Here is a 171,965-nt window from a genome sequence, read left to right as displayed (position 1 = left end):
CAGCGCGCCGCCCGCGCACTGGACGAATTCACCGTCGAGGGCATGGCCACCGCGATCCCCTTCCACCGGGCCGTCGTCCGCGACCCCGCCTTCGCTCCCGAACTCACCGGCTCCGCCGACCCCTTCACGGTCCACACCCGCTGGATCGAGACCGAGTTCGTCAACGAGATCAAGCCCTTCACGGTCCCGGCATCCGATACCGACGCCGAGGCCCAGGACGAGACGGGCCGCGAGGCGGTCGTCGTCGAGGTCGGCGGCAAGCGCCTGGAGGTCTCGCTGCCCGCGTCGCTCGGCATGACCCTGGCCCGCACCGGCCTGGCCGCCGGCGCCAAGCCCCGGCGCCGGGCGGCGAGGAGGTCCGGCCCGGTCGCGTCGGGGGACAGCCTCGCCTCGCCGATGCAGGGCACGGTCGTCAAGGTCGCCGTCGAGGAGGGCCAGGAGGTCAAGGAAGGCGAGCTGATCGTCGTCCTGGAGGCCATGAAGATGGAACAGCCGCTCAACGCGCACAAGGCCGGCACCGTCAAGGGCCTCGCCGCCGAGGTCGGCGCCGCCCTCACCTCCGGCGCCGTGATCTGCGAGATCAAGGACTGACACAGCCGCACCCCTACCACCATGCGTCCGGCACCTCAGCGGAACTCTTTTGTCAGGTTCAGAACAATTCATGGAGGGTACATGGACACGCAAGTCATCGTTGTCGGCGCCGGACCGGCCGGAATGATGCTCGCCGGGGAGCTGCGGCTGGCCGGGGTCGACGTCGTGGTACTGGAGAAGCTCGCCCGGCGGACCGGTGAATCGCGGGGCCTGGGGTTCACCGCACGCACGATGGAGGTGTTCGACCAGCGCGGGCTGCTCTCCCGCTTCGGTGAGATCGAGGTCAGCGACCAGGGGCACTTCGGCGGTCTGCCCGTCGACTTCGCCGTCCTGGACGGAGCGCACCAGGCCGCCAAGACCATCCCTCAGTCGCACACCGAGACGGTTCTGGAGGAGTGGGTCACCGAGCTGGGCGGTGACATCCGGCGCAGCCACGAGCTGCTCTCCGTCAAGGACGCCGGAGACCGTGTCGAGGCGGAGGTGCGCGGTCCCGACGGGACGCACCGGTTGACCGCGCCCTACCTCGTGGGCTGCGACGGCGGACGCAGCCTGGTGCGCAAGTCCGTCGGGTTCGGCTTCCCCGGGAGCGCCGCGACCATGGAGATGTTCCTCGCCGATGTGAAGGGGCTCGACCTGGCCCCGCGCATGATCGGTGAGACGCTGCCTGGCGGCATGGTCATGGTCGGCCCGTTGCCGGGGGGAATCACCCGGCTGATCGTGTGCGAGCGCGGCACCCCGCCGCAGCGGCGCGAGGTCCCGCCGTCGTACGACGAAGTGGCGGCGGCCTGGAAGCGGCTGACCGGAGACGACATCTCGCACGGCGAGCCGGTGTGGGTCAGCTCCTTCGGAGACGCCACCCGCCAGGTGACCCGCTACCGGCAGGGCCGTGTCCTGCTGGCCGGTGACTCCGCGCACATCCATCTGCCGGCCGGCGGCCAGGGGATGAACACCAGCATCCAGGACGCGGTCAACCTCGGCTGGAAACTGGCTTCCGTGGTCCGGGGCCGGATGGACGAGGCGCTCCTGGACACGTACCACGACGAGCGGCATCCGGTCGGGCAGCGGCTGCTGATGAACACCCAGGCGCAGGGGCTGCTCTTCCTCAGCGGCGCCGAAGTCCAGCCGCTGCGTGACGTGTTCACCGAACTCATCCGGTACGAGCCGGTCAGCCGCCATCTGGCCGCCATGGTCAGCGGTCTGGAGATCCGGTACGACATCGCCGCCGGCGCCCACCCGCTGCTCGGCCGCCGGATGCCGCAGCTGCGCCTGACGAGCGGCACCGGTCCCGACAGCAGCACCGAGGCCCTGCACAGCGGCCGCGGGGTGCTGCTCGACCTCGGCGACAACGCCGTACTGCGCCGCCGGGCCGCAGGCTGGACGGACCGGGTGGACGTGGTCACCGCGGCGCCGCAGACCCCGCCGGACGACGGTTCCCTGGACGGCACGGCGGCCGTCCTCATCCGCCCCGACGGCTATGTGGCCTGGGCCGCGCCCGGCAGCCACAGCGACCTGCCGACGGCCCTGGCGCGCTGGTTCGGTCCCGCGCGCTAGCCCCCGTACATCCCGAGAAAGAGGAAGACACCATGCACAGCACCTTGATCGTCGCCCGGATGGAGCCCGGCGCCGGTGCCGAGGTCGCCCGGCTGTTCGGCGCCTTCGACGAGACGGAGATGCCGCACCTGATGGGTACCCGGCGCCGTCAGCTGTTCTCGTACCGCGGCCTGTACTTCCACCTCCAGGACTTCGACCAGGACAACGGCGGCCGGCTGATCGAGGAGGCCAAGACGGACCCGCGGTTCATCGGGATCAGCGAGGACCTCAAGCCGTTCATCGAGGCCTACGACCCCGCGACCTGGCGTTCGCCCGCGGACGCGATGGCGACCCGTTTCTACCACTGGGAGGGTTCCGCGTGACCGGGCGCAGGGTGGTCATCACGGGAATCGGGGTCGTCGCCCCCGGCGGGATCGGGGTGAAGGACTTCTGGAGTCTGCTCAGCGAGGGCCGGACCGCGACCCGGGGCATCACCTTCTTCGACCCCTCGCCGTTCCGGTCCCGGGTCGCCGCGGAGATCGACTTCGACGCCGAGGCGAGCGGGCTGACCCCGCAGGAGATCCGGCGGATGGACCGGGCAGCCCAGCTCGCGGTCGTCGCCACCCGGGAGGCGGTCACGGACAGCGGTCTCGACGCCGGGGCCCTGGACCCGTACCGGATCGGTGTCACCATCGGCAGCGCGGTCGGGGCGACCATGGGCCTCGACCAGGAGTACTGCGTGGTCAGCGACCGGGGACGGCTCGACCTGGTGGACCACGAGTACGCCGTACCGCATCTGTACAACTACTTCGTCCCCAGCTCCTTCGCCGCCGAGGTCGCCTGGTGCGTGGGCGCGCAGGGGCCGAGCACGGTGGTGTCGACCGGCTGCACCTCGGGCCTGGACTCGGTAGGGCATGCGGTGGAACTGCTGCGCGAGGGGTCGGCGGACGTGATGATCGCCGGCTCCTCGGACGCCCCGATCTCCCCGATCACGATGGCCTGCTTCGACGCGATCAAGGCGACCACCCCGCGCGACGAGGAACCCGAGCGCGCCTCGCGGCCGTTCGACGGCACCCGCAACGGGTTCGTGCTGGGTGAGGGCTCCGCGGTGTTCGTCCTGGAGGAGCTGCAGAGCGCCAGGCGGCGCGGAGCGCACATCTACGCCGAGATCGCCGGCTACGCCTCCCGCTGCAACGCCTTCCACATGACCGGACTGCGTCCGGACGGGGCGGAGATGGCCGAAGCCATCCGGGTGGCCCTGGACGAGGCCCGGATCGACGGCGAACGCGTCGACTACATCAACGCGCACGGCTCCGGCACCAAGCAGAACGACCGGCACGAGACGGCCGCCTTCAAGAAGAGCCTCGGCGAGCACGCCTACCGCACACCGGTCAGCTCCATCAAGTCCATGGTCGGGCACTCGCTCGGCGCCATCGGCTCGATCGAGATCGCCGCCTGCGCCCTCGCCATGGAGAACAACGTCGTTCCCCCCACGGCCAATCTGCGCACGCCCGACCCCGAGTGCGACCTGGACTATGTGCCGCTGACCGCGCGGGAGCACCGCACGGACACCGTCCTCACGGTCGGCAGCGGCTTCGGCGGTTTCCAGAGCGCGATGGTGCTGACGCGGGCCGAAGGGGGCACCCGATGACGGCATCGGTCGTGATCACCGGGCTGGGCATCGCCTCTCCCAACGGCCTGGGCAAGGAGGAGTACTGGGCCGCCACCCGCACCGGTCGTGGCGGTATCGGTCCGGTCACACGGTTCGACGCCTCGCCCTACCCGGCCCGGCTGGCCGGGGAGGTGCCGGGTTTCACGGCGAAGGAGCACCTGCCGAGCCGGCTGCTGCCGCAGACGGACCGGATGACCCGGCTCGCCCTGGTCGCGGCCGACTGGGCGCTGGCGGACGCCGGCATCAAGCCCGAGGACACCGAGGCATTCGACATGGGTGTCGTCACGGCCAGTTCCTCCGGCGGCTTCGAGTTCGGCCAGAACGAGTTGCAGAAGCTGTGGGCCAAGGGCAGCCAGTACGTCAGCGCGTACCAGTCCTTCGCCTGGTTCTACGCCGTCAACAGCGGTCAGATCTCCATCCGGCACGGAATGAAGGGGCCCAGCGGTGTTCTGGTGAGCGACCAGGCGGGCGGCCTCGACGCGGTGGCACACGCGCGCCGTCAGATCCGCAAGGGCACCCGGATGATCGTTTCCGGGGGCATCGACGCCTCCGTCTGCCCGTGGGGCTGGGTGGCTCAGCTGGCCGGCGGGCGCCTCAGCACGGCGGACGATCCCGGCCGCGCCTATCTGCCGTTCGACGCCCGGGCCGCGGGCCATGTGGCCGGTGAGGGCGGCGCGATCCTGATCATGGAGCGGGCCGCGGACGCACACGAACGCGGAGCCCGGGTGTACGGCGAGGTCGCGGGTTACGGCGCCACCTTCGACCCCAGGCCGGGCAGCGGACGTGAACCCGGCTTGCGCAGGGCGATCGAGCTGGCCCTGGCCGAGGCGGGCTGCGCGCCCGACGACGTCGACGTGGTGTTCGCCGACGCGGCGGCGATGCCGGAACTGGACCGGGCCGAGGCCGAGGCGCTCCGCACGGTTTTCGGTGCGGGCGGGGTGCCCGTCACGGCGCCCAAGACGATGACCGGCCGGCTGTACTCCGGGGCGGCCCCGCTCGACCTGGCCACCGCCCTGCTCGCGATGGAGTCCGGGCTGATTCCCCCCACCACCAACGTCGACCCCGATCCGAGCCTCGGCCTCGACCTGGTCACGGACGCCGCCCGGCCGGCCCGGGTGGGCACCGCCCTGGTGCTGGCCCGAGGGTACGGCGGTTTCAACTCCGCGCTGGTGCTGCGGAGTTCTCTCAGCGACTGAACCCGACGCAAAGGAAGGAGCGAACGGTGGACACTCGGCCGTTCACGATCGACGACCTCAAGCGGATCCTTCTGGAGGGCGCCGGCGCCGACGAGAGCGTGGACCTCGACCGCGACATCCTCGACACCCAGTTCGAGCAGCTGGGCTACGAGTCCCTGGCTCTGCTGGAGACCAGCAGCCGCATCGAGCGCGAGTACGGCATCACCCTCTCCGACACCATCCTGGCCGACGCGACGACCCCGCGTCTGCTGCTCGACGCCGTCAACGCCCGTCTGACGGACGGCGCCGCGGCCTGAGCCACAGTCACCTCGCCCGACTCGCCCATCGCTCACGGGAGCAGCCATGCCAACGGACACGCACCACATCCAGGACCAGAGGGTCGCCCTCGTCACCGGCGCGACCAGCGGAATCGGCCTCGCCGTCGCCCGGCTGCTGGCCGGTCAGGGGCACCGGGTCTACATCGGCGCCCGCAACACCGAGACCGTCGCCTCCACCGTCAAGAAGCTGCGGGAGGACGGTCTGGAGGTCGACGGCACGACCCTCGACGTCCGTTCACCGGACGGCGTCGAGGAGTTCGTGCGCGCCGCCGTGCAGCGTTACGGCACCGTCGACGTGCTGGTGAACAACGCGGGCCGCAGCGGCGGCGGGGTCACCGCCGACATCGCCGACGAACTGTGGGCCGACGTCATCGACACCAACCTCAACAGCGTCTTCCGGATGACGCGGGCCGTCCTCAACGCGGGCGGCATGCGCGGCAAGAGCCGGGGCCGGATCATCAACGTCGCCTCCACGGCCGGGAAACAGGGTGTCGTCCTCGGCGCCCCCTACTCGGCCTCCAAGCACGGCGTGGTCGGCTTCACCAAGGCCCTCGGCAACGAACTGGCGCCCACCGGCATCACGGTCAACGCCGTCTGCCCGGGCTATGTCGAGACTCCCATGGCCCAGCGGGTGCGCCAGGGCTACGCGGCGGCCTACGACACGTCCGAGGACACGATCATGGAACGCTTCACCGCGAAGATCCCGCTCGGCCGGTACTCGACCCCCGAGGAAGTGGCCGGTCTCGTCGGCTACCTGGCGTCGGACACCGCGGCCTCCATCACGGCCCAGGCCCTCAACGTCTGCGGCGGACTCGGCAACTTCTGAACCCTCCCGAGGAGAAGGTGTTATGACGATCCGTCAGGTCGAGCACGAGATCACCGTGGCGGCGCCCGCGGCCGAGGTCTACCGTCTCATCGCCGAGGTGGAGAACTGGCCGCGGATCTTCCCGCCCACCATTCATGTCGACGTGGTCGAGCGGACCGGCGCCGAGGAACGCATCCGGATCTGGGCCACCGCGAACGACGCGGCCAAGAACTGGACCTCCCGCCGCGCCCTCGACCCCGAGGGCCTGCGCATCCGCTTCCGGCAGGAGGTCTCCGCGCCCCCGGTGGCCGCCATGGGCGGCAGCTGGATCATCGAGCAGCTTCCGTCCGGGGGGTCCCGGATCCGGCTGCTGCACGACTACCGGGCCGTCGACGACGAGCCGGAGGGCCTGAAGTGGATCGACGAGGCCGTCGACCGCAACTCACGCTCCGAGCTGGCCGCGCTCAAGACCAACGTCGAACTCGCCCATGCCTCCGCCGAGTTGGCCTTCTCGTTCGAGGACAGCGTGCGGATCGAGGGAGCCGCCAAGGACGCGTTCGACTTCGTCAACGAGGCGGGGCTATGGGTGGAGCGGCTGCCGCACGTGGCTTCCGTGCGCTTCGCCGAGGACACACCCGGGCTGCAGATCCTGGAGATGGACACCCGGGCGAAGGACGGCTCGGTGCACACCACCAAGTCGTACCGCGTGGCCTTCCCGCACCAGAAGATCGTGTACAAGCAGGTCACGCTGCCCGCGCTGATGATCCTGCACACCGGCTACTGGGCCTTCGCCGAGACCGACGGCGGGGTCACGGCCACCTCCCAGCACACAGTGGTGCTCAACTCGGCCAACATCGCCCGGATCCTGGGTGCCGAGGCGACCGTCGCGGATGCCCGGGCGTATGTGCACGGGGCGCTGAGCACCAACAGCCGTGCCACCCTCGGCCACGCCAAGGACTACGCCGAGAGCAAGCGCTGACCGTGGCCGCTCTCGACAGCGACGTCATCGTCGTAGGAGCGGGCCCGGTCGGTCTGCTGCTCGCCGGCGAGCTGCGGCTCGGCGGGGCCGGGGTGGTCGTGCTGGAGCGCCGGGCGGAACCGGGCACGGAGTCACGGGCGTCCACCCTGCACGCCCGCACGATGGAGATCCTCGCCGGGCGCCGGCTGCTGGACCGGTTCGGCTCCCTGCCGAACGACGTCATGGGGCACTTCGGAGGCATCCCGCTCGACCTGACCCTGCCCGGGCCGTATCCCGGGCAGTGGAAGGTCCCGCAGACCCGCACCGAGGCCATCCTCCGGGAATGGGCGCTGTCCCTGGGCGCCGATCTACGGCCCGGCCACGAGGTGACCGCGCTGACCGTGCACCGGGGCCATGTGGAGGCCGAGGCCTCCCGCCCCGGCGGGACGACGGTCCGTGTGCGTGGCCGGTATCTCGTCGGCTGCGACGGCGAGCACAGCACCGTACGGCGGTTGACGGGGGCCGCCTTCCCCGGCGAGGAAGCACGCCGGGAGCTGATCCGCGCCGACGTGGCCGGCATCGACATACCCGCGCGGCGGTTCCAGCGGCTGCCGCGTGGCCTGGCCATCGCGGCCCGCAACCCGCAGGGCGTGACCCGGGTGATGGTGCACGAGTTCGGCAGCACAGCCGGGCAGCGGTCCGGGGCGCCGGAATTCGCGGAGATCCGCGACACATGGCGGCGAGTCACCGGGGAGGAGATCGGGCACGGGACCCCCCTGTGGGTGAATTCGTTCGAGGACACCGCCCGGCAGCTGGACCGCTACCGCAAGGGAAGGGTGCTGTTCGCGGGCGACGCCGCCCACCAGCAGATGCCGATCGGCGGCCAGGCCCTCAACCTCGGTCTCCAGGACGCGGTCAACCTCGGCTGGAAGCTGGCGCTGGAGGTGGCCGGGCGCGCTCCTGAAGGGCTGCTCGACACCTATCACGCAGAACGGCACGCCGTCGGTGCCCGGGTTCTCGCCAACATCAGGGCCCAGGCACTGCTGCTGCTCGGCGGCCCCGAGGTCGAGCCGGTGCGTGCGGTCGTGGCCGAACTCGTACGCCACGACCCGGTCCGCGAACACCTGGCCGCGATGATCTCCGGCCTCGACATCCGCTATCCCACGGGCACCTCCGACGAGCGCCACCCTCTCCTCGGACTCCGCCTCGCCCACGGGCGGCGCGGTCACGGAGCCCGGGGCCTGCTGCGGCTCCGCACCGGTCCGCCCCACCGGGCGACCGCGCTGCGGCGGGCTCTGGCTCCGTGGAACGACCGGGTGGACACCGTCGTCGACGGTCCTGCGCCGGGGACACCGGATGCGGATACGACCGTACTGGTGCGACCGGACGGCCATGTGATGTGGGCCGACCGGTACGACGCGCAGGACGAGGGCGCGGCGGTGGACGAGGCGGGTCTGCGCACCGCGCTGCGGCGCTGGTTCGGCGAGCCGGACTCCCTGGACACCGCCCACGACATCACACGCCGGACGCGCCCCGATCCGGCCCTGGCAGATTCCCCGGCGGCGCCCTCGTCCCCACCGGCGGCCACCCCCTCACTCATGACCTCACACAGGAGAGAGGCACACATGGACAGGTTCGCGGGCAAGACCGCGCTGGTGACCGGCTCCAGCCGGGGTATCGGGCGGGCCATCGCCGTACGACTGGCAGGCGAAGGCGCGCTCGTCGCGGTGCACAGTTCCGGCGGGGGCCAGGCGGCGGACGACGTCGTCGCCGCGATCGAGAAGGACGGCGGCCGGGCCTTCGCCGTACGGGCGGAGCTTGGGGTGCCCGGTGACGTCCACGAGCTCTTCCTCGGTCTGGAGCAGGGCCTGAAGGAGCGCACCGGCTCCGTCGAGCTGGACATCCTGGTGAACAACGCCGGGATCATGGGCGGTGGGGTCGCGGTCGAGGAGACGGCGCCCGAGCAGTTCGACCGGCTCTTCGCCGTCAATGCGAAGGCACCCTTCTTCACCATCCAGCGGGCACTGCAGAACCTCACCGACGGCGGGCGCATCGTCAACATCTCCTCGGGGCTGACGCACTTCGCCAACCCGGAGGAGATCGCCTACGCGATGACGAAGGGTGCCGTCGAGCAGCTGGCCCTGCACTTCGCCAGGTACCTCGCACCGCGCGGCATCACCATCAACAGCGTCGCGCCCGGCATCACCCGCAACGGCAACCCCGTCTTCGGCATCCCCGAGGCCGTCGAGCAGATGGCCCGGCTGTCGGCGTTCGGCCGGGTGGGCGAGCCGCAGGACGTCGCCGACGTGGTGGCGTTCCTGGCGAGCGACGACGCCCGCTGGGTCACCGGCGCGTTCCTCGACGCCACCGGAGGCACCCTCCTCGGCTGACCCCTCGCCGACCATCCCCGCGCCCTTGTGAAAGGAGTCCGGATGAACCCCGCGACCAACGCCCAGGCTTCCCTCGGTCCTCCGGTGGCCGGGCGTTGGGACCTCCGGCTGTGGGGGCTGCTCTCGGTCCTGGCCGGGAACATGCTCATCGACGCCATCGAGGTGTCGGCCATGATCGTGGCGCTGCCCTCCACGGGCCGGGACCTCGGTCTGCCGCCGACCGGTTCTCAGTGGCTGATCACCGGATTCGCCGTCGGTTTCGGCGGACTCACCCTCTTCGGCGGACGTCTGGTGGAACTGCTGGGCCGACGGCGGGTGTACCTCTGCGCGCTGCTCGGTTTCGCCGCCGCGTCCCTGGCCGGCGCGGTGTCCGACGAGCCCGTCGTGCTGGTGGCGGCCCGGGTGCTGAAGGGATTCTTCGCCGCCCTCACCGCACCCACCGGTCTGGCGATCATCGCGTCGGCCTTTCCGCCCGGCCGGGACCGGGACCGCGCCGTGTCGGTGTACGCCTTCTTCGGCGGTGCCGGCTTCACGGCGGGCCTGATCCTGTCGGGGCTGCTGACCACGGTCGGCTGGCGCTGGACCTTCGTCTTCCCGGCGCCGGTGGTCCTCGTCCTGTTCGCCTTCGCGGCACGGCTGGTACCCGGGGACCGTCCGGTTCCAAAGGCCCCGCGGCACTTCGGCGTCGGGGGAGCGCTGGCCCTGACCGGAGCCCTGCTCTGTCTGGTCCAGGGCATCGTCTCGGTGCCGCGGCACGGCTGGACCGACGTGCGGACCACGGGTCCGCTGGGGCTCGCCGTGCTGCTGACGGCAGCCCTGGTCGCAGCCGAACGCACCGCGCCACGCCCCCTGATCCGGGGGCGGCTGCTGCGCAACCGTACGCTGGTCCGCTCGATGGCCGGGGCCGCCGCGCTCAACGGCGTCAACCTGGGTCTGCTGCTGATCCTCACCACGAGGCTGCAGGACGGCCTCGGTTGGTCGCCCCTGCGCACGGCGCTGGCCTTTCTGCCCGCGAGTGCTCCCCTGGCCGTCACCGCCCTGTTCTCCCGTCGGCTGATCGCCCGCTACGGCACCGCCCGGCTGATCGCACTGGGGGCGCTGGGCCCGGCGGCCGGCGGCGCCCTCTGCCTGCGGCACCCCGTGCCGGGAAGCTACGTCACGGACGTACTGCCGACCATGCTGCTGCTCGGCGCCGGGTTCGTGCTCGCGTTCCCCGCACTGAATACGCAGGCCACCTCCCGGCTGACGGCCGTCGACCGGCCGGCCGGCGTCGGCCTCTACCAGAGCGCCGTGCAGATCTCCGCGGCCGTCGTGCCGGCCCTGGCCGCCGCGCTGACCGCCGGCCGGTCCGACGACCGGCCGGCGCTCTGGCTCGTCACCGCCGTCAGCCTCGCCGGGGTGGTGGCCGGGGTTCGCGGACTGCGGGCCCGGCCCGGCCGGACCGAGACCCCCTCCACAGGAGAGTGAGACACCCATGTCCGTCACCGATACGACCCCGGCCCGGGGCGCCGACTGGACGCTGTACGGGCGTCTGGAGGAGCTGCGGCTGATCAAGGAGGCGGCCCGGCAGGGCCCGGACGCCGCCGCCACCGAGCGACAGCACGCCAAGGGCAAGCTGACCGCGCATGAACGGATCGAGCTCCTTCTCGACCCGGGCTCCTTCCACGAAGTGGAGCAGCTGCGCCGGCACCGTGCGGTCGGCTTCGGTCTGGAGGCCAAGAAGCCCTACACCGACGGTGTCATCACCGGCTGGGGCACGGTCGACGGCCGTACCGTCTTCGTCTACGCCCATGACTTCCGGATCTTCGGCGGCGCGCTGGGCGAGGCCCACGCCACCAAGATCCACAAGATCATGGACATGGCCATCGCGGCCGGTGCGCCCCTGGTCTCCCTCAACGACGGCGCGGGCGCCCGTATCCAGGAGGGCGTCAGCGCCCTCGCCGGCTACGGCGGCATCTTCCAGCGCAACACCAAGGCGTCCGGCGTCATCCCGCAGATCAGCGTGATGCTCGGCCCGTGCGCCGGTGGCGCGGCCTACTCGCCCGCCCTCACCGACTTCGTCTTCATGGTCCGCGAGACCTCGCAGATGTTCATCACCGGCCCGGACGTCGTCAAGGCGGTCACCGGCGAGGAGATCACCCAGAACGGCCTCGGCGGCGCCGACGTCCACGCCGGTGTCTCCGGGGTGGCGCACTTCTCGTACGACGACGAGCACAGCTGTCTGGAGGACGTGCGCTTCCTGCTCTCCCTGCTGCCGTCCAACAACCGGGAACTGCCGCCCTCGACCACGTCCGAAGACCCGCACGACCGGCCCGGCGACGCCCTCCTCGACCTGGTCCCGGACGATCCCGGCCGGGTCTACGACATGCGCGCGGTCGTCGAGGAGATCGTCGACGACGGCGAGTTCTTCGAGGTCCACTCCGCCTGGGCGGGCAACGCCGTCTGCGCGCTGGCCCGGCTCGGCGGCGAGGTCGTCGGGGTCGTCGCCAACCAGCCGGCCGCCACCGCGGGCGTGCTGGACATCGAGGCCAGCGAGAAGGCGGCCCGGTTCGTGCAGTTCTGCGATGCCTTCAACATCCCGCTGGTCACGCTGATCGACGTGCCCGGTTTCCTGCCCGGCATCGACCAGGAGCACAACGGCATCATCCGGCACGGCGCCAAACTGCTCTACGCCTACTGCAACGCCACCGTGCCGCGGGTCTCCGTGGTGATCCGCAAGGCATACGGCGGGGCCTACATCGTGATGGACTCGCGTTCCATCGGCACCGACCTGGCCCTCGCCTGGCCCGGCAACGAGATCGCGGTGATGGGCGCCGAGGGCGCCGCGAACGTCATCTTCCGCCGGGAGATCAACGGCGCCGACGACCCGGACGCGGTACGGCGCCGGAAGATCGAGGAGTACCGCGCGCAGCTCATGCACCCGTACTACGCCGCCGAGCGCGGCCTGGTCGACGACGTCATCGACCCCCGCAGGACCCGCGAGATCCTCATCGCCTCCCTCGCCATGCTGCGGGACAAGCACGCCGAACTGCCCTCCCGGAAACACGGCAACCCTCCCCTGTGAAGGAGACCTTCATGCCGGACATCCAGGTCCACCGGGGCCACGCCACCCCCGAGGAACTCGCCGCGCTGGTCATGGTGCTGCTCACCCGGTTCGCCGCGACCGCGCCGACCGGGACGCCCCGGCACCGCGCGCCCAACTGGCACCGCCTGGAGCGTGCCCTGCGCCACAGCGGTGCCCGTGGCTGGAGCCGGGAGCGCGGGGCGGCCCGCCCGCTCTCGGGCAACTCCTCGGGCAGGACTTGACTTCAACCTTGGTTCAACTTTCAGACTCGGCGAACAGCCCCGTGCTCACCGCAGCCCGTACAGGTACTTGAGGAGACGTATGTCCGCCACACCCCTGCGCCTCGCCGTCATCAACAGCAGCGTCCGCGAAGGCCGGTTCGGCCCGACGGTCGCCCGCTGGTTCGTCGCGCAGACCGAGCAGCGCGAGGACCTGGAGGTCGACCTGATCGACCTGGCCGACCACATGCTGCCGCACGAGCTGTCGCACTCCCCCGGCGACGACGTGGCCGCGCAGCTGGCCCGGGTGTCGCCGCGACTGGCCGCCGCGGAAGCCTTCGTCGTGGTGACACCGGAGTACAACCACAGCTTCCCGGCCTCGCTCAAGAGCCTCATCGACTGGCACCGCACCGAGTGGCAGGCCAAGCCGGTCGGCTTCGTCTCGTACGGCGGTCTGGCCGGCGGTCTGCGCTCAGTGGAACATCTGCGCCCCGTCTTCGCGGAGTTGCACGCCGTGACCGTGCGGGACTGTGTGAGTTTCCACAACGTGTGGGGGCAGTTCGACGGATCGGGCGCCCTCCTGGAGCCCACGGCGGCGGCCTCGGCCGCCAAGACCCTCCTCGATCAACTGGTCTGGTGGGGTGTCTCGCTGCGCGAGGCCCGCGAGAAGCGCCCTTACACCGCCTGACGCCCGGCAGCGGTCTCCGGCAGCGAACCCGCCAGCCCACAGGCACCCGGCCCGGTGTCGCCGAGGACATCACAGGGGTTGACCAGGGCGCAACCTTCGAGGGAGAGGCAGCCGCAGCCGATGCAGTCGATGAGCTTGTCCCGCAGCTTCAGCAACAGCTCGATGCGCAGGGTCAGTTCACCGTGCCAGCGGCCGGAGACCAGCGCCCAGTCCTCCTGTGTGGGAGTACGCCCCCGGGGCAGCACGCTCAACGCGTCCCGGATGTCGGCAAGCTTGATACCAAGGCGCTGGGAGGCTCGTACGAAGGCGATCCGCCGGAGCGTGTCCCTGGCGTACCTGCGCTGGTTGCCGCCGGTACGGCGGCTGTGGATGAGTCCCTCGCGCTCGTAGAACCGGACCGTCGAGGCGGGCACGCCGCTGCGCCGGGCCAGCTCCCCCACCGTCAGTTCGCCGTGGCGCGGGTCCACGGCCGTCGGGTTCACTGGCCGCCCTGCGCGAGGCGGACCAGCACTTTGTGGAACTCCTCGCGCTCGGCCGAGGTGAAGGCCGCGAACATGACCTCGTTGGCCTGCTCCACCGCGCGGTCCATCTCCTCGTACAGCTTCCGGCCCCGTGCGGTGTGCTTCACGAGGTTGCGGCGGCGGTTGCCGGGATCTGGCTTGCGGCTGACGGCCCCGCGTTCCTCCAGGTCGCCCAGGAGCACGACCAGGTTTCCGGCGTCCAGCCCCAGCGCCCGGCCGAGCTCGGCCTGTGTGCACTCACCGAGTTCGGCCAGGCCGGCCATCACTCGGTAGTGCTGCATCCGCAGGCCGGTCGTGTCCAGGTGGTCGCACAGCAGTCGCTGGGCCCGCAGGGCGGCACCGGACAGCAGCCAGACGTCGAGTTCGGCCAAGCGTCCGTACACGGTCATGACGGCAAGTCTACGCGACAGTGTTGCACCGACCAACGATCCGCGTTTATCGTTATGCGAGCCAACATTGGTTGGCACAACATAAGTCGTCGGCCGGCCTCATTGCCTTCGAATCCCCCGCGGCTGGGGCCGGTCGACGATGCACCAGACGTGTCTACGACTGCTGCACCTCCTGCCGTCCCAGAAGCCAGAAGTGAGAACCGTCATGGCTGAAGCTCGAACCGCCGCGCCCCCAGCCGGTGCCGTCGCCCCGGATCCGCGGCGCTGGCAGGCTCTGGTCTACATCGCCGTCGCCCAGCTGATGGTCTCGGTGGACTCCACCATCGTGAACATCGCCCTGCCCTCCGCCCAGCGGGCCCTCGACATCTCCGACAGCAACCGGCAGTGGGTCGTCACCGCCTACATGCTCGCCTTCGGCGGGCTGCTGCTGCTCGGCGGCCGGATCAGCGACACCATCGGCCGCAAGCGCGCCTTCCTCATCGGCGTGATCGGCTTCGGCCTGGCCTCCGCCCTCGGCGGCGTCGCGATGGACGCCGGCATGCTGCTGACCGCCCGCGCCCTGCAGGGCGCGTTCGGAGCGCTGCTGGCGCCGGCCGGCCTCTCCCTGCTGGCGGTCACCTTCACCGAACCGGGTGAACGTGCCAAGGCCTTCGGCGTGTTCAGCGCGATCGCGGGCAGCGGCTCCGCCGTGGGGCTGATCCTCGGCGGCGTCCTGACCGAGTACCTGAACTGGCGCTGGTCCCTCTTCGTCAACGTCGTCTTCGCCCTGGTCGTGGTGGCCGGCGCGCTCGCCGTCGTGCACGACGAGAACACCGTCCCGGAGCGACAGAAACTCGACATCGCCGGCGCGCTGCTGTCCGTCGCGGGAGTCGTCGCCCTCGTCTACGGCTTCACCCTCGCCGACACCGAGGGCTGGACGGCCACGCCCACCCTGTCCCTCTTCGTCGCCTGTGTCGTCCTGCTGACGCTCTTCGTCGTGGTCGAGAAGCGTTCCGCGACCCCGCTGCTGCCGCTGCGGATCGTCACCGAGCGAAACCGGGCCGGCGTGTTCGCCTCCCAGGCACTCGCCGTGATCACGATGTTCGGCCTGCTGCTGTTCCTGACCTACTACTTCCAGGAAGTGCGGGGCTACAGCCCTCTGATGTCGGGCGTGGCCTTCCTGCCCATGGTGGCCGGCATGCTCATCGGGGCGGGGCAGTTCGCCAGCCGCATGATGCCCAGGATGGCACCGCGGTGGATCATGGCGCCCGGTTTCCTCGTCGCCGCCCTCGGCATGCTCCTGCTGACCCAGCTGGACGTGAACTCCTCCTACCCGCTGCTGGTCCTGCCCGGCCAGTTGCTGTTCGGCATCGGCCTCGGTCTCGCCTTCACCCCGTCGATGAGCCTCGCCACCCACGGAGTCGACGACCGGGAGACCGGCGTCGCCTCTGCGATGATCAACGCCTCGCAACAGCTGGGCGGTTCGATCGGTACGGCCCTGCTCAACACCATCGCGGCCAGCACCACCGCCTCCTGGCTCGCATCCCACAGCGGCGGCGCCGACCTGGCGGACCGGGCGGCGGTGCACGGGTATGCCACCGCCGTGTGGTGGACCGTCGGCATCCTGCTGCTGGCCGGTCTGGTGGTCCTCCTCAGCAGCAATCTGCCGAAGCCTGAGCAGAGCGAGCAAGGAACCGAGGGCACTGCGGCCGTGCACATGTAGTACACGGCCGTACGTCCCGCACCACCCTGCTTTCAGCGACCGCTGACGCGTCCGACGCGCCGGCGGTCGCTCTCGTCGTGCCCTGGACTCGCACGGCTCCCCGACTCAACGACGAACCGACGCACGCACGGTGGACAGGAGATCCTGTGGACGACGATCAGGAGACGACGGGCACGAAGACGGCCGGCGCGGCCGTCGTCGGCCCGACCGGCGAGGCTTCCACCCTCCCCATGGACGCCGAGGACGAATTCGCCCTCGAACCGCACATCGTCCGGGGCCTCGACTGAGCCGATCGCCAAGGGAGCCCGTCGTCATGCCCCTGTCCCCCTCCCCCGTCATCGCACCGCCGGTCCGTGCCATCACCCTGGACGGTGAGGGCATCACCCTGTCCGGACTCGTCTGCGAGCCGGCGTCCGCGCCCCGCGCCCTGCTGGTCGCCCTGCACGGCGGGGGGATGCGGGCCGGATACTTCCACGGCCCGGCCGACCCGGCCACCTCGCTGTTGACGCTCGCCGCTTCCTGCGGGTACACGGCGCTCGCTCTCGACCGTCCCGGTTACGGGCGCTCCACCGGCCAACTGCCCGAGGGCATGGGCCTGTCGGAGCAGGCCGGGCAACTGCGGGCCGCCGTACGCCACTACCGGCTGCACCGTCCCTGTGGTGCCGGGGTCCTCCTCGTGGGGCACTCCCTGGGCGGAAAGGCCGCGCTGCACACGGCGTCCGGCTGGACGGACGGAGGGTTGCTGGGCGTGGACGTCTCGGGCATCGGTGACAGGTGGGCCGTCGCCGCACGGCAACTGACGGACCAGGGGCACCGACTGTCCCACCGGATGCACTGGGGACCGCTCGCCCTCTACCCGCCCGGCACCTTCCGGCTGGCCGAGGCACTGATCGCCCCCATTCCGGAGCGCGAGGCCCACGAGATCCCCGACTGGCCGCAGGTGTACGCGGGGCTGGCCGGGGAGATCCGCGTGCCGGTGCGCTTCACCTTCGCCGAGCACGAGAAGTGGTGGCGCAGCGATCCGCACTCCGTACGGGCCATGCTGGACCGCCTGGGTTCACCGCTGTCCCGCAGCGAGCGGCTCGCGCGTGCGGGCCACAACATCAGCCTCGGCCGGACGGCCCGCATCTATCACCTGCGGGTCCTCGCCTTCCTGGAGGAGTGCCTGGACCTGGTGGCCCCGCCGTGACGGGCGGGCGGCTCCTGGACCACATGACCGCCTCGCTGCGGGTCCGTAACTTCCGGTTCTTCGCGCTGGGCCAGCTCGCCTCGGTGACCGGCACCTGGATGATGGTCACCGCCCAGGACTGGCTCGTACTACGCATGACGGACGACTCCGCGACGGCACTCGGCGCGGTCACGGCCGCACAGTTCGCTCCGGTTCTGCTGCTCACTCTGCTGGGCGGCCGACTGGCCGACCGGCTGGACCGCAGACGCCTTCTCATCGCCGCGAACAGTGTTTCCGGTCTGCTGGCCCTGGTCCTTGCCCTGGACGTGCTGTCGAACCGGGTGGCACTGCGGCACGTCATCGCCTGTGCCGTCGGCGTCGGTCTCGTCAACGCCGTCGAGATCCCGGTCCGGATGTCATTCATCAGCGAGTTGGTCGATCCGGAACTGGTGCCGAACGCATCCGCCCTGAGCGCCGCGTACTTCAACGTCGCCCGCGTTCTCGGACCGGCGACGGCGGGCCTGCTCATCGACGGCGTGGGCGTCGGCACGGTCATGCTGCTCAACGCGGCGAGCTACCTGGCCACGGTGGCGGGCCTGTACCTCGTCCGCCCCGGCGAACTGCGCCGGACGGACGGGCCACGGGCACCCGGCGGGGTGGCAGCAGGACTCCGGTACGTGGCCGGGAGAACGGACCTGATCCTGCCGCTCACGCTGACAGCGGTCGTTGCCCTGGTCGGGTTCAACTTCCAGGTGACCCTGCCATTGCTGGCACGCACGGTCTTCCACACCGACGCCGGTTCCTTCGGGCTCCTCACCGCCGGAATGGCGGTCGGCTCCCTGCTGGCCGCGCTGGCCACCACCCTGCGCCGGGGACGGCCCGGTGAGCGGACCGTACTCATCAGCGCGACGGCCTTCGGCGCGCTGCTGACGCTCTCCGGCATGGCACCCACCTTCGCCACGGCGCTGTTCTGCCTGAGTCTCACGGGCTGCGCCATGCTGGCCTTCGCGCAATCGGCCAACCACCATGTTCAGCTCGGCTCCGAACCGGCCTATCGCGGTCGCGTCATGGCCCTTTACACCCTCCTCCTTCAGGGCACGACGCCCTTCGGCGCGGTGCTGACCGGCCAGCTGGCCGACGGGGTGGGCGCGCGCGGCGCCCTGTCCGTCTCCGGAGCGGTCTGTCTGGTCACGGTTCTGGCCTGCTGGGTGTGCACCGGTACGCGACAGCAACGCGGACGACGCGACCTGCCCCCGGCGGGTGCCAGAACCTCGGGTCGGCCCGTCAACGGGCGCGCTGCCGAGTGATGTCGACAGCGGCCGGCGCCCTGACAAGGACTCGCTGCCGACCGGGAACGGCGGCAACGTCTCGGTACGGCGCCCGGGCCAGGCCGGTGGCGGCGGACAACTCGGGCAGCTGTCCGGGTGTGGTGTGCAGGAACTGGGCCACGAAAAAGGTCATGAAGGCGAAGACGCCGAGGCTGTGGCCGCCGGCGACCGGCAGCGCGGTGGTGATCGCCTGCCCGCGAGGGAGTGCCCGGCCGATCCGCGGACCACGACGGCGAGGCCGATGCCCACTACGGTCCGGGCGGCGAAGCGCAACCGCAGCCGCCCCGGGTCCGGAGCCATGGACACCCTCTCCAGCCCTGCTTCGCCTCCCGCGGACGGCGCAGAAAAGGCGCCGCGGGGATCCGCAGCACCAGCGTGCGCGAGTACGCCCAGCTGCTGGGGGCCACCCGGTGCTCGCCTTCGTGCACATCGAGGTCTCCCAGGGCCACCTCGACGACGTCGGGGACGCGTCGGCCGCCGTACCGGAGATCGTGGAGGCGTTCTCGGTCACGGGCGGCGGGGATCTGCTGACCCGGGTGGTGGCGCGGGACAACGCGCACCTGGAGGACGTCATCCAGAAGCTGATCAGCCTGCCGGGCGGGGACCTCATTGACGCCGGCGTCCGCGGCGATGAGCATGGCCGGGCCGGTCGATGACGTCCGGGATCCGGAGGGCTTTCGTGGGTGCTGCCGCCGTACTCGTCGCCAACCGTGGGGAGATCGCCGTACGCGTGCTGCGGGCCGCGGCCGAGGCCGGACTGCGTACGGTCTCCGTGTACGTCGAGGGCGATGCCGGGCACACCCGGTTGGCCGACGAGGCCGTGCCGTTGGGCGGTTATCTGGACGGCGACGCGCTGATCGCCGCCGCGCGGAGCACGGGATGCGACTTCCTCCACCCCGGTTACGGCTTTCTGAGCGAGGACGCGGACTTCGCGCGCCGCTGCGCTTCGGCCGGGATCGTCTTCGTGGGGCCCGCGCCGGAGGTGCTGGCGGTTTTCGGGGACAAGGCGCGGGCCCGTGAGCTGGCCGTCGGGGTGGGGGTTCCGGTGCTCGCCGGTGCCGACGGTCCGGACGGGGCGCGGGAGTTGCTGGTGGGCGGGCCCGTGATGGTCAAGGCGGTCGGCGGGGGCGGCGGTCGCGGGATGCGGGTCGTACGGCGGCCCGAGGAGCTGGACGAGGCGTGGGAGCGGTGCCGCTCGGAGGCGTACCAGGGCTTCGGACGAGGCGAGTTGTACGCGGAGCGGTTGCTGGAGGGTGCCCGGCACATCGAGGTGCAGGTCGTCGGGGACGCGGGCGGCGCCGTCACGCATCTGTGGGACCGGGACTGCAGTGCGCAGCGGCGCCACCAGAAACTGGTCGAGATCGCTCCGGCTCCTGAACTTCCCGAGCGGGTGCGGGAGAAGATCCTCGGCAGTGCCCTGCGGATGGCCCGGGCGGTGCACTGCTCCAGTCTGGTCACCTTCGAGTTCCTGGTCAGGGACGAGGAGTTCTGGTTCATCGAGGCCAACCCCCGGCTCCAGGTGGAGCACACGGTCACCGAGGAGGTGACGGGACTCGACCTGGTGGGTGTGCAGTTGCGGCTCGCGGCAGGGGAGACGCTGGACGGACTCGGGCTGTCGGGGGCTCCGGCCCCGCCGCGCGGGTTCGCCGTGCAGGTCCGCGTCAACGCCGAGGGAGCGGGTCGGGTCACACGGTTCGACGTGCCGACCGGGCCGGGCGTGCGGGTCGACACCGCGGTCCGGGCCGGGTCCGAAGTCGCTCTGGATTACGACCCCTTGCTCGCGAAGGTGGTCGCGCATGTCCCGTACGGCGGTGTCGAGGCGGCCTGTGCGCGGGCGCGCCGGGCGTTGGGCGAGTTCGGTGTGGAGGGGGTGCGGACGGGGATCCCGTTGCTGCGGGAGGTGCTCGCCCGGCCCCGTTTCTGGGCGCACACGGGTGTGGTGGCCGCACTCGCCCGGGACTTCACCGGCCCGGCGGTGCCGTCCCTGGACGGGTCGATCGTGGCGCCGCTGAGCGGGACCGTTGTCTCCGTCGAGGTCTCGGCCGGTGAACCGGTGCGTGCCGGGCAGCAGTTGCTGGTGCTGGAGGCGATGAAGATGGAGCACGTGGTGCGCGCGCCAGGCTCCGGGGTGGTGCGGTCGCTGCACGCGCGGGTGGGGGAAACCGTCGCCGAGGGCTCGCCGTTGGCCACCGTGGACGAGGTGAGCGGCGAGGTCGGGCCCGGGTGGTCCGCCGAGGAGTCGTTCGATCCGGATGCCGTCCGCGAGGACCTCGCCGAGGTGATCCGGCGGCACGCCTTCGGGCTGGACGAGAACCGGCCGGAGGCCGTCGCCGGGCGCCACGCCCTGGAGCGGCGGACCGCCCGGGAGAACATCGAGGACCTCTGCGACAGCGGCTCCTTCACGGAGTTCGGCGCCCTCGCCATCGCCGCCCAGCGCGGCCGCCGCTCCCTGGACGACCTGATCCGCTCGACGCCGGCGGACGGCATGGTCACCGGCACCGGACGCGTCAACGGCCGGCCGTGCGTGGTGATGTCGTACGACTACACGGTGCTGGCCGGGACCCAGGGGCTGCAGAACCACCGCAAGACCGACCGGCTGCTGGAGATCGCCGGGGAACGGCGGCTGCCCGTGGTGCTGTTCGCGGAGGGCGGCGGGGGCCGGCCCGGGGACACGGACACCACGGCCGTGGCGGGGCTGGATGTGACCACCTTCCAGCGGATGGGAGGGCTCAGCGGCACGGTTCCGCTGGTCGGTGTCGTCTCGGGGCGGTGCTTCGCGGGGAACGCGGCGCTGCTGGGCTGCTGCGACGTGGTGATCGCCACGCCCGACGCGACGATCGGGATGGGCGGGCCCGCGATGATCGAGGGCGGCGGGCTGGGTGTGTTCCGGCCCGAGGAGGTGGGGCCGCTGTCGGTGCAGGTGCCGAACGGGGTCGTGGACGTGGTGGCCGCGGACGAGGCGGAGGCCGTGCGGGTGGCGCGGCGGTATCTGTCGTACTTCCAGGGCGGATCGGGGAGTTGGGCGGCGCCGGACCAGCGGCTGCTGCGGCGGGTGGTGCCGGAGAACCGGCGGCGCGCGTACGACGTACGGGCGGCGGTCGCGGGGCTGGCGGACACCGGCTCGGTGCTGGAGCTGCGGCCGGGGTTCGGCGTCGGTGTGCTCACGTGTCTCGTGCGCGTCGAGGGGCGGCCGATGGGCCTGATGGCCAGCAATCCGGCGCATCTGGGCGGGGCGATCGACCGGGACGCGGCCGACAAGGCGGCGCGGTTCCTGCAGTTGTGCGACGCGTTCGGGCTGCCGGTCGTCTCGCTCTGCGACACCCCGGGCTTCATGGTCGGCCCGGACGCCGAACGGACCGCCACCGTACGGCACTTCTCGCGGCTGTTCGTGACGGGTGCCAATCTGCGGGTGCCGTTGGTGGGGCTGGTGCTGCGCAAGGCGTACGGGCTGGGGGCGATGGCCATGCTGGGCGGCTCGACGCGGGCTCCGCTGGCCACGGCCGCCTGGCCGAGCGGGGAGTTCGGCGGAATGGGGCTGGAGGGTGCCGTCCGGCTCGGTTACCGCAGGGAGTTGGCGGCGATCGCGGACCCGGCCGAACGGGCCCGTGTCTTCGAGGAGCGGGTCGCCGAGTTGTACGAGCGCGGGAAGGCGGTCAACGCGGCGGCCGCGCTGGAGATCGACGCGGTGATCGATCCCGCGCAGTCACGGGCCTGGATCCTGGCGGCGCTGGAGGGGTGCCCCGTCCCGCAGCCGGGGCACCGCCCGTTCGTCGACACCTGGTGAGGCGGAACTCTTCGCCGAGCCGGCCGGATCCGGTCAGGCGGGCCGGATGTTCTGGTTGAGGCGGAACACGTTGTGCGGGTCGAGGTCGGCCTTGATACGGGCCAGCCGGTCGTAGTTGGCGCCATAGCTGGCGCGGACGCGCTCCTGCCCTTCGTCCATCATCATGTTGACGTAGGCACCGCCCGCCGTGAACGGGCGCAGGGCCTCGGAGTAGTCGACCGCCCAGCGTCTGACCAGCTCGGCGTTGGCGGGGTCGGGGTCGACTCCGGCGTAGACGGTGGACCACCGGGCACCGCGGTAGCCCCAGGGGGTCTCCTCGGGGCCGACGTCGTGGGCGGCTCCGTCGATCGGGTAGAGGTGCATGGTCGACAGGACCGTCGGCGCCTCGGCGCCGAACGTGGCGTGGAGCCGGACGGCTTCGTCGGGGATCTCGTCGACGAAGTCGGCGCGCCAGTACCACTGGTGGCCGGGCGGGTAGAGCCCGTCGAACATGGACTGCAGGACCGGGTGGGGCATCGGTCCGACGGCGTGCAGCAGCGGTTCCGGCAGGGCGGCGAGCAGCGGGGCCATCTCGCGGGCCGCGGCCTCGGGGTCGTCGCCCACGTAGCACCAGACGACCCCGGCGGTCTTGCGCAGCTGGATCTCCTCGGGGAACGGCGGGGCGGGCGGGACGGTGCCGTGCAGGAAGAAGGCGGTGAGGTCGCGAGGTGCGTTCGGGAGGAACTCCCGGTAGGCGGTGAGAACTTCGGGGCTGTTCTCGACGGGCCAGAAGGTGGGGCCGGCGACGACGGTGTCGATCGCGTGCAGCCGGAACTCGAAGGAGGTGACGACGCCGAAGTTGCCGCCGCCGCCACGGATCGCCCAGAACAGGTCGGTGTTGTCGTCGGCGCTCGCGCGCACCCGCCGGCCGTCGGCCAGGACGACCTCGGCGGACAGGAGGCTGTCGATGGTCAGTCCGCACCTGCGGGTGAGGTGGCCGAGTCCGCCGCCGGTGGTGAGGCCGCCGACGCCGGTCGTGGAGACGATGCCACTGGGGGTGGCGAGGCCGTGGGCGTGGGTGGCGCGGTCCACCTCTCCCCAGACGCAGCCGCCGCCGACCCGGACCGTGCGGTTCGCGGGGTCGACCCGGATGTCCTTCAGGGGCGAGAGATCGGCGACCACTCCCCCGTCGACGGTACCGAGTCCAGCGCCGTGGTGGCCGCCGCCGCGGACGGCGAGCGGCAGGTCGTGGGCGCGGGCGAAGCCGATGACCCGGGCCACGGCGTCCGCGTCGGCGCAGCGCGCGACGAGTGCGGGGCGCCGGTCGATCATGCCGTTGTAGACGGCACGGGCCTCCTGGTACCCGGAGTCCTCGGGGCCGATCAACTCCCCGGTGAAGTCGGCCAGTTCCCGGCGTGCTGTCTGAGCGGGTGTGCTGGACATTGCGGATTCCCCCGTTTGGGCCGGAGGCGGTCGGATATGCGCATTTTACTCGAATCATGCTCGTATGGGCATCCACGACCGTCACCCGACTCGGCCGAGCCGACGACTCCGGAACCGTTGACCACCGCCCGCCTCCTCCCTATCGTCTGGTCGATCGCCTGTACGTCGTTCGGTATCCCGAACATCCGTGAGCGCAACCGGCCCTGCTGAGGAGCACCCATGGCACCGCCCCTCTCCCGACGAACTCTCCTGCAGGCAGCGGCGGTTGCCGCCGCCGCACCCGCGGTCTCGTACGCGGCGGGCGGACTCCCGGCCTCGGCCGCCGCGGTCCCCGCCGCCTGGAGCGCGGTGCCGTTCGCGCTCGACGCGGTGGCGCTGCGGCCGGGCGTCTTCGCCGACAAGCGGCAGTTGATGCTCGACCACGCCCGCGGCTACGACGAGAACCGGCTGTTGCAGGTGTTCCGGGCCAACGCGGGCCTGGACACGGGCGGCGCGGTCGCGCCGGGCGGCTGGGAAGGGCTGGACGGGGAGGCCAACGGCAATCTGCGCGGGCACTACACCGGGCACTTCCTGACCATGCTCGCGCAGGCGTACGCGAGCACCGGCGAGGAGGTGTTCGGCGCGAAGATCCGCACCATGGTGGGGGCGTTGACCGACGTACGCGAGGCCCTGCGGCACGAGCCCACGGTGTCGGGCGTCGCAGGGGTCCTCGGCGGGCGGGCCGCCGAGAACGAGCGCGGGTCGTACCAGTACATGGAATTGCCGGCCGACGTGCTCGGCAACGCCTCCGCCGTCACCCTGTCCGCCTGGGTGCGGCCCACCCACCAGGACACCTGGGCCCGGGTGTTCGACTTCGGGAACGACACCACCAGGTATCTGTACCTCGTCGCACGGAACGCGAGCGGGGTGCCCCGGTTCGCGATCACCACCGGAGGGGCGGGCGCCGAACAGGGACTCGACGGCACCGCCGCGCTGCCCCTGGACCAGTGGAGCCACCTCGCCGTGACGATCGCCGACGGCACCGGCATCCTGTACGTCAACGGCACGGCCGTGGCCCGGAATTCGGCCATGTCCCTCACCCCGGCCGCGCTCGGCACCCTCGCCCACCACTGGCTGGGCCGCTCCCACTACACCGCCGATCCCGTCTTCGCGGGCGCCTTCGGCGGGTTCGACGTGTGGTCGCGGGCGTTGAGCGCCGCCGAGATCGCCGGGTTGCAGAGCGCACGGGCCGGCGGTGACCTCGTGTCGTACGCCTTCGACGAGACCTCGGGGTCCGGTTTCGCGGACGGCTCGGGGCGCGGCCTCGACGCCTCGCTGCGCCGCACCTGGGGCGGCCCGAGCCACCCCGGGTTCCTGGCGGCCTACCCGGAGACGCAGTTCATCCTTCTGGAGTCGATGACCGGCAGCGACTACACGAAGGTGTGGGCGCCGTACTACACCGCGCACAAGATCCTGCGGGGCCTGCTGGACGCGTATCGCGCGACCGGCGACGAGCGGGCGCTGGACCTCGCCTCCGGCATGGGCGACTGGATGTACTCGCGGCTGTCCGTGCTGCCCGCCGCCACGCTCCAGCGGATGTGGGGGATCTTCTCCAGCGGCGAGTTCGGCGGGATCGTCGAGGCCGTCTGCGACCTGCACGAGCTCACGGACAGGGCCGAACACCTCGCGCTGGCCCGGCTGTTCGACCTCGACAGCCTCATCGACGCCTGCGCGGCGAACACCGACACGCTGAACGGGCTGCACGCCAACCAGCACATCCCGATCTTCACCGGCCTGGTCCGGCTGTACGACGCGACCGGCGAGGACCGCTACCTCACCGCCGCGAAGAACTTCTGGGCCATGGTCGTACCCCACCGCATGTACGGCATCGGCGGCACCAGCACGACCGAGTTCTGGAAGGCCCGGGACGCGATCGCGGGGACCATCAGCACGACCACCGCGGAGAGTTGCTGCGCGTACAACATGCTGAAGCTGAGCCGGGCGCTGTTCTTCCACGAGCAGGACCCGGCGTACATGGACTACTACGAGCGGGCGTTGTACAACCAGGTGCTCGGTTCGAAGCAGGACCGGGCCGACGCCGAGAAGCCGCTGGTCACGTACTTCATCGGGCTGACGCCCGGTCATGTGCGGGACTACACGCCCAAGCAGGGCACGACCTGCTGCGAGGGCACGGGCATGGAGTCCGCCACCAAGTACCAGGACTCGGTGTACTTCGCGGCGGCCGACGGCAGCGCCCTGTACGTCAACCTCTACAGCCCGTCCACGCTGACCTGGGCCGAGAAGGGGATCACGGTCAGCCAGACCACCGCGTACCCCGCCGAGCAGGGCAGCACCCTCAGGATCGCCGGGAACGCGCGAGCCGCGTTCGCGTTGCGGTTGCGGGTGCCGGTGTGGGCGACGGCCGGGTTCCGGGTGACGGTCAACGGGCGTGCGGTGCCGGGCACTCCGGTGCCGGGCAGCTACTTCGCCGTGCCCCGGACCTGGCGGTCCGGGGACATCGTGCGGGTGTCGATTCCGTTCCGGCTGCGGGTCGAGAAAGCCCTCGACGACCCCTCCGTGCAGGCCCTGTTCTACGGCCCGGTCAATCTGGTCGGCCGCGACCCGGCCACGGAGTACCTGGAGTTGGGGCTGTACCGCAATGCCGGGCTCTCCGGGGACCTGCTGCCGTCCCTGACTCCGGTGCCGGGCGCTCCGCTCCACTTCACTCTGGACGGAACGGAGTTCGCCCCCTTCTCCGAGGGGACCGAGGACCCGACCCACGCCTACTTCCGGCGCTCGGAGCCCACGGTGGTGTTCGGCGGCGTGGACTCCGGGGTGGCCGACCCGGTCAGGTCCGACGGTGGCTCGCTGCTGGACGAGGTGTGGGCCGGGGCGCCGTTCCACGACAAGGGGGCGCTGGTGGCGCGGGTGCGGTCGGTGGCCGACGCGTGGGTGGCGGACGGACTGCTGGACGGGACGGACGGCGACCGGATCGTGGCCACGGCACGGGAGGCGTCGTACGCGCGCTGACTCCGTCGTATGTGCGCCGATACCGTCGATCGTCACCCGGAAAGAGCAGTACGGACATCCGTTCGCTCCGCCGGTCGTGCGATGCCCGGAATGACTGCATAGCGTGGCCGTATGACCACGACCTGGGCAAAGCCGCAGCAGCCGGCCACCGACGAGCGGCGGTGGAAAGCGCTCGGGGTCTGTCTGGCCGCGGGCTTCATCTCGCTGCTCGACACCTCGATCGTCAATGTGGCGCTGCCCTCGATGGAGCACGGACTGGGCGCCACGGCCGCCGCCCAGTCCTGGGTGGTCTCCGGGTACGCCCTCACCTTCGGGCTGGCACTCGTCCCGGCGGGCCGGCTCGGTGACATGCGCGGACGGCGCCAGGCCTTCCTGGTCGGACTCGCCGTGTTCACGCTGGCCTCGGCGGCCTGCGGAATCGCGGCGAGCCCCGACTGGCTGGTGCTGTTCCGGCTGATCCAGGGCGCGGCGGCGGGCATGGTCGCGCCGCAGACCTCGGGGCTGATCCAGCAGATGTTCCAGGGCGCGGAGCGGGCCAAGGCCTTCGGTCTGCTCGGCAGCGTCATCGGGATCTCGACGGCGGTCGGCCCGCTGGCGGGCGGTCTGATCATCGACGCCGTCGGCACCGACGACGGCTGGCGCTGGGTGTTCTTCGTCAACCTGCCCATCGGGGTGGCCGCGCTCGTCGCGGGCCTGCGGCTGCTGCCCCGGTACCCCGGTACGGCGGGCGGACGGGAGCGGTTCGACCCGGTCGGCGTGCTGCTCCTCGGCTCCGGCGTGCTCGCCCTCATGCTGCCGCTGGTGCAGGAGCAGCAGTGGACCGGACGGCAGAAGTGGGCGCTGTTCCCGGTGGGCGCGCTGCTGCTGGGCCTGTTCTGGGTGTGGGAGCGGCGGCAGGGACGGCTCGGGCGGGCACCCCTGGTCGATCTCGACCTGTTCTCGCTGCGGTCCTTCACACTCGGCGCGCTGATCAGCCTGACCTACTTCGCCGGCTTCACCACGGTCTTCTTCGTCCTCGCCCTCTTCCTGCAGAACGCGGCGGGATACAGCGCGCTGGCCGCCGGTGTCACGGTGCTGCCGTTCGCCGTCGGATCGGCGGTCGGCGCCGCTCTCGGGGGCCGGCTGGTGGTGCGCCACGGGCGCAAGCTGGTCGTCATCGGGCTCAGCGGGGTGGCGGTGGGGCTGCTCGGGATGGTCGCGGTGGTGCGGCTGGTGCCGCTGGAGAACCTCGGATGGGCCCTGGCGCTGCCGATGGTCATCGGCGGGATCGGCTCCGGTGTCACGGTCTCCCCCAACACGACGCTCACGCTCACCCGGGTCCCGGTGCGGCGGGCGGGTGCGGCGGGCGGGGTGCTGCAGACCGGCCAGCGTGTCGGCTCGGCGGCCGGGATCGCCGTGGTCGGCTCGGTGTACTTCGCCCACCTCGCCAACCGCGGCCCGGCCACCGAGGCGCTTCAGCTGGGGCTGCTCACGTCCGTCGGATTCATCCTGGTCGCGCTGAGCTTCGCGGTCGCCGATCTCCCGGAGCGGGCGGACGCGCCGGAGGACTGAGCCCCCGGTGCCCTAGGCCGCCACCGCCTCGACCACCGAGAGCACGGTCGGGGTCGGCACGATCCGGGACAGTTTCAGACCGGCGGCCTCGAACAGCGTGGCGAACTCCGGCTCGGTGCGTTCCCGGCCCACCAGGGCCGCCATCAGCAGCAGGTCCAGGGTCTTGGCCTGATGGGGTGCGTTGCCCGGCGGCACCACCGCGTCGACGACCAGGATCCGCCCGCCGGGCGCCAGTGCGGCGCGGCAGCGGTCGAGGAGGGCCACGCACCGGTCGTCCTCCCAGTCGTGCAGGATCCGCTTGAGCACCAGGACGTCACCCTCCGGTACGGCGGTGAAGAAGTCGCCGGACTCGGTGCTCCAGCGTCCGGCGGTCCCGGGCGTGTCCAGGCGGTGTCCGGCCATGACGTGCGGCTGGTCGTACAGGACGCCGTGCAGACCGGGGTGGTGGTCGAGGACCGTCAGCAGGAAGCCGCCGCGGCCGCCGCCCACGTCGACGACCGTCCCGGCGGAGGGGAAGTCGCAGGCGGCGGCGATGGGCCCGTTCTCGGCGTCGGACATCGCCGCCATGCCGGTGTGGAAGACGTCGGCGGTGTCCTCGTCCTGCGCGAAGTACTCGAAGAACGGCAGCCCGAAGAGGTGCTCGAACGCCGACGTGCCCTCGCTCACGCAGCGGCTCAGGTCGGCGGTGGGCAGCCACATGCTGCGGTCGGTGTTCATCAGTACGGCCGAGCGCGCCGAGCAGGGCGCGTCGCTGCGCAGGGTGTCACCGACGGAGGTGAGCCGGAAGCGGCCGCCCGCGTCCTCCTCGAAGATGCCGCGCGTGGCCAGCAGCCGGAGCACCCGGTAGAGGTTCCGCGCATCGGTGCGGGTGACCTCGGCCAGTTCGGCCGCGGTCCGGGGGCCGTCGGCCAGATGGTCGGCGACACCGACGACCGCGGCGGCACGCAGGGCGGCCGGGAACACGTAGCCGAGCGATTCGTTGACGAGGAACGCGGACGACGTACGGGGGTCGACGCCTTCGTCCGGGGCTGCTTCAGGGCTCACGGGCGCCTCCAGCGGCGGATGTCCGGGATGTTCGGGATGTCCGGAGGCATCGTGACATCGCGCGGGCCGGAGTCCGGGGAGGTGATCAGGGCGTGTGGGAGCAGACCGGAAGCGGATACGGGGCCAGGCGTCGCGTCTCGACCGGCGGGGGTCGCGTTACGACCGGCGGCGGGGCTTCCCGCGCTTGGCCGGCTTCGGGGACTTGGCGGACTTGGCGCCCGTGGTGCGGGCGGTACGCCCGGCCGACGCCGCCTTCGCGGCCGCCGGCTTCTGCGCCCTTCTGGGCTTCTCCTGCGACGCCTGGGACGCCTTCGCCTCCTCTGCCGGCCGGCGGCCCCGCGTGCTGTTGACCGAGCGGCCCCGGACGATGCCGATGAAGTCCTCGACCATGTCCGTGGTGGCCTCCTCGGGCCAGGACAGCGCGACGGTCGACCGGGGGGCGTCGGTGAGCGGACGGTAGGTGAGGTCCCGGCGGTGGTACAGGCGGGCCAGGGACTGCGGGACGACCAGGAGGCCGACGCCGGCGGCGACCAGTTCCAGGGCGTCCTCGGTGGTGGCCGGACGCTCGAAGGCGGGCTCGCCGGGCGGTGCGTCCCAGTCGAAGACGTCGTCGAGGGGGTGGAAGAGGACCTCGTCGGCGAGGTCGGCGACGGTCACTTCCTCGGCCGCCGTGATCACGTGGTCCTTGGGTACGACGACCACCGTGGCCTCGGTGTAGAGGGGGATCGCGCTGAAGAACGTACGGTCCACCGGGAGCCGTACGAATCCGGCGTCCGCGTCGCCCGCGCGCAGCAGGTCGGACGCCTCGGCGGGCGAGACCTGGTGGAGCGTGAGGGGGATGTCGGGCAGGCGCTCGTTCCAGATCCGTACCCATTTGGCGGGCGTCACGCCGGGAACGTACGCGAGCCGGAACGACGGTGTTTCCTCCGAGCCTGTCACCAGGCCAGGTTAACCGGCCACGGGCGGCGGCCCGGCATCGGCCGTGGCCACCGGCCTGGTACCGGCCGTAGCCGGTGGGCCGGTACCGGCCGTAGCCAGTGGCCCGGTATCGGTCGTGGTCGGGGCTGCCGCGACCGGCCGATACCCTTGACCTCATGAGTTCGCACCAGACCGCCCAGACGATGAAGCCCGCGACCGCGGCGAAGAAGCTGGGCGTGTACCTGCCCGCCACGCCCGCCGCCTTCCAGGAGGGTGTCGTCTCGCGTGCCCAGCTGGGCGAGCTCCAGGCCAACCCGCCGGAGTGGCTGCGCGAGCTGCGGGAGAACGGTCCGCACCCGCGTCCGGTGGTCGCGGCCAAGCTGGGCGTGTCCATCGCGGGGCTGGCCCGCGGCGGAGTGACGGAGCCGCTCACCACCGAGCAGATCGAGGAGCTCAAGCGCGAGCAGCCCGAGTGGCTGGAGAAGGAGCGCGCCACCCAGGCCGAGGTCCGCAAGGAAGGCGCCCGGCTGAAGAACCTGCAGCGGGAGAAGGAGACGGGTCAGGGCTGACGGCCTCCCGCTTTCTCCTACGGCCCCGGTCCGGACGCTCCCGCGTTCGGACCGGGGCCGCGCTGTCGTTCCGGAACCGCTTCCGAACGCGTCGCCCGTCGGCCTCTTCCACAGCCGCTCCCCCTCGGTGAGCTGCGGTTTTCCCGTCCTGGCCGAGGTCGCGGAGCGCGTTGTCAGTGGCCTCCCCTACAGTCCCCATCACTTGATCACTGCGGTGCGGGGAGGCACGCATGGGGTGGGTGACGGCCGGGGACTACGAGGTGGCCCTGGACGACGGGAAGGTGGTCTGCCGCAACGCGGCGGGGCGGCGGCTGAAGTCCGTGCCCGCGAAGCTGGCGGACGATCCGGCGGTGGTGGGGCTGCGGCAGCTCGTCGAGTGGCTGGAACGGCACGAACGGCAGTGCCTGGCCGATGTGGAGCGGTGGATGACCCGCTCGCTGCCGGTGCCGCTGGCCGTCCTCGCCCAGGTGTGGCCGGACCCCGCCTGGCAGGCGGCGCTGCGCGACCTGGTCGTCACCGGCGCCGACGGCGAGGTCGCCGGATTCCTGCGGGACGCCGACGCCGAGCGCGGGCTCGGCCTGGTCGACCTCGACGGCGACACCGTGCGCATCGCCCCCGACCTGGTCCGGCTGCCGCATCCGGTGCTCCTCGAAGACCTGGAGGAACTGCGGGAGTTCGCCGTCGAACTCGGCGTCGAGCAGAAGGCCCAGCAGCTCTTCCGCGAGGTCTGGCAGCGCCCGGCCACCCTGGACGCGGAGGCCACTCAGGTCGACGAGTACGCGGGCGGGGTGTTCAAGGAGCTGCGGTTCCTGCACGGCAGGGCCACGCAACTGGGGTACCGGGTGCGCGGCGGCTACGCGGTCTGCTCCGTGCTGGAGGACGGGCGCGGGATCGAGGCCCGGGTGTGGGTCGGCGACTTCGACAGCTACTTCGAGACCGAGACCGGCCCACTGGTGTGGACCGATCCGGCAGGGCGGTCGCTGAAGCTCGGTCAGGTCGGCCCGGTCGCCTGGTCGGAGGGGATGCGGATGGCGGCGGCGCTGTACGCCGGGCGGGACATCGAGGACGAGGAGCGGGCGGCATGACCATGTACGACGACACCACTGCGGCGGCGCTGCTCGACGCCGGCGCGATCCTGCCCGCGGGCACGACCGGGCGCGAGGACGCGGACGTCCTCACCGCCCGTACGTACAGTCACCCGGCTCTGGAGGGCCGCGCCGTGGTGCGGCTGGTGCCGGGCACCCTCGGTGAGGCCGAGGACCTGGCCCTGGAGTTCCTCGGCCTCGCCCGGGATCCGGAGGCGCCCGAGGTCGGCCAGGTGCGCCGGGAGACGCTCGGCTTCCCGGCCTGGGCACTGGTCCACGACCCGGCCAACGGCCATCACGCCCTCGCCCTGGTCAAGGACGTCGAGCGGCTCGCCCGGCAGGCCAAGTCCAAGCCGGGCAACGCGAAGGAGGGCTTCGAGGCGCTCGGCGAGCAGCTGGGCCGCGCGGTCCCGCACTTCCTGCCCACCTTCTACGAGCAGGCCTCACGGGTCTTCCTCCAGCACGAGAACACGACCTACGCGGCCGCGTTCTTCGGCAAGGCCCGCGAGGCCGAGCGGGTGCACGCCCTCACGGTGGACGAGGAGCGGCAGCGGGCGGTGTTCCTGGAGTTCGCGTTCGCCGGTGCGCTCACGGTCAAGGCGCTCAAGGAGTATGTGAAGGACCTCGCCCGGCGGCTCGAACCGGCCACCGCCTGGGCGCAGTTCCGGCAGCTGACGGTGGAGCGCTGCGCGGCCGGGATGCCGCCGTACGCCTCGCTGCCGCAGGACGCGCGCGGGCTGATCAAGGCGGCGAAGCTGGACCTGGTCGCCGAGGAGTGCGCACTGGTCGCCGACCTGCTCGCCTCCCCGGCCGCCGTGCGGGCACCGGCCGCCTTCTGGAGCGCCTACCGGAACGTGCTGCCTGCCGTCGCCGGGCGCCGGCCCGAGGTCCGGGTACGGCTGCTGGAGATCATGCCGGCCGGGCTGGGCCGGGAGGTGGAGGACGACGAGCTCTGGCTCTCGCTGCTGACCGAGTGCGGCGCGGTCCACCTGCTCACCGGCGAGAGCACCGAGGAGAGCACGGGCGAGAGCACGGGCGAGAGCGGCGAGGTCGACCCGGCGGACTGGCTCAGCCGCTGGGCGCAGCACCGCAAGCACGGAGCGGCGTCCTCGCACCGCTCCCCCGCGACGCTGGCGCTGGTCGAGCGGATGGCGCCCGGGCTGCGCGCGGCCGGCCGGCCCGTCGACATCTTCGCCGGACGCTGGCAGAGCGGGGCCGACATCGACCTGCTGGACCTGTGCGTGGCCGAACGGATCCCGCTGGCCGTGCCCGACACGGACACCGACGTGCATCTGCCCCTCAGCAACTGGCTGCGCGACAAGCGGCCCGGGCAGCGCGACCTGATGGCCACCGCGACCGAATCCCGGTACCGCACCCTGCTGTTCCGGGCCGTCGGCGGACTCGGTCGGGGTCAGGGGGCGGCGGACCTGCTCAAGGCGGCCGAGCACCCGATCCTCTGCGATGTGCTGGTCGAGTGGCTCCAGGTGGCGACAAGGGCGTTCACCGCCGCCACGGGACTGCCCGGGGTGGACACGGAGCTGGAGCGGCTGCGCCCCTTCCGGACGGTGATGAAGAAGAGCCGGCTGTCCGTCCAGCGCCTCTCGGAGTACGACGTCGTACCGGTGCTCGGCCGCACGCTCCGCGCCGGGATCCTGGACGAACTGGGCTGGCCCGCCCTGGACGAGGCGCTGGGCCTGCTCGACACGGAGGTCCGCAGGAACCAGGACAACTCCCTGTCGGTCACGGAGGCGTGGCCCGCGCTGGTCCTGGCGCGCGGTCACAAGGCCGTCGTCGTCGGCCCGGAAGGAGTGCTGCTCACGCACGAACTGCGGCTCCCCACCGACCTGGACCGCTGGCACCGGCCCGCGTTCCGGTACACCGACGGCGAGTTGCTGGTGCTGTGGCGGCAGGGTTCTAAGCAGCACGGCTACTGGTCGGCCCGTCCGACCGAGGTGTTCCCGGTCGGCGGCGAGCAGATCCCGGTCTGGCGGTCCGGCCCCGACACGGCGAACGCGTCGATCCCGCTGCCCGGCGGCGGCCGCGCCACGGGGGGCCGTACCCTGCACGCCGGGGACACGGTTCTGCCCGCGAGCCGGCCGGTCATCGGCGACGGCACCACGTACTGGCGCCAGGGCAGGCACGGCAAGCAGACGGTGTGGCTGGAATACGACCCGGCGAGCGGTGAGCACGGACGTGCCTCGCTGCCCGCGCTGCTGGCCTCGGCCGTCCGCGATGACGCCTCGCTGCAGCACGGCTCCTGCGAGGTGCTGCCCCTGCAACCCGGGCTGGAGAACAGCCCGTTCGGCACCGACGGCACGGTGCTCGGGCGGTGGGTGCGTACCGAGGGCGAGGGCGCCGAGGCGCGGACGACCGCCGGCACCCCGGACGGGCGTTCGGCCACGCTGCGGGCGGGCCGCAACGGCCGGGTGCCGGGGGTGCCGCTGGGCGCGCTGCGGCTGCCGGGCGGGGCCGAGCCGGTCGTCTCGCAGATGTACCAGAGCGTCGCCCTGCACGCGGACGACGGCACCGAGCTGGGGCGGGCGTCCTTCGGCGAGTCCGGCGGGGCGTACGCGGCGGGAACCCGGCTGGTGCCGCCGGTCGCCTTCTGGCACGCGCTGCGCCCCCGCGACGAGCGCGGATCGGCCGTGCTGCGCGCCCTGACGGACGAGGCGGCCGGCGAGCTGATGCGGTCGGCGTCGGCGGCGCTCACCGAACGGCAGGAGGCGCTTGCCCTGGCCGGAAAGGACGACAAGGCCAGGGCCGCCGTGCCGACCGCCGACGAGGTCGCCATGACGGCGGTGGCCGGGGCGCTGCCCGAACTGACCGACCCCCGGCTGCTGACCGGTGTCGCCTCCCTCGTCCAGGCGGCGTTGCGGGTCGCCGGGTCGGCCGCGTCCCTCGCCACGCCTCCCCAGGAGCGGCCGCGGCAGCCCCGGCAGCGGACCGAGGGCATGTTCGCGGACTACCGGCCGCTCCATGGCGAGGACAGTACGCTGTCCCAGGCCGTCTCGGGCGTCGCCGGTCTGCAGAACGCGTGGCAGGGCGACTGGACCGCGCTGCGGCAGATCCGCGCGGTGAACCATGTGCTGTCCGGGAAGGCCGCGGACGGCAGGCCGCTGCCCGACCGCGAGACGCTCGCCGTCGGCGACGGCTGGCTGAGCGACGAGCACACGATCCCCGACATCGCGATGGTGTGGCCGCCCCTCCTCGGCGTCCTGCGTCCGCTCGCCTACCGCGCCGCGTCGCCCGCCCTCACCGACGCCCAGCGGGAGCCCCTGCTCCTGCTGCTGGAGGCGCTGACCGAGGGGCCGCTCCCGGCGCTCGGGGACACGCTGCGCGAGGTCGTGCTCGACGAGGAGCAGCACAAGCAGCAGCGCGCGGGGCAGGTGCTGCGCCGCGGCGGCCGTACGGTGGTCGTCCTCGGCTGCCGGAGTGTCGACCACCGGCTGGGCCGGGTCAAGTGGCTGGCCCTGGACCACGACCCGTCCGGCGCGTTCGGCCCCGTCGGGCACTTCACCCTGACCGACGAGACCCGGTACACCGCCGGCGTCCCGGCGGACCGGCTCGCCGAACTGGCCCGGCTGGTCCGGGACAAGGGCGCCGCGCCCTGGCGGTCCGACGCCCCCGAGGCACTCGTCGCCGCGACGGACGGCGGGCTCGGCCCCCTCCAGGCCACCGTGCTGCTGGCCGGGCTCCCGCACGCGCCCGGCGCGGAGGGCCTCACCACGATCGGCCTGAAGTCCCGGCAGCGGGAGTTCGCCGCCGAGCTGCTGAACCCGCTGGGCCCGGAGGTGCAGCGGGCGCTCCTCGGCGCGCTGCTGCCCGACGACCCGGCCGAGCTGTGGACGAGCGGACCGGACTCGACGGCCGCGGGCCGGCTGTGGGCCGAGCGCGTCGGCACACGGGTGCGGCTGCCGGAGGACCTGAGCGCCGATCTCGCCGGAGCGGGCGGCGGGTACGCCGAGGCCGTCCTCAACCCCGCGCTCACCCCCTGGCTCAGCCGGACCACCGTGCTGCGCCCCGACAAGGACGGCACTCTGGTCCCCGAGGACCCGTCGGCGGTGCCCACGGGGTACATCCTGTCCGGCGCGGTGGAGAGCCTCGCCGCTCTGGCGTACGTCCTGCCGTACGGACATGCGCTGCGGGCCGCGCTGCCGACGGGGCTGGCCGCGCTGCGCCGTCGGCTGACCGACCCCGAGCTGCTGCTCGACCTCGGCGTCGACTGGACGGAGAAGGGCACCTCGACGGCCGTGGAGGTGCGCAAGGCGTACGGACTGCCGAAGACCGGTGGCGGCGACGCGCACGGTCTGACGCGGGCCGGGGACACGCTGGTGCTGCGCCCCTGGTACCCGGAGACCGAGAAGGTGCTGGTCCGGCCGAGCGCGTTGGGCGGCCCGGACGACCCGGCCCTCGGGCTCCTCGAAGGCCTGCTCGGTCCGGGACGCCGATCCGGTCCACGGACGCTGCGGACGATCCTCGGCGACGACCTCGCCCGCGCGCTCGCGGCCGAGGGAGCCGCGGGGTACGCCCAGGACCCCTCGGTCAGTGTGCCCGCGCTGGTCGCCGAGGTCGCCGCGGCCCACGGTCTGGGTGCGGACGCGGCGGCGCTCTACCTCCAGTTGCTGGCCCTGCCCGACCCGACCGACCGCAACTGCGCGCGCTGGACCGGCTGGAGGCCCGCCCGTACGAAGAAGGCGCGCGCCGAACTGGCGGCGACCGACCTGGTCGTCGAGGCGAAGCGCCCGCGCGCCGGCCGCACTCTGTTCCTGCCCTGCGGCTGGCTCGACCTGAAGGCACCGGCGCTGCCGGTGGAGACCTGGAAGGAAGCCCTCTACCCGGTCTCCGACGGCAACCGCACCCTCCCCCTGCTCCCGGTGCCGGAGCTGTTCGCCCGTGCCTGGGAGCGCGTACGGGCCGGGGAGGCGCCCGCGTACGAGCAGCTGACGACCCGGGCGACGCGCAGAGGCCGCCGCCGATGACCACGATCCGCACCACCGAAGGACGACCGCCGATGACCGCCGCTCCGCTCCGCCAGATCGTCCCGCCCGAGGACCGGTACGCCACCGAACTGGCCTTCCTGGCCGCGTACGACGCCGGGCCGCGCCCGCCCGCCTGGCGGCTCACCCCCCGGTCCGTCGTCACCTTCGTCATGGGCAGCGGCGGCCAGGCGCTGCGGCTGCCCGACGACGCCGAGGCACCGGAGGGAGTGCCGCGCCGGCTGGTGGTGGAGGGCAAGTTCGTCGGCGACCGGGCCCTCGTCGAACGCTGTGTGGTGACCCTCGCGGGTGAGCGGGGTCTGCTGCTGGTAGGCGAGCCCGGCACCGCCAAGTCGATGCTGTCCGAACTGCTGTCGGCCGCCGTGTGCGGCACCAGCGGCCTGGTCGTGCAGGGCACGGCGGGCACGACGGAGGACCAGCTCAAGTACGGCTGGAACTACGCCCTGTTGCTCGCCCAGGGCCCCAGCCGCCAGGCGCTGGTGCCCTCCCCGGTCCTCACCGCGATGTCCCGGGGCGCGATCGCCCGCGTCGAGGAGGTCACGCGTTGCCTCCCCGAGGTCCAGGACTCCCTGGTGTCGCTGCTGTCCGAGCGGCGCATCGCGGTACCCGAACTGGCGGGCACCGACGACGCGTTGGCGCACTCGGCGCCCGGCTTCAACCTCATCGCCACGGCCAACCTGCGGGACAGGGGCGTCTCGGAGATGTCGGCCGCGCTCAAGCGCCGCTTCAACTTCGAGACCGTGGGCCCCATCCCGGACCTCGACGCCGAGACCGCGCTGGTACGCGGCCAGGCCCGGGCGTCGGTGGAGCGGGCCGAGGCGCCCTTCCAGGTCGACGACGCGGTCCTGGAGGCCCTGGTCACCGCGTTCCGCGACCTGCGCGAGGGACGGTCGGCGGAGGGCTGGGAGGTGGAGCGCCCGTCCACGGTGATGAGCACGGCGGAAGCGGTGTCGGTGGCGGGCGCGCTGGCCCTGGCGGCCGCCTACTTCCCCGGGGACCGTGACGTCCTCGGCCTGCTCCCGGGCCACCTCCTCGGTGTCGTGCGCAAGGACGATCCCGCCGACGCGGCCCGGCTCCGCGGCTACTGGGACGGTCCGGTACGACGGCGCGCGGAACAGGGCTCGGCGACCTGGCGCACGCTGTGGGACCTGCGCACGGTCCTGGAGGCCTGAGGCTGTGCGCGACACTCCCGACGAGGCCCTCGCGGCCCTCACCGACCCCGCGGCGCCGTATCTGATCGGCGTACGGCACCACGCGCCCTCCATGGCGGCGGTGGTGCCCGCGCTGCTGGACGCGGCGAAGCCTGACGTACTGCTCGTCGAACTGCCCGCGGAGCTGCAGGAGTGGCTGCCGTGGCTGGCCCACGAGGAGACCCGCGCCCCGGTGGCCCTCGCCGCGGCTCCGGCCGACGGCAGCGGCGGCCCGGCGTTCTATCCGTTCGCCGACTTCTCCCCCGAACTGGCTGCGGTGCGGTGGGCCGCGCGGCGGGAGGTGCCGGTCGTGGCATGCGATCTGCCGCTCGCCGACCGTGGGTGGCGGGAAGGGGAGACTGCGGCACGGGGCCCGGGCCACCTCTCGGCCGCCCTGCGCTCCCGGCTCACGGGCCGCCCGGGGGACGACCTGTGGGACCGGCTGGTGGAAGCGGCCGCACCCGGTTCGACACCGGAGGCACTGCGGAGGGCGGCGCTGCTGACGGGGTGGGCGCTGCGGGAGGAGTCGACCGTGTCGGAGGTGGATCTGCGGCGGGAGGAGTGGATGCGCGATCGGCTGGCCGCCGCGACGGCAAACGGCGAGCGAGCCGCCATGGTGCTGGGTGCCTTCCACACGCCGGCACTACTGCGCCCCTTTGGGGGCGCGGGGAACTGCGCGACCAGCCCCCACCTACCCGCACCCGAATGGACCACCTCACTCATCCCCTACACCTACGCCCTCCTGGACGAGCGCTCCGGCTACCCCGCCGGCATCCGCGACCCCGAGTGGCAGCACATGGTCCTCGAAGCGGCCGGTGAACCAACGGCCCTGGAGGACGCGTTGACCCGCTCGGCCGTCCGCATCTGCGCCGAACTCCGCGAGCAGGGCCACCCCTCGGGCCCGGCCGACGCACGGGAGATCACCCGTCTCGCCGGAGACCTCGCCCGCCTCCGCAACCTCCCCGCCGCGGGCCGCGGCGAGTTGGTCGAGGCCGTCCAGACCGTACTGGCGCAGGGCGAGCCGTACGGCCGAGGCCGTTCCGTCGCGCGAGCGATGGAGGCGGTGTTGATCGGCAACCGCGCCGGAAGGCCCGCGCCGGGCGCACCCCGCAGCGGTCTCCTCCCCGCCGTGGAGGCCGAGCTCACCGCACTCGGTCTGCCCGGCCCCGCCGACGGCGTCCCCCGCGCCGCCCGGGACCTCCGGCTCGACCCCCTCCGCTCGGATCTCGACCGCCGCCGCGAACTGCTGCTGCGCCGCCTGACGTTGTGCTCGGTGCCGTACGCCGAGGCCGGCCAGGTGACCGGCACCGGCGGCGCCGACGCCCTCACCTCCCGCTGGGAGGTCCGCTGGACGCCGGCCACGGCGGCGATGCTGACGGCTGCCGGGGTCCGCGGGGTCACCCCGGCCCAGGCGGCGGAGGGCCTGCTGCGTGAGCGGAGCCGTAAGGAGCGGGATGCCGGTGGCTCCACGGCCGCGCAGGTGCTCGACGGCCTGCGGCAGGCGGCACAGTGCGGTCTGCCCGGGCTCGTGGACGAGCGGCTCGGCGACACCGCCGACGTGCTCCCGGACTCCGGTACGCTGCCCGAACTCCTCGCGGGTCTGGCCCTGTTGGACCGGTTGCGGGCCGGTCACATCGCCGGTCTCGACGCGGACGAGGGCCGTACGGGCAGGGCGGTCGCCGTGGCCGAGCTGCTGACCGCCGCGGCGGTACGCCAGGTGGACGGCCTCACCGGCTCCGAGGACCCGGCCGACGCCCACGCCCTGCTCGAACTCGCCCATCGGGCCGACCTGTCGGGCGGCATCCGGCTCGCCGACGCCCTGGCCCGGCTGGCCGCCGACGGCTCTCCGTTGATGCGGGGCGCCGCCGGAGCCGTACGCGTGCTGCTCGGGCAGGAGGAACCGGGGGCTTTCGGCGGCCGGGTCGCCTCCTGGGTCGACGGGGCGGTCGACGCCGGGTCCCGGACCGCGCTCACCGCCCGTCTCACCGGGCTGCTGACGGCCGCCGGGCGACTGCTGGAGGCGGCCGCGCCGGCGTTGGAACCCCTGGTCGAGCGGGTGTCGGAACTGTCCGACCGGGACTTCCTCGACCGGCTCCCGGCCCTGCGCGGCGGTTTCGACACACTGAGCCCGGCCGACCGCGGCCGGCTGCTGGCCGGTGTCGAGGAGCGCCTCGGCACCGACCACGTGGCCGACACCGGCGCGATCGACCCGGCCTCGCTGGCCGCATGGACCCGCGCCGACCTCGCCGCCCGCGCAACCCTGCACGCGCTCGGCCTGCTGCCCGCGCCCCGGACCCTTGCGGAGCCAGAGCCCGCCACCGCCCCCGTGACGCCGGAGGACCACCGGCTGGCACCCGCGGACCGCTGGCGCCTGCTCCTCGGCCGCCGCACCGATCAACTGCCCACATCGGCAAGCGCGTTGGCCACCGCACTCGACGAGCTGTACGGCAGCGGACGCGGTGAGGGCAGCCGGGGCGACCTCGGTGGCGGAGGCGGCCGCGAGACGCCGTATCCCGGGGTGCGGGAGTGGTCCGAGGAACTGGCGGCGCTGTTCGGTCCCGGCATCCGGGAGGAGGTGCTGGCGGCGGCCGCGGCGACCGGCCGCCAGGATGTGCTGGCCGAGCTGGACCCGGACACGGTACGGCCCTCCGTGGACCTGTTGCGGTCGGTGCTGCGGCACGCGGGCGGACTGCCGGAGGCCCGGCTGGCCGCGCTGCGCCCGCTGGTACGGCGGCTGGTCGACGCGCTGACGCGGGAATTGGCGACCCGGCTGCGCCCCGCGCTGCACGGCACGGCCCTGCCGCGGCCCAGCCGGCGCCCGGGCGGCGGCCTCGATCTGCCGCGTACCCTGCGGGCCAACCTGGCCACGGCCCGCCGGGCACCGGACGGCACGGTCCAGGTGATCCCGGAGCGCCCGGTGTTCCGGACGCGGGCCCGGCGTGCGGCCGGCTGGCGGCTCATCCTGGTGACCGACGTGTCGGGGTCGATGGAGGCGTCGACGATCTGGGCGGCGCTCACGGCGTCGGTGCTGGCCGGTGTGCCGACGCTGTCCACGCACTTCCTGGCCTTCTCCACCGAGGTCATCGACCTCACCGACCATGTCGACGATCCGTTGTCGCTGCTGCTGGAGGTCAGTGTGGGCGGCGGCACCCATATCGCCGCCGGTTTGCGGCACGCGCGTGAGCTGGTGAGCGTGCCGTCGCGGACGCTCGTGGTCGTGGTCAGCGACTTCGAGGAGGGCTATCCGGTGGGCGGGCTGCTCGCCGAGGTCAGGGCGCTGGTCGGTGCGGGCTGCCATGTGCTGGGCTGCGCGAGTCTCGACGACTCGGGGCGCCCTCGCTACTCCACCGGGGTCGCGGGGCAGCTGGTCGCCGCGGGGATGCCGGTCGCCGCTCTCAGCCCACTGGAACTCGCCCGCTGGGTAGGGGAGAAGATCGCATGAGCACGGCACCGGAACTGCCCGCCGTCGACCCGTCCGTCACCGCCGAGTTGGTCGCGGCGCTCTCACCCCGGCTGCGCAAGCGGCTGGACGCGGCCATCGCCAAGCTGGCGGACCGCCCGGCCGCCCGGGACGGCGACACCGTGCGCATCACCGTCGACGACGAGGGCTCCGAGCTCGAACTGCACGCCCCCGGGGGCGTCGTGGCCGACGCGACGGGCATCCGGTGCGGCTGTCTGCTGTCCCCGGACTGCCTGCACCGCGCGGCAGCGGCATCCGCGGCGCCGGTGGCCGAGCCACCAGTGGCGGAAGCACCAGTGGCCGAGGCGTCGGAGACCGTGGAGGAGCCGACGGCCGACTCGGCCATCCGCCAGGCGCCTGCCCCCTCCGTCGACGACTCCGCGACGCTCCCTCAACGCACCGCCGCCCAGGCCGTCTTCGCCGCGGTGGCCGCCGTACTCGACGCCGGTACGGACGGCTCCGGCGCCGTGCTTCAGGCGGAGTTGCTGCGGGCCGCCCACACTGCTCGTCTCGCCGATCTCCCCCGAGCGGCCGCGGCGGCGGTCTCCGTGGTGACCGCGTTGCGCGCGGCCCGGGCGGCCGACCCGGCGTTCCGGCTGGCGGACCTGGTCGCCGCCCTCTCCGAGACCCTGTACCTGGCCTTTCGTCTCCCGCACGCCACCGGTCCTGAGCTGGCCGAACTGCGCGGCACCGCACGGCAGCCGTACACGCCGGACGGTTCGCTGCGGCTGTACGGCCTGTTCTCCGAGCCGGTGCTCACGGCGAGCGGCTACGCGGGGGCCGTCACCTGGACCGCCGACGCCGACGGCCGCCTGTACACCGTCTCGGACGTGGCCCCGGGCGGCGCGGGCCGGGCGGTGGGCGCCGCCGACCGCGCGGTACGCATCGGGGACACCGCGCTGACGCACCGCGAGTTGTCGCGGGCGGGGCTCGCCGTGTCGGGGGCGACGGTGTCGCCGACCGGGCGGCTGGGTGCGGGGGCGGGGGTACGGGCGGTGCGCGCGTCCGGTGCCGACTGGCGGGCCGAACCGCTGGACCGGTTGTGGGCGGTGCCCGTGGCCGAACAGGCCGGGCGCGCCCTGGGCGGCGGTCACGATCTGCTGTTCCTGGAGGTGACGCCGACCGGTACGGTGCGTGAGGCGGCGGGCGACTGTCTGCTGGCCGACTGCGACGGTGTGCCGGTGCGGCTGACGGTGGCGCACGACCATCCGGCGCTGCCGCACCGTGACAACCTGCGGCTGCTGGCGGCCGCCCGGGGCAGCCGGCTGCGGGTGATCGCGCGTCTCGCCCCGGCGCCGCACGCCCGCGCCCGGTTGCTCGCCACCGAGCACCCCACCCTCGCGGGAAGCCGTGTCGATCTGGGCCTGGACCGGCTCCAGCAAGCGGACCTGCCGGCTCCGGCGCCGGCCACCGGCGTGCCCGCGCCCGAGGAGGCGCCCGTGCACCTGCTGCGCCGCCGGGTCGAGCAGGCGGCCTCGGGCGGCCGGCGGGTGCTGGCCTTCCCGGGGAACTCCGCGGCGGACGCCCGGCGCCTGGACCGGCACGGTCTCGCCACGGCCGGTGACATCCTCGACGCGCTGCTCGCCGCGGCGGCGGACCGCTCGCGGGACGCGTTCGGCCGCCTTCTTCCCGCGGACACGGACCGATTCGCCCGGGCCTGGCTGACGGCGGCGCGCTACACGGACGAGGTGGACCGGGTGCTGTGCGCCACCGCCTGGGGCGGCTGACCCGGGGCAGCGGCCGGACGCGGGCCGCCGCTCCCCCGTGCCGGCGGCCCGCACGACCGGAGTCGTCGCCCCGGTTCCGGTACCCGGTTGAAGCATGCGACAGCCGGCCGCCGCGTGGGTATGCGTATAACTGCGTAGGGGCAGGGGCGGAGAGGAACGCGTGTCACTGGGCCTGGACAGAGCCTACGAACGTCTTACCGAGCTGGCCGTGGCCGCGCTGCACGAACGCGAGCCCGAGCGGCTGTGGCCGCTGCTCGCCGACGCCCTGACCGGCCTGTGCGGCGGAGAGACGCTGATCTACAAGCTGGACGACTGGAGCGAGGGGAAGGGCACGCTCGGCATGGTGCCGGCTGCCGCCGCCGAGTTGGGCCGACTGGACGACGAAGCCCTGGGCGTGCTGCGCTCGGGCTACCCGTTCGCCCACCACTACGCGGCCGGCCTCGGTCGTACTCCCGTCACGGCCCGGCGGCTCGCCGACCGGGCCTGGCCGACGAGCCGGACCGCACGGGTCCTGGGCACCGCCCTGGACCTGAACCAGGTGCTGGCGCTCCCGCTGCCCGGGACGGTGGCGCCGATCACGGGCTGCCTGGTCTACCGCTCCGGCACGGACTTCAGCGACGACCACGTGCGGATCGCCGAGCGCGCCCAACCGCTGCTGGCCGCCGTGGAGCAGCAGCGGCAACTCCTGGAGCGGTGGCGCCGGTCGACCGCGGCGGCCGAGGAGCCGGAGGAACGGGCCGCGGACCGTGCGCTGACGCCCCGGGAACTCACCGTCCTCCTGCTGCTCACCGACGCCCTGACCGCCGACGCGATCGGCCGCCGCCTGGGCATCTCGGTACGCACGGTCCACAAACACGTCGAGAACATCTACCGCAAGCTCGGCACCCGCGACCGCCTCAGCACGGTCCTGCGCGCCCAGCGGCTGGGGTTGGTCGCCGCACCGGCCCGCACCGGCCGCCGCTGACAGTGCCGGACGGCCGTGAAATTGCGTGGACAGTGGACTCGGCCTGCGGGCAGGGTTGTCGCCCGTGACGAGCAGTGAGCTGTGGAGCCGGGCCGACGCCGACCGTTACGACGCCGAGGAGACCGAGATGAGCTCGGCCGCCGTACTCGGTCCGACCGTCGGATTTCTCGCCGGACTCGCCGGAGAAGGCCGGGCGCTGGAGTTCGCCATCGGGACCGGACGGGTCGGTGTCCCGCTCCGGGAGCGCGGTGTGCCCGTGGTGGGCATCGAGTTCTCCGAGGCGATGGCGGCGGTGCTGCGGCGCAAGACCGACGAGGAGACGCTGCCGGTCGTGATCGGGGACATGGCCACGACCGTTGTCCCCGGCGAGTTCGCCCTGGTCTATCTCGTCTACAACACGATCTCGAACCTGCTCACCCAGGACGAGCAGGTCGAGTGCTTCCGCAACGCCGCCCGCCATCTGGCGCCCGGGGGCCGCTTCGTGATCGAGCTGGGGGTGCCGCCGCTGCGGCTGCTGCCGCCCGGCCAGGTCGCGGTGCCGTTCGACGTCTCCGAGCGGCACCTCGGCTTCGACACCTTCGACCTGGTCGAGCAGATCCTCGTCTCGCACCACCTCACCCGGGACGGCGCGGACGGCCGCTACCGCCGCGGCGCCTCCCGGCACCGGTACGCCTGGCCGGCGGAGCTGGACCTGATGGCCCGGATCGCGGGCCTGGAGCTGGAGCGGCGCGTCGCGGACTGGGACGGGTCCCCGTTCGTCCACGACTCCACGAAGCACATCTCCGTGTGGCGCAAGCCGTCGTAGCCGTCCGGGGAGGACAGATAGGCCGTCCCGGTGAGGACAGCGGTCAGCCGCTCGCCGGGCTCCACTGGATCCGCGTGCTGCACAGGGAGACCACGACCGCCGCCGTCGCGACGACTCCCAGGCCCCACACCAGACCGCTCGCATTCGCCACGAAACCGATGAGCGGTGGCCCGGCCAGCAGGCCGGTCGTGCCCATGGCGGCGACCAGTGCCAGCGCCTCGGAGCCCTGTTTCGCAGCGGCCACATAGACGCACGGGGTGACCGCCGCGCAGCCCAGTCCGACACAGGCGAATCCGACGAGGGCGGCCGCCACTCCCCCGCTCACCAGGGCGAAGGCCAGCCCGGCGGCGGCCAGGGCACTGCCGACCAGCACGACGCGCCCGTCGCCCCAGCGGCTGCGCCAGCCGTCCGCGAAGAGGCGCGCCAGCACCATCATGCCGGAGAACACGGCGATGCCCATCGGCGCCAACTCCGCGGTCGATCTGGCGACTTCTCTCAGGTAGAGGGCGGACCAGTCGTTCATCGCGCCCTCGGTCACCGTGCCGAACGCCATGGCGCAGCACATCCAGAGGGTCACGCGGGACGGAAGGCTCCATCCGGTGCGGCTCCTGCTCTGCTTCTCCGCGGCGGGAGCGTCGTCCGCGAGAAGACCGGGGCGCGCCACAGCCGTCAGCAGGACCAGGAGCGCGGCGGCCACGCCGAAGTGCGCCGCGACGGAGGAGGTGGCCGCGTTCATGCCGGAGGCGAGCAGAGCGGCCAGCAGGGAGCCGGCACTGAACGTCGCGTGCAGCCGGGCCATGGCGTTGCGTTCGTACCGGGTCTCCAGGGCCGTTCCCTGCGCGTTCATGGCCACGTTCAGGCACCCCACACCCACCCCGTCGGCCACCATGACCAGCAGGGCGACCGGGTAGTCCGGAGCGAGGGCGAGTGCCAGGAGCAGCAGGGTCAGACAGAGGGCCGACAGCAGTGCCAGCCGTGCCGAGCCCAGCCGCCGCATCAGCACCGGCACCAGGGGGAACGACGCGACGGCGCCGATACCGGCCGCCATCAGCAGCACCCCCACCTCGGCCGCGGTCAGCCCGAGGTCCGCCTTGATGGCGGGGATCCGCGAGGCCCAGGTGGCGTACTGGAAGCCGAGCGAGCAGAACAGTGCGGCGATGGCCAACTGGCCGCGCTGGAAAGGGTCATGGACAGGGAACACGCACATCAACTCGTTTCGTCGACTCGACCGTCGCCCCGGGCGTGCAGGCCATGGACATGCGGGCCTCGGGCTTGCGGGCCTCCGGCTTGCGGCCCCCGGACCTGCGGACGGGACATGTAGACGGCGTTCGCGCCGTATCCGCCCGGGGAGATCCCCGGGTACGCGGTGAACCCGTGTGTCGTCCAGAACGGCTCGCTGCGGCCGACGGCGATCAGCGAGATCCGCTCGAATCCGTGTGCGCCGGCGGTCAGGGTGAGGTGGTTCAGGAGACGGCGGCCCAGTCCCCTGCCGCGCAGCCGCTCCGCGACGACGATGTCGTGCAGATGCAGGTTGCCTGGACGGCGCGCGGGGCCCCCGGGCTCCTCGGCCCGTTCGAGGTCCGGGTATCGGAAGGCCGGATACGGCAGTGCCAGCACATACCCGGCCGGCCGCGCGTCGACGTCGAGGACGAAACAGGTCTCCGGGGAGGTGTCCGCCCTGGACCGCAGGGCCACGGGCCCCTCCGAGAGGCCGAGTTCCGTGTAGGCGCGGGATTCCATCGCGGCGATGCCGTCCCAGTCGGCGTCGGTGATGTGGCGTATGCGTACGCCGTCGCCGCTCACGGGTGTCCTCCGTCGACGCAGGTGTACGGGAGCGGGGCGAAGCCGTTGAAGCCCTGGGTCGTGTAGCTGATCGCGTAGGCGCCGCTGGAGAGCACCCAGACCGGGTCGCCGGACGCCAGTCCTCGGGGGACGTGGACGAGGGCGTGTCCCCGGGGGTAGGCGTCGTCGCTGTCGCAGGTGGGACCGGCCACGACGGCGGGGACGTAGTCGGCGTCGGGGTGGGTGGGGAAGACGAGCGGGTACTGGAGCGCGTCCATCTCGTAGAGGCCGTTGAACTTGCCGCAGCTCAGGTAGAGCCAGTACTGCCGCTCGCCGTCCGGCCGTCGCCGTTCGGCCAGGCGGGCCACATGGGCCCGGATGGCCCCGTGGTCGGCGACGAGGTGGCGCCCCGGTTCCATGACGAACGCGAGGTGCTCACCGTGGACCCTCCTGAGGTGGCGCATTCCCTCCCGGACGACGGCGAAGATCTTGTCCAGCGGAGGGTCCAGGGGCAGGCCGTACCGGTCGAGGTATCCGAGGGCCGGCAGGCCGCCGCCGAGGTTGACGTGGTCCAGGACGATCCCGCGCCGGGCCAGGGCGGTCAGGACGTCCGCCAGACACTCGACGGCGCTGTGCCAGGCGTCCGCCGTCATCTGCTGGGAGCCGACGTGCACGGACAGACCGGAGGGGGTCAGGCCCATGCCCCGCGCCGCCTCGAGGATCCGCACCGCGTCCGCGGGCGAGCAGCCGAACTTGTCGCTCAGTCCCCACAGCGCCCCGTCGCCGCTCGTCGCCAGCCTGCAGAACACGCGGGCTCCCGGGGCGTGGGCCGCGACGGCCGCCAGGTCCTCGATGCTGTCGGTCGCGAAGTCCCGGACGCCGAGGCGGTGGGCGTCGGCGATGTCCTGGTCGGACTTGACGGTGTTGCCGTAGTGCGTCCTGTCGACGGGCACGCCCGCCCGCAGGGCCTGCCGCAGTTCTCGGGGGCTCGCCCCGTCGACCCCGGCGCCCCGCTGGGCGAGACGGGTGAGCACCTCGTCCACCGGGCAGGTCTTCATGGCGAACCGGACGGCGACGCCGGGCAGTTCACGCCGGAGAGTGTCGTAGCGGCCTTCGATTCCGGCCAGGTCGAGGAAGATCCGGTCCTCGGTGGCGCCCGCCAGCGCGGCGAGCAGCGGTGCCGACTCGTGTGCCATGCTCACCCTCACCGCCGCTGCGGTACGGACGTGAGCGCGGCCGCCCGCACCAGCGGCTCCCACGCCTCCGCCAGCAGGGCGAAGTCCTCGATGTCGCCGCGCGCCTCGTCGAGGAGGCGTTCGCGGCGCTGTCCCAGGAGGTCGGCGAACTCCGCGTATCTGCCGCCCAGTTTGCGGTAGGCGGCGTCGAGGACGTCCAGCCGGTGGACGTTCTCGCTCCGGTCGAGCCCGGCGCTCCGCCTGGCCGACAGGGCTACGGCGGAGGCGCGCACCCGTCCCTGTTCGTCGAGCAACGACGCGCCGGCCCGCGCCATGTGGTCGTAGACGTGGTTGAAATAGAGCATCGACAGCAGGAACTTGACGAAGCGCAGCTGGTACGCCATGAACCCGGAGTCGGTCCGGCGCTCGCCGGTGTAGTAGTTGACGATGTTCCGGTTGTGCAGGACGCCCGGCAGACCGGCGTCGTGGACCAGGTGGATCAGGAAGTAGTCGCTGCCGATGGTGTCGGTCGCGGGCGGCAGGGGCACCCGTTCCTGCACGCCGTGGAAGGCGATGTTGCACATGTCCACGCGCATGGGGTCCACCAGGGCGAGGGTGGAGTGGTCCGCGGTGAAGGCGTCCGTGCCGGCGCCCCGGAAGGACTCGTCGACGAGTTGTCCCTTCTGCTCGTCGGACCAGTGCGCCGGTGCCCACAGGCTGACCATGTCGTGGTAGACGGCGGGGTCGATGCGGAGTATCTCGCCGATGTCGACGGACAGTTCACCGACGAAGGAGCTGCCGACCATCGCGACCCGTCTGTCCATGTGGTCGGCGGCCAGTGCGGTCTCGGTGACGTGCGGGGCGGCGTCGGCCGCACGCCTGCCGAGTGACGCCAGTTCGTGGTGGACGGGGAAGACGGTCTCGCCGTCCACGACCTGGTACCGGCTGTCGGAGTCCCTGCGGTGGACCGACTCGCAGCCGAGTGCCGCGGCGAGGAGGAAGGCGCGGTTGGTGCAGGCGCCGTAGGAGAGGCGGGCCGGGAGCATCAGGTCCAGCAGGAGGTCGGGCTTCATGGCCGCGGACCGGTCGATCGCGCGCCGGAGGAAGTCCCGCTGCCGTGCCTCGTCGAGGTGGTGTACGACGATCCGCGGCTGCTCCGGTATCCGGCGCACGGCCTCGGCGTGCGCCGCGTAGGCCGGTGCGGGGCAGGAGTCCAGGATCAGGAGGTGCACCTCGACGTCGAAGTGCCGGGCGGCGTAGGCCGCTTCCTCGGCCACGGCCGTGATCGTCGCCGCGCAGGGCCGGTTGGTCGGCAGGGTCAGGCAGATTCGGCGCATGTCTCTTCTCCGGCCCGCTGCTCCAGGTCCGCCCCGTTCCAGGACGTGAGGCCCAGGAGCCTGGCGCCGAGTTCGTCGAGCGTGGCCCTCCCGTACCTCAGGGACTCGTGCCGCGTGGCGTCGCCGAGCAGCGTCCCGTTCCAGTCGGGCGTGGCAAGGGTGCGCCACGACTCGACGCGGGACGTCCTGAGTGTCTCGTGGGACTCCAGGGCCGGCATCATCGACAGGTACTGGACCGCGCGCACCGTCCGCTCGGAGGTGTTCGGTGCCACACCGTGCGCCAGCAGGCCGTTGAAGATCAGCAGGTCGCCGGCTTCGAGTTGCGGTCGCACCACGGGGAACTCCGCGCGGTCGATCCTGGGTCGGATCGGGTCACGGTCGTCCGGCTGGAACACCTTCCACTGGTCGAACCGCTTGAACAGCTCGGGGCAGCACTGGAAACCGCCGAGTTCCGGCCGGGTGTCGGTCAGGGCGATGATCCCCTGGACCCGCTGCGGCAGTACGCCGAGCGTGGTGTCGACGTCCCAGTGGAGCTCGATGTCGAAGCCCTCTTCCGTGCGCGGGATCAGGGCGCGGTCACGGGTCTTGATGTTGGGCGGGTTCAGGTTCAGCCGGTCGAGCGTCACCCAGAGCTCTTCGCAGTCCCAGACGTCGACGAACGCGTCGTAGACCCGCCGGGTCTGGCGGCTGTCCCAGATCAGCTGGTGGTGGTAGGCCTCGACGAAGCCGTAGATGTGCAGTTCCCGGTCGAGGTCGGAGCGGTACTCGCGCTCCTCGTACCAGGTCTCGGGACGCTCGGGGTCGAGTCCCTGGAACTCCCAGGCGAAGTCGAGCAGTCGGCGGGCCGAGGTGGCGGGGATGGCCTGTTTCACCACCACGTAGCCATAGGTCTGCCAGAAGGCGAAGTCCTCCTCGGACAGGACTCGCAGGGGGCGGTTCTTCTGCAGATCCCGCAGGGGTGTCGGGGCGAGATAGGTCTCGCCGTCCGGGCTGAAGTAGGGGGTGTCCGAGGGGGCTCGATGGAGATAACGGTCAGTCGTGGACATACGGCGCTCCACACCTAGTTCTCGGGTACCGGCGACCCGACCGGGTCACCAACCGCGCGGAGTGAGGGGCGGGGACCGTACCGGCAGGGTCACTGCACCACGGGCCACACCAGTCCCTCTTCGAACTCGCGTGCAACCAACTTGGACTAGACCAACTCGCCCTGTCAAACACCGCAGTTGAGGGCGTGTTTCCGCCAACAGGGCGCGATCCGGGCCCACTTGACAAGGGTGGCTAGCCTGAGCGGGAACGCATTGGTCTGTACCAACGGAAGGGGCATGTGCGATGGTCTCCAGCAAGCACAGCGAGGAGTTGCGACGGCTGGCGCGCTCCGTCCTGCAGCCGGGGTTCGTGGGCACCGAGGCCCCCGACTGGGTACTGCGCGAGATCGGGGAGGGGCTCGCCTCGGTCGTGCTCTTCTCCCGCAACATCGTCACGCCCGGACAGGTCGCCCGGCTCACCGGTCGACTACGCGCGGAGAACCCCGAGTTGATCATCGCGATCGACGAGGAGGCCGGCGACGTCACCCGGATCGAGTCCGCGACCGGCTCCACCCGGCCCGGCAACTTCGCACTCGGAACCGTCGACGACACCGAGTTGACCGAGGCCGTCGCCGCCGACCTGGGCCGACAGCTGCGTACAGCCGGTGTGAGCCTCGACTACGCACCGAGCGCGGACGTGAACTCCAACCCCGACAACCCGATCATCGGGGTCAGATCCTTCGGCGTCGACACCAAGGTGGTGGCCCGGCACACCGGCGCCTGGATCCGGGGGCTCCAGTCGGCCGGTGTCGCCGCCTGCGCCAAGCACTTCCCCGGCCACGGCGACGTGGCCGTCGACTCCCACCACGGCCTGCCCGTCTACGGCGCCGACCGCGCCCGGATCGCCGAGCAGGCCCTGCCGCCGTTCCGCGCCGCGATCGACGCGGGCGTCCGCGCGGTGATGAGCGGCCACCTGCTGGTACCCGCCTACGACCCGGACCTGCCCGCCACCCTGAGCCGGCGCATCCTGGACGAACTGCTGCGCCAGGAGCTCGGGTTCGACGGCGTCGTCGTCACCGACGCCATCGAGATGGGCGCCGTGGCCGGCCGCTACGGGATCGGCGGAGCCACGGTCAGGGCCGTCGCCGCCGGTGCCGACGCCGTCTGCGTCGGCGGTGAGAACGCCGAGGAGGCCACCGCGGGACTGCTCGTGGACGCCCTCGCGGACGCCGTCCTCTCGGGTGACCTGCCGGAGGAGCGGCTCACGGAAGCGAGCCTTCGCGTCCGGGAGTTCGCGGCCTGGTCGGCGGGGATCAGCCCGGCCCGCTTCGCCGCCTGGGACGCCGGCGGCATCGGATTCGCCGCCGCCCGCCGCGCCATCCGGCTGACCGGAGCCGTACGGCAGATCCTCCCCCTGGTCACCGCGCCGCACGTGGTGGAACTGGCGCCCGCCACCAACCTGGCCATCGGCAAGGAGACCCCCTGGGGCGTGGCCGCACCGCTGGGCGAGCGGCTGCCGGGGACGACGTCCGTCCGGCTGCGCCGCAAGGACCTGCTGCCACACGCCACCACGCTGCGGACCCGGGCGCTGGCACCCGCCTCGGGGCGGCCCCTGGTCGTGGTGGTCCGCGACGCCGCCCGGCACCCCTGGATGGCACGGGCCCTCGCGGACCTGGTCACCGCCCGTCCCGACGCGATCGTCGTGGAGATGGGCCTGCCGGGCACCGTCGTCCCCTCGGCCGCCCAGATCTTCACACACGGCGCCACGGCCGCCTCCGGGATCGCCGCCGCAGAGGTGCTCGCGGGTGCCCTTTAGTGCAGACCTGAGTGCAACTTCCGTACCCGTAGGCAACATTGACGCATCTGCGCCCCTTCCTTACCTTCCGAGAGCGCTCTCATACCCGTCCCTCGACGCAGGGAGTCCCATGCCCCCCGTACAAAGACCGAGAAGCCGCCGCCTTCACCGACTGGCGGCGGCACTCGCCCCGGCCCTGTTCCTCGCCGTCGTCCCCCTCACGTCCCCGGCGGCCGCCGCCGACAGCTCCGCGGCGGCCACCATCTGCAACAAGTACTGCGACGCCCGGGACCCCGCGCTCTCCCCGGGCGACCGGGCACCGGTCACGGCGAGCATCTACGCACGGTCGGTCGTCCTGCACTTCGACGACGCCGACGCCATGGGCTGGGCCTCCATCGACAACGGCAACCCGGGCGACGAGGTGTGGCTGGACCGCTCCTTCGACGGCGGCCGCACCTGGAGCTCGGGCAGCAAACTCGGCGACACCAGCGTGCCCACCGGGCAGCGCGGCTGGCGCACCCTCATGTACAACGTGGACGACTGGAACAACCTCGGCGTCGGCGCCCTGCGCGCCTGCGGAAAGGCCGGGGACCGCGCCGAGATCGCGTGCACCCCCTGGGCCCGCACCACCTGGAACGCGGGCGAGCCGCGCACCGCCGCGGCCACCGGCCTGATGACGCTCTACAACTACGGAACCGGCCTGTTCGACACCACCGGCTGGTGGAACTCCGCGAACGCCCTGACCGCGGTCATCGACAACATCCGGGTGACGGGCATGGGCAGTTACCGGTACGCGATCGCTCGCACCTACGATCTGAACATCAACGCCCAGGGCGGGCAGTTCCGCAACGACTACATCGACGACACCGGCTGGTGGGGGCTCGCCTGGGTCGCCGCGTACGACCTGACCGGCGACAGCCGCTATCTGGACACGGCCCGTGCGGACGCCGACCACATGGCGGCCTACTGGGACGGCACCTGCGGCGGCGGAGTGTGGTGGAGCACCGCGAAGACGTACAAGAACGCCATCGCCAACTCCCTCTACATCCAGCTCAATGCCGCCCTGCACAACAGGATCGCGGGCGACACGGCGTACCTCGACCGGGCCCGGAGCGGCTGGACCTGGTTCCAGGGCACCGGCATGGTCAACGGCTCGCACCTGGTCAACGACGGCATCGACCTGTCCACCTGCGGCAACAACGGGCAGGCCGTCTGGTCGTACAACCAGGGTGTCCTCCTCGGCGCCCTCGCCGAGCTGTACCGGGCCACGGGCGACGGCGGACTGCTCACCAGCGCACGGCAGATCGCCGACGCCGCCACCACGACCTCCCTGCTGCACACCTCCGACGGCATCCTGCGCGACCCGTGCGAGAGCGGTGACTGCGGAGCCGACGGGCCGTCCTTCAAAGGCGCCGACGTGCGCGGCCTCGGCAAGCTCAACTCGCTGCTGCCGGACCACCCGTACACCGCGTACCTCAAGCGCCAGGCGGACAGCGCCTACGCGAACGACCGCAACGCCCTCGACCAGTACGGGCTGCGCTGGTACGGGCCGCTCGACCAGGTGGACGCCGCGCGTCAGCAGAGTGCCCTCGATCTGCTCGACGCGGCGTCCTGACCGTTCGACAACGTTGTCCTGACCGACTCACAGAGAGAGCGGGTACGTCATGTCAGCGCGCAGACACCGCATGCTCGGCGGCCTGTTGGCCCTGGTCATCACCCTGGCCGACCTGGTCGCTCTGCCCACGGCCGCGCATGCCGCGACGCAGGTCTGCGCGCTCGCATGCGACACCCTCGACCCTTCGAAGGCACAACGGGAGACCTTCCCGGTGCCGGACCGCGACATCAACGGCCGTGTGCTCCGGCTGCACGTCTCCGACCCGGACGACATGGCCTGGGCCAGCATCGACAACGGTGTGACCGGCGACTCGGTCTGGCTCGACCGCTCCTGGGACCGGGGCGCCACCTGGGAGCCGCTGCTGGGCAAGGCGAGCATTCCCGGTACCTGGACCGGTACCCGCACGCTCATGTACAACATCACCGACCCGCAGGGGCACCGGCGCGGCTGGATCCGCGCCTGCGGCGACGCGGCGGGGGTCACCTGCACCGACTGGACCTACCCGACGGTGTGCGACGGCACGTCCTGCGACGGCGCCGACCCGGCCACGGCGACGGGCGACGACACCCCGGTGCCGTCCACCACGCTCTACGGACGGACCATCAGTCTCCATGTCGACCAGCGGAACTCCATGGCGTGGGGCGTCATCGAGAACGGCGGCGCGGGCGACGAGATCTGGCTCGACCGCTCCTGGGACGAAGGGGCGACCTGGCCCGAGGGCTCGTCCCTCGGCCGTACCGCCGTGCCGTCCGGTTCCGCGTCGACCCGTACCGCCATGTTCGCCACCCGGGACCCGCGCGGCCTGCTGTTCGGCGGCGCGGTCCGCGCCTGCGGCCGCGAGGCGAGCCACAACGAGGGCAGTTGCACCGCCTGGGTCCGGCCCGCGCCGACGCGGGCACGGGCGGCGGCCGACGCGCTGATGGCGTCGTACGACCCGTACGAGGGCTGGTGGCACAGCAGTTGGTGGAACTCCGCCGCCGCCCTCACCGCGGTCATCGACTTCGCCGAGCGCACCGGGCGGCACGACTACGACTGGGTGATCGCCCGCACCTTCGAGCAGAACCGGGGCGTCTTCGCCGCGGGCGCGCGGAGCAGCGACCCGGTAGAGGGCGACTTCATCAGCCGCGCCGTCGACGACGCGGCCTGGTGGGCCGTCGCCTGGGTGGCCGCCTACGACCACACGCACGAGCAGCGCTATCTGGACGAGGCGGTCACCATCACCGACTACGTCCAGCAGTTCTGGGACACGGGTACATGCGGCGGCGGGGTGTGGTGGGACCGGGAGCGCACCTACAAGAACGCCGTGACCAACGGCCTGTACCTGTGGCTCACCACGTCCCTGCACCAGCGGATCGCCGGCGACACCGTGTGGGGTGCCCGCGCGACGACGGCCGCCGACTGGTACCTCTCCAGCGGACTGATCGACTCGGCCGGTCTCGTCAACGACGGCCTCACCTCGGGCTGCGCCAACAACGGCCAGACGGTGTGGAGTTACAACCAGGGCCTGGCCATCGGCGCCTTCACCCAGCTGTGGCGCTCCACCGGCGAGACCCGCTACCTGGACACCGCCAGGCGACTGGCCGACGCCGCCCTCGCCGCACCGGCCCTGACCCGTGACGGGGTGCTCACCGAGTCCTGCGACACCGGTACGAGCACCTGCGACGACAACCAGAAACAGTTCAAGGGCATCTTCGTGAGGCACCTCGCCGACCTCGCGGACGCCACCGGGTCCACCGTCTACCGGGCGTACGTGCAGAAGCAGGCCGACTCGATCTGGACGGCCGACCGCGACTCCCTGAACCGCCTGGGCGAACGCTGGTCCGGCAGCACGCCCAACCAGCTGGACTGGCGCACCCAGGCAGGCGCACTCCAGGCGCTGACCGCCGCGGACGGCCTCTGAGGCCCGCCCGGCCCCGGCGGCCGTGACACGGCACACACCCCCGCACTGACGGCGCGTCAGTGCGGGGGTGTGTGCCGTGTCACGCATTTCAAGTGCCGCCTAAGTTGTCTGCATCACAGCGGAAATGTCCATTTGGCGTCCATGCTCGAAGCGGATTCCGAGCCCCGAAGTGGAGCCTCTCGGCGATGTCTTGGGCGTGAGCTTTCAAAGTGACCCACGACACAGCATTCGGGACATTTCTGCTTTTTCCTCCGGAAAGGTGCATCACCATGCCCGCTTACCTGTGCCCTCCTGCCGTGATACACGGCGAACACCCCGTGGAGACCAGCCAGATCGTGGCGGAGGTGCGCGACCGGCATCCGGATGCCGCGTGGGCACCGCGGATCGACGGCATCGCGGAAAGCACGGGCATCGAGACCCGCGGCTGGATGCTGCCGCTGGAGGCCGCGGTCGCGCCCGGCAAGGGCGGTGGCCTGCGGGACGTCGGTGTCGGGGCGGCCCAAGAGGCGCTCGCCCGCGACGGGTTCGGCCGGCAGGACGTGGACCGCGCGATCGCCGCGCTCGAGGCGATACCCACGCGGCAGACCGTCCAGGAGCGCACCGCGCCGGCCTGGGAGGCCGTGCAGTCCTACGGGGAGCGGGCGGCGCGCGGTGCCCTGCAGATCGCCGGGCTGGACGCGTCGGACGTCGACTGCCTGATCACCAGTCACTCCACCACCCCGGCGCTGCCGGGCCTGGACATCGCCCTGGCCAACAAGCTCTCGCTGCGCAACGACGCGATGCTGCTGCCGGCCACGCAGTGGGCCTGTATCGCGGGGACCCGCTCGCTGGCGCTGGCGGCGGACCTGGTGGCCGCGGACCCCGACCGGGTCGTCCTGGTCGTGATAGCGGAGGCGCTGAGCACGACGTACCAGCCCGCGGACGACACCATCGAGTCCCTGATCGTCCGGCTGCTGTTCGCCGACACCGCGGTCGCCACGGTGGTCACGGGTCGCCCGACGCGCGAGTCGGTGCTGCGGCTGGACTCCGCCTGGCACCACACCCTGCCCGGCACCCACGACCTGCACCGCCTGGACACACGGGCGGACGGCACCCACTTCGTGATGGACCGGCGCGGGCCGCGCGCCGTGCAGGAGACGGTCACGGCGATGTGGGAGTGGCTGCGCGTCCGCTACCAGGACGACCCCGACGCCTGGCACCCCGACGTGCTGCTGGCGCACCCCGGCGGGACCCGGGTGCTGGAGTACATGGAGCAGACGATGCCCGAGGCGTGGCCGTCGGGACTGCTGGACCACAGCCGGGACAGCTACCGCACCGGCAACCGCGGCGGCGCCGCCGTCTTCGACATCATGCGGCGGGCGCACGACGCCGGGCAGAAGTCGGGCAGCCGCGCGGTCCTGTACGCGGCGGCCCCTGGCCTGACCGCCACCGCTCTGGAAGGGGAGTGGCTGTAGGGCGAGCCCGCCTCACCTCACGACTTCCGCCCAGACCACCTTGCCGGTGTCCGTCCAGCGCACCCCCCACCGGGTGGTGAGCCGGTGCACGACGTGCAGGCCGCGGCCACCGTCGTCGAGGAGGCCGCCCCGGCTCAGCCGCGGCCTGCCGTTGCCGGTGTCGCCCACCTCGCAGAGCAGGCCGTGCCCGGTCCTGATCAGCCGTACCGTGACGGGACCGGTGGCGAAGCGCACCACGTTCGTGACCAGCTCGCTGACCAGCAGCACCACCTTGTCGCGGGTGTCGTCCCTGGTGTGCCAGCGCCGCAGCAGCGCGGAGACCTGCGCGCGGGCGCGGGCGGGGGCGTCGTCGCGGGCGGGCAGCCGCCAGGTCGCGGTGTCCCCCTTGCGGTAGCCGATCATCCGCGCGAGCAGCAGGGTCACGTCGTCACGCTGGCGCGCGGGGGCGAGCGCGGCGACGACGTGCCGTGCGGCCTGCTGCAGGGCGTCCCAGGGGTGCACCTTGGAGACGGCGTCCGCCAGCCTGTCGATGCCCTCGTCGATCGACACGGCGGGATCCTCCACCAGGCCGTCGGTGTAGAGGGCGAGCAGGGAGCCCGCAGGCACCTCGAACGTGTGCACGCCGAACGGTTCCCGCAGCGCGAACTCGGCGCCCAGGCCGGGGTGCGGATGGACCGCGAGCGGGCGCGCGTGCCCGTCCGGGGAGACCAGGACCGGGGGGAGGTGGCCGGCGCTGGACAGCGCCAGACGGTGGCTGACCGGGTCGTAGAGGGCGATGCAGCAGGTCGAGCCGAGGGCGCTGTAGCCGGCCGCCAGCCCGGACTCCGGGTCGTCCAGCAGGGTCACGGTCTCGTCCAGGTGCTCCAGGACCTCGTCGGGCGCCAGCCCCGCGGACAGCAGCGCGCGGGCCTCCATGCTCAGCTGGCCCATGGTCGCCGCGGCTCCCAGACCGTGCCCGACGACGTCACCGACCACCAGCGCGGTACGGCCGTCCGGCAGCGGAAAGCTGTTGACCCAGTCGCCGCCGACGCCCGCGCTGTCGGGGGTGGCGGGCTGGTAGACACTGGCGATCTCGACGGTGTCGCCGCCGGTCCGGGGCAGCAGCCTGCGCTGCAACGCCAGCACCTGCGTGTGCTCGCGCTGGTGCTGCCGGGCCAGGTCGACGTGATGGGCGGTCCTGGCCACCAGTTCCTGCAGGTCGAGCAGCTCGCTGTCCCGGAAGGGGCGGTCCGCCCGCCGCCAGACCTCCACCACGCCCAGCACGACGGGCGGCACACCGTCCAGGACCAGCGGTATGCACGCCACACCCGCGGACCGGTCGCCGGGCACCAGGGCACGCATCACCCGCGGACCGCCGAGGACCCGCTCGACCGCCTCCCGGTCGGGTATGACGATGGCCTGCGGGGCGTCGTCCCGCCGTACCGCCTGCGCCAGCAGGCGACTCGCGTCACTGGGAAGGTCGTCGCCCGGGGTCACATAGCCCTCGGGCCACGCCCGGTCCGGCACCAGGGCCGCCCGCCGCAGCCGGATGCGGCCCTGCTCCTGCCCGGTGACCCCCTCGCCCGTCCACACGGCGAAGTCGAGGTCGACGGCGGCCACGTCTCCCCAGGCCAGCAGCGACTGCGCCAGGGACTGCGCGGTGTCGCCGATGTCCAGGGAGGTGCCGATCGCGGTCTCGGCGGCGTACAGATGCAGCCGCCTGGCCATGGCGATCACGGAGACGGTCAGACCCTCGTGCGGCACCGCGGCGGGCAGGATGCTCATCGAGACCACCAGCTCCGACCCGTCGCCGCGCCGCAGGCGCTGGATCCGGGCGACGTGCGCCTCACCGGTCTCCAGGACCTGCCGCAACCGCCGGGTGACCGTCGGTACGTCCCCGGGAGGCAGCAGATCGACGAATTGGCTCCCGGCCTCCACATCCAGGCCCTCGAACACAGGGGCGTCCAGATTGCAGCGGGTGATTCTCAGCTCCCGGTCCAGGTTGACCGCGCCGAGAATCTGGTCCTGCCGGCCGGCCGCCGGGGTGTCGGGTACGCGTCGACGCGTGGTGCGGTCCCCCTGAGCGTCGGCGGAACCAGCGGCACCAGCGGCCGCCTCCGCTGTTCCGCGTGGGATGTAACGCCCCAGGGCACTGCTGACCAGGTCGAACGGTGAAGAGGGAGAGGGTGTGGAGTCCATGCGGCTCCCTCAGCAGTCCCCGGCGCAGCGCCGGGGCCGTACTCGGACCCGTGCGACGGGGCCCCGAGATCCCTGACCGCACACCTGTCATTGAATACCACCGGACGTCGCTTCGCCCACACCAGCGAATCGCCCACCGCACACGGACAGTGACGGATTGCCGGGGGTGGGGTCAGGAGCCCGCGAGAAAGGTGACGCGCACCTCTCGTTCCGGGTTGTCCCGGTTCGTAACCACCAGACTCCGTTGGGGCAACCCGAAGATTGCTGTCATCGTCAGCTCCGTCAGTACCCTCACATGTGCGTCGAGCACAGGAGGACCCAGGTGATCGCTGGCCTGTGTGCCTTCACGCATGCCGCCGACGTTGTACCGGCCCACTGCCACCCGGATCAGAGTCCGCTACGCGCCTCCGTGCCGAGCCGGTCGTCAACAGGTTTCGTGAAGGTCACCCGGATGCTGCGCCGTCCGGTGCACACGACCAGGCCGTTGGCGAGTTCCGCGCCACTCCTGCCGTGCATCAGCCAGAGGTTGAGCGCTGCGCCCAGGAGCAAGGGGTCAAGATCCGGCTGTTGTGCACCCCACGGACGGACCGTACGGGCCTCGAAGAGGATGCCACGCAGCCATACGACCGCGGACACCTCGTCGATGCGGGCGACCAGTACAGCGGCGCCGGGCTTTCTCGGTGCCTCACGCAGGCACCATTCGGACGCGCTCGGGACCGCGACGGCTACGGTGCGCGCGACGACGTCCGCGCTCTGTGACCACAGCGCGTGCGGCGACTCGGCAGCGACGACGTAGAACCCTCGCTCCCTCTCCTGCTGCCCCGCGACCATGGGCCAGCGGCGCACCTCGACCGATCCGTCGGCCGCGACGGCTCCCGCAACCTCGTAGGCCGTCGGCGGCCGGTTGCGTTCCGGCTTCGGATCCGGGACCGGCCGCGGGTCGGGCGGCTGCCCGGGCGGACTGATCCCCCGGTGCCTCAGGAACTCGTACATACGCCGTTGGGTGAGTTCCCCGGACTTGTCGACGTCCGCGAGCTGGCTGTCGATGACGGAGCGCAGCGTGCCCGGGTCGTGGTCCCATTCGGCACGCAACAGCTGATCGTACAGATCGCCCGTGGGATCGAGCCTGGGCGCGGCCCGCACGAACGCGGCTGCCGGTGAGGCGGGGTCGAGTTCCTCGATGCCCGTCGTCGCGAGGAGCGTGACACGGTCGGCGGCAGCGGAATAGAACGTCGTACTGCCGTGATCGCCGATGACCCAGTCGCTGGCCACGACGGCGGCCCGCCAGCCCTCCTGAGGAGGAATCACCATCAGTCCCGCGTCCATGGCCCCCCGCAGTCGCTCCAGTACGGTGGGCCAGGAGTGTCTGGCCCACACATTGGGGTGAAAGACGGCCGCCACCGCGAACTCGTCGGCCGGCAGCGCGGTAACGAGGTCAAGCGGCAGGCCCGGGTACCGACCGAGCAGCGAGTGTTCGCTCCAGGTCGAGTGGACCACGACGAGACGGCGACCGTCAGCAACGCCGAGCCGGGTGCGATACCAGTCGCGCTGCGCCTCGCTCTCCTTGAGCCGCTGGAAGCACCAGTCACCGATCACTTCCGCGCGCGGTGCCGCCTCGGGACAGGTCCTGAACAAGGTGGCCAGCTGGTCGTGGTGCGACAGGCCGATGGCTGCGGGCACCACCTTGCCGCGATGCACCAGTTCCCTGCGGGAAAGGCCCGCCGGGGACGTGGTGTCGCCGGTCGACTCACTGACCAGGCGGTTGTAGCCGGCGCCGTGCGGCATCACCATCAGAGGGGCGTCCAGGCGGCGCATCGACGGATGGACTGCGCAGGCTACGGCCAGGTGGAAGGAGCGGCGGGTGGCCTCCTTCCACGTCAGCAGATTCTGCCCCACCACGGAGGCAAGGTATTCGTGCAGTCCGTCGGCGAAGGCCGAGCCAGGATTGACGGTGTAGTACTTGTCGATGCCGTCCTCGGTACGCAGCAGGTCCATGACGTCGAGTACTCGGGTCGCGGAGGTGAGAGTGCGTGCGACGCCCAGAACCTCCGCCTTGGGCTCCGGCCATGTGTTCCAACGGGTCCGGGCTCGTGGCAGCCGCGAACGACGCATCAAGGGCAACGCTCTCTCCGGGGCATCAGCGAAAAGGGACGGGGGGAAGGCGAGTGCAGTCAATTTCTCCGGCCGATTCAAGCGCCTCGATCGACCGGATCGGCTCCGCCGCCTTCAGGCGTCACTCCAACGCCCCTGTACAGTTCGCGCAGCTTTGCTTCGCAGGCCGCGCGCAACCTCGTGTTGCTCGTGCTCGCAGCCAGTTCGGACAGAATGCCCAGAGCGTTGTCGAGTTTGGCGTACTGCTTACGCTCGTTCGCCTGCTCCGCCGCGCGGATCGCCGCTTCGCTCGCGGCTTCCGGCCTGTTGAGCCGTTGCAGGGCCCGCGCCTGGATGATGTCGATACGCGGCAGCATCCCGTGGTCCCCGCTGTCGGCGGCCGTCGCTCTGGCCTCGCTCAGCACGTCGAGGGCTTCCCCGGGACGTCCGGCGGCGACCAGTGCCTGCCCGATGTTGTACGACTGGACCACGACTCCATGTGCATCCTGGGTGGCCGAGTTGGCGTCCAGTGCCTGGCCGAACAGCGCGTAGGCGTCCTCGGGCGCGCCCGAGGCCAGGGCGATGAGCCCCTGCGTCTCCCTGATCATGCCGCTCAACCGCGCGTCCGCGACCCCGTCGAGCAGGGGCTCGGCCAGCTCCAATGTGCGACGGGCCTCGTCGAACGCACCCAACCCGTAGTGTGCGCGCGCCAGTTGGTTGCGCATGCGTACCTCGGCGTCCGCGCGACCGCACCGTCTCGCCGCCTCGATCCCCAGCCCATGTGCCTCAATGGAGTCCAGGTGATGCTTTCGTCCGTCGAACAGTGCCCAGAGCGACTCACACAGCTGCCACACCGCGTCGTCCCGCCGCTCGTCCGCGGCTGCCCGCAACAGGGCCAGCAGGTTTCCCCGCTCGGCGTCGAGCCACTCCAGCGCTTCCGCGCCGTCGGTGAACAGCCACTCGCCCGGGGAGAGTTCGTCCAAAGAGCGTGTCGGCGGCATCTGCAGCCGAAAGCGACCCGCCCCGAGCACGAGAACGTCAGCGTGCGCAGCGGCGTCCGTGTAAAAGCTGGTCACGGCACGCAGGATGGCACGTCGCTCCGTCTCCGGGAGAGTCACCGCCATCCGCCGGGTGTGCTCCCTGACAACGTCGTGCGGCCGAAAACGACGTGGCCGGTCGGGGGACTGGACGACGGCCATGAGATGGGCCGTGAGCAGTTCACCCACCGCGTCCTCCACCGTCGGCACGCCGACCGTCACCGCGAGACCACCGGTGACCGTAGTGCCCGGCAGGCAGCCGATGAGCCGGTACAGGCGCTTCGCGTGGTCGGGCAGACCCTGGTAGGCCATGTCGAGAACTGCCTTCACCGATGTGGCCCCGTCCTCAGACGGTGGTAAGCCGTCGGCGCCGAGTGCGCGCACCGCGTCGGTCAGACTCAGCTGTGGGCGTTTCGCCAGCCATTCACCGACGGCACGAAGCGCCAGGGGCAGACCGTTGCAGAGATGGACCAGTGCCTTGGCCGCGCTGTCCGCGTCCGCGACGCGCCATCTGCGCACGAGTTCCATCCCGGACCGCTCGTCCAGCGGCTCGAGGGCGATGGCCACAGCGCCGTCCACGGCCAGAGCCGGCAGACCGGTGCGGCTGGTGACCACGAGCAGCCCGGTGGACGGGACCAGGGGACGAACCTCGGCCGCCTGCCTGGCGTTGTCGACCACGACAAGGGTGTCACGCTCCGCGGTGACGCTGCGGAACAACGCCGTACGTTCACCCAGATCGGCCGGCATGAACTCCCGATGCACTCCAAGAGCACGCAGGAAGCCCGCGAGAGCGCCGCTCACGTCGCCCGCGCCGTCGCGTCTGCCCTCTTCCAGATCCACGTAGAGCTGACCACCGGGATATGAGGAGGAAGGCGTCAGTGCCCTGGCCACCCACTGCGCCACCAACTGGGTCTTGCCCACTCCCCCGAGCCCGGAGAGGACGATGACACCCGGCAGGTGCGACTCCCGAAGGGCGTCCGCGATCTTGCGAAGACGATCCAGCTCGACCGTACGGTTGACGAACGACGCGATGGCCGGAGGCATCTGGTGGGGCGTCACGGTCGGTGGGGCAAGCGTCATGGACAGCGACTCCACTCGACCTGCCATCACGACCGGACCGTTGATCACGGCGTTCCCCGAGACGGAATTGTGTGTGCCCGTCGCCGCCCCGACCTCCCGCTCGCCCACGTCGCCGCCCTCTGCTCTACCGTCATGTACAGGGAGCCCCCAACGTACTACCCCACGCAACTTCCCCGAAGCCGCTCGTACGTGGCACCGGCTTCGGGTCGCGGCATACGGTGGGGACAGCCGGACCAGCAGGGTCGAGGCCCGCAAGAAGCGAGGGAGCCTGTGGAAGCGGAACTGGTGGCACTCGTCGGGACTGGCGCGACCACCATGGTCGGTCTCATGGTCACCGACGCATGGGAGGGAGCGAAGCAGCGCGTGGCACGCCTCCTCGCGCGCGGCCGCGAGACCGACACGGTGGTCGGGGAACTGGACGAATCCCGCGGCACCCTGATCGCGGCGACCGGGACCACCGACGAGCAGACCCTCACCGCCGACCTGACGGCGTCTATGCGGCTCACGCTGCGCCGCCTCCTGGAACAGGACCCCGGCGCGGCCGAAGAACTCCAGCACCTCGTGGACGAGTTCGCCCCCACACTCCAAGCCGACCCAGCGGGCACGGTGAACAACAGCATCACCGGTGGCACGCAACACGGTCCGGTGATCCAGGGGCACACCTTCACCAATCTGACGATCCATGCCTCCGGGAGCACCCCTCCGGATCGAATCGGCTGAGAAGCACGCCTACATGGGCGCCACGCGGCGGTCTTTCGCTCCCCCATGGGTATCGACCCCTTGTACGGAAAGGGTCTACTCAAGGATTCGGTACTGACGCGCGGTTCGGGGGGCGAGTGCAGGAGCACGAGTTCGGTGCGCACAACGAGTTGAGCGGCACGGTGCACGGCGCGACCGTCCAGGCAGGTGTGGTCTACGGCGGTGTGCACATCGGTTCCGAGGCGGACCCCGCCGGACGGACACCCTGGCAGCTTCCGTCCGCAGGACACATGGTCGACCGGTCACCGGAACTTGAGGCACTGGAGCGGCACCGGGCCCGCGCCCTGCGGGAGGGGCGGCCCGTCCTCACCGCGGTGAGCGGTCTGGGCGGCGTCGGCAAGACCGCCCTCGCGCTGAGATGGCTGCACGCCCTGCGCCCCCACTTCCCAGGAGGCCAGCTCTACGGCGAGCTGGGGGCCCAGGCTGCCGATGGGCCGACCATCCCCGCGGAGGTACTCGGACGCTTCCTGCGGGCCTTGGGTGTTCCCGCCCAGCAGGTTCCCGCGACACTGGCCGAACGAACGGCGATGTACAGGTCGTTGACCGCCGGCCGACGGCTCGTGGTACTGCTGGACGACGCCGCAACCGCAGCCCAGGTACGCCCGTTACTACCCGGGGCCGGAAACGTGGCAGCGGTGACCAGTCGTAGTCGGCTGCCGGGGCTGACCGTCGACGGCTGCTACCCCGTCCATCTGGAGTCGCTCGCTCCCGAGGCCGCGGTGGAACTGCTCGACCACACCCTGTCCGACGGCCGAGTGGCAGCGCAGCCCGATGAAGCACGCACCCTGGTCGACCTGTGTGCCGGGCTGCCCCTGGCCGTCCGCGTCGCCGGTGCCCTGCTCGCAGCGAGGCCGCAGCGGCGTATCACGACGATGGTTCGCACCCTTGCCGAGGAGCATGACCGTCTGGAGGCGCTGGCGATTGACGGCGACCACGACGTGCGCGCGGCGCTGGATCTGTCCTACCGGTCCCTGTCGCCTCCGGCCGCCCGCGTTTATCGGTTGCTGGGACTGCACCCCGGCCCGGAGTTCGGCGGCCCGGTTGCCGCCGCCGCACTCGCCGGCGAGCAGAACGCCACCGAACTGCTGGAGACACTGCAAGACGCGAGCCTGCTCGTCGACGCCGGAGAGGAGCGCTACCGCTTTCACGATCTCGTACGCCTGCACGCCGCCACGATGGCGCAGGAAGACGAGTCGCCCGAGGATCGCGCACAAGCCGCGCGCCGCATCGCCGACCACTATCTCTTGAGCGCCACCCGCGCAGAGGAAATCATCGACCCGCAGCATCGCACCATGGCCCGTGACTACGGTCCCGGGCCCTTGGCCACCGCGAGTGTGGGTGACGACGCGGAAGCCGCCCTGGACTGGCTGGAGCAGGAACTGCCCAATCTCATGGCGGTGATACGCCAGGCCCGGGCCGCGGGGTTCCCGACGGTCGGATGGCAGCTCGCCGACGCCTTGTGGCCCCTCTTCCTCCGGCGCAAGTTCTACGACGACTGGCATGCCGCACATGAGGAGGGATTGGCAGCAGCCAGGGAATTGGGTGACGCGGTGGCGGAATGCCGGATGCTCACCTCTGGCGGAGTCGGGGAGCTCGGTTCCGGGAACCATCGCCTCGCCCTGGAGATGTTCGAGCGTGCGGCCCGCCTCTTTTCGCAGCGCGGCGACCGGCTCGGCCAGGCGCGTACGCTCAACTACCGGGGACTCGCACTGCAGCGTCTCGGACGACCGAGCGAGGCCGCCGACCTCTTTCGGCTCGCCGCTACCGAGCTACCGGCTTGTGGAGACCCCCGGGCCGGCGCACTGGCCCGACTGAACCTCGCGGACATCGCCCTCACCACCGGACAACCCGATGAGGCTGTCCGGCAGGGCGGTGTCGCCCGCGTCGAACTTGAGAACGCGGGCGACACGTACAACACCGCACGGGCGGACACGCTCCTTGGACTCGCGCATCTCGCGCTGGGTCGGCCTGATGAGGCGGAAGCGCGCTTCTCTTCGGCGCTGATCACGCTGCGCAACATGAACGCGAACTACGAGATCGCCCGTGCTGTCGAGGGCCTTGCGGATGTCGCCGGGCAGCGCGGGGACACGCGCGCTGCCCAGAACCACTACCGCAAGGCCACGGCTCTCTACTCCTCCGTGGGCCGGTCCCGGCAGGCGGAGAACGCCGAGTCGGCGTTGCGCCGGCTCCAGCAGACGGATCGTAGTGAGCCCGGGGACTGAATCCGAAGGACCCACAACGGGGTTGCTCCGAACTCTGCAGCGGGCAGCCCGGCCGTCAGCCACGCATGAGCCAGCGAGGCAAGAGTCGCCCACACGTCTTCAGGGGCACCGGCCCCTTCCGCTTCAAGTTCACGCACCACCCCCTCGGGACCAAGGTGCATCCAACAGCGAGAATCCTCGTACACCGCGGCCACCAGAACGCCCGGATGGGACACAGCCGTTGCCACGGCTCTCGATGCTCCTTGGCCGTGCTCTATCAGCACGTCGCCGAGCTGAGACCAACGGGCGGCGGCGGGAAGGCGAGTTCTCAGGTGCTCATCCTCGACCAGGACTCCGGATACCGGGTTCACCAGCACGGCATGGACGTGGTGGCCCCAGGTCATCGCGCTACCACGCTGCCCGGCTCGTCGTACCGGACCGTCAGAGGGAGGCGAGCCGGCTGTGTCGTCGTGCGCGCGGCGGGAGGCCGTAGGTGCAACTTGCGGTAGAGCAGCGCACGCATCTTGTACGAGAAGCGGCCGGGCTCCGACGAGATGCGGGCGGCGACCCGCTCGTACCGGCGTGAACGGCTGGTCGCGGAGCTCCGCCTCAGCTGGGGAAGCATCGGGCGGTCCCCGTACAACCGCGGTGCGAAGGACATGAGTTCGGCGAGAGGAGAGCCCGGATCCACGTCGGCATCGGGCCGGCCCGCCATCAGTACCGGCACGCCGGTCATCGCGCCGTAGAGCGAAACCGAACCGTGATCCCCCACGACGTAGTCGGCTGCGACGACCGCCCCGGCCCAGTCTCCGTGCGGACTCACCAGGATCAGCCCCGAGCGCGCCAGTCCCGCGAGCCAGGCCCGGACCTGCCATGTGCCGTGCGCGTTCCAGACGTGGGGATGCAGGAGCGCGGCGATACGGAACTCCTCGCGCGGCAACTCGCCGACCAGTCGCTCCAGGATGTCCCATCCCCGCCCCAGGAGTGAGTCGGGTCCCCAGGTCGAACACGCGAGGACCAACCGCTGCCCGGCCCTGGCCCCCAGGGCGTCCCGGTACAGCGCCCTGGAGCCGAGGCTGGCAGCGATACGGTCATAACACGGATCGCCCACCACCTCCGCCGCCGGCACGGCCTCGGGGCACTCACGGCCGAGCCTGGTCAGCTCTTCGTGATGGGCCAGGACGATCGCCTCGGGCACGACCGCGCCGTCTCGCACGAGTCGCTGCCGGCTGAGACCGTACACACCACGCTGCGCGGCCGTCGCGCCATTCCGATCGGCTGGGGTGATCTTGTTGTGTCCGGCCCCGTGGGGAAGCACGATCACAGGCGCGTGCAGTTCGTGGAGACTGCCGTGGCTTGCAGCCAGTGCGAGGTCGAAGTGCGTCTGTACCGCCTGGCCCCACGGAAGTACCAAGCCCCTCAGCTGTTCCAGGAATTCAGCCACGCCATTGCTGAACACATCGGGCGCCTGTGTGAAGAATATCTGCACCCTGACATCGCCTTCCAGCAGGTGTATCGCGTCCAGGAGCCTGTCCCCCGCGATCACCGTGTGGACCACGACCAGGACTCGCCTGCGAGTCCGACGGGTGGCCCAACGCTCGACGTCCAGCCGTACCGGCACATGACGCCAGTGCGACTCGGACTGTGTCACGCTCATCGTCGTATCCCCCGGTTCCCTTCATGCCTTCGATGGCTTCGCCGCGGCCTTCCGCGGCCTCGACTGTGGGGTGCCCGGGGAACGGGATGGCGGGCTTGCAGGAACCCTGCACTCCCGTGGACCCGGCTTGAACACGCCCCTGTGCGCCCGACACGCTCCAGTGCGCCCCTGTCTCTCCCCCACCCGTCACAGAACAGTGGAGTGAGTGCCGCACAGGTGTGCGGACGCTGTCGAAGGTGGCAGACAGAAGCGCACCCGTCGGGGGTGATGGTGGACCTTCTCGCTCTGGGACCTCTTGAGCTGTGGCACTGCGGGCAGCAGTACCAACTCGGTTCTCTCAAGGAACGCTGCGTATTGATCGCGTTGCTGCACTCGCGGGGTGAGCCGGTCTCCGTGGACACGCTGATGGATAGGGTCTGGAACGGCGAGCCGCCACCAACCGCTCTGGACACACTGCACAGTTACCTGTCTCGCCTGCGCAGGCGACTACGCCGGGCGGTGGGCGACGAACTGGCGCAGGTGGCGCACCCGTCGCCGCGGCTCTACCAGTTACGGGCCGATCCGGAGGACATCGACCTGCTCCGCTTCCAGCGCCTGAGAACGGACGCGGCGGCCGCGGCGAAGCGGGGCGAACGCGAGCTGGCCATCGGACTGCTCTGCACGGCCGAAGCGCTATGGCGAGGCGAGCCGTTGACCGAGTTCACCGACAACGCCTGGGCACTGTCCGCACGTTCACGGCTGATCGAGGACCACCGTCGGGTTCGTGAGGAACGGATCGGCCTGGAAATGGAGTTGGGCCGGCACGCGGACCTGATCGGCGAGCTCCAGGAACTCGCATCGCAGAATCCCTTCGCACAGAAGGTGATCAGCTCCTTGATGCTCGCCCTGTACCGCTCCGGCCGCCACGACGAAGCCCTCGCCGTCTACCGGGACACACGCGAAAGGCTGCACGATAGCCAGGGAATCGAACCAGGTGCAGAGCTCCAGGACCTGCACCTGCGCATGCTCGGCCAGGACCACGCACTCCTGCACACGGAGATCTCGCCTCCTGCCTCGGCGGTGGTACGGGAATCCCGTAACTGCCTGCCCAGAGATAGCCGGGACTTCACCGGGCGCGCCGGGGAACTGCGCATCCTGCTGGAGCCGGCCGCGAGCGAGCCGGTTACTGCCCTGCCGGTCACCGTCATGCACGGGATGCCGGGCATCGGCAAGACCGCGCTCGCGGTGCACGCCGCACATCGACTGTGTGCCGAATACCCCGACGGCCAGTTCTTCGTGGACCTCCTGGGTTACAGCAGCCCGCAGCCTCTCCACCCGGCGGAGGCCTTGGCCGTCCTCCTGCACTCGACTGGTTGGTCCGGCGAACTGCCTGACACGCTGGAGCAACGGGCGGCCAAGTGGCGGGAGTGGACCGCGAAGCGACGCGCCCTCGTGGTGCTCGACAACGCCAAGGACGTCGGCCAGATCAGCCCCCTGTTGCCCGGCAGCCCCACCTGCCGGGCCATTGTGACCAGCCGTAGCCGACTGGCCGCACTGGACAGTGCCACCTCGCTGTCAGTGGACGCCCTGTCCCAAGCCGAGGCGGCCGCTCTCTTCACCCGCATCGTCGGCGCATCGAGAGTATCCACGGAACCCGAGGCCCTGGTGAAGCTCGTCGACGCGGTCGGGTGCCACCCCCTGGCGCTGCAGCTCATAGCGAGCCGCTTCCGCCACCGGGATTCCTGGGCCGTTCAGGACCTGCTCGACCGGTTGACACGCGCGACCGGATCGCTCGAAGAGTTCGACGAACGGATCTTGGCTGCCTTCCAATTCTCGTATGCCGAACTCAGCACCTCCGCACAACAGTTGTTCCGTCAGCTTGCGCTGCACCCCGGTCCCGACATCACTCTGCAGGCGGCAGCGGCCTTGGTCGGACCGAGCCTGCGGAGTGAGCCGAAACCGCTGGAGAGACACGTCGAGGAACTTTTGGACTTCAGCCTCCTGGATGAGCCGGTGCGCGGGCGGTACCGATTCCATGACCTGACGCGGGCCTTCGCTCTGCGGACGGGCGCAGTGACGCCCTACCAGAACACCCGTCACACATCGGTCGGCCGTCTTGTCGCCTTCCACCTCACGACTGCCCATCGGGCCGAACGACTGGCCCATCCACACCGTCGGGGTCTCTCCCTGGGGCCGGAGCAGACCTCCCGGTATGCGCTGGACTTCTCCGACCCGGACGAGGCCTCAGTGTGGCTCACGGTGGAACGCGCCAATCTCCTGACGATCGCCCGTACCGCGGCGCTGGAGTACCCGGAGTATGCCGAGCTGTTCCCGAGCGTCCTGGCACGCTCCCTCAAGTTGTGGGGAACGTGGGAGATCGCAGCGGACCTGTTCGACGCGGCCATCCCGATTCTCCGATCCTCGGGCAACCGCTCCGTACTCGCCCGCACCCTGACAGATCGAGCCGATCTGCTGGCACAGCGGAACCACGGTGAGGCCTTACGCTGCGCGACCGAGGCTCTCTCGATCTACGAGGATCTGAGCGACGCCGGCGGTCGCGCCGACGCACTCCTCCAGTCGGGCCGCGCTCGGTTCGCAGCCGGCCACGGTGGGCCGGCCATGCTCGCCCTGGAACAGTCACTGGCTCTGTATCGCGAGGCCGGCGACCGGTCCGGGGAGGCCGAGTGCCTCAATGTGGAGGGGGTGGTGTTCTACTACGCAGGTCAATACGGCGAGGCCCTTGACCGGGTGCAGCTCATGCAGCACATCTACGAGGCGTTACCGGACCCGTACGGACTCGCCCAAGCGCTCAACAACCGAGGAGAGCTGCATTACCTCCAAGGGCACTACGACGAAGCCCGTGACTGCTACGAACAGTCCCTGGTCCTGATGCGCGAGCACGGTGGCCGCCAGGAGCTCGCGATCCTCGACACCAACCTCGGCGCGGTGCATCAGGCGGCAGGACACACGGACCGTGCTCTGGCCTCTTACCGACGAGCCCTTGCCACCCACCGGGCCACCGGCGATGTCCTGGGCGAGGCCGACGTACTGATCAGCATGGGGATGGCCCACGCCCGGTCGGGACGCAGAGGCGAGGCACTGCTGCACTTCACCATGGCGGAACAGGTCGCTGCCCGCATCGACAACCCGTACGAGCGGCTGCGGGCGTTGATAGGCGCGGCGGACGTCCAGCGCGAATCCGGAAGGCTCGGCATCGCGCGCCATGGCTACGAAGAGGCTCTCGAAGTGGCCCAGAACGTCGATTTCCCCTTGGGCTCGGCCCACGCACTCGCGGGTCTGGCCCGGACAGTCTTCTTACGTCCCGACGGCACCGAGCAAGCCTGGCACTACGGCGAGCAGGCGGTCGCTCTGTATCGCCGCCTCGGAGCCGACAGCGACGCGGACCAGCTGCTCCAGATGCTGACGGGACACGCATCGACCGGCTCCTGAACTCCTCTCCAGGAGCCGACGACGCCCGCTGTCACCACATCCAGCGGAGCACCACCACTGACACGTAGGCGACGCCCATGACGTGGAAAGCGGCGGGGGAAAGCTTCAGGAGAGTCTTCAAGTTACCCCTCGATGCGTGCGGTTTTGCCTGGTCAAGCGCGGATGATCACCGGCTCGACAGACCGTAGCGGAGACACGAGGAGCAATACTGTCAATTTGCGAAAGTCGAACATGCATGGTATATACCGCGGCGGGCTGGGACGCTGAGGCGATCCTTCATGCGTGATCGACTGAAGGTGACGATCACCGATGCTGGCTGCGTGTCCATGGTCGCCCGCAGGAGGAGAACAGGGCCCGCCCCGCGCCTGCGCAAGCAGATCCGTCGCCTCAAGGAACTACGGGCTGCCGACGCGGAGGAGATCGTCCAGCTCAAAGCCGACGTCGAGGCCGTCATCGGCGCCCTGCACCAAGCGAGTGACGAGAACCGTCTCATACGCGAACAGATTACGAAGGCGCATCCAACAGTCCGGGCCCTGCCCTACAGACGACGCCCCAGGACAGTCCGGTGGGAGCAGCGCTGCGGGGAAGCCGTCCGTGCCATAGAACGCGTGACACAGGCCAGCGAGTTGAAGGGCCGGACGGGCCTTCCACGTGGAGAGCCGCGCTTGTACGCGCCGAGGGTGGGTGAGCAGGCATCGGGCCTCGTGGCCATGTGTGACGAGCAACTTCTCCTCGCCACACATCTTGTAGCCCGTATGGAGACAGTCGACGACGTTCCGACCGAGTCGATCGACAGCTGCCGCGAAGAGCCGCTCGTAGGGCCCCGCTCATCGCGCAGCCAGGGCCTCGGTTTGGGACGCGTCATGGGGTCGGTTTCGCGCCCGGAACGTCCCAGTCACTGGCCCAGCCGATGATATGGCATTCGACCGCCCTGACTGCAGTGAGGATGTCCTCCATCTGACGCTCAGAGGAAGTCGTGGCAGCCTTCATCCGTGAGAGGCGCCGTCGTCCCAGGTGGCCTGTGGCATCGCCATCTCCTGTTCCGCACACAGCGTAAGGAAATTTGGCGCCCCCTCCCAGGACGATCTTGCTCATCCCAGGAAGCTCAACCTCACCTGCCGATTGACATTGGAGATGTTGGTGTCGACCAGGCACACCGACTGCCAGGTGCCCAGTTCCAGGCGGCCGTTGATCACCGGCAGGGTGGCGTGCGGGGGCACGAGTGCCGGGAGGACGTGGTCGCGGCCGTGGCCGGGGCTGCCGTGCCGGTGCTGCCAGCGGTCGTCGGCGGGGAGCAGGGTGTGCAGGGCGGCCAGCAGGTCGTCGTCGCTGCCGGCGCCGGTCTCGATGACGGCGATTCCGGCCGTCGCGTGCGGGACGAAGATGTTCAGCAGTCCGTCACGGCCGTCCGCGGCCTCGCTCAGGAAGGTCTGGCAGTCGTCGGTCAGGTCGACGACCCGCTCCCGGCTACCGGTGGCGACATGGAGCACTCGTGTGGTGAAGGCGTCCGACATGCCCCCATCCTGGCCCATGCCGCCGGCCGGCGGGTGAGCGGCCGTACCGGGAAGATCCCCGGCCACCCCCCTGTTGGTAGAACCGTGAACAACTTGCGCGAGGTCGAGGTAGTCGTCACAGGCGCTGGTCAGGCCGGTCTGTCCAGCGCCTATCACCTGCGGCGCACCGGTTTCGAGCCGGACCGCGACTTCGTGGTCCTCGACCACGCCCCCGCCCCGGGCGGCGCCTGGCAGTTCCGGTGGCCGTCGCTGACGTACGGCAAGGTGCACGGGATGCACGCGCTGCCGGGGATGGAACTGACCGGTGCCGATCCGGCACGGCCCTCCGCCGAGGTCGTCGGCGAGTACTTCGCGGCCTACGAGACCACCTTCGACCTGCGGGTACGGCGGCCCGTCGACGTCCGCGCGGTACGCGAGGGCGAGGGCGGGCGGCTGCTCGTGGAGACCGACCGCGGGAACTGGTCGGCGCGGGCGCTCATCAACGCCACCGGCACCTGGGACCGGCCGTTCTGGCCGCGCTACCCGGGTCAGGAGACCTTCCGCGGGCGGCAGTTGCACACCGCGCAGTACGCCGGGCCCGAGGAGTTCGCCGGGAAGCGGGTCGTGGTCGTCGGCGGCGGCGCCTCCGGCACCCAGCACCTGCTGGAACTCGCCCCGTACGCGGCCGCCACCACCTGGGTCACCCGGCGACCGCCGGTGTTCCGCGAGGGGCCCTTCGACGAGGGCGCCGGCCGGTCCGCGGTGGCGCTGGTGGAGGAGCGGGTGCGGCAGGGGCTGCCGCCGAGGAGCGTGGTCTCGGTCACCGGGCTGCCCCTCAACGAGGCGATCAGGCAGGGTCTGCAGGACGGCGTCCTGGACCGGCGGCCCATGTTCGACCGCGTCACCCCGGACGGGGTGGACTGGAACGACGGCCGGCATGTCGACGCCGATGTCATCCTCTGGGCCACGGGTTTCCGCGCGGCCCTCGATCACCTGGCGCCGCTGCGGCTGCGCGAGCCGGGCGGCGGGATCCGGGTCGAGGGGACCCGCGCGCTGGCCGATCCGCGTGTCCACCTCGTCGGGTACGGCCCCTCGGCCAGCACCATCGGCGCCAACCGGGCGGGGCGCGAGGCCGTACGCGACATCAGGCTCCTGCTGGCCGGGGAACCGGTCGCCGTGTGACGTACCGGCGGCTCAGTGCGACGTCTGGGAGGCGTGCGGCCTCGGCTTCGCCCGGCTGCTCTGTGCGGCGTTGAAGTCGGCGACATTGCGCTGGTGTTCGGCGTAGTCGGCGGTGAACCGCGTGTCCCCCGGCTTGACCGTGACGAAGTACAGCCAGTTGCCCGGCGTCGGGTTCAGGGCGGCGCGCATGGCGTCCTCGCCCGGGTTGTCGATCGGCGTGGGCGGCAGGCCCATGCGCTGGTAGGAGTTGTACGGGTTCTCCACGCGGGTGTCGGCCACGGTCGTGTTCAGGGTGCTGCGGTTGAGGCCGTAGTTGAGGGTGGAGTCCATCTGCAACGCCATGCCGTTCTGCAGCCGGTTGAAGAGGACCCGGGCGACCTTCCCCATGTCGGCCTTGTTCCCGGCCTCGGCCTGGACGATGCTGGCGATGGTCACCGCCTGGTAGACGTTCATCGCGTTGCGCTGCGCACCGGCCGCCACGGGCGCCATGTCGAACTTCCGGTTGGCCGTGTCGACCATGGTCCGCAGCATCGACTCCGGGGTCGCGCCCTTCGCCAGGGGATAGCTGGCCGGGAAGAGATACCCCTCCGGGTTGCCCCCGGCATCCCCGGGCAGTTTCAGCCCCGCGGTGCCGACGGACCGCTTGGTGCTGCCGACGGGAAGGGCGAGGGCCTTGTCGACGGCGTCGTAGATCTGGGACGCGCGCCAGCCCTCCGGGACGACCAGGGCGTCGGGCCTGGCCGCCTGGCCGTGGCCCAGCAACAGCAGCGGCACCGCCACGGCGGTGCCGGCCACGACGGCTCCGGTCACACCGAGGAGAAGCCTGCCCCGGCGCGTCAGCCGGATCTTGTTCCGTCGAGTCGGGTTCCGTCGGACCGTCTTCCCTGGCGGAGTGTTCATCTGCATGCGGGCACGTTAGCTCGCACAACTCCATAAACCCGACATATCTTCAGTTTGTCGGCGGAGTCGCGTGCTGACGTCCCCGGTCGCCCCGTCGGCGCCCCGGCCGCCGCGCCGTCTCCGGCCGGGTCGACTCGTCGGCCGCGGCCGGCTCCCCCGACGCCTGCAGCCGCGCGTCCCGCCGCACCAGCTCCGCGTACCGCCCGTCGAGTTCCAGGAGTTCCTCGTGCGTGCCCCGTTCGGCGACCCGTCCGGAGTCGAGGACGACGATCTGGTCGGCGCCGCGGATCGTGGACAGCCGGTGGGCGATGGTGAGGGTCGTCCGGTTGGCCGACAGCGCGTCGATGGCTTCCTGGACCGCGTGTTCGGTGCGGGTGTCCAGGGCGCTGGTCGCCTCGTCGAGGATGAGGACCGGCGGGTCGCGCAGGATGGTGCGCGCGATGGCCAGCCGCTGCTTCTCGCCTCCCGAGAAGTGGTGCCCGCGCTCGCCGACGACCGTGTCATAGCCGTCGGGCAGCGCGGCGATGTGGTCGTGTATCTGCGCCGCGCGGGCGGCCGCGTGCAGTTCCTCGTCGGTGGCGTCCGGCTTGGCGAAGCGCAGGTTGTCGGCGACCGAGGCGTGGAAGAGGTACGTCTCCTGGGAGACGACGCCGACCGCGCGGGCGAGGGTGTCGAAGTCGAGGTCACGGACGTCGACGCCGTCCAGGGTGACCCGGCCGCCGGTGACGTCGTAGAGCCGGGGTACCAGGTAGCCGAGCGTGGACTTGCCGGCGCCGGTCGGGCCGACGACCGCCAGGCTGCCGCCCGCCGGGACGGTGATGTCGATGCCGTCGAGGACGGGGCCGCCCTTGTCGTCGTAGCGGAACTCGACCTCCTCGAAGCGGACCTCGCCCTTCACGCGGTCGAGGTGGACCGGCTCGTCCCGCTCGGTGATGTCGACGGGCAGGTCGAGGTACTCGAAGATGCGCTGGAAGAGCGCGAGGGAGGTCTGGATCTGGACGCCGGTCGCAAGCAGGCTCACGGCCGGGCGGAACAGGCCCTGCTGGAGCGAGACGAAGGCGACGATGGTGCCCAGCGAGATCTGCGGGCCGCCCGCCTGGAGGGCCACGCCGGCGGTCCAGTAGATGACGGCGGGCATCGCGGCCATGACGATCGTGATCACGGCCATGCGCCAGCGGCCGGCCATGTTGGAGCGCACTTCCAGGTCGACGAGCTGCTCGGACTCCTCCGCGAAGGAGGCGGTGAGCGAGTCGGCGCGGCCCATGGTCCGGCCGAGCAGGATGCCGCTGACGGAGAGCGACTCGGTGACCGTGGCGGCCATCGCGGCCATCTGCTTCTGGCGCTGGGTGGTGATCTTCTTGCGTTCGTTGCCGACCCGGCGGCTGATCCACACGAAGACCGGGAGCAGGACCAGCGAGACGATGGTGAGCCGCCAGTCGAGGGCGACCATCGCGACGATCGTGGCGACCACGCCGGTCAGGTTGGAGACCAGGGAGGTGGCCGTGGAGGTGACGGTGGCCTGCATGCCGCCGATGTCGTTGGCGATGCGGGACTGCACCTCGCCGGTGCGGGTGCGGGTGAAGAAGGCGAGCGACATGCGCTGCAGCCGGCCGTAGACGGCGGTGCGCAGGTCGTGCATGACGCGCTGGCCGACGGTGGTGGATATCAGCGTCTGCAGGACACCGAAGACGCTGGTGAGGACGGCACTGAGGATCATGCCCAGCGCGAGCAGGCTGAGCAGTCCGGTGCGGCCCTGCGGGATCGCGGTGTCGAGGGTCGCCTTCAGCAGGAACGGGGTGGCGACGGACACCAGCGAGGAGGCGCCGACCAGCAGGCCGACGACGGCGAGCCGCCCGCGGTAGGGGCGGAAGAGCCTGAGGATACGGCGTACCTGGCGGGGCTGTCCGGCCGAGGTGCCGTCGGGGGTCCAGTTGATCTCGTCTCGGGGCATGGCTCCTACGGATGGGTGTGGTGTGTACGGACTGACGGAGCATAGCTCACTGTTACCTATGCTCACAATGAACAAGGTCCTGATATTATTCCCGTATGACCACCCCCGATCCCGACGGCCCGCTCGCCGAGCAGCTGCTGCGCCTGACTCGCCGGATGTGGCGTATCCAGAAGCACCATCTGGCGGCGCGCGATCTGGGCGTCACCCCGGCCCAGTCCCGGCTGCTGCGCACCCTCGCGCACTACGACACGCCCCCGCGCATGGCCGACCTCGCCGAGCGTCTGGAGGTGGTGCCGCGGGCGGTGACCACGCTGGTCGACGGTCTGGAGGCGAGCGGCAAGGTGCGCCGGGCGCCGGATCCGACGAACCGCCGGGTGACGCGGATCGAGATCACGGACGAGGGTCGCGAGACCCTGCGCGAACTGCGGGCGGCGCGCAGGTCGGCGGCCGAGGAGATCCTGGCGCCGCTGTCCCAGGAGCAGCGGGAGGTCCTGGGCGGGCTGCTGGACACGCTGGTCGACGGGCCGGCCGCGGCGAAGCGCTGCTGAGGCACGACACGGCGGCTCCCCTCCGGGATCCCGGAGGGGAGCCGCCTTTCCGCGTTTCCGCCGTACGTCAGCTCTCGGACACGGGCTCCTTGGCCGGCGCCTGCGCGGGCACCTCGGCCTCGGTGACCGCGAGTTCACCACCCAGGACCCTCTTCGCCCGCTCGATGTCCAGCGCGCCCTCCCAGCGTGAGACCGCGAAGACGGCGACGCAGTTGCCGAGCAGGTTGGTGACGACGCGCATCGAGTCCATGATGCGGTCGACACCGAGCAGCAGGGCGACGGCACCGGCCGGGATCGCCCCGAGCGAGGAGGCGGTCGCGGACAGCGCGAGGAAGGCCGAACCGGGGATACCGGCCATGCCCTTGCTGGTGAGCATCAGCACCAGGACCACGGTGATCTGCTGACCCAGGCTCAGGTCCACGCCCACGGCCTGGGCGATGAACAGGGTGCCGATGGAGAGGTAGAGCGAGGCGCCGTCCAGGTTGAAGGAGTACCCGGTGGGCAGCACCAGGCCGACGGCGTCGTCGCGGGCGCCCGCCCTGCGCAGCTTCTGCATCACGCGCGGCAGCACGGACTCCGTGGAGGCGGTGCCCAGTGCGAGCAGCATCTCCTCGCGGATGTAGCGGACGAACTTCCAGAGGCTGAGCCCGGTCAGCGCCTTCAGCGCGACGGCGAGCAGGGCGACGAAGAGCGCGGCCGCCGCGTAGCACAGGACGATCAGCTTGGCGTAGGTCTCGATGACACCGAGGCCGTACTGGCCGATGAGGACGGCCATGGCGCCGAAGACGGCGATCGGCGCGAGGCGCATCACGAAGCCGACGATCGCGAAGATGATCTCCTGGGCCTGCTCGATCGCCGGCAGCACCTGCGGCACCTTGGTGTGGCCGAGGTGCAGCAGCGCCGCGCCCACCAGACAGGCCAGAACGAGCACCTGCAGCAGGGAGTTCTCGGCGAAGGCGCCGATGAAACTGGTGGGCAGCGCGTTGAGCACGAACTCGGTCGTCGAGGGCAGCGAGCCCCCGCCGGTCTTCGCGTCGACCGCCTTGGCGCTCAGCGTGGCCGGGTCGACATGCATGCCGGAGCCGGGCTGGACGACGTTGGCGGCGACCAGCCCGATGACCAGCGCGAGCGTGCTCGCCACCTCGAACCAGATCAGGGCCTTCAGCCCGATCCGCCCGAAGGCCTTCAGATCACCGGCTTTGGCGATACCGACGACGACCACGCAGAAGACGAGCGGGGAGATGATCGTCTTGATGAGCCGGGTGAAACCGTCGCCGAGCGGCTGGAGGTCCGAGGCGAAGCCGGGCCACAGCCTCCCGACGACGATTCCGAGCACAAGCGCACAGGCGACCTGTGCGAAGAGAGAGGTACGCAGTATGCGTGCGACGCGTCGCGGCAGGGACGGTACGGACTGCGGCACGGGCACTCCTAGTGGGGGGAGCGACTCGCGGAAGCCGAGCGGGACTTCTGCGATACGGAAAGTGTCTTCCGTGCCGATCACTCTGGAGGCCTTCTTGATCTCGTCCGAGACCGCCGTGTATCAGCCGTGTAAATCACCTGCCGAGTGACGCATCGCACACAACTCGCCTCAGCAGCCGCTGCGATCCTCGGTGACCACCCCCTGTTCGGTGGCCAGCGAACGGTCGTAGCACCCGTCGGACCCGTACAGCCGGTAGCGCTCGCGGGACGTGCCGACCGCGTGCCGCTGGTCGCGCGGCACGCCGAGGGTGTACGTCGCGTCACCGCTGTAGGTGTCGTCGAGCCGTGACCAGCCGCCCCCGGCCCGCGCGACCATCGCCCGGTCGCCGAGGGTGAGTTCGGTGCGCAGCCGGTCGTCGGTGCCGATGGTGGTGGCGCCGTTCATCGTGTACGTCCGGTGCGTGCGTGTTGTCCGGGGCGCCCCGGCCGCCGTCACCGTGACGTTCTGGTCGTCCGTCCAGGTGGCGTCGAGCGCGTCCGTCGTCTCGCCGTCGTTCCAGCGGTGGACGGAGGTGTTGGCCAGCGTCCGGCTGACGGTGGTGGTCACCCGGCCGTGCGAGGTGTCGACGTAGCCGGAGACGGTGAGCCGGTGCCCGGCGTCGGTGTCGACCCGGTACTCCCCCGAACCCGGTGTGTACACCGAGGAGTTGGCGGGATCGGAGGCCTTGGCCCCGGTGAGCGCGCCGGTGACGTGGGCGCGGTGGGCGTCCTGCCAGACCAGCACGTTCACGGGGGCGCTCCAGCCGGGCTGCCCCTCGGGCACACCCACGACGGAGACCTCGACCTGGTGCGGACGGCCGTCGTCGAGCAGTCCGGCGAACGGCGTCAGGTCGTATTCGATCGGCTTGACGTCGAAGGCCCGGGGGCCCGGGATGACGTACCAGAGGAAGGGGTTGGACCAGCCGCCGGTCCACACGTTCGGGAACGGGGAGGCGATTCCGGCCAGTTGGCCGTCGACCTTGATCTGGACCTCCCGGTAGGGCCCCTTGTCGGCCTTGCAGGAGTACGAGGCGGGGTCGGCCACGGTCAGATACCAGAACTCCTCGCAGCCACCGCCGGACCCGGTGGCGTACACCTCGGCGACGATGCGTTCGCTGTTGCGCGGGGTGGTGAGGGTGGTGCCGTCGGTGAGGGTCAGCACCTTGTCGGGGACGGTGGCCGGGGAGCGGCCCGCGTAGAAGGTGAGCGTGACCTTGACGTCGATGACACCGGTGTACGTGTCGTCGACAACGTTGCCGATGAGCATCTCGACGTCCTGTGCGCTGCGGAAGGTGTCGCTGTAGCGGGTGACGTCCTTCTCCACGTGCCATTCGATGCCGTCGGGCGAAGGCTCGGGGGTGGAGGTGCGCAGCACTTCCACCCCGCCGACGTGCAGATAGCCGAGCCGGTCGTACTGACGGCCCTTCACCTTTCCGTCGAGCCGCAGCACCACCTTGCTCCAGCGGTCGCCGCAGCCCTGCGGGGGTGCGTACGTTCCCGTGTACGGCGTGAAGTCGCGGAACTGGGCCTCGGCCAGGGTGACTTGGCAGGACTTGGCACCCCTGGGCACGGACACCGGCGGGGCTGCGGTCACCGGGTCGTGCCAGTCGGTGCCGAACTCGGCCGGGACGTCGGCGGCCCGGGCGGCGGGGGCGCCCGTACCGAGGAGCGCGCTCGCCAGGAGGGTCGCCCCCGCGAGCATGGACATGACGATCCGTCTTCTCATGGCCGGTGTTCTACGGGGAGTTGGCCGACGACCGCAATGGGGGGATCGGACGACCGCCTCATGACTCTCACGGACGCACACAATAGAGTCATATGGTGCTATAAGCGGATCTTACTGTCACAGTGCTCCCATGAAGACGTCACCCCCGCGCCGGCAGTCCCGGCCCCGGCGCCATGCCCTCCGCACCGCCCTCGCCCTGACGGGAGCCGTCGCGCTCACCGGTACCGGCTGTTCCGCCGGCGTCCCGCACCGGGGCGACGGCTCCCCCGCCCCCGGCGCCTCGGCCGCCCCCGCCGGCCCGGCCCCCTCCCCCGGCGCGCCGGGGATCGGTGACCCGCTCATGCCGCTGGACGGCAACGGCGGCTACACCGTCCGCCGTTACACGCTCGACTTCGACTGGCAGGCACCCGAGACGCCCTTCGCGGCCGGCACCACCATCAGTGCCACCGCCACGCAGGCGCTGTCCCGCTTCGACCTGGACTTCGCGGGCAACACCCTGCACAAGGTCACCGTCGACGGCGCGCCGGCCACCGCCGTACGCAACGGTGACGAACTCGTGGTCACGCCCGCACGACCGATCCCGCGCGGCGGCACGTTCACCGTCCGCGTCACCTACACCGCCGACCCGACCCAGCGGCGGCAGCGCGACGACGCGATCCGGGCGTACGGCTGGGTGCCCACCCCCGACGGCACCCTGGTCTGTGCGCAGCCCGACGGCGCCAAGATGATCTTCCCTGCGGACGACCACCCCAGCCTGCGGGCACCCATCACCTTCCACATCACCACCCCGCCGGGCCTCCAAGCGGTGGCCAACGGCCGGCTCGTCGAACGGGTCCGGCAGCCCGGCGGACGGGTGGAGTGGACGTACGACTCCGAGGAGCCCATCGCGGCACAGCTGGTCCAGCTGGCGGTCGGGAAGTTCACGTTCGTCGCCGGCCGGGGGCCGGGCGGACTGGCCGTGCGGGACGTGGTGCCGGACGACCTGGTCACGGACACCGAGGCCGAACGCTCGCTCACCCCGGAGCACCTCGCCTGGCTGGAACAGCGGCTCGGCCCGTACCCGTTCCGCCGCTACGGCGTGCTGGTCGGGGACACCGATCTGCCGGTGGCGCTGGAGACGCAGTCGCTGTCCCTCGTGCCGAAGGACGACCTGCTGGGCGACCGGGTCGACGCCGAGCGCAATCTCGTCCACGAGCTGACCCACCACTGGACGGGTGACAGCGTCGCCGTCCGGCGCTGGTCCGACCTGTGGCTGAGTGAGGGTCATGCCCGTTACTACGAACGGCTGTACTCCGACGAGCACGGCGGCGCCGACATGGAGGACGCCATGCGGGCGGCCTACGAGCAGCACGACCAGTGGCGCCACGACCAGGGCGCACCGGCCGAGCCCACCGAGCCGACGCTGTTCAAGGTGATGCGGTACGACGGTTCCGCGCTGGTGCTGTACGCCCTGCGGGAGAAGGTCGGTGACGACACGTTCGGCCGGATCGAGCGGGCCTGGGTCACCGAGTACCGGGGGCGTGCGGCCGGCACCCGTGACTTCGTCGCGCTCGCCTCCAGGGTCGCGGGCAAGGATCTGACGCCGTTTCTGACCCCTTGGCTGTACGGGCCGCACACCCCGCCGATGCCGGGCCACCCCGACTGGCACGTGGACCCCGTCGAGGACTGAGTCCGCACGGCGTGTGGCCGCCCCCTCGGACGCCGAGCCGCTGCCGCCGACCGGGTGGCCTCTGCCGGACCGCTGGGCCACCCGGTCGACGCTCGGCGCGCCGCATCGCGCGGGGCACGGAAACGTACGAGGGGTGACATGAAGGGCAACCCCCTTGCCCTGGTTGCGACGAGCGTGGCTGGAGACCCTCAGCAAGCGGTTGGAGACCCTCTGGTATGAGAAGAACTGTCGCTCCACGAGTGCCCGACAAGGTCCGGATCTGCCGCCGGACGGCTTGCCTGATCTCGACGGCCGCACTGCTGCCACCACTGCTGCTCCTCCCGGCATGCAGTTCCGACAACTCCGAGGACCAGCGGCTGCAGAAGGCCTTCACGGACGCCGCGCGGGAGTTCCATGTGCCGCGCAGTGTGCTGATGAGCGTGTCCTACATGCAGTCGCGCTGGGACTCCCATCCGGGCACCCCCAGCGTCGCGGGCGGCTACGGGCCGATGCACCTGGTGGACGCCGACCGCGCGCATGCCCCGGCACCCGCGCCGGGCCCGACGACTCCGAAGAGCCGTACGACCATGCCGGCCGAGGTGGCGGCCGGCCCCCCGGGCGACCACACCGTGCAGCCCGCGGACCTGGAACGCGCCGCGCGGCTGATCCGGACACCGGCCGGAGAACTGCGAACGGACGCCGTCGCCAACGTACGCGGCGGCGCGGCCATTCTGGCGGCCACGCAACGCCGGCTCGGCAAGCCGCTCAGTGCAAACCCGGATGCCTGGTGGCAGGCGGTGGAACGTTTCCCCGGTACCCCTGACGTCACGTCGGCGACGACGTACGCCGACGATGTCTTCGACCTCATCCGCCGGGGAGCGCACCGGACCACCGCCGAAGGCCAGGAGGTCACGCTCCCGGCCACCCCCGGTGTCAGCCCGCACCCCGGCTCACAGGTCTCCAAGCGGCCGAAGAACGTCGAGTGCCCTCCCGAACTGGCCTGCGACTGGCTGGCCGCGCCGTACCAGGAGATCGACGACGACGGCGACTACGGCAACCACGACCTCGCCGACCGGCCCAGGGACCAGCGGATCGAGTACATCGTCATCCACGACACCGAGGCGAAGCTGCCGAACATGTTCCAGACCGTGCAGGATCCGACGGAGGCGTCGTGGCACTACTCGGTCCGCTCCAGCGACGGCCACGTCACCCAGCACGTCAGGACCAAGGACGAGGCCTGGCACTCGGGCAGCAAGTTCGTGAACGCCCGCTCGATCGGCATCGAACACGAGGGCTTCCTCGCCCACCCCGGAAGCTGGTACACGGAGCAGATGTACCGCTCCTCGGCGCGCCTGGTGCGTTACCTCGCCAAGAAGTACGGCGTCCCGCTCGACCGGCAGCACATCTTCGGCCATGACAACGTGCCGTCCCCGACCACCGACAGCATCCCCGAGATGCACGAGGACCCCGGCCCCTACTGGGACTGGCGGCACTACTTCGACCTGCTCGGCGCACCGCTGAAGGCCACGGCCGGACCGGACAGCCCGATGGTGATGATCCTGCCGGACTACGCCACCCACAAACCGCTGTACACGGGGTGCGACGGCCACGGCAAGCCGTGCCCGCCGCACGGCTCCAGCGCCGTCCGCCTGTACACCGAACCCGACGAGAAGTCCCCGCTGATCCAGGACCCCGGCCGCAGACCGGACGGCGAGGACTCCACCGAGGACGTCAGCGACCTGGGATCACGGGTGTCCACCGGCCAGACGTTCGCCGTCGCCGAGCGCCGCGGCGAGTGGACGGCGATCTGGTACCAGGGCGAGAAGGCCTGGTTCAGGAATCCCAAGGACCATCCGACGGCCGTCGGCGCGAGCGGCCGGATGGTGACACCGAAGGCGGGCATGGACGAGGTCCCGGCGTTCGGGCGGGCCCTGCCGGAGGAGGAGGCCTACCCGGAGGGAGTGGAGGAGGAGTCCGAGTCGCCGCTCCCCTACACCCTGCGGGCGGGCCAGCGCTATGTGACACAGTCCGCCGTCGGCAGCTCCTACGTCGACAGGTCCTTCTTCTCCGCCACGCCACAGCCCGTGGTGCTGGGCCAGGAGAAGTACTACGAGATCCAGCTCGGCCACCGGCTCGCCTACGTCCGGGCGAACGACGTGGACCTGGTGGACGCCCCCGCAGGCAAGGCCGACCCGACCGGGCGATGACCTCGCGTGGAGCCCGGGGCCGCCGCTAGGCCGACAGTCTCACCCGGTCCCCCATCACCACGACGGGGTCGCGGTCCGGGTCGAGGGTGCGCAGGAGGAACTCCATGGCCTCCCTGGAGAGGCCGATGCAGGCCGAGGTGCCGCTGCCGTGGTCGAGGTGCAGCCAGATGCTGCCGCCCCTGCCGACGCCCCAGGGACGGGTGGGGTCGTTCGGCGGCGTGCCCCGCAGCCGGTTGTAGTCGATGGCGATGACGTAGTCGAAGTCGTGCTGGTGCGCCAGGTCCCAGTAGTGCGGGGGCGTGTAGGCGGCCTCGCCCCGGTCGTAGGAGAGCCGGGTGCCCGGGTCGGGGAGCACCCCACCCGCGTCGGTGACGGTGAACACGCCGACCGGGCTGCGTCCGTCGCCCGCGTAGTGGTCGGTGGTCCAGCCGTGCCGCCCGTTGTGGGCGGGCCAACTCCCCTCCGGACGCCAGCCGTCGGCCTCCCGGCTGTACAGCACGACCGTGGAGTCGGCCGAGTCCGCAGCCTCGCCGTACACGGCCACGACCTGGCCGGAGTCGGCGGGGATCGCCCCGTGCAGACGCTCTCCGATGCCGGGCAGCCCGGCCGGGTCACCGACCGGGACAGCCGGTCCCGGCCGCGCGGCGGGGCTCGCCCGGACGACCGCCGCGGGCGGCCCCGGTACGCCGCGCTTCGGGATGCCCCCGCACGCGCTCAGGGTCACCAGGACGATTCCGAAGGCCACCGCCGTCGCGGTCGCGATCGCGGCAGGACGCACGCTCTTGATGTGCACCCGGCCATCCTGGCATCACATACCGGAATATTGACCGAATTTAATGACATTCACGGCGTGTTGGACTACAACTCCTGGCCGGAAGGCAGCGGATTCCGACGGCCGCCACGGAAAACCGTTTGATTTCGACCACGCTCCGACGCGAACCTTTCACGGCTTGTCGCCACCTCCCCCGACACGAGCCGCTGGGACGCCATGCACATTCAAGATCTTCCGTACTCCGACCCGGGCGTGCCGGACGCGCGTTCTGGTCCCCGATTCCTGTGGTGGCTCGGGCGGAACCAGCTGGGCGGCCAGCTCAAGGCACTGGCCTGGGGCCTGCTGCACTTCGTGTCCGTCTCCGCTCTCCCGTTCTGTGTGGGCCTCGCCGTCCAGGCCGTCGTCGACCGCTCCGGCACCCGGCTGGCGCTGACGGGCGGTCTGCTGGTGCTGTGCGGTACGGCGATCGCCGTCGGCGACACCTTCCTGCACCGGGCCGCCGTCACCAACTGGATCACCGCGGCCGCCCGCGTCCAGCAACTGCTCGCCCGCAAGGCCACCCAGCTGGGCTCCGCGCTGACCCGGCGGGTGGCGGCCGGCGAGGTGGTCGCCGTCTCCACCGGTGACGTGGAGAAGATCGGCTGGTTCGTCGAGGCGGTCTCCCGCTTCACCGCGGCCGCGCTCACGGTCGTCGTGGTCGGCGTCGGCCTGCTCTTCTACCAGCCGGCCCTCGGCTGGGTGGTCGCCGTCGGCCTGCCCCTGGTGGCACTGGCCGTGCTGCCGCTGCTCCCCCGGGCGACCCGGCGCGCCGACTTCCAGCGCGCGAAGGCCGGCCGGGCCACCGAACTGGCCTCGGACACCGTCGCGGGGCTGCGGGTGCTGCGCGGTATCGGCGGCGAGGACCTTTTCCTCGACCGCTACCGCCGCGCCTCCCAGGAGGTACGGCACGCGGCCGTGCGCAGCGCCCGGATGTGGTCGCTGATCGCCGCCATCCAGGTGCTGGTCCCGGGGCTGCTGCTGATCGTCGTCGTCTGGCACGGCGTCCAGCTCGCCCGTCAGGGCCGCGTCACCGTCGGCGAACTGGTCACCGTCTACAGCGCGGTCATGATCCTCAACTACCCGTTGCAGCACTTCACCGAGATCGCCATGGCCTACTCCTTCTCACGTCCGTCGGCGAAACGGGCCGCGCGGGTGCTCTCCCTGGAGCGGGCCACCGACACCGGCGGCTCGCGCGCGGACACGGCGCCGGACGGCGATCTGTACGACCCGGCCACCGGGCTGCTCGCACCCGCGGGCCGGCTGACCGCCGTGGTCTGCGGCGACCCCGACACGGCCGGACGTCTCGCCGAACGGCTCGGCGGACACCCCTCCGAGGCCGGCATCTCCGTACTGCTCGGCGGCGTACCGCTCGACGAGCTGCCCCTGGATGCCGCCCGCACCGCGGTGCTCGTCCAGGACAAGGACCCGGTGCTGCTGTCCGGTTCACTGCGCGAACTGCTCGACGTGCCCGCCTCCGGAGCCGTACCGGCCGAGGACGCGCTGGCCGCCGCCCAGTGCGCGGACGTCCTGGACGCCCTGGCCCAGGGCTCCTTGGACATCACCGACCCGATGGACGCCCGGATCACCGAGCGGGGCCGGTCCCTGTCCGGCGGGCAGCGCCAGCGGCTCGCGCTGGCCCGCTCACTGATCACCGACCCCGAGGTGCTCGTCCTGGACGAGCCCACCTCCGCCGTCGACTCGCACACCGAGGCACGGATCGCGGAGGGGATCCGCGAGGTCCGGTCCGGCCGTACGACCGTGGTGTTCACCTCCTCGCCGCTGCTGCTGGACCGGGCCGACCGGGTCGTCCTCGTCCACGAGGACGAGGTCGTGGCGGTCGGCGTGCACCGCGAACTGGTGCGCACCGAGCCCCGGTACCGGACGGTGGTGACGCGGGAGACCGACGAGGAAGTGCTGGAAGAGAACGAAGTCGCGCTGCGAGGCCGGGCGCTGGAAGAGATCGAGGAGAGCGCATGATCGGCGTCGCGCCACCGGACTACGACCCGGCAGCCCCGACGACGGCCACCACCCTGCCCGTCGGCGCCACCGCGACCGTGCGCGCCTACGTGGCCGAACTGTTCCACCGGCACCGCCGGGCCTTCTTCCTCCTCATCGCGGTCAACACGGTGGCCGTGGTCGCCTCCATGGCCGGCCCGTACCTCCTCGGCGGTCTCGTCGAGCGGGTCTCCGACGGTGCCCGTGAGCTCCATCTGGGGCTGATCATCGGCCTGTTCGTGCTCGCCCTCGCCGTCCAGGCCGTCTTCGTGCGCGAGGTACGGCTGCGGGGTGCGATGCTCGGCGAGCGGATGCTGGCCGACCTGCGCGAGGACTTCCTCGTCCGCTCGGTCGGGCTGCCGCCGGGTGTCCTGGAGCGGGCCGGCACGGGTGACCTGCTGTCCCGGATCACCACCGACATCGACCGGCTCGCCAACGCCATGCGCGAGGCGGTACCGCAGCTGTCCATCGGCGTCGTCTGGGTCGTGCTGCTGCTCGGCGGGCTCGCCGTCACGGCCCCGCCGCTCGCGGCTACCGTGCTGCTCGCCCTGCCGATCCTGGTCGTGGTGTGCCGCTGGTACTTCAGGCGGGCGCCCTCCGGCTACCGCTCCGAGGCCGCCGGATACGCGTCCGTGGCCGCCGCGCTCGCGGAGTCCGTGGACGCCGGGCACACCATCGAGGCGCATCGCCTCGGCGCCCGGCGCATCGCCCTGTCCGAACGCCGGATCAAGGAGTGGACGGCCTGGGAGCGCTACACGTTGTGGCTGCGCTCGGTGCTCTTCCCGGCTCTCAACGCCACGCACACCGTGGTGCTCGGCTCGGTGCTGCTGATCGGCGGGACGTTCGTCCTGCACGGCTGGATCGACGTCGGTCAGCTGACGACGGGCGCGCTCATCGCCCAGATGCTCGTCGAGCCGATCAACCTGATCCTGCGCTGGTACGACGAGGTCCAGGTCGCCCAGGTGTCGCTGGCCCGGCTGGTCGGCGTGCGGGACATCGAGCCGGACGCCGGCGACGGCTCGCTGGCCCCCTCCGGCCGGGAGGTGCACGCGGACGAGGTCCGCTTCGGCTACCTGCAGGGCGTCGACGTGCTGCGCGAGGTCTCCCTGGAGGTCGCTCCCGGCACCCGGCTGGCCCTGGTCGGCCCCTCGGGCGCGGGCAAGTCCACCCTGGGCCGGCTGCTCGCCGGGATCTACGCGCCCCGGGACGGCCGGATCACCCTGGGCGGCGCGGAACTCTCCCGGATGACCGCCGAACGGGTACGTTCCCATGTCGCCCTCGTCAACCAGGAGCACCACGTCTTCGTGGGCTCCCTGCGCGACAACCTGCTGCTCGCCCGGACCGGCGCCGAGGACGCCGAGCTGTGGGCGGCCCTGGGCGCGGTGGACGCGGACGGCTGGGCGCGGGCCCTGGAGGAGGGCCTGGACACCGAGGTCGGCTCGGGCGGGCTGGCGCTGACCCCGGCGCAGGCCCAGCAGATCGCGCTGGCCCGGCTGGTGCTGGCCGACCCGCACACGCTGGTCCTGGACGAGGCGACCTCGCTCCTGGACCCGCGGGCGGCCCGCCATCTGGAGCGGTCCCTGGCCCGGGTCCTGGACGGCCGCACGGTGGTCGCCATCGCCCACCGGCTGCACACCGCCCATGACGCGGACGTCATCGCCGTGGTCGAGAACGGCCGGATCTGTGAGCTCGGCAGCCATGACGAGCTGGTGGCCGCCGACGGTGCCTACGCGGCCCTGTGGCGGTCGTGGCACGGGTGACCGGCCGCGGCACGGGGTGCGCGCCGCAGGTCGGGCCCCGTGCCGTTGCGCGGGTGCGAGCAGGGGTGGAAGGCTGGAGAGCGGCACCGGTTCGGGGACCGGCCCAGAACCGCAGGGTTCGCGCCGCGCACCCGTGCCGAGCATGACGGCGGCCCGCCCCGCGGACCGCGTCCTCACTCCCTGGAGGTAGCCGTGACCACCGCCGACGGATGGGGGGACGACGTCTACCAGCCCGACGGATCCGAGATCCGCGAGGACACGGGACTGCTCGACGTGGAGGACACGCTGGAGTCCGACGGCGTCAGCGATCCCCTGGACCGTGGCTGGTCCCCGCCCGAGCGGCCGTGGGCGGTGGAGCACACCGGGGTGACCGCGGCGGAGCGGCACCGGGGCGAGACCCTGGACCAGCGGCTCGCGGAGGAGCTGCCCGATCCGGCCGTCCCCGACGGCGACGGCATCGGCGACTGCCAGGGCAGCGACGGCGAGCTCCTGGACAACGAGGTCGGGGATCTGCGCTCCGGCCGGCTCGTGGCCCCGAACGAGGGGGCGCACGAGGACGACGAGAACGGCCTGGTCGCCACCGACATCGGCATCGACGGCGCCGGGGCCTCCGCCGAGGAGGCCGCGATGCACATCGTCGACGAGGACACCACCTACGGCTGAACCCTGCCGTCCCCGCCCGAACGCCCCGACCGCCCTGTTCGAGGAGCCGCCATGCAGCAGGACAAGCAGCCCGACTACCACCCCGTGGTCTTCCGCGACCGAGCCGCCGGCTACGCCTTCCTGACCCGGTCCACCGCGACCAGCGACCAGACCATCGAGTGGGACGACGGCCGGACCTACCCGGTGGTCGACGTGGAGATCTCCTCCGAGAGCCACCCCTTCTACACCGGCAAGGCCCGCACGGTGGACTCCGAGGGCCGTGTCGCCGCGTTCGAGCGCCGGTACGGGAGTGGCTCGGGGAAGGCCGGCTGACCCTCGGGGCACATCGCACCGGAGATCGGCCGACCGGCGGGACACAGCGGCCCCTAGGCCGGCCGGCGTCCGGGTCAGATCACGTTCAGAGCGGCCGCGCAGCCTATGCCGCCCAGCACCATGAACACCGGCATCAGCACCTTCAGCTCGACCCAGCTGCCCGCGCGGAACCGCATCGCCTTCGGCGGGCCCAGCGGGTACCAGCGCCTGCGGCCGATCGGGATGGGCCACAGGATCGGGCAGCCGGAGACCGTCAGCGCGTCCCCGATGTCGTGCACCAGCGCCCCCAGCACCACCGGCAGCCCCAGCCACAGGTACTCCTGGCCCGGCTGGGTGAACAGCCAGTCCGAACCGTTGCCGGGCTTGTCCAGGATTTCCGCCAGGATCCAGGCGCTGGTCGCCGCCAGCAGCCACACCAGGATGTCGCTGCTGGAGCCGCGCGCGGCCCGCCACAGCAGGCCCTCGATCGCCAGCACCATGTGCGCGAAGAGGATCGCCAGCACCGCCCAGCGGCCGCCCAGGATCGCCGCCGCCGAGCAGCCCCCGCCGATCAGCGCCGCCCACAGCCAGGTGTGGGTCAGTGTGCGGTGCCCGCCGTTGCGGCGCGGGTCGCCGGGCTTGCGGGTCGCCTTGTAGACGGCGTAGGAGAGCTTGTCGACGATCTCGCAGAGCCAGCGCGACAGCGGTCCGAAGGCGCGCGAGATGGTGGCCGCCTTGTGGTCGAGGTCGGGGGCGAGCGCGGCGCCGGCGCAGATCAGCGCCCCGACCAGCAGTACCGGCCAGGGCATCGGGTGTCCGCTCGCGGCGGCCGCCGCTCCGACGCCGAGCCAGGCGGCGGCTCCCGACAGTGAGTGTGCTGGTCCCATCATGGCCGTTGCCCGCCCCATTCCTCGTGTGCCGCTGTCCAGTTGACCGGGTGCGTTGACGCTCCGTCGGCGACACAGCGTAGCGGCCGTGATCTTCGTGCTCGAAGCCGATTCCCCCCTGAGCGGGTGGGCCAGGCAAGATGGGTCCGTGACCCTCATCGATCGACTGCCGCCGACCGCCGACCCCGACGCCCTGTACGAAGCCTTCGAGTCCTGGGCCGAGGAGCGTGGTCTCACGCTCTACCCCCACCAGGAGGAGGCGCTGATCGAGGCGGTCTCCGGGGCGAACGTGATCGTGTCGACCCCGACGGGCTCCGGCAAGAGCATGATCGCCGCGGGTGCGCACTTCGCCGCGCTGGCCCGGGACGAGGTCACCTTCTACACGGCTCCGATCAAGGCGCTGGTGTCGGAGAAGTTCTTCGAGCTGTGCAAGCTCTTCGGCACCGAGAACGTCGGCATGCTCACCGGCGACGCCTCCGTGAACTCGGACGCGCCCGTCATCTGCTGCACCGCCGAGGTGCTCGCCTCCATCGCCCTGCGCGACGGCAGGCAGGCGGACGTCGGCCAGGTCGTCATGGACGAGTTCCACTTCTACGCGGAGGGCGACCGCGGCTGGGCCTGGCAGATCCCGCTCCTCGAACTGCCCCAGGCCCAGTTCATCCTGATGTCGGCCACGCTCGGCGACGTCTCCTTCTTCGAGAAGGACCTCACCCGCCGTACCGGCCGCCCGACGTCGGTGGTCCGCTCGGCGACCCGCCCGGTGCCGCTGTCCTACGAGTACAAGTTCACCCCGCTCACCGAGACCCTCACCGAGCTGCTGGAGACCAAGCAGGCGCCGGTGTACATCGTGCACTTCACACAGGCGCAGGCGGTGGAGCGGGCGCAGGCGCTGATGAGCATCAACATGTGCTCGAAGGAGGAGAAGGAGCAGATCGCCGAGCTGATCGGCAACTTCCGCTTCACCACCAAGTTCGGCCGCAACCTCTCCCGTTACGTCCGGCACGGCATCGGTGTCCACCACGCCGGCATGCTGCCCAAGTACCGGCGTCTGGTGGAGAAGCTGGCGCAGGCCGGTCTGCTGAAGGTCATCTGCGGCACCGACACCCTGGGCGTGGGCGTCAACGTGCCCATTCGCACGGTCCTGTTCACCGCCCTCACCAAGTACGACGGCAACCGTGTGCGCACCCTGCGCGCCCGTGAGTTCCACCAGATCGCCGGCCGGGCGGGCCGCGCGGGCTTCGACACGGCCGGGCTGGTCGTCGCACAGGCGCCCGAGCACGTCATCGAGAACGAGAAGGCGCTCGCGAAGGCGGGGGACGACCCGAAGAAGCGGCGCAAGGTGGTGCGCAAGAAGGCGCCGGAGGGCTTCGTCGGCTGGACGGAGAACACGTTCGAGAAGCTGATCGCGTCCGAGCCGGAACCGCTGACGTCGCGTTTCCGGGTGACGCACACGATGCTGCTGTCGGTGATCGCCCGCCCGGGCAACGCCTTCGAGGCGATGCGCCATCTGCTGGAGGACAACCACGAGCCGCGCAAGCAGCAGCTGCGGCACATCCGCCGGGCGATCGCGATCTACCGCTCGCTGGTGGACGGCGGCATCGTCGAGAAGCTGGACACGCCGGACCCCACCGGCCGTATCGTCCGCCTCACGGTCGACCTCCAGCAGGACTTCGCGCTCAACCAGCCGCTGTCCACATTCGCCCTCGCCGCGTTCGAACTCCTCGACCCCGAGTCGCCGTCCTACGCCCTCGACATGGTGTCCGTCGTCGAGTCCACGCTGGACGACCCGCGCCAGATCCTCGTCGCCCAGCTGAACAAGGCGAAGGGTGAGGCCGTGGCCGCGATGAAGGCGGACGGCGTCGAGTACGAGGAGCGCATGGAGCGGCTCCAGGACGTCAGCTACCCGAAGCCCCTGGAAGAGCTGCTCTTCCACGCGTACAACACGTACCGCAAGAGCCACCCCTGGGTCGGCGACCACCCGCTGTCGCCCAAGTCCGTGATCCGGGACATGTACGAACGGGCGATGTCCTTCACGGAGTTGGTGTCCTTCTACGAGCTGGCCCGCACCGAGGGCATCGTGCTGCGCTACCTGGCGAGCGCGTACAAGGCCCTTGACCACAACATCCCGGACGATCTCAAGTCCGAGGACCTGCAGGACCTGATCGAGTGGCTGGGCGAGATGGTCCGCCAGGTCGACTCCAGCCTGCTGGACGAGTGGGAGCAGCTCGCCAACCCGGAGGAGATGACCGCCGAGGAGGCCCGGGAGAAGGCCGACGAGGTCAAGCCGGTCACCGCCAACGCGCGCGCCTTCCGGGTCCTGGTCCGCAACGCGATGTTCCGGCGTGTGGAGCTGGCCGCCCTCGACCAGGTCGACGAACTGGGCGAGATGGACGCGGAGTCCGGCTGGGACGCCGACGCCTGGGGCGAGGCCATGGACAAGTACTGGGACGAGTACGAGGACCTGGGCACCGGCCCCAACGCCCGTGGCCCCAAGCTGCTCGTGATCCAGGAGGAGCCGCAGAACGGGCTGTGGCGCGTCCGCCAGATCTTCGACGACCCGAACGGCGACCACGACTGGGGCATCAGCGCGGAGATCGACCTGACGGCCTCCGACGCCGAGGGCCGTGCGATCGTCCGTGTCACCGATGTCGGCCAGCTCTGATCCGGCCGGCTCGGCCCCGGCCTGCTCTGACCACAGGAGAACCTCATCCATGACGAACCCGGCCGAGAGACTGGTCGACCTGCTCGACCTGGAGCAGATCGAGGTCAACATCTTCCGGGGCCGCAGCCCCCAGGAGTCCCTCCAGCGGGTCTTCGGCGGCCAGGTGGCGGGCCAGGCGCTGGTCGCCGCCAGCCGCACCACGGAGGGCGACCGTCCGGTGCACTCGCTGCACGCGTACTTCCTGCGCCCGGGCCGGCCGGGCGTGCCCATCGTGTACCAGGTCGAACGAGTCCGGGACGGGCGGTCGTTCACGACGCGCCGGGTCACCGCCGTGCAGCAGGGCCGCACGATCTTCAATCTGACCGCCTCCTTCCACAAGCCTGAGGTGGGAGCTTTCGAGCACCAGCTGCCGCAGTTCCGCGAGGTGCCCCACCCGGAGTCGCTGCCGACGCTCGCGGAGGAGATCCGCAAGCACCTGGGAGAGCTGCCCGAGCAACTGGAGCGGATGGCGCGCCGCCAGCCCTTCGACATCCGCTATGTCGACCGCCTGCGCTGGCACCCCGAGGAGATCGCGGGCGCCGAGCCGCGCAGCGCGGTGTGGATGCGCGCGGTCGGCCCGCTGGGCGACGATCCCCTGGTGCACACCTGTGCGCTCACCTACGCCAGCGACATGACCCTCCTGGACGCGGTCCGCGTCCCCGTCGAACCGCTGTGGGGGCAGCGGAACTTCGACATCGCCTCACTGGACCACGCCATGTGGTTCCACCGGCCGTTCCGCGCGGACGAGTGGTTCCTGTACGAGCAGGAGTCCCCCATCGCCACGGGTGGGCTGGGCCTGGCCCGCGGGCGGGTCTACGACCTGGAGGGGCGACTGCTGGTGTCGGTCGTCCAGGAGGGGCTGTTCAGGGCGCTCTAGCCGACGGGGTCCGGGTCCGTCAGCGGGCGCGGCGGGGGCTTCTGCGAAGCAGCCAGCCGCGCAGACCTCGCGAGTGTTCCGGCTGGGCGGGCGCGTGCGGGAGCCTCGGCCCCACGGTCGCGGCGAGCCGAGATGGTGCGGCGGGGCGGGGGGCCGGCCGGAGTGCGCGGGCTTCCGCCACTTCCCGTGCCAGGTCGTTGCGGAACCAGTCGAGCTCGTCCGGGTCGTCCGCCGTCATGAGCTCCTCGGCGAGCTGCGCGGCGGGCGAGCCGGGTGCGCCGTGGGCGGGCGGGGCCGCACGGAGAGCTGCCACGTATGCACGTTCGTGAGGGTCCGTCAGAAGGTCGTCGATCTCGGCGGGGTCCAGGAAGCCGGCCACCACCCCGGCCCGCTGCCACGGCCCGTCCGCCTGCCTCAGCAGGAATCCGCAGTGCCGTCCGCGCCAGTTGCGGGCCCGCTGGTCCGCTCCCGCCCTCAGACGCTCACGCAGTTCCTCGGGTGTACGGCCGGTGAGCAGCCGCGTGTTCTTCTCGTCGGCCGCGAACCGCCGCAGTTCCTCGGCCAGATAGAGCCAGACCACGGCACGGTAGCGGTTCGGGTACCACTTCACGGGGGTCACCAGGCCGAGTTTCGCGAAGCGGGTGAACCTGCCCGAGGGGATCTCCATCAGGGCCGCACCCTCGGTCGTACCGACGACTTTCACGCTTTCGCGCAGGGAGCCGGTATGGGTACGGAGCCGCTCGATCTCGGTGCGGGGGACGCGGCGGCCTCCGCCGCCTCCCTCGTCGGGTACTGTGCGGATCCGGCCGAGATGCACCGCAAGGTCGAACTCGCCTCGCTTGAGGCCCAGTTCACGGGCCGCGCGACTGAACGCACAGGACAGCGGGCGGGCTTGAGTGAGCGTGGTGGTGCCGGACATGGTCGGTCTCCCCCGTGGAGTGGGTGGCTCGCGCCCGGTGCGCTCGCCGTGGAAAAGACCGTATCCGCTCCGGCGAATCTCGTGGCGGGCCTGTGGATAACTCTGCGCCGGGGTGCGAATCCACAGGTCAGAGGTCTATCGCGGAGGATCGCTCCGGTTGCCGGGCGTCCACGCCGAGGTGTTCGCCGACCCGGTTGACGAGCAGCGTCATCTCGTAGGCGATCTGGCCGATGTCGGCCTCCGCCGAGCTGAGCACGCACAGGCAACTGCCGGTTCCGGCGGCGGTGACGAACAGGACCGCGTCGTCGTACTCGATCATCGTCTGGCGGACCTGGCCCGCGCCGAAGTGGCGTCCTGAGCCCTTGGCCAGGCTGTGCAGCCCGGAGGCGACGGCGGCCAGATGCTCCGCGTCCTCCCGGCGAAGGCCTGTACTCGCTCCCGTGACCAGTCCGTCGTTCGACAGGACCAGCGCGTGCCGCACGTGCTCCACGCGCTCGGTCAGGTCGTCGAGCAGCCAGCCGAGTCCCTGGTTCTGCGCCATGTCGTAACGTCTCCCCGTGTGCCGTCTCCCCCTGGCTGGAGGATCTCCCCGCCAGCCTTCCCCACCTCCGGCGTCCGGGCAAGGAGGATGGGGACATGGCACAGAAGATGACCGACGAGGAATGGCGGGCGTTCGTCTCGGACGGCACCCGCACCGGCAAGCTCTCCACCGTCAACGCAGATGGCAGCCCGCATGTGGCTCCCATCTGGTTCCTGCTGGAGGGCGAGGAGCTGGTCTTCAACACCGGCAAGGACACGGTCAAAGGGCGCAATCTCACCCGTGACGGGCGTGTCGCCCTCTGTGTGGACGACGACCGGCCCCCCTTCCACTTCGTGGTGCTGAACGGGCGCGCGCGGCTGTCGGAGGACCTGGGCGAGCTGCGTGATTCCGCCACCCGGATCGCGGCTCGTTACATGGGCGAGGAACGCGCGGAGGAGTTCGGCGCCCGCAACGGCGTCCCGGGCGAGCTGCTGGTCCGGGTCACCGTGGAGAAGGTGGTGGCGCTCAAGGACCTCACGGGCTGAGGTTCAGCCCACCGAGTCGAGGAGCCGGGCGGTGTGCATCCGCCCGGCGTACTCGACGAGCCGGATCAGCACCTCCTTGCCGGAGTCCCGGTCGCGGGCGTCGCACAGGACCACGGGCGTGCCCTGGTCCAGGTCGAGGGCGCGGGAGACGTCGTGGGCACCGTAGGTGCGCGCGCCGGTGAAGCAGTTGACGGCGACGACGAACGGGATGTGCCGGTGTTCGAAGTAGTCGACCGCCGGGAAGCAGTCCTCGAGGCGCCGGGTGTCGGCGAGGACGACGGCGCCGAGGGCTCCTTGCGACAGCTCGTCCCAGAGAAACCAGAAGCGGTCCTGGCCCGGGGTGCCGAAGAGGTACAGCGAGAGCCCGGAGCGGATGGTGATACGCCCGAAGTCCATGGCGACGGTGGTGGTGACCTTCTGGTCCACGCCGTCCGTGTCGTCCACCAACTGGCCGGCCTCGCTGAGCATTTCCTCGGTGCGCAGCGGCCGGATCTCGCTGACGGCGCCGACCAGGGTCGTCTTGCCGACGCCGAAGCCGCCGGCGACCAATATCTTGAGCGCCATGGCCGCCGTGTCGTCGGCGGCGGGCTCGGAGTGCTCGGAGACCATGATCACTTCTCTCGGGAGGGCCGGCTTCGGTCGACGTCGGGACGCTCGCGGTGCCGCTCGGGGTATTCGGGACGCCGCTCGGGCCACGAAGCCAGCATCATGACAACTGCCGCCTCTTCGCGGGCGGTTGGACCGGAACGCATCTGTTGTGACCGGCTCGGGCCCGGTTGGTTCCGAATACTCATCTACAGCGCCCGCAATCCCTCGATGACCTCGCGCAGAATCCGTTCATCGGGGAGCTGGGCCGGTGGCACCGGGCGGCTCACGGTGACGCTGCCCAGTTCCAGCAGGTCGCCCAGGAGCACCCGGACCACGCCCACCGGCAGGTCGGCGCCGGCGGCGAGTTCGGCGACGGACTGTGTCTCCACCCGGCACAGGTCGATCAGCGCCCGGTGTTCGGGGCCCAGGGCGGTGTCGTCGTCGACGCCGGGCGCGCCCGGGTCGAGGGTGACCAGGGCGATCAGGTCGAACCGCACCCCGGTGGGGCCGGGTTTGGTACGGCCGCCGGTCATGGCGTAGGGACGGACCAGGGGCCCGGCCTCGCTGTCGTACCACTGGCTGCCCGGCTCGCGCGGGGCGCCGGTCGTGTACTCGCTCATCGGTGGGGGTCTTCCGGCTCATCCGGCGGCGGGTGGCCGCGCGGCGATGCGCGGCGCCGTGTAGAGGTGTTCGCCGACACGCTTGACCAGGCGTGCCATCTCGTAGGCGACCAGGCCGATGTCGGCGGTCACGGCGGTGAGCAGGGCGAGGCAGGAGCCGTCGCCCGCGGCGGCCACGAAGAGGAAGGCATCGTCCATCTCGACCATGGTCTGGCGCACCCCGCCCGCCCCGAAGTGCCGTCCGGCGCCCTTGGCGAGGCTGTTGAAGCCGGAGGCGACGGCGGCGAGGTGTTCGGCGTCCTCACGCCTGAGGTCGGTCGACGCGCCGACGGCGAGGCCGTCGTTGGACAGCACGACGGCGTGCCGTACCTCGGTGACGCGCAGCACCAAGTCGTCCAGCAGCCAGTCGAGTTCGCCGGAGTGCCGGTCCGTCCTCGTGCTCGGGTCCTGGATCATGCGCGGTCTCCTTCGGTGCTGTCGGTGCCCTGGTCGGGTTCCGGGGCGGCTCCGCGGCCGGGTTGCCTGCCGCCGCCGCGCGCCCAGCCCTCGCGGTAGGCCGCCATGCGGTCGCGGACGAGTTCGGGGGTGCGTTCGTCGCGCCGACGGGCCGGTGCGGGCTCCTCGGCGCGTGGATCGCGCAGTTGGGGGGCGAGGCTCGCCTGCCGCACCCGGCGTGGGAGGTCGGCGTCCAGGGACTCGGAGTCGTGCGGTGGGCGGTGCGGCCTCAAGGCGGTGACTCCGGGAGGCGGCGGCTCGGGCGCCGGCTGCGGGGACGGGTGGGCGGTGACGGCGAGGGCGGGCCGTTGGGCGGGGGCGGCCTCCGGGAGCGCCGCGCCGGGCACGCGCGCGTACTCGCGTTCCGGTGCCGGCTCGGCTTCGGCCGTCGGCGGGCCGGAACGTTCCGCCGGGCCGCCGTGCAGCAGGGCCTTCGGCAGCAGGACCACAGCGGTGGTGCCGCCGTACGGGGAGGTGCGCAGGTGCACCTTGATGCCGTGCCGGGCGGCGAGCCTGCTGACCACGAAGAGGCCGAGCCGGTCGCTGTCGAACAGGTCGAGGGCCTCGGACTGCTCGATGCGCCGGTTGGCCTCGGCGAGGGTCTCCTGGCCCATGCCCAGGCCGCGGTCCTCGACCTCCAGGGCGTAGCCGTTGCCGACGGGTTCCCCGGTGACGCGCACGCGCGTGTGCGGCGGCGAGAACTGGGCGGCGTTCTCCACGACCTCGGCGAGCAGATGGGTGAGGTCGGCCACGGCCGTGCCGATGACGGCCGCCTCGGGGAGCTGCCGTACCTCCACGCGCGCGTAGTCCTCGACTTCCGACACGGCGGCCCGTACGACGTTGGTCAGGGACACCGGCATGCGCCAGGCCCGGCCGGGGGCCGCTCCGGAGAGGATGATCAGGCTCTCCGCGTGGCGGCGCATGCGGGTGGTGAGGTGGTCCAGGCGGAAGAGGTCGCTCAGTTCGTTGGGGTCGTCGGAGCGGCGTTCCATGCTGTCGAGCAGGCTCAGCTGGCGGTGGACGAGGATCTGGCTGCGCCGGGCGAGGTTGACGAAGACCCCCGAGATGCCGCTGGCGAGTTCGGCGCGTTCCACGGCAGCGCGCAGGGCGGCGCGGTGCACGGTGCCGAGGGCCTCGGCGACCTGCCCGGTCTCGTCCTCGGCGGGCGGCCCGGGAGGTGCCTCGGCGCGGACGTCGATCTCCTCTCCGGCCCGCAGCCTGCGCATCGCCTCGGGAAGTTTGCGGCGGGCGATCTCCAGGGCGGTGTTGCGCAGGCTCACCAGCTCGACCACGAGGGCGCGTCCGATGCGGACGGAGATGACGAGCGAGGCGGCCACGGCGAGGAGGCCGAAGAGGACGGCGGCCCCGGCCGGGCTCAGCAGGCCGCGGGCGAACGGGTCGGCCCGGCCCGCGACCGCGCGTGCCGTGTCGGCCTGGACGGTCCGCATGCCGTCCTGCACGCGCGCGTGAGCGGTGTTCCAGTCGGTTTCCGGGGCCGCGTCGAGCGCCTTGGTCCCGGGCCGGCTCGCGAGGATTCTGTCCTCGGCGGCGCCCAGCGCGGTGTAGGCGTCGCCGCCTGCGAGCCGGCGCCAGGCGGTGCGCTGTGCGCCGGGCAGATCGGCCACGGCCGCATCGGTGAAGGCACGGCGGGTGTCGACGGCTCCGGTGAACAGCCGCAACCGCGTGCCGTCGAGGCCGCCGGTCAGCCGGGCGCCGGCGAGGACCGCGTCCTCCTGGGCCAACGCTTCTCCCGCGCGGGAGAATTCGAGCAGCACGCGCGCGTCGGAGCCCATGTCGTCGGCCTGGATGCCGGTGAGTGCGCCGTCCACGGCGAAGGCCGTGGCGATGGTCTGCGTGTACCGCCCGAAGGCCTCGTCCCAGCGAACGCTGTGGTTCTGCATCGCCGTCCGCAGGGTGCTCAGGTGCTCGGCACCGGTGACGAAGGTCTCCAGTCGCTGGGCTACACCGGAGGGCAGTTCCTCGCTGTCGGCGACGGTGCTGCCCCTGCCGAGCCGCAACGCGGCCACGGCCTGGTCCGTACGGGCACCGAGTGTCTTGAGATCCCCGGCCTGTTCGGCGGAGGGGTCGGTCGCGTACCGGACCGCGGCGGCGCGCTCCGCCTGGAGCGCGGCCACGGCGGCGGTGACCGGGGTCCGCAAGGCGGCGTCGACGCGCTGGGACTGGCGCAGCCGGGAGACGTCCTGTGCCGTGGTGACGGTGGCGTACGCCCACAGGGCGAGCAGGGACATGACCGGCACCATGAGCAGGCAGACGACCTTGGCCCGCACGGTCCGGGGCCGGATCCGCCAGCCTCCCGTGCTCGTAGGCGCGTTGTCCGGCGCGCTGCCGTCGAGGTCGTCGACCGGTTCGTCGGCGGGTGGACCGGCGTGCGCGCGGCGGCCGCGCCGCGGCTGCGGGGACGCTGTCTCCGGGCCTGCTGTGGGGGTCCTACGGGGTGTACGCATGGCCTCCTCGCTCGGGAGTGGGTCGGGGCGCCGAGGGCCGGAACGGGTCAGCGGGTGGCGGGCGTGACGGGCCGCTGGGCCGAGGCGGAAGCCTCGCGCTCCCCGGCCGTGGGCGAGAGCGCGACGAAGGCCGAGGTGAGGAACAGATAGGACCCGAGGCCGACGGCGAGGGGGAAGATGAACTGCATCGCCGTGGCCCCGGGCAGGGGGGTGCCGGAGGGCGTGACGTGCACGCTGACCGCGAACATGCCGGTGTAGTGCATGCTGCTGACGGCCGCCCCCATGACCAGGGAGGCGAGGGTGACGGCGACGGTCGACCTGATGTTGAGCGCCGCCCACAGGGCCGCGGTCGCCGCGACCACGGCGATGAGCACGGAGAGCCCGACGAGCATCGGGTCGTAGTGCACGTCTCCGTGCAGCCGGACGGCCGCCATGCCGAGGTAGTGCATGCTGGCGACGCCGAGTCCGGTGGTGAGTCCGCCCAGCAGGAGCGCGCGGTTGCGGTCGCGGCTGTAGCCGACGGCGAAGACGCCGGCGCTGACCACGACCACGGCGACGAGCAGGCTGAGGATGGTCAGCGGCACGTCGTAACGGATGTCGGTGCCGTTGACGCTGAAGCCGAGCATGGCCACGAAGTGCATGGTCCAGATGCCGGTGCCGAGCGCGGAGGCCGCCGTGAACAGCCAGTTGCGGCGCGAGCGGCCGGTGCTGCCGAGCGCACGGACGGTGCAGCGCAGCCCCAGTGCGGCGCCTATGCACGCCATGGCGTACGACAGCACGGGGGTCAGCCACCCGAAGGTGGCGTGGTCCAAGTGTCCCATGGCCCAGGGACGCTAGGGGGCACGAGCGCACAAAGGGGGCGCATTTCGAAAGGTGTTGCAATATGACTCAGAGATGCGCCAAAACGATCGCGTCCGGCTCGAACGTGCGCGCAGGGATGTCCTCCGCGGCGGTGAGGAATCATGCGGTGCATGAGCGATGACCACACACATGTCCAGGAGTTCTTCACCGTGCGGGCGGCCGAGTGGGACAGCAGGTTCCCCGACGACGGTCCCGCGTACGCGGCCGCCGTGACCGAGTTGGGGCTGCGCTCGGGTGACCGGGTGCTCGACGCGGGCTGCGGCACGGGGCGTGCGCTGCCGCCGCTGCGCGCGGCCGTGGGGCCGTCGGGCGCGGTCCTCGGCATGGACCTGACCCCGGCGATGCTCCAGGCCGCGGTGCGGGCCGGCCGGGACCGTGACGGGCGGTTGCTGCTCGCCGACGTCGCCGCGCTGCCGGTGCGGTCGCAGTCCCTCGACGCTGTGTTCGCCGCGGGGCTGATAGCCCATCTGCCCCGGCCTGCGGAGAATCTGCGGGAGTTGGCGCGGGTGGTCCGCCCCGGCGGCACGCTCGCCCTGTTCCACCCGATCGGCCGGGCCGCTCTGGCGGCGCGCCAGGGACGGCAGATCACCCCGGGCGACCTGCGCGCGGAGGGCAACCTCGGCCCGTTGCTGGCCGGTTCGGGCTGGCGCATGACGTCGTACGTGGACGAGGACGCCCGGTTCCTCGCGCTGGCGGTCCGCGGACGCTAGCCGACGATGGCCGCCGCGAAGGCGTCGGGGTTGTCGAGCATCACGTTGACGGGATCCGAACCGCGCCGCAGGCCCACGGCGCTGCGGTGCAGTGCGCGCGGGTCGGCGAGCCGCATGGTCGCCGCCCAAAGGGGACCCACCTTGTCGAGCACGCGCGCGTAGGCGCCGTGGACGAACTCGTCCTCTTCGTGGGCGGCGATCGCACTGCTGCCCGCGGCCGAGGGCGGAAACGCGTCCAGGTTCTGAGCGCGACATCACCGACGAGAACCGCTGGTTCACGGTGCTCGCCTTCATCGGGCACCTGGAGGAGCCCTCGAGCTTCTTCTACGACGGTGACCGGCCGGTGCGCGCCGAGGAGCTGGACGACCCGTTCCGACGCGGCATCCTGACCATCGCGCGCGCCACGAGCCGTGCCGAACTCGCCTGGCTGCGCGCCACCGTCGCCTCGCTGGAAGCCGAGGCCGGCTGAGCCGTCCCGGCGGCGCCCTCTTTTGTTGCCTGGGCTTCAACCCTACGTTCGATGGAGGAAGCCGAACGTTCGGATGAGACGGACAGCAGGGGGAAGGTGGCCGGCGTGTTCGACCGGATCCGCAGGTACGCAGGCAGATTTCGTGGCGCAGGGGACGGGGAGGTGCCGCAGCGGCGTGAACAGCGTGCGCACAACTTGTTCGAGGCCGCGGCCGCCCATGTCACGGCCCGCGCTGAGGACGACCAGGACCGGATCGACGAAGTGGCCGGCTGGGTGTCGCCGGAGGCGTTGTCGTTCGGGGTGAGCGAGCTGGCGTGCCGGGCCGTCGTCGCGCTGGCGCGGGAGCGCGACGAGTCGCCGCAGACGGTGGCGCGTGACCTTCTGGGACTGCCCGTCGTGTGAACCTTCGGTGCCCGCCCGGGCCGATTCGTCCCCGTCCCTGTGGAAAGCTGCAGCTCCGCGTGTGGTGCTGGTCGTGACAACGGCCTTCCCCTCGCACTAGGGTGCGCGCCGTTGGACGAACGACTGGGGAGGCAGGGATGGCTGGGACGGACGAGGAGGCCGTCGCCGCCGCGGACGAGGCGCTGTACGTGCTCACGGCGGTGCTGCTGACGCCGGCGAAGTTTCCGAGCGTGCTGGGCGACGACTATCCGGAGGCGTGCGCGGCGCTGGAGCTGGCGCCACGCGCCGACGGGTACGGCCTGGTGCTCGGCCAGGACGGCGAAGGGGCGCGTTGGACGGTCGTCATCGACGACGTCTCGCTGGTCGCCGTCGCGATCGCGTCCTGGGACTGCGGGATGGAGTACGACCTGTCGCCGGACGAGCGCACGGTGGTCGCCGCCCTGCCCGGCTGGCCGCTGGCGGTCGCCGTGGCGGCTCCCAACGTGCCCGCGCCGCACGACCCCGGCCCGGAGGTCGCGGACCGGGCCCCGCTGACGCCGCCGGACACCAGTTCCTGGGGCGCGGCGCAGCGACGGCTGGGCGCGGACGAGATCGCCCTGCAGTGGGCGATCTGGCGGGAGCAGATCAGCGACGACCATTTCCCGGCACCGGCGGCGGCCGAAACGTCAGCAGCCTCCGCGGAGGACGCCGAGGAGGCCCCGCAGGACGCCGAGCCGGCCCCGAAGGGGCACGTCGGGGTCCGGCGGGTCCTGGCCGAGGCATGGGCCTACGTGGACACGCCTCCGCCGCTGGGCCGGGTCCGCTCGTCGTTCGCCCCGGGTGACGCCCGTACGCTGCGTGCCGACGGGCCCGGCTGGTCGATCGTGGCCCGCACCGACGACATCGCGTTCGTGCTGCTCGACGAGGAGCCCGGCGAGGTTCTGCCCGTGGGCCGGGGTCCCGAGCTCCCCGGCCTCCTGGAAGCCCTCGACAAGATGGCCGTACGGCCCCTGTGAGCCGTCCCGGGCCGCATCCCGCCAGTCGGGGGCGCGGCCCCGGGACAGTGACTCAGTGGCCGATCTCCTTGCGCGTGACCCGGCGCAGCCTGCGCCGCTGCGAGGGGTCGAGGGTGAGGTACGCGGCCACCGGGACGCCCACCACGATCAGGAACGTCACCCACCAGGGCAGCCATATCAGCAGGATGAGCCCGACCGCCACACCCCCTGCGGCGATCTTCGCGTTCTTCGACATCAGCGTCGCCTCCTTCGCGGCCATTGCCGCTCTCTGATCTGAAAACGGGCCCGCGCCTCCCGCGGTTCCGGACCGCGACCCTGAGACATCCCTGACGAGCGACCCTTACTGGCCCCTGAGGGCCGAGTCGAACAGATTGTGAAGCAGGTCTGCCTTCAGCGTAGTCATTCCCGGCCGGCCAGCGGTCCACCACCCCGAGGCCGAAAACGGATGATCCGCCGAGTGGCGGTCGCCCTCCGTTCACCGACTGGTCGAGCGGCGTTCCTGGTGAGGCCCAACTCTGGCCGCTGCCAACGTACTTGCCACCAGGAGGCCCGATGTCCCCGCACGCCACCGGCAGTCGCCGCGTCCACCGTTCCGTCGTGACGGGCCTGCCCCTGGCCCTGGCCGCCGCCCTCGTGGCGGCGGGCACGGCCACCGCCTCGCCGTCCGGCGAGGCGCAGGTCGTCCGCACGGCGACCCTCGGCGACATCCCGCTCGGCACCTTCAGCAACGCGCTGCTGCCGGGCAGTGTGGACAACGACCGGGGTATCGACCTCGGCGGCATCGGCAGCGACATCTACCCGGCCGGCCGCAAGGGCGAATACTGGACGGTCACCGACCGCGGCCCCAACGGCCAGATCAAGGTCGACGGCAAGAAGCGACGCACGTTCCCGGTGCCCGGTTTCGACCCGGCGATCGTGAAGGTCCGGGTCGCCGGTGACCGCCTCGATGTGATCGACGCGATCCCGATCACCACCTCCTCGGGCAAGGCCGTCACCGGGCTGTCCAACCAGGCAGGCCGGGACGAGGCGCCGTACTCCTACGACGCCAAGACCCCGCTGTCGTACAACCCGAACGGTCTGGACACCGAGGGCATCGTGCGCGCGGCGGACGGATCCTTCTGGGTCGTCGACGAGTACGGGCCGTCGCTGGTGCACGTCTCCGCGCGCGGGAAGGTGCTGACCCGTTACGTGCCCAAGGGGCTGAACCTCACCGGCGCCGACTACCCCGTGGTGGAGGCGCTGCCGTCCGTCTTCCTGCACCGGAAGATCAACCGCGGCTTCGAGGGCCTCGCCCTGCTGCCCGACGGTGATCTCGTGATGGCCCTGCAGAGCCCGCTCTCCCTGCCGGACGGAGACGCGGGGGACGCCTCTCGCACGACCCGTCTGCTGCGGTTCTCGCCCCGCAAGCAGGCGGTCACGGCCGAGTACGCCTACCGGTTCGACCCGGTGAACGTGGTGGACCCGAGCGAGGACGACACGTCCGAGCTGAAGATCTCGTCGATCGTGGCCGTGGGCGGTGACCGACTGCTGGTCGAGGAGCGCACCGACAAGGCGGCGCGGCTGGAGTCGGTGAAGCTGGACCGCAGGTCGAACATCCTCGGCGGCGCCTACGACGACGCCACCACCTCTCCGTCGCTGGAGCAGCTGGAGGACCCGGCCGCCGCCGGTGTGCCGGTGCTCGACAAGCGTCTCGTAGTCGACCTGAACACGGTGACCGGGGTGCCGCTGAAGATCGAGGGCATCGCGCGCGTGGACCACGACACGCTCGCCCTGATCAACGACAACGACTTCGGGATGACCGACGGGACGGGCGCCTTCGACGCACAGGGCCGCCTGGTCGACAGCGGTATCGAGACGACCCTGGTGTACGTCCGGCTGTCCAAGGGGCTGTAGTCAGCCCAGCAGCGAGGGCAGCAGAGAGTCCAGACCGCTCGGGAAGTCGCTCGGGAACTCGCTGGGGAGTTCCGAAGGCAGCACCGAGGGCAGTCCGCTCGGCAGCCGCGAGGGCAGGCTGCTGGGCAGCTCGGTCGGGAGGCTGAAGGAGGGCCCGGGCGAGCCGGAGGTGCTCGGGCTGCTCATGGTCGGCTTCTTGCCGGGTGAGCCGTCGCCGCCGGACGCCATCAGGACGACGACGGCGACGGCCACGGCGGCCACCAGCAGGGCGAGCACGGCGAACAGCGGGCCCCTGCGCCGGCGGGGCGGCTCCGGGGGCGGAGGGTGCCAGCCGACGGCGGTGGGCGGATCGTAGTCCCCGGGCGGCGCGCCGAAACCACCGTGCGGGGGTTGCTCGCGTCCGTCGTCCGGGGGCGGCCCGAAGCCGGCCTGCCGATGCGCCCCGTAGCCGGTGTCCGAGGGCAACCCGTAGCCGTCGTCCGGGGGCGCCCCGAAACCCCCGCCGGGAGGCGGACCGAAGCCGCCGCCCGCCGGTGGTCCGAATCCGCCGTGCGGAGGCGGGTCGTAGCCTCCGTCCGGGGGCGGGGTGCCATCCGGCGGGCCGGGCGGGCGGGGCGGTACGGGCGGCATGGCCATACCGTCAAGAGTCACCGCGTACCGGTCATCGCGCGAGCCCTGCACGGGAGTTGATACGGACTCATACCCTGGACCGCATGATTCCGGAGCATTTCCCACGAGAACCGGCCATCCGGATACAGGTAGCGACACGCGCGCGTGAGGGCTTCCGCTGCGAAAGCGGCCCCCACGCGCGCGTGCGTGTTCAGCCCCGGGCGCCGAGCAGGTGGTCCATCGCCAGCTGGTCGAGCTGCTCGAAGGCCATCCCGCGTGCGGCGGCCGCGTCCGCGTCGAACTCCTCGAAGGCCGCGCGGTCGGCGAGGAGCGCCTGGAGGCCGTCCGCGGCGGTCGGCTGGGCCAGCTGGTCCAGGCGGGAGGCGCGCAGGGCCTCCTGGACCTCCGGGTCCGCACGGAAGGCGGCCGCGCGCTCCTTGAGGATCAGGTAGTTGCGCATGCAGCCGGCGGCCGACGCCCACACGCCGTCGAAGTCCTCGGTCCGCGGCGGCTTGAAGTCGAAGTGCTTCGGGCCCTCGTAACCGGCGCTCTCCAGCAGGTCGACCAGCCAGAAGGCGGCACGCAGGTCGCCGGCGCCGAAGCGCAGGTCCTGGTCGTACTTGATGCCGGACTGGCCGTTGAGGTCGATGTGGAAGAGCTTGCCCGCCCACAGGGCCTGGGCGATGCCGTGCGGGAAGTTAAGGCCCGCCATCTGCTCGTGGCCGACCTCGGGGTTGACGCCGTACAGCTCGGGGCGCTCCAGGCGCTCGATGAACGCGAGCGCGTGGCCGACGGTGGGCAGCAGGATGTCGCCGCGGGGCTCGTTCGGCTTGGGCTCGATGGCGAAGCGCAGGTCGTAGCCCTGGGAGGTGACGTACTCGCCGAGGAGGTCGAAGGCCTCCTTCATGCGGTCGAGGGCCACCCGGACGTCCTTGGCGGCGCCGGACTCGGCGCCCTCGCGGCCGCCCCAGGCGACGTACGTCTTGGCGCCCAGCTCGGCGGCCAGGTCGATGTTGCGGATGGTCTTGCGCAGCGCGTAGCGGCGGACCTCGCGGTCGTTCGCGGTGAACGCGCCGTCCTTGAAGACCGGGTGCGTGAAGAGGTTGGTGGTGGCCATCGGGACCGTCATGCCGGTCGTGTCGAGGGCCTGGCGGAAGCGCTTGATGTGCGATTCACGCTCGGTGTCCGAGGACCCGAAGGGGATCAGGTCGTCGTCGTGGAACGTCACACCGTAGGCGCCCAGTTCGGACAGGCGCTGCACCGTCTCGACCGGGTCGAGGGCGCGGCGGGTGGCGTCGCCGAAGGGGTCCCTTCCCTGCCAGCCGACGGTCCACAGGCCGAAGGTGAACCTGTCCTCGGGGGTGGGCTGGAAGCTCATGCCGCGGCTCCTTGCTTGATGCCTGTGCTCGATGAGTGTGCTGATGACTACGGGCCGACTATTTCGTCATGGCCGTTTACAAATTAGTATGCCGACGCATCCCTGGGAAGGGTCACCCTGTCCCCAACGGATGAAATCCGGGTCGCGACACCCCGGTAAACCAGGAAAACTGCAGGTCAGGCAAACCGCGAGGCGCGGAAAAAGGGAGAGAGCCCGATGTCAGCAGCCGAGGGTCCGCTCGTCGTCGGCGTGGACACGTCCACCCAGTCCACCAAGGCGCTGGTGGTCGACGCGTCCACCGGAGAGATCGTGGCGAGCGGCCAGGCGCCGCACACCGTCTCCTCCGGGGCGGGTCGGGAGAGCGACCCGCGCCAGTGGTGGGACGCGCTGTGCGAGGCGCTGCGCCAGTGCGGGGACGCCGCACGCGAGGCGGCGGCCGTGTCGATCGGCGGACAACAGCACGGTCTGGTGACGCTGGACGAGCGGGGCGAGCCGGTACGGCCCGCGCTGCTGTGGAACGACGTCCGTTCGGCGCCCCAGGCGCAGCGGCTGATCGAGGAGCTGGGCGGCCCGAAGGCATGGGCGGAGCGCACAGGCAGTGTGCCGGGCGCGTCGTTCACGGTCACCAAGTGGGCCTGGCTGGCGGAGCACGAACCGGAGGCGGTCCGCGCGACCAGGGCCGTACGGCTCCCCCACGACTACCTCACCGAGCGGCTGACCGGGCAGGGCACGACCGACCGCGGTGACGCCTCCGGCACCGGCTGGTGGGCGTCGGCGACCGAGGCGTACGACGCGGAGACCCTGGCGCATGTGGGCCTGGACCCGTCGTTCCTGCCCCGGGTGGTCCGGCCGGGCGAGATCGCCGGCACCGTCCGGGACAGCCACGACCTGCCGTTCTCCAAGGGCACCCTGGTCGCTCCCGGGACGGGCGACAACGCGGCGGCGGCGCTCGGCCTCGGGCTGCGCCCGGGCACCCCGGTGCTGAGCCTCGGCACCTCGGGCACGGTGTACGCCGTCTCGAAGCACCGGCCCGCCGACCCCACGGGCACAGTGGCGGGCTTCGCCGACGCGCACGGCGACTGGCTGCCGCTGGCCTGCACCCTGAACTGCACCCTGGCGGTCGACCGGGTCGCGGCGCTCCTCGGGCTGGACCGCGAGGCCGTCGAGCCGGGCACCTCGGTCACCCTGCTGCCGTACCTGGACGGCGAACGCACCCCGAACCTGCCGAACGCCTCCGGGCTGCTGCACGGTCTGCGCCACGACACCACCGCCGGCCAGCTCCTCCAGGCGGCCTACGACGGCGCCGTGCACGCCCTGCTGGGCGCCCTGGACCTGGTGCTCGACGAGGACGCCGACCGGACCACCCCGCTACTGCTGATCGGCGGCGGCGCCCGCGGCCGGGCCTGGCAGGAGACGGTACGGCGGCTGTCGGGACGTCCGGTGCAGGTGCCCGAGGCGAAGGAGCTGGTCGCGCTGGGCGCCGCCGCGCAGGCGGCCGGGCTGCTGACCGGCGAGGACCCGGCGGCGGTGGCACGGCGCTGGAACACCGACGCGGGGCCCGTGCTGGACGCGGTGGAGCGGGACGACGCGACGCTGGCCAGGATCTCCGGGGTACTCTCCGACGCGGCCCCGCTCCTGGAGCGGGCGCCGGAGGACCGCTGATCGGCGGAGAACTGTCCAGAGAGCTGATGGGCGGAGGACCGTCCAGAGGATTGAGGGAGGCATGACCGCACCGCTGCACGAGGCCCGCCCGACGACGACCGGCCGTGCCCTGCCGGACACCCAGCAGGGCATGCGCCGGCGCAACCTCGCGCGCGTGATGCACGCGGTCAGCGCCGAGGGCTCGCTGTCGCGGGCCGCGGTCGCCTCGCGCATCGGTCTGACCAGGGCGGCGGTGTCGACCCTGGTGGACGAGCTGGTCCGCTGGGGCCTCCTGGAGGAGCTGGGCCCGGAGCGGCCCAGCCGGGTCGGGCGGCCGGGCTCGGCGCTCGCGGTGAGCGGGCGCGGTCCGGCCGGTGTCGGGGCGGAGGTCGGGGTCGACCATCTCGCCGTGTGCGCGGTGGACCTGCGTGGCGAGGTACGCGCGCGTGCCGTGCGGCACGGCACCAACCGGGGCCGGGATCCACGGCCGGTGGTCGAGGAGCTGACCGTGCTGGTCCGGCAGGTCGTGGCCGAAGCGGAGCAGGAGAGACTGTGGCCGGCCGGTCTCGCGGTCGCCGTCCCCGGTCTGGTGGCCCGCGACGGGCACACGGTCGTCCACGCCCCGAACCTCGACTGGCACGACACCGACCTCGGCGCGCTGCTGCCCGCCGGCTTCCCGCTGACGGTGGACAACGAGGCCAACTTCGGCGCCCTGGCCGAGCTGTGGCTGGGGGACGCCACTCCCCACGACTTCCTGCATGTGTCCGCGGAGATCGGTATCGGCGCCGCGGTCGTCGTGGACGGCCAACTGCTGCGCGGGAAGCGCGGTTTCGCGGGCGAGCTCGGTCATGTGCCGGTCCACCCCGACGGGCCGCGCTGCGCCTGCGGCGGACGCGGGTGCCTGGAGCAGTACGCCGGAGAAGAGGCGGTGCTGCGCGCGGCCGGCCTCGAATCCCGCGAGGACGCGGTCGGCCTGCTCGCGCAGCGGGCGGGCGAGGACCACGAGGGAGTACGACGCGCCCTGCGCGACGCCGGTACGGCCCTGGGCATCGCCCTGACCGGTGCCGTCAACCTCCTCGACCCCGAGTCCGTGGTCCTGGGCGGCGCCCTGGCCGGTCTCGCCCCCTGGCTCCTTCCCGCTCTGGAAGCCGAACTGGCCGACCGTACAACAGGCCCGGCCTGCCCGGTCTCCGTCTCCCGCCTGGGCCCCGAGGGTCCCCTCCTGGGCGCGGCCCACTCGGTGGTCCGCGCCGTGCTGGACGATCCGGCGACGGTGGCGGAACGGGTCTGACACGGGCGGAGCGGCGAGGTCCGTGACCTCCGGGTGAGGCCCGCACGGCTCCCCTTCACCCGTTCGAGTGGCGGGGTTTTCCACAATCCCCGCCCCGTCCCCGGAACCACCCGGCGCTCTTCTGCCCGACCCGCAAGCGCCGTACCGTGATTCACGCGAAGCACTCCGCCGGCTCGGAGGAAACGCGCACGTCAGGGGGGACTCATGTCGGGAGAGATGGCCGCGGGACTGCGGCGGGACGCGGTCGGGTTGCGGGAGGTTCTGTTCCAGAGCATCACGGCGATGGCGCCTGCCGCCGCCGTCGCCGCGTCCATTCCGTCGGGGGCGGCCTTCGCCGGCGGCAGTCTGCCGCTGTCGGTGGTGATCGCTCTGGTGGCGTGTCTGTTCACGGCCTCCTGTGTGGCCGAGCTGGCGCGGGAGTTACCCGCCGCGGGGTCCGTGGCCACGTATGCGGCGCGGGGGCTGCATCCGGCGGTGGGGTTCCTGGTCGGCTGGGGCTATGTGTTCGTGGAGGCGCTGGTTCCGCCGTTGCTGCTGCTCCAGCTGGGGTTCACCACCGCGGGGACCCTGCACGACGAGTGGGCCTCCTACCCGGCGGACCTGTGGTGGCCGTGGTCGCTCGCCGGCGCCGCCGTCATCGCCGTCACCGGATATCTGGGGGTGCGTGCCTCGGCCCGTTTCGGGACCGTCCTCGGGGTCTTCGAGATCGCGGTCTTCCTCGTCTTCGCCGTGTGGCTGATCGCCAGGGCGGGAAGCGACAACACCCTCTCCGTGTTCGGTACTTCGCACACCGCGCACGGCTACCAGGGCATCAGCGGAGTCTTCGCGGGCTCCGTGTACACCGTGCTGGCCTTCGCGGGTTTCGAGGCGGCCGCGCCCCTCGCGGAGGAGACCCGCGACCCGCGTCGCACGATGCACCGCGCGGTGCTCGGCGCCGCCCTGGGGATCGGTCTGTTCTATGTGGTGACGACCTATGCGATGACCGTGTACTTCGGCCCGGACCGGTTCGCCTCCTTCGGGGCGGCGGGCGACGCCTCCTGGGAGGGTGTCGCCCGGGCCTCCTTCGGGCTCTTCTGGGTCCTGGTGTTCCTCGCGGTGGTGAATTCGACGATCGCCAACGCCAACGCCTGTGCCAACGTGTCCACGCGGACGGCCTTCGCGCTGGCCCGTATCCGGGTCCTCCCGCGTGTCCTCGCCACCCTCCATCCCCGCTACCGCTCCCCCGTCGTCGGCATCGCGGTCCAGACGGTCGTGGCGGTCGGCGCCGTGCTCGGACTGGGCTTCGGCTATGACCCGGTGACCGCGTTCCTGCTGCTCGCCACGGTGATCGTCACGGTCGTCGTCGGTGTCTACATCGTCGTCAACCTCGCCTGCGCGGGCTACTTCCTGCGCCGCGGCCGCGCGTCCCTCGAACCGGTACGGCACCTTCTCCTCCCGTTGCTGGGCATCGTGGCCTTCGTGCCCGCTCTGCTCACCGCGGCCGGCCTGCCCGTCTTCGACTTCGTGACGAAGCTGACCGCCCCGGTGTCGTACGCCGGTCCGGTCGTCGGTGTCTGGATGGCGGCCGGGGTGGTCGTGCTCCTGGTGCTGATACGCCGTCACCCCGAGCGCATAGCCGAGACCGCGCGTGTCCATCTCGACGAGGACGCCCCTGGCGTCACCGCCCCGAAGAACGGAGGCCTTCCGCGATGACCGATCCCCGGATCCTCACCGTCCGGCCCGGACCCGACGACTACGCGTGGACGTTCGGTGGAGCGCCGCCGGTGGCCCGGATCGCGCCCGGCACGGTTCTCGACCTGTACACGGAGGACTGCTTCGCCGGACGGGTGCGGTCGGAGAAGGACCTGGTGTCCGAGGTGTGCGAGTTCCCGTTCCTCAACCCGCAGACCGGGCCCTTCCACATCGAGGGCGCGGAGCCGGGCGACACCGTCGCCGTGCACTTCGTGTCGATCGAACCGGCCCGGGACTGGGCCGCGTCGACGACGGTCCCCCTGTTCGGCGCGCTCACCTCGACGCACACCACGGCCACCCTCCAGCCACCGCTGCCGGAGACGGTGTGGATCTGGCAGCTGGACCGGACCCGGCGCACGGCCCTGTTCCGGGCGCGCGAGGGCGGCATCGAGCTGGAGCTGCCGCTGGACCCGATGCACGGCACGGTCGGGGTGGCCCCGGCCAATCTGGAGGTCCGCTCCGCCCTGGTGCCCGACGCGCACGGCGGGAACATGGACACGCCCGAGATGCGGGCGGGTGTCACCTGCTATCTCGGGGTGAACGTCGAGGGCGCGCTGCTCAGTCTCGGCGACGGGCACGCCCGGCAGGGCGAGGGCGAGACCTGCGGGGTGGCCGTCGAGTGCGCGATGAACACCGTGGTGATCGTCGAGCTCCTGAAGGGGATCGCGACTCCGTGGCCCCGGCTGGAGTCGGACACGCACATCGTCTCGACGGGTTCGGCGCGTCCCCTGGAGGACGCCTTCCGGATATCGCAGCTCGACCTGGTGCAGTGGCTGGTGCGCGACTACGGGTTCGGCGAGCTGGACGCTTACCAGTACGTGACGCAGGCGGTGGAATCGCCGTTGGCCAACGTGTGCGACACCAACTACACATGCGTGGCGAAGATCCGCAAGGAGTGGCTGCCCGGACGCGAGACTTACCGCGGACTGCACGCGCGGCTGCGCGAGACGGCGGCAGCCCTTCGCCCCTGACCGCACTTCCCCGTACCTCGGGCACGCATCCGAAAGGCACCCCATCCATGGACCGGGCACGACCGCTCCCCAGCAGGCGACGGCTCCTGAAGGGCGCTGTCCTCGCCGCCGTCCCGTACGCGCTGCTCCCCGAGACCCGTGCGGGCGCGCAGACCGGAGTCGTCGACTATCCGTCGGCCGAGTGGCAGGCGGCGAGCAGCGAGAACCGCACGTCGGCCAAGCGGCCCGACGACTACGCGATCGACCGTGTGATCATCCATGTCACGCAGCAGTCGTACGCGGGCACGCTGTCCATCTTCCAGAACCCGAGGAGCCGCGTGTCCGCGCACTATCTGGTCCGCTCGGCCGACGGTCATGTCGCGCAGTGCGTACGGGAGTCCGATGTTGCCTGGCACGCGGGAAACTGGGACTACAACACGCGCAGCGTCGGCATCGAGCACGAGGGCTGGGTGGACAAGCCGGAGTACTTCACCGCCGCCCTGTACGCGGAATCGGCGCGGCTGACGGCGTCGATCTGCGCCAGACACGGCATCCCGAAGGACCGCGACCACATCATCGGCCATGTCGAGGTGCCGGGGACCGATCACACCGACCCGGGGAAGCACTGGGACTGGGTCCGCTACATGAGACTGGTGGGCCTGTCCTCGGAGTGAGGGCGGTCGAAACGGTTGTCGGCGCGAACACCCCGAGTGACGATGTCCCCAGCCGCATCGCTGTCGGGGAGGCCGAGTTGACCGATCCGTGGGTGGCCCTGGAGCCGGGGGCCGACCCTGCCGAACGCGTCCGGGCGCTGCGCCGGGCGCATGAGACGTTCACGACCGTGGGCACCGTGCCGCGGCCGGTGCGGTCGGTGGTGGCAGAGTCGTGGCGGCGTTCGGCGCGCGCCGGGGTGGGACCGGACGGCACGGCGCGGGTGGAGCTGACGGACGGCGATCTCGGGGCCTATCGGGCGGAGCATCCGCTGGCCAGGGTGATGCCGCTGTTCCGGGAGCTGATGGGCACGTTCGCGGCGGACGGCGAGCATCTGCTGGCGGTGTGCGACGCGGACGGCAGGCTGTTGTGGGTCGAGGGGCATCCGGCGACGCGGCGGCAGGCGGACCGGATGAACTTCGTGCCGGGCGCACGCTGGTCGGAGACCGCGGTGGGCACCAACGCGCCGGGGACGGCGGTGGCCGTGGACCGGCCGGTGCAGGTGTTCGCGGCGGAGCATTTCATCCGCCGGGTGCAGCCGTGGACGTGTGCGGCGGCTCCGGTGCACGATCCGCGGACCGGACGGGTGCTGGGCGCGGTCGACATCACCGGCGGCGACCGGCTGGCGCATCCGCACAGCCTGGGTTTCGTCCAGGCGGTGGCGCGGGCCGCCGAGTCGCAGCTGGCACTGCTCGATCCGCCGACGCCGGCCGACGAGGCGCCCGCGCTGACGGCGCTCGGCCGTGACGAGGCCGAGCTCCGGCTGGACGGACGCCGGATCAGGCTCGGCCGCCGGCACAGCGAGCTGCTGGTTCTGCTGTCCCGGCACCCGGAGGGGCTGACCGGCGACGAGCTGCTGTGCGCGCTGTACGAGGACGAGTCGGTGACGCCGGTGACGCTACGGGCCGAACTGGCCCGGCTGCGGCGGCTGCTCGGCCCGGGGCTGCTCGCCTCCCGGCCGTACCGGCTCACCGCTCCGGTCGGCTCCGACGCGGCCGTGGTGGAGCGGCGGCTGGAGGCAGGGGCGGTGACGGCGGCCGTGGGGGCCTACGCCGGACCGCTGCTGCCGGGTTCGCAGGCGCCCGCGGTCGTACGGCTCAGGCAGCGGCTGGCGGACGGGCTGCGGGCCGCGCTGATCGCGTGCCAGGACCCCGACCTGCTGGCGGAGTGGGCGCACGCTCCCTGGGGCGAGGAGGACGTCGAGGTGTGGCGGGCGCTCGCGGCGGTTCGGCCGACGGCGGTCGTACGCAGCCGGTTGACCGCGCTGGAGTCCGAGCTGGCGGCACCCGGGCGCTGACCTGCGACGCAACGTGGGCGCAACGTCCGCGCCCCTAGCCTCCGCGCCGGGAGCTGCCCAACGGCGGGCAGCGCATCTGCAAGGAGGCAGGCCATCATGACCCGTTACGCGGCGCCCGGCACCGAGGGCGCGATCGTCTCCTACCAGGCGCGCTACGACCACTTCATCGGCGGCGAGTACGTGCCGCCGGCCCGCGGACAGTACTTCGAGAACCCGTCGCCGGTGAACGGGCAGCCGTTCACCGAGGTCGCGCGAGGGACCGCCGAGGACGTGGAGCGGGCACTGGACGCGGCGCACGCGGCCGCGCCGGGCTGGGGCCGTACTTCGGTGACGGGGCGTTCCGACATCCTCCTCAAGATCGCCGACCGGATGGAGGCGCACCTCGAACAGCTCGCGGTCGCCGAGAGCTGGGAGAACGGCAAGCCGGTACGTGAGACGCTGGCCGCCGACATCCCCCTCGCCATCGACCACTTCCGCTACTTCGCGGGGGCGATCCGCGCGCAGGAGGGTTCGCTGAGCGAGGTCGACGACGACACCGTGGCGTACCACTTCCACGAGCCGCTCGGGGTCGTGGCGCAGATCATCCCCTGGAACTTCCCCATCCTGATGGCCACATGGAAGCTCGCACCGGCCCTCGCCGCCGGAAACGCGGTCGTCATCAAGCCCGCCGAGCAGACCCCGGCGTCCATCCACTACTGGATGAGCCTGATCGCGGACCTGCTGCCGCCGGGCGTGGTGAACATCGTCAACGGCTTCGGCGTGGAGGCGGGCAAGCCGCTGGCGTCCAGCCCTCGCGTGGCGAAGGTCGCCTTCACCGGCGAGACCACCACCGGGCGGCTGATCATGCAGTACGCCTCGGAGAACATCAAGCCGGTGACCCTGGAGCTCGGCGGCAAGTCCCCGAACATCTTCTTCGACGACGTCTGGGCGCACAACGACGACTTCCGCGACAAGGCCCTCGAAGGCTTCACGATGTTCGCGCTCAACCAGGGCGAGGTCTGCACCTGCCCGTCCCGGGCCCTCGTCCAGCGCGGCAACTACGCCGAGTTCATGGAGGCGGCGGTCGCCCGCACCCGCCAGATCAAGCCGGGCCATCCCCTCGACACGGAGACGATGATCGGCGCGCAGGCCTCCAACGACCAGCTGGAGAAGATCCTCTCCTACCTGGACATCGGCCGGCAGGAGGGCGCGAAGGTCCTCACAGGCGGCGAACGCGTCGAGTACGACGGCGAGTTGAAGGGCGGCTACTACGTCCAGCCGACCATCTTCGAGGGCGGCAACCGCATGCGGATCTTCCAGGAGGAGATCTTCGGCCCGGTCGTCTCGGTGACGTCCTTCGACGACTTCGACGACGCGATCAAGATCGCCAACGACACGCTCTACGGCCTCGGAGCGGGCGTCTGGACCCGCGACATCAACACCGCGTACCGCGCGGGCCGCGCGATCCAGGCGGGCCGGGTGTGGACGAACTGCTACCACGCGTACCCGGCGCACGCGGCGTTCGGCGGCTACAAGCAGTCCGGGATCGGCCGCGAGACCCACAAGATGATGCTGGACCACTACCAGCAGACCAAGAATCTGCTTGTGTCGTACTCGCCAAAGAAGCTCGGCTTCTTCTAGACGCACGTGAAAGGGTGCCTGACCTGGGAGTTCTTCCTGTCAGGCACCCTACTCCGGCACTGTTCGGGCAGTAGAACGAAAAGGTGCCCTACTGCAGTCTTATCCCACTGGTGTCCCAGCCTTGCCCACATGATCCGGAATATTTCCGGACCAGATTCCGGCCACCCAGCCTCATCCGAAGAGGGGAAGCCCTCCCAACGATTCATCGCTTCCTCGATCAACTGATTGGCATGATCTCGGGTTCCGGCCAGGAACTTCGCGTAGTAGCGGAAGAGGACCAGGATGCTCTGGCCTGCCCTACGGGCGCATTCTGCGGGGTCCACCCCGGAGGCCAGCCAGAAGGAGATGCCGGCGTGTCGCAGGTCGTAGGGCCGCTTGGCGAGGTTCAGGACCACGGCGTCGGCAGGCCCAACCTGGCTCAGGCCTGCTGACGCCGCTCCCTGCGTACGGCTAGGACCTCTGTGCCGGAAGTGGAATTGCAACCAGCTGCCGGACCCAGGCGGACTCCTTGCCCGGCCGTAGGCGTCTGAGTCCTTACAGCCCGCAGGCGCGCCTGTGGTGCACAGGCGCCTGTTTCACACCTCTTGTGCCTGCCGGCCCTCGAGTTCCCGCCTGGCGGCAAACGCTTTCGCCAGCACCTTGGTTCGGTAGGGATTCGCGGCGTCCAGGGCCGATGCCACCGCAACCGCCTCGCCCAACAGAGCCAGTCGCTGCTCGGGTAGCTCCCGCACCAGCGACGACGCGCTGGCCTCCACCAGAACGTAAGCCAGCTTCGACCCGTACACCTCCGGCTCGACCTGCGCCAGCAGGCGGTAGATCCGCAACCCCTCCACGCCGCGTACCACCCGCTGGTTGGCACTGAGCAACTGGACCCTCGCCCGCATGACCATGTCCTGATCCATCGGTCCCCCTCCGTTCCCTCACCCCCACCTGCACCCGTCCCACGACGAGACAGCACGACGAACGCGCCGGCACCCGAGAACGGATGCCGACACGGACGTCGGAGAGTGGATGACGACGAGTCTGCGGGCAGGCCACCACCTGGGACAAGCCTGAACGAACGTGCGCTCCGTCCTACCGCAAACCACGTCCGAGCAGGCATGATGGACCTGACACTCACTCAACCTCCGAGCCCCACCCGCAACGCGATGCCGAGCGGTGAGTTGAGGACCCGACCGAATGTTGTCCTCGTCTGCCGCTGTACTGCCTTCGCGATGTGAGGGTCAGCGAGGCGGGACGGCCTGCCGATGGGCGGTAAGCGCGCGGTGGTAGCCGTCGCTGGCCGACTCGTTGGCCGTCGCGATGACCCGGGTCTGCTCCAGAGTCAGCTTCGCCCCCCAGGCCGCCGACTCCAGGCACACGGTGAGCCAGCCGGAGCCGGCGTCGTACCCGACGGCGACGACGTGCCCAGCGAAGCGGATCTCCGAACTCACGGGTGCCAACAGGCGACTTGAACAGGAGATCGCGCAGCTTCAGCCGTTGAAGGAGCGAGTCGACGAACTGGAGAGGCACCTGGCTGTTGCCCGCAGCAGTCTGCGCAAAATGATCCGCGCGGAGAACGCCTGACCCGGACATCCGTCTCCACGACGACCCCTGACCAGTAGCTTCCTCTCTGGGACACCAATCGGCCTCGGCAATGATCCGTGATCAGGTAGGGTCCATGCCATGTCCTACATGTTCGTCCGCCGCCGGACCGCCTGAGACGTCTGTCGCCGCAGTCGCTCTGCGACCGGCGCCAGTCGAGGAACCCGCAGGAGACCACCGCGGTCCCAGGGCACTGCCCTGCGGGTATCGCTCGGCTCTGACCGTCGACGCGCACCGTTGCTGGTGAGCGCATCCACGTCGCGTGCTGCCTGTGGCGGCACGCCGTCATTGATCGCTGCCACCGTCTTGCGTGCGCCCGGCCACTGAACCGCGATGCTCCTGGCGACAGGCGCATCCGTTTCTCCCTTCAGTTTCGGCGGCTCACCGCGCCGGCAATCGGCCCATCAGCCATACCTGCCTGCCGCGCCGCCCACCGGACATTGGACCGACCCGTATGACATCTGTCTCCAGCAACGCCTCCCGTCCGCGACAGGCCCGCGATGCGAATACGACGTTCGTGCTCGTGCACGGCTCGTGCTCCAGTTCCTTGATGTGGGCCCCTGTCCAGCGCGAGCTCGCGCTGCTCGGCCGTCGCAGCTTCGCCGTCGATCTGCCGGGGCACGGCTTCGACGCGCAGTACCCGGCGGCCTACCAAGCCCCCCAGGACCTCGACGCGTGGGCGGCCGAGCCGTCGACACTGGCCGGGGTCACCCTGCAGGACAACATCGACATGGTCGTCGACGTCGTCCGACGGGTGGCCGAGCACGGACCGGTGGTCCTGGTGGGTGCCAGCCTCGGCGGAACCACTGTCACGGGCGTGGGCAACACGATCCCTCACCTCGTGAGTCGGCTCGTCTACATCTCCGCATGGTCGTGCGTGCAACGATCGAACCCCATCGAGTACATGCAGGAACCCGAGTTCGGCGACAATCTGCTCGCCCCACTGGCCGCGCTGAACGTCGGCAACCCCGCCGAACTCGGCGTCGGACGGGCCAACTACCGCACCGCCGACCCAAACCTGATCGCCGCCGCCAAGGCGGCGATCATGGCGGACGGCACCGACCAGCAGTTCCGGGCCTTCCTCAACATCCTGCAGCCGGACGAGTCCGTGGCCGTGATGATGTCCGACGCACGCGGCCACGCCGACACCTGGGGCACAATCCCCCGCACCTACATCCGCCTCGCCGACGACCGGACGCTTCCCGCAGCCATGCAGGACCGCCTGATCGCCGAAGCCGACGCCCTCACGCCCGACAATCCGTACGACGTGCATACCCTCACCACCAGCCACGTCGGTTTTCTGCTCAAACCGGCGGAAGTGGCCGACATCCTCGATCAACTGACCGTGTGACCCGGAAAGCACACACCACCAGCTAGCGCGTCGAAGAGGGCAGCCAACCGGCTGCCCCCTTCAATGAGAACGAGCGGGCGCGGGCCGGGCGTACTGGATGTGCCGCCCGAGCCACATGGCCGAGACCGGCAGAGCCTTCCCCGCCTGGGAGATCCGGCAACGGCCGAAGGCCTCCTGACCGACGGCCCAGCCGCGCTGGAGCCGGGCGCGATGCGCGACCGCGTCCTCTACCTCACCTGGATCGCCACCGCACAGGCACGCCGCGGCAACCTCGACGCGGCCGCCGAGACCGCCATGGACATCGCCGCCCTGGTCGAATCAGGCCGCTGCGCCACTGGGCAAGCAGATGCTCTCTCCTGCCCGTTGCCGTCCTGGCGGACCGAAGCAGCGCACACAATGCGCCCCGACGAAACTACATGTCAGGAGCCCTTCGCGGCAGGTTCGAGGATCGCCGTGCCGTTCAGGTGTGCGGACGCCGTGTGGTCCCCAACTGGTCCCCATGGGGCACGTTCCGTTGGCCAGCGATCGCCGCAACAGCAAGGCCGACACCGCGCAACGGTGACTCGTCCGACAGTCGTGTCTGTTGGACGAGGGTGGAGCGGCCGGGCTCTCGGAATCCGGCCGTATCCGGGACGTTGGAATGGGGGTGAGGCGGCGAGGTCGGTGAGGTGTCGCCTCAGTGGGCGGGCATACGGAGACAGGTGAAGTCCTTCGTGGTGAGGACACCGAGGAGGTCTTCGCCCACGATGGCAACGGCGTCCACCCTGGCACCGGGATGGACACGGAAGGCGACTCGATCGGCGTCGGCGTCCAGGAAGGTCAGGCTCTGGTCGGGGCGGACGACGAGTGCGAGGCGGCGGCCGTACACGGTCAGCGGCCGGAGGATCGAGTAAGCCCGGCGGTGGCTCATGTCCTCGTAGCGCCACAGCGGCTTGCCCGAGAGGGCGTGGAACACCGAGATTCCGCCGTCGAGCAGGACGCCGATCGCCGGTTCGCCGCGCCACAGGCCAAGTCTCGTCTGGCTCGCCCTCATGCTGCTGACCCGCGCCTCCGCCTGGCTCCTGGCGGACGGACCGATCGGCCCGTCGGTGGCGACGACCGGCGCGCTCCTGATCGCGGCGGCCAAGGGGCGATGGGTGATTCTCCACTTCATGGAGCTGTGCGAGGCCCCCGCCCGCACACGGGTGTTCTTCGAGGCCACGATCATCGCGGCCGTCGCCGTGATCCTGATGATTTGCACGGCGACTTCCTGAGGCGCTGTCTTCCTTCGCTTACACCGACTGCCCGGACAGGTTCAGCACCGTGGCGACGAGTTCGGCGTTGTCCCGGGCGGTCGTGCCGTCCGGGAGGAGGATGCCGTCCTCGAAGCCGATGCGGGCCTGGTGGCCGTCGGCGAGTGCGGCGCGCAGTACCGGCCAGGTGGTGGCCGCCTCGCCGTGGTAGAGGAGGGGGACGGTGACACCCGCGGAGCGGATCATCGCGGCCATCTCGCGGGCGTGGTCGACGGCCGTGTCCGGGTCCTCGTCCATCGGCTCGATCAGGATCCGCACGTTGTCCGCGAGGGTCGGCGACGCCAGGAGCGCGGGAACGTCGTCCACGCTCCACACCGCGCTCTCCAGCACCATGCCCCGGGCCACGACCAGTGCGGCCGTCTCCGTCGCGCCCTCCTCGCAGAACGCGACCGACGCGAAGTCCGGCAGGATCTCCCAGGACTTGACCAGGTCGTAGCGCTCCTCGGGGCCCGAGCAGGTCCACAGCCCGGTGGTCGTCCCGACGACCGCGCCCGGCGCCGTGGAACGGATCGCGCGCAGCACTTCCGCGAGCGCGTCGGGGGCTATGGTCTGCCCGCCGTCGGGGGTGCGGACATGCAGGTGGACGATGTCGGCGCCGGCCGCGAGGACGGCCGCGGTGTCGACGGCGATCTCCTCGGCCGTCACGGGGACCGCCGGGTGCTCGGCTCGGGTCCGGCCACCGTTGATGGCTGCCTTGAGGAACATGGGTGTGTTTCCTTGGGGGTTGGGTGTACGGGGCCCGGTACGGGCCCGGATCACGCGGAGGTGGGGGAAGGGTTCCGGAGGTCCGCGAGGGTGCGCGTGGCTCCGGTGAGCGTGCCCAGGGGGTGGCCCCGGTACAGCTCGGCGATGAGGTCGGGTTCCTCGGCGTCGTCGGCCAGAGCCTCGTCCACGACGGCGGCGAGGGCCGCGGCCCGGGCGATGAGCAGGCCGTTCTCGTCACCGAGGACCAGGTCTCCGGCGCGCACCGGAACGCCTCCGCAGTGCACGGGCGCACCCAGGGAGCCGTCGGCGATGCCGTGCAGCTTGGTGGTCAGCAGCGAGGTGCCGTACGCGTACACCGGCAGCCCCACCGCGCGCAGGGCGCCGATGTCGGTGCACACGCCGTCCACCACGGCTCCGGCCGCGCCCCGGGCGGCCAGCGCGTGCACGACGACCTCGCCGAGCGGCGCGTGCCGGCGGTCGCCGCCGCAGTCGACGACCACCACGTCGCCGGGGCCGACGAGGCCCGCCGCATGGTGCAGCATCGTCGAGTCGGTGGCGGTGATCCGTACGGTCACGGCCCGGCCGACCAGCCGGCCCGCGCCGGCCACCCGGCGCAGCGCCGGATCGCAGAACCCCTCCTCCAGGTAGTGGCCGAGGGTGGGGAAGTCCACCCTGGTCAGGCGGGCCGCCAACTCCTCGTCGAGGGCGGGTACTTCGGTCAGTTCACGTATGTCCAGGGGCATGACGGGTCACCTCGGGCCGATGATGATGCGACGGTTGCGGAGCACGGGCAGCACCGTGCGGGCGCGGTCGGTACGGTGCTTGTCCGCCTCGACGACGAGCAGCGACCGCTCCTCCTCGCCGAGCGCGGCACGCACCACGCCCAGCGGGTCGACGGCCATGCTCATCCCGATGCAGTCGGGCGTGGTCAGCGAGGCCGCCACCACCCAGCAGGTGTTCTCGATCGCCCGGCTGCGCAGCAGGGTCGTCCAGTGGTCCTCCTTGAGCGGACCGCGCACCCACGCCGCCGACACCGACAGCAGATCGGCGCCCATCTCGACCAGCGCCCGGGTGAACTCGGGGAAGCGCAGGTCGTAGCAGTTGACCAGGCCGACGTTGAACTCGCCGATCCGGACCACGACCGGCCCCTCGTCACCGCGCTGCACCTCGCTGGACTCGCGGTAGTCGAAGGCGTCGTACAGGTGCATCTTGCGGTAGCGGCCGAGGAGTTCACCCTCCGCGGAGACGGCCGCGATGGTGTTGTACGGCAGTGAGCCGCCGCTCGGCTCGTAGCCGCCGGCGATCACGGCGACTCCGTGTTCGGCGGCGAGCCGGGAGATCCCGGCGAGGAAGCCGGGCCAGTGTGCCTCGGCCGTGGCGTGCAGCGGCTTGCCCGCGGCCTCCGCGGGGATCATCGCCTCCTCGGGGAAGACGACGAGTTCCGCCCCCGCGGCAGCGGCCTCGGCGGTCATCGACGCGACGACCTCGAGATTGGCGCCGACGTCGGCGGTGGGGGCGTACTGGGCGGCGGCGACCTTCACGGTCGTATCTCCTTGCTGGAATGGGTCGGTGCGGGATGCGGGTGCCGGGCGGGCGCCGTGCGGGGCGCCCGCCCCGGAGCGGGGACGGTCACTCGGCCAGGACCCGGGAGGCCTCCGGCCGCCAGTGCGCCCAGGCGGGGCCGCCCGCGGACAGGCCGGCCGTGCCGGAGGAGGAGGTCTCGGCGACGAAGGTCGAGCCGTCGGCCAGCGTGAGGTGGTGGCGTACGGCGCTGCCGAGGTAGACGGACTGCTGGAGGGTGCCCCGGAGGACGGCCTGACCGGACGGCAGCAGGTTCTCGTCGGCGCACAGCCCGACGTTCTCCGGGCGCACCGACAGATGCGCCTGCCCGGTGACGTCGGTCTCGGGGACCGGCAGCGCGCCCAGCCCGCCCACGTCGACCACCCGACCGTCGCACGTGCCGGTGAGGAAGTTGGAGGTGCCGATGAAGGAGGCGACGAACCGGCTGACCGGCCGCTCGTAGACGCCTTCGGGAGTGTCGACCTGCACGACCCGGCCGCCGTTCATCACGGCGATCCGGTCGGACATGGTCAGCGCCTCCTCCTGGTCGTGGGTGACCGTCACGAAGGTCACCCCGACCTCGCGCTGGATCTTCTTCAGCTCCAGCTGCATCTCGGCGCGCAGCTTCTTGTCCAGGGCCCCCAGCGGCTCGTCGAGCAGCAGCAGCGAGGGCCGGGCGATGAGCGCGCGGGCGATGGCCACCCGCTGCCGCTGGCCGCCGGAGAGCTGGGAGACGGCGCGGTCGCCGTACCCCTCAAGCCGGACCAGGGCGAGCGCCTCGGTGACCGCGCCCTTGATCTCGGCCTTCGGGCGCAGCTTGCGGACCTTCAGCTCGAAGGCGACGTTGTCGGCGACGCTCAGGTGCGGGAAGAGGGCGTAGCTCTGGAAGAGCATGTTCAGGTCCCGCTTGTGCGCCGGCACGCCGGTCGCCGGGACACCGCCGAGTTCGACCGTGCCCTCGGACGGCTCCTCGAAGCCGGTGATCATGCGCATCAGGGTGGTCTTGCCGCAGCCGGAGGGGCCGAGGATCGAGAAGAACTCGTTCTGCCGGATGTCGAGGGTGACGTCCCGCACCGCGTGCTGGGCTCCGAAGACCTTTCCGACGCCGGTCAGCCGGACCGCGGGGACCGCTTCCCCGGTTTCTTCGGTACTCATGTCAGGAGGCCTTCACCTTGGTCCAGCCCTGCTGGAAGTACTGCATCGCGGTGCCCGGGTCGAGCAGGAAGTCGGCCTTGGCGATCGAGGAGTCGGGGGCGTAGATCGCCGGATTGCTCAGCGCGGCCGTGTCCTTGATGTACTTGCGGGCGGCCTGGTTGGCGCTGGCGGAGGAGCCGTCGTCGGTGGCCTTCGCGGCGACCTCGGGACGCAGCAGGTAGTTGATGAACTTGTACGCCGACGTCAGGTTCTTGGCGCCCTTCGGGATCGCCAGACCGTCGGTCCAGATCGAGCCGCCCTCCTCGGGGATGACGTAGTGGACGTGCTTGTTGGACTGCACGACCTTCGCCATCGCCGTCCCGCTCCACGCCTCCGCCGCGCACGCCTGACCGGTCGACAGCAGCTGCGGGTAGTTGGTCGAGTTGTAGCCGGCGAGGATGCCCTTCTGCTTCTGCAGGGCCGCCGTCGCCTCGGCGATCTGGTCCTTGTCGGTGCTGGTGGCGCGGTGCCCGGTGACCTGGAGGCCCGCGATGTAGGCGGCCAGCATGTTGTCGAGCATGTACAGCTTGCCCTTGTACTTGCTGTCGAACAGGGTCTTCCAGCTGGTCGCCGACTTGATGCAGCTGTCGTTGTAGGCGAAGCCGGTGGTGCCCCAGATCCACGGCACGCTGTACTTGTTGCCCTTGTCGTAGGACGCGGTGCGGAACTTCTCGGCGAGGTTGCCCAGCCCCTCGATCTTGCTGTGGTCCAGCGGCTCGATGAGCTGCTGCCCGATCAGCTGCTGCACGGTGTACTGGCTGGGCTCGACCAGGTCGTAGCCCGAGGAGCCCGAGCTGAGCTTGGCCGTCATGGTCTCGTTGCTGTCGAAGGTGTCGACGGTGACCTTGATGCCGGTCTCCTTCTCGAACCCCTTGACCACGGAGTCGGGGATCTCCCCGGCCCAGGCATAGAGGTGGAGCTCCTTGCCGCCGCCGGAGGAGGCGGCCGTGCTGGAGCCGGAGCCGCCGCAGGCGGTGGCGACCAGCGCGGTGACGGTCAGGACCGAGGTGGCCACGAGCGTTCTCGAAACGGTGGTACGGGACATGGCGAGGCCTTTCAGGGACGTACCGGAGCAGGCAGGACGGACGTACGGCGCGACGGTGCGGGTGCGGGAGAAGGGGGCGCGCGGCCGATGGTTCAGTCGCGGCCGTCGCCGGTCAGGACACGGCGCATCTGCCGCAGGCCGGCGCCCAGGATGATCACGAAGGTGAAGAGCACGAGCAGGGTGCCCAGTGCGTTGATCTCCGGGGTCAGCCCGGTCTTCAGGAGCGAGTACACGCGCAGCGGGAGGGTGGTGGTACCGACCCCGCTGGTGAAGGTGGACATCACGATGTTGCCGAAGGAGATCGTGAAGCACAGCAGCCAGGAGGCGAGCAGCGCCTGTTTCAGCAGGGGCACGGTCACCAGCCGGAACCGTTGCCAGGCACCGCAGCCCAGGTCGGTGGCGGCCTCGTCGAGGGCCGGGTCGAGCGCCCGGTGCGCACCGAGCACGATCAGCGCCGCGTAGGGAAGCGTGACCACCAGGTGGCCGAGGACCAGCGTGGTCAGGCCCAGGGTCGCCTTGAGGGTGCCGAACACCGACAGCAGGGCCACGCCCAGCACGATCTCCGGGATCACCAGCGGCAGGAACAGCCCGCCGGAGAACAGCGCCCGGCCGCGCGACCCCAGCCGGGCCATGCCCATCGCCGCGAACAGCCCGCCCGCCGTCGCCAGCGTCGCGGAGATCACGCCGGCCTCGGCGCTCACCCGCAGCGCGGAGAGCAGGTCGGTGTCCTGGGCGAGCACCCCGTACCAGCGGGTGCTGAACCCCGCCCACTTGTACGTGACGTCCGAGTCGTTGAACGACAGGACCACCACGACCACGATCGGGATGTAGAGGAAGACGATGACACCGCGGGCCAGCCAGGCGGTCACCGTGTCGGGGAGCCGGGTGCGGGCGCTCATGACGTCCTCCTCCTCAGCCGGCTCGCCGCGGTGCCCAGCACCGCCACCGACGCGATCATCAGAACCAGCAGCAGCACGGAGGCCGCGGCTCCCATCGGCTGGTTGCGGAACTCGGTGTACAGCGTGACGATCAGGTTCCCGACCAGCTGGTTCTTGCCACCGCCGAGCAGTACGGGGATCACGAACACGCCGAGCGTCGGGATGAACGTGAGCAGCGCGGCGGCCAGCAGCCCCGGCCGCGCCAGCGGCAGCAGCACCCGGGTGTGCACCCGCCACCAGCCGCAGCCCAGGTCCCGGGCCGCCTCACCGAGCGAGGGGTCCACCCCGCGCAGCGTCGCGTAGATCGGGAAGATCGCCGTCGGCAGGAAGGCGTAGACGAGGCCCACGAAGGAGGCGCCCTGGCTCGGGATCCACTGCGTCCGCCCGTCGGTCAGACCGATGGCATCGGTGAGCGCGTTCACCGGACCGCCGGGGCTGAGCAGGTTGATCCAGGCGAAGGTCCGCACCAGGAAGTCGGTCCAGAACGGCACGATGATCAGCAGCAGAAGCAGGCCCTGGCGCCGCGGCGGCCGGCCCGCCAGGTAGTACGACACCACGTAGCCGAGCACCAGACAGACGACGGTGTTGAGGGCCGCCATGCCGAGGCTGTAGCCGAAGACCTTCAGATAGACCGGGTCGAACAGCTCGGTGTAGTTCGAGAGGGTGAACCCGCCGCGGATGCCACCGTAGGGGTCCGCCGTCGCGAAGCTGTTGCGCACCACGAGGGCCAGGGGCACGAGCACCAGCGCCACGACCGTCAGCCCCGCGGGGGCCAGCAGGGCGAAGGTGATCGCGCGGTGCCGCAGCCGGGTGGCGCGCGCCGCGGGCTGCGCCGTGACGGTCGGCGGCGGCGGTGCGGCGGTGACGGTCACCGCGGCCTCCGGCCGGCGGGCGGTGGCGGTGCGTGCATGTGCGGGGCCTCCCTCGGATCGTCTGCGCACGTCCGGAAGATCGTCCGTTCGTGCCGTGGCCCTTAGCATCCGTTGGGGAGCAACCGCCTGAACAGGGTTGTTGAAATCGAATCCAGTGGAAACAGGGACCGAATTCCACGCATCTCGCAACAGCCGCGAAAAGACGCGGGGCGATGATGGTGGGAGCAGGACAGAAGGAGGTGCCGGCGTGATCGACGACCTGGACCGGCAGATCATCGACCAGCTGAGGGTGGACGGCCGTAAGTCGTTCGGTGAGATCGGCCGGGCCATCGGCCTGTCGGAGGCCTCGGTGCGCTCCCGCTTCCAGCGGCTGAGGCGGCGCGGCGCGATCCAGGTGGTGGGCATGACCGACGCGGTGCGGGTGGGCGAGATGGAGGTGCACCTCGCCGTACGGGTGCACCACATCCCGGTGGTCCTGGTCGCCCGCGAGCTGTCCCGGATGCCGGAGGTGCGCTACGTGGCGTCCTGCGTCGGCCCGTACGACCTCATCCTCGACGTGCGCTGCCGGGATCTGGCCCACCTCTCGGAGCTGCTCACCGAGCGGGTCCGGCGGGTCAACGGCGTGGCTCACGCGGAGGCACTCACCGTCCTGGAAGTGGTCAAGGACAGCTACCTGTGGGCGGGCTTCCGGGACGTGCCGGCCGGGCCGGACCAGCGCATCCTGCCCCGGTGAAGCGCCGGGAAGGACCGTGAAGCGCCGGCGGCCGGTCAGCCGTCCGCGACCGCCTGCCCGACCGAGCTGTTGAGGCCGTTCCAGGAGTAGTCCTTGAACAGCTCCAGAAGCAGCAGCACCTGGACCCGGGACACCCCCGGAAGCATCCTGATCTCGTCCAGCAGCTGCACGAGCTGCGGCTGGTCCCGGCAGGTGCCCTCAAGGAAGATGTCCTGGCTGCCCGCGACCAGCGCCACATGGTTGATCATCGGCATGTCGGCCAGGCTCTTGGCGACCGCGCGGGGCGTCAGGTCCCGGACCCGGATCATCAGCCGCACCGACTGGTGGCCCAGAGTGAGGGGGTTGCACAGGGCCACGATGCGCAGCGCGCCGCTCTCCTGCAGCCTCGCCACCCGCTGCCGTACGGTCGCCTCGGAGACCGCGAGGTCACGGGCGAGTGTGGTGTACGGGGTGCGTCCGTCGCGGGCGAGGGCGCTCATGATGCCGCGGTCCAGATCGTCGATCAATGCGTGCCTCCTCCCCTCCGACCGTACGTGACGCACGGAAGTCACCACAATCGCGGCGCTGTCACATATGGATACCGCCATTGGGAGAGATCGTCTGTCCTGTGTAGAACCCGCCGGTCTCGTCGTCGCAGAGGAAGACGACCATCTCGGCCACCTCACGCGGGGTGGCCAGCCGCGGGATTCTCTGGGTTCCGACCAGGAACTGCACGAATTCGTCCGGCTGTTGCCGCATCAACGGCGTGTCGACGGATCCAGGCGCGATCGCGTTGACGCGGATGTCGTACGGTGCCAGCTCCGCGGCTGCCGCCCGGGTGAGTCCCAGTACGCCGGCCTTGGACGCCGGGTAGTACAACGGAATCGCGACACCCGCGAGCGCGGCGACGCTCGATACGTTCACGATGGCTCCTCCGGAGCTTCGCTTGAGCAGCGGCACGGCCGACCGAATCGTGTAGAACTGGCCGAACAGGTTCACTTCCATGACCCGCCGGAACTCGTCGTCCGTCGTGTCCTCCAGGTAGTCGAACCTGGGAGTCCGGCCCTTGCGCATGTCGTCGACCGCTTTGAGGTTGGCGTCGACGATCCGTTGGTTGGCCTCGGGCGTGGGGGCGTTGATGCCGGCCGAATTGACGAGTATGTCCAACCGTCCGAGTTCCCGGTCGACCCGCTCGAAGGCTGCCGTGACCGCCGCGCTGTCACTGACGTCGAGCGGGATCGTGATCACGCTCTCCTGGTTCTCGAACGCCCTCTCCAAGGACATGGTTGCCCCTTCCGAAATATCCCGGACCGACGGAACAGACCCGACTCACGTCCGCCTGGCCGGTTGGCGGAGCCATGCTCGGCCGAGAGACCTCGCCGGCCCAGCGCAGTACTACGTGTCAGCGGTACGTGCTCGGCACGCACGGTCTCCGAGATCACAGCTGCCCGAGTCCGCCTCGGAACGCGGGCAGGCGGTGCTACCGCAGGGTCTCGCCCGGTGTGATCACGAGTTCGTGCTTGCGGTCGAGGTCCGACGGAAGTCAGCGATCGGCTCGATCATGGCGACAACGCGTCCAGTCCGACCAGCCGGGAGGCTCGCATGGATGAGGCTGCCCGTCAGGCGCCCTTCTCGGTCAGTGCCTCAGGCAGCAGAGCGAAAAGATTCCTTGCCGGAATCTCTCCGGACCAGATTCCGGTCACCCGACCTCGTCAAGAGGCGGGGGACCCTCCCAACGATTCATCGACTCCTCGATCAGCCGATCAGCCGATCGGCGTGGTCTCGGGTCCCGGCCAGGAACTTCGCGTAGTAGCGGAAGAGAACCTGGATGCTCCGGCGTGGCGCAGGTCGAAACATGTCGACGCTCCTCCCACTTCTCGATCATTGCCGGAGCCGGGTCTTTACCCGCGCGTCCTCAACCGGGAGGAACCAATCACGATGTCCTCCGCCGGTCCGCCGTAGAGGTCGGCCCCGGTGATTCCGGGTGCGTCGCCGGAGTGCACCCGCACCGATCCGCTCGGCCAGGCGAAGTCCAGGCAACCGTCCTGCTCGCTCGCCCGCGCACCGAGGATGCCCTCGAACAGGCGCCGCGACAGGGCCGGATCCCGGGACACGAGATGCGTCGGTCCCAGCCGGCCGCAGCCCTCAACCGCCGTCTCCCACAGCGGAGTCCACCAGAGGGGCTGTGTCGCTCCAGCCACGCTCGGGAAGGTCGAGGGGTCTCGCGCAGCGCTCCGAATGAGTTCGCCGGGCTCCGGATACGCCTTGTCGGAATGCGCGAGCTGGACGACCGTGCGGTGGACGGGGTCCGGCAGGACGAACGCCTCGCGCCAGGCGGAGTTGTCGTAGTTCTCGCCCACCACGGTCATCCCGAGGGACCGGACACGACGCACGGCCTCGGTCACGTCGGGAACGGTGAACGTGAGGTGATGCGGCCCCTCTCCATGAGCCGACAGGAAGCGCGCGAGGAACCCCGCTCCGACGGGCTCCAGAAGCTCCAGACGGCCGCCTTCGTCGGCTGTGCCCACATAGAGCAGCAGGTAACGGAATTCGGCAAGGACTTCCCCGGCGACGGGCACCGCCCCGAGCTGCCGGCGCAACCGCCTTGCCCAGCCCAGGGCGTCACGCACCGCGAAAGAGGTGTGATCGATATCGAACTCAGACTTCACTCGTCGGCCTCGTTCCGGTGAGAGGCCTGCCGGTGTCGGCCTCGTGTCGTACGAGCGGCACTCCGAGATCCACCTACTCAGCCACCCGGGTCGAGGTGCCGGTACCACCGCTGCGGCGGCCGTGCGTCGCGGCGATGACAGCGGTCAGCAGCGCATCTCTGCCGACGGCCAGATCTCTGATGCCCTCCGGGTCCGTAGCCGACGACAGGCCTTCGACCAGTCTCTCCGTCGTCTCCTGGTCCAGGTGGGGTTGGCCGAGGTCGTCCCACCAGCGGTTGAAACTCTCGCCGTACCGCTCGCAGAAGGCGGCGAGGCCGCCGTCGTCGCCGCCGAGGTGGAAGAGCGACGTCGGGCCCATGACGGCCCATCGCAGGCCGGGGCCGGACGAGACGGCGGTGTCGATGTCGCTCACCGTGGCGACCCCCTCGTTGACGAGATGGATGGCCTCCCGCCAGAGCGCGGCCTGCAGCCGGTTGGCCACGTGCCCGGGGACCTCACGTTTGAGCTCGATGGTCACCTTGCCGGCCGACTCGTAGAACCGGCGGGCCCTCGCGACGACGCCGGGGCCGGTGAACTCGTTGCCCATGACCTCGACGAGCGGGATCAGATGAGGAGGATTGAACGGATGGCCGAGGACCAAGCCGGCCGGATCCCGCCAACCCCCTTGCAGTTCACTGAGGGTCAGGCCGGAGGCGGACGAGGCCACCACCGTGTCCGCCCCGAGGACCGGCTCGATGGTCCGGTACAGCTCGTGCTTCAGGGCGATCCGTTCCGGAATGCTCTCCTGAACGAACGCCGCCCCCTCCACGGCGGCACGGGGGTCGTCACAGACGACGAGCTCGCCCTCCGGGGCGTCGGTCCTCGCCAGTCCCAGCGCGGTGAGCACCGGCCATGCCTCTTCGACCGTCTCCTTGACCCGGGCCTCCGTGGCGGGGTCCGGGTCGTAGACGGCGACGGAGTTGCCGGCCGCCAGAAAGAGGGCTGTCCAGCTGCGACCGATCAGGCCGCCTCCGAGGGCCGCCACACGCCCGCCGGAGACCACGCATGAGTCGGTGTTCCGGTCAGAACGCGACATGGTCGCCTCCCTTCAGTCCAAGGCGCTCCCGGGCCTGACTCGGGGTGGCCAGTTCATGTCCCAGCGACTCGACTACGCCCCTGATCTTTCGGACCTGGGCGGCGTTGGACGAGGCGAGTTCACCGCGGCCGATGAAGAGGCTGTCCTCCAGCCCGACGCGCAGATTGCCGCCGAGCATGGCTGCCTGGGTCGCGAACGGCATCTGGTGGCGGCCGGCGGCCAGGACGGACCACTCGTAGTCGTCGCCGAAGAGCTTGCCCGCGATCGTGTGCATGTGGAGCAGGTTGTCGAGGTCCGCTCCGACACCGCCCAGCACGCCGAAGACCATCTGCACGAAGAACGGCGGCTCGATCCAGCCCTGTTCGATCAGCCACGCCAGGTTGTACAGGTGCCCAAGGTCGTAGCACTCGAACTCGAACTTCGTCCCATGGCCCTGTCCCAGCTCCTTCACGATGTACTCGAGATCGGTGAAGGTGTTCTTGAAGACGAAGTCACGCGTCGTCTCCAGGAACTCCGGCTCCCATGCGTGCTTCCACCGGGAGTACTTCCCGAGCATGGGGAAGATGCCGAAGTTGAGCGACCCCACATTGAGCGAGGCCATTTCGGGGGAGGTCGCGACGGCCGCCCGGAGTCGCTCCTCGCGGGTCATGCCCAGTCCACCGCCGGTGGAGACATTGAGGAACGCATCGCATGCCGCGGCGATCTGCGGCATGAATTCCTGGAAGAGTTCCGGGCGCGGATCCGGCTTGCCGGTCTCGGGATTGCGGGCGTGCAGATGGATGATCGCCGCACCGGCCTCGGCCGCCTCGACGGCGGCCGTGGCGATCTCGTCGGGTGTCACCGGGAGGTGCGGTGACATCGTCGGGGTGTGGATACCGCCCGTGGGGGCGCAGGTCACGATGACAGGCTTGGGCATGGCATCCCTCAGACGTTGATCGGTGCGACGCGATCGGAAGCATCGGCGGCCTCGTCACTCACGCCGACCAGTCGCTTGTAGGCGTCGATGAGAAGGCCGTGGAAGTGATGCACTCCGTGCTCGGAGAGGCCCGACCCGGAAGGGTCGTAGACTATGCGCCCCTGGTCGAACGCCGGCGTGCGCATACCGCGCTGCACGCTCTCGACCAGGGCGATGTCCTGTTGCTGCAGGACGCCGTCGATGTACTTCACGGACTCGACTTCGGCATCGTTGAGTTCGGGGGTCTCGAAGTAGAAGTCCCAGGTTTCGAGCGTCCGTTCGGGCCCCGCGGGCAGGATCTGCAGCACCATGAAGTTCCCGCGCCCGGGGTACCGCAGGAGGCAGGTGTTCGGCCACAGCCACCACACGGCGTGCTCCTTGACCGTCGCTCCTGACACGTCGTAGGCGGAGTTGGCGGTGTTTCCCGCCTCCGCGAAGTGGCTGGACCAGATGCCGTGCGTCCTTACCTCATAGGTGTCCATGTCGACCAGGTCGACGAACTCCTTGTGGGCGACGTGGCAGTGGTAGCACTCCAGGAAGTTGTCGACGACGTTCTTCCAGTTGCTCCGGAGCTCGTACGTCAGGCGCTTGGCGTGCGTCAGCTCGGCGACGTCCGGGGCCCAGTGGGCGATCTCGGCCGCCAGGTCCGGGGCCTGCTGCGCGAGGGGTGCCGCGGCCGTGTCCAGGTTGACGTAGACGAACCCGCCGAACTCCTCCACCAGGACCTGGTCCAGGCAGATCTCCGACTTGTCGAAGGTCTCCATCCTGTCGGCACGACGAGCAGCCCTCAGTCCGCCGCCGAGGTCGTAGGTCCAGGCGTGGTACGGGCAGACGATGTTCCGGGCGATGCCGGATCCAGAGAGGAGTTCGTGTGCCCGGTGCTTGCAGACGTTGTAGAAGGCACGCAGGACTTCCGCCCGGTCGCGGACAACCACGACGGGCATTCCCGCGACCGTCACGGCCACGTAGCTGCCCGGCTTCTTCACGTTCTCGACGTGGCAGACCCATTGCCACGTACGGGCGAAGACAGTCTTGAGTTCGGCGTCGAACCATTTCGGGTCCACATACGCCTCCGACCGGAGGGACATGGAACGCGCGGGATCTTGATGAAAGCCCGCGGAGATGCTGCGCACATCGTTGACCGTTACGGGAATCATGGATATCAGGCTACTGGCGACTGGACGTTCGTTCAACCCTCGGTTCGGACGTTCGTTCAATCAGTGACACATGTGCCGCAGGCGCCTTCGGAGCACGCGTAGTCGACATCACGGCCGGCCGCGCGCAGCACCTGCAGGATCGAGTTCTCGGCAGGGACCTCGAACTCCTCCCCCGTCGACCTGAGGGCGATACGGAACGGCGCCCGTGCTTGACCGTCGGCGCCGGGAACCGCCGCGAAGCGCTCGAAGAAGACGGTGCCCCGGTCCAGGACGTCCCGTGCGGCCTGCACGGCGGTCAGCATCGCCTCGGGCCCGCACACGTAGACGTGGGTGTCCGCAGGGTACGCGCCGAGCAGTCCGGCGAAGTCGGGCAGACCGTCGACGTCGTCGCAGTGCAGGTGGTACCGGCCTTCGAGCCCCAGAGCGCGCAGCGGGGCGTCGAATGCTGCCGCCGATCGCGTCCTGACCATGTGATGGAGGCCGAACGGCCGACCGGCGTCGCGCAGGGCACGCGCCATGGCATAGAGGGGCGTGATCCCGATCCCGCCACCGATCAGAATCGACTATCGACCTTGACCGCGATGCCCACCTGGGTCCCCTGGGGATCCCACTCGGTGAGGGAGTAGCTGCGGACCATGCCCCCGGGGAGGTGCACCGCTACATGTGCGCCGGCGGCGCAGCCGGAGAACGAACCCTCCAGCGCGGCGAACGTGAAGGCGCAGACCTCATCGCTCAACGGCGCCTTGCGCACCAGCCGAGCACTCAACAAGTGCACCATAGAACGTCACCCGCCCACACTGGTCGTCGAACCGGCCAGGTCAACCATGGCCAGCCATTGGACGGCCGTTCAATCTTTTGGACGTCTGTTCAGTCTCGGCGGTTTTGCCGCTACCGGCGGGCGTCGTCGCGGACATGCCGGCTACGGCGCCAGCGCGATCTCCTCGCACCGTGCCACCGCGCGTCGCAGCGATGCCTTGTCCAGTCCGAGCAGAGCAGTGAGCCACATGCCGTTCTGTACGACGTCGACGTCAGCCGCTCGCTTCCTGCACTCCCCACGGCTGAGATCCGGTCGGGCGGCGCGGATCAACGCGGCCAGGCCGTCCCGGTAGCGCTTCTGCGCTGCCGTGTTGATCTGGGCGAACTCCTCGTGCGCCTGGGCAAGAGACCACAGCTGCAGCCGCAGCGACAGGTACTCCGTGGTCAGGAACTCCGGCGCCACGACGCGCCGGAGCGCCGCGCGCAGCTGCCGCTCGGGCGACGCCCCGGGGGTGAGTTCGACCAGGGCCGCGTCCTGCTCCTCGATACGACGCAAGGCGGCGCTGATCAGGCTCGTCTTGTCATCGAAGTAGTAGTTGACCAGGCCGAGGGCGACGCCGGCCTCACGCGCCACGGCGCGCATACTCACACCGGAAATGCCCTGCTGCGCCAGCAGACTGAGAACGGCGTCGAGGATGCGCTCCTGCCTGTCCTTGTCAGGAGCGCCAGCAGAGAGGCTGGTCATCGCGCCAGCATAACCGCACAGATGTGAGGCCCCGATCGGTCCCCGCAGGCGCTCGCGGCCTGCCCGCCGGACGCGTCGGCGCTCGACACAGAAGCTCGACGCAGAAAAAGGGGGTGCACGGATAGCCGTCGGTGTCGACGCGGACGTAGTGGTCGCGGCCGATACGGGTCTGCGTCCGCCACCAGGCGGGCGGGCCGACGGGAGGTAGAGCGAGCATCCCGGCCCGGTCGGCTCCCAGCGTTCTGCGGGACGGGCCCGCAGGGTGCGGTGAAGACGCCGAGGTCCCCGGCATCCGTGCGGAAGCCCCCTGCCCCTCGCAGCCGACCACAACCACTCAGCGCCTCTTCAGCGGCTCATCGGTACGACCGCTCACCGCGCCGCCCTCATCCGCGACGCGATCCATCGCGTGACTTCACGCGAGAACCGGGCGTGGACTCCGCCGCTCAGGGTAGTTCGAACGCTATCGGCGGCGACATCGTGGTCTTCATGTGCTCCCTGCCTGACACCGGGGGGGCTCCGCCGTTAATGGCTTGGGGGGTCCGGGTCGCAGTCAATCGCGAGAGGCTCCTGCTGGCCGGCCTTGGTGATGTTGCTTGGTTTTGCGGGCAGTTGGGGACTTCAGTTGACGAGGTCGATGACGCCGAGGCCGTCGGTGCATGCGACGACCAGACTCGACCCGGCACCGGCCAGGGCCGTGACCGGTCGCTCCAGGAGACGGGAGCCCGCCCACCGGCGGGTCAGGGGATCCCACAGCTCGATCGCGCCCTGCCTTGCGACGGCCAGCAGGGGGTGCCCACCGGACGGGGCGATCGCGGCCATCGCCCCGCCGGTGAGTTCGGCCACGAGCTGACGGCTGTCGGTGTCCCAGACGCGGATGGAGTCGTCGAAGTCCCGAACTGCCAGGAGAGTCCGGTCGTCCGGCAAGGGCAACGCCGCGAGGTGCTCCACGTACCTGTGGTTTTCGAAGGGGGCACCGACCGGTAGGCCCGTGGCCGGATCCCACAGCCGGACGGCTCTCGTGCCGCCCCGGGCGGGGGTCGCTTCGCTGCTTGCCAGGAGAGTGCGTCCGTCCGGCAACGGAACACCGGCCAGTACCAGCGGCGGCCGCTCGGGCCGGTTGAAACCATCACTCGCGGTTGCGCAGGTCTCGGGGTCGCGAAGACGGATGATGCCCGAGTGGCTGCCGGTGGCCAGGAGTGTCCGCCCGTCGGGCGACGCGATCGGCACCATGGTGCGGATCTCGCTGGTGCGGCCGGGCGGCAACGAACCGACCAGTCCGCCCGTCGCCAGATCCCATGACCGGAGAGCACCGCTCCTGTGGGCGGTGACGAGAACGGTGCGTCCGTCCGGCAGGGGCGCCGCCGCCATCGCCGTGAGGACATCCGTATCGCCCGTGTGAAGCTGCCCGGCGGTTTCGCCGGTACGCAGATCCCACAGCCAGACGGTGGTGTCGCTGCGGGTGGCGAGCAGCGTTCGCCCGTCGGGGACCGTCACAGGTGCCACCAGGCCGGCCCAGCCGACGTCCTCCGGCTCGGTCGGTGACTCCACTGCGGTGGGATCCCACAACCAGACCGCGCCACCGGGCGCTTCTCCCGCGAGCAGTGTGGGGCCGTCCGGCAACGGAACCGCTGCCACCGCGGCGGGGACGCGGTTCGCCCCCAGGTCACCGATTCGGCGCCCGGATGCCGGGTCCCACAGTCCCGACCCGATCGCCAGCAGTGTCGTCCCGTCGGCCATGGGGACGGGACGCAGACCGAGACCGGTGATGGGCCCGCCGGCCGGAGCACCGGTTGCCACGTCCCACAGCCGCACCGTCTCGTGATCGTCGTCATTGAGGGACAAGGCCAGCAGCCTGCCCCCGTCGGCCAGTTGCACCGCCACCAGTTCGCTCGGCCAGCCCTCGTCCTCGTGCGGGCACAGCAGTGTCTGAACCAACTCGCCCGTCACCGGGTCCCACAGGCACACCACGGCGCCTTCCCCGTGATCGTGGGCAGTGGCAAGCAGCGTGCGGCCATCAGCGAGCGTCACCGCCGCCATCGCGCTCGGGTCCTCCACGCCCGCCGGGGCGCTCAGCGGACCGACGGCCCGTTCGGCGGTGGCCGCATCCCACAGCCACAGCCCTTCCTCGTCGTGAGGGGTGACGGCCAGCAGGTTCCGCCCGTCCGGCGTGGGTACGGCGACCAGATTCGACGCCGATTCCGGGCCCGGCAGCGGACCACCGACCTGCTCGCCGGTGACCGTGTCCCACAGGTACACGACATGGCCGTCGTCGTCCTCGTCGTAGTGCGCCGTGGCAAGCCGGGTGTGCCCACCGGCGAGCGGCAGGGCCACCATCGCCGTGACACGCCCGCCCTGTTTCGAGTTCTCCCGCAGGGGGCCACCGACCTGCTCGCCGGTCACCGGGTCCCACAGCCGCACCACGTCGTCTTCCTCGTCATCGCCCGACGCGGCCAGCAGGACGCGATCGTCCCCGACGGGCACGGCGACCGCCACACCCAAACCGTCCCCGAATCCATGCAACGTCGCCGAAGGCCGCACCCGGCCCGCCGGCCTTTCCCACACCAGGGTCAGTTCTCGTGTGCCGTGATCCCGAAGAGCATCAGACATGACCGGTAGGGTAATCGGCCCCACTGACACCAACCCGGCTCCCCCATCCGGGCAGATCTGGGTGAGTGAGGTGGCCGGCGGCTACCGCTCCACGGACGGTGTTCAGCCGCGCGACTTCGTGTCGCACCAATGCGCGCCCGCTGCGCGTCAGTCAGCCGCACACCCCGCCCATTACGTAACCGATTTACGTAGATCCACGGTTGTCACGTGTCGAAGCGTCTCGGACGCTCTGCAGCATGACTCCCCTCACCCCCGCATCGCCCGAGGTCGCCGACCTGGCCGCCCGCCACCGGCTGGGGGCGCTCCAGGGCTCGTTCGCGCCGAAGCGCCTCCGTCGGACGGTGTTCGCCGCCCATGTCTTCAACTGCATCATGCTCATGATGTTCTTCCTGGTCCCCGGGCTGCTGTACTACTGGTTCAGCATGCGCCGCTTCCCCGACTTCAGCCGGAAACGGGCTGCCCAGCGACTGCACCTGTTCGAGGAGGGGCTGGTCGTGCACCCGCCGTCCGGTGGCGAGCCGGTCGCCCTGCGCTGGGACTCCCTGCACCTCCAGCAGGAGATCGTCCAGCTGGTCATCAACGGGGTCAAAGCACCGACCAAATACGTCTACTCGGCGAGCGTTCCCGGCCAGGGACCGGTGCGGATCACGGAGTTCTACGAGGATCCCGACGTCTGGGGTCCCCGGATGCAGGACGCGGTGACGCGCGCGCAGGCACCGGGCGTGCTGGAGACACTCCGTGAGGGCGGCACGGTGTCGTTCGGAGCGCTCTCACTCTCCCGCACGGCCGTGTACGCCCGCGGGGAGGGCAACCTGCCCTGGTCCGAGGTCCGGGAGGTACGTGCCGCGGGCGGCCTGGTCCGCATCATGACCACCGACTCGTCGGGTGGCGCCGTCCTCTGGTCCAACCACCTGGCCAAGCAGATCACGAACCTGCACCTGTTCCTGGCGGTCGCCCGCAGGCTGCACGAGCAGTCCGCCGCCTGACGCGCCAGCCGTCGGCGCGAGGCTGCGTCCCTGCGCAGGCCGGTGGAGTCCCTCAAGGTGGCACCGAACCTCGCGGGCGCAGTGCATCCACCGCGGCCTTGCCGATGCGCCTCCCGGGGACGTCGCGGTGGGCGGTGGGCGGTGGGAGGAACGGACCGGCTCCGATCCGGCGAACGCCAGCGGCGCTGCCTGAACATCGAGGAGGCCGCACCGTTCCGTAACGACCTGCGGCTATGGGTTCGGGACAGCAACATGGAGGCTCGTCGGCACGGTCGTGGTCAGACGGTCGGCCGGGGGACCGCTCCGCCGAGTGCGCGCGGCAGTGCCGCCCTGGAGGGTATGCCGAGCTTGCGGTAGATACGGCCGAGGTGGGCTTCGACCGTCCTGGTGCTGACGAAGAGCTGCTCTGCGATCTCCTTGGTGCGTTTGCCTCCTGCCGCCAGTTCCGCGATCTCCCGCTCCCGCTCGGTGAGAAGAGCCAACGTCGCCCGGGCGTTCGCCTCCTGCGCCGTTGCGACCACCGCACCGTTGGGGGCGCAGGACGCGGGCAGCAGGGTCCTGACCCTCGCCGCCTCCTCACGGATCCGCTGTGCGCCGCAGGCCCGAGCGGTCTTTCCCGCCCTGTCGAGCCACTCCAGCGCCTGCCCGGTGCCGTGGGCCGCGTGGACCGAAGGCGCACCGGTCACCAGGGTCCAGGCGTGTTCCACCGGCAGGCCCGCACGGCGGAACGACTCCGCGGCCTCGTGAAACAGCCCTACCGCCAGGCGGTGTTCTCCCTCGGCAGCGTGGAGCTCGGCCCGGGCTCTGCGCACGTGTTGCTGTTGCAGAGGCAGCCCCAGCTGTTCAGCCACGGTCTCCCCCGTTGCGGCCCACTCGCGTGCGGCGTCGATGTCACCGCACCGCAGTGCCGCGACGGAGGCGAGGGCCAGGAGAGAAGGCTGCCAGGCCCGCAGCAGCCGCTGCAGCTGCGGGCCGCCCTCCTCGACGAGGGTGCGCAGACAGCCTGCCGGGTCTCCGCCGAGGAACTGGGCCTGGGCACGCAGGCCGACCGCTACGGCTGCCCGCCAGCCCCGCTTGCGCAAGGCGAGGGAAAGCCCCTCCCCGGCGAGTTCGAGCAGTCTGTCGGTGTCCCGCCGTGGACGGGTCCACAGCAGCCCCGTCGCCCGCAGGGTCATGGCGATCCCGGCGGCTTCGTCGACCCCGCTCATCCGGGCGAGCAGCTCGGCCTCCTCGGCACGGCGGCCGAGCGGCTCCAGACGCCCCGTCAGCTGGTCGAGGTGGCACAGGGCCACCAGTTGGTTGATCCGGATGAACCTCCGGGTGGCACCCGTGGTCGCCTGCAGTCCGCGTTCCAGATGCCGGTAGGCGTCATGGAAGCGCTCCTGGAACAACTCCGCGCAGCCGAGCATCGCGAGGACGTCGGGCATGGTGACGGCAGCGGCGTCCGGCAGGGCGTCCACGATCCGCGCACACTCGGTGACCTCTGCGACGGCCTCGGGCAGCAGCCCGAGCTGGGTGTCGCCGAGGGCGCCCAGGGCCCGCAGGTAGGGCACCGCCCGGCCGACGGCTCCGGCGGCCTCCGCCGCCTCTCGGACCAGGTCACGTGCCTCGCCGTAGGCGCCCCGGAACAACTGCACTCGCCCGTATGCGGTGATCAGTTCGGCTGCCGGCGCCGGCAGAGGAACCGGCAGTGGGCGGGGTACGAGTTCGAGTGCCGTCCGCACCACTGCTTCGGCCTCCTGGTGGCGGCCCAACAGCCGCTCCAGCTCTCCGCAGACGGCGTAGGCGCTCAGCCGCAGGTCCTCGGTGAGATCCGCCTGATGCCGTAGCAGATCGTGCACCAGGGAACGGGCTTCCTGCAGGCGGCCCACGGCACTGAGGGCCCGGCAGTGGTCGAGCACCAGAACGGCCCGGGAGGCGCTGATCCCCTCTCCGGCGGGCAGGTGGTCCAGCGCCAGGCGCAGCCAACGGGCGGCGGCGGCCGGGGACTTGGCCATCGCCTCCGCCGCGCCCTCGACCAGCACCTGCCGGGCCTGAGCACTGCCCGCGCCCACCAGGTGCTCGGCCTGCCGGGCACGTCGGAGCGCTGACGCTCCTCGCGTGGTCAGCAGATCCAGGGCCCGCCTGTGAGCGTTGACACGCAGGGACGGCGAAGCGTGTTCCAGGGCGATGTGGCCGAGCACCGGGTGCCTGAAGGCGTAGCCGCCGCCCCAGGGCAGCGGCCGTATCAGGTCCGCCCGTACGAGTTCGGTGAACGCGCCGAGGGTCCGTTCCAGACCGAGATCGGAGACCGCGGCGACGTCGTCCGGGAGGAAGGGATCGCCCAGAACGGCGGCGACCTGGACGGAGAGCGCGGCGTCAGCGGTGACGGAGTCCAGCTCGGTGACGACGGAGACGGCCTCCCGGAGCATGCCGTGCCGGTCCGGACCGGGGCTCAGCGGCCACTCGTCCGGGTCCCATCGCGCCGCGACCAGGATGCGCAGCATCCGCGGGTTGCCGCCGGAAGCGGCGTGCAACTGCTCGGCGTAGGTGCCGTCGACCACGGGTGCCGGAGAGGCGCGCCACTCGGTGTACGCGTGGTCAGGCGCCGAGTGGGACAAGGCGTGCGGGGCGGTGGTGTCGAGGTGAGACCTGCTGCGGCCGAGCAAGGTGGCTGTCGCCCGGAGGTCCAAGGAGGAGAGGGCCAGGCGGGTGACCGAGCCGGTCTCGACTCCGTGTTCGAGCGCCTCTCGTAGTACCGGCCCGGACTGCCGTGGGCGGTGCGCCAGCGCCAGGACGAACGGGCCGGGCGGGGGTCTTCGCACGAGCCGCGCGATCAGTCTCGCGGACTGCTCGTCGCACAGATGCGCATTGTCGAGGACAAGCACGCCGCCACGCCGCGCGGCCCAGCGCCCCAGCACGCTCCGCACCTCGGCATCCGCCCCGGCGCCGAACTCCCGGGCGATCGGGGGATCCCGCGCCTCCAGGACATCCAGTACCTCGGTGATGACCTGGCCGGGTTGTGTCACACCGCGCGCGGCATGGGCGCGCACCACCGGTACCCCTGCCTCGGCAGCCCGTTCGGCGAGCAGACCGAGCAGCGTGGTCTTGCCGATGCCCGGCTCTCCAGTGACCTCCAGGATCGCTCCCCGGCCGTCGGTCAGATCCTTGACGACCGCGGAAAGACACTCGATCTGCGCCTGTCTGCCGACGAGAACGGTGCCGTCCTCATGGGCCCGATCCTTGGGGGGCAAGCGGCCTTCTCCCTTCCCATGGATGTGCACACGAACGAGGACACCATCTGTTGCCGGTCAATTCGGATATTAGGCCATCCCGTTGGCCGACTTGCGCCTGGAACGCATGCGGCGGTTCAGTCGGTGGCGGGTCCCGTGGGGATGGCCGCGACTGCCGCCGCGGTCATCTGCCGTGCGGTGGTCACCAGGCCGGCGATCGCGTCGTCGGGGGTCAGGCCGCAGAGGTCGATCAGGGCGAACAGCGACTCGGCGCTGATCACCAGGGCGAGACCGCGGACCAGTTGCTCCACGTCCGCGCGCTGCGCGGCGCCGCACCTGTCGGCCCACGGGGCAAGAGCGTGCTCGATGAGTCCGAAGCGGTGGGCGGGACGGTCCTTGGACGTCGAGGGTTTCGCGATGGTCGAGGCGACGACCACCCGGACGGCACCCTGTCTGCGCAGCACCGCCCGGCCGAGGATCTCCGCGGCCTGACCGATCCGTTCGACCGGGTCGTCGCCGCGCGTCGCCGATCGCAGGACCGCGACCAGATCCTCCGTCATCACGGAGGCGCGCAGGAGCGAGAGCAGGTCGGGGAAGTAGCGATAGGCGGTCGCCTCGGAGACCCGTGCCTCGGCCGCGACCCCCGGCATGGTGATCTCCGCGCCGGTGTCGGCGAGGTCGCGGGCGGCCGCGATGATCGCCGACCTGGTGCGTTCCATCTGGTTGCTGAGCCCGTTCGGGCGACTCCGCTCGGCCATGATCATCCTTCCGTGCCGACCGAAAGCATACCGGGCGAGGCGACCGGAAGAGAGTCGACTGTTTTTTTAAGAGTCCACTTGCATGGATGTTCGGATCGACCATAAGGTCCTTGGCGTTGGCAACCCCACCAGTCAGGGAGACTCCATGGCCAAGGTGTCGATCACCGCTCCGGGCGAGGGCGAGCTCATCGTCAACGGCCCGTCGACGATCCGGATCCTCGAGGACGGCAGCAACACCAATCACCGCCTGGGGATGGGCGAAATCACCATCCCCCCGCACACCGCCGGTCCTCCGCAGCACCGCCATGCCCAGCACGACGAGGGCTTCTACATACTTTCGGGCAGCGTGCGGTTCACCGTCGGGCAGGACGACTACGACGCCGGAGCCGGTACGTGGGTCATGGTCCCGCCCGGCGCACCGCACACCTTCGCCAACGTGACCGACGACAGGGCGGTCATGCTCAACACCTTCACGCCGGACCTGTACGTGCAGTACTTCCGTGACCTCAAGGCCATGGTCGAGTCCGGGCAGCCGCTGTCACCCGGCGCCGTCGCGGAGGTCTGGACGAAGTACGGCACCGAACCCTCGACCGAGTACGCCCCGTGAACGTTCTCCTCGGGGCCAACGCCGTCGCCGCGCTCGCCGGCATCGCCTTCGCGGTGGTGGGAGGCGTACGCCCGGCAGCGCTGAGCGAGAGCGGTACGCCCACCGCCGGCGAACGCTTCTACGGCTGGATGTACGCGACCAGGGGCGTGCCGCTGGGGGCGGCGGCCCTCGTCGCACCGCTCGCGTGGTCGGGTCCGGCCGGCTCGCTCATCCTGTGCGCGGCCGCCGCGGCCCAGGTGGGCGACGCCCTCATCGGAGTCGCCACCCGGAAATCGACGATGATCGCGGGAGCCTCGCTCCTGACCGCGATACACGTCGCAACGGCCGTCGCCATCGCGTGAGCGCGGCTCGCTCTCGACGGGAGCCCGGACAGGATCCGCAACCGGCACCACGATCCTGCCGGGACTCCCGCTGTGCTCCGCGACGCGGCTCGGGCCGCAGAACTCGGCGTGGGACCTGCCTCGCGGAAACGACGTCAGGACGGTTGCGGGTGCAGGAGGCGGGCGAGGAGGTCGTCGAGGGTGATCATGCCGGTGAGACGGCCGGTGGTGTCGTGGACGACGGCCAGGGAGGCCCGGCGCCGGCGCAGTTGCTCGATGGCGTGGCTGATCGTGTCGTCGGCGGCCAGCTCGGGTACCGGGCGGGCCAGGTCGCGGGCCGTGATCGCCCTTCCCCGGGTACGGGCGATCAGCGCGTCGCGGGCGTGTACGGAGCCGATGACCCGGTCGCCGTCGCGCACCAGCAGGCGGTTGCGGTCATGGGCCGCGGCGGTGGCCAGGATCGTGTCCGCGTCCGCGTCCGCGGCGACCGAGGTGATCTCCGCGGCGGGCACCTGCAGTGCGCCGACCGGGTTCTGCGGCTCGGTCAGCGAGCTGGTGATCAGCCCGGAGTCCTCCTCGCTGATCAGGCCGAGCCGTTCGGACTCGGCCACCAGGTGGGTGAGCTGTTCCCGGTTGTGCACGGAGGCCAATTCGCCGCGGGGGGCGACCCGGCACAGGCGTACGAGGGCGTTGCTCAGGGCGTTGAGGAACCGGATCAGCGGTCGTACGGCGTTGACCAGGGCCCTGAAGGGCGGTGCGAGGAGTATCGCGGAGCGTTCCGGGTGGGCGATGGCCCAGGACTTGGGGGCCATCTCGCCGACCACCATGTGCAGGAAGACGACCAGGATCATCGCGACGGCGAACGCGACGCCGTAGCTGACCGCGCTCGGCAGGCCCAGCTTGTGCAGCAGCGGGTCGAGTTCGTGGGAGATCGCGGGCTTGGACACCGAGCCGAGGCCCAGGGTGCAGATGGTGATGCCGAGTTGGGCGCCGGCCAGCATCAGGGAGAGCTCGCGGATACCGGCCAGGGCCGCCTTCGCGCCGCGCTGCCCCTCGGCCGCCGCCTTCTCCACGCGGTGCCGTTTGGCGGCGACCAGGGCGAACTCGGCGGCGACGAAGAATCCGCTGCCGATCAGCAGCAGGACGGTGACGAAGAGCGCCGTCGGGAAACTCATGCCTGCTTCTCCTCACGCGCGGGCGAGCGCTCCAGGCGGACCCGCTCGGGGACATGGCGGTCCAGGGCCCGCACCTCCAGGGTCGCCCGGGCGCCGTCGGCCGCCAGATCGACGGTCACGCGGTCCCCGACGGTCGGAAAGCGGCCGAGGCGGTCCACGATCAGGCCGGCCACCGTGTCGTAGTCCTCCTCCTGGGGCAGTTCGATGCCGGTGGCCTCCGCGATCTCGTCGAGGCGACGGCCGGCGTCCACGAGCCAGCCCTGGCCGTCGGCCATGGCGGGCACGGCGACGGTGTCGCTCTCGTCCGCGATGTCGCCGACCAGTTCCTCGGCGATGTCCTCGTAGGTGACGATGCCCGCCACGCCGCCGTGCTCGTCCAGGACGACGGCGAACTCGTCGTCCCGCGCACGCATCTGCTTCACCGCGTCCGGCAGCGGCAGGGTGTCCGGCAGCAGGAGCGGCGTGCGCGCCACGGTGCCGGCAGGGGTGTCCGTGAGCCGGTCGGCAGGCAGCCGCATCAGGTCCCGTACCCCGAGTACACCGGTGACGTCGTCGGGGTGGTCGCCCAGGACCGGGTAGTTGGAGTGGCCGTGCCGGCCGATGAGGTCGACCGTGTCGGCGGCGGTGGCGTCCTGGCGGACGAAGACGGCGTCCGCGCGCGGGACCATCACCTCGTGCAGCGTGCGCTCGGAGAACTCCAGGGCGTGGTCGAGGAGCTCGGCGATGTCCCTGGGCAGCTCGCCCTGCTCGTGGGACTCGCCGATCAGCTGGCTGAGCTCCTCCAGCGTGGCGCCGTGATGCAGTTCCTCGACGGGCTCGATGCCGACCCTGCGCAGCAGCCGGTTCGCCGCGCCGTCGAAGACGTGCACGAGCGGGCCGACGACCTTCAGGTACGCCAGGGTCGAACCCGCGAGCGCCTTCGCCAGCCGGTCGGGCACGGCGATGGCGAGGTTCTTCGGGGCCAGCTCGCCCAGCACCATCTGCACCACGGTGGCTCCGACGAAGGCCACGGCCACGGAGACGACGCTCACGGCCGCGTCCGGGAGACCCGCACCGGACAGGGCCGGTTCGAGCAGGGCCGAGACCGAGGGCTCGGCGATGAAGCCGACGACCAGTCCCGTGACGGTGATGCCGAGCTGCGCGCCCGACAGCATGAACGACAGCCGCTCCAGCACCTTCAGGGCACGGGCGGCCTTCTTGTCCCCCGCCTCGGCCTCGCGCGCGAGGGCGAGGCGGTCGGCGGAGACGTAGGCGAACTCCTGGGCGACGAAGTAGCCGGTGGCCGCGGTCAGCAGGAACACGGCCAGCAGGCCCGTCAGCGCGCTCACGGCACTCATCGAACACCACCCCGCCGCGTGCCGTGCTCAGGAAAGTCCTGGCGGGTTGGTCGGGGACTGTGCCCCGAGGGGTCCGTCGATCTGGCGGACAAAGCTGTTACTCCTCCGGTTGCGGTACTGACCCGGGAAACGATCCGGTTCACTCCAAGGTTCCCGCACCTGTGCGGCAGTGAACACTCGCCACGGGCGGCGCCCTCGCCCGGCACTCCGCACACCCCGGGAAGACGAGCGCCATCAGCGGTCCGCCGGACGGCTACGGCACGGCCGGCGCCTCAGACGTGGACGCCGAAGTCCTGGGCGATGCCGCGCAGACCCGAGGCATAGCCCTGGCCCACGGCGCGGAACTTCCACTCGCCGCCATGGCGGTACAGCTCGCCGAAGACCATCGCGGTCTCCGAGGAGGCGTCCTCGGAGAGGTCGTAGCGGGCGATCTCCTGGCCGTTCGCCTGGTTCACCACGCGGATGAACGCGTTGCGCACCTGGCCGAAGCTCTGCCCGCGCGTCTCCGCCTCGTGGATGGAAACCGGGAACACGATCCTCGCGACCTCGGCCGGCACCGCGGCCAGGTTCACCTTGATCGACTCGTCGTCGCCCTCGCCCTCACCGGTCAGGTTGTCGCCGGTGTGCTCCACCGAGCCGTCCGGGCTCCGCAGATTGTTGTAGAAGACGAAGTTCTGGTCGGAGACCACCTTCCCGGACGCGCCGCAGAGCAGGGCGGAGGCATCCAGGTCGTAGTCCGCGCCGGTGGTGGTGCGCACGTCCCAGCCCAGACCGACCAGCACGGCACTCAGGCCGGGCGCTTCCTTGCTCAACGACACGTTGCCGCCCTTGGCCAGCGAAATCCCCACGGCCGATCCTCCCGATCGCTCATCGTCTGTCCGGTCACTCATTACCAACGCCGAACCCGGCACTATGGTTCCTATAGTTGCGCAACCTCTAAAGTATTGACCGGTGGCCCGCACCGGGCGACCGACGCAGGCGAAGGCGAGTGGTGTCAGGTGTTCTTCGACGTGGGACCGCTGGATGTCCTCACACTGGCGATCCTCGCCGTACTGCTCTTCGGTCCGGACAAGCTCCCCGAGATCATCCAGAAGGTGGCCGGGTTCCTCCGCAAGGTGAAGGAGTTCTCCGACAGCGCCAAGGACGACATCCGCTCCGAGCTGGGACCGGAGTTCCAGGACTTCGAGTTCCAGGACCTCCACCCGAAGACGTTCGTCCGCAAGCACGTCCTCGACGGCGACGGGCTCGGGCTGGACGAGATCCGCAGCGCCCTCGACCCGAGGGCCGATCTGGCGGAGGTCGCCGACGCGGTGCGCGAAGCCGCCGCCGAGAGCCCACGGGAGCCGGTGACACCGGAACCCGTGTCCCTGACGAAGGACGCGCAGACCGGATCATCCGCTCACACGGCGGCCTTCGATTCCGATGCCACCTAGAGACAACCGACCATCATCGTGAAGGAGAAGACTGACGTGACCGGATGGGAGACCGCGGTGCTCACCGGAGGCCCCGCGGACGGACTGCGGGTGAAGGTCCCGGACCGGCCGCGGGTGCTCCAGGTGACGCATCCCTGCCAGGTCGAGGCCGGGCCGGACGGGGTGCGGGTCGCCGGGGTGTACGTGTACCGCCGCGACTACGCGGTGGACAGCGAGCCGCTGCGGTACGGCTTCGACATAGCGAGCCCCTGACGCCCCGCAGGCCGGTTCAGCCGGCCTGAGTGCTCTCGGCCGTGACGGGACGGGCCGACGCGGATTCTCCCGGCGCGGACTGGATGACGCGGGGAGCGGGCTGCGCGGCCTCGTCCTCGGCCGCCGGGGCGGCCGAGGACTGTGCGGTGCCGTCCTCCTTCATGGCCTTGGCCTCGCTCTTGAGGATGCGCATCGACTTGCCGAGGCCGCGCGCCGCGTCGGGCAGCTTCTTCGAGCCGAACAGCAGAATGATCACGATCCCCACGACCAGCAGGTGCCAGGGTTCCAGTCCGTTGCGGAGCATCCCGCACACCCCTTCTCATCGCCTCGGCCGACCGGCAACTCGCGCGGTCCGGCCATCGATCAGTCCGAAATTGTTGCTACATTGCGCAACTGTACAACCTTGAGGTGAGATCCCTCTGCCCCTGGTGCACAAGCCCGTCGGCCTCACGCGTCGGAGTCGGCCTTGCCGCTTGCCGCCGCGTACGCCTGGCCCGGGGTCATCGCGACCCCGTTGAGGGAAACCGTCCTGTACTGGCTGACCTTGGCGCAGGTCCTGGAGTCGTCGGCGGTCGAGGCGCTGGCGTTGGCGGTCGCGGTCTTCGCGGTGGTGCCGGTGTCCGGATACGTCGTGCCGCTGGACCAGTCGCTGCCGATCACCAAGGTCAGCCCGGAGCCCGTGCCCTCCTTCAGGGACGAGCCGGGCAGCCTCAGGGCAGCGGCGACCGCCTGGGCCTCGGCCTTCCGGCTCGCGCCGTAGGTGAGCGTGGTGGACGACGCCGGACTCGGCGCGTTGGCGGTCGTCGTGGCGGAGCTGAAGCCGCCGTCGGTCAGGACGGTTGCCACGGCGGAGGCACGGCCCCCGATCCCGGTACCGTTCTCGACCGTCACCGCGATCCCGGACCTGGACACCACCGGGGCAGCCGGCTTCGCGGTCGCGGAGGCCGCCGCGGACTTCCCGCCCGAACCGGTGGTCAGCGACTGGTCGTTCGCCATGGTGGCGAACAGGTCCTTGGCGCCGGAGCCCACCACCACCCGGTCGCTGTTGTTCGGGTCGGGGGCGGTCTGCATCGTGGTGAAGGTCATCCGCTTGGCGGGGACCTTGTTCACGTCCGCCGCCAGTGAGACCAGTTTGCCGACGCTGCCGAGGCCGTCGTCCACGGTGAGCGCCTTGGTGGCGGCGTCCGCGAGGTCGTAGACCGCGGTCGGGTCGGTCAGCGTGCCCGCGCTCTTGAACTTGCGGATCATCGCGCTGAGGAAGATGTGCTGGGAGACGGTACGGCCGAGGTCGCTGCCGTCGCCGAAGCCGTGCCGGGAACGGACGAACTCCAGCGCGGCCTCACCCTTGAGGGTGTGGGTGCCCTTGGACAGCTTCAGGTGCGAGTAGGTGTCGTACACGTTGCCGTTGACACACACGGACACACCGCCGACCGCGTCGGACATCTTGACCACGCCGGAGAAGTCCAGCTTCACGAAGTGGTCGATGGGGATGCCGGTGAGCTGGTGGATGGTCGCCACCTGGCAGGAGGGACCGTACTGGAGGGCGCTGTTGACCTGGCCGTAGTAGCCGGAGGTCGACTCGCCGCTGGTGCTGTCCTTGCAGGCGGGGACGTCGACCATGGTGTCGCGGGGGATGCTCATGACCGTGGCGTTGGAACGGTCGGCGGATATGTGCACGACCATCTCCACGTCCGCGTTGCCGTAGCCGCTCTGCACGCCGGTCTGCGAACAGCCGCCGCCGAGCTTGCAGTCCGCGGCGCTGGTGCGGCCGTCGGAGCCGATCACCAGGATGTTGATCGGCGTACGCCCGAACGCGTCGGCCTTCTCACTGCCGCCCTTGCCGTCGAGGGAGACGCTGTTGATGTTGCCGTTGAGATGCCGGTAGAACCACCAGCCCACCCCGGCCGTGCCCAGGACCAGCAGCGCAAGACAGATGGCGACGGCCTTCAGGACCCGTCTGGCGCGCCCGCCCCGTTTCGCCCGCCGGGCCTCGCGTCCGCCGCCGCCCCCGCCACGACGGGCCGTCGCCCTCGCCGCCGCACGGCCGGCCGCCGGACGCTCCGCAGCGGACCCGTCCGCTCGCGGTCCGGGCGTACGGGTGCTGCGGCTGTGCGTGGCCTGGCCACCGCGGCCGCCCCAGGGGTCGCTCATCTCCCACTCCCATGAACGGTCGGGCCCGATCAGGCGTTAGTTGCTTGGTTGCGCAATCTAGCAAACGTAGGAGACGTGGGGGTCAGACCCTCTGTCAATTCACAGGTGGGGCCCGCGAGTCGGACCGCACATCCGGATCAGGGCACGTCGCGCCGGTAGCGGGCGGCGATCCACTCGGCGCCGCGCTCGGCCAGGATCCGGCGCCGCCCCCAGCGCGAGCGACGCGCACCGGTGGCCCGGGACTCCGATCCCGGCGCCGCGGCGGCCAGCTCCGCCAGCCGGCCGGCCGCACGGGCCAGTTCGGCCCGAAGCCGTCGGCGCCGGCGTGGAGAACCCGCCTTCAGCAGCGCCGTGTACAGACCCTCGACCTCGGCCAGGGCGGCCCCCAGCCGCAGATTCGCCTCACGCACTCGCCGAATGTCCCCGTGCGGCATGCATGCCCTTCTTCCCCCGACATCAGGACCGGATCCCGCCGACTTCCATTATTGCGCAACTCTGCAAGCTAGCCATCCGTTATCGGGGGCCGAGCTGCGTCAGCCCGTGCCGACGGCCCGTCCGGCCTTGGCCCAGTTCGCTTGCAGTTCGTCGAGGTAGGACCGGGCCTGGCTGCCCGGAGTGGCGCCGCGGGCGAAGGCGAGCATGTTGGCCGGGCCCGTGTTGTAGCCGAGGGCCAGCAGTTGGTCCCTGGTGTACGAGGCGGGCCAGGAGGCGGGCAGTCCGGCGGACAGATCGTGCAGGTACCAGGCTTCGGCCTCGACGGCCAGGTCCCGGTCGTCGGGCAGGTCCTCCCAGCTCCGGTGCGCGAAGTCCCGCCCCTGCCGCACCTCGTCGAAGGTGGCACGGTGCATGTTCGCGATGCCGAAGGCGGCGTCCGGCTTGTACTTCTGCCAGGCGCGTTCGAAGGCCGCGTCATGGGGTTTGTACGCCTCGTTGTAGAGGATCGCCATCAGCAGTTGGGCGCTGACGCCGGTCTGCCGGGCCCGGGCGCGCACCTGGGTCGCGTAGTGGGCGGGATCGTACGAGGAGGAGGCCGCCGACACGGACGGCGAGGGCGAGGCGGACGGCGGGGTCGCGGTGGGCGTGGCGGTTCCGGACGGGGGCGGCGAGTCGCCCTGCTGGGTGTGGGCCGCCCGGATGATGACGTACAGCGCCAGGGCCAGGACCGCCACGGCGATCCAACGCCGGCGCCTCGATGCCCGGGAATCGGACATTCCTTGCCCTTTCTCCCGCCCGGCCTTTCGACCAGAACCTTGTACAGCAGGCGGTTTAAGAACCGCGTGAGGCGACACCGCCCGGGACGGGTCTCGTGGACCGTCTCACCGCGTCCGCCCCCGGGCGCGCCCCTGCCGTGTCCCGGCGGCCAGGAGTCCGGCGGCGTAGAGCACGAGAACGGCCGTGAGCAGCAGGTAGTAGACCGGCGGGAGCGGGGTCAGGCCGAGCGGCGGCCCGAGCGGGGACGGCGGCAGGACCAGTCCGATCGCGGCCAGGGCCGCCGCCGCGCAGGCCACGGATCCCGGCTTGCGCCACCCGGCACCGGTCCGGCCCGGCCGCAGCAGCAGCATGACCAGGGCCTGGGTGAGCAGGTTCTCCGTGAACCAGCCGGAGTGGAACACCGCCTCGTCCAGGGAGGTCCCCAGCCCGTGCAGGGCGAGCGCGAGGACACCGAAGGTGGCCAGGTCCGCCGCGGCGTTGAGGGCGCCGAAGCCGGTGATGAACCGCAGCAGGCCGCGGGGGCTGAGCACGGTCGGCCGGCGCAGTACCGACGGGTGCGGGCGGTCGTAGGCGAAGGCGAGCTGGACGGCGTCGAAGCACAGGTTCTGGGTGAGGACCTGGGCGGGGAGCATCGGCAGGAACGGCAGGAGCAGGCCCGCGCAGAGCATGGCGATGACGTTGCCCAGGTTGGAGGAGAGCGTGATGCGCAGGTAGGTGGCGATGTTGCCGCTCGCGTGCCGGCCGGCGGCGACGGCGTGGGCGACGGCCGTGAGGTCCTTCTCCGCCAGCACCACGTCGGCGGCCTCACGGGCCACGTCGGAGGCCTCGCGCGGGGCGATGCCGACGTCGGCGGTGCGCAGGGCGGGCAGGTCGTTGACGCCGTCGCCGAGAAAGCCGATGGTGTGTCCGCGCGACCTCAGGGCCTGGATGATCCGGGCCTTGTGTTCGGGGGTGCAGCGGGCGAAGACGGCCGTACGGAGCGCGAGGGCGGCGAGTTCGGATGCGGTGAGGCCGTCGAGGCGGTCCGCAGTGAGGATCTGGTCCCCGGTCACGGGGATGCCCAGGTCGCGGCAGGCGCGGGCGGCGGTCCCCGGGTGGTCGCCGGTGAGCACCTTCACGGTGACGCCGCGGTCGGCGAAGACGGCCAGTGCGTCGGCGGCCGTGGGCGCGAGCGCGTCCCGCAGGGTGATCAGGCCCCGGAAGGCGAGGCCGCGTTCGTCGGCGGGCGTGTAGTCGCGGGTGCGGGCCGGGCGTTCGGCGGTGGCGACGGCCAGGACCCGGAGGCCGGCGTCGGCCTGGCGGGCGGCGAGTGCGCTCAGTCGTGCTCGGTCGTCCGGGTCGAGTGCGCAGCGCTCCAGGACGGCCTGGATGTCGCCCTTGACCACCAGCGTGTGCGTGCCCAGCCGGCCGGGCGTGCGGACGACGGCAGTCGAGAGCCGCCGCAGCGGGTCGAACGGGACGGCGGCGACCCCGTCGTACGCCATGAGGCCGTCCTCGTCCGCCGTGTCGAGGATCGCCTCGTCGAGTGCGTCGGGGCTCGGCAGGTCGGCGAGCTGCAGGGTCCACCAGGCGTTGGCGACGGCCCAGTTCAGCACCTCGGGATCGTCCCGGCCGTCCGGGCCCAGGGCGCGGTCGACGACCGGGCGGTCCTGGGTGAGCGTGCCGGTCTTGTCCAGGCACAGCACGTCCATCGCGCCGATGTCGTGGAGCGCCGGCAGCCGCTTGACGATCACCCCGTGGCCCCGGGCGAGCAGCGCGGCCCCGCGGGCCAGGCAGGTGGTGACGAGGACCGGCAGCATCTCCGGCGTCAGCCCGACCGCCACGGCGACCGCGAACGGCAGGGTCTCCAGGCCCCGGTCGCGCAGCGCCGCGTTGGCCATGAGGACCAGCGGCGGGGTGAGCAGCATGAACCGGATCAGGATCCAGGAGACGCCGTGCACGGAACGGTCGAACGCGCTCGCCTCGTGCCGGACCCTCCCGCCCCGGGCGGCGGCGAACCGGGTGCGCGCGCCCGTCGCGGTGACGATCGCCGTGGCGCTGCCCGAGGCCACGCTGCTGCCCTGGAAGCACATCTGCGGTTGCCCGAAGACCCCGTCACCGGTCCCGCCGTGCGGATCACCGGCGCGCTTCCCGACCGGGGCCGACTCCCCGGTGAGGGCGGCCTGGTGCACGGTCAGACCGGTCGCGCGCAGCAGCCGTACGTCCGCCGGGACCAGGTCGCCGGGGCCCAGCCGGACGACGTCTCCGGGGACCAGTTCGTCCACCGGGATCTCGCGAGTCCTCGGCGCCGCGTTGTTGTCCGCGCGCCGCTGCACGGTGGCCGTGGTGGCCACCAGCGCACGCAGTCCGGTCATGGACCGGTCGGCCCGGTGCTCGCCCGTCGCCCGCAGTGCGCAGCTCACCACGACCAGCAGCAGGATCACCGACGCGGTGCCCCAGGCGAAGACCACCGCCGACACCAGCCCGAGGCACCCGAGCACCGCGGTGAAGGGATCCCGCAGACTCCGGAAGAACAGCCCCGGCCAGGACGCCCCGCGGGCGGCCGGCATCGTGTTCTCGCCGAAGCGGGAGAGCCGTTCATCGGCCTGGGCCTCCGTCAGACCGCGCGGGCCGCTGTCCAGGCGCCGCAGCAGGGCGAGCAGCGCGGGCGCGTCGGGCCCCGGGCCGGTTCCGCCGGCTTCGGGCGCCCGCACGACCACGGGGTCAGGAGTCCCGGCACCCTGTCCCGAGGCCGCAGTGGTCTCAGCCACCGGTCTCGTACAGGCGGCGCACCGGCGTGGAGACCTGCTGCGAACGCGCGGTCAGCTGGCCGACCATGACCCGCACGACGGTCACGATGTCGGGGTCGTCGATGTAGTAGATCTGCCGCCGCCCTTCCCGTCGGGCCTGCACCAGTCCGGCGAGTTTCAGCTTGGCCAGGTGCTGGCTGATGGCGGGCAGCGCGCCGCCCACCCGGTCGGCCAGGTGCGTGACATCGCTCTCGCCCTGGGACAGCGCCCACATGAGGTGCAGCCGGGCGGCGGACGCGAGCAGTCCGAACACCTCGGCCGCATCCGTCAGAACCTCGGCAGAGGGATCCTCGAAACCACCGGCCTTCCCCGCCACTGTCCGCCCCTCACCCTCTGCCGTCACAGCACGTCACGGGCGACGCCCACGCGCCCACCCAGTGTAGGCGTCCGGCCACACCGTGAACGCGGGGCCGACCGCCGTCGTTTCGTCAGTCCTCGTAGTAGTTGTTGACGATCACGTCGGGTTCGTCGTCGTCGAACGCCTCGTTCAGCAGCGCGCCGCCGACGAGACCGGCCGCACCGGCACCGATCAGCGCACCCGCGCCGAACCGGCGTCCGCCGCCCTGCTGTTGACCGTGGTCGTGGTGGTCCTCGTACGGCTGCCCGTAACCGCCCTGCTGCGGATAGCCCTGCGGGGCCGGCTGCGGATACCCCTGCTGGGGCGGGGTGTAGAACGGCGGCGGCGTGGTCTGCACGCGCTGCGCACAACCGGGGCACGCCTGGACCGGCCGCGGCACACCCCATTGCGGGGACCAGGTGACGGTCGTGTGGCCGGGGCCGTGGGCAGGGTCGAAGAAACAGGTCATGGCGGGACTCCCGGTGGGCTGTGGCGCCGGGGCGAAGGCCGGCGGCGGTGGCGGGACGGCGATGGGCGTGACGGCCGGGGGCGGCTGGTGGGTGGGGGTGCCCGGGACGGCGGCGCCGGGGTCGCCCTGCCCCGGTGCCTTCTCGCGCAGTACGTCCACGCCGTAGTCGGCGGCGATGCCCGCGAGCCCGGAGGCATAACCCTGGCCGACCGCACGGAACTTCCACTCGGCGCCGTGCCGGTACAGCTCGCCGAAGACCAGCGCCGTCTCGTTGGACAGGCCGCCCGGTGCGAGGTCGTAGCGGGCCAGTTCGGCTTCCGACTCCCGGTCGAGGACGCGGACGTGGGCACGGTGCACCTGTCCGAAGCCCTGGCCGCGGGCCGCGCCCTCGTAGAGGGAGACCGGGAAGACGATCTTCAGGACGTGGTCGGGGACCCGGCCGAGGTCGATCTGGATCTGCTGGTCGTCGCCGTCGGGACGTCCGCCGCCGGTGTGGCGGACCGATCCTTCCGGGCTGCTCAGGTTGTTGAAGAAGACGAAGTAGTCGTCGGACGGCACTCTGCCGGAGGCGTCGCACAGCAGGGCGCAGGCGTCCAGGTCGTAGCCGGTGTCCGCCTGCCAGCCGAGCCCTACCGTCACGGCGGTCAGGCCCGGAGCCCGCCGGCTCAGCGAAACGTTGTCACCCTTGGTCAGGGACGAACTCATGCACGTCCCCCGCAGCCGCTTTCCGTGTCCCTCATCACCAAGGCACCCGAATCCCTTCTGATTCATCAGTTGCGCAAATGTCCTGGCCAGGCGACAGAACCTCGCTGGCCGCCCATCGGTGACCTCTTGGTTCTCGTCACGACACCCGCAGAACTCTGCCTAAGGTTGCGCAATCAAGCAACTTACAACGTCGGGACGCCAACCGCGCCGTGCGACACGGTCCGACCGGCGGACCGCACCATGGGCATCATCGGCTGGATCGTCCTCGGCCTTCACAGATGGCCCGCGATGGCGGGCAGCAGATCCTGGAACGTACGGCCGGCGGCGGGTTCGCCGATGGCCTTCAACTGCCAGCCCCCGTCGGTCCGGTGGAGCTTCGCCATGATCTGGGCGGTGTGCGCGCCGCCGCCGCTCAGGGTGTAGCGGGCGAGTTCCTGTCCCGTGGTCTCGTCGACCAGGCGGCAGAACGCGTTCTCCACCTCGGCGAAGGTCTGCCCGGTGAAGGAGTTGACCGTGAAGACGATCTGGTCGATGTGCGCGGGAACCCGGCCGAGGTCGACGAGGACGACCTCGTCGTCCCCTCCGGCCCCCGCACCGCCGGTGAGGTTGTCGCCGAGGTGCCGCACCGAGCCGTCGTCACTGACCAGGTGCTGGAAGAACACGACGTCGGCCGGTTGGCCACCGGCGAACAGCACCGCCGAGGCGTCCAGGTCGATCTCCCGGGTACCCGCCAGCCGGGCCAGGAAGCCCTTGCGCTGAGCCGCCTGCCAGCCCAGCCCCATGCGTACGGCGCTCAGCGAGGAACCGTCCGACTTGCTCAGGCTGATCTGCTGTCCCTTGGCCAGATTGACCGACATGCGTCCTCGTCTCTCTCTCGTTCACTGGATCGTTCGGACCTGGCTACGCGGTCAGGGACTCGGCCAGGCGGCGGCGCAGATAGGGCAGCACACCCCGCTCCAGCAGGACCTGCCGCCATCTCTCCCGCGCCCGGTACGCATCGGCGCCACGCCCCGGTCTCCGCTCGCCGCCGCGCAGGGCCGTCCAGAGCAGCGCGCCCAGACCGGCTGCGCCCGCCACCACCGCGGTCACCGCGAGGACCCATCCGGCCAGCAGCACCGAGGCGGCGAACTCCGTCGCGGCACCGGCGACCCGGAGACCGAACCCGACGAGCAGCAGCGCGGTCCCCGCCCCGGCCGATATCAGGGGCGTGAGCACGGCGAGCATCGGCCACACCATGCCGCCACCGGCGCGCGGTCGCCCGTGGGGCGTACGGCGGGCGGCGAGGTACTCCCGGTACTCGTCGGCGGCTGCGGCCGAGATCTCGTCCCGCGCCGCCAGCGCCCAGTCCCTCAGCAGCCCGGCCGCCCGGCCGCTCGGATCGGCGTACAGCGCCGACCGGATGTCGGCCGCGGCCAGAGCCAGCCGGACCGCCTCCTCGAAGTCCGCCCGGTCCTCGGGCCGGAGACCGGACGTGCCCTTCACGCGGTTTCCTGGTGTGCGTCGTCGGCTCAGACATTGACTCCGAAGTCGGCGGCGATGCCCGCCAGGCCCGACGCGTACCCCTGGCCGACCGCACGGAACTTCCACTCGGCGCCGTTTCGGTACAGCTCGCCGAAGACCATCGCCGTCTCGGTGGAGGCGTCCTCGGACAGGTCGTAGCGGGCGAGTTCGGCGCCGCCCGCCTGGTTCACCACGCGGATGAAGGCGTTGCGGACCTGCCCGAAGCTCTGTCCACGGCCGTCCGCGTCATGGATCGACACCGGGAAGACGATCCTGTCGACGTCGGCGGGTACGGCGGCGAGATCGACCTTGAGGCTCTCGTCGTCGCCCTCGCCCTCGCCGGTGAGGTTGTCGCCGGTGTGCTCCACCGAACCGTCCGGGCTCTTGAGGTTGTTGTAGAAGACGAAGTGCTGGTCGGAGACGACCCGGCCCGAGGCGTTCAGCAGCAGCGCGGACGCGTCGAGGTCGAAGTCGGCGCCGGTGGTGGTCCGCACGTCCCAGCCCAGCCCCACGAGCACGGCACTGAGGCCCGGGGCCTCTTTGCTCAGCGACACGTTGCCACCCTTGGACAGGGAAACACCCATGCTTCGTCCCTCCATACACCTGGTCGGTTCGGGTCCGTGTCCCGGACCCGAGCTAGAATCTACAACACTGTAGAAGTTGACGGACGGTAGCGCCGCCGGTGCTTTGTACGATGTGACGCTCCCGGCACGAGGAGTCGAGGGTCCAGGAGCGGACCGGGCGGAAGGGAGGCATCGCGTGGTCGAGCCTGACCCGCGCGGCCGGCGCAGGGCACAGGGCGCACTGGAGACACAGGTACTCGCGGCACTGCACGAGGCCGAGGGGCCGGTGACCGCCGGCTGGGTGCTGGAACGGCTGGCGGCCGACCTCGCCTACACCACCGTGATGACGGTGCTGGCCCGGCTGCTGGCGAAGAACGCCGTCACCCGCAGGCGCGAGGGCCGGTCGTTCGTATGGATGCCGGCCGCCGACGAAGCCGGCCTCGCCGCGCTGAAGATGCGCCGGGTGCTCGACGGCGAGCAGAACCGGCGGGCGGTGCTGGCCAGCTTCCTCACCACACTGCCGGCGGACGACGAGCGGTTGCTGCGGGAACTGCTGCGCGACGCGGGCGAGGAGGACTGAGCGCGGCCGTGGGTATCTTCGTCTTCCTGCCGCTGGTGCTGCCGTTGAGCGCGTGGCCGATCGCACGGCTGGCCGAGAAGCATCTGCATCCCCGTCCCGCCACCGCCCTGCTCACCGGGGTGGCCACCGTCATGGCCCTGTGCAGCACCGTGTGCCTGGTTCTGCTCATGGTGGTCGGCACCGCGCAACTCCCCGGCAACCCGCTGCCCGACGGCTGGTCGGATCCCGAAGTCCGCGACAGCGTGCCCCGCCACGAGATCGTGGGGAAGGCGGCCATCCCCGCCCTGATCGCGGTCCTCACCGGCTGCGCGCGGACGCTGCTGCGCCACCGCCTGGTCCGGGGACGGGCCCACGAAGCGCTGAAGGGTTTACCGGACACCGAGGTCGCGGTGCTGCCGGATCCCCAGCCCTACGCCTACGCGCTCCCGGCCGGCCCGCGCGACCGCATCGTGGTGTCCACGGCGATGCTCGCCCGTCTCGGCTCCCGCGAGCGCCGCGCCCTGTTCGCCCACGAGCGCGCACACCTCGCGGCCCGGCACCACCGCCACCTGCTGCTGGTGGAACTGGCCGCCTGCTCCAACCCGTTCCTGCTGCCGCTGCGGGCCGCCGTGGCCTACACGACGGAACGCTGGGCGGACGAGGCGGCGGCACAGACCGTGGGCAGCCGCAAGGCGGTCGCACGGGCGATCGGCACGGCGGCCCTCGTCTCGCGCGGCACCCCCGGCCCCACACTCGCCGGCCTGGCCGCGCCGGGCCCGCTCCCCCGCCGGGTCGCCGCCCTGCTCGGCCCGCCACCCGCCGTACGCACCTGGCCGTCCCTCTTCACCACCACGGGACTGGCCGTGTGGACGGCCACCGCCGGCACGCTGCTCTCGGCCATGTTCTCCGCCAACTCGGCGCTCACCCTGCTGCTTCTGCTGCACGCGGCCACGCCGCTGTACTAGCGAAGGTCTGCGTTGCCGTGTGCCGTCACCTCATGTCGGCTCCGCGCCGGGTGTGCGCGCCGAACTGGCCAGCTTCGCGGCGGCCGCTTCGGCGGTGATGGCCTGGATCTCCTCCCCGGCCTCGATCACCGCACGCTTGACTTCGAGGGTCAGCCCGACCGACGTCTTGATGACGCCTCGCACCAACGGTTTCGCCACTCTTTTGACCAGAGGGGCCGTCACCACACCGACGACGAAAGGAGGAACTGCAGGGAGCATGTGTGAACCCTCTTCTTGTCTACACAGCACGACCCCCACCAAAAACACGATAGTCGGACCTCGGCCGATGTGCCCGTGGACGCCCACGCCGTTCATTCGGTCGGGTGGAAACCCACCGCAGCCCACGATGGTGGCCGCGCAACGGAATCAGAACGCCTTCGGCTCCCCCGGCCCGCACTGGTCCAGCAGCGAGCCCACCACCCGCACAACGAATTCGGGTACGCGATCCGGGAAATCGTGGCCGGTTCCCTCCGGGGTGTAAATTCTCCGCCCCCTGTCGGAGGCTGCGAGGAACCGTTCTCTCACGGTGAGGAAGAAGTGCCGTACCCGGGCGCTCTCCTCCGGATCGTCGACCCCGTCGAAGATCTCGCCACCGCCCGTCAGATCCCGTGGCGCCACGAGGAGGAGGGGCAGCGAGCCGAGCTCACCGTCGTGTACGGCCGTCTGCCAGCCGTCTCTGGTGATGCCGTCCGGCGACAGTTCTCGCAGGATCGATGCCGCGGCGCAGTTCGCCTTGGTCCTGAGCTCGATCATGGCGAGTACCCGTGCCGGGTCGTCGGAGCCGTGTGTCTCCTCCTTGCCCACGAGAGGGTGGAGGCCGAAGAGGTGACGCAGCGCGAGGACGGTCTGGTCCCTCGGGGCGCGCCGCAGGCCCGGAAGCGCCGGGCCGAAGGCGACGGCATCGGGCGGGGTGGGGTCGAGCAGCACCAGACCGGCCACCAGGTCGGGGCGGCGCCTGGCGGCGTTGGCCATGAGCAGCCCCCCGAACGAGTGCCCCACGAGGACGTACGGCCCCTCTTCACCTGCCCGTTCCAGCGCCGTGAGCAGTTCGACGGCTTCTGCCGCCGTCGTGCGCGGGAACGGGCCCGGGTCGCTCCAGCCCGACCCCGGGCGGTCCACCAGGACCGAGCGCATCTGTTCCCGTGCCAGCGCGTGCAGCCCGTACATGGCGTATCCGCCGGCATGGCCGCCCGGCATCCAGACCACGGTGGGCCTCGGTCCGGCGTCTCCCTCGGCCAGGACATGCATGCGGTAGCCGCCCACGTCGACCATGCGTCCGGGTGGCGGATACCTCACCCGTATCCGGGCGACGTAGACCAGATGGCGGAGCGACCCGAGACCGAGTGCGAGGGCCCCGGCCCACAGCACACCACCGAGAATGCGCCGACCGGTCCCCTTGGCGACGCACCGCTTGGTGACGCACCGCTTGGTGGCGCACCGCGCACCCGCGGCTGCCGGCAGCAGAGCGATGGCCAGCCCGGCCCAGTCCCGGCTGAGCAGCCGGAGTATCGCGTCGGCGGCACGCGTTCCCGGTCGCATGGTTCCCTCTCCGTCCCAGCCTTCGCGGCCGCTGTCGGGGACACCGCAGGTCTCAGCGACCGGTACGACCATCGTCCCCTCGGAACCCCGCGGGCGCCATGCGCGGTGCCGGGCCCCGCGTCGCGTCACCGCCGGGCGGGCGGCCGCCGGGGCCGTGCGGACCGCCTGACCGGCGCCTCACGCGCACGCAAGACGTGCTGCCACGTCCGCGACCAGTTCGGCCTCCCGCGCCACGAGGTAGAAGTGATCCCCGGGGAAGGTGCGCAGCTCGAAGGAGCCGGGGGCCGCGAGGCCGGACCAGGCGTGGACGCCGTCGAGCACGCAACTGGGGTCGTCCTGGCCGACGTACGCGGTGATCGGCGCCTTGACCGGAGCCGGATTCGGCGGGTGGTAGCCCGCGAGCAGCCGGTAGTCCGAACGGAGGGCGGGCAGCAGCAGGTCACGCAGTTCCGGGATGTCGTAGGCCTCCGAGTGCAGGTCGCCGAGGCCCCGGACATGGGTGATCAGGGTTTCGTCGTCGGCGTCGTGCGGCGCACCGTGTTCGGCCCACTGGGGGGCTTCGTGTGCGGAGACCAGCAGGTGTTCGGGGACGCTGCCGTGGGCCTCCAGCCGCAGGGCCACCTCGTAGGCGACGCAGGCGCCCATGCTGTGCCCGAAGAGCGCCAGCGGCCGGTCGAGCCAGGGCCGCAGTGCGTCCTCGATCGTGTCGGCCAGGGTGGCCATGTCCTCGATGCAGGCTTCCGCGAGCCGGTCCTGGCGGCCGGGGTACCGCACGGCGAGCACCTCGACGTCCGACGGCAGCAGCGCGGACCAGCCGTGGAACAGCTGTGCCGTGCCGCCGGCATGCGGAAAACACACCAGCCGGAGCCTGGGGTCCGCCGCACGCCGGTGGACCCGGAACCACTTCTTCGCGTCGGTCGCCATCAGTGGCGCGGGGGATCGGTCACGGCGAGTTCGCAGGCACCGCTTTCCTGGATGAGTTCCGCGGAATACACGGGCGTTCCGGTCGCAGACATCTGACCTGTCTCCATCGGGTGTCGTCTATGGGTCGGCAGACGACCGTACGGTGCGTCGGCCGACGGACTCAGCGCGCCTTGGTGGCGACCGAAGCGGTGCTACGGGCCTTGCCGACGGGCTTGTCCTGACCGCCGGTCTGCCCCTCGGGCTGTCCCTTGTGCGCCTCTGCGACCGCGGGCGCCGACTTGGCGGTCACCTCGGCCCGGGCCGCGGTGCCGTCCTCCGAGGCTCCGACGCCATGCCCGGCTCCTTGTGCCGTCTGGACGGCGAGCACTTCGGCGGTCGCCTCGGCAGCGAGATCGTGGATTCCCTCGCCGGCTTCGTGGACGGCCCGTCTTACTTCGATTCCCAGGCCCACCGACGCTTTGACGACCCCTCGCACCAAGGGCTTGCCCAGCCTCTTCACCAGGGATGCGGTGATCAGACCGATCAGGAAAGGAGGTACTACAGGCGGCATGGCACAACATCCTTCTCTTCGGTCGAGGAGATGATGATTGAAAACACAACGGTGCAGTGAACAACGAGACGTGAAGTGAACGGACCCGCACCCTCCATCACAGAGAGTATCCGAGCCTGAGCAAACGGCTACGAATTGCCCCTGACCTTCACCCATTCGAGTAGAGCGGCCGCTCCCCGCGCAGTTCTCTCTCCACCCGTCGGCGCAGGGCGGGAAACGGCAGTGTGCCGCCCGCCAGCACGGTCTCGTGAAAGGCGCGCACGTCGAACGCGGCACCGGCGTCGCGTTCGCACGCCACCCGCAATGCCGTGAACTCCGCGTGACCCGCCCGGTAGGTCAGCGCCTGCCCCGGCAGATCGGTCGCGTAGCGCAGCAGCTCGGTCGTGATCTGTCCTTCGGACTCGGCTGCCGCGTGGGCGCGCATGAAGGTGCGCGCCTCCTCCAGGGTCATCGTCCCGAGGTTGAGGCCGGTGTCGACGACGAGGCGTTGCGCGGTGAACCGTTCGTGGGCGAGTCGTCCGTACGCGTCCCACGGGTCGTCGTACAGCCCCATCTCCCAGACGAGCCCTGCCGCGTACTCCGCCCAGCCCTCCTCGAACCCGCTGAAGGCCGTCAGCTCGCGTCGCAGGTCGGGCAGCGCGGTGTTCTCGGCCTGGCGGGCGAGGTGGAAGTGATGTCCGGGCGCCAGCTCGTGGAAGATGAGCGCGGCCGCGCCGAGCAGTGAACGATGCGCCAGGTCCGAGGCGTTGTAGCGGTAGCGCCCCACCGGTTGCGCGGCGGTCGGCGCCTCGTAGTAGCCGAAGGTCATCGCCCCTTCCAGCGCCGGGTCGAGGCGGGCCACCCCGAAGGGGGCGCGGGGCAGGACCGCGAACCAGCGCGGCAGCAGCGGCGTGAGGCGGTCGAGGTGTCCGCGGTAGCGGGCCTCGACCTCCTCCGGCGTGGTGGCGTACAGCCGCGGCTCGGTCGTGAGCCGTTCGTTGAACTCCGCCTCCGTCCCCGTGAAACCGAGCGTGGCGCGCATCTCCCGCATCCGCTCGCCGAGTTCGCGGCAGTGCTCCCGGCCGAGTTCGTGGAGGCGTTCGGGTGGTGTGTCGCCGGAGGTGTACGTCCGGACGAAGGCGCGGTAGGCCGCCTCGCCCTCCGGGTAGCGGGCCCAGCCGACGGCCGTGGGCGCTTGCCGGAGGTAGTCCGGGTCGCTCACGAGGGCGAGGAGGCGGTCGAACGCCGGCTCCAGTTCGGTGGCCACGAGCCGTTCCACCGTGTCGTGAAGGTGGGCGCGGGCCGCCGCGCCGAGCCGGGTGAGCCGCCCGGCGTCCGCCCGGACGTACCGTGCCGCCGACTCCCGCAGCCGGGTGAGGGTGGTGCGGACGCCGGTCAGGGCCGGCGCATGGATGCGGAAGCCCCGCGCGGCCTGCCCGGCGACCTTGTCGCCGATCGTCGCGACACAGTGGGCCAGGTTCCGTACGAGGGTCAGGTACCGGTCCGCGTCGGCCCGGTGCTCGAAGCGGAACGGGCGGAAGACGGTGTCGCCGTACTGCTGCAGGCGGAAGAGCTGGTACGGCGTGGCGGTGGGGGTGAGCCAGTGGAAACGGCCCGCCTCCGCTTCCTGTTCGGCCAGGGCCCGGAGGAAGCCGGCCGTGTCGGCGGCGGGGCCGGGCAGCTCCGCCGGGCGCAGCGTGTCCAGCCGGTCCAGTACCCCTGCCGCGAACCCGGCGCGCTCGTCGGCCTCCGCCGCGGACACCCCCGGCAGTGACTCGACCGGCAGCCCGCGGCGCGTGCGCAGCGACGGCTCGCGTGCGAGGAGGAAGTCCCAGTACGAGGTCGCGAGCCGGTCGATCTCTCGCTCCGTCGTGTCGTCCGGGGGGTGCCCTGGATTGATGACCATGACGTCAGTCTGCGGCTCGATGTGACTCAGCGTCAGCAATAGGACGGTGAACCGCGCGTCGGGCGGCCTCACTCGGACGGGGGAAATTACCCGGCGTGTTCGCGTGCGGCCCCGGAAAGCCCGGCCGGCGCCGTCGATCGCGGTGGCACGATGAGCGCCATGCGCCGCCGCACCGTGTCGTCCCCAAGGACCCGGCCGGTCGTGGCGGCGGCCGCCGTCGTCGTGTCGGCCGTGTCGGCCTTGCTGGCCGGTTGCGACGGCGACGTGTCGTCGACGCGCACCCCTGTGGTCGTGGGCGGCACCGTCACGATCACCACCGCCGCCGAGACCCCGAGCTTCAACCCGTACTCGCAGTTCGGCCTCTCGCCGGCTCCCTACGCCTACGACTCACTGGTCGATGTGGCACGGGACGGCCGTGTGGTGTCCGGCCTGGCCCAGAACTGGCAGGCCGGGGCCACTTCCGCGAGCTTCACCGTGCGCAAGGGGGTGACCTGCTCCGACGGCACGGCCCTGACGGCGTCCGCGGTGGCCCGGTCGCTGCGGTATGCCGGTGATCCCCGCAACCGGCTCATCGGTGCCCGGACCACCCTGCCCGGTGTGCCGTTCACGGTGTCGGCCGACGACACGGCGCGGACGGTGTCGGTGCGGACGGCGTCGCCGTACAGCTTCATCGTGCGGACGATCGGTCTCCTGCCCGTCGTCTGCCCCGCCGGACTGGCGGATCCCGGCGCGCTGGACAGGAGGTCGGAGGGCACCGGCCCGTATGTGCTGAGCGGCTACGCGTCCGGGGGTCCGTACGTCTTCACACGGCGCAGGGGTTACGCGTGGGGGCCGGGCGGAGCGGGCAACGCGGCTCCGGGGCAGCCGGAGCGGATCGTGGTGACGGTGGTTCCGCAGGAGTCGACCGTGGCGAATCTGCTGCTCACGGGCGGAGTGAACATCGGCATGGTGACCGGCCCGGACCGCGCGCGGCTGACCGGCCACGGTCTGGCCACCGCCCAGGTGCCGACCGTGGTGGGGCTGACCTTCTTCAACGAGCGCTCGGACCGGCCCCTGAGCGATCCCGTGCTGCGCCGGGCGCTGGTGGGGGCCCTGGACCGCAAGGGCCTCGCCAATGTGGCGATCGGCGGGGACGGCACGCCCGCGCGCCACCTCACCGCCCCGGACTCCGTCTGCTACGCCGACGTGGCCACTGGGAACCTGCCGTCGCACAGCGCCGTACAGGCATTGCGCGCCGCGGGCTGGACGAAGGACGCGCGGGGCAGGCTGGCCAAACAGGGCCGACCGCTGCGGCTGCGGGTGGTCAGCAGCGCCGACTTCGGCTCCACCCTTCCGTCGGTCGCGGAACTGATGGCGGTGACGTGGCAGGCGCTGGGCGTGGACGTCGACCTCGTCGGCGAGAGCCGCAACGCGGTGATCCAGGCCATGTACGGAAGCGGCGACTTCGACGTCGTGGTCGGCAGCTCGCCGGGGCCGCAGCTGCCCGCGCAGCTCGTCCCGTACTTCTCCGGCCCGCCGTCGTCGGGAGAACTGAACTTCGCGCATGTCAGCAACCCCGACTACGACCGTTACGTCGCCCGCGCCCTGCGCTCGCCGGGCTCGGCCGGCTGCGCGGACTGGAACGGGGCCGCCGCGGCGCTGCTCCGCTCGGCCGACGCGCTGCCCGTCGCCGACGGCACGAGCACGGTGTACGGCTACCGGACGACCTTCTGCGTCGCCCCCGGCGGCCGGATCCTGCCGACCAGCATCCGCCTGCACAGATAGCACTGCCCAGATAGCCGCAGCGGACGCGCAGCACGCCCGCCCGCCAGTCGAGGAGGTTTCCCATGACGACCGTGTCCGCGCGGTTCGGTGCCCCGGCCCGGCACCACCCGTGGGTGGTGTTCTGCTGCCGGCGCGCGGCACGGCTCGTCGTCTCGCTCTTCATCGTCGTCACCGCTTCCTACGCGATGATCCGGCTGATCCCCGGGGATCCGGTCCGGGCCGCGCTGGGCGTGGACGCCCCGCCGGACCTGGTGGCGGCGAAGCGGCACGAACTCGGCCTGGACCGCAGCCTGCCGGAACAGTACTGGCAGCATCTCCCCCGGCTGGCCCACGGCGACCTCGGAGTCTCGCTGGTGACCGGCGAGCCGGTGGCCGAACTGGTCGGGGCACGGCTGCCGGCCACCCTGCTGCTCGCCGTCCTGGCCTTCGCCTGCGTGCTCGTCGTCGCCCTCCCGGGAGGGCTGCTCGCCGCGGTGTGGACGCGCGGCGGGCGACGCCCACGGGCGGAACTGGCGTTCACCGCCACCACCTCGGTCCTGGCGGGCGTGCCGGACTTCGTCCTCGCGGCGGGTCTCACCGCGGGGCTGGCGGTCGGCCTGCGCATCCTGCCCGTCGCAGGCGACCTCGGTCCCCGGTCCTATGTGCTGCCCGTACTCGCGCTGGCGCTCGCCCCGACCGCGGTCCTGCTGCGGATCGTGCGGGTGGAGACGCTCAAGGTGCTCGCGACGGACTATGTGCGTGCCGCCCGCGCGAAACGGCTGCCCGCCGTCCGGCTCCACCTGTGCCATGTGGCGCCGAACGCGCTGACCGCGTCGCTGACGTACGCCGGGAACCTGTTGCCGGCCCTGATCGCGGGGACCGTACTGGTCGAGAAGGTGTTCGCCTGGCCGGGCATCGGTTCGGCGATGGCACAGGCCGTGGTCGCGCAGGACTACGCGGTCGTCGAGGCGTCGGTCCTGGTGCTCGGCTCGTCGGTCCTCGTGGTGAACTTCCTGGTCGATCTGGCCCTCGCGCTGCTCGACCCCCGATCGGTCATCCGGAGGACGTGATCCGATGGCGCTCACCTCCTCTCCCCCGTCCTCGCCGGGTGCCGCCCGCGGCCGGTCCCGCGCGTCCCGGTCGGGCTGGGCCACCCCCATGGGCGTGATCACCCTGGTGATGCTCGGGTCGCTCGCCGTACTGGCCGTCGCCGGGGCGGTGTTGTGGGGGCAGCGGGCCGACCGGCCGGACCCGTCGGCGGTGCTGCTCGGGCCCACCCCGGGTCATCCGCTCGGCACGGACCGGCTCGGGCGCGACCTGCTCGCCCGGCTGCTCTCGGCGACCTGGCCCTCCCTGCTGCCGGCCCTCGCGGCCACGCTCCTCGGGGCGGCCGCCGGCATCACGCTCGGCGCGCTCACCGCCGTGGTGGGCGGGCGCGCCGCCCGCCTGCTGGGGGCCCTGATCAACCTTCTGCTGGCCTTTCCCGCGCTCCTCGTCGCGATGTTCTTCGCCGCCCTCTTCGGAGCGGGCGCGGGCGGTGCGGTGGGCGCACTCGCCATCGCCTGCGCACCGGGCTTCGCACGGATCACGCAGACCCTGGCCGCCGAGGTGGCCGGGACCGACTTCATGGCCGCGGCGCGCGTGCTGGGCCTGCGCCGCCACCGGCTCCTGCTGCGCCATGTCCTGCCCCACATCGCCGAACCACTGATGCTCACCACCACGGTCGCCGCGGGCTCGGCGCTCGTGGCGCTGTCGGGGCTGAGCTTCCTCGGACTGGGCGCGCAGCCGCCGTCGTACGACTGGGGACTCCTGCTGAGCCAGGGGCTGGACCGCATCTACATCGAACCGCTGCCCGCCGTGGCGCCCGGCATCGCCATCGTCTACGCCGCCGTCGCGTTCCAACTTCTCGGCGAGATGCTGGCCGGAGCCGCCGCACGGCAAACCCGTCCGCATCCGGGGGAAGAGCCGGTGGTACACCCGGCGCGCATCGAGCAGCCGGCATCCGTGGGCCAGGTGCTGGAGGTGGCGGATCTGCGGGTCGTCCTTCCCACGGCGGACGGGGTGCTCCGGCCCGTCCGCGATGTCACCCTCGCCCTGCGGCGCGGTGAGATGGTCGGACTGGTCGGCGAGTCCGGCTCCGGCAAGTCGTTGACGGCGCTCGCGATCGCCGACCTGCTGCCGGACGGCGCCCGCGCGAGCTGGAGTACCCACCGGTTCCTCGGCACGGACGTCGGGTCGTCGACCCGCGAGGAGCGACGCAGGCAACTGGCGACGGGAATGGCGTTGGTCTTCCAGAACCCGGCCTCGGCCTTCAACCCGGCGCTGCGCATCGGAACGCAGCTGACGGAGGGCGTGCGCATCCACCGTGGCACCCCTCGCGCCGAGGCCGTCGAGCAGACGCTGGCCGGGCTCGACCGGGTCGCGCTGCCCGCCGGACGCCGGTTGCTGCGGTCCCGTCCCTTCCAGCTCTCCGGCGGTCAACGCCAGCGCGTGGCGATCGCCGCGGCTTCGATGATGCGCCCCGGCCTCATCATCGCGGACGAACCGACGACAGCCCTGGACGTCACCGTGCAGCGGCAGATCATGGACCTGCTCCGCCGGATCCGGTACGACGACGGCACGGCGATCCTCTTCATCAGCCACGACATCGCCCTGGTGGCCGATGCCTGTGACCGGGTTCTGGTCATGTACGGGGGAACGATCGTGGAGAACCTTCCCGCCCGTGAACTGGCGGCCGGCGCACGGCATCCGTACACGCGGATGCTCGTCGCCTCGGTCCCGGACCTGGCCGCGGAACGTGACCGTCGGCTCCCCACCATCGAGGGAGGGCCGCCCGATCCGTACGGGTCGGCCCCGGGCTGCGCCTTCTTGGACCGCTGTCCGCAACGGCTGGACCGGTGCGCGGTGGAGAGTCCGGTGTTGTCACCGCTCCCGGTGTTGTCGCCGCTCGGCCCGGAACACGAGGTCGCCTGCTGGCAGCCGTTGCCCGCGCCGCCGCCCGGCGACCGGCACGAGACCGAGGAGGTGGAGAGATGAGGACAGGGTCAGAGGTGAGGGCAGGGTCGGGGCTGGCGCTGTACGACGTCACCGTTCGCCATCACGGACCGCTCGGACCGATCACGGCCGTGGACGGCGTGTCGTTGGACGTTCCCCAGGGCACGACGGTCGGCCTGGTGGGCGAGTCCGGGTCGGGGAAATCCACTCTGGCACGAGCGGTCGTCGGGCTGGACCCGCCGTGCGCCGGACGGATCACCGTCGGGGGGCGGGAGTACGGTGGGCGCCGGGCGGCCGACCGGCGCCGGCTGGGGCAACAGGTCCAACTGGTGTTCCAGGACCCGGACACGGCACTGGACCCGCGGATGACGGTCCGTCAGTCCATCGCCGAGTCGGCCGGGGCCTTCGTCCGGCTGGATCGCCGCGGCCGCGAACAGCGCGTCGGCGGGCTGCTGGAACTGGTCGGTCTCGACGCCGGCTGCGCCGGCCGGCTGCCGCGGCAGCTCTCGGGCGGCCAGCGCCAACGGGTCGCCGTCGCCCGTGCGCTCGCCGTCGATCCGGCGGTGCTCATCGCCGACGAGGTCACCTCGGCTCTCGACATGTCGGTCCGGGCGGCGCTGCTCACCATGCTCCGGGACCTGCAGCGGCGGATGGGCTTCGCCATGCTGTTCATCAGCCATGACCTCGCCGCCGTCCGTCATGTGTCGGACGCCGTCGCCGTGATGTACCTCGGCCGGATCGTGGAGTTCGCCCCCACCGAGAGCCTGCTGCGCGAGCCACGGCATCCCTACACCCGGACGCTGCTGTCCGCCGTGCCGAGTCTGCACGCCGGGAGACGCCCGGCCGGGGAACCCGGCCTTCTCGCCGGTGAGGTGCCCGACCCCGCGTCGCCGCCGAGCGGATGCCGCTTCCATCCGCGCTGCCCCGTCGGACCGGACCGGCACCCCGGACGGGACGTCTGCGCCGCTCGGGACCCGCAGCGGGACGCGGCGGCTCAACCGCATCGCGCCGCCTGCCACTTCCCGTACGGCGCCGAGGACCTGACGTCATGACGGCAGGGGACGCTGACACGCCTCCGTCCGGCGCGGACGCGGTCGTCGTCGGGGCCGGTGTGATCGGTGCCGCGGTGGCACTGGAACTGGCGCGCACCGGTCGGCGCGTCGTGGTCGTCGAGAAGGCCGGCGGCGTCGGCCACGGATCCACCAGCGCGTCGAGCGCGGTCATCCGATTCAACTACTCGACCTGGGACGGGGTCGCCACCGCCTGGGAGTCCCAGCACTGCTGGGCACGCTGGGCGGAGCACCTGGGCACCGCGCCCGGCCCTGGTCTGGCGGCGTTCCGGCGGACCGGAGCGGTACTCCTCGACGCACCGGGCTCCGGGACGTCGGAGGCCGTCGCGCTGTTCGAGCGTGCCGGTGTGCCGTACGAGCGCTGGGACGCCGCGGCACTGCGCAGCCGGGTCCCAGGTATCGACGCGGGACGCTACGGGCCTCCCCGGCCCCTGCTCGACGACGCCTTCTTCGCCGCCGGCCCGGAAGGAGAACTCGGCGCGCTGTTCACCCCGGACGCGGGCTTCGTCGACGACGCCCGGCTCGCGGCACAGAATCTCGCGGACGCGGCGGCCCGCTTCGGGGTGCGTTTCCTCTTCCGGCGCGCGGTCGTCGGTGTGCTGCGCGGCGCGGACCGGGTGGCGGGCGTCCGGCTCGCCGACGGCACCGCGATCACGGCACCGGTCGTGGTCAACGCCGCCGGCCCATGGTCGGGCGGGTTCAACCGGATGGCCGGGGTCGGAGCCGAGTTCACCGTCGGGGTGCGCCCGCTGCGCGAGGAGGTCCATCAGGTGGCCGCGCCGGTCCGTCAGGGCGACGGGGCGGTCTCGGGCCTGGGTGGCACCGGGACCGTGCCCGGCCCGATCGTGGCCGATGTCGACCTCGGGACCTATCTGCGCCCCAGCGGTGAACACCTCCTCATCGGCAGCACGCTGCCCGCCTGCGACCCCAGGGAGTGGCTCGACGATCCCGACGCGTGCAACCCGCACCCGACACCGGCCCGGTTCGAGACCCAGGTGACCAGGGCCGCACACCGCTTCCCGCTCCTCGGCGTGCCGAACCGGCCGAGCGGCATCGCAGGTGTCTACGACGTCGCCGACGACTGGTCCCCGATCTACGACCGCACCGATCTGGCCGGTTTCTACGTCGCCATGGGCACGAGCGGCAACCAGTTCAAGAACGCTCCCCTGGCGGGCCGGTTCCTCGCCCTCCTGGTCGACCGTGTCGAGGCCGGCCACGACCACGACCGCGATCCGCTGCGGTACCCGGGGGAACACACCGGCCTCGTCGTCGACCTGGGTGCCTTCTCC

The 171,965-nt window shown here is 71.3% G+C and carries 143 protein-coding genes and 6 pseudogenes (1 of these 149 only partly in view); 74 read left to right on the top strand and 75 right to left on the bottom strand.

What is annotated here, in order from left to right; translation table 11 throughout:
• From AB0D85_RS25085 to AB0D85_RS25025, 13 genes are all read left to right on the top strand, one after another.
• Positions 1–591, top strand: a 591-nt coding sequence (locus tag AB0D85_RS25085) for a biotin/lipoyl-containing protein (RefSeq protein ID WP_362324100.1), incomplete at its 5' end; no start/stop codon positions are given.
• Between the two features lie 81 nt (positions 592–672).
• Complete coding sequence (locus AB0D85_RS25080) at positions 673–2,142, top strand: FAD-dependent monooxygenase (RefSeq protein ID WP_362324097.1); 1,470 nt, start codon at positions 673–675, stop codon at positions 2,140–2,142.
• 32 nt (positions 2,143–2,174) lie between these two features.
• Entirely contained in the window at positions 2,175–2,504 is a 330-nt protein-coding gene (locus AB0D85_RS25075) for a TcmI family type II polyketide cyclase (protein WP_362324094.1), read from the top strand.
• A complete protein-coding gene (locus AB0D85_RS25070) occupies positions 2,501–3,772 on the top strand; it encodes a beta-ketoacyl-[acyl-carrier-protein] synthase family protein (protein ID WP_362324091.1) in 1,272 nt (423 codons plus the stop codon). The genes AB0D85_RS25075 and AB0D85_RS25070 overlap by 4 nt, the downstream gene beginning before the upstream one ends.
• The gene (locus tag AB0D85_RS25065; protein ID WP_362324088.1) at positions 3,769–4,989 is read left to right on the top strand and encodes a ketosynthase chain-length factor; all 1,221 of its coding nucleotides are present in this window, start codon (positions 3,769–3,771) and stop codon (positions 4,987–4,989) included. Before AB0D85_RS25070 ends, AB0D85_RS25065 begins: the two co-directional genes overlap by 4 nt.
• A 26-nt stretch (positions 4,990–5,015) precedes the next feature.
• Complete coding sequence (locus tag AB0D85_RS25060) at positions 5,016–5,285, top strand: acyl carrier protein (RefSeq protein ID WP_362324085.1); 270 nt, start codon at positions 5,016–5,018, stop codon at positions 5,283–5,285.
• 46 nt (positions 5,286–5,331) lie between these two features.
• Positions 5,332–6,132, top strand: a complete 801-nt coding sequence (fabG, locus tag AB0D85_RS25055; RefSeq protein ID WP_362324082.1) for a 3-oxoacyl-ACP reductase FabG — start codon at positions 5,332–5,334, stop codon at positions 6,130–6,132.
• Between the two features lie 22 nt (positions 6,133–6,154).
• Positions 6,155–7,090, top strand: coding sequence for an aromatase/cyclase (locus AB0D85_RS25050; RefSeq protein WP_362324079.1), 936 nt, complete (start codon positions 6,155–6,157; stop codon positions 7,088–7,090).
• Positions 7,091–7,092: 2 nt separating this feature from the next.
• A complete protein-coding gene (locus AB0D85_RS25045) occupies positions 7,093–9,459 on the top strand; it encodes an SDR family oxidoreductase (RefSeq protein ID WP_362324076.1) in 2,367 nt (788 codons plus the stop codon).
• Between the two features lie 42 nt (positions 9,460–9,501).
• Complete coding sequence (locus tag AB0D85_RS25040; RefSeq protein ID WP_362324073.1) at positions 9,502–10,926, top strand: MFS transporter; 1,425 nt, start codon at positions 9,502–9,504, stop codon at positions 10,924–10,926.
• A 7-nt stretch (positions 10,927–10,933) separates the two neighbouring features.
• On the top strand, positions 10,934–12,523 hold the full coding sequence (locus AB0D85_RS25035) for an acyl-CoA carboxylase subunit beta (RefSeq protein ID WP_362324070.1): 1,590 nt from the start codon (positions 10,934–10,936) through the stop codon (positions 12,521–12,523).
• 11 nt (positions 12,524–12,534) lie between these two features.
• Entirely contained in the window at positions 12,535–12,765 is a 231-nt protein-coding gene (locus AB0D85_RS25030) for an acyl-CoA carboxylase subunit epsilon (RefSeq protein WP_362324067.1), read from the top strand.
• Positions 12,766–12,844: 79 nt separating this feature from the next.
• Entirely contained in the window at positions 12,845–13,429 is a 585-nt protein-coding gene (locus AB0D85_RS25025; RefSeq protein ID WP_362324064.1) for an NAD(P)H-dependent oxidoreductase, read from the top strand.
• Here AB0D85_RS25025 and soxR read toward each other — a convergent pair.
• Both soxR and AB0D85_RS25015 read right to left on the bottom strand, forming a co-directional pair.
• A complete protein-coding gene (gene soxR / locus AB0D85_RS25020; protein ID WP_362324061.1) occupies positions 13,417–13,896 on the bottom strand; it encodes a redox-sensitive transcriptional activator SoxR in 480 nt (159 codons plus the stop codon). The genes AB0D85_RS25025 and soxR overlap by 13 nt on opposite strands.
• An 11-nt stretch (positions 13,897–13,907) precedes the next feature.
• Positions 13,908–14,339, bottom strand: coding sequence for a MarR family transcriptional regulator (locus AB0D85_RS25015; protein ID WP_362324058.1), 432 nt, complete (start codon positions 14,337–14,339; stop codon positions 13,908–13,910).
• 205 nt (positions 14,340–14,544) lie between these two features.
• Here AB0D85_RS25015 and AB0D85_RS25010 point away from each other — a divergent pair, with 205 nt between their 5' ends.
• From AB0D85_RS25010 to AB0D85_RS24995, 4 genes are all read left to right on the top strand, one after another.
• Entirely contained in the window at positions 14,545–16,041 is a 1,497-nt protein-coding gene (locus AB0D85_RS25010; protein ID WP_362324055.1) for an MFS transporter, read from the top strand.
• Positions 16,042–16,187: 146 nt separating this feature from the next.
• Positions 16,188–16,328 carry a hypothetical protein gene (locus AB0D85_RS25005; RefSeq protein WP_362324052.1) on the top strand — a complete coding sequence of 47 codons (141 nt, stop codon included), beginning with the start codon at positions 16,188–16,190 and terminating at the stop codon, positions 16,326–16,328.
• A 26-nt stretch (positions 16,329–16,354) separates the two neighbouring features.
• Positions 16,355–17,230, top strand: a complete 876-nt coding sequence (locus tag AB0D85_RS25000; protein WP_362324049.1) for an alpha/beta hydrolase — start codon at positions 16,355–16,357, stop codon at positions 17,228–17,230.
• Positions 17,227–18,516 carry an MFS transporter gene (locus tag AB0D85_RS24995; RefSeq protein WP_362324046.1) on the top strand — a complete coding sequence of 430 codons (1,290 nt, stop codon included), beginning with the start codon at positions 17,227–17,229 and terminating at the stop codon, positions 18,514–18,516. The genes AB0D85_RS25000 and AB0D85_RS24995 overlap by 4 nt, the downstream gene beginning before the upstream one ends.
• Before the next feature lie 76 nt (positions 18,517–18,592).
• Here AB0D85_RS24995 and AB0D85_RS24990 read toward each other — a convergent pair.
• Positions 18,593–18,837 (bottom strand): annotated as a pseudogene (locus tag AB0D85_RS24990) (FUSC family protein); the annotation flags it as partial.
• Positions 18,838–18,926: 89 nt separating this feature from the next.
• Between AB0D85_RS24990 and AB0D85_RS24985 the strand changes: the two are divergent.
• Positions 18,927–19,136: pseudogene (locus AB0D85_RS24985) on the top strand (Lrp/AsnC ligand binding domain-containing protein); the annotation flags it as partial.
• 80 nt (positions 19,137–19,216) lie between these two features.
• Positions 19,217–22,321 (top strand): carboxyl transferase domain-containing protein, encoded by a 3,105-nt coding sequence (locus AB0D85_RS24980; protein ID WP_362324043.1) that lies wholly within the window; start codon positions 19,217–19,219, stop codon positions 22,319–22,321.
• Positions 22,322–22,354: 33 nt separating this feature from the next.
• Here the strand turns inward: AB0D85_RS24980 and AB0D85_RS24975 are convergent, their stop codons facing one another.
• Positions 22,355–23,743 (bottom strand): FAD-binding oxidoreductase, encoded by a 1,389-nt coding sequence (locus tag AB0D85_RS24975; RefSeq protein WP_362324040.1) that lies wholly within the window; start codon positions 23,741–23,743, stop codon positions 22,355–22,357.
• A gap of 219 nt (positions 23,744–23,962) precedes the next feature.
• On the opposite strand from AB0D85_RS24975, the gene AB0D85_RS24970 reads away from it, so the two are divergent.
• Both AB0D85_RS24970 and AB0D85_RS24965 read left to right on the top strand, forming a co-directional pair.
• Positions 23,963–26,752 (top strand): beta-L-arabinofuranosidase domain-containing protein, encoded by a 2,790-nt coding sequence (locus AB0D85_RS24970; protein ID WP_362324037.1) that lies wholly within the window; start codon positions 23,963–23,965, stop codon positions 26,750–26,752.
• A gap of 111 nt (positions 26,753–26,863) precedes the next feature.
• Positions 26,864–28,303 carry an MFS transporter gene (locus AB0D85_RS24965; RefSeq protein WP_362324034.1) on the top strand — a complete coding sequence of 480 codons (1,440 nt, stop codon included), beginning with the start codon at positions 26,864–26,866 and terminating at the stop codon, positions 28,301–28,303.
• Positions 28,304–28,315: 12 nt separating this feature from the next.
• Here AB0D85_RS24965 and AB0D85_RS24960 read toward each other — a convergent pair whose 3' ends face one another.
• Together AB0D85_RS24960 and AB0D85_RS24955 are read right to left on the bottom strand one after the other, a co-directional pair.
• Entirely contained in the window at positions 28,316–29,347 is a 1,032-nt protein-coding gene (locus tag AB0D85_RS24960; RefSeq protein WP_362324031.1) for a methyltransferase, read from the bottom strand.
• A gap of 156 nt (positions 29,348–29,503) precedes the next feature.
• Complete coding sequence (locus AB0D85_RS24955) at positions 29,504–30,286, bottom strand: LysR family substrate-binding domain-containing protein (protein ID WP_362324028.1); 783 nt, start codon at positions 30,284–30,286, stop codon at positions 29,504–29,506.
• Positions 30,287–30,441: 155 nt separating this feature from the next.
• On the opposite strand from AB0D85_RS24955, the gene AB0D85_RS24950 reads away from it, so the two are divergent.
• From AB0D85_RS24950 to AB0D85_RS24915, 8 genes are all read left to right on the top strand, one after another.
• Positions 30,442–30,834, top strand: a complete 393-nt coding sequence (locus AB0D85_RS24950; RefSeq protein WP_362324025.1) for a DUF5997 family protein — start codon at positions 30,442–30,444, stop codon at positions 30,832–30,834.
• A 230-nt stretch (positions 30,835–31,064) separates the two neighbouring features.
• On the top strand, positions 31,065–31,919 hold the full coding sequence (locus tag AB0D85_RS24945; RefSeq protein WP_362324022.1) for a DUF4132 domain-containing protein: 855 nt from the start codon (positions 31,065–31,067) through the stop codon (positions 31,917–31,919).
• Entirely contained in the window at positions 31,916–36,898 is a 4,983-nt protein-coding gene (locus tag AB0D85_RS24940; RefSeq protein ID WP_362324019.1) for a hypothetical protein, read from the top strand. The genes AB0D85_RS24945 and AB0D85_RS24940 overlap by 4 nt, the downstream gene beginning before the upstream one ends.
• A gap of 32 nt (positions 36,899–36,930) precedes the next feature.
• Positions 36,931–38,088, top strand: coding sequence for an AAA family ATPase (locus tag AB0D85_RS24935; protein ID WP_362324016.1), 1,158 nt, complete (start codon positions 36,931–36,933; stop codon positions 38,086–38,088).
• Positions 38,089–38,092: 4 nt separating this feature from the next.
• Positions 38,093–41,548: a DUF5682 family protein gene (locus tag AB0D85_RS24930; protein ID WP_362324013.1), complete on the top strand. Its 3,456-nt coding sequence runs from the start codon at positions 38,093–38,095 to the stop codon at positions 41,546–41,548.
• Entirely contained in the window at positions 41,545–43,293 is a 1,749-nt protein-coding gene (locus tag AB0D85_RS24925) for a hypothetical protein (RefSeq protein WP_362324010.1), read from the top strand. The genes AB0D85_RS24930 and AB0D85_RS24925 overlap by 4 nt, the downstream gene beginning before the upstream one ends.
• Positions 43,294–43,459: 166 nt before the next feature.
• Positions 43,460–44,257: a LuxR C-terminal-related transcriptional regulator gene (locus AB0D85_RS24920; RefSeq protein WP_362324134.1), complete on the top strand. Its 798-nt coding sequence runs from the start codon at positions 43,460–43,462 to the stop codon at positions 44,255–44,257.
• Between the two features lie 64 nt (positions 44,258–44,321).
• On the top strand, positions 44,322–45,062 hold the full coding sequence (locus AB0D85_RS24915; RefSeq protein WP_362324007.1) for a class I SAM-dependent methyltransferase: 741 nt from the start codon (positions 44,322–44,324) through the stop codon (positions 45,060–45,062).
• A 43-nt stretch (positions 45,063–45,105) separates the two neighbouring features.
• Here the strand turns inward: AB0D85_RS24915 and AB0D85_RS24910 are convergent, their stop codons facing one another.
• From AB0D85_RS24910 to AB0D85_RS24890, 5 genes are read right to left on the bottom strand one after another with little or no spacing between them, the layout of a single operon-like run.
• Positions 45,106–46,269, bottom strand: a complete 1,164-nt coding sequence (locus AB0D85_RS24910; protein WP_362324003.1) for an MFS transporter — start codon at positions 46,267–46,269, stop codon at positions 45,106–45,108.
• Positions 46,269–46,802: a GNAT family N-acetyltransferase gene (locus AB0D85_RS24905; protein ID WP_362324131.1), complete on the bottom strand. Its 534-nt coding sequence runs from the start codon at positions 46,800–46,802 to the stop codon at positions 46,269–46,271. The genes AB0D85_RS24910 and AB0D85_RS24905 overlap by 1 nt, the downstream gene beginning before the upstream one ends.
• 59 nt (positions 46,803–46,861) lie before the next feature.
• The gene (locus tag AB0D85_RS24900) at positions 46,862–48,040 is read right to left on the bottom strand and encodes a type III PLP-dependent enzyme (RefSeq protein ID WP_362324001.1); all 1,179 of its coding nucleotides are present in this window, start codon (positions 48,038–48,040) and stop codon (positions 46,862–46,864) included.
• 8 nt (positions 48,041–48,048) lie between these two features.
• Positions 48,049–49,356 (bottom strand): DUF6271 family protein, encoded by a 1,308-nt coding sequence (locus AB0D85_RS24895; RefSeq protein WP_362323999.1) that lies wholly within the window; start codon positions 49,354–49,356, stop codon positions 48,049–48,051.
• Positions 49,338–50,402: a phytanoyl-CoA dioxygenase family protein gene (locus AB0D85_RS24890; protein WP_362323996.1), complete on the bottom strand. Its 1,065-nt coding sequence runs from the start codon at positions 50,400–50,402 to the stop codon at positions 49,338–49,340. Before AB0D85_RS24890 ends, AB0D85_RS24895 begins: the two co-directional genes overlap by 19 nt.
• 283 nt (positions 50,403–50,685) lie before the next feature.
• Here AB0D85_RS24890 and AB0D85_RS24885 point away from each other — a divergent pair, with 283 nt between their 5' ends.
• From AB0D85_RS24885 to AB0D85_RS24870, 4 genes are all read left to right on the top strand, one after another.
• Positions 50,686–52,197, top strand: coding sequence for a glycoside hydrolase family 3 protein (locus tag AB0D85_RS24885; protein ID WP_362323993.1), 1,512 nt, complete (start codon positions 50,686–50,688; stop codon positions 52,195–52,197).
• A gap of 109 nt (positions 52,198–52,306) precedes the next feature.
• Positions 52,307–53,791, top strand: coding sequence for a glycoside hydrolase family 76 protein (locus AB0D85_RS24880; protein WP_362323990.1), 1,485 nt, complete (start codon positions 52,307–52,309; stop codon positions 53,789–53,791).
• A gap of 49 nt (positions 53,792–53,840) precedes the next feature.
• Positions 53,841–55,691 (top strand): glycoside hydrolase family 76 protein, encoded by a 1,851-nt coding sequence (locus tag AB0D85_RS24875; RefSeq protein WP_362323987.1) that lies wholly within the window; start codon positions 53,841–53,843, stop codon positions 55,689–55,691.
• Positions 55,692–55,960: 269 nt separating this feature from the next.
• Positions 55,961–57,145 carry a type III polyketide synthase gene (locus AB0D85_RS24870; protein ID WP_362323984.1) on the top strand — a complete coding sequence of 395 codons (1,185 nt, stop codon included), beginning with the start codon at positions 55,961–55,963 and terminating at the stop codon, positions 57,143–57,145.
• A 12-nt stretch (positions 57,146–57,157) separates the two neighbouring features.
• Here the strand turns inward: AB0D85_RS24870 and AB0D85_RS24865 are convergent, their stop codons facing one another.
• The 3 genes from AB0D85_RS24865 to AB0D85_RS24855 form a co-directional block, all read right to left on the bottom strand.
• Positions 57,158–59,323: a SpoIIE family protein phosphatase gene (locus tag AB0D85_RS24865; protein ID WP_362323981.1), complete on the bottom strand. Its 2,166-nt coding sequence runs from the start codon at positions 59,321–59,323 to the stop codon at positions 57,158–57,160.
• 387 nt (positions 59,324–59,710) lie between these two features.
• A complete protein-coding gene (locus AB0D85_RS24860; protein WP_362323978.1) occupies positions 59,711–61,435 on the bottom strand; it encodes a hypothetical protein in 1,725 nt (574 codons plus the stop codon).
• A 77-nt stretch (positions 61,436–61,512) separates the two neighbouring features.
• Positions 61,513–63,639 (bottom strand): hypothetical protein, encoded by a 2,127-nt coding sequence (locus AB0D85_RS24855; RefSeq protein WP_362323975.1) that lies wholly within the window; start codon positions 63,637–63,639, stop codon positions 61,513–61,515.
• A 219-nt stretch (positions 63,640–63,858) separates the two neighbouring features.
• On the opposite strand from AB0D85_RS24855, the gene AB0D85_RS24850 reads away from it, so the two are divergent.
• The gene (locus AB0D85_RS24850) at positions 63,859–64,251 is read left to right on the top strand and encodes a hypothetical protein (protein ID WP_362323972.1); all 393 of its coding nucleotides are present in this window, start codon (positions 63,859–63,861) and stop codon (positions 64,249–64,251) included.
• A 116-nt stretch (positions 64,252–64,367) separates the two neighbouring features.
• Entirely contained in the window at positions 64,368–66,512 is a 2,145-nt protein-coding gene (locus tag AB0D85_RS24845; protein WP_362323969.1) for a tetratricopeptide repeat protein, read from the top strand.
• Between the two features lie 379 nt (positions 66,513–66,891).
• Here AB0D85_RS24845 and AB0D85_RS24840 read toward each other — a convergent pair whose 3' ends face one another.
• Positions 66,892–68,148, bottom strand: coding sequence for a hypothetical protein (locus AB0D85_RS24840; protein WP_362323966.1), 1,257 nt, complete (start codon positions 68,146–68,148; stop codon positions 66,892–66,894).
• A 267-nt stretch (positions 68,149–68,415) separates the two neighbouring features.
• Here AB0D85_RS24840 and AB0D85_RS24835 point away from each other — a divergent pair, with 267 nt between their 5' ends.
• Complete coding sequence (locus tag AB0D85_RS24835; RefSeq protein WP_362323963.1) at positions 68,416–71,577, top strand: BTAD domain-containing putative transcriptional regulator; 3,162 nt, start codon at positions 68,416–68,418, stop codon at positions 71,575–71,577.
• 566 nt (positions 71,578–72,143) lie between these two features.
• On the opposite strand, the pseudogene AB0D85_RS24830 reads toward AB0D85_RS24835, so the two are convergent.
• Positions 72,144–72,320 (bottom strand): annotated as a pseudogene (locus tag AB0D85_RS24830) (DUF6817 domain-containing protein); the annotation flags it as partial.
• A gap of 348 nt (positions 72,321–72,668) precedes the next feature.
• A complete protein-coding gene (locus tag AB0D85_RS24825; RefSeq protein ID WP_362323960.1) occupies positions 72,669–73,091 on the bottom strand; it encodes a secondary thiamine-phosphate synthase enzyme YjbQ in 423 nt (140 codons plus the stop codon).
• An 84-nt stretch (positions 73,092–73,175) separates the two neighbouring features.
• Between AB0D85_RS24825 and AB0D85_RS24820 the strand changes: the two genes are divergently transcribed.
• Positions 73,176–74,252 carry an NAD(P)-binding domain-containing protein gene (locus AB0D85_RS24820; RefSeq protein ID WP_362323957.1) on the top strand — a complete coding sequence of 359 codons (1,077 nt, stop codon included), beginning with the start codon at positions 73,176–73,178 and terminating at the stop codon, positions 74,250–74,252.
• Between the two features lie 12 nt (positions 74,253–74,264).
• Here AB0D85_RS24820 and mltG read toward each other — a convergent pair whose 3' ends face one another.
• Both mltG and AB0D85_RS24810 read right to left on the bottom strand, forming a co-directional pair.
• Positions 74,265–75,158, bottom strand: a complete 894-nt coding sequence (mltG, locus tag AB0D85_RS24815) for an endolytic transglycosylase MltG (RefSeq protein ID WP_362323954.1) — start codon at positions 75,156–75,158, stop codon at positions 74,265–74,267.
• A 43-nt stretch (positions 75,159–75,201) separates the two neighbouring features.
• Complete coding sequence (locus AB0D85_RS24810; RefSeq protein WP_362323951.1) at positions 75,202–77,103, bottom strand: ABC transporter ATP-binding protein; 1,902 nt, start codon at positions 77,101–77,103, stop codon at positions 75,202–75,204.
• 95 nt (positions 77,104–77,198) lie between these two features.
• On the opposite strand from AB0D85_RS24810, the gene AB0D85_RS24805 reads away from it, so the two are divergent.
• Positions 77,199–77,651 carry a MarR family transcriptional regulator gene (locus AB0D85_RS24805; protein WP_362323948.1) on the top strand — a complete coding sequence of 151 codons (453 nt, stop codon included), beginning with the start codon at positions 77,199–77,201 and terminating at the stop codon, positions 77,649–77,651.
• A gap of 67 nt (positions 77,652–77,718) precedes the next feature.
• Here AB0D85_RS24805 and AB0D85_RS24800 read toward each other — a convergent pair whose 3' ends face one another.
• Complete coding sequence (locus AB0D85_RS24800) at positions 77,719–79,071, bottom strand: cation:dicarboxylase symporter family transporter (protein ID WP_362323945.1); 1,353 nt, start codon at positions 79,069–79,071, stop codon at positions 77,719–77,721.
• Between the two features lie 168 nt (positions 79,072–79,239).
• On the bottom strand, positions 79,240–80,835 hold the full coding sequence (locus tag AB0D85_RS24795; protein ID WP_362323942.1) for a peptide-N4-asparagine amidase: 1,596 nt from the start codon (positions 80,833–80,835) through the stop codon (positions 79,240–79,242).
• Positions 80,836–80,965: 130 nt separating this feature from the next.
• On the opposite strand from AB0D85_RS24795, the gene AB0D85_RS24790 reads away from it, so the two are divergent.
• Positions 80,966–82,504: a M1 family metallopeptidase gene (locus AB0D85_RS24790; protein ID WP_362323939.1), complete on the top strand. Its 1,539-nt coding sequence runs from the start codon at positions 80,966–80,968 to the stop codon at positions 82,502–82,504.
• Positions 82,505–82,743: 239 nt separating this feature from the next.
• Positions 82,744–84,690, top strand: coding sequence for a peptidoglycan recognition family protein (locus AB0D85_RS24785; RefSeq protein ID WP_362323936.1), 1,947 nt, complete (start codon positions 82,744–82,746; stop codon positions 84,688–84,690).
• Between the two features lie 25 nt (positions 84,691–84,715).
• Here the strand turns inward: AB0D85_RS24785 and AB0D85_RS24780 are convergent, their stop codons facing one another.
• Positions 84,716–85,483, bottom strand: coding sequence for a L,D-transpeptidase family protein (locus AB0D85_RS24780; RefSeq protein ID WP_362323934.1), 768 nt, complete (start codon positions 85,481–85,483; stop codon positions 84,716–84,718).
• Between the two features lie 195 nt (positions 85,484–85,678).
• Here AB0D85_RS24780 and AB0D85_RS24775 point away from each other — a divergent pair, with 195 nt between their 5' ends.
• From AB0D85_RS24775 to AB0D85_RS24760, 4 genes are all read left to right on the top strand, one after another.
• On the top strand, positions 85,679–87,478 hold the full coding sequence (locus AB0D85_RS24775; RefSeq protein ID WP_362323932.1) for an ABC transporter ATP-binding protein: 1,800 nt from the start codon (positions 85,679–85,681) through the stop codon (positions 87,476–87,478).
• The gene (locus tag AB0D85_RS24770) at positions 87,475–89,256 is read left to right on the top strand and encodes an ABC transporter ATP-binding protein (RefSeq protein ID WP_362323930.1); all 1,782 of its coding nucleotides are present in this window, start codon (positions 87,475–87,477) and stop codon (positions 89,254–89,256) included. Before AB0D85_RS24775 ends, AB0D85_RS24770 begins: the two co-directional genes overlap by 4 nt.
• Positions 89,257–89,448: 192 nt before the next feature.
• Positions 89,449–89,919: a DUF5709 domain-containing protein gene (locus AB0D85_RS24765; protein ID WP_362323928.1), complete on the top strand. Its 471-nt coding sequence runs from the start codon at positions 89,449–89,451 to the stop codon at positions 89,917–89,919.
• 51 nt (positions 89,920–89,970) lie between these two features.
• Positions 89,971–90,231: a type B 50S ribosomal protein L31 gene (locus AB0D85_RS24760; RefSeq protein ID WP_362323926.1), complete on the top strand. Its 261-nt coding sequence runs from the start codon at positions 89,971–89,973 to the stop codon at positions 90,229–90,231.
• Positions 90,232–90,305: 74 nt separating this feature from the next.
• On the opposite strand, the gene AB0D85_RS24755 is transcribed toward AB0D85_RS24760, so the two are convergent.
• A complete protein-coding gene (locus AB0D85_RS24755) occupies positions 90,306–91,100 on the bottom strand; it encodes a metal-dependent hydrolase (RefSeq protein WP_362323924.1) in 795 nt (264 codons plus the stop codon).
• A gap of 145 nt (positions 91,101–91,245) precedes the next feature.
• On the opposite strand from AB0D85_RS24755, the gene AB0D85_RS24750 reads away from it, so the two are divergent.
• Both AB0D85_RS24750 and AB0D85_RS24745 read left to right on the top strand, forming a co-directional pair.
• Entirely contained in the window at positions 91,246–93,759 is a 2,514-nt protein-coding gene (locus AB0D85_RS24750) for a DUF3516 domain-containing protein (protein WP_362323922.1), read from the top strand.
• A 49-nt stretch (positions 93,760–93,808) separates the two neighbouring features.
• Positions 93,809–94,675: an acyl-CoA thioesterase II gene (locus AB0D85_RS24745; protein ID WP_362323920.1), complete on the top strand. Its 867-nt coding sequence runs from the start codon at positions 93,809–93,811 to the stop codon at positions 94,673–94,675.
• 19 nt (positions 94,676–94,694) lie between these two features.
• Here the strand turns inward: AB0D85_RS24745 and AB0D85_RS24740 are convergent, their stop codons facing one another.
• Together AB0D85_RS24740 and AB0D85_RS24735 are read right to left on the bottom strand one after the other, a co-directional pair.
• A complete protein-coding gene (locus AB0D85_RS24740; protein ID WP_362323918.1) occupies positions 94,695–95,594 on the bottom strand; it encodes a DUF6397 family protein in 900 nt (299 codons plus the stop codon).
• Positions 95,595–95,721: 127 nt separating this feature from the next.
• Positions 95,722–96,135: a roadblock/LC7 domain-containing protein gene (locus AB0D85_RS24735; RefSeq protein WP_362323916.1), complete on the bottom strand. Its 414-nt coding sequence runs from the start codon at positions 96,133–96,135 to the stop codon at positions 95,722–95,724.
• 95 nt (positions 96,136–96,230) lie between these two features.
• Here AB0D85_RS24735 and AB0D85_RS24730 point away from each other — a divergent pair, with 95 nt between their 5' ends.
• Positions 96,231–96,659, top strand: coding sequence for a PPOX class F420-dependent oxidoreductase (locus tag AB0D85_RS24730; RefSeq protein ID WP_362323914.1), 429 nt, complete (start codon positions 96,231–96,233; stop codon positions 96,657–96,659).
• 3 nt (positions 96,660–96,662) lie between these two features.
• Here AB0D85_RS24730 and AB0D85_RS24725 read toward each other — a convergent pair whose 3' ends face one another.
• The 5 genes from AB0D85_RS24725 to AB0D85_RS24705 form a co-directional block, all read right to left on the bottom strand.
• Positions 96,663–97,268, bottom strand: a complete 606-nt coding sequence (locus AB0D85_RS24725) for an ATP/GTP-binding protein (protein WP_362323912.1) — start codon at positions 97,266–97,268, stop codon at positions 96,663–96,665.
• A 185-nt stretch (positions 97,269–97,453) separates the two neighbouring features.
• Entirely contained in the window at positions 97,454–97,867 is a 414-nt protein-coding gene (locus tag AB0D85_RS24720) for a DUF742 domain-containing protein (protein ID WP_362323909.1), read from the bottom strand.
• Positions 97,868–97,885: 18 nt separating this feature from the next.
• On the bottom strand, positions 97,886–98,323 hold the full coding sequence (locus tag AB0D85_RS24715; RefSeq protein ID WP_362323907.1) for a roadblock/LC7 domain-containing protein: 438 nt from the start codon (positions 98,321–98,323) through the stop codon (positions 97,886–97,888).
• The gene (locus AB0D85_RS24710; RefSeq protein WP_362323904.1) at positions 98,320–100,827 is read right to left on the bottom strand and encodes a nitrate- and nitrite sensing domain-containing protein; all 2,508 of its coding nucleotides are present in this window, start codon (positions 100,825–100,827) and stop codon (positions 98,320–98,322) included. The genes AB0D85_RS24715 and AB0D85_RS24710 overlap by 4 nt, the downstream gene beginning before the upstream one ends.
• A gap of 47 nt (positions 100,828–100,874) precedes the next feature.
• Positions 100,875–101,648, bottom strand: a complete 774-nt coding sequence (locus AB0D85_RS24705; protein WP_362323902.1) for an MHYT domain-containing protein — start codon at positions 101,646–101,648, stop codon at positions 100,875–100,877.
• Positions 101,649–101,798: 150 nt separating this feature from the next.
• Between AB0D85_RS24705 and AB0D85_RS24700 the strand changes: the two genes are divergently transcribed.
• Complete coding sequence (locus AB0D85_RS24700; RefSeq protein ID WP_362323900.1) at positions 101,799–102,398, top strand: class I SAM-dependent methyltransferase; 600 nt, start codon at positions 101,799–101,801, stop codon at positions 102,396–102,398.
• Here the strand turns inward: AB0D85_RS24700 and AB0D85_RS24695 are convergent.
• Positions 102,395–102,640 (bottom strand): annotated as a pseudogene (locus AB0D85_RS24695) (alpha/beta hydrolase); the annotation flags it as partial. The gene AB0D85_RS24700 and the pseudogene AB0D85_RS24695 sit on opposite strands and share 4 nt — an antisense overlap.
• A 2-nt stretch (positions 102,641–102,642) precedes the next feature.
• Here AB0D85_RS24695 and AB0D85_RS24690 point away from each other — a divergent pair.
• The 3 genes and pseudogenes from AB0D85_RS24690 to AB0D85_RS24680 form a co-directional block, all read left to right on the top strand.
• Positions 102,643–102,867 (top strand): annotated as a pseudogene (locus AB0D85_RS24690) (PadR family transcriptional regulator); the annotation flags it as partial.
• A 105-nt stretch (positions 102,868–102,972) separates the two neighbouring features.
• A complete protein-coding gene (locus AB0D85_RS24685) occupies positions 102,973–103,269 on the top strand; it encodes a hypothetical protein (RefSeq protein WP_362324128.1) in 297 nt (98 codons plus the stop codon).
• Positions 103,270–103,406: 137 nt separating this feature from the next.
• Positions 103,407–104,264, top strand: a complete 858-nt coding sequence (locus AB0D85_RS24680) for a hypothetical protein (RefSeq protein ID WP_362323898.1) — start codon at positions 103,407–103,409, stop codon at positions 104,262–104,264.
• Positions 104,265–104,316: 52 nt separating this feature from the next.
• Here AB0D85_RS24680 and AB0D85_RS24675 read toward each other — a convergent pair whose 3' ends face one another.
• Positions 104,317–104,499, bottom strand: coding sequence for a hypothetical protein (locus AB0D85_RS24675; RefSeq protein ID WP_362324125.1), 183 nt, complete (start codon positions 104,497–104,499; stop codon positions 104,317–104,319).
• Between the two features lie 317 nt (positions 104,500–104,816).
• On the opposite strand from AB0D85_RS24675, the gene AB0D85_RS24670 reads away from it, so the two are divergent.
• Positions 104,817–106,157, top strand: coding sequence for an esterase-like activity of phytase family protein (locus tag AB0D85_RS24670; RefSeq protein WP_362323896.1), 1,341 nt, complete (start codon positions 104,817–104,819; stop codon positions 106,155–106,157).
• On the opposite strand, the gene AB0D85_RS24665 is transcribed toward AB0D85_RS24670, so the two are convergent.
• Complete coding sequence (locus AB0D85_RS24665) at positions 106,158–106,793, bottom strand: hypothetical protein (RefSeq protein WP_362323894.1); 636 nt, start codon at positions 106,791–106,793, stop codon at positions 106,158–106,160.
• Between the two features lie 184 nt (positions 106,794–106,977).
• Positions 106,978–108,144 carry a xylose isomerase gene (gene xylA / locus AB0D85_RS24660; RefSeq protein ID WP_362323892.1) on the bottom strand — a complete coding sequence of 389 codons (1,167 nt, stop codon included), beginning with the start codon at positions 108,142–108,144 and terminating at the stop codon, positions 106,978–106,980.
• Between the two features lie 216 nt (positions 108,145–108,360).
• Here xylA and xylB point away from each other — a divergent pair, with 216 nt between their 5' ends.
• From xylB to AB0D85_RS24625, 7 genes are all read left to right on the top strand, one after another.
• The gene (gene xylB, locus AB0D85_RS24655) at positions 108,361–109,806 is read left to right on the top strand and encodes a xylulokinase (protein WP_362323890.1); all 1,446 of its coding nucleotides are present in this window, start codon (positions 108,361–108,363) and stop codon (positions 109,804–109,806) included.
• Positions 109,807–109,867: 61 nt separating this feature from the next.
• Complete coding sequence (locus tag AB0D85_RS24650; protein WP_362323887.1) at positions 109,868–111,076, top strand: ROK family transcriptional regulator; 1,209 nt, start codon at positions 109,868–109,870, stop codon at positions 111,074–111,076.
• 204 nt (positions 111,077–111,280) lie between these two features.
• Positions 111,281–112,768 carry an APC family permease gene (locus AB0D85_RS24645; RefSeq protein WP_362323885.1) on the top strand — a complete coding sequence of 496 codons (1,488 nt, stop codon included), beginning with the start codon at positions 111,281–111,283 and terminating at the stop codon, positions 112,766–112,768.
• The gene (locus AB0D85_RS24640; protein WP_362323882.1) at positions 112,765–113,778 is read left to right on the top strand and encodes an acetamidase/formamidase family protein; all 1,014 of its coding nucleotides are present in this window, start codon (positions 112,765–112,767) and stop codon (positions 113,776–113,778) included. The genes AB0D85_RS24645 and AB0D85_RS24640 overlap by 4 nt, the downstream gene beginning before the upstream one ends.
• 47 nt (positions 113,779–113,825) lie before the next feature.
• The gene (locus AB0D85_RS24635) at positions 113,826–114,431 is read left to right on the top strand and encodes an N-acetylmuramoyl-L-alanine amidase (RefSeq protein WP_362323880.1); all 606 of its coding nucleotides are present in this window, start codon (positions 113,826–113,828) and stop codon (positions 114,429–114,431) included.
• 77 nt (positions 114,432–114,508) lie between these two features.
• Complete coding sequence (locus AB0D85_RS24630) at positions 114,509–115,765, top strand: GAF domain-containing protein (RefSeq protein ID WP_362323877.1); 1,257 nt, start codon at positions 114,509–114,511, stop codon at positions 115,763–115,765.
• Positions 115,766–115,861: 96 nt separating this feature from the next.
• Positions 115,862–117,385 (top strand): aldehyde dehydrogenase family protein, encoded by a 1,524-nt coding sequence (locus AB0D85_RS24625; protein ID WP_362323873.1) that lies wholly within the window; start codon positions 115,862–115,864, stop codon positions 117,383–117,385.
• A gap of 203 nt (positions 117,386–117,588) precedes the next feature.
• Here AB0D85_RS24625 and AB0D85_RS24620 read toward each other — a convergent pair.
• The 3 genes and pseudogenes from AB0D85_RS24620 to AB0D85_RS24610 form a co-directional block, all read right to left on the bottom strand.
• Positions 117,589–117,768, bottom strand: a pseudogene (locus AB0D85_RS24620) (integrase); the annotation flags it as partial.
• A gap of 192 nt (positions 117,769–117,960) precedes the next feature.
• Positions 117,961–118,287: a hypothetical protein gene (locus tag AB0D85_RS24615; RefSeq protein WP_362323870.1), complete on the bottom strand. Its 327-nt coding sequence runs from the start codon at positions 118,285–118,287 to the stop codon at positions 117,961–117,963.
• Positions 118,288–118,608: 321 nt separating this feature from the next.
• On the bottom strand, positions 118,609–118,818 hold the full coding sequence (locus AB0D85_RS24610; RefSeq protein ID WP_362323867.1) for a hypothetical protein: 210 nt from the start codon (positions 118,816–118,818) through the stop codon (positions 118,609–118,611).
• 605 nt (positions 118,819–119,423) lie between these two features.
• On the opposite strand from AB0D85_RS24610, the gene AB0D85_RS24605 reads away from it, so the two are divergent.
• Positions 119,424–120,320, top strand: coding sequence for an alpha/beta hydrolase (locus AB0D85_RS24605; protein WP_362324122.1), 897 nt, complete (start codon positions 119,424–119,426; stop codon positions 120,318–120,320).
• A 676-nt stretch (positions 120,321–120,996) separates the two neighbouring features.
• Here AB0D85_RS24605 and AB0D85_RS24600 read toward each other — a convergent pair.
• Positions 120,997–121,353: a hypothetical protein gene (locus AB0D85_RS24600; protein ID WP_362323864.1), complete on the bottom strand. Its 357-nt coding sequence runs from the start codon at positions 121,351–121,353 to the stop codon at positions 120,997–120,999.
• Here AB0D85_RS24600 and AB0D85_RS24595 point away from each other — a divergent pair.
• A complete protein-coding gene (locus AB0D85_RS24595) occupies positions 121,352–121,573 on the top strand; it encodes a cytochrome C oxidase subunit IV family protein (protein ID WP_362323862.1) in 222 nt (73 codons plus the stop codon). The genes AB0D85_RS24600 and AB0D85_RS24595 overlap by 2 nt on opposite strands.
• A gap of 18 nt (positions 121,574–121,591) precedes the next feature.
• On the opposite strand, the gene AB0D85_RS24590 is transcribed toward AB0D85_RS24595, so the two are convergent.
• The 7 genes from AB0D85_RS24590 to AB0D85_RS24560 all read right to left on the bottom strand — a co-directional run bounded on the left by AB0D85_RS24590 (position 121,592) and on the right by AB0D85_RS24560 (position 127,995).
• Positions 121,592–122,317 carry a 3-keto-5-aminohexanoate cleavage protein gene (locus tag AB0D85_RS24590; RefSeq protein WP_362323859.1) on the bottom strand — a complete coding sequence of 242 codons (726 nt, stop codon included), beginning with the start codon at positions 122,315–122,317 and terminating at the stop codon, positions 121,592–121,594.
• 50 nt (positions 122,318–122,367) lie between these two features.
• Positions 122,368–123,060, bottom strand: coding sequence for an RraA family protein (locus tag AB0D85_RS24585; RefSeq protein ID WP_362323855.1), 693 nt, complete (start codon positions 123,058–123,060; stop codon positions 122,368–122,370).
• Between the two features lie 6 nt (positions 123,061–123,066).
• Positions 123,067–123,858, bottom strand: coding sequence for a carbon-nitrogen hydrolase family protein (locus AB0D85_RS24580; RefSeq protein WP_362323852.1), 792 nt, complete (start codon positions 123,856–123,858; stop codon positions 123,067–123,069).
• A gap of 88 nt (positions 123,859–123,946) precedes the next feature.
• Positions 123,947–125,032: an ABC transporter ATP-binding protein gene (locus AB0D85_RS24575; protein WP_362323850.1), complete on the bottom strand. Its 1,086-nt coding sequence runs from the start codon at positions 125,030–125,032 to the stop codon at positions 123,947–123,949.
• A gap of 1 nt (position 125,033) precedes the next feature.
• Complete coding sequence (locus tag AB0D85_RS24570) at positions 125,034–126,116, bottom strand: spermidine/putrescine ABC transporter substrate-binding protein (protein ID WP_362323846.1); 1,083 nt, start codon at positions 126,114–126,116, stop codon at positions 125,034–125,036.
• A 92-nt stretch (positions 126,117–126,208) separates the two neighbouring features.
• Positions 126,209–127,015, bottom strand: coding sequence for an ABC transporter permease (locus tag AB0D85_RS24565; RefSeq protein ID WP_362323844.1), 807 nt, complete (start codon positions 127,013–127,015; stop codon positions 126,209–126,211).
• A complete protein-coding gene (locus AB0D85_RS24560) occupies positions 127,012–127,995 on the bottom strand; it encodes an ABC transporter permease (RefSeq protein WP_362323842.1) in 984 nt (327 codons plus the stop codon). The genes AB0D85_RS24565 and AB0D85_RS24560 overlap by 4 nt, the downstream gene beginning before the upstream one ends.
• Positions 127,996–128,173: 178 nt before the next feature.
• Here AB0D85_RS24560 and AB0D85_RS24555 point away from each other — a divergent pair, with 178 nt between their 5' ends.
• Positions 128,174–128,659 (top strand): Lrp/AsnC family transcriptional regulator, encoded by a 486-nt coding sequence (locus AB0D85_RS24555; protein WP_362323839.1) that lies wholly within the window; start codon positions 128,174–128,176, stop codon positions 128,657–128,659.
• Positions 128,660–128,694: 35 nt separating this feature from the next.
• Here AB0D85_RS24555 and AB0D85_RS24550 read toward each other — a convergent pair whose 3' ends face one another.
• The 10 genes from AB0D85_RS24550 to AB0D85_RS24505 all read right to left on the bottom strand — a co-directional run bounded on the left by AB0D85_RS24550 (position 128,695) and on the right by AB0D85_RS24505 (position 138,602).
• Positions 128,695–129,165 (bottom strand): Lrp/AsnC family transcriptional regulator, encoded by a 471-nt coding sequence (locus AB0D85_RS24550; RefSeq protein ID WP_362323837.1) that lies wholly within the window; start codon positions 129,163–129,165, stop codon positions 128,695–128,697.
• 61 nt (positions 129,166–129,226) lie between these two features.
• Positions 129,227–129,940: an SDR family oxidoreductase gene (locus AB0D85_RS24545; protein WP_362324118.1), complete on the bottom strand. Its 714-nt coding sequence runs from the start codon at positions 129,938–129,940 to the stop codon at positions 129,227–129,229.
• A gap of 599 nt (positions 129,941–130,539) precedes the next feature.
• Positions 130,540–131,307 carry a VOC family protein gene (locus AB0D85_RS24540; RefSeq protein ID WP_362323834.1) on the bottom strand — a complete coding sequence of 256 codons (768 nt, stop codon included), beginning with the start codon at positions 131,305–131,307 and terminating at the stop codon, positions 130,540–130,542.
• 73 nt (positions 131,308–131,380) lie between these two features.
• The gene (locus tag AB0D85_RS24535; RefSeq protein WP_362323831.1) at positions 131,381–132,382 is read right to left on the bottom strand and encodes a 3-hydroxyacyl-CoA dehydrogenase NAD-binding domain-containing protein; all 1,002 of its coding nucleotides are present in this window, start codon (positions 132,380–132,382) and stop codon (positions 131,381–131,383) included.
• Positions 132,369–133,298, bottom strand: a complete 930-nt coding sequence (locus tag AB0D85_RS24530; protein WP_362323828.1) for a 3-keto-5-aminohexanoate cleavage protein — start codon at positions 133,296–133,298, stop codon at positions 132,369–132,371. The genes AB0D85_RS24535 and AB0D85_RS24530 overlap by 14 nt, the downstream gene beginning before the upstream one ends.
• 8 nt (positions 133,299–133,306) lie before the next feature.
• Positions 133,307–134,494: a ring-hydroxylating oxygenase subunit alpha gene (locus AB0D85_RS24525; protein ID WP_362323826.1), complete on the bottom strand. Its 1,188-nt coding sequence runs from the start codon at positions 134,492–134,494 to the stop codon at positions 133,307–133,309.
• Positions 134,495–134,550: 56 nt separating this feature from the next.
• A complete protein-coding gene (locus AB0D85_RS24520) occupies positions 134,551–134,964 on the bottom strand; it encodes an iron-sulfur cluster-binding domain-containing protein (protein ID WP_362323823.1) in 414 nt (137 codons plus the stop codon).
• A gap of 83 nt (positions 134,965–135,047) precedes the next feature.
• Positions 135,048–135,260 (bottom strand): hypothetical protein, encoded by a 213-nt coding sequence (locus tag AB0D85_RS24515; RefSeq protein ID WP_362323820.1) that lies wholly within the window; start codon positions 135,258–135,260, stop codon positions 135,048–135,050.
• A 153-nt stretch (positions 135,261–135,413) separates the two neighbouring features.
• Positions 135,414–135,995: a TetR/AcrR family transcriptional regulator gene (locus AB0D85_RS24510; RefSeq protein ID WP_362323817.1), complete on the bottom strand. Its 582-nt coding sequence runs from the start codon at positions 135,993–135,995 to the stop codon at positions 135,414–135,416.
• 618 nt (positions 135,996–136,613) lie between these two features.
• The gene (locus AB0D85_RS24505) at positions 136,614–138,602 is read right to left on the bottom strand and encodes a hypothetical protein (RefSeq protein ID WP_362323815.1); all 1,989 of its coding nucleotides are present in this window, start codon (positions 138,600–138,602) and stop codon (positions 136,614–136,616) included.
• A gap of 236 nt (positions 138,603–138,838) precedes the next feature.
• On the opposite strand from AB0D85_RS24505, the gene AB0D85_RS24500 reads away from it, so the two are divergent.
• Positions 138,839–139,588, top strand: coding sequence for a DUF6585 family protein (locus AB0D85_RS24500; RefSeq protein ID WP_362323812.1), 750 nt, complete (start codon positions 138,839–138,841; stop codon positions 139,586–139,588).
• A 278-nt stretch (positions 139,589–139,866) separates the two neighbouring features.
• Here AB0D85_RS24500 and AB0D85_RS24495 read toward each other — a convergent pair whose 3' ends face one another.
• Together AB0D85_RS24495 and AB0D85_RS24490 are read right to left on the bottom strand one after the other, a co-directional pair.
• On the bottom strand, positions 139,867–142,821 hold the full coding sequence (locus AB0D85_RS24495; RefSeq protein WP_362323810.1) for a LuxR C-terminal-related transcriptional regulator: 2,955 nt from the start codon (positions 142,819–142,821) through the stop codon (positions 139,867–139,869).
• Between the two features lie 116 nt (positions 142,822–142,937).
• Positions 142,938–143,558 (bottom strand): TetR family transcriptional regulator, encoded by a 621-nt coding sequence (locus AB0D85_RS24490; protein ID WP_362323807.1) that lies wholly within the window; start codon positions 143,556–143,558, stop codon positions 142,938–142,940.
• Between the two features lie 145 nt (positions 143,559–143,703).
• Here AB0D85_RS24490 and AB0D85_RS24485 point away from each other — a divergent pair, with 145 nt between their 5' ends.
• Together AB0D85_RS24485 and AB0D85_RS24480 are read left to right on the top strand one after the other, a co-directional pair.
• A complete protein-coding gene (locus AB0D85_RS24485) occupies positions 143,704–144,165 on the top strand; it encodes a cupin domain-containing protein (protein WP_362323804.1) in 462 nt (153 codons plus the stop codon).
• The gene (locus AB0D85_RS24480) at positions 144,162–144,506 is read left to right on the top strand and encodes a hypothetical protein (RefSeq protein WP_362323802.1); all 345 of its coding nucleotides are present in this window, start codon (positions 144,162–144,164) and stop codon (positions 144,504–144,506) included. Before AB0D85_RS24485 ends, AB0D85_RS24480 begins: the two co-directional genes overlap by 4 nt.
• Positions 144,507–144,640: 134 nt before the next feature.
• Here the strand turns inward: AB0D85_RS24480 and AB0D85_RS24475 are convergent, their stop codons facing one another.
• From AB0D85_RS24475 to AB0D85_RS24465, 3 genes are all read right to left on the bottom strand, one after another.
• The gene (locus tag AB0D85_RS24475; RefSeq protein ID WP_362323799.1) at positions 144,641–145,660 is read right to left on the bottom strand and encodes a hemolysin family protein; all 1,020 of its coding nucleotides are present in this window, start codon (positions 145,658–145,660) and stop codon (positions 144,641–144,643) included.
• Positions 145,657–146,997 carry a hemolysin family protein gene (locus AB0D85_RS24470; RefSeq protein WP_362323797.1) on the bottom strand — a complete coding sequence of 447 codons (1,341 nt, stop codon included), beginning with the start codon at positions 146,995–146,997 and terminating at the stop codon, positions 145,657–145,659. The genes AB0D85_RS24475 and AB0D85_RS24470 overlap by 4 nt, the downstream gene beginning before the upstream one ends.
• A 272-nt stretch (positions 146,998–147,269) precedes the next feature.
• On the bottom strand, positions 147,270–147,845 hold the full coding sequence (locus AB0D85_RS24465) for a TerD family protein (protein WP_362323794.1): 576 nt from the start codon (positions 147,843–147,845) through the stop codon (positions 147,270–147,272).
• Between the two features lie 150 nt (positions 147,846–147,995).
• On the opposite strand from AB0D85_RS24465, the gene AB0D85_RS24460 reads away from it, so the two are divergent.
• Both AB0D85_RS24460 and AB0D85_RS24455 read left to right on the top strand, forming a co-directional pair.
• The gene (locus AB0D85_RS24460; protein WP_362323791.1) at positions 147,996–148,430 is read left to right on the top strand and encodes a sec-independent translocase; all 435 of its coding nucleotides are present in this window, start codon (positions 147,996–147,998) and stop codon (positions 148,428–148,430) included.
• Between the two features lie 36 nt (positions 148,431–148,466).
• Positions 148,467–148,682, top strand: a complete 216-nt coding sequence (locus AB0D85_RS24455) for a hypothetical protein (protein ID WP_362323789.1) — start codon at positions 148,467–148,469, stop codon at positions 148,680–148,682.
• Positions 148,683–148,698: 16 nt separating this feature from the next.
• Here AB0D85_RS24455 and tatA read toward each other — a convergent pair whose 3' ends face one another.
• The 10 genes from tatA to AB0D85_RS24405 all read right to left on the bottom strand — a co-directional run bounded on the left by tatA (position 148,699) and on the right by AB0D85_RS24405 (position 158,429).
• Positions 148,699–148,986, bottom strand: a complete 288-nt coding sequence (tatA, locus tag AB0D85_RS24450; protein WP_362323787.1) for a Sec-independent protein translocase subunit TatA — start codon at positions 148,984–148,986, stop codon at positions 148,699–148,701.
• A gap of 143 nt (positions 148,987–149,129) precedes the next feature.
• A complete protein-coding gene (locus tag AB0D85_RS24445; RefSeq protein WP_362323785.1) occupies positions 149,130–150,833 on the bottom strand; it encodes an LCP family protein in 1,704 nt (567 codons plus the stop codon).
• A gap of 137 nt (positions 150,834–150,970) precedes the next feature.
• Positions 150,971–151,243, bottom strand: coding sequence for a hypothetical protein (locus tag AB0D85_RS24440; protein WP_362323783.1), 273 nt, complete (start codon positions 151,241–151,243; stop codon positions 150,971–150,973).
• 123 nt (positions 151,244–151,366) lie between these two features.
• The gene (locus tag AB0D85_RS24435; protein ID WP_362323780.1) at positions 151,367–152,044 is read right to left on the bottom strand and encodes a lytic transglycosylase domain-containing protein; all 678 of its coding nucleotides are present in this window, start codon (positions 152,042–152,044) and stop codon (positions 151,367–151,369) included.
• 105 nt (positions 152,045–152,149) lie between these two features.
• On the bottom strand, positions 152,150–154,795 hold the full coding sequence (gene mgtA / locus AB0D85_RS24430) for a magnesium-translocating P-type ATPase (RefSeq protein WP_362323777.1): 2,646 nt from the start codon (positions 154,793–154,795) through the stop codon (positions 152,150–152,152).
• Positions 154,788–155,150, bottom strand: coding sequence for a metalloregulator ArsR/SmtB family transcription factor (locus AB0D85_RS24425; protein WP_362323774.1), 363 nt, complete (start codon positions 155,148–155,150; stop codon positions 154,788–154,790). The genes mgtA and AB0D85_RS24425 overlap by 8 nt, the downstream gene beginning before the upstream one ends.
• A 112-nt stretch (positions 155,151–155,262) precedes the next feature.
• Positions 155,263–156,345 (bottom strand): TerD family protein, encoded by a 1,083-nt coding sequence (locus AB0D85_RS24420; RefSeq protein ID WP_362323771.1) that lies wholly within the window; start codon positions 156,343–156,345, stop codon positions 155,263–155,265.
• Positions 156,346–156,617: 272 nt separating this feature from the next.
• Positions 156,618–157,202 (bottom strand): TerD family protein, encoded by a 585-nt coding sequence (locus AB0D85_RS24415; protein ID WP_362323768.1) that lies wholly within the window; start codon positions 157,200–157,202, stop codon positions 156,618–156,620.
• Between the two features lie 43 nt (positions 157,203–157,245).
• Positions 157,246–157,827, bottom strand: a complete 582-nt coding sequence (locus tag AB0D85_RS24410) for a hypothetical protein (RefSeq protein WP_362323765.1) — start codon at positions 157,825–157,827, stop codon at positions 157,246–157,248.
• A gap of 26 nt (positions 157,828–157,853) precedes the next feature.
• Positions 157,854–158,429, bottom strand: a complete 576-nt coding sequence (locus tag AB0D85_RS24405; protein ID WP_362323762.1) for a TerD family protein — start codon at positions 158,427–158,429, stop codon at positions 157,854–157,856.
• Positions 158,430–158,604: 175 nt separating this feature from the next.
• On the opposite strand from AB0D85_RS24405, the gene AB0D85_RS24400 reads away from it, so the two are divergent.
• Complete coding sequence (locus AB0D85_RS24400; protein ID WP_362323759.1) at positions 158,605–158,988, top strand: BlaI/MecI/CopY family transcriptional regulator; 384 nt, start codon at positions 158,605–158,607, stop codon at positions 158,986–158,988.
• 8 nt (positions 158,989–158,996) lie between these two features.
• Positions 158,997–159,932, top strand: coding sequence for a M56 family metallopeptidase (locus tag AB0D85_RS24395; RefSeq protein ID WP_362323756.1), 936 nt, complete (start codon positions 158,997–158,999; stop codon positions 159,930–159,932).
• Between the two features lie 30 nt (positions 159,933–159,962).
• Here the strand turns inward: AB0D85_RS24395 and AB0D85_RS24390 are convergent, their stop codons facing one another.
• The 5 genes from AB0D85_RS24390 to AB0D85_RS24370 form a co-directional block, all read right to left on the bottom strand.
• Entirely contained in the window at positions 159,963–160,130 is a 168-nt protein-coding gene (locus tag AB0D85_RS24390) for a DUF5132 domain-containing protein (RefSeq protein WP_362323753.1), read from the bottom strand.
• 207 nt (positions 160,131–160,337) lie between these two features.
• Positions 160,338–161,510, bottom strand: a complete 1,173-nt coding sequence (locus AB0D85_RS24385) for an alpha/beta hydrolase (RefSeq protein WP_362323750.1) — start codon at positions 161,508–161,510, stop codon at positions 160,338–160,340.
• Between the two features lie 177 nt (positions 161,511–161,687).
• The gene (locus AB0D85_RS24380; RefSeq protein WP_362323747.1) at positions 161,688–162,434 is read right to left on the bottom strand and encodes an alpha/beta fold hydrolase; all 747 of its coding nucleotides are present in this window, start codon (positions 162,432–162,434) and stop codon (positions 161,688–161,690) included.
• Between the two features lie 160 nt (positions 162,435–162,594).
• Entirely contained in the window at positions 162,595–162,984 is a 390-nt protein-coding gene (locus tag AB0D85_RS24375) for a DUF5132 domain-containing protein (protein ID WP_362323744.1), read from the bottom strand.
• 148 nt (positions 162,985–163,132) lie between these two features.
• Positions 163,133–164,869 (bottom strand): DUF885 domain-containing protein, encoded by a 1,737-nt coding sequence (locus AB0D85_RS24370; RefSeq protein WP_362323741.1) that lies wholly within the window; start codon positions 164,867–164,869, stop codon positions 163,133–163,135.
• A 159-nt stretch (positions 164,870–165,028) separates the two neighbouring features.
• Between AB0D85_RS24370 and AB0D85_RS24365 the strand changes: the two genes are divergently transcribed.
• The 5 genes from AB0D85_RS24365 to AB0D85_RS24345 all read left to right on the top strand — a co-directional run.
• A complete protein-coding gene (locus AB0D85_RS24365; RefSeq protein WP_362323738.1) occupies positions 165,029–166,633 on the top strand; it encodes an ABC transporter substrate-binding protein in 1,605 nt (534 codons plus the stop codon).
• Positions 166,634–166,695: 62 nt separating this feature from the next.
• Positions 166,696–167,682, top strand: a complete 987-nt coding sequence (locus AB0D85_RS24360; protein ID WP_362323735.1) for an ABC transporter permease — start codon at positions 166,696–166,698, stop codon at positions 167,680–167,682.
• 4 nt (positions 167,683–167,686) lie between these two features.
• A complete protein-coding gene (locus tag AB0D85_RS24355) occupies positions 167,687–169,648 on the top strand; it encodes an oligopeptide/dipeptide ABC transporter ATP-binding protein (RefSeq protein ID WP_362323732.1) in 1,962 nt (653 codons plus the stop codon).
• Positions 169,645–170,658 (top strand): ABC transporter ATP-binding protein, encoded by a 1,014-nt coding sequence (locus tag AB0D85_RS24350; RefSeq protein WP_362323729.1) that lies wholly within the window; start codon positions 169,645–169,647, stop codon positions 170,656–170,658. The genes AB0D85_RS24355 and AB0D85_RS24350 overlap by 4 nt, the downstream gene beginning before the upstream one ends.
• A protein-coding gene (locus AB0D85_RS24345) for an FAD-dependent oxidoreductase (protein ID WP_362323726.1) crosses the window boundary here: on the top strand, positions 170,655–171,965 show its 5' portion. The gene runs 51 nt beyond the window's last position; 1,311 of the gene's 1,362 nt are visible here — the first part of the coding sequence; it begins with the start codon at positions 170,655–170,657; the stop codon falls past the right edge of the window. Before AB0D85_RS24350 ends, AB0D85_RS24345 begins: the two co-directional genes overlap by 4 nt.

It is taken from the genome of Streptomyces sp. NPDC048277 (assembly GCF_040652235.1).
GTDB lineage: Bacteria > Actinomycetota > Actinomycetes > Streptomycetales > Streptomycetaceae > Streptomyces.
The sequence above is the reverse complement of the archived record's forward strand: the minus strand, read 5'-3'. Positions and strand labels throughout refer to the sequence as shown.

Coding starts and splice junctions, on each gene's coding strand:
- AB0D85_RS24705 (WP_362323902.1), bottom strand. CDS start 101,648: ATGGGACACTTGGACCACGCCACCTTCGGGTGGCTGACCCCCGTGCTG.
- AB0D85_RS24895 (WP_362323999.1), bottom strand. CDS start 49,356: ATGCGCCGAATCTGCCTGACCCTGCCGACCAACCGGCCCTGCGCGGCG.
- AB0D85_RS24735 (WP_362323916.1), bottom strand. CDS start 96,135: ATGGCGCAGAACCAGGGACTCGGCTGGCTGCTCGACGACCTGACCGAG.
- AB0D85_RS24865 (WP_362323981.1), bottom strand. CDS start 59,323: ATGGACTCCACACCCTCTCCCTCTTCACCGTTCGACCTGGTCAGCAGT.
- AB0D85_RS24435 (WP_362323780.1), bottom strand. CDS start 152,044: ATGTCCGATTCCCGGGCATCGAGGCGCCGGCGTTGGATCGCCGTGGCG.
- AB0D85_RS25035 (WP_362324070.1), top strand. CDS start 10,934: ATGTCCGTCACCGATACGACCCCGGCCCGGGGCGCCGACTGGACGCTG.
- AB0D85_RS24505 (WP_362323815.1), bottom strand. CDS start 138,602: ATGTCTGATGCTCTTCGGGATCACGGCACACGAGAACTGACCCTGGTG.
- AB0D85_RS24810 (WP_362323951.1), bottom strand. CDS start 77,103: ATGCCCCGAGACGAGATCAACTGGACCCCCGACGGCACCTCGGCCGGA.
- AB0D85_RS24825 (WP_362323960.1), bottom strand. CDS start 73,091: ATGTCGGACGCCTTCACCACACGAGTGCTCCATGTCGCCACCGGTAGC.
- AB0D85_RS24940 (WP_362324019.1), top strand. CDS start 31,916: ATGACCATGTACGACGACACCACTGCGGCGGCGCTGCTCGACGCCGGC.
- AB0D85_RS24490 (WP_362323807.1), bottom strand. CDS start 143,558: ATGGCCGAGCGGAGTCGCCCGAACGGGCTCAGCAACCAGATGGAACGC.
- AB0D85_RS24565 (WP_362323844.1), bottom strand. CDS start 127,015: ATGAGCGCCCGCACCCGGCTCCCCGACACGGTGACCGCCTGGCTGGCC.
- AB0D85_RS25080 (WP_362324097.1), top strand. CDS start 673: ATGGACACGCAAGTCATCGTTGTCGGCGCCGGACCGGCCGGAATGATG.
- AB0D85_RS24575 (WP_362323850.1), bottom strand. CDS start 125,032: ATGAGTACCGAAGAAACCGGGGAAGCGGTCCCCGCGGTCCGGCTGACC.
- AB0D85_RS24645 (WP_362323885.1), top strand. CDS start 111,281: ATGTCGGGAGAGATGGCCGCGGGACTGCGGCGGGACGCGGTCGGGTTG.
- AB0D85_RS24880 (WP_362323990.1), top strand. CDS start 52,307: ATGCCCCCCGTACAAAGACCGAGAAGCCGCCGCCTTCACCGACTGGCG.
- AB0D85_RS24640 (WP_362323882.1), top strand. CDS start 112,765: ATGACCGATCCCCGGATCCTCACCGTCCGGCCCGGACCCGACGACTAC.
- AB0D85_RS24835 (WP_362323963.1), top strand. CDS start 68,416: ATGGTGGACCTTCTCGCTCTGGGACCTCTTGAGCTGTGGCACTGCGGG.
- AB0D85_RS24795 (WP_362323942.1), bottom strand. CDS start 80,835: ATGAGAAGACGGATCGTCATGTCCATGCTCGCGGGGGCGACCCTCCTG.
- AB0D85_RS24745 (WP_362323920.1), top strand. CDS start 93,809: ATGACGAACCCGGCCGAGAGACTGGTCGACCTGCTCGACCTGGAGCAG.
- AB0D85_RS24710 (WP_362323904.1), bottom strand. CDS start 100,827: ATGCGTACACCCCGTAGGACCCCCACAGCAGGCCCGGAGACAGCGTCC.
- AB0D85_RS24625 (WP_362323873.1), top strand. CDS start 115,862: ATGACCCGTTACGCGGCGCCCGGCACCGAGGGCGCGATCGTCTCCTAC.
- AB0D85_RS25015 (WP_362324058.1), bottom strand. CDS start 14,339: ATGACCGTGTACGGACGCTTGGCCGAACTCGACGTCTGGCTGCTGTCC.
- AB0D85_RS24615 (WP_362323870.1), bottom strand. CDS start 118,287: ATGGATCAGGACATGGTCATGCGGGCGAGGGTCCAGTTGCTCAGTGCC.
- AB0D85_RS24890 (WP_362323996.1), bottom strand. CDS start 50,402: ATGTCCACGACTGACCGTTATCTCCATCGAGCCCCCTCGGACACCCCC.
- AB0D85_RS24385 (WP_362323750.1), bottom strand. CDS start 161,510: ATGCGACCGGGAACGCGTGCCGCCGACGCGATACTCCGGCTGCTCAGC.
- AB0D85_RS25000 (WP_362324049.1), top strand. CDS start 16,355: ATGCCCCTGTCCCCCTCCCCCGTCATCGCACCGCCGGTCCGTGCCATC.
- mltG (WP_362323954.1), bottom strand. CDS start 75,158: ATGCAGATGAACACTCCGCCAGGGAAGACGGTCCGACGGAACCCGACT.
- AB0D85_RS24600 (WP_362323864.1), bottom strand. CDS start 121,353: ATGAGGGCGAGCCAGACGAGACTTGGCCTGTGGCGCGGCGAACCGGCG.
- AB0D85_RS24840 (WP_362323966.1), bottom strand. CDS start 68,148: ATGAGCGTGACACAGTCCGAGTCGCACTGGCGTCATGTGCCGGTACGG.
- AB0D85_RS24525 (WP_362323826.1), bottom strand. CDS start 134,494: ATGATTCCCGTAACGGTCAACGATGTGCGCAGCATCTCCGCGGGCTTT.
- AB0D85_RS24900 (WP_362324001.1), bottom strand. CDS start 48,040: ATGGCACACGAGTCGGCACCGCTGCTCGCCGCGCTGGCGGGCGCCACC.
- AB0D85_RS24885 (WP_362323993.1), top strand. CDS start 50,686: ATGGTCTCCAGCAAGCACAGCGAGGAGTTGCGACGGCTGGCGCGCTCC.
- AB0D85_RS24380 (WP_362323747.1), bottom strand. CDS start 162,434: ATGGCGACCGACGCGAAGAAGTGGTTCCGGGTCCACCGGCGTGCGGCG.
- xylA (WP_362323892.1), bottom strand. CDS start 108,144: ATGAGCTTCCAGCCCACCCCCGAGGACAGGTTCACCTTCGGCCTGTGG.
- AB0D85_RS24730 (WP_362323914.1), top strand. CDS start 96,231: ATGGCACAGAAGATGACCGACGAGGAATGGCGGGCGTTCGTCTCGGAC.
- AB0D85_RS24405 (WP_362323762.1), bottom strand. CDS start 158,429: ATGGGTGTTTCCCTGTCCAAGGGTGGCAACGTGTCGCTGAGCAAAGAG.
- AB0D85_RS25075 (WP_362324094.1), top strand. CDS start 2,175: ATGCACAGCACCTTGATCGTCGCCCGGATGGAGCCCGGCGCCGGTGCC.
- AB0D85_RS24950 (WP_362324025.1), top strand. CDS start 30,442: ATGAGTTCGCACCAGACCGCCCAGACGATGAAGCCCGCGACCGCGGCG.
- AB0D85_RS24715 (WP_362323907.1), bottom strand. CDS start 98,323: ATGATCCAGGACCCGAGCACGAGGACGGACCGGCACTCCGGCGAACTC.
- AB0D85_RS24945 (WP_362324022.1), top strand. CDS start 31,065: ATGGGGTGGGTGACGGCCGGGGACTACGAGGTGGCCCTGGACGACGGG.
- AB0D85_RS25025 (WP_362324064.1), top strand. CDS start 12,845: ATGTCCGCCACACCCCTGCGCCTCGCCGTCATCAACAGCAGCGTCCGC.
- AB0D85_RS24680 (WP_362323898.1), top strand. CDS start 103,407: ATGGCTGGGACGGACGAGGAGGCCGTCGCCGCCGCGGACGAGGCGCTG.
- AB0D85_RS24420 (WP_362323771.1), bottom strand. CDS start 156,345: ATGAGTTCGTCCCTGACCAAGGGTGACAACGTTTCGCTGAGCCGGCGG.
- AB0D85_RS24475 (WP_362323799.1), bottom strand. CDS start 145,660: ATGAGTTTCCCGACGGCGCTCTTCGTCACCGTCCTGCTGCTGATCGGC.
- AB0D85_RS24675 (WP_362324125.1), bottom strand. CDS start 104,499: ATGTCGAAGAACGCGAAGATCGCCGCAGGGGGTGTGGCGGTCGGGCTC.
- AB0D85_RS25010 (WP_362324055.1), top strand. CDS start 14,545: ATGGCTGAAGCTCGAACCGCCGCGCCCCCAGCCGGTGCCGTCGCCCCG.
- AB0D85_RS24860 (WP_362323978.1), bottom strand. CDS start 61,435: ATGCGTCGTTCGCGGCTGCCACGAGCCCGGACCCGTTGGAACACATGG.
- AB0D85_RS24790 (WP_362323939.1), top strand. CDS start 80,966: ATGAAGACGTCACCCCCGCGCCGGCAGTCCCGGCCCCGGCGCCATGCC.
- AB0D85_RS24530 (WP_362323828.1), bottom strand. CDS start 133,298: ATGCCCAAGCCTGTCATCGTGACCTGCGCCCCCACGGGCGGTATCCAC.
- AB0D85_RS24905 (WP_362324131.1), bottom strand. CDS start 46,802: ATGGAATCCCGCGCCTACACGGAACTCGGCCTCTCGGAGGGGCCCGTG.
- AB0D85_RS24725 (WP_362323912.1), bottom strand. CDS start 97,268: ATGGTCTCCGAGCACTCCGAGCCCGCCGCCGACGACACGGCGGCCATG.
- AB0D85_RS24350 (WP_362323729.1), top strand. CDS start 169,645: ATGAGGACAGGGTCAGAGGTGAGGGCAGGGTCGGGGCTGGCGCTGTAC.
- AB0D85_RS24375 (WP_362323744.1), bottom strand. CDS start 162,984: ATGCCGCCTGTAGTACCTCCTTTCCTGATCGGTCTGATCACCGCATCC.
- AB0D85_RS24935 (WP_362324016.1), top strand. CDS start 36,931: ATGACCGCCGCTCCGCTCCGCCAGATCGTCCCGCCCGAGGACCGGTAC.
- AB0D85_RS24650 (WP_362323887.1), top strand. CDS start 109,868: ATGACCGCACCGCTGCACGAGGCCCGCCCGACGACGACCGGCCGTGCC.
- AB0D85_RS24925 (WP_362324010.1), top strand. CDS start 41,545: ATGAGCACGGCACCGGAACTGCCCGCCGTCGACCCGTCCGTCACCGCC.
- AB0D85_RS24635 (WP_362323880.1), top strand. CDS start 113,826: ATGGACCGGGCACGACCGCTCCCCAGCAGGCGACGGCTCCTGAAGGGC.
- AB0D85_RS24590 (WP_362323859.1), bottom strand. CDS start 122,317: ATGTTCCTCAAGGCAGCCATCAACGGTGGCCGGACCCGAGCCGAGCAC.
- AB0D85_RS24520 (WP_362323823.1), bottom strand. CDS start 134,964: ATGGTCAGGACGCGATCGGCGGCAGCATTCGACGCCCCGCTGCGCGCT.
- AB0D85_RS24720 (WP_362323909.1), bottom strand. CDS start 97,867: ATGAGCGAGTACACGACCGGCGCCCCGCGCGAGCCGGGCAGCCAGTGG.
- AB0D85_RS24485 (WP_362323804.1), top strand. CDS start 143,704: ATGGCCAAGGTGTCGATCACCGCTCCGGGCGAGGGCGAGCTCATCGTC.
- AB0D85_RS24415 (WP_362323768.1), bottom strand. CDS start 157,202: ATGTCGGTCAATCTGGCCAAGGGACAGCAGATCAGCCTGAGCAAGTCG.
- AB0D85_RS24365 (WP_362323738.1), top strand. CDS start 165,029: ATGCGCCGCCGCACCGTGTCGTCCCCAAGGACCCGGCCGGTCGTGGCG.
- AB0D85_RS24500 (WP_362323812.1), top strand. CDS start 138,839: ATGACTCCCCTCACCCCCGCATCGCCCGAGGTCGCCGACCTGGCCGCC.
- AB0D85_RS24870 (WP_362323984.1), top strand. CDS start 55,961: ATGCCCGCTTACCTGTGCCCTCCTGCCGTGATACACGGCGAACACCCC.
- AB0D85_RS24755 (WP_362323924.1), bottom strand. CDS start 91,100: ATGATGGGACCAGCACACTCACTGTCGGGAGCCGCCGCCTGGCTCGGC.
- AB0D85_RS24770 (WP_362323930.1), top strand. CDS start 87,475: ATGATCGGCGTCGCGCCACCGGACTACGACCCGGCAGCCCCGACGACG.
- AB0D85_RS24585 (WP_362323855.1), bottom strand. CDS start 123,060: ATGCCCCTGGACATACGTGAACTGACCGAAGTACCCGCCCTCGACGAG.
- AB0D85_RS25050 (WP_362324079.1), top strand. CDS start 6,155: ATGACGATCCGTCAGGTCGAGCACGAGATCACCGTGGCGGCGCCCGCG.
- AB0D85_RS24355 (WP_362323732.1), top strand. CDS start 167,687: ATGGCGCTCACCTCCTCTCCCCCGTCCTCGCCGGGTGCCGCCCGCGGC.
- AB0D85_RS24605 (WP_362324122.1), top strand. CDS start 119,424: ATGACATCTGTCTCCAGCAACGCCTCCCGTCCGCGACAGGCCCGCGAT.
- AB0D85_RS24360 (WP_362323735.1), top strand. CDS start 166,696: ATGACGACCGTGTCCGCGCGGTTCGGTGCCCCGGCCCGGCACCACCCG.
- AB0D85_RS24910 (WP_362324003.1), bottom strand. CDS start 46,269: ATGTGCGTGTTCCCTGTCCATGACCCTTTCCAGCGCGGCCAGTTGGCC.
- AB0D85_RS24470 (WP_362323797.1), bottom strand. CDS start 146,997: ATGAGTGCCGTGAGCGCGCTGACGGGCCTGCTGGCCGTGTTCCTGCTG.
- AB0D85_RS24975 (WP_362324040.1), bottom strand. CDS start 23,743: ATGTCCAGCACACCCGCTCAGACAGCACGCCGGGAACTGGCCGACTTC.
- tatA (WP_362323787.1), bottom strand. CDS start 148,986: ATGCTCCGCAACGGACTGGAACCCTGGCACCTGCTGGTCGTGGGGATC.
- AB0D85_RS24570 (WP_362323846.1), bottom strand. CDS start 126,116: ATGTCCCGTACCACCGTTTCGAGAACGCTCGTGGCCACCTCGGTCCTG.
- AB0D85_RS24510 (WP_362323817.1), bottom strand. CDS start 135,995: ATGACCAGCCTCTCTGCTGGCGCTCCTGACAAGGACAGGCAGGAGCGC.
- AB0D85_RS24850 (WP_362323972.1), top strand. CDS start 63,859: ATGGTCACCGACGCATGGGAGGGAGCGAAGCAGCGCGTGGCACGCCTC.
- AB0D85_RS24760 (WP_362323926.1), top strand. CDS start 89,971: ATGCAGCAGGACAAGCAGCCCGACTACCACCCCGTGGTCTTCCGCGAC.
- AB0D85_RS24805 (WP_362323948.1), top strand. CDS start 77,199: ATGACCACCCCCGATCCCGACGGCCCGCTCGCCGAGCAGCTGCTGCGC.
- AB0D85_RS24665 (WP_362323894.1), bottom strand. CDS start 106,793: ATGGCCATGCCGCCCGTACCGCCCCGCCCGCCCGGCCCGCCGGATGGC.
- AB0D85_RS25030 (WP_362324067.1), top strand. CDS start 12,535: ATGCCGGACATCCAGGTCCACCGGGGCCACGCCACCCCCGAGGAACTC.
- AB0D85_RS24445 (WP_362323785.1), bottom strand. CDS start 150,833: ATGAGCGACCCCTGGGGCGGCCGCGGTGGCCAGGCCACGCACAGCCGC.
- AB0D85_RS24370 (WP_362323741.1), bottom strand. CDS start 164,869: ATGGTCATCAATCCAGGGCACCCCCCGGACGACACGACGGAGCGAGAG.
- AB0D85_RS25065 (WP_362324088.1), top strand. CDS start 3,769: ATGACGGCATCGGTCGTGATCACCGGGCTGGGCATCGCCTCTCCCAAC.
- xylB (WP_362323890.1), top strand. CDS start 108,361: ATGTCAGCAGCCGAGGGTCCGCTCGTCGTCGGCGTGGACACGTCCACC.
- AB0D85_RS24775 (WP_362323932.1), top strand. CDS start 85,679: ATGCACATTCAAGATCTTCCGTACTCCGACCCGGGCGTGCCGGACGCG.
- AB0D85_RS24740 (WP_362323918.1), bottom strand. CDS start 95,594: ATGTCCGGCACCACCACGCTCACTCAAGCCCGCCCGCTGTCCTGTGCG.
- AB0D85_RS24875 (WP_362323987.1), top strand. CDS start 53,841: ATGTCAGCGCGCAGACACCGCATGCTCGGCGGCCTGTTGGCCCTGGTC.
- AB0D85_RS24700 (WP_362323900.1), top strand. CDS start 101,799: ATGAGCGATGACCACACACATGTCCAGGAGTTCTTCACCGTGCGGGCG.
- AB0D85_RS24595 (WP_362323862.1), top strand. CDS start 121,352: ATGCTGCTGACCCGCGCCTCCGCCTGGCTCCTGGCGGACGGACCGATC.
- AB0D85_RS24965 (WP_362324034.1), top strand. CDS start 26,864: ATGACCACGACCTGGGCAAAGCCGCAGCAGCCGGCCACCGACGAGCGG.
- fabG (WP_362324082.1), top strand. CDS start 5,332: ATGCCAACGGACACGCACCACATCCAGGACCAGAGGGTCGCCCTCGTC.
- AB0D85_RS24970 (WP_362324037.1), top strand. CDS start 23,963: ATGGCACCGCCCCTCTCCCGACGAACTCTCCTGCAGGCAGCGGCGGTT.
- AB0D85_RS25040 (WP_362324073.1), top strand. CDS start 9,502: ATGAACCCCGCGACCAACGCCCAGGCTTCCCTCGGTCCTCCGGTGGCC.
- AB0D85_RS24535 (WP_362323831.1), bottom strand. CDS start 132,382: ATGTCGCGTTCTGACCGGAACACCGACTCATGCGTGGTCTCCGGCGGG.
- AB0D85_RS24670 (WP_362323896.1), top strand. CDS start 104,817: ATGTCCCCGCACGCCACCGGCAGTCGCCGCGTCCACCGTTCCGTCGTG.